The organism is Bradyrhizobium yuanmingense, assembly GCF_025200905.1.
In the GTDB taxonomy this organism is placed as follows: Bacteria; Pseudomonadota; Alphaproteobacteria; order Rhizobiales; family Xanthobacteraceae; genus Bradyrhizobium; species Bradyrhizobium yuanmingense.
Genome location: NZ_CP104173.1, coordinates 4816922 through 5047607, shown reverse-complemented (window position 1 = coordinate 5047607; position 230686 = coordinate 4816922). Strand labels below are relative to the sequence as shown.

203 protein-coding genes and 2 pseudogenes (2 of these 205 cut by a window edge) are annotated in these 230686 nt (G+C 64.7%); 114 read left to right on the top strand and 91 right to left on the bottom strand.

Translation table 11 applies throughout. The annotated features are described in order from the left end of the window. Both N2605_RS23860 and N2605_RS23855 read right to left on the bottom strand, forming a co-directional pair. Positions 1-1215, bottom strand: the 5' portion of a protein-coding gene (locus N2605_RS23860; protein ID WP_225152413.1) for an acyl-CoA dehydrogenase family protein. The gene continues 75 nt to the left of window position 1, outside the view; the window shows 1215 of its 1290 coding nt (coding positions 1-1215); it begins with the start codon at positions 1213-1215; its stop codon lies off the left edge, out of view. A 12-nt stretch (positions 1216-1227) separates the two neighbouring features. Next, the gene (locus N2605_RS23855) at positions 1228-2043 is read right to left on the bottom strand and encodes an alpha/beta fold hydrolase (protein ID WP_260347476.1); all 816 of its coding nucleotides are present in this window, start codon (positions 2041-2043) and stop codon (positions 1228-1230) included. A 192-nt stretch (positions 2044-2235) separates the two neighbouring features. Between N2605_RS23855 and N2605_RS23850 the strand changes: the two genes are divergently transcribed. From N2605_RS23850 to N2605_RS23840, 3 genes are all read left to right on the top strand, one after another. Beyond that, on the top strand, positions 2236-2997 hold the full coding sequence (locus N2605_RS23850; protein ID WP_036028951.1) for an SDR family NAD(P)-dependent oxidoreductase: 762 nt from the start codon (positions 2236-2238) through the stop codon (positions 2995-2997). Positions 2998-3038: 41 nt separating this feature from the next. Further along, on the top strand, positions 3039-3875 hold the full coding sequence (locus N2605_RS23845; protein ID WP_036028952.1) for an enoyl-CoA hydratase family protein: 837 nt from the start codon (positions 3039-3041) through the stop codon (positions 3873-3875). A gap of 306 nt (positions 3876-4181) precedes the next feature. Continuing rightward, entirely contained in the window at positions 4182-5432 is a 1251-nt protein-coding gene (locus N2605_RS23840) for a flavin-dependent oxidoreductase (protein WP_036007562.1), read from the top strand. Between the two features lie 109 nt (positions 5433-5541). On the opposite strand, the gene N2605_RS23835 is transcribed toward N2605_RS23840, so the two are convergent. Further along, positions 5542-5997: a cupin domain-containing protein gene (locus N2605_RS23835; RefSeq protein WP_036007559.1), complete on the bottom strand. Its 456-nt coding sequence runs from the start codon at positions 5995-5997 to the stop codon at positions 5542-5544. Between the two features lie 30 nt (positions 5998-6027). Further along, entirely contained in the window at positions 6028-7203 is a 1176-nt protein-coding gene (locus tag N2605_RS23830; protein WP_260343336.1) for an ABC transporter substrate-binding protein, read from the bottom strand. 278 nt (positions 7204-7481) lie between these two features. Between N2605_RS23830 and N2605_RS23825 the strand changes: the two genes are divergently transcribed. The 3 genes from N2605_RS23825 (at position 7482) to N2605_RS23815 (ending at position 10289) form a co-directional block, all read left to right on the top strand. Beyond that, positions 7482-7973: a MarR family winged helix-turn-helix transcriptional regulator gene (locus N2605_RS23825; protein WP_036007554.1), complete on the top strand. Its 492-nt coding sequence runs from the start codon at positions 7482-7484 to the stop codon at positions 7971-7973. A 144-nt stretch (positions 7974-8117) separates the two neighbouring features. Then, entirely contained in the window at positions 8118-9809 is a 1692-nt protein-coding gene (locus N2605_RS23820) for a benzoate-CoA ligase family protein (protein ID WP_260343335.1), read from the top strand. Positions 9810-9830: 21 nt separating this feature from the next. Then, entirely contained in the window at positions 9831-10289 is a 459-nt protein-coding gene (locus N2605_RS23815) for a RidA family protein (RefSeq protein ID WP_425248861.1), read from the top strand. A 12-nt stretch (positions 10290-10301) separates the two neighbouring features. On the opposite strand, the gene N2605_RS23810 is transcribed toward N2605_RS23815, so the two are convergent. Further along, the gene (locus N2605_RS23810; protein WP_260343333.1) at positions 10302-11030 is read right to left on the bottom strand and encodes a CBS domain-containing protein; all 729 of its coding nucleotides are present in this window, start codon (positions 11028-11030) and stop codon (positions 10302-10304) included. Between N2605_RS23810 and N2605_RS23805 the strand changes: the two genes are divergently transcribed. Both N2605_RS23805 and N2605_RS23800 read left to right on the top strand, forming a co-directional pair. Beyond that, a complete protein-coding gene (locus tag N2605_RS23805) occupies positions 11029-11208 on the top strand; it encodes a hypothetical protein (RefSeq protein ID WP_260343332.1) in 180 nt (59 codons plus the stop codon). The genes N2605_RS23810 and N2605_RS23805 overlap by 2 nt on opposite strands. Before the next feature lie 27 nt (positions 11209-11235). After that, positions 11236-13062 (top strand): PHA/PHB synthase family protein, encoded by a 1827-nt coding sequence (locus tag N2605_RS23800; RefSeq protein ID WP_260343331.1) that lies wholly within the window; start codon positions 11236-11238, stop codon positions 13060-13062. Here the strand turns inward: N2605_RS23800 and N2605_RS23795 are convergent. From N2605_RS23795 to N2605_RS23785, 3 genes are read right to left on the bottom strand one after another with little or no spacing between them, the layout of a single operon-like run. Further along, positions 13059-14045 carry a CHAD domain-containing protein gene (locus N2605_RS23795; protein ID WP_260343330.1) on the bottom strand — a complete coding sequence of 329 codons (987 nt, stop codon included), beginning with the start codon at positions 14043-14045 and terminating at the stop codon, positions 13059-13061. The genes N2605_RS23800 and N2605_RS23795 overlap by 4 nt on opposite strands. Beyond that, positions 14045-15595, bottom strand: a complete 1551-nt coding sequence (locus N2605_RS23790) for a bifunctional aminoglycoside phosphotransferase/ATP-binding protein (RefSeq protein WP_260347475.1) — start codon at positions 15593-15595, stop codon at positions 14045-14047. The genes N2605_RS23795 and N2605_RS23790 overlap by 1 nt, the downstream gene beginning before the upstream one ends. 23 nt (positions 15596-15618) lie before the next feature. Then, positions 15619-16602, bottom strand: a complete 984-nt coding sequence (locus N2605_RS23785) for a zinc-dependent alcohol dehydrogenase family protein (protein WP_225130390.1) — start codon at positions 16600-16602, stop codon at positions 15619-15621. Positions 16603-16780: 178 nt separating this feature from the next. On the opposite strand from N2605_RS23785, the gene N2605_RS23780 reads away from it, so the two are divergent. Then, positions 16781-17614: a universal stress protein gene (locus tag N2605_RS23780; RefSeq protein WP_260343329.1), complete on the top strand. Its 834-nt coding sequence runs from the start codon at positions 16781-16783 to the stop codon at positions 17612-17614. A gap of 65 nt (positions 17615-17679) precedes the next feature. After that, positions 17680-20373, top strand: coding sequence for a bifunctional acetate--CoA ligase family protein/GNAT family N-acetyltransferase (locus tag N2605_RS23775; protein WP_260343328.1), 2694 nt, complete (start codon positions 17680-17682; stop codon positions 20371-20373). A gap of 110 nt (positions 20374-20483) precedes the next feature. Here N2605_RS23775 and N2605_RS23770 read toward each other — a convergent pair whose 3' ends face one another. Both N2605_RS23770 and N2605_RS23765 read right to left on the bottom strand, forming a co-directional pair. Further along, the gene (locus N2605_RS23770) at positions 20484-20972 is read right to left on the bottom strand and encodes a phage holin family protein (RefSeq protein ID WP_260343327.1); all 489 of its coding nucleotides are present in this window, start codon (positions 20970-20972) and stop codon (positions 20484-20486) included. Beyond that, positions 20973-21248: a hypothetical protein gene (locus tag N2605_RS23765; protein ID WP_225142918.1), complete on the bottom strand. Its 276-nt coding sequence runs from the start codon at positions 21246-21248 to the stop codon at positions 20973-20975. A 177-nt stretch (positions 21249-21425) separates the two neighbouring features. On the opposite strand from N2605_RS23765, the gene N2605_RS23760 reads away from it, so the two are divergent. From N2605_RS23760 to N2605_RS23750, 3 genes are read left to right on the top strand one after another with little or no spacing between them, the layout of a single operon-like run. Then, positions 21426-22562: an ABC transporter permease gene (locus tag N2605_RS23760; protein WP_260343326.1), complete on the top strand. Its 1137-nt coding sequence runs from the start codon at positions 21426-21428 to the stop codon at positions 22560-22562. A gap of 2 nt (positions 22563-22564) precedes the next feature. Continuing rightward, complete coding sequence (locus tag N2605_RS23755; protein ID WP_036007500.1) at positions 22565-23332, top strand: ABC transporter ATP-binding protein; 768 nt, start codon at positions 22565-22567, stop codon at positions 23330-23332. A 3-nt stretch (positions 23333-23335) separates the two neighbouring features. Next, complete coding sequence (locus N2605_RS23750; protein ID WP_109143025.1) at positions 23336-24439, top strand: ABC-type transport auxiliary lipoprotein family protein; 1104 nt, start codon at positions 23336-23338, stop codon at positions 24437-24439. 7 nt (positions 24440-24446) lie between these two features. Here the strand turns inward: N2605_RS23750 and N2605_RS23745 are convergent, their stop codons facing one another. Continuing rightward, positions 24447-24764, bottom strand: coding sequence for a c-type cytochrome (locus tag N2605_RS23745; RefSeq protein WP_225145364.1), 318 nt, complete (start codon positions 24762-24764; stop codon positions 24447-24449). Positions 24765-24915: 151 nt separating this feature from the next. On the opposite strand from N2605_RS23745, the gene N2605_RS23740 reads away from it, so the two are divergent. From N2605_RS23740 to N2605_RS23710, 7 genes are all read left to right on the top strand, one after another. After that, positions 24916-25629 carry a helix-turn-helix domain-containing protein gene (locus N2605_RS23740; RefSeq protein ID WP_260343325.1) on the top strand — a complete coding sequence of 238 codons (714 nt, stop codon included), beginning with the start codon at positions 24916-24918 and terminating at the stop codon, positions 25627-25629. A gap of 548 nt (positions 25630-26177) precedes the next feature. Beyond that, positions 26178-26906, top strand: coding sequence for a Crp/Fnr family transcriptional regulator (locus N2605_RS23735; protein ID WP_036007486.1), 729 nt, complete (start codon positions 26178-26180; stop codon positions 26904-26906). 299 nt (positions 26907-27205) lie between these two features. Beyond that, a complete protein-coding gene (locus tag N2605_RS23730) occupies positions 27206-28177 on the top strand; it encodes a TRAP transporter substrate-binding protein (RefSeq protein ID WP_036043896.1) in 972 nt (323 codons plus the stop codon). A 65-nt stretch (positions 28178-28242) separates the two neighbouring features. Further along, positions 28243-28794: a TRAP transporter small permease gene (locus N2605_RS23725; protein ID WP_036029012.1), complete on the top strand. Its 552-nt coding sequence runs from the start codon at positions 28243-28245 to the stop codon at positions 28792-28794. After that, positions 28785-30077 (top strand): TRAP transporter large permease, encoded by a 1293-nt coding sequence (locus N2605_RS23720; RefSeq protein WP_036029014.1) that lies wholly within the window; start codon positions 28785-28787, stop codon positions 30075-30077. The genes N2605_RS23725 and N2605_RS23720 overlap by 10 nt, the downstream gene beginning before the upstream one ends. A 22-nt stretch (positions 30078-30099) precedes the next feature. After that, positions 30100-30906 carry an SDR family NAD(P)-dependent oxidoreductase gene (locus N2605_RS23715; protein ID WP_260343324.1) on the top strand — a complete coding sequence of 269 codons (807 nt, stop codon included), beginning with the start codon at positions 30100-30102 and terminating at the stop codon, positions 30904-30906. Positions 30907-31071: 165 nt separating this feature from the next. Next, positions 31072-33198: a molybdopterin oxidoreductase family protein gene (locus tag N2605_RS23710; RefSeq protein ID WP_260343323.1), complete on the top strand. Its 2127-nt coding sequence runs from the start codon at positions 31072-31074 to the stop codon at positions 33196-33198. Here N2605_RS23710 and N2605_RS23705 read toward each other — a convergent pair. Further along, positions 33171-34550: a caspase family protein gene (locus N2605_RS23705; protein WP_260343322.1), complete on the bottom strand. Its 1380-nt coding sequence runs from the start codon at positions 34548-34550 to the stop codon at positions 33171-33173. The genes N2605_RS23710 and N2605_RS23705 overlap by 28 nt on opposite strands. A 167-nt stretch (positions 34551-34717) precedes the next feature. Between N2605_RS23705 and N2605_RS23700 the strand changes: the two genes are divergently transcribed. The 6 genes from N2605_RS23700 to N2605_RS23675 all read left to right on the top strand — a co-directional run bounded on the left by N2605_RS23700 (position 34718) and on the right by N2605_RS23675 (position 39496). Beyond that, the gene (locus tag N2605_RS23700; RefSeq protein WP_057028799.1) at positions 34718-35500 is read left to right on the top strand and encodes an enoyl-CoA hydratase/isomerase family protein; all 783 of its coding nucleotides are present in this window, start codon (positions 34718-34720) and stop codon (positions 35498-35500) included. A gap of 154 nt (positions 35501-35654) precedes the next feature. Then, the gene (locus N2605_RS23695; protein WP_260343321.1) at positions 35655-35846 is read left to right on the top strand and encodes a hypothetical protein; all 192 of its coding nucleotides are present in this window, start codon (positions 35655-35657) and stop codon (positions 35844-35846) included. A gap of 195 nt (positions 35847-36041) precedes the next feature. Beyond that, positions 36042-36656, top strand: coding sequence for a hypothetical protein (locus tag N2605_RS23690; protein WP_260343320.1), 615 nt, complete (start codon positions 36042-36044; stop codon positions 36654-36656). Between the two features lie 89 nt (positions 36657-36745). Beyond that, on the top strand, positions 36746-37435 hold the full coding sequence (locus N2605_RS23685; protein ID WP_260343319.1) for a hypothetical protein: 690 nt from the start codon (positions 36746-36748) through the stop codon (positions 37433-37435). Positions 37436-37704: 269 nt separating this feature from the next. Next, entirely contained in the window at positions 37705-38712 is a 1008-nt protein-coding gene (locus tag N2605_RS23680; protein ID WP_260343318.1) for a tetratricopeptide repeat protein, read from the top strand. Between the two features lie 130 nt (positions 38713-38842). Beyond that, positions 38843-39496 (top strand): hypothetical protein, encoded by a 654-nt coding sequence (locus tag N2605_RS23675; RefSeq protein WP_260343317.1) that lies wholly within the window; start codon positions 38843-38845, stop codon positions 39494-39496. A 117-nt stretch (positions 39497-39613) separates the two neighbouring features. Here N2605_RS23675 and N2605_RS23670 read toward each other — a convergent pair whose 3' ends face one another. From N2605_RS23670 to N2605_RS23660, 3 genes are all read right to left on the bottom strand, one after another. Further along, positions 39614-40042 carry a GlcG/HbpS family heme-binding protein gene (locus tag N2605_RS23670; RefSeq protein ID WP_260343316.1) on the bottom strand — a complete coding sequence of 143 codons (429 nt, stop codon included), beginning with the start codon at positions 40040-40042 and terminating at the stop codon, positions 39614-39616. Then, on the bottom strand, positions 40035-43010 hold the full coding sequence (locus N2605_RS23665; RefSeq protein ID WP_260343315.1) for an FAD-binding and (Fe-S)-binding domain-containing protein: 2976 nt from the start codon (positions 43008-43010) through the stop codon (positions 40035-40037). The genes N2605_RS23670 and N2605_RS23665 overlap by 8 nt, the downstream gene beginning before the upstream one ends. Before the next feature lie 103 nt (positions 43011-43113). Then, positions 43114-43860 carry a GntR family transcriptional regulator gene (locus N2605_RS23660; RefSeq protein WP_260343314.1) on the bottom strand — a complete coding sequence of 249 codons (747 nt, stop codon included), beginning with the start codon at positions 43858-43860 and terminating at the stop codon, positions 43114-43116. Between the two features lie 133 nt (positions 43861-43993). On the opposite strand from N2605_RS23660, the gene N2605_RS23655 reads away from it, so the two are divergent. From N2605_RS23655 to N2605_RS23625, 7 genes are all read left to right on the top strand, one after another. After that, positions 43994-45196 (top strand): pyridoxal-phosphate-dependent aminotransferase family protein, encoded by a 1203-nt coding sequence (locus N2605_RS23655; RefSeq protein ID WP_260343313.1) that lies wholly within the window; start codon positions 43994-43996, stop codon positions 45194-45196. A gap of 147 nt (positions 45197-45343) precedes the next feature. Beyond that, the gene (locus N2605_RS23650) at positions 45344-46543 is read left to right on the top strand and encodes a pyridoxal-phosphate-dependent aminotransferase family protein (protein WP_225130428.1); all 1200 of its coding nucleotides are present in this window, start codon (positions 45344-45346) and stop codon (positions 46541-46543) included. Positions 46544-46598: 55 nt separating this feature from the next. Further along, positions 46599-47396, top strand: a complete 798-nt coding sequence (locus tag N2605_RS23645) for an enoyl-CoA hydratase/isomerase family protein (protein WP_225152437.1) — start codon at positions 46599-46601, stop codon at positions 47394-47396. A 155-nt stretch (positions 47397-47551) separates the two neighbouring features. Next, the gene (locus N2605_RS23640) at positions 47552-48526 is read left to right on the top strand and encodes a Bug family tripartite tricarboxylate transporter substrate binding protein (RefSeq protein ID WP_225152439.1); all 975 of its coding nucleotides are present in this window, start codon (positions 47552-47554) and stop codon (positions 48524-48526) included. A 167-nt stretch (positions 48527-48693) separates the two neighbouring features. Next, entirely contained in the window at positions 48694-49236 is a 543-nt protein-coding gene (locus N2605_RS23635) for a tripartite tricarboxylate transporter TctB family protein (RefSeq protein ID WP_225152441.1), read from the top strand. 15 nt (positions 49237-49251) lie between these two features. Beyond that, the gene (locus N2605_RS23630) at positions 49252-50769 is read left to right on the top strand and encodes a tripartite tricarboxylate transporter permease (RefSeq protein WP_260343312.1); all 1518 of its coding nucleotides are present in this window, start codon (positions 49252-49254) and stop codon (positions 50767-50769) included. Between the two features lie 169 nt (positions 50770-50938). Then, entirely contained in the window at positions 50939-51805 is an 867-nt protein-coding gene (locus tag N2605_RS23625) for an outer membrane protein (RefSeq protein WP_036007452.1), read from the top strand. An 87-nt stretch (positions 51806-51892) separates the two neighbouring features. Here the strand turns inward: N2605_RS23625 and N2605_RS23620 are convergent, their stop codons facing one another. Both N2605_RS23620 and N2605_RS23615 read right to left on the bottom strand, forming a co-directional pair. After that, positions 51893-53086 carry a CaiB/BaiF CoA transferase family protein gene (locus N2605_RS23620; protein WP_260343311.1) on the bottom strand — a complete coding sequence of 398 codons (1194 nt, stop codon included), beginning with the start codon at positions 53084-53086 and terminating at the stop codon, positions 51893-51895. 118 nt (positions 53087-53204) lie between these two features. After that, on the bottom strand, positions 53205-53417 hold the full coding sequence (locus tag N2605_RS23615; RefSeq protein ID WP_311735315.1) for a hypothetical protein: 213 nt from the start codon (positions 53415-53417) through the stop codon (positions 53205-53207). 286 nt (positions 53418-53703) lie between these two features. Between N2605_RS23615 and N2605_RS23610 the strand changes: the two genes are divergently transcribed. Next, positions 53704-56649 (top strand): M10 family metallopeptidase C-terminal domain-containing protein, encoded by a 2946-nt coding sequence (locus N2605_RS23610; RefSeq protein WP_260343310.1) that lies wholly within the window; start codon positions 53704-53706, stop codon positions 56647-56649. A gap of 119 nt (positions 56650-56768) precedes the next feature. Here the strand turns inward: N2605_RS23610 and N2605_RS23605 are convergent, their stop codons facing one another. The 11 genes from N2605_RS23605 to N2605_RS23555 all read right to left on the bottom strand — a co-directional run bounded on the left by N2605_RS23605 (position 56769) and on the right by N2605_RS23555 (position 68312). Then, positions 56769-57731 (bottom strand): UDP-glucuronic acid decarboxylase family protein, encoded by a 963-nt coding sequence (locus N2605_RS23605; protein ID WP_036007439.1) that lies wholly within the window; start codon positions 57729-57731, stop codon positions 56769-56771. Positions 57732-57887: 156 nt separating this feature from the next. Further along, entirely contained in the window at positions 57888-58637 is a 750-nt protein-coding gene (locus tag N2605_RS23600) for a glycosyltransferase family 2 protein (protein ID WP_036007432.1), read from the bottom strand. 11 nt (positions 58638-58648) lie between these two features. Continuing rightward, positions 58649-60052, bottom strand: coding sequence for a capsular polysaccharide export protein, LipB/KpsS family (locus tag N2605_RS23595; protein ID WP_260343309.1), 1404 nt, complete (start codon positions 60050-60052; stop codon positions 58649-58651). 4 nt (positions 60053-60056) lie between these two features. After that, the gene (locus N2605_RS23590; RefSeq protein WP_260343308.1) at positions 60057-61445 is read right to left on the bottom strand and encodes a surface carbohydrate biosynthesis protein; all 1389 of its coding nucleotides are present in this window, start codon (positions 61443-61445) and stop codon (positions 60057-60059) included. 25 nt (positions 61446-61470) lie between these two features. Beyond that, positions 61471-62403: a hypothetical protein gene (locus tag N2605_RS23585; RefSeq protein WP_260343307.1), complete on the bottom strand. Its 933-nt coding sequence runs from the start codon at positions 62401-62403 to the stop codon at positions 61471-61473. Then, the gene (locus tag N2605_RS23580) at positions 62400-63290 is read right to left on the bottom strand and encodes a class I SAM-dependent methyltransferase (RefSeq protein ID WP_057028697.1); all 891 of its coding nucleotides are present in this window, start codon (positions 63288-63290) and stop codon (positions 62400-62402) included. The genes N2605_RS23585 and N2605_RS23580 overlap by 4 nt, the downstream gene beginning before the upstream one ends. Beyond that, positions 63291-64814 (bottom strand): MATE family efflux transporter, encoded by a 1524-nt coding sequence (locus N2605_RS23575; RefSeq protein WP_225185444.1) that lies wholly within the window; start codon positions 64812-64814, stop codon positions 63291-63293. Between the two features lie 10 nt (positions 64815-64824). Next, positions 64825-65646, bottom strand: a complete 822-nt coding sequence (locus N2605_RS23570; protein WP_225148253.1) for an SDR family oxidoreductase — start codon at positions 65644-65646, stop codon at positions 64825-64827. 13 nt (positions 65647-65659) lie between these two features. Next, positions 65660-66361, bottom strand: coding sequence for an acylneuraminate cytidylyltransferase family protein (locus N2605_RS23565; RefSeq protein WP_260343306.1), 702 nt, complete (start codon positions 66359-66361; stop codon positions 65660-65662). Continuing rightward, a complete protein-coding gene (locus N2605_RS23560) occupies positions 66358-67266 on the bottom strand; it encodes a Gfo/Idh/MocA family protein (protein ID WP_225152453.1) in 909 nt (302 codons plus the stop codon). Before N2605_RS23560 ends, N2605_RS23565 begins: the two co-directional genes overlap by 4 nt. Further along, positions 67263-68312 (bottom strand): nucleotidyltransferase family protein, encoded by a 1050-nt coding sequence (locus tag N2605_RS23555; RefSeq protein WP_036007417.1) that lies wholly within the window; start codon positions 68310-68312, stop codon positions 67263-67265. The genes N2605_RS23560 and N2605_RS23555 overlap by 4 nt, the downstream gene beginning before the upstream one ends. A gap of 198 nt (positions 68313-68510) precedes the next feature. Between N2605_RS23555 and N2605_RS23550 the strand changes: the two genes are divergently transcribed. Next, positions 68511-69122, top strand: a complete 612-nt coding sequence (locus N2605_RS23550; protein WP_036029839.1) for an acetyltransferase — start codon at positions 68511-68513, stop codon at positions 69120-69122. On the opposite strand, the gene neuB is transcribed toward N2605_RS23550, so the two are convergent. The 6 genes from neuB to N2605_RS23520 form a co-directional block, all read right to left on the bottom strand. Then, positions 69119-70189, bottom strand: coding sequence for an N-acetylneuraminate synthase (neuB, locus tag N2605_RS23545; RefSeq protein ID WP_260343305.1), 1071 nt, complete (start codon positions 70187-70189; stop codon positions 69119-69121). The genes N2605_RS23550 and neuB overlap by 4 nt on opposite strands. Beyond that, complete coding sequence (neuC, locus tag N2605_RS23540) at positions 70186-71364, bottom strand: UDP-N-acetylglucosamine 2-epimerase (protein ID WP_225148256.1); 1179 nt, start codon at positions 71362-71364, stop codon at positions 70186-70188. Before neuC ends, neuB begins: the two co-directional genes overlap by 4 nt. Next, positions 71357-72583: a LegC family aminotransferase gene (locus N2605_RS23535; RefSeq protein WP_260343304.1), complete on the bottom strand. Its 1227-nt coding sequence runs from the start codon at positions 72581-72583 to the stop codon at positions 71357-71359. The genes neuC and N2605_RS23535 overlap by 8 nt, the downstream gene beginning before the upstream one ends. Continuing rightward, entirely contained in the window at positions 72576-73595 is a 1020-nt protein-coding gene (locus N2605_RS23530) for an NAD-dependent 4,6-dehydratase LegB (RefSeq protein WP_260343303.1), read from the bottom strand. Before N2605_RS23530 ends, N2605_RS23535 begins: the two co-directional genes overlap by 8 nt. A gap of 134 nt (positions 73596-73729) precedes the next feature. Continuing rightward, on the bottom strand, positions 73730-74932 hold the full coding sequence (locus N2605_RS23525) for an HAD-IIIA family hydrolase (protein WP_260343302.1): 1203 nt from the start codon (positions 74930-74932) through the stop codon (positions 73730-73732). A 372-nt stretch (positions 74933-75304) separates the two neighbouring features. Beyond that, positions 75305-76189 carry a class I SAM-dependent methyltransferase gene (locus tag N2605_RS23520; RefSeq protein ID WP_193760748.1) on the bottom strand — a complete coding sequence of 295 codons (885 nt, stop codon included), beginning with the start codon at positions 76187-76189 and terminating at the stop codon, positions 75305-75307. A gap of 444 nt (positions 76190-76633) precedes the next feature. On the opposite strand from N2605_RS23520, the gene N2605_RS23515 reads away from it, so the two are divergent. Next, on the top strand, positions 76634-77491 hold the full coding sequence (locus N2605_RS23515; RefSeq protein ID WP_157784013.1) for a hypothetical protein: 858 nt from the start codon (positions 76634-76636) through the stop codon (positions 77489-77491). Between the two features lie 8 nt (positions 77492-77499). Further along, positions 77500-78915 carry a DUF6418 domain-containing protein gene (locus N2605_RS23510; RefSeq protein WP_225150602.1) on the top strand — a complete coding sequence of 472 codons (1416 nt, stop codon included), beginning with the start codon at positions 77500-77502 and terminating at the stop codon, positions 78913-78915. Positions 78916-78976: 61 nt separating this feature from the next. On the opposite strand, the gene N2605_RS23505 is transcribed toward N2605_RS23510, so the two are convergent. The 8 genes from N2605_RS23505 to N2605_RS23470 form a co-directional block, all read right to left on the bottom strand. Beyond that, the gene (locus tag N2605_RS23505) at positions 78977-79816 is read right to left on the bottom strand and encodes an SDR family oxidoreductase (protein ID WP_225150603.1); all 840 of its coding nucleotides are present in this window, start codon (positions 79814-79816) and stop codon (positions 78977-78979) included. Between the two features lie 13 nt (positions 79817-79829). Next, positions 79830-80591 (bottom strand): SDR family NAD(P)-dependent oxidoreductase, encoded by a 762-nt coding sequence (locus tag N2605_RS23500; protein WP_036029860.1) that lies wholly within the window; start codon positions 80589-80591, stop codon positions 79830-79832. Beyond that, the gene (locus N2605_RS23495; RefSeq protein WP_225150604.1) at positions 80588-81436 is read right to left on the bottom strand and encodes a sugar phosphate isomerase/epimerase family protein; all 849 of its coding nucleotides are present in this window, start codon (positions 81434-81436) and stop codon (positions 80588-80590) included. Before N2605_RS23495 ends, N2605_RS23500 begins: the two co-directional genes overlap by 4 nt. Continuing rightward, the gene (locus N2605_RS23490; protein ID WP_225150605.1) at positions 81433-82197 is read right to left on the bottom strand and encodes an SDR family oxidoreductase; all 765 of its coding nucleotides are present in this window, start codon (positions 82195-82197) and stop codon (positions 81433-81435) included. The genes N2605_RS23495 and N2605_RS23490 overlap by 4 nt, the downstream gene beginning before the upstream one ends. Continuing rightward, the gene (locus N2605_RS23485; protein WP_036007390.1) at positions 82190-82879 is read right to left on the bottom strand and encodes an acylneuraminate cytidylyltransferase family protein; all 690 of its coding nucleotides are present in this window, start codon (positions 82877-82879) and stop codon (positions 82190-82192) included. The genes N2605_RS23490 and N2605_RS23485 overlap by 8 nt, the downstream gene beginning before the upstream one ends. Further along, a complete protein-coding gene (locus N2605_RS23480) occupies positions 82879-84798 on the bottom strand; it encodes an N-acetylneuraminate synthase family protein (protein WP_225111908.1) in 1920 nt (639 codons plus the stop codon). Before N2605_RS23480 ends, N2605_RS23485 begins: the two co-directional genes overlap by 1 nt. 22 nt (positions 84799-84820) lie before the next feature. Next, positions 84821-86197, bottom strand: a complete 1377-nt coding sequence (locus N2605_RS23475; protein ID WP_225148264.1) for a GHMP family kinase ATP-binding protein — start codon at positions 86195-86197, stop codon at positions 84821-84823. Positions 86198-86428: 231 nt separating this feature from the next. Beyond that, on the bottom strand, positions 86429-87652 hold the full coding sequence (locus tag N2605_RS23470) for a phenylacetate--CoA ligase family protein (RefSeq protein WP_225148265.1): 1224 nt from the start codon (positions 87650-87652) through the stop codon (positions 86429-86431). A gap of 86 nt (positions 87653-87738) precedes the next feature. Here N2605_RS23470 and N2605_RS23465 point away from each other — a divergent pair, with 86 nt between their 5' ends. Then, on the top strand, positions 87739-88890 hold the full coding sequence (locus tag N2605_RS23465; RefSeq protein ID WP_225148266.1) for an AGE family epimerase/isomerase: 1152 nt from the start codon (positions 87739-87741) through the stop codon (positions 88888-88890). Between the two features lie 12 nt (positions 88891-88902). On the opposite strand, the gene N2605_RS23460 is transcribed toward N2605_RS23465, so the two are convergent. The 6 genes from N2605_RS23460 to N2605_RS23435 form a co-directional block, all read right to left on the bottom strand. Beyond that, positions 88903-89742 (bottom strand): ABC transporter ATP-binding protein, encoded by an 840-nt coding sequence (locus tag N2605_RS23460; RefSeq protein ID WP_225111905.1) that lies wholly within the window; start codon positions 89740-89742, stop codon positions 88903-88905. Positions 89743-89903: 161 nt separating this feature from the next. Beyond that, complete coding sequence (locus N2605_RS23455; RefSeq protein ID WP_225148267.1) at positions 89904-91187, bottom strand: ABC transporter substrate-binding protein; 1284 nt, start codon at positions 91185-91187, stop codon at positions 89904-89906. Between the two features lie 42 nt (positions 91188-91229). Continuing rightward, the gene (locus tag N2605_RS23450) at positions 91230-92303 is read right to left on the bottom strand and encodes a branched-chain amino acid ABC transporter permease (RefSeq protein WP_036015700.1); all 1074 of its coding nucleotides are present in this window, start codon (positions 92301-92303) and stop codon (positions 91230-91232) included. A gap of 3 nt (positions 92304-92306) precedes the next feature. Beyond that, positions 92307-93200 (bottom strand): branched-chain amino acid ABC transporter permease, encoded by an 894-nt coding sequence (locus tag N2605_RS23445; protein WP_036029874.1) that lies wholly within the window; start codon positions 93198-93200, stop codon positions 92307-92309. Between the two features lie 118 nt (positions 93201-93318). Beyond that, complete coding sequence (locus N2605_RS23440; RefSeq protein ID WP_225148268.1) at positions 93319-95250, bottom strand: long-chain fatty acid--CoA ligase; 1932 nt, start codon at positions 95248-95250, stop codon at positions 93319-93321. Continuing rightward, a complete protein-coding gene (locus tag N2605_RS23435; protein ID WP_225148269.1) occupies positions 95247-96068 on the bottom strand; it encodes an ABC transporter ATP-binding protein in 822 nt (273 codons plus the stop codon). The genes N2605_RS23440 and N2605_RS23435 overlap by 4 nt, the downstream gene beginning before the upstream one ends. Positions 96069-96401: 333 nt before the next feature. Here N2605_RS23435 and N2605_RS23430 point away from each other — a divergent pair, with 333 nt between their 5' ends. The 4 genes from N2605_RS23430 (at position 96402) to N2605_RS23415 (ending at position 98503) form a co-directional block, all read left to right on the top strand. After that, complete coding sequence (locus N2605_RS23430) at positions 96402-97082, top strand: Crp/Fnr family transcriptional regulator (RefSeq protein WP_036015705.1); 681 nt, start codon at positions 96402-96404, stop codon at positions 97080-97082. A 22-nt stretch (positions 97083-97104) separates the two neighbouring features. Then, positions 97105-97812 carry a helix-turn-helix domain-containing protein gene (locus N2605_RS23425; RefSeq protein WP_225148270.1) on the top strand — a complete coding sequence of 236 codons (708 nt, stop codon included), beginning with the start codon at positions 97105-97107 and terminating at the stop codon, positions 97810-97812. A gap of 61 nt (positions 97813-97873) precedes the next feature. Then, positions 97874-98092 (top strand): DUF4287 domain-containing protein, encoded by a 219-nt coding sequence (locus tag N2605_RS23420; RefSeq protein ID WP_036015710.1) that lies wholly within the window; start codon positions 97874-97876, stop codon positions 98090-98092. A 9-nt stretch (positions 98093-98101) separates the two neighbouring features. Next, positions 98102-98503, top strand: a complete 402-nt coding sequence (locus N2605_RS23415) for a DoxX family protein (protein ID WP_370058344.1) — start codon at positions 98102-98104, stop codon at positions 98501-98503. 19 nt (positions 98504-98522) lie between these two features. On the opposite strand, the gene N2605_RS23410 is transcribed toward N2605_RS23415, so the two are convergent. Further along, complete coding sequence (locus N2605_RS23410) at positions 98523-99785, bottom strand: MFS transporter (RefSeq protein WP_109143118.1); 1263 nt, start codon at positions 99783-99785, stop codon at positions 98523-98525. 124 nt (positions 99786-99909) lie between these two features. Beyond that, positions 99910-100752 (bottom strand): uroporphyrinogen-III synthase, encoded by an 843-nt coding sequence (locus N2605_RS23405; protein ID WP_260343301.1) that lies wholly within the window; start codon positions 100750-100752, stop codon positions 99910-99912. Positions 100753-100893: 141 nt separating this feature from the next. On the opposite strand from N2605_RS23405, the gene purU reads away from it, so the two are divergent. Beyond that, the gene (gene purU, locus N2605_RS23400) at positions 100894-101757 is read left to right on the top strand and encodes a formyltetrahydrofolate deformylase (RefSeq protein WP_036015720.1); all 864 of its coding nucleotides are present in this window, start codon (positions 100894-100896) and stop codon (positions 101755-101757) included. Between the two features lie 72 nt (positions 101758-101829). Here the strand turns inward: purU and N2605_RS23395 are convergent, their stop codons facing one another. Beyond that, positions 101830-102111 carry a hypothetical protein gene (locus tag N2605_RS23395; RefSeq protein WP_036015722.1) on the bottom strand — a complete coding sequence of 94 codons (282 nt, stop codon included), beginning with the start codon at positions 102109-102111 and terminating at the stop codon, positions 101830-101832. 575 nt (positions 102112-102686) lie between these two features. Between N2605_RS23395 and N2605_RS23390 the strand changes: the two genes are divergently transcribed. The 6 genes from N2605_RS23390 to N2605_RS23365 all read left to right on the top strand — a co-directional run bounded on the left by N2605_RS23390 (position 102687) and on the right by N2605_RS23365 (position 108573). Continuing rightward, the gene (locus N2605_RS23390) at positions 102687-103865 is read left to right on the top strand and encodes an ABC transporter substrate-binding protein (RefSeq protein WP_036015725.1); all 1179 of its coding nucleotides are present in this window, start codon (positions 102687-102689) and stop codon (positions 103863-103865) included. Positions 103866-104067: 202 nt separating this feature from the next. Next, positions 104068-104937 (top strand): branched-chain amino acid ABC transporter permease, encoded by an 870-nt coding sequence (locus N2605_RS23385; protein WP_036015727.1) that lies wholly within the window; start codon positions 104068-104070, stop codon positions 104935-104937. An 8-nt stretch (positions 104938-104945) separates the two neighbouring features. Continuing rightward, positions 104946-105974, top strand: a complete 1029-nt coding sequence (locus N2605_RS23380) for a branched-chain amino acid ABC transporter permease (RefSeq protein WP_225158238.1) — start codon at positions 104946-104948, stop codon at positions 105972-105974. Continuing rightward, the gene (locus N2605_RS23375; RefSeq protein WP_036043305.1) at positions 105971-106726 is read left to right on the top strand and encodes an ABC transporter ATP-binding protein; all 756 of its coding nucleotides are present in this window, start codon (positions 105971-105973) and stop codon (positions 106724-106726) included. The genes N2605_RS23380 and N2605_RS23375 overlap by 4 nt, the downstream gene beginning before the upstream one ends. Further along, complete coding sequence (locus N2605_RS23370) at positions 106719-107435, top strand: ABC transporter ATP-binding protein (RefSeq protein ID WP_036029900.1); 717 nt, start codon at positions 106719-106721, stop codon at positions 107433-107435. The genes N2605_RS23375 and N2605_RS23370 overlap by 8 nt, the downstream gene beginning before the upstream one ends. A gap of 19 nt (positions 107436-107454) precedes the next feature. After that, a complete protein-coding gene (locus N2605_RS23365) occupies positions 107455-108573 on the top strand; it encodes a cobalamin-independent methionine synthase II family protein (protein ID WP_036015736.1) in 1119 nt (372 codons plus the stop codon). Positions 108574-108731: 158 nt separating this feature from the next. Here the strand turns inward: N2605_RS23365 and N2605_RS23360 are convergent, their stop codons facing one another. Continuing rightward, positions 108732-108878 carry a hypothetical protein gene (locus tag N2605_RS23360; RefSeq protein WP_157784118.1) on the bottom strand — a complete coding sequence of 49 codons (147 nt, stop codon included), beginning with the start codon at positions 108876-108878 and terminating at the stop codon, positions 108732-108734. Positions 108879-109194: 316 nt separating this feature from the next. Here N2605_RS23360 and N2605_RS23355 point away from each other — a divergent pair, with 316 nt between their 5' ends. From N2605_RS23355 to N2605_RS23335, 5 genes and pseudogenes are all read left to right on the top strand, one after another. Next, positions 109195-110550, top strand: coding sequence for a hypothetical protein (locus N2605_RS23355; protein WP_225112032.1), 1356 nt, complete (start codon positions 109195-109197; stop codon positions 110548-110550). 60 nt (positions 110551-110610) lie between these two features. Continuing rightward, positions 110611-111807, top strand: a complete 1197-nt coding sequence (metK, locus tag N2605_RS23350; RefSeq protein ID WP_036015759.1) for a methionine adenosyltransferase — start codon at positions 110611-110613, stop codon at positions 111805-111807. 120 nt (positions 111808-111927) lie between these two features. Then, positions 111928-113349, top strand: a complete 1422-nt coding sequence (gene ahcY, locus N2605_RS23345) for an adenosylhomocysteinase (RefSeq protein WP_036015760.1) — start codon at positions 111928-111930, stop codon at positions 113347-113349. Positions 113350-113508: 159 nt separating this feature from the next. Continuing rightward, a complete protein-coding gene (locus N2605_RS23340) occupies positions 113509-114969 on the top strand; it encodes a flavin-containing monooxygenase (protein ID WP_260343300.1) in 1461 nt (486 codons plus the stop codon). Positions 114970-115111: 142 nt separating this feature from the next. Next, positions 115112-115537 (top strand): annotated as a pseudogene (locus N2605_RS23335) (ParA family protein); the annotation flags it as partial. Here N2605_RS23335 and N2605_RS23330 read toward each other — a convergent pair. After that, positions 115538-116248 carry an SDR family NAD(P)-dependent oxidoreductase gene (locus N2605_RS23330; protein ID WP_036015767.1) on the bottom strand — a complete coding sequence of 237 codons (711 nt, stop codon included), beginning with the start codon at positions 116246-116248 and terminating at the stop codon, positions 115538-115540. 212 nt (positions 116249-116460) lie between these two features. On the opposite strand from N2605_RS23330, the gene N2605_RS23325 reads away from it, so the two are divergent. From N2605_RS23325 to N2605_RS23315, 3 genes are all read left to right on the top strand, one after another. Continuing rightward, the gene (locus N2605_RS23325; protein WP_036029935.1) at positions 116461-117384 is read left to right on the top strand and encodes a LysR family transcriptional regulator; all 924 of its coding nucleotides are present in this window, start codon (positions 116461-116463) and stop codon (positions 117382-117384) included. 146 nt (positions 117385-117530) lie between these two features. Continuing rightward, entirely contained in the window at positions 117531-117686 is a 156-nt protein-coding gene (locus tag N2605_RS23320; RefSeq protein WP_007612486.1) for a hypothetical protein, read from the top strand. 143 nt (positions 117687-117829) lie between these two features. Then, positions 117830-118759 carry an aspartyl/asparaginyl beta-hydroxylase domain-containing protein gene (locus tag N2605_RS23315; protein ID WP_036029938.1) on the top strand — a complete coding sequence of 310 codons (930 nt, stop codon included), beginning with the start codon at positions 117830-117832 and terminating at the stop codon, positions 118757-118759. Between the two features lie 93 nt (positions 118760-118852). Here the strand turns inward: N2605_RS23315 and N2605_RS23310 are convergent, their stop codons facing one another. Further along, the gene (locus N2605_RS23310; RefSeq protein WP_036015773.1) at positions 118853-119401 is read right to left on the bottom strand and encodes a Spy/CpxP family protein refolding chaperone; all 549 of its coding nucleotides are present in this window, start codon (positions 119399-119401) and stop codon (positions 118853-118855) included. 166 nt (positions 119402-119567) lie between these two features. On the opposite strand from N2605_RS23310, the gene N2605_RS23305 reads away from it, so the two are divergent. Beyond that, the gene (locus N2605_RS23305; RefSeq protein WP_036015790.1) at positions 119568-120026 is read left to right on the top strand and encodes a YybH family protein; all 459 of its coding nucleotides are present in this window, start codon (positions 119568-119570) and stop codon (positions 120024-120026) included. Between the two features lie 72 nt (positions 120027-120098). Here N2605_RS23305 and N2605_RS23300 read toward each other — a convergent pair whose 3' ends face one another. The 3 genes from N2605_RS23300 to galE form a co-directional block, all read right to left on the bottom strand. Next, positions 120099-120800, bottom strand: a complete 702-nt coding sequence (locus tag N2605_RS23300) for a fumarylacetoacetate hydrolase family protein (RefSeq protein ID WP_036029941.1) — start codon at positions 120798-120800, stop codon at positions 120099-120101. A 33-nt stretch (positions 120801-120833) separates the two neighbouring features. Then, on the bottom strand, positions 120834-122636 hold the full coding sequence (locus N2605_RS23295) for an ABC transporter ATP-binding protein (RefSeq protein ID WP_036015777.1): 1803 nt from the start codon (positions 122634-122636) through the stop codon (positions 120834-120836). A gap of 119 nt (positions 122637-122755) precedes the next feature. Continuing rightward, positions 122756-123769, bottom strand: coding sequence for a UDP-glucose 4-epimerase GalE (gene galE, locus N2605_RS23290; RefSeq protein WP_036015779.1), 1014 nt, complete (start codon positions 123767-123769; stop codon positions 122756-122758). A 126-nt stretch (positions 123770-123895) separates the two neighbouring features. Between galE and N2605_RS23285 the strand changes: the two genes are divergently transcribed. Next, positions 123896-124933: a glycosyltransferase family 4 protein gene (locus N2605_RS23285; protein WP_260343299.1), complete on the top strand. Its 1038-nt coding sequence runs from the start codon at positions 123896-123898 to the stop codon at positions 124931-124933. A gap of 185 nt (positions 124934-125118) precedes the next feature. On the opposite strand, the gene waaF is transcribed toward N2605_RS23285, so the two are convergent. Continuing rightward, the gene (waaF, locus tag N2605_RS23280; protein WP_036029947.1) at positions 125119-126180 is read right to left on the bottom strand and encodes a lipopolysaccharide heptosyltransferase II; all 1062 of its coding nucleotides are present in this window, start codon (positions 126178-126180) and stop codon (positions 125119-125121) included. Between the two features lie 158 nt (positions 126181-126338). On the opposite strand from waaF, the gene rfaD reads away from it, so the two are divergent. The 5 genes from rfaD to N2605_RS23255 all read left to right on the top strand — a co-directional run bounded on the left by rfaD (position 126339) and on the right by N2605_RS23255 (position 133081). Beyond that, complete coding sequence (rfaD, locus tag N2605_RS23275) at positions 126339-127319, top strand: ADP-glyceromanno-heptose 6-epimerase (protein WP_109143132.1); 981 nt, start codon at positions 126339-126341, stop codon at positions 127317-127319. Positions 127320-127332: 13 nt separating this feature from the next. Continuing rightward, on the top strand, positions 127333-128817 hold the full coding sequence (gene rfaE1, locus N2605_RS23270; RefSeq protein WP_260343298.1) for a D-glycero-beta-D-manno-heptose-7-phosphate kinase: 1485 nt from the start codon (positions 127333-127335) through the stop codon (positions 128815-128817). After that, positions 128814-130100: an O-antigen ligase family protein gene (locus N2605_RS23265; RefSeq protein ID WP_036015786.1), complete on the top strand. Its 1287-nt coding sequence runs from the start codon at positions 128814-128816 to the stop codon at positions 130098-130100. Before rfaE1 ends, N2605_RS23265 begins: the two co-directional genes overlap by 4 nt. 84 nt (positions 130101-130184) lie before the next feature. Then, positions 130185-132098 carry an SDR family NAD(P)-dependent oxidoreductase gene (locus N2605_RS23260; RefSeq protein WP_225152465.1) on the top strand — a complete coding sequence of 638 codons (1914 nt, stop codon included), beginning with the start codon at positions 130185-130187 and terminating at the stop codon, positions 132096-132098. Between the two features lie 35 nt (positions 132099-132133). After that, positions 132134-133081 carry an NAD-dependent epimerase/dehydratase family protein gene (locus N2605_RS23255; RefSeq protein WP_036015795.1) on the top strand — a complete coding sequence of 316 codons (948 nt, stop codon included), beginning with the start codon at positions 132134-132136 and terminating at the stop codon, positions 133079-133081. Here the strand turns inward: N2605_RS23255 and N2605_RS23250 are convergent. Continuing rightward, the gene (locus N2605_RS23250) at positions 133069-134088 is read right to left on the bottom strand and encodes an MraY family glycosyltransferase (RefSeq protein WP_036015796.1); all 1020 of its coding nucleotides are present in this window, start codon (positions 134086-134088) and stop codon (positions 133069-133071) included. The genes N2605_RS23255 and N2605_RS23250 overlap by 13 nt on opposite strands. Then, positions 134085-135044 (bottom strand): lysylphosphatidylglycerol synthase transmembrane domain-containing protein, encoded by a 960-nt coding sequence (locus N2605_RS23245; protein ID WP_036015797.1) that lies wholly within the window; start codon positions 135042-135044, stop codon positions 134085-134087. The genes N2605_RS23250 and N2605_RS23245 overlap by 4 nt, the downstream gene beginning before the upstream one ends. Before the next feature lie 240 nt (positions 135045-135284). Between N2605_RS23245 and N2605_RS23240 the strand changes: the two genes are divergently transcribed. The 6 genes from N2605_RS23240 (at position 135285) to N2605_RS23215 (ending at position 142464) form a co-directional block, all read left to right on the top strand. Next, the gene (locus N2605_RS23240; protein WP_036015799.1) at positions 135285-136274 is read left to right on the top strand and encodes an SDR family NAD(P)-dependent oxidoreductase; all 990 of its coding nucleotides are present in this window, start codon (positions 135285-135287) and stop codon (positions 136272-136274) included. Between the two features lie 7 nt (positions 136275-136281). Then, positions 136282-137694, top strand: a complete 1413-nt coding sequence (locus tag N2605_RS23235; protein WP_057028743.1) for a mannose-1-phosphate guanylyltransferase/mannose-6-phosphate isomerase — start codon at positions 136282-136284, stop codon at positions 137692-137694. 182 nt (positions 137695-137876) lie between these two features. Next, entirely contained in the window at positions 137877-138881 is a 1005-nt protein-coding gene (locus tag N2605_RS23230; protein ID WP_036032059.1) for a Gfo/Idh/MocA family protein, read from the top strand. Positions 138882-138919: 38 nt separating this feature from the next. Further along, the gene (locus N2605_RS23225; protein ID WP_260347473.1) at positions 138920-140071 is read left to right on the top strand and encodes a DegT/DnrJ/EryC1/StrS family aminotransferase; all 1152 of its coding nucleotides are present in this window, start codon (positions 138920-138922) and stop codon (positions 140069-140071) included. A 214-nt stretch (positions 140072-140285) separates the two neighbouring features. Next, on the top strand, positions 140286-141812 hold the full coding sequence (gene murJ, locus N2605_RS23220) for a murein biosynthesis integral membrane protein MurJ (RefSeq protein ID WP_260343297.1): 1527 nt from the start codon (positions 140286-140288) through the stop codon (positions 141810-141812). Between the two features lie 256 nt (positions 141813-142068). Beyond that, on the top strand, positions 142069-142464 hold the full coding sequence (locus N2605_RS23215; protein WP_036032065.1) for a YjiS-like domain-containing protein: 396 nt from the start codon (positions 142069-142071) through the stop codon (positions 142462-142464). A gap of 14 nt (positions 142465-142478) precedes the next feature. On the opposite strand, the gene N2605_RS23210 is transcribed toward N2605_RS23215, so the two are convergent. Continuing rightward, complete coding sequence (locus N2605_RS23210) at positions 142479-142943, bottom strand: hypothetical protein (protein WP_260343296.1); 465 nt, start codon at positions 142941-142943, stop codon at positions 142479-142481. Between the two features lie 267 nt (positions 142944-143210). Here N2605_RS23210 and N2605_RS23205 point away from each other — a divergent pair, with 267 nt between their 5' ends. The 4 genes from N2605_RS23205 (at position 143211) to N2605_RS23190 (ending at position 148077) form a co-directional block, all read left to right on the top strand. After that, on the top strand, positions 143211-143492 hold the full coding sequence (locus tag N2605_RS23205) for a hypothetical protein (protein WP_036015526.1): 282 nt from the start codon (positions 143211-143213) through the stop codon (positions 143490-143492). Positions 143493-143675: 183 nt separating this feature from the next. Continuing rightward, positions 143676-145985, top strand: a complete 2310-nt coding sequence (locus tag N2605_RS23200; RefSeq protein WP_225148288.1) for a xanthine dehydrogenase family protein molybdopterin-binding subunit — start codon at positions 143676-143678, stop codon at positions 145983-145985. 129 nt (positions 145986-146114) lie between these two features. Further along, a complete protein-coding gene (locus tag N2605_RS23195) occupies positions 146115-146564 on the top strand; it encodes a cytochrome c (protein ID WP_057028751.1) in 450 nt (149 codons plus the stop codon). Between the two features lie 229 nt (positions 146565-146793). Continuing rightward, positions 146794-148077: a cystathionine gamma-synthase family protein gene (locus N2605_RS23190; protein ID WP_036015534.1), complete on the top strand. Its 1284-nt coding sequence runs from the start codon at positions 146794-146796 to the stop codon at positions 148075-148077. 212 nt (positions 148078-148289) lie between these two features. On the opposite strand, the gene N2605_RS23185 is transcribed toward N2605_RS23190, so the two are convergent. Next, positions 148290-148709, bottom strand: a complete 420-nt coding sequence (locus N2605_RS23185) for a CHRD domain-containing protein (RefSeq protein ID WP_109143143.1) — start codon at positions 148707-148709, stop codon at positions 148290-148292. A 147-nt stretch (positions 148710-148856) separates the two neighbouring features. On the opposite strand from N2605_RS23185, the gene N2605_RS23180 reads away from it, so the two are divergent. After that, positions 148857-149780 carry a c-type cytochrome gene (locus N2605_RS23180; protein ID WP_225142557.1) on the top strand — a complete coding sequence of 308 codons (924 nt, stop codon included), beginning with the start codon at positions 148857-148859 and terminating at the stop codon, positions 149778-149780. A gap of 137 nt (positions 149781-149917) precedes the next feature. On the opposite strand, the gene N2605_RS23175 is transcribed toward N2605_RS23180, so the two are convergent. Together N2605_RS23175 and N2605_RS23170 are read right to left on the bottom strand one after the other, a co-directional pair. Beyond that, a complete protein-coding gene (locus N2605_RS23175) occupies positions 149918-150163 on the bottom strand; it encodes an Lrp/AsnC ligand binding domain-containing protein (protein WP_018642903.1) in 246 nt (81 codons plus the stop codon). Between the two features lie 102 nt (positions 150164-150265). Beyond that, positions 150266-152245, bottom strand: coding sequence for a hybrid sensor histidine kinase/response regulator (locus N2605_RS23170; RefSeq protein WP_260343295.1), 1980 nt, complete (start codon positions 152243-152245; stop codon positions 150266-150268). A gap of 320 nt (positions 152246-152565) precedes the next feature. On the opposite strand from N2605_RS23170, the gene thiD reads away from it, so the two are divergent. The 4 genes from thiD (at position 152566) to N2605_RS23150 (ending at position 156620) form a co-directional block, all read left to right on the top strand. Beyond that, the gene (thiD, locus tag N2605_RS23165) at positions 152566-153366 is read left to right on the top strand and encodes a bifunctional hydroxymethylpyrimidine kinase/phosphomethylpyrimidine kinase (RefSeq protein ID WP_260343294.1); all 801 of its coding nucleotides are present in this window, start codon (positions 152566-152568) and stop codon (positions 153364-153366) included. Between the two features lie 337 nt (positions 153367-153703). Then, positions 153704-154516: a UDP-2,3-diacylglucosamine diphosphatase gene (locus N2605_RS23160; RefSeq protein WP_109143147.1), complete on the top strand. Its 813-nt coding sequence runs from the start codon at positions 153704-153706 to the stop codon at positions 154514-154516. A gap of 13 nt (positions 154517-154529) precedes the next feature. Then, on the top strand, positions 154530-155573 hold the full coding sequence (locus N2605_RS23155) for a glycosyltransferase family 4 protein (protein ID WP_260343293.1): 1044 nt from the start codon (positions 154530-154532) through the stop codon (positions 155571-155573). Positions 155574-155636: 63 nt separating this feature from the next. Continuing rightward, positions 155637-156620 carry a threonine/serine dehydratase family protein gene (locus tag N2605_RS23150; protein ID WP_260343292.1) on the top strand — a complete coding sequence of 328 codons (984 nt, stop codon included), beginning with the start codon at positions 155637-155639 and terminating at the stop codon, positions 156618-156620. A 187-nt stretch (positions 156621-156807) separates the two neighbouring features. Here the strand turns inward: N2605_RS23150 and N2605_RS23145 are convergent, their stop codons facing one another. Then, entirely contained in the window at positions 156808-158619 is a 1812-nt protein-coding gene (locus N2605_RS23145; protein ID WP_260343291.1) for a caspase family protein, read from the bottom strand. Between the two features lie 164 nt (positions 158620-158783). On the opposite strand from N2605_RS23145, the gene N2605_RS23140 reads away from it, so the two are divergent. The 3 genes from N2605_RS23140 to N2605_RS23130 all read left to right on the top strand — a co-directional run bounded on the left by N2605_RS23140 (position 158784) and on the right by N2605_RS23130 (position 160195). Continuing rightward, complete coding sequence (locus N2605_RS23140) at positions 158784-159227, top strand: RbsD/FucU family protein (RefSeq protein WP_260347472.1); 444 nt, start codon at positions 158784-158786, stop codon at positions 159225-159227. Between the two features lie 7 nt (positions 159228-159234). Further along, positions 159235-159750 carry a P-loop nucleotide/nucleoside kinase family protein gene (locus N2605_RS23135; protein WP_260343290.1) on the top strand — a complete coding sequence of 172 codons (516 nt, stop codon included), beginning with the start codon at positions 159235-159237 and terminating at the stop codon, positions 159748-159750. Between the two features lie 85 nt (positions 159751-159835). Next, on the top strand, positions 159836-160195 hold the full coding sequence (locus N2605_RS23130) for a hypothetical protein (protein ID WP_036044570.1): 360 nt from the start codon (positions 159836-159838) through the stop codon (positions 160193-160195). Positions 160196-160206: 11 nt separating this feature from the next. Here the strand turns inward: N2605_RS23130 and N2605_RS23125 are convergent, their stop codons facing one another. Both N2605_RS23125 and N2605_RS23120 read right to left on the bottom strand, forming a co-directional pair. Then, the gene (locus N2605_RS23125) at positions 160207-160500 is read right to left on the bottom strand and encodes a hypothetical protein (protein ID WP_260343289.1); all 294 of its coding nucleotides are present in this window, start codon (positions 160498-160500) and stop codon (positions 160207-160209) included. Between the two features lie 184 nt (positions 160501-160684). Further along, a complete protein-coding gene (locus N2605_RS23120; RefSeq protein WP_260343288.1) occupies positions 160685-162109 on the bottom strand; it encodes a hypothetical protein in 1425 nt (474 codons plus the stop codon). A 75-nt stretch (positions 162110-162184) separates the two neighbouring features. On the opposite strand from N2605_RS23120, the gene N2605_RS23115 reads away from it, so the two are divergent. Beyond that, the gene (locus N2605_RS23115) at positions 162185-163381 is read left to right on the top strand and encodes an MFS transporter (RefSeq protein ID WP_260343287.1); all 1197 of its coding nucleotides are present in this window, start codon (positions 162185-162187) and stop codon (positions 163379-163381) included. Here the strand turns inward: N2605_RS23115 and dgcA are convergent. After that, positions 163351-164346: an N-acetyl-D-Glu racemase DgcA gene (gene dgcA / locus N2605_RS23110; RefSeq protein WP_260343286.1), complete on the bottom strand. Its 996-nt coding sequence runs from the start codon at positions 164344-164346 to the stop codon at positions 163351-163353. The two genes, N2605_RS23115 and dgcA, sit on opposite strands and share 31 nt — an antisense overlap. A gap of 130 nt (positions 164347-164476) precedes the next feature. Here dgcA and N2605_RS23105 point away from each other — a divergent pair, with 130 nt between their 5' ends. From N2605_RS23105 to N2605_RS23095, 3 genes are read left to right on the top strand one after another with little or no spacing between them, the layout of a single operon-like run. Further along, a complete protein-coding gene (locus N2605_RS23105; protein WP_036015553.1) occupies positions 164477-165610 on the top strand; it encodes an MlaE family ABC transporter permease in 1134 nt (377 codons plus the stop codon). A 2-nt stretch (positions 165611-165612) separates the two neighbouring features. Continuing rightward, entirely contained in the window at positions 165613-166395 is a 783-nt protein-coding gene (locus tag N2605_RS23100; RefSeq protein WP_036030235.1) for an ABC transporter ATP-binding protein, read from the top strand. 28 nt (positions 166396-166423) lie between these two features. Then, complete coding sequence (locus N2605_RS23095) at positions 166424-167290, top strand: MlaD family protein (protein WP_036015558.1); 867 nt, start codon at positions 166424-166426, stop codon at positions 167288-167290. 142 nt (positions 167291-167432) lie between these two features. On the opposite strand, the gene N2605_RS23090 is transcribed toward N2605_RS23095, so the two are convergent. Continuing rightward, positions 167433-173201 carry an apolipoprotein A1/A4/E family protein gene (locus N2605_RS23090; RefSeq protein WP_225148300.1) on the bottom strand — a complete coding sequence of 1923 codons (5769 nt, stop codon included), beginning with the start codon at positions 173199-173201 and terminating at the stop codon, positions 167433-167435. A 396-nt stretch (positions 173202-173597) separates the two neighbouring features. On the opposite strand from N2605_RS23090, the gene N2605_RS23085 reads away from it, so the two are divergent. Next, the gene (locus N2605_RS23085) at positions 173598-173972 is read left to right on the top strand and encodes an Hpt domain-containing protein (protein ID WP_109143156.1); all 375 of its coding nucleotides are present in this window, start codon (positions 173598-173600) and stop codon (positions 173970-173972) included. Between the two features lie 165 nt (positions 173973-174137). Further along, complete coding sequence (locus N2605_RS23080) at positions 174138-174458, top strand: 2Fe-2S iron-sulfur cluster-binding protein (protein ID WP_008143731.1); 321 nt, start codon at positions 174138-174140, stop codon at positions 174456-174458. Between the two features lie 29 nt (positions 174459-174487). Here the strand turns inward: N2605_RS23080 and N2605_RS23075 are convergent, their stop codons facing one another. Continuing rightward, on the bottom strand, positions 174488-174955 hold the full coding sequence (locus N2605_RS23075) for an acyl-CoA thioesterase (protein WP_225114188.1): 468 nt from the start codon (positions 174953-174955) through the stop codon (positions 174488-174490). A gap of 182 nt (positions 174956-175137) precedes the next feature. On the opposite strand from N2605_RS23075, the gene N2605_RS23070 reads away from it, so the two are divergent. From N2605_RS23070 to N2605_RS23060, 3 genes are all read left to right on the top strand, one after another. After that, entirely contained in the window at positions 175138-176166 is a 1029-nt protein-coding gene (locus N2605_RS23070) for an NAD(P)/FAD-dependent oxidoreductase (RefSeq protein ID WP_036015581.1), read from the top strand. A 173-nt stretch (positions 176167-176339) separates the two neighbouring features. Next, complete coding sequence (locus tag N2605_RS23065; protein ID WP_225148301.1) at positions 176340-176933, top strand: DUF2147 domain-containing protein; 594 nt, start codon at positions 176340-176342, stop codon at positions 176931-176933. Positions 176934-177182: 249 nt separating this feature from the next. Beyond that, the gene (locus N2605_RS23060; RefSeq protein WP_036015590.1) at positions 177183-177536 is read left to right on the top strand and encodes a hypothetical protein; all 354 of its coding nucleotides are present in this window, start codon (positions 177183-177185) and stop codon (positions 177534-177536) included. Between the two features lie 57 nt (positions 177537-177593). Here N2605_RS23060 and N2605_RS23055 read toward each other — a convergent pair whose 3' ends face one another. The 3 genes from N2605_RS23055 to N2605_RS23045 all read right to left on the bottom strand — a co-directional run bounded on the left by N2605_RS23055 (position 177594) and on the right by N2605_RS23045 (position 180097). Further along, positions 177594-177863, bottom strand: coding sequence for a hypothetical protein (locus N2605_RS23055; protein WP_036030219.1), 270 nt, complete (start codon positions 177861-177863; stop codon positions 177594-177596). Between the two features lie 192 nt (positions 177864-178055). Continuing rightward, a complete protein-coding gene (locus N2605_RS23050; RefSeq protein ID WP_036030218.1) occupies positions 178056-179420 on the bottom strand; it encodes a sensor histidine kinase in 1365 nt (454 codons plus the stop codon). After that, complete coding sequence (locus N2605_RS23045) at positions 179417-180097, bottom strand: response regulator transcription factor (RefSeq protein WP_036015597.1); 681 nt, start codon at positions 180095-180097, stop codon at positions 179417-179419. Before N2605_RS23045 ends, N2605_RS23050 begins: the two co-directional genes overlap by 4 nt. Positions 180098-180453: 356 nt before the next feature. On the opposite strand from N2605_RS23045, the gene N2605_RS23040 reads away from it, so the two are divergent. Beyond that, entirely contained in the window at positions 180454-181341 is an 888-nt protein-coding gene (locus tag N2605_RS23040) for a MipA/OmpV family protein (protein ID WP_225114190.1), read from the top strand. Positions 181342-181344: 3 nt separating this feature from the next. Further along, positions 181345-182085 (top strand): hypothetical protein, encoded by a 741-nt coding sequence (locus tag N2605_RS23035; RefSeq protein ID WP_225114191.1) that lies wholly within the window; start codon positions 181345-181347, stop codon positions 182083-182085. Positions 182086-182145: 60 nt separating this feature from the next. On the opposite strand, the gene garD is transcribed toward N2605_RS23035, so the two are convergent. From garD to N2605_RS23000, 7 genes are all read right to left on the bottom strand, one after another. Further along, positions 182146-183687, bottom strand: a complete 1542-nt coding sequence (gene garD / locus N2605_RS23030) for a galactarate dehydratase (RefSeq protein WP_260343285.1) — start codon at positions 183685-183687, stop codon at positions 182146-182148. Between the two features lie 114 nt (positions 183688-183801). Next, positions 183802-185250, bottom strand: a complete 1449-nt coding sequence (locus N2605_RS23025; RefSeq protein ID WP_260343284.1) for an aldehyde dehydrogenase family protein — start codon at positions 185248-185250, stop codon at positions 183802-183804. 23 nt (positions 185251-185273) lie between these two features. Beyond that, positions 185274-186617: a glucarate dehydratase gene (gudD, locus tag N2605_RS23020; protein WP_260343283.1), complete on the bottom strand. Its 1344-nt coding sequence runs from the start codon at positions 186615-186617 to the stop codon at positions 185274-185276. A gap of 24 nt (positions 186618-186641) precedes the next feature. Next, positions 186642-187586: a 5-dehydro-4-deoxyglucarate dehydratase gene (gene kdgD / locus N2605_RS23015; protein ID WP_260343282.1), complete on the bottom strand. Its 945-nt coding sequence runs from the start codon at positions 187584-187586 to the stop codon at positions 186642-186644. A gap of 123 nt (positions 187587-187709) precedes the next feature. Further along, positions 187710-188615 carry a LysR family transcriptional regulator gene (locus N2605_RS23010; protein WP_109143167.1) on the bottom strand — a complete coding sequence of 302 codons (906 nt, stop codon included), beginning with the start codon at positions 188613-188615 and terminating at the stop codon, positions 187710-187712. Positions 188616-189088: 473 nt separating this feature from the next. Beyond that, entirely contained in the window at positions 189089-191035 is a 1947-nt protein-coding gene (locus N2605_RS23005; protein WP_225144341.1) for an SGNH/GDSL hydrolase family protein, read from the bottom strand. Positions 191036-191169: 134 nt separating this feature from the next. After that, a complete protein-coding gene (locus tag N2605_RS23000) occupies positions 191170-192252 on the bottom strand; it encodes a lysylphosphatidylglycerol synthase transmembrane domain-containing protein (protein WP_057028777.1) in 1083 nt (360 codons plus the stop codon). A gap of 429 nt (positions 192253-192681) precedes the next feature. Here N2605_RS23000 and N2605_RS22995 point away from each other — a divergent pair, with 429 nt between their 5' ends. Together N2605_RS22995 and N2605_RS22990 are read left to right on the top strand one after the other, a co-directional pair. Next, positions 192682-193188 (top strand): YciE/YciF ferroxidase family protein, encoded by a 507-nt coding sequence (locus N2605_RS22995; protein WP_036015620.1) that lies wholly within the window; start codon positions 192682-192684, stop codon positions 193186-193188. Between the two features lie 213 nt (positions 193189-193401). Next, positions 193402-195801: a bifunctional diguanylate cyclase/phosphodiesterase gene (locus tag N2605_RS22990; protein ID WP_260343281.1), complete on the top strand. Its 2400-nt coding sequence runs from the start codon at positions 193402-193404 to the stop codon at positions 195799-195801. A gap of 4 nt (positions 195802-195805) precedes the next feature. On the opposite strand, the gene N2605_RS22985 is transcribed toward N2605_RS22990, so the two are convergent. Next, positions 195806-196240, bottom strand: coding sequence for a hypothetical protein (locus N2605_RS22985; protein WP_036015623.1), 435 nt, complete (start codon positions 196238-196240; stop codon positions 195806-195808). 77 nt (positions 196241-196317) lie between these two features. On the opposite strand from N2605_RS22985, the gene N2605_RS22980 reads away from it, so the two are divergent. Then, on the top strand, positions 196318-196899 hold the full coding sequence (locus N2605_RS22980; RefSeq protein WP_260343280.1) for a hypothetical protein: 582 nt from the start codon (positions 196318-196320) through the stop codon (positions 196897-196899). Positions 196900-196958: 59 nt separating this feature from the next. On the opposite strand, the gene N2605_RS22975 is transcribed toward N2605_RS22980, so the two are convergent. Beyond that, on the bottom strand, positions 196959-198302 hold the full coding sequence (locus N2605_RS22975) for an aminotransferase-like domain-containing protein (RefSeq protein ID WP_260343279.1): 1344 nt from the start codon (positions 198300-198302) through the stop codon (positions 196959-196961). A 186-nt stretch (positions 198303-198488) separates the two neighbouring features. On the opposite strand from N2605_RS22975, the gene N2605_RS22970 reads away from it, so the two are divergent. Continuing rightward, on the top strand, positions 198489-198725 hold the full coding sequence (locus N2605_RS22970; protein WP_036015631.1) for a DUF1127 domain-containing protein: 237 nt from the start codon (positions 198489-198491) through the stop codon (positions 198723-198725). Positions 198726-198984: 259 nt separating this feature from the next. On the opposite strand, the gene N2605_RS22965 is transcribed toward N2605_RS22970, so the two are convergent. Together N2605_RS22965 and N2605_RS22960 are read right to left on the bottom strand one after the other, a co-directional pair. After that, on the bottom strand, positions 198985-199410 hold the full coding sequence (locus N2605_RS22965) for a universal stress protein (RefSeq protein ID WP_036030185.1): 426 nt from the start codon (positions 199408-199410) through the stop codon (positions 198985-198987). Between the two features lie 55 nt (positions 199411-199465). Beyond that, the gene (locus tag N2605_RS22960) at positions 199466-200002 is read right to left on the bottom strand and encodes a SixA phosphatase family protein (protein WP_036015636.1); all 537 of its coding nucleotides are present in this window, start codon (positions 200000-200002) and stop codon (positions 199466-199468) included. A 93-nt stretch (positions 200003-200095) separates the two neighbouring features. Here N2605_RS22960 and N2605_RS22955 point away from each other — a divergent pair, with 93 nt between their 5' ends. The 9 genes from N2605_RS22955 to N2605_RS22915 all read left to right on the top strand — a co-directional run bounded on the left by N2605_RS22955 (position 200096) and on the right by N2605_RS22915 (position 213692). Next, positions 200096-201553, top strand: coding sequence for an NAD(P)/FAD-dependent oxidoreductase (locus N2605_RS22955; RefSeq protein ID WP_036015639.1), 1458 nt, complete (start codon positions 200096-200098; stop codon positions 201551-201553). Between the two features lie 87 nt (positions 201554-201640). Then, the gene (gene msrB / locus N2605_RS22950) at positions 201641-202153 is read left to right on the top strand and encodes a peptide-methionine (R)-S-oxide reductase MsrB (protein WP_036015643.1); all 513 of its coding nucleotides are present in this window, start codon (positions 201641-201643) and stop codon (positions 202151-202153) included. Between the two features lie 223 nt (positions 202154-202376). Continuing rightward, positions 202377-204629 (top strand): flagellar hook-basal body complex protein, encoded by a 2253-nt coding sequence (locus N2605_RS22945; protein WP_036015646.1) that lies wholly within the window; start codon positions 202377-202379, stop codon positions 204627-204629. A gap of 34 nt (positions 204630-204663) precedes the next feature. Then, complete coding sequence (flgK, locus tag N2605_RS22940; protein WP_036015649.1) at positions 204664-206547, top strand: flagellar hook-associated protein FlgK; 1884 nt, start codon at positions 204664-204666, stop codon at positions 206545-206547. 21 nt (positions 206548-206568) lie between these two features. Beyond that, entirely contained in the window at positions 206569-208452 is a 1884-nt protein-coding gene (locus N2605_RS22935; RefSeq protein ID WP_225152505.1) for a flagellar protein, read from the top strand. Positions 208453-208525: 73 nt separating this feature from the next. Further along, entirely contained in the window at positions 208526-209308 is a 783-nt protein-coding gene (locus N2605_RS22930) for a hypothetical protein (RefSeq protein ID WP_057028786.1), read from the top strand. Between the two features lie 10 nt (positions 209309-209318). Next, positions 209319-210944 carry a hypothetical protein gene (locus tag N2605_RS22925; protein WP_260343278.1) on the top strand — a complete coding sequence of 542 codons (1626 nt, stop codon included), beginning with the start codon at positions 209319-209321 and terminating at the stop codon, positions 210942-210944. Between the two features lies 1 nt (position 210945). After that, positions 210946-212199 carry an ATP-grasp domain-containing protein gene (locus N2605_RS22920; RefSeq protein ID WP_036046264.1) on the top strand — a complete coding sequence of 418 codons (1254 nt, stop codon included), beginning with the start codon at positions 210946-210948 and terminating at the stop codon, positions 212197-212199. Then, positions 212196-213692, top strand: coding sequence for a pyridoxal phosphate-dependent decarboxylase family protein (locus tag N2605_RS22915; protein WP_260343277.1), 1497 nt, complete (start codon positions 212196-212198; stop codon positions 213690-213692). The genes N2605_RS22920 and N2605_RS22915 overlap by 4 nt, the downstream gene beginning before the upstream one ends. 73 nt (positions 213693-213765) lie before the next feature. Here N2605_RS22915 and flbT read toward each other — a convergent pair whose 3' ends face one another. Further along, positions 213766-214206 (bottom strand): flagellar biosynthesis repressor FlbT, encoded by a 441-nt coding sequence (flbT, locus tag N2605_RS22910; protein ID WP_036015664.1) that lies wholly within the window; start codon positions 214204-214206, stop codon positions 213766-213768. A 320-nt stretch (positions 214207-214526) separates the two neighbouring features. Here flbT and N2605_RS22905 point away from each other — a divergent pair, with 320 nt between their 5' ends. The 5 genes from N2605_RS22905 to flaF all read left to right on the top strand — a co-directional run bounded on the left by N2605_RS22905 (position 214527) and on the right by flaF (position 225228). Beyond that, on the top strand, positions 214527-216806 hold the full coding sequence (locus tag N2605_RS22905) for a DUF1522 domain-containing protein (protein ID WP_128264464.1): 2280 nt from the start codon (positions 214527-214529) through the stop codon (positions 216804-216806). A gap of 359 nt (positions 216807-217165) precedes the next feature. Then, positions 217166-219445: a DUF1522 domain-containing protein gene (locus N2605_RS22900; protein WP_225185480.1), complete on the top strand. Its 2280-nt coding sequence runs from the start codon at positions 217166-217168 to the stop codon at positions 219443-219445. A gap of 328 nt (positions 219446-219773) precedes the next feature. After that, a complete protein-coding gene (locus N2605_RS22895; RefSeq protein WP_260343276.1) occupies positions 219774-222053 on the top strand; it encodes a DUF1522 domain-containing protein in 2280 nt (759 codons plus the stop codon). Positions 222054-222273: 220 nt separating this feature from the next. Next, positions 222274-224565: a DUF1522 domain-containing protein gene (locus tag N2605_RS22890; protein ID WP_036013121.1), complete on the top strand. Its 2292-nt coding sequence runs from the start codon at positions 222274-222276 to the stop codon at positions 224563-224565. 294 nt (positions 224566-224859) lie between these two features. After that, complete coding sequence (gene flaF / locus N2605_RS22885; protein WP_018642830.1) at positions 224860-225228, top strand: flagellar biosynthesis regulator FlaF; 369 nt, start codon at positions 224860-224862, stop codon at positions 225226-225228. A gap of 157 nt (positions 225229-225385) precedes the next feature. Here flaF and N2605_RS22880 read toward each other — a convergent pair whose 3' ends face one another. The 4 genes from N2605_RS22880 to N2605_RS22865 form a co-directional block, all read right to left on the bottom strand. Next, a complete protein-coding gene (locus N2605_RS22880) occupies positions 225386-225745 on the bottom strand; it encodes a hypothetical protein (RefSeq protein WP_036013119.1) in 360 nt (119 codons plus the stop codon). 158 nt (positions 225746-225903) lie between these two features. Next, positions 225904-226401 (bottom strand): hypothetical protein, encoded by a 498-nt coding sequence (locus N2605_RS22875; RefSeq protein ID WP_036013118.1) that lies wholly within the window; start codon positions 226399-226401, stop codon positions 225904-225906. Positions 226402-226412: 11 nt separating this feature from the next. Next, entirely contained in the window at positions 226413-226781 is a 369-nt protein-coding gene (gene flgJ / locus N2605_RS22870) for a flagellar assembly peptidoglycan hydrolase FlgJ (protein WP_225114645.1), read from the bottom strand. After that, positions 226781-227905: a flagellar basal body P-ring protein FlgI gene (locus tag N2605_RS22865; RefSeq protein ID WP_036027924.1), complete on the bottom strand. Its 1125-nt coding sequence runs from the start codon at positions 227903-227905 to the stop codon at positions 226781-226783. Before N2605_RS22865 ends, flgJ begins: the two co-directional genes overlap by 1 nt. 283 nt (positions 227906-228188) lie before the next feature. On the opposite strand from N2605_RS22865, the gene N2605_RS22860 reads away from it, so the two are divergent. Next, on the top strand, positions 228189-228602 hold the full coding sequence (locus tag N2605_RS22860; RefSeq protein ID WP_036027923.1) for a flagellar assembly protein FliX: 414 nt from the start codon (positions 228189-228191) through the stop codon (positions 228600-228602). A gap of 12 nt (positions 228603-228614) precedes the next feature. On the opposite strand, the gene N2605_RS22855 is transcribed toward N2605_RS22860, so the two are convergent. Continuing rightward, a complete protein-coding gene (locus N2605_RS22855; protein ID WP_260343275.1) occupies positions 228615-228986 on the bottom strand; it encodes a winged helix-turn-helix transcriptional regulator in 372 nt (123 codons plus the stop codon). 163 nt (positions 228987-229149) lie between these two features. Between N2605_RS22855 and N2605_RS22850 the strand changes: the two genes are divergently transcribed. Beyond that, positions 229150-229761: an NAD(P)-dependent oxidoreductase gene (locus N2605_RS22850; RefSeq protein ID WP_036013109.1), complete on the top strand. Its 612-nt coding sequence runs from the start codon at positions 229150-229152 to the stop codon at positions 229759-229761. Positions 229762-229978: 217 nt separating this feature from the next. Next, positions 229979-230344 carry an RNA polymerase-binding protein DksA gene (gene dksA, locus N2605_RS22845; RefSeq protein ID WP_085966600.1) on the top strand — a complete coding sequence of 122 codons (366 nt, stop codon included), beginning with the start codon at positions 229979-229981 and terminating at the stop codon, positions 230342-230344. 330 nt (positions 230345-230674) lie between these two features. On the opposite strand, the pseudogene N2605_RS36375 reads toward dksA, so the two are convergent. Continuing rightward, a pseudogene (locus N2605_RS36375) lies at positions 230675-230686 on the bottom strand (winged helix-turn-helix transcriptional regulator); it runs 272 nt beyond the window's last position.

The following is a 230686-nucleotide window of genomic DNA, read 5'->3' as shown; positions in this document are numbered from 1 at the left end:
CAGCATCAGCGAGCCGCAGCGGCTGTCCCGATAGATCCGCTCCAGCGGCAGCGAGCGAAGCATGGCCTGACCGCCGCAGGTGCGGATCGCGAGCGCGGCGAGCTCATTGGCGCCCTCCATCACCGAATATTGCGCGGCGTAGGCGCGCAGCACCTGCTCCTTGCTCGGATTGGCGCGCGCCTCGGTCACGGCCTGGAACCAGATTGCCTTGATCTGCTCCAGCTTGATCTGCATCTGCGCCACCGCGATCTGCTTGGTCGGGTACATCCGCCGCTTGACCGACGGCATGCCCGGGACCTCGCCGCGCAAGTAACGCAAGGTGAAGTCGTAGGCGGCTTGCGCCAGGCCCATATAGGTCGGCGACAGCGTCAGGAACATGTGCGGCCAGCGCTGAGCTGCCTGGAAATACACGCCGCGCGGCATCAGCGCCGAATCTTCCGGAACGAACACGTCCTTGAACAGCAGCGTCCGCGAGACCGTGCCGCGCATGCCCAGCGGATCCCATTCACCGACGACCGAGACGCCTTCTGATTTGGCTGATATCGCCAGGTAAAGCGTGTTGCGGCGCGACGCCTTCTCGCCTTGCTCGATCTCGGTGCAAAGCACGCCGTAATAGTCGGCGTGGCCCGAGAGCGATGCAAAGATCTTCTTGCCGTTGACGATCCAGCCACCCGCGACCGGCCTTGCTTCGGTGCCAAAAGCAACGCCGCCGGCAGCGGCAGCTCCACCTTCGGAGAAGGGTTGCGAATAGATCGCCCCGTCCTCGACGATCCGCTTGTAGTGCACCGCGCGCCGCCGCTCGTGCTCGGCACGGGTGTCCGCGTCCATGTCCAGATCGTCGGCGAGCGGACCCGACCACAGGGTCGAGCAGACATGCATGTTCCAGGTCAGCGCGGTGGCGCCGCAATAGCGGCCGATCTCGGCCGCCGCCAAGGCATAGGTCTGGTAATTGGCACCCAGGCCGCCGTGCCTCTTGGGCACGGCGATGCCGAGCAGGCCGACGCGATGCAAATCGCGGTAATTTTCAGTCGGGAAAGTCGCCTCACGATCGTAAGTGGCGGCGCGACCGGCGAACACGGTCTGGCCGATCTCTCTCGCGCGGCTGATGATGCCGGCCTGCTCGTCGTTCAAGCGGAATGCAGTGGGATCGAAGATCGGCGCATCCAGCGCGACCTTGTCGGTCGCGCCAATCGTCTTGCTGACTTGCATGGTCATCGCGCAGTTACCTTAGGCTTTGGTCGCGAGCGAGTTCAGGAACCGGCCGAGAGCATCGTCGAAGGCCTCGGGGCGTTCGAGATTGGCGAGATGGCCGACGCCAGGCAGCTCGACATATTCGGCCCCCGGGATATAGGTCGCCGTCTTTGCCATCATCGGCGCGGGCGCGTTGTTGTCCTTTGAGCCGGACAGCAACAGCGTGGGAACGGAGATATTTCCGAGCGTGCTGCGTTGATCGAAGCCGATGAGAGCCAGCATCATGGCGCGATAGCTCGCTTCGGGCACGCTCCCCATGCATTCGCGGGCAACCTCCATCCCGTTCGGATCGGGATCGTCGCCGACGAGCTCCTTCACCAGGGAGGGGGCCAGCGACTTCATCGTCTCCCCGCGATCAAGCGGTCCCAGTCGCGCTGCGATGAATGATTTCTGCCAGTCGCCGTCCGCCTTTCCGAACGCAGGGCTGGTCTGCGCCAGCACGACTGCGCGTGCCAGCTTGGGGGATTGAACCAGCCACTTCTGAACGATCATGCCGCCGATGGAATGGCCGACCAGAACAGGTCTGCTGACGCCAAGTTGCGCGATGAACTGCTGGAGCGCCTCCGCCAGGGCAGCGATACTGACGCTCGCAAGCGGCGCCGATCCTCCATAACCGGGCATGTCCCATGCGATCGCGCGGAAGCGGTCGCCAAATGTCGTAAGCTGCCGCCGCCAGGCCCGCGCCGCGCCGCCGATGCCGTGCAGGAAGATCAGCGGTATCGCGTCCGGATCGCCCGCGGCTTCGTAGGCGAAGCGTCCGTCCTTTGTTATCATTGGCACAGGCTGCGACACGCGACATCCTTCTGCTGGCCCCTCGATGCTAACAGGCCTTTCGAGGATGGAAAGCGATAATTTTATACTTAAAGCAATTTTCGGGCCGTCGCTCATGCCGCATCATTTGCCGACCAAGCGCCGCTTTCGTTGCAAAAACTTGAAGGTTAAAATATATCGAACACTGGTCACGATATCCGAGGGAGCCAGCGCATGTCCGGATTGCCGCATTCCCCGCACGCGCTGGTCACCGGTGGCGGGCGCGGCATCGGCCGCGCGATCGCGTCCGCTCTCGTCGGCGCCGGTGCGACCGTGACCGTGCTTGGCCGGAACGCGGCGGTTCTCGACGAGGCGGTCAATGCAGGCGCCGCGCACTTTACGGCTGTCGCTGATGTCTCGGACGAAGCGTCTCTGAAAGCCGCGATCGCCGGGGCAAGTGCGCGCAAGCCGATCGACATCCTGATTGCCAATGCGGGCAGCGCTGAATCGGCGCCGTTCGCGAAATCGGACAGTGCGCTCTTCAGCCGGATGATGGATGTCAATTTCATGGGCGTCGTGCATGCCGTCCAGGCCGTGCTGCCGGGCATGAAGGATCGTCCCTACGGGCGCATCGTCGCGGTAGCGTCCACCGCAGGCCTCAAGGGCTACGCCTATGTCAGCGCGTATGCAGCGGCCAAACACGCCGTGATCGGCCTCGTGCGTTCCCTTGCCCTCGAGATGGCTGGAAGCAACGTCACCGTGAATGCGGTGTGTCCCGGCTTCACCGACACCGATCTCGTTGCCGGCAGCATCGACAACATCATGAAGAAGACCGGCCGAACGCGGGAGCAGGCGATCGCCGAGCTTGCGAAGCACAATCCGCAAGGGCGCCTGGTCACGCCCCAGGAGGTCGCAGACGCGGTTCTCTGGCTGTGCGGCGAGGGCGCGAGCGCGATCACCGGACAGGCGATCGCAGTGGCCGGTGGCGAAGTCTAGCCTGCCTGGCAGGCGCGGAAAAAGAAAGCCAAGGAGATCCCATGAGCAGACCAGCCAATCCCGTTACCGTGCCGCTTGCGGATTACTCACCGCAGCATTTCCTGCTCGCCGCGGTCGACGGCGTTGCGACGGTCACGCTCAACCGTCCCGAACGAAAGAATCCGCTGACGTTCGAGAGCTATCGGGAACTGACCGACTTCTTCCGCGCCTGCGCCTTCGACGACGCGGTCAAGTCCATCGTCGTGACGGGTGCCGGCGGCAATTTCTCGTCCGGCGGCGACGTGTTCGAGATCATCGGCCCGCTGGTGAAGATGGACACCAAGGGTCTGACCGCCTTCACGCGCATGACCGGCGACCTCGTCAAGGCGATGCGGGCCTGTCCGCAGCCGATCGTAGCCGCGGTCGAAGGTATCTGTGCCGGGGCCGGAGCGATCATCGCGATGGCGTCTGATATGCGCCTTGCGGCGAGCGGGGCCAAGGTGGCGTTCCTGTTCAACAAGGTGGGGCTGGCTGGTTGCGACATGGGTGCTTGCGCCATCCTGCCGCGGATCATCGGGCAGTCCCGCGCCTCCGAGCTGCTCTACACCGGCCGGTTCATGACGGCGGAAGAGGGCGAGCGCTGGGGCTTCTTCAGCCGTATCGTCACCCCGGAGCAGGTGCTGCCCCAGGCGCAGGTTCTGGCCAAGCAGGTCGCGGAAGGCCCGACCTTCGCCAACACCATGACCAAGCGGATGCTGGCTATGGAATGGGCGATGTCCGTCGAGGAGGCGATCGAGGCAGAGGCCGTGGCTCAAGCCCTGTGCATGACAACGGCGGATTTCGAGCGCGCCTTCGAGGCTTTCGCCAGCAAGGTCAAACCGGTCTTCAGGGGCGACTGAGCCGGTCGTAATTATCTGCAGCCAATCCAGCGAGGGGGACTTGCGGGGGATTATTTTAGGTTTAAAATAATTTCATTGCCGCCTGCGTGAGATGAAGCTCGCCAATCGCGCGATGATGTCGCCGATGCGCATGTATTCGGGTTCCGCGACAGCGTGCGCGACCGGCAGGATCTCCAGGAGCTGAGAATTAAGGCTAAGCCCAAGACCCGAGCCGAGCTCAAGACGGAGGCGACAAAGCCGCTTGCGGCGGAGTGACCGCCCGTGCGACGTTAACCCATTGCCTGCGGTTCGAGTGGAGTTAGGGCGATGAAGGCGATTATCGTCGGTGGCGGTATCGGTGGTCTCACGACGGCTTTGATGTTCCGCTCGCGCGGCCTGGATTGCGAGATCTTCGAGCAGGCCGACACCATTCGCGAGCTCGGCGTCGGCATCAACACGCTGCCGCACGCGATGCGGGAGTTGGCCGGCCTCGGCCTGCTGCAGAAGCTCGACGAGGTCGCCATCCGCACCGATCAGCTCTATTATCTCAACCGCCATGGCCAGGAGGTCTGGCGCGAAGCTCGCGGCATCGACGCCGGCCACGACGTGCCGCAATTCTCGATCCATCGCGGCCGCCTTCAGGGCGTTATCCATCGCGCCGTTGAGGAGCGGTTGGGCCGCGAGGCGATCCACACCGGCTGCCGGCTCGGCGCCTTCACGCAGGACGAGGGCGGCGTCACTGCTTACTTCTTCGATCGCGCCGGCACCCATGTCCACACCGCGCGCGGCGATATCCTGATCGGCGCCGACGGCATTCACTCTCGCGTCCGCGAGACGCTGTTTCCGAACGAAGGGCCGCCGTGCTGGAACGGCCTCATGCTGTGGCGCGGTGCGCGCGACTGGCCGCTGTTTCTCACCGGAAAATCGATGATCGTGGCCGGCGGTCTCAATGCCAAGGTGGTGATCTATCCGATCGCGGAAGGATCGAGCCCGGCGAGCCGCCTGACCAATTGGGCGGTGCTGGTGAAGGTGGGCGAGGGCAACGCGCCGCCGCCGCGGAAGGAAGACTGGTCGCGGCCGGGCCGCCGCGAGGAGCTGATGCCGCACGTGGCACGCTTCTCGGTGCCCTATATCGACGTGAAGAGCCTGATCTCGGCAACGCCCGAATTCTACGAATATCCGACCTGCGACCGCGATCCCTTGCCCTATTGGTCATCGGGTCGGGTCACGCTGCTCGGCGACGCTGCGCATCCCATGTATCCGGTGGGGTCGAACGGCGCCTCGCAGGCCATTCTCGACGCGCGCTGTCTTGCGGATGTGCTGGTGCGCGCCGAACACCCGCGTCAGGCCTTGCTCGAATACGAGAAGAAGCGTCTGCCGATGACGGCCGAGATCGTCCGCTCCAACCGGCGCGGCGGGCCGGAGGGCGTCATCGACGCCGTCGAGCAGCTCGCGCCCGACGGTTTCGACAATGTCGACAACGTTCTGAGCTATTCCCAGCGCGAGGCCATCGTGCGCGGCTATGCCACCAAGGCAGGTTTCGCCGCGGTGCCCGGACTCGCGGCGGTGCGCGCCTGAAGCGCGCCTAAAGCGTGATGCGATTGGGACGAATCGTCATCGCGCTTTAGGGTTCTTGTTTGAGCATGATCTTTTCGGAAAACCGCTACGCACTTTTCCGGATCATGCTCTAGCCGCCGGGCGGCGGCGGCAGGAAGTGGATGTTGAACTCGGCAGCCATCGCCACGACGTCCTCCGGCTTCTGCTCCTTCATGTTGTGAAGGCCCCAGAACAGGTCGAACAGCTTGCGGCTCGGCGAGACCCAGAACAGCACCTTGGCGGTCTGCTCCGACTTGTTGAAGATGCCGTGCGGCACGCCCATGCCGAGGCGGATCAGGTCGCCTGCACTTGCCTGCGCCTCCGAATTGCCCAGCATGAAATCGAGCTTGCCCTCCAGCATGTAGAGATACTCATCCTGGTCGGGGTGAATGTGCGGCGGCACGAAGGTGCCCGGCGGCAGCGTCGCGTGCCAGGAGAAGCTGTTCTCGGCGTAGCTCTTCGGCACGTAGGTCTGGCCAAGGATGTTCCAGGAAATACCCTGAATTCCCTCATTGGCCCGCGTGATGCCGGTGATTTCGCTCTTCATTGCAGTCCTCCCGTAACGCAATACACGGCCTTAGTTCGCCGCCTTGCAGTCCTTGGCATAGCGGTCGCCATAATTCTCGAACACCTTCTGCACGATCTCAGTCTGGAACTTGCCGTCCGGACGCTTGGAGACCTTGGTCAGGTAGAAATCCTGGATCGGATAATTGTTGTTGTTGAACTTGAAGGCCCCGCGCAGCGAGGTGAAGTCGGCCTTCTTCAACGCGGCGCCAACGGCCTCCTTGTTGGAGAGATTGCCCTTCACGGCCTTCACTGCGCTGTCGATCAGCATCGCGGCATCATAGGCCTGGAAGGCGTAGGTGCCGGGAACGCTGTTGTAGGCGGCCTCATAGGCGGCAACGAACTTCTTGTTCTGGGGATTGTCGAGATTGGGCGCCCAGTTCGCGCCACCGAACATGCCCACCGCCGCATCCTGCTGTGCCGGCAGGGTCGATTCATCGACCGTGAAGGCCGAGAGCACCGGAATAGTATCGGCGAGCCCGGCCTGCCGGTACTGCTTGACGAGATTGACGCCGAGGCCGCCCGGCATGAATGTGAACAGTGCATCGGGCTTCTGCGAGGAAATCTTGGAGAGCTCCGGCTGGAAATCCAACGTGTTCAGCGGCATGTAGGACTCTTCGACGATCTCGCCCTTGTAGTCCAGCTTGAAGCCCGCCACCGAATCCTTGCCAGCCTGATAGTTCGGCACCATCAGGTACATCCGCTTGTAGCCGCGGTCCTGCGCGACCTTGCCGAGGATCTCGTGCACCTGATCGTTCTGATACGAGGTCACATAGAAGAACGGGTTGCAATCCTTGCCGGCGAAGGTCGACGGACCGGCATTGGGGCTGATCAGGAAGGTTTTCGACTCCGTGATGGGCCGGTGGATGGCCTGCAGGATGTTAGAGAAGATCGGCCCGACCACGAAGTCGACCTTCTCACGTTCCAGAAGGCCCTTCACCTTGGTCACCGCAGCATCCGGCTTCAGCTCATCGTCGACGACGACGACCTCGACATCGCGGCCACCCATCTTGCTGCCGAGATCCTTCACGGCGAGCGCGAAGCCGTCGCGAACCTGCTGGCCCAGCGCTGCGGCGGGCCCCGATAGGGTCACGATCACACCCAGCTTGATTTTTTCCTGGGCGAGGGCAGGGGTCACCACGGTGCCGAGTAGCATCGCAGCTGCGGCCAAGGTTATTTTCGTCTTCATGATCTGTCCCTCGTGACGATTGGCTTGCGCTGCAAGCCACGTACTCCAATCCAAAGCTTATGCCGATGACGGCGGTCCCGGCAAGCCGAGCGCGGGGCGTCGCATCCTGCGAGCAGCGATGCATGCAAGCTGCGCGCCAATTATTTGAAGCCTAAAGAAACTGGCGTGCGGTCGATTGTTGCAGCTTTGGACTTGCGGCCGACGCGGATTTATTTGAAGCTCAAAACGTTGGGGATTCCGTGCCCGCGCCATGGCCGGCCGTGAGTGACTGCATCGACATGCTCGATTCCGAGACCAAGGTTGTCGAAACACCGGAGGACCACGCCGAAGAGCTTCGGCTGTGGCTGCGGCTCTTGACGTGCACGACGCTGATCGAGGGCGAGGTGCGCGGCCGGCTGCGGCAGCGGTTCGACGTCACGTTGCCGCGTTTCGACCTGATGGCACAGCTCGACAAGGCGCCTGACGGCATGACCCTGTCAGATGTCTCCAAGCGCATGATGGTCTCGAACGGCAATGTGACCGGGCTCGTGGAGCGCCTGGTGGAATCAGGCCATCTCGACCGGCGGACCTCAGACACCGATCGCCGCGTCCAGGTGATCCGGCTGACCAAGCTCGGGCGTGCCGAGTTCCGCAGGATGGCCGCCGAGCACGAGACCTGGATCGCCGATCTGTTCGCCGATCTCTCCCCGAAGGATGTGCGCGAATTGATGCGCCTCCTCGCCAAGACCAAGGCGTCCGCGCAGAAATCGGCCGCCCGCCGCCGGCCGTAGCCTGCGGGCGCGACAGCCCGACACCCTTTGCCGCATGAAAAAGCACGGGATGCCCAAAATCCCCTATTGCGCCGAATTGTTTTAAGCCTAAAATGTTTTCCAGATCGTGCTGCCGGGTGCAATCCATGCTGAAAGGAGCGTGCGATGGCCAACGCCGCCAAGATTCAAGGGACGGGCTCGTCTGACGGCAGCGCCGCGACGGCCCATGTCGATACGTTCGCGCGGCAACATCTGCCGCCGCGCGAGCTCTGGCCCGAATTCATCTTCACGCGGCCGGAGCTGAACTATCCGCCGCGACTGAACTGCGTCAGCTATTTCCTCGATCGCTGGGTCGAGCAGGGCCATGGCGATGCCCCTTGCGTCATCAGCCCGGCCGTCAGCTACACCTATCGCGAGCTGCAGGCGCTGGTGAACCGCATCGCCAATGTGCTGGTTGGCAAGCTCGGTCTCGTCAGCGGCGGGCGTGTGCTGCTGCGCTCGGCCAACAATCCGATGATGGTTGCGACCTATCTCGCGGTGATCAAGGCCGGTGGAATCTGCGTGGCGACGATGCCGCTGCTGCGCGCCAAGGAGCTGTCCTATCCGATCCAGAAGGCGGAGATCACGCTGGCGCTGTGCGACGGAAAGCTCGCCGAGGAGATGGAGAAGGCGAAAGCTGCTGCGCCCGGTCTCGAGCGGGTCGTCTATTGGGGCAATGGCGCGGCGGATTCGCTGGAAGCGTTGATCGCCGATGTCAGCCCGGAGTTCGAGGCGCTCGATACCGCCGCCGACGACATCTGCCTGATCGCCTTCACCTCGGGCACGACCGGCGATCCCAAGGGCACCATGCATTTCCATCGCGACATGCTCGCGGTCTGTGACGGCTATGCGCGCAACATTCTGCGCGCCGAGCAAAACGATCGCTTTATCGGCTCGGCGCCGCTCGCCTTCACCTTCGGCTTCGGCGGCGTGCTGTTTCCGATGCATATCGGCGCCTCCTTCGTTGTGCTGGAGAAGACGACGCCGGACGACATTCTGAATGCGATCGAGCAGTACAAGACCACGGTCTGCTTCACGGCGCCGACCGCATACCGCGCCATGCTTGGCAAGCTCGCAGGCCGCGACATTTCTTCGCTCCGCAAATGCGTCTCCGCGGGCGAGACCCTTCCCAAGCCAACATTCGATGCCTGGCTCAAGGCGACCGGGATCAAGCTGATGGACGGCATCGGCTCGACCGAGATGCTGCACATCTTCATCAGCGCGACCGAGGACGAGATCCGCCCCGGCGCCACCGGCAAGCCCGTGCCGGGCTATGAAGCCAAGATCGTCGATGACGAGGGCCGCGACGTGCCGCCCGGAACGATGGGCTTTCTCGCCGTGCGCGGGCCGACCGGCTGCCGCTATCTGGCCGACGAGCGGCAGCGGAAATACGTCCAGAACGGCTGGAACATCACCGGCGACACCTATTTGATGGATAGCGACGGCTATTTCTGGTACCAGTCGCGCTCCGACGACATGATCGTGTCGGCTGGCTACAACATCGCAGGAACTGACGTCGAAGCGGCACTGCTCACGCATCCGGCGGTCGCCGAGTGCGGTGTGGTCGGTGCGCCCGACGAGGCGCGGGGCATGATCGTCAAAGCCTATGTCGTTGCCGCGCCCGCCGTGACCCCTGACGCTCAGCTGGTGGCCGAGTTGCAAGAGCACGTCAAACGCGAGATCGCGCCGTATAAATATCCGCGCGCCATCGAGTTCGTCGCGCAATTGCCGAAGACCGAGACCGGCAAGCTGAAGCGCTTTGCCCTGCGGCAGCTGGCGCAGGCTGCAGTGACGTCCTCAGGCGTCGCCGCGGAATGAGAGAAGGATAGAGAATTGTCTGTGACGACGCCGAAAAGCCCGCAACTCGCGGTCCTGCCGACCGCAGCCGAGGATGGAACGCGCACCAAGGCGCAGATCCTGCAGCCGTCAGGCTGGCCGCTGCCGAGGGGCTATGCCAACGGCATGGCTGCCGAAGGACGCATCGTCGTCACCGGCGGGGTGATCGGCTGGGACGCCGAGGAGCGTCTCGCCGATGGCTTCGTCGCGCAGGTGCGCCAGACCCTGGACAACATCGCAGCGATCCTGGCCGAGGCCGGTGCCCGGCCCGAGCACCTCGTGCGCCTGACCTGGTACGTCGTCGACATGGACGAGTATCTGGCCAATCTGAAGGAGCTCGGCAGGATCTACCGCGGCGTCTTCGGAACGCACTATCCAGCGATGGCCCTGGTACAGGTCGTCCGCCTCGTCGAGAAGGCGGCGCGCGTCGAGATCGAAGCCACCGCCGTCATTCCGAGCTGAACTCCGCGGCGATCAGCTCGCTTTGGCGAGCTCGTCGTCTTCGGGCGAGTTGAGGTAGACGCCGGATATGGTGTCGACCCAGCAGAGATGATCGTGCACCTTCTTTACGCCCTCGACGTTCTCCGCGGCGACGATCGCGGCTTGTCGAGCGCGCTCTTCGGTGATGACGCCGCTGAGATGAACGATACCGTCGCGCACGATGACGTTCAGCCCGAACGGGCACCAGTCGTTCTTCTCCATGGTGTCGATGACGCGGCTGCGAATGTGGTCGTCGTCCGCGGTCGGATCCGGCACTTCGCGGGCGAGCCCGGCCACGGCCTGTAACAGGTTGGCGCGGGACACGATTCCGACGACCTTGTCGCCGCGCACCACCGGCAGCCGCTTCACGTTGTTCCGCTCCATGAGATCGACGATCTCCGCAAGCGCCATATCCTCGGTGATGGTCACGGGCAGGTCGGTCATCACTTCCGAGACCTTGCGGCCGTGCTCATGGACGAAGTCGCTGGCGGATTTGCCCGGACCGAGGATGAACCGCAGCCAGCGCCCGCGCTTGCGCCCGGTGCCGATCTCGCTGCGGCGGATGAAATCTCCCTCCGACACCACGCCGACCAGCTTGCCGGTAGCGTCGACCACCGTGAGGCCGCTCACATGTCGCTTCAGCATGATATTGGCCGCCTCGACGATGCTGGTGTCGGGGGTGACCGAGATGACCGACCGGGTCATGATCTGGTGGGCGCGCATGGACAAACTCCGCTGGCATGTCAATTTCAATGGACAAAGCCTAGTGAATCCATCGGGGTGCGGTTTGACTCAGGTCAAGCGGAGAAAGCTTGCCTTGATCACCGATTTTGATCCGTGTCGCGATTTGATGCAGCTCAACGCGCACCGGAAGCGTCGCCATATCCTGCCGCAGGCGTAGAACAGAAGTCCGCAGGAACAATGAGCCATGAGCGTCGTGAAGATCTTCCCGCGGGCCGAAGCGCCGCTGCAAGCTCCCGCTATCAGGCCGGCTGCCGGGATTTCCGAAAGGGTCGCAGGCACGCCGGCTGACTGCACTTGCCCGCAAACAACGGATTCGTATCCACTCGATCGCGCGTTTCATGCCATGCTGGCGCGGTTCACGGGCGGAATCTCGCCTGTTGCCTTGTCGCTCGCCTGGCTCGATTGGGGCGCGCATCTTGCGGCGGCGCCTCAGCACCAGATGGAGCTCTTCCGCAATATCTTCCGCGACTCAGGCCGCTTCCTGGAAGCTGCCGCTCACGCGACATCCAAAGAACCATGGTCCGTCATTCGGCCGCAGGCGCGGGATCGCCGCTTCAAGGACCGGCAATGGGAAGCCGCGCCGTTCAATCTGCTTGCGCAGGCGTTTCTGCTCACCGAGCGCTGGTGGCACGATGCCACGACCGGCATACGCGGCGTGTCGCACGCAAATGAGGCCATCGTCGAGTTCTCGATGCGCCAGATGCTCGACATGCTGGCGCCTTCGAATTTCGCCGCCACCAATCCGCAGGTGCTGGAAAAAGCGTTCCAAAGCGGCGGGGAGAACTTCGTGTTCGGCTGGCAGAACTGGTGCAGCGACCTGATGCGCCTGCTCTCCGGCTCGAAGCTGGCCGGCGAGGATCAGTTCGTCGTTGGCAAGACGGTGGCGGCTTCGCCCGGCAAGGTCGTCTACCGCAACAGCCTGATCGAGCTGATCCAGTACCATCCGACGACTGCGCAGGTGCGGCCGGAGCCGATTCTGATCGTGCCGGCCTGGATCATGAAGTACTACATCCTCGATCTGTCGCCGCAGAATTCCCTGGTCAAATACCTGACCGCTCAGGGCTTCACCGTCTTCGCGATCTCCTGGCGCAATCCGGATGCGAACGATCGGGATGTTGCCTTCGACGACTACCGCAAGCTGGGCGTGATGGCCGCGCTGGACATGATCGGGCAGATCGTGCCGGGCCGGAAGATCCATGCGCTCGGCTATTGCCTTGGCGGGACGTTGCTGTCGATAGCCGCGGCGGCCATGGCGCGGGACGGCGATAGCCGTCTCGGCACCGTCACGCTTCTCGCGGCGCAAACCGATTTCACCGAGGCCGGCGAATTAACGCTGTTCATCAACGAGAGCCAGGTTGCCTTTCTCGAAGACATGATGTGGCAGCGCGGCTATCTCGACACGACACAGATGGCGGGCGCGTTCCAGCTCCTGCGCTCCAACGAGCTGATCTGGTCGCGGCTCTCGCGTGATTATCTGATGGGCGACGGCTCGCCACCGAGCGACCTGATGGCCTGGAATGCCGACGCCACGCGGCTACCCTATCGCATGCACTCGGAGTATCTGCGCAAGCTGTTCCTGAACGACGATCTGGCGGAAGGTCGCTATCGGGTCGAATGCCGGAGCGTCTCGCTGTCCGACATTCATACCCCGATGTTCGTGGTCGGCACGCTCGCCGATCACGTGGCGCCCTGGCGATCCGTCTACAAGATCCATTATCAGGTCGATGCCGACGTGACGTTCCTGTTGACCAGCGGCGGTCACAATGCCGGTGTCGTGGCGCCTCCGCAGGAGGAGGGCCACTTCTATCAGGTGCTGACCAAGGCTGCCGATGCGCCTTATGTCGGTGCCGACGAATGGCTGAAGCTGGCGCCGCGCGTCGAGGGCTCATGGTGGCCGGAATGGACCAATTGGCTGGCGGCACGTTCCGGCGCCCCCTGCGATCCGCCGCAGATCGGACTTGGCGACGCCCTCGGCCTGCCGGATGCGCCGGGGGACTACGTCCACACCTAGGCCTCTGGCTCCGATCTCGGCGCGAGATCCGAAGAGCGGAACGGTTTGGCCTTGTCCAATTTGCGATAGGCCGTTGACGCCTTCCGCAACAGCTTCTTCTCGCGTTTGCGGTTGAGGAAGCGACGGCTGGCCTCGATGCCGGCGCCATTCAACGACGCCGCTAGTGCTTGTCCGCGCGCATCGTCGTTCAATTGACCGAGCGACCGTTGTGCCTTGCGCAATTGCTTGAGGATGGACTTTTGCTTCGTCGCCACCCCATCGGCGAACAGATCCGCAAGCGACTCGACCGAGTAGGTCATCCGCTTGTTGAGGAGCCGCAGCTTGTGACGTTTCTCGACATCGAGCTTCTTCAGCTTACGGGCCTTCTTGAGCAGCGTCGTCTCCCACTCGGTCAGCCGCTCCGTCGCATGGTCGGCGAGGGTGCAGCGGCGCAACCGCATCGCTTCCTTGCTGCGGCGGGTCGACCAGGGGCCGCTTTCGATCCACGTCGAGGTTTGCTCGACCAGGCGGCGATACCGCGCCGATTGCAGCGCACGCGCCAGCAGCCGATGGCTCTCCGCGCGTTTTTCGTCCCAGCGCTGAAGCTCGGCGACCACCGCGAGCTCGTCGCTACTCTCTGCGACGATCCGCTCGATGGCCACGTCGAGGTCCCGCACCATGCCGAGCTGACTGTTCAGCCATTTCAGTTCGGCCCAGACTTCCGGTCGCACGTTATCGTCGACCATCGGCGAGAAGAAGCGGATGGCAGTCCGCAGATGCGTCAGTGCGATCCGGATCTGGTGCAGCGCATCCGGATCGCCGCGGCAGGTGCCGTCGTGCTGAGCAATCACCGCGCCGAGGTGTCGGCGGGCGATGATGCGGAAGGCCGTGTCGCAGGCCATGCCGGGGCTGAGGCGGGCGGGCAGGACATTGCGCCGCGTTGCCGGCTTGGCATGCGCATTTGCCGTCGAGCGCGTGGTGGATCGCGACTTCCTTGCCTGCATTAGTCTGATTGCCTTGTTTGCCCCTCAGCGATGACGTTCCGGCAGTTCTGAAGCGTCTGCTCCTGTGTCCCGGATGCATCGATGGTCGCCCAGCCGACATGGCCGATATTATAGTGCTCTTGCAGCGCGGCAACCTCCGGCGTGGCGTCCGATGCGTCTCCCCGGCGGTCGCCGATGCGCGCTTGCCGGGTTGCAAGGTCTGCGACCAGGAACAGCCCGTTCAACGTCACGTTGCACTTGCGCGCCAGCGCCGCGATCGCATCGCGTTCGTCCTCGCGCGCGAATACGCCGTCAACGATCGCCGAATGGCCCTGCGCCAGCACCCGCCGGGCCTGCTGCACCAGCGTGTCATAGACGCGGGCCGTGACCTCCGGCGTATAGGCTGAAGGCGGCAAGCGGTGGGTGTCTTCGACCCCGAACATCTGCTTGCGGACGAGATCGCTGCGCAGCACGACCGCGCCCGGCTCCGGTGCCACGACCGGCGCGAGCGCGTGCGCCAGGGCGGTCTTTCCGGTGCCGGACAGTCCGCCGACCGCAATCAGACGCGGAGCAGGAGGACGGATCAGCGTCCCGGCGAGGTCGAAATAACGCCGTGCCTGGTCGACGATGCCGGGATCGTCGGAGTGCGGCGGTTTCAGTCGCGCCAGCGCCACCTGGGCGCGGATCGCCGCCCGGATGGACATGAACAGCGGCAGGGTCGAGAGCGCATCGAGATTGTCGGCCGGCGTCGCGGCGAGATAGCGGTTCAGCACTATGTTTGCCGCGCTCGGCTGGTGGTGCTGCAACAGGTCCATCAGCGTGAATGCGAGATCGTAGAGCACGTCGACCGTCGCCATCTGCGCGTCAAACTCGATCGCGTCGAACAGCACGGGTCGATCATCGATCATAACGATGTTTGCCAGATGCAGATCGCCATGGCAGCGGCGCACGAAGCCCCGGCGGCTGCGCTCTGCGAGCAGGGGACGAATACGCAGACAGGCCGCATGCGAAGCGTTGGCGAGTTGCTCGATCTCGTCTGCGCTGAAATGGCCGCCGGCCCGCAGACCATTGGTGTTGCCGTCGATCAGGGCCGGGATGGAGGAGACCCATGCTTTTCCGTCGGCGCGTGTCGCCGCCGCGTGCGCCGCCGCGTGCGACGCCGCGATGGCGTCGGCGGCGGCGGAGGCAAGCTTCGCGTCCAGCGGGCCGGCCTCGGCCAGATGATCCAACGTCCTGCTTTCGTCGAAGCGCGACATGTCGACCGCATACTCGATCGGCCGGCCGGCGCCCTCGACCTTCACCGATCCATCCGCCTCTTCCGTGATCGCCACGACACCACGATAGATCTGCGGCGCCAGGGGCCGGTTGATCCGGATCTCCTCCTCGCAGGCCGCCTTGCGCTTCTCGAGCGTCGAATAGTCGAGGAAGGGAAACCGGACGGCGCGCTTGATCTTCAGCGCACGCTTTGCGTCCAGGAACACCGAGGCGGCATGCGTGTCGATGCGCATCACGCCGGGATGGTCGGTCAGCATCCGAAAGATGCGCTCCTGAGCCGCCGTGTCATCCTTCATCGAAGCGGACATGGCAAGCACCATCAGGGCGTCAGCACGGCCGCGCCGAGGATCTGGCCATTCCGCAGCATGGTCAGGACCTCATTGGCGTGATCGAGCGGAAACGCCGTCGTCTCGGTCCGCACGCCGGCTTGCGGCGCGACCTTGAGAAAATCGAGGCCATCCTGCCGGGTCAGGTTGGCGACCGAGACCAGCTGCCGTTCCTGCCACAGCAGATCATACGGAAAGCTTGGAATGTCGCTCATGTGGATGCCGGCGCAGACGACGCGACCACCTTTGCGCACGGCGCGCAACGCCGCCGGGACCAGCTCGCCGGTTGGCGCGTAGATGATCGCGGCGTCGAGCGGCTCGTCGGGCACCTGGTCCGATGACCCCGCCCAGACAGCGCCGAGACGGCGGGCAAGATCTTGTGCAGCGGCATCGCCGGCCCGCGTGAATGCATGGACGGAGCGTCCCTGCCAAGCCGCGACTTGCGCAATGATGTGGCCGGCCGCGCCGAAGCCATAGAGACCGAGCCTCTCGGCGGGGCCGGCCAGGACCAGCGAGCGCCAGCCGATCAACCCCGCGCACAGCAGGGGCGCAATCTCCACGTCGCTGCCGGACTCGCCGAGCGGAAAAGCGTAACGTGCGTCGGCGATGGTGTGGGTCGCGTAGCCGCCGTCGCGCGTGTAGCCGGTGAACAGCGGTGCATCACAGAGGTTTTCCATACCCTCGCGGCAGAAGCGGCATTTTCCGCAGGTGAAGCCGAGCCAGGGAATGCCGACCCGGTCACCAGGCGCATGTGTCGTCACATTCGCGCCGATGAGGTCGACCCGGCCGACGATCTCGTGGCCAGGCACGATCGGATAGCGGATGCCGGGCAGCTCGGCATCGACGAGATGAAGATCGGTCCGGCATACACCGCAGGCGCTGATCTTCACCCGGATCTGACCCTCGCCCGGCATCGGGTCGGGCCGCTCCTCCATCCGGAGCCGCGCTCGTGGGGTCGGCAACACCATCGCACGCATGTCTGTCTCCGGGGCGAACCGCTCCGACTGAAGTATCCATAGAACGGCCGAGTGGCCAGTCCTTGACGTCAGTCAACGCCTGTTTCCCGGGCTGATCGGACGGAGTTTCCCCCGGTCTTGACGCGGATCAAGGGTCTCGACGACAGCCCGCCTATCATGGTGGCTCAGGAGAATTCCGATGCCCATCAAGGATGTGTTTCTGCCCCTTGTCGGCCAGCCGCACGGGCCAGCCCTGGTTGCGATCGAGAAATGCGTTTCTGTCGCCGCCGATCTCGGCGCCAGGATCACCGCGCTCGCGCTCGAGGAAGATGTTTTCGAGCGACCGAAGGTGATGCTGCCTGACGATCGCGAATTCGCGCAGGCCAGCCTCGAGGCGAGCGACATGCAGCAGCTGCTGAATGCATTCACCGATGCGGCTTGCTGCGCCAACGTCCGCGCCCAGGGCCGGTCGGGCAAGGTGCCTGCGGATCAGATCGGAGCGATCCTGGCCGAGCACGCCCGCTTCAGCGACCTCGCGCTGGTTCCCGTGACCCCGCATGACAGTCGAACGGAGACCATCGTGGAGGCGTTGTTGTTCGAATCCGGCCGGCCGCTTCTGCTCTGTCCCGAACATCGCGCCGACGAGCTCAGGCCCGAGTTCGAGAACGTCGTGATTGCCTGGGATCATTCTGCACGGGCCGCGCGTGCGGTCGGCGATGCGTTGCCTGTTCTTCAGGCTGCCAGTTCGGTTCGTGTGCTGACCGTGGCGGAGGACGAGACGGACGCGGTCGTCCGATCCGGAACGGCACTCGTCGACCATTTGCGGGAACACGGCGTCTTTGCCTCGTTCGAAACCACGAAGGGGGGCGGCCGCTCGACCGGCAAAGTATTGGGAAGCTGGGCGAATTCCCATGGCATCGATGCCATCGTGATGGGCGCCTATCATCATTCGCGCCTGAACGAGATCGTGTGGGGCGGTGTGACAAAGACCGTCATTGGCCAGCCACCATGCTGGGTTATGATCTCGCACTAGGCGTCTTCTTCCCAGCCGGATCGTTCAATCATCGGAACCGCCGCGGGCGCGGTGCATTTGTTTTCATGTCGACTTATCGTCTGAACAACCTGCTATCGCCGCGCTCGGTTGCGCTCGTCGGCGCGAGCGCGCGTCCGGCGTCCGTTGGACGCGCGGTCCTGGAAAACATTCGGAAAGCGGGATTCAAGGGGCGGTTTGGCCTTGTCAATCCGCGCCACGCCGAGATCGGCGGCCTCGCCGCGGTGAAGAGCCTGGACAGGCTGGACTTCGTGCCCGAGCTTGTCGTCGTCACCGCGCCCGCGGGCGAGATTCCAGGCATCGTCGAGCAGGCCGGCCGTCGCGGATCTGCGGGTGCGCTGATCGTCTCATCCGGGCTCGGCCAGGGACCGGGATCGCTGCACGAGGCGACCAGCGCTGCCGCACGCAAACACGGCATGCGGCTGATCGGGCCGAACTGCCTCGGCATCATGATGCCCGGCGTCAGCCTGAATGCCAGTTTCGCCGCGCACATGCCGGGGGCCGGCAACCTCGCGCTGATCTCGCAATCGGGAGCCATTGCCGCCGGCATGGTGGATTGGGCCGCGCAGCGCGGCGTCGGCTTCTCCGGCATCGTCTCGATCGGCGATCAGATCGACGTCGACATTGCCGATTTGCTCGACCATTTCGCGATGGATCACAAGACCCGCGCGATCCTGCTCTACATCGAGGCGATCAAGGACGCGCGCAAGTTCATGTCGGCGGCGCGCGCCGCCGCGCGGGTGAAGCCCGTCGTCGTGGTGAAGTCCGGCCGCATGGCGCAGGGTGCGAAGGCCGCTGCCACGCATACCGGGGCGCTCGCCGGTGCCGACGCCGTCTATGACGCGGCGTTCCGCCGCGCGGGCGTGCTGCGGGTGTCCGACCTGCGCGAGCTGTTCGACTGTGCCGAGACACTCGGCCGCGTCGAATCGCCGACCGGAAAGCGTCTCGCCATCCTGACCAACGGTGGTGGCATCGGCGTCCTCGCCGTCGATCGATTGGTCGAGCTCGGCGGTATTCCGGCAACCATCTCGACTGACGCGCGCAGGAAGCTTGATGCGGCGCTGCCGCCGACCTGGTCCGGTGCAAACCCCGTCGACATCGTGGGCGACGCCGACGCTGCGCGTTACGCAGCGGCGCTGGAGGAACTGTTGGCCGATCGCGACAACGACGCAGTCCTCGTCCTCAACGTGCAGACCGCGATCGCATCGGCCGCCGAGATCGCCAAGACCGTGACGGAGCTCGTGGCCAAGTATCGCGAGCAGCACCGGCGATGGGCAAAGCCCGTGCTGGCGGCCTGGGTCGGCGCCGATCAGCACATCATCCAGGCACTCTCCAGCGCCGGCGTGCCGAACTATCCGACCGAGGACGACGCCGTGCGCGGCTTCATGCATCTGGTCCGACACCGCGAAGTGGTGGAGGAGCTGACCCAGGTGCCTCCCGCGATGCCCGATACGTTCGTTCCGGATGCCAGCGGGGCGAGAGAGATCGTCACAGCCGCGATCGCGGATGGCCGCCAGTGGCTCGAACCCGTCGAGATCAAGCACCTGCTCGAAGCCTACGATATCGCGATGGTGCCGACCTATGCGGCAGCAGATGTCGAGCAGGCGGTGACCTATGCAAAGGACATCTTCGCCCAAGGCGGCACCGTCGTGCTGAAGATCATGTCGCGCGACATCACCCACAAATCCGACGTCGGCGGCGTCGTGCTCAATCTGACGTCGCCGGAGGCCGTGCGTGCGGCGGCGACGGACATTCTTGCGCGAGCGCGAAAGCTGCGGCCCGAGGCGCGCATCGGCGGCGTCATCGTCCAGGCCATGGTCGTCAAGGCAAAGGCGCGCGAGCTGATCCTCGGCCTTGCCGACGATCCGACCTTCGGCACGGTGGTGGTTTTCGGCCGCGGCGGCACGGCGGTGGAGATCATCAACGACAAGGCGCTGGCGCTGCCGCCGCTCGACCTGCAACTGGCCCGCGATCTGATCGACCGCACGCGCGTGTCGCGGCTGCTGAAGGCCTATCGGGACGTGCCGGCGGTGAAGCACGACGCCGTCGCCATGGTGCTGGTCAAGCTGGCGCAGATGGCGGCCGACATTCCCGAGATCCGCGAATTCGACATCAACCCGCTCCTGGCCGACGAAACCGGCGTGACCGCGGTGGACGCCCGCGTCGCGGTCGGACCGCCACAGCGGAAGTTCGCCGGCTCCGGCCCGGCCAATTTCGCCGTTCGCGCTTATCCGTCGCAATGGGAGCGACGCCTCAAGCTCAAGGAGGACTGGCGCATCTTCGTGCGGCCCATGCGCCCCGAGGACGAGCCGACCATCCACGAATTCCTGCGTCACGTCACGGCGCACGACCTTCGTCTGCGCTTCTTCGCCCCGATGAAGGAGTTCACCCACGAGTTCATCGCACGCCTGACCCAGCTCGACTATGCGCGCGCGATGGCCTTCATCGCATTTGAGGAGGCCAGCGGCGAAATGGTCGGCGTGGTCCGGCTCCATTCCGACTCGATCTACGAGACCGGCGAATACGCGATCCTGCTGCGGTCCGACCTCAAGGGCAGGGGACTCGGCTGGGCCCTCATGCAGCTGATCATCGACTACGCGCGGTCGGAAGGATTGAAGACCATATCGGGCGACGTGCTGCAGGAGAATACCGTGATGCTCGACATGTGCCGGCAGCTCGGCTTCGAGGTCAAGCCGGACCCGGCCGAGCCTGAAATCTGCGACGTCAGGCTGAAGCTCTGATCGCGTCAGCTAGAGCATGATCCGGAAAAGTGTGTAGCGGTTTTCCGAAAAGATCATGCTCAAACAAACAACCTAAAGCGCGATGACGATTCATCCTAATCGCATCGCGCTTAGGAGCGCGCCTCGGCCGAATTTGCATCATCTGACGTCCTGGCCGTCGCCCGCAGATTTTTGATGATGACCGCGATCAGCGGCAGCAGCACCGGCACGATCGTGCTGAGCGGATGATGTACCGCGCCCGACACCTGGGCCTGGAGCGCACGGGCCTCGAGCTGGAGGGCTTCGATGGAGGTGTCGTGAATTTCGTTGGCGAGTTCGATGTCACGCCCCGACGGAGCGCGGCCGGCGATCATGAAGAGAGCGGCCGCGATGACGAAATTGACGGCGCCGAGGATGGCAGCCGCGGTAATCGCGCTCCAGATCTGCACCAGTGCGAAATAGGCCGACAGCTCCAGCATCAGCAGCCCGAACGCGGCGATCAGCGCCGCGAAGGCACGCAGGCCGAGGCCGATCAGCAAATGGCGCAGCCTGATGTCGGCGATGATCCTGTCGGTGCGCCACAGCACGCGCAGATGTTTGACGACATTCTCGGTATTCACCTAGTGTCTCCTCAGCATGAAGCCGACAACCACGCCCAGCGCGAAGGCAGAGGCGAGCGATGTGATCGGACGCTCCGCAACGAGGCCCTGGAGCGTCTCCCCCTCCTGTTCGACGGTCTCGCCGAGCTCGGCGAGTGCGGCCCTGATCTGATCGGCGAGCGCATCAGTGCGAGCTTTCGAGCTCTCGAACATCTCCTCGCCGGCGGTGCTCAACAGGTGCGTGACGTCGACCTTCAGCGTGCGCAATTCCTCGCTCATCCTGTCACTGTCGAACATGGATTTGGTGTCCTCATTAAATTCAAACGAGCCTAAGACCAGCCCGTGCGATCGCGCTTGATTTGCGTCAAGAGGCGGAGCCCGTTCGGGGTCTTGAGACAGGTCAATCCGGCCGCCACATGCTGGCCTAGAAATGCCTGCTGAATGGGGACCGATTGTCCCGATGAGGTGGAAAGCGTGAACCACGAACCGCTGCTGCACGCGACGCCGTCCGGCGACGTGCTGAAATTGCGCCCCGAGGGGCCCTGGACCGCCGCGAACGTGGTGACGCTCGAGACCTTGTCCCGCTCGGTCGGGGCCGACGTCGATCGTTCGCGCGCCGTATCCTTGGACATGTCGGGGATCAGCGCGCTCGATACGCTCGGCGCCTGGGTCCTGGAGAAGCTGTCGCGCAGGGCCGCCTCGTCAGGCAGGCCAGCCGAATTCGTCGGCGTCGCCGATCATTTCAGCGGGCTGATGGACGAGGTGCGCCAGGTCAACCGCCGCACGCCGGCTCCGGCGGCCGCGCCCAATTCGGTTCTGGCGCGGCTGGGTGATCTCGGCAAGTCCACGGTCGGGGCGCGGGAGGACATCACGATCTTCCTCCAGATGCTCGGCGCCTTGTTCATGGCCGTCATCGGCGTGCTGCGCCGGCCGCGTTCGCTGCGGCTGACCTCTCTGGTGTATCAGCTCTACCGCATCGGGTGGCAGGCGATCCCCATCGTCACGCTGATCACCTTCCTGATTGGCGCCATCATCGCGCAGCAGGGCTTCTTCCACTTCCGTAGATTCGGCGCGGAATCATACACGGTCGACATGGTCGGCATCCTGGTGCTGCGCGAGCTCGGCGTGCTGATCGTCGCCATCATGGTCGCGGGACGGTCGGGGAGCGCCTACACGGCCGAGCTCGGCTCGATGAAGATGCGCGAGGAGATCGACGCGCTCTCGACCATGGGGCTCGATCCGGTCGACGTCCTGATCCTGCCGCGCGTCGCGGCCCTGGTCATCGCGCTGCCCATCCTCACCTTCATCGGATCGATCGCCGCGCTCTATGGCGGCGGGCTGGTCGCGCAGTTCTATGGCGACATGGGGCCGGCGATCTACATCGCGCGCCTGCACGAGGCCATTTCCGTCGCGCATTTCGAAGTCGGCATCCTGAAGGCGCCGTTCATGGCGCTGGTGATCGGGATCGTGGCCTGCAGCGAGGGATTGCGCGTCAAGGGCAGCGCGGAGTCGCTGGGGCGGCAGACCACGACGTCGGTGGTGAAATCGATCTTCCTGGTGATCGTGCTCGACGGCCTGTTCGCCGTGTTCTTTGCCTCGATCGGAATGTGACGATGGACGGACCACAAGACGAGTTCGCCATCCGCGTCCGTGACCTCGTGGTCGGCTTCGGCCGCCAGACCGTGCTCGACCATCTGTCGCTCGACGTCCGCCGCGGCGAGATCCTCGGGCTGGTGGGTGCCTCCGGCGGCGGCAAATCGGTCTTGATGCGGACCATCATCGGCCTCATCCCGCGCCGGAGCGGGACCATCGAGGTCATGGGACAACCCGCCGGCGGCCACGGCCGCGGCGCAGCGATGGCCTGGGGCATCCTGTTCCAGCAGGGCGCGCTGTTCTCCTCGCTGACGGTGCGCCAGAACGTCCAGTTTCCCTTGCGCGAAAATCTGGTCCTGTCGCAGGAGCTGATGGACGAGATCGCGATCGCCAAGCTCGAGATGGTCGGCCTGCGCGCCGAGGACGCCGACAAATATCCGGCGGAGCTGTCCGGCGGCATGACCAAGCGCGTGGCGCTGGCGCGCGCGCTCGCGCTCGATCCGCCGATCCTGTTCCTGGACGAGCCGACCTCGGGCCTCGACCCCATCGCCGCCGGCGAGTTCGACGCGCTGATCAAGACGCTGCAAAAGACCCTGGAGCTCACCGTGTTCATGGTGACCCATGACCTTGCGAGCCTGACCACGGTCTGCGACCGCGTCGCCGCGCTCGCCGACGGCAAGATCGTGGCGATCGGCCCGATGCGCGAATTGCTGCAATCCGAGCATCCCTGGGTGCGCGCTTACTTCCACGGCAAGCGCTCGCAGATGCTGCAACACGAGATGAGATGAGAGATGGAAACCCGCGCTCCCTATGTGCTGATCGGCAGTTTCGTGCTGGCCGCGATCGTCGCAGTGTTCGGCTTCGTCTATTGGCTGAACAACACCGGCGGCATCGGGCCGCGCACCAGCTACCACGTGCAATTCCAGGGGCCGGTGCCTGGCCTGCTGGTCGGCGCCGGCGTGCTGTTCAACGGCATTCGGGTCGGAGAGGTCACCCAGCTCGGGCTCGCGCCTGATAACCCGCGCTTCGTCAATGCCACGATCTCGGTTGCCACCGCGACGCCGGTGCGTGCCGACACTAAGGTCGGCCTCGAATTCCAGGGCCTGACCGGCGTTCCCGTGGTGACATTGGAGGGGGGCGTGATCGTCGCCAAGTCCGGCGAGCTGCCGACCTTGATCGCGGAGGCCGGCGCAGGCCAGAGCATGACGCAGGCGGCGCGCGATGCGCTGCGGCGGGTCGACACGGTGCTTCAGGACAATTCCGGCCCGCTGAAGGACACCATTGCCAATTTCAAGACCTTCTCCGACGGGCTCGCGCGCAACACCGGCAAGATCGACGGCATCCTGGCAGGCCTCGACAAGATGACCGGCGGTGGTACGCCCGCGCAGAAGGTCACCTACGACCTGCGCACGCCGCAGAATCTCGGGCCGGCCGGCAAGACGCTATCGGCCTCACTGGCCATTCCCGAGCCGACGGCGGTGGCGATGCTGCAGACCCAGCGCATGCTGTTCGCGCCTAGCGGCGACAGGCCGGGCTTTGCGGACTTCCTCTGGGCTGACAGCATTCCGAAACTGGTGCAGGCGCGCCTGATCGACAGTTTCGAGAACTACGACATCGCCCACGCCCCGCTGCGCACGACGGATCTCGGGCCGGCGGACTACCAGCTCCTGCTCGACATCCGGCGCTTTCGGATCGCGACGGATGGGGAGGCTCGGGCCGAGATCGGACTGTCGGCTCGGATCGTCGATAAGAATGGCAAGGTGATCGCATCGCGGCTCATCGAGGCCAGCGAAAAGCTCGACAAGGTCGAACCGGCCGCTTCAGTCGCCGCCTTCGATGCCGCCTTCGCGCGCATCGCCAAGGAGCTGATCGGATGGACCGTGCAGGCGGTGTGAGGGGTGACTATTCCAGCGTCTTCAGGTAGGACAGCAGGTCGTGGATCTGGTCCGGGCTGAGTTCGAAGGCCGGCATGTCGGCATGTCCGGTGGAGATCCCCTCGGCCAGCGCCTCACCAAGGCTGTTGATCGGATAGCGCCGATGCAGGTTGCGTAGCGGAGGCGCGATCTCCAACGGGCTCTTGGAGGCGCGGTCGATCGCGTGACAGCGTGCGCAATTGGCTCGGGCGAAAGCCTTACCGCGTTGTTCGGCGGCCGGGGCCGCGAGCGCAGGCGTGATCAGAAGCAGCCCAATCAGGCCGTGACGCAGTGCGCTTTGCAGCATGGAATCATCCCGTCGAACCGTGGACGCAGAATAAGAGCGGGATGCCAGCCAAATTTGATCTGGGTCAATCGGCTGCGGCACGGTGCAGTAAAATGCAGCCGCGCGGTGGACTCGGCCTGACGTCGGGAGCGGCCGGCGTGGGGAGCGATGGATGAAGCCTTCCGTGGTCACGAGTGAGCCGAACGGACATCATTGCGACGATTGTGCCGTGCGTGGAGCGGCGGTCTGCTCGTCGCTCGATGCAGCCGAACTCCGGGAGTTCGAGCATCTCGGCCGCCGCGTCCATTTCGTTTCGGGCGAGACCGTGTTTTCCGAGGAGGACATCACGACCTCGTTCTACAACGTTCTCGAAGGCGTCATGCGGCTGTACAAGCTGCTGCCTGACGGCCGGCGGCAGATCGTCGGCTTTGCCTTGCCCGGTGACTTCCTCGGGATGAATCTGTCCGGCCGGCACAATTTTTCGGCCGATGCGATCGGCGTGGTGAAAGTGTGCCAATTCCCAAAAGGGCCTTTCGGCCGTTTCATCGAAGACCGGCCGCAATTGCTCAGGCGCATCAACGAGCTGGCCATTCGCGAGTTGAGCCAGGCGCGCGACCATATGGTCCTGCTCGGACGCCGCTCGGCCGACGAGAAGGTCGCGACCTTTCTGCTCGGCTGGCGTGAGCGGCTGGTCGCGCTCAACGGTCCGTCCGACATGGTCGCGCTTCCGATGAGCCGTCAGGACATCGCCGATTATCTCGGCCTGACCATCGAAACCGTCAGCCGCACCTTTACCAAGCTTGAGCGTCTCGGCGTGATCGAGATCATTCACGGCGGCATCAGCCTGCTCGATCCGGCCCGTGTCGAGGCCATGGCCGCAGCCTGACCTCATCTCCGGGACTCTCTCGGCAATTTGATCCCGATCAATGACGGCGGCCATGCCCCGCAAAATAATGCCGGAGACAAATCCGGGAGGGGATGATGCCTGCTGACGCGTTGCTGGTGACCGTTGTCGTCGTCGCGATCTTTGTCGTGTTCGCCGCAGTTCTGGCCTGGGCTGACCGGCAAACCAGGGCGGGTCGGCTTGATCCGGATTCCAGGCACTGAAGCCTTCTGCAGGTCCAGGTCCAGGTCCAGGTCCAAGTCCAAATCCAAGTCCAAGTCCAGGTTTAGGTCCGAGTCCGGCGCGCCAGGGCCGATGCTCGCCTGGGCGGGCGCTGGCCCTCGGCAGCGTCTCGACGCAATCGCGGTTTGCGTAATCCGCAACTCTGCGTCGAAGAGGACGCATCGCCGCAGCTTTTGGCTGCCGACTTCCTCGTTACAGGCCTTTTCGTGGCATTTGCCTCAAATCGCGCGCGTGCTTTCCGGTTGAAATGCCTGGTAACGTTGACTACGCAGGAACTCAGTGCCTCGTAGTCTTAGGAGCCCCGCGGCGTGCCTCAGGACAAGACCGGCGATCCCCGACAACCGGCGGGCAACAAACTATCGGTCCTGCGCAAGCACCCGATCTTCGCGGATCTGGAGCCGGAAGCGCTCGATCAACTCTGCCGCTACGCCAAGCACACCACCGTCAAGCGTGGCGCGACGATCGCCGCCAAGGGCGATCCCGGCAACAGCCTGTTCGCGGTGATCGCGGGGACAGTCAAGATTTCCTCCTCATCGCCTGATGGGCGGAACGCTATTCTCAATCTGATCGGCCCCGGAGAAATCTTCGGCGAGATCGCCGTGCTCGACGGCGCGCCCAGGTCGGCGGATGCGACCGCAAATACCAATTGCGAGCTCTATGTCATCGATCGCCGGGACTTCCTGCCGTTCGTGAAGAGCCAGCCGGCGCTGGCGATGAAGTTCATCGAGCTGCTGTGCGCGCGTCTGCGCTGGACCAGTCAGCAGGTCGAGCAGGTGATCCTGCAGAATCTGCCGGGCCGGCTTGCCAGTGCACTGCTCGGTCTCACCGAAGAGCGCAAGCTGGATTCCGGCAGCGGCACGCTCGCCATCACGCAACAGGAGATCAGCGAGATGGTCGGGATGACGCGCGAGAGCATCAACAAGCAATTGCGCGCCTGGGCCGGCCGCAATTGGGTCCGCCTCGAGCACGGCGCCATCGTCGTGCTCGATACGGACGCGCTGCGCGAGCTCGCCGAGAGCGGCCTCGGCGGCGAGTGACGCCGTCGACCTAACGGTCGATGCTGGCGACCGCGCGGGGCTCGATTGGAGGCGTCAAGTCACGGGCTAGCGACGTCGAGCCAGCCCGCCATACCCACCATAGTGCGAATTGCGCCAGGAATCGATTGATGCAAGTCTTGCATCGATCGATGCCGGATTTGGCTTGGACAGAGAATGCCGCCCGCCCTAGGGACGACATTGGCGCTTGACTTCACACCTGAAGCGGAGCGACCCAAGGCGGCCTGCAGCCGGGCCGACAACGATATAATCGATCTCAATCAACCCAGGAGGAAGCCCACATGAAGACGCTCACCGGTATCATCACAGCCGTTGCACTGGCGGTCTCAGCACCCCTGGCCACTGCACGCGATTTCCGCTCGGCTGACGTTCACCCCGCCGATTATCCGACCGTCGAGGCGGTCAAGTTCATGGGCCAGCAACTCGCGGCGGCGAGCGGCGGCAAGCTTGGCGTGAAGGTGTTTCCGAACGGCGCCCTAGGCTCGGAGAAGGACACGATCGAGCAACTCAAGATCGGCGCGCTCGACATGATGCGGATTAATGCATCGCCGCTGAACAATTTCGTGCCCGAGACTATCGCGTTGTGTCTGCCCTTCGTCTTCAGGGACACGCAGCACATGCGCACCGTCCTCGATGGTCCGATCGGCGATGAGATCCTGGCAGCCATGGAGCCCGCGGGCCTGGTCGGCCTTGCCTATTACGACAGCGGCGCGCGCTCGGTCTATACCGTCAAGGGACCGGTCAAATCGCTGGCCGATCTGAAGGGCCTGAAGATCCGCGTCCAGCAATCAGACCTGTGGGTCGGCATGATCCAGAGCTTGGGGGCCAACCCGACGCCGATGCCCTATGGCGAGGTCTACACCGCGCTCAAGACCGGCCTCGTCGACGCTGCCGAGAACAACTGGCCGTCCTACGAATCCTCCCGGCACTTCGAAGCCGCCAAGTTCTACAACATCACCGAGCACTCCCTCGCGCCCGAAGTTCTCGTGATCTCGAAAAAGGTCTGGGACGCGCTGAGCAAGGAGGACCAGGCGATGGTTCGCAAGGCCGCCAAGGAATCGGTGCCCGTCATGCGCAAGCTCTGGGACGCGCGCGAGCAGGCCGCCCGCAAGACCGTCGAGGCAGCCGGCGTTCAGGTGGTCACGATTGGCAACAAGGCGGAGTTCGTCGATGCGATGAAGCCGGTTTACCAGAAGTTCGCCGGGAACGAGAAGCTGCAGAGCCTCGTCAAGCGCATCCAGGACACGAAGTAAGACAATTCGGGAACCGGGTCCGGCGTCGCCGCGAGGCGGCACCGGATCCCGTAAGGAGGCGCGGGATGACAGACCCACACGTCGCAAGTCACGAGCAGGGGGCCGTAGCAACACGCCCGTCCACCGGCTTGCTGTCGCGGGTCAATGCCCCCATCGCGCGCCTTGGCATGTACCTGTCGGTGACAGGCCTGCTCGTCATCGTCGCCATCGTCTTCTACCAGGTGTTCGGACGTTACGTGCTCAACTCCAGCCCGACCTGGACGGAGAACCTGGCGCTGGTCCTGATCCTCTACGTCACGCTGATCGGCGCCGCCGTCGGCGTACGCGATGCCGGGCATATCGGCATGGACAGCCTGCTGGTCATGCTCCCCGATCACGCGCGGGAGAAGATCGAGATCGTGATCCACGTTCTGGTCGCCGGGTTCGGCCTCGCAATGGCCTATAACGGCTGGATCCTCGGCGCGTCGGTCGGCACCGTGAAGATCCCCAATCTCGGTCTGCCCGAGGTGATCCGCTACGTGCCGCTGTTCGCCTCCGGCGTCCTGATCGTTTCGTTTTCCATCGAGCACATCATTGCTCTCCTGCGCGGCGAAGAGGTCGTCCCCTCATGGAACTGATCATCCTCGGCGCCACCTTCTTCGGCTTTCTGATCCTCGGCGTACCGGTCGCCTTCGCGATCGGCCTGTCGGCCATCTGCACCATTCTCTACGAAGGCCTGCCGGTCGCCGTCATCTTCCAGCAGATGATGTCGGGGATGAACATCTTCTCCTTCCTCGCCATTCCGTTCTTCGTCTTCAGCGGTGAGCTGATGCTGCATGGCGGCGTGGCCGACAAGATCGTGCAACTCGCCAAGAATCTCGTCGGGCACATCCGCGGCGGGCTCGGCATGTCGAACGTGGTCGCGTGCACGCTGTTCGGCGGCGTCTCCGGCTCACCCGTGGCCGACGTGTCGGCGATGGGCGCGGTGATGATCCCGATGATGAAGAAGGAGGGATACGACACCGATTACGCCGTCAACGTCACCACCCACGCCTCGCTCGTGGGCGCCTTGATGCCAACCAGCCACAATATGATCATCTATGCACTCGCGGCCGGCGGCAAGGTCTCGATCGGCGCGCTGATTGCGGCCGGCCTGCTGCCGGCGCTGGTGCTGATGGTCTGCATGTTGGTTGCCGCCTACGCGGTCGCGGTGAAGCGCGGTTATCCCGCCGGCAAATTCCCGGGCTGGGCCGAGGTGGTCCGCTCGCTGGCGGCCGCGGTGCCTGGGCTTCTGATCGTCGGCATCATCCTGGCCGGCATCCTGTCCGGCGTCTTCACGGCAACCGAATCGGCGGCCATCGCCGTCACCTACTCGATCCTGCTGACGTTCTTCATCTATCGCACCATGACTTGGGGCAACTTCCTGCGCGCCGCCGCCAAGGCGGTGAAGACGACCGGCGTGGTGCTGCTGCTGATCGGCGTCTCCACCATGTTCCAGTACCTGATGGGACTTTACGAGGTGGCGGATCTCGCCGGCGCGATGATGAACAAGTTGTCGACGCAGCCCTGGGTGATCTTCCTGCTCATCAATATCATCCTGTTCGTGCTCGGCACGTTCATGGACATGGCGGCAACGATCCTGATCTGCACCCCGATCTTCCTGCCGATCGCGATGAAGGCGGGCATGGACCCGGTGCAGTTCGGCATGCTGATGCTGATCAATTGCGCCCTCGGGCTGAACACGCCGCCGGTCGGAACGACGCAATTCGTCGGCTGCGCCATCGGCGGCATCTCGGTCGGCGCGGTGATGCGCACCATCCTGCCGTTCTATGCTGCGCTCATCGCAGCACTGATGTTCGTGACCTACGTCCCTGCATTCTCGCTGTGGCTGCCGCGCCTCCTGATGGGCTACAAGGGCTAGCAGCACCAGGGAGACATTGTCAGTGACGGACTATCGCAAGCTCTTCGATCTCACCGGCAAGACCGCGCTCGTGCTCGGCGCCGCGTCCGGCATCGGCAAGTCGTCGGCCGAAGCGCTTGCGGATCTCGGCGCCCGTGTCGTCTGCGCCGATCGCGCGCTCGACGCAGCGGAGGCGACCGCCGCCGGCATTCGCGACAAGGGCGACTGGGCGGAAGCAGCTGGCTGCGACGCCGCAAGCGCCGCGGATGTCAATGCACTCGCGAAAACCGTGATGCAGAAGTTTCCGCGGCTCGACATCGCCGTGACGACGCCCGGCCTCAACATCCGCAAGACCATCCTCGACTACACCGAGGAGGATCTCGACCGCGTCCTCAACCTCAACGTCAAGGGCACGGTCTGGTTCTTCCAGGCCTTCGGCCGCATCATGGTCGCGCAGAAGGGCGGCAGCATCATCGCCTGCTCCTCGATCCGCGCGGTGACCATCGAACCCGGTCTCGGCGTCTACGGTTCGACCAAAGCGGCGATCGGTCTCCTGGTGAAGGGCTTTGCCTCCGAAGTCGGACACGCCGGCGTGCGCGTCAATGCGATCGCCCCGAGCATCGCCGAGACCGCGCTGACCGGCCCATTCAAGCAGCGCCCCGACATCTACAATCTCTACGCCGGCCACACCGTGTTCAACCGCTGGAGCAGCGCCGACGAGGTCGCGACCGCCGTCGCCTATCTCGCCTCGGATGCCGCAAGCTATGTCAGCGGCAGCACGCTGTTCGTCGACGGCGGCTGGACCGCCGTCGACGGCCCGCCGACCGGTCTCACCCAGTTGCACAAATAGCAAAGGATCTAGCTCGGGTTGCGCTTGCACGTCGCGCGGCTCACTGGCAGGCCTCCTTCGCAACCGCAGCAGGAAGCTCCGGCGCGCGCGGCTTGAGCAAATCGCATGGGGCTTGCCGGATAAATGCGCTCGGCTGGCCGGTATTTTGGTGTTACGAACTGGGACATGAACCAGCACGCCAAGATCAACGCGAAGATCGAGATCCGCCATTCGACCTGTCCGCATGATTGCCCCTCGGCCTGCGCCCTCGATGTCGAGGTGGTCGAAGGCCGCAGCATCGGCCGCGTCCGCGGTTCGAAGAAGCAGACCTACACCGCCGGCGTCGTCTGCGCCAAGGTCGCCCGCTATGCCGAGCGCATCCATCATCCCGAGCGGCTGATCTATCCGCTGCGCCGCACCGGCCCCAAGGGTTCAGGTCAGTTCGCGCGGATCTCCTGGGACGAGGCGCTGGACGAGATCGGGCACCGATTCAATGCGGCCGAGCGCGAGTTCGGTGCGGAATCGATCTGGCCCTATTACTACGCGGGGACAATGGGGCTCGTGATGCGCGACGGGCTCAACCGTCTCACGCATGTGAAGAAATATTCGCGCTTCTATCAGACCATCTGTGCCAACGTCGCGCGCATCGGCTTTGCGATCGGCACCGGCAAGATCGCCGGCGTCGACCCGCGCGAGATGGCGCTGTCCGATCTCGTCGTGATCTGGGGCACCAATCCCGTCAATACCCAAGTCAACGTGATGACGCACGCTTCGCGCGCGCGCAAGGAGCGCGGCGCGAAAATCGCGGCGGTCGACATCTACGACAACGAGACCATGAAGCAGGCCGACATCAGGATCATCCTGCGGCCCGGCACCGACGGCGCCTTCGCCTGCGGCGTCATGCATGTCCTGTTCCGCGATGGCTATGCCGACCGCGCCTACATGGACAAGTACACCGATTGCCCGGACGAGCTCGAGACACATCTGAAATCACGCACGCCCGAATGGGCCTCGGCGATTTGCGGCGTCCCGGTGTCGGAGATCGAGGCCTTCGCCAAGGCGGTCGGCGAGACCAAGCGGACCTTCTTCCGTCTTGGCTATGGTTTCACCCGCTCGCGCAATGGCGCGACGCAGATGCATGCGGCGCTGTGCATTCCCGCAGTGACCGGCGCTTGGCAGTATGAAGGCGGCGGCGCCTTCTTCAACAACTACGCGCTGTGGCACTTCAACGAATCCATCATCGAAGGCCACGACGCGATCGACAAGTCGACGCGCGCGCTCGACCAGTCGCAGATCGGACGCATCCTCACCGGCGATGCCGGAGCTCTGCAGGGCAAGGGTCCGGTCAAGGCGATGCTGATCCAGAACACGAACCCGATGACGGTGGCGCCGGAGCAGGCCCTGGTCCGGCAGGGCTTTGCGCGGGAGGATCTGTTCGTGGTGGTGCACGAGCAGTTCATGACCGAGACGGCGCAGATGGCTGACATCGTGCTGCCGGCGACGATGTTCATGGAGCATGACGACCTCTATTACGGCGGCGGCCATCAGCACATCTCGGTCGGTCCGAAGCTGATCGACCCGCCGGGCGAATGCCGCTCCAATCACGAGGTATTGCAGGCGCTGGCGCCGCGGCTGGGCGCCAGGCATCCGGGCTTCGAGATGAGCCCGCGCGAATTGATCGACGCGACCTTGAGGCTGAGCAATCACGGCGACATCGCCGGCCTTGAAGCCGACATCTGGCGCGACCTGCAGCCGGATTTCCGCACCTCGCATTATCTCGACGGCTTCGCCCACGCCGACGGCAAGTTCCATTTCAAAGCCGACTGGGCGCATCCGCCGTTCGGCGTCACCATGGGCGACTACGACAAGATGCCTGGTCTGCCGGATCATTGGGCAGTGATCGAGCACGCCGACCGGGCCCATCCGTTCCGGCTTGCGACCAGCCCCTCGCGCAGCTTCCTCAACACCACTTTCAACGAGACGCCGTCCTCGCAGGCGCGTGAGGGCCGGGCCAGCGTGATGATCCACCCGCTCGACGCCGCCGCGCTCGGCATCGCCGATGGCGATGCGGTGACGCTCGGCAACGGCCGCGGCGAGACCACGCTGATCGCGACGCTGTTCGAGGGCGTGCGGCGCGGTGTCCTGATCGCCGAATCCGTTCATCCCAACAGCAACCATATCGGCGGCCGCGGCATCAACACGTTGACGGGCGCAGATACGATCGCGCCGATCGGCGGCGCGGCGTTCCACGATAATAAAGTCTGGATCAGGAAGGCGGCCTCAGCTCAAGGCGTGCACTCCGTAACGCCGTAGCCCGCGAATTCCTTTGCAATGTTCGGGTTCATCGACTTCGCCTGCGCGATGTCGGTGGCGCCGTCGCCGCCGCTTCTGCGCGCAGCGATGCCGCGGCCGAACAGCGAGGACGAGGAGCGCGGGTTGCGCTGGATCGCGTCGGTATAATCCTTGATCGCCTCGGCATTGCGCCCGAGCTTGAGGTTGACGAGCCCGCGGCTGTCGAGTGCATCGCTCAAGCCCGGGTTGATCTGGAGCGCCAGATTGCAGTCGGCGAGCGCGCCTTGCGGGTCGCCCGTCGCAGCCCGGCTCCAGCAGCGGTTGTTTAGGGCTTCCGCGTCCTTGGGCGCGCGGCGGAGCACCGCGTCGAAATCCTGTATCGCGAGCGCATAGGCGCGCTTGATCGCGTAGACTTGGCCGCGTTTGTAGCGCGAGGTGACATCGTTGGCGTTGGCGGTGATCTTGCGGCTGAGATCGGCGAGGACGGGATCTCGTGCCAACTCGTCCGCATTCGGGGCGGGCTCCGCCTGCGGTACCTCGCAGACCGGCTTTTGCGGCTCGGGTGTCTGCACCTGTGGCTTGGCCGCGTCATCCCGCGGCCGCGTCGCCGGGCCTGCGAACGAGAACTCCGTCGTCAGCGAGGAGGACAGCCAGGGCACCTGTTCGCGGTTGGTGGCGGCAACCACGCCGTTCTTGGTGTTGGTCAGGGCCTGCTCGGCGCTGATGTTCGGCGCGCGCATTTCGCGCAGCAGCTCGGCGACAAAGAGGCTGCGATCGGTCTTGCCGGTCGCCGTGACCGCGCCGAGCGCGGCGGAGTAGAGCACCAGCGTATTGCTCGGTGCGATCGCCGGCGCCAGACCGGCCGAATGGCGGCGGAAGCGCCGCTCGAACGGATTGCGGCGGGAGGCGTCGATCAGCGCGATCTTGATGGCGGCACCGCGCGTGTTCATCTCGGCGAGGATGGTGTCGAGGCTGAAGCCGTCGCGCGAGACGTCCGGCTCGGTCCAGATCTGGGCGTCGACCGGCAGCAGATAGGTCTGACGGTTGGACTGGATGGCAAAGCCGTCGAAGAAGATCAGCGCCACCGCGCCGCGCTCGATGCGGTCGTAGAAGCGGCCCAGCACCTGCCGCATGGCATCCCCGGTGAGATTGCTCTGCCTGTCGACGACGAAGCCGCCGCGCTTCAATTCCTCAGCGACGTCCTGGGCATCGTTGGCGACCTCGCTCAGGACGAACTCATTGTCGGGATATTTCGCGTTGCCGATCACCAGCGCGATCTTCGCGGCGTCGGCCGCATGGCATGCGGCGCCGCCGCTCAGCACGACCAATCCTGCCAGCAACAACATCAATGCGGCGCGCATGAAATGGCTCATCGGTGATCAAATCTCCGGTCAGGATAGCGCGCGCAAGCCCCAGTTCAATCGCGAAGCGGAAGTTGCGCCCACACGCTATGGTGAGGCGACCCTGCAGATTGCCCTTGCGCGCGCCGCCGGTCCTGCCGCAAATGGCTGCAAAACGGGACCAAGCGAGCGAGCATGTCATGACCGACACCACAGCCGTCATCACCGAGAAGCGCGGGCAGGCGTTCTGGATCACCATCAACCGGCCGGAGAAACGCAACGCGCTGAACGGCGAGGTCATCGCCGGGATCACAAGAGCCTATCGCGACGCGCATGAGGACAAGGACGTCCGCGTCATCGTGCTGACGGGCGCGGGCGACAAGGCGTTCTGCGCGGGCGCCGACTTGCAGAATTCCGGCGCGGCTTTCGCGATGGATCATTCCAAACCAAATGTCGACTATGCTGATCTGTTACGTTTGTCACAGAACGCCACCAAGCCCGCGATTGCGCGCCTCAGTGGTGTCTGCATGGCCGGCGGCATGGGCCTTCTGTGCATGACCGACATGGCGGTTGCGGCCGATCACGTCGTCTTCGGCCTGCCGGAGGTGAAGGTCGGCGTGTTCCCGATGCAGGTGCTGAGCCTGCTCCAACGCATCGCTCCGCCCCGTCTCGTCAATGAATGGGCGCTCACGGGCGAGCCGTTCGACGCCAGGGCCGCGCAGGCCGCGGGGCTGCTCAACTATGTCGTGCCCGCTGCCGAGTTAGATGCAAAGGTCGACTGGCTGATCGGCCGCATCGTCGACAAATCCCCAACCGCGATCCGCCGCGGCAAATACGCCATGCGCGCCATCGCCTCGATGTCATTCGACGAGAGCATCGCCTACACCGAAAGCCAGATCGCACTGCTCGCGATGACCGAGGACGCCAAGGAAGGGTTGAAAGCGTTCAGCGAGAAGCGGAAGCCGGTCTGGACGGGGAGGTGAGGGGGAGGTCGGGAAGGAATTGCGCACGCGCACCCGATGACTGTCATGCGCGAAGCCGGGGCATCCAGTACGCCGCGGCCGATCCGTATTCTTGCACTCTCTCGGAGTACTGGATCGCCCGATCAAGGCGTGTGCCAATGAGCAACGCCCCAACGTGCAGAAGCATCTGACCCATACCTTCCGCTGCTATGGCCTGCCGGACGCCTTTTACATCGACAATGGCTCCCCATGGGGCGATACGTCACGTGCTCGCCGGACTGCGCTGAAGGTCTGGCTGCTCAAGCTCGGCATCCACGTGGTGCACGCCAGGCCCTGCAGCGCCGCACCCCGGTTGCATCAGATTTGACCCCCGCAGCTAGCCAGAAAATGGGGCAAAATTCACCTGTTTTGCTTCGCGCCTGTGAAGGACCCGCTGCGGGGAGAGCGCCGCCTTCTGGTGAACAGAACATCTGTGATCAACGGGGACAACTCTCCTCCCGCTTTGCGCGAATCGAGCACTCGTGTGCAATCCACAATCCTCTGCGCATTCTAGGAGCATGCAGTGTCAGGCTTGGACGCCATTCCCGAACTGATCGAGCAGGCTGATAAGTTCACGTATGCTAACTTTTCCTCAAAAAGTGGCTACGGCTTTCCCAACGCCTTTTCCGAAGATTGGATAGTATGGACGCACCATGTGCGCAAAGTTGTCGAGCAGATCGGCCCGGCATCTGCAGCCGGTGCCGCGATCGACCGAGGACTGAACTTTGAGCTTTTGGGAAACGGGCAAGAGGAGTTCAACAGCGCACTAAACTCGATAAGGAGCGGCCTTAAGGCCGCTTCGAGGATCTACAGCGAACAAATTCCAGCGTCCGACCGACTTGTTTCGATCGGGCATAATTCTCCCGAACGACAAGAGGCGTTGGATAAGATTGACGAAGTGATTGCAGCCGTACGCGAGGCCAATGATCTTCCGGGAGACGAGCAGGTCAAGGACCAGCTGATTGCTGAACTATCTGCTGCGAGGCGGCTATTGGAAGCCGCCAAAGTTCGTCTTCTCGCGCTAAAGTCGACATTGGCGCCGCCCTTGAAGTGGCTCCTGGAGAAGGCCGCCGGTTCATTCGTCGGGAAAGCCGCTTCGTCCGCCTGGGACTTTTTCGCGGGTTTCCACATTTTCTAGAAGTTAGCCTCAGAATCCTGGAGTCCGATAAGAACCTTAACGGGCTCCAGTGCCTTGTTTCTTTGCCGTAGAGCAATAGTGAGAATAGGATGTCATTTGACGCAAGGGTTATCCGCGTGCTGGTCGCATCGCCGTCTGCCCTGCCAGACGAACGAAAGACCGTAATAGACACGGTCTACGAGTGGAACGTGCAGCACGCGGAAGCTGAAGCTACCGTACTATTGCCGGTAGCATGGGAAACCCACGCGACTCCCCGCGCGAATGTACGACCTCAACAGGCGATCAACGAGCAATTGGTAGACTGCTCCGACATCCTAATCGGCATGTTTTGGATCAAGCTGGGCACGTCTACCGGTGCCGCAGACTCTGGCACGGTCGAGGAGATCGAGCGATTTGTAGCAGAAGGAAAACCAGCTCAGCTCTACTTTTCAAATCGTCCGATCGACCCCAACACAATCGACGCTAGGCAAAACCGGAAGCTCAAAAAATTCAGAGATTCGATACGCAAGACCGCTCTCACCGGCTCTTTTAACTCCCTGGACAGCCTCCGAGAAACAGTTTCACGCAACCTTTTGTCTGAAGTGCGTTCTCTGCGCATAAAGAAGTCGCGTGACGCAGCTGATCTCGCTAGCGCCGCGAATCCCCCGCGCCGGTTGATCCCTCGACAACTGCATACGATTCGGACGATGCACCAAACCCAAACTGGGAGCGAGCAGATTTTGAACGCGCCGCGTTTTCCGCGATCAGGAAACATGACGAGAGTAGAATCAAGACGATAGGCGAAGCCTATCAAAAAACAGATCACCACTCAGAGGATGACAATAGCATCACCTGGCTAGGGTATATTGAATGGACCCGTTTACATTTCGGACAAGGCGGCCAACTGGGACGATTGCAAAAACTAGCCGATGGACACCCTCAAAGCGCCAAGACTCGTTCCTATTTAGCGAGCGCACAAGCTAGGTACGGCCAGCATGACCTTGCGGCCGCAAACTACCTGTTGGCTATGGCTGCATCGAAGTCAGAGCGAGCAGCAGAATTCGCTGCCATGGCAATCGAACAATTCAAGAAGATCAACGATCAGGCGGGGATCGACGCTACGCTTGCTTCGCTTCGCAAGCTTGTAGCTGCCGATCGCTCGCTAGAGCACGTTCTAACGGATGCAGTCCGGAAGTTAGCCCAAGCCGACAAGCTTCCTCAGTTTGAGATAGCATTGATGGAGCGCTACGTTGAGCTGGCACCGGACGACCACGAGACGCGCTTCAATCTCGCATATAAGCAAAGCGAAGTTGGCGCCGAAGCCATTGCTCTTCATCACTACCAGAGAATCCCTCTTGGCGATCGACATGCGGCAACCTGGAACAATATCGGATACGCTCGAGATCAACTGGGACTGCCGGTCACGTCGGTGAGCGCATATCGGCAATCGGCGAATATGGGCAACACCTTGGCGATGTCCAATTTAGCTAACAAGCTAATAAAGGCCGGCTTCCTAGACCTCGCCCGCGAACAATGCAACGAGGCACTAAAAATTCCCAATCCGCATCAAAACGTCGGGCACCTCGTTGCCACGTTGGCTTCGGTAGAAGAAGCAGAGCGGACGCGTAAAGACGAAATTCTCAAGGATGCTTCAGATCGAATAGCTCACCTTCGGAAACTTGGACGGGCTGCCACCGCAGCTACTCCTCAGACGTTCCCCGAAGGATGGAAAGGACCGCAGTGTGTATTCACGCTAAGCAGGTGCGGAGACCGTATTACGCTCAAGGGAACCTATGAAACCGAAGCCGGAGGTCTACTGGCCGCCTTAATGTCACCCAATGCTCCGAGCGGAGCACTGTCGCTGCCAACGAGCAAACATACCGTAACGTTTACAGGTCAGATCAGGGGCTTGGCAGTTGTCGGTTCAGTAAAGCGGGAAAGAGAAGGAGCCTCGCTTCTTGACTCGGCAGGTGAGAACGTCGTCGCAATGATTTTCAGTGACGCGTGTGATGAGATAACGATTATTGAGGACTTAACGTCCGACCAACAGACGATCCAAGTGTTGACCCGAATATGATCTCAGCTTTCGTGCAGAGTCCAATAACCGTCCTTAACGGACTCCACTGAACTGGCGCCACAATCGATCAACCAGCTTGATTGGTGCATTCTACCGCTGGTAGTGTGCCGGCTTTTGACGGGGGATTTCCATGCCGATGACTGAGGCGCAGGCTGAAAGGGCGTTCCACGAGATCTATAAAGGGCAGCCACTCGAAGAAATGTGCGGTCCTCATATCCTTTTGGGTAAGCGGATCTGGGAGGTGTGGTGCAAAAAAGGGAACCGTCTGGCTACCAGATTTCTCGAAGAGGACAATGCTGCGATAAGTCACTCATTCGATAAGCTCGAAGAACTGGTGCCAGTTTTGCAGGCCAAGCACGACGAACTTCAAGCTACATTGAAAGCTAGGCACGAAGAATTTCAAGCAGCCTCGACCGCGGCGCACGCCGCCGAGATTGCTGCACTCAACGCAACCATCCAATCACTGAACCGCGTCATTGCTGAGAGAGAAGAACAGCTCCGGATTGCGGTCTCCACCAACGAAAAGGAAGCTCGTGAATTCGAGCTACAAAAGCAGAAAGCCGGGTGGGAGCAGTCAAACCAGCGCATCATTCTGATTGCAGGTATAGTTGGGTTTTTTGGCGGAGTTTTCTCGTCGTTTTTTTTGATTTCCCGAGGCGACAATGTTTCGATCGGCGTCGGCTGCGCCATGCTCGTCAGCACCTTGATTGGCTGCGGCGTCGCAGTTTTTGGAAAGCACTTCAAGCTGATCGATATTTCATCAATGTTGGGGCTTAAATCGTAAGCTAAGCGCCCGCTCCGGGGCGCGCCACATGGCGCGAGCCCGGAAGCCATTTGTCGATGTCGCTTGTTGCACGATGTTTTCCGGGCTCGCGCCAAGTGGGCGCCCCGGAATGACAAGCTACCCCGGGTTCGCCTTCAGCCCCGCCGCCTGGATGCCCGCCACCGCGCAGGCCTCGTCATTGTCGGAGGTGTCACCGGAGACTCCGACCGCGCCGAGCAGCGTCGCGCCGTCCATGATCAGCACGCCGCCGGGGACCGGCACCAGCGCGCCCTTGGCAATCGTGTTCACCGCATCGATGAAATAGGCCTGCTCCTGCGCGCGCTGGAACAGGGCACGCGAGCCCATGCCCATGGCGAGCGCGCCATAGGCCTTGCCATGCGCGATCTCGGCGCGCATCAGGCTGGTTCCGTCCTGCGCCGCCGCGAGCTTGAGCACGCCGCGCGCGTCCAGGATGGTGACGACCAGCGGCTTCAGCTTGAGCTCGCCGGCTTTCGCGAAGGCGGCTTCGAGGATTTTTCGGGCGGTGTCGAGGGTGAGATCAGCCATGGCTGGTTTCCTTTGCAGCTGGAGAGGTGGCGTTGGATTTGGCGCGATCGAGGCTCATGGCCAGCACGCGGGCGACGTGAAGTGCCTCGCGCTGGGCGCCGTCGTGGATCTGGTGCCGGCATGAGGTGCCGTCGGCGACGACGAGCGTATTCCGGTCAGCCTTCCGCACGGCCGGCAGCAGTGACAGCTCGGCCATCTCGATCGAGGCATCATAGGTGTCCGCGCCATAGCCGAAGGCGCCGGCCATGCCGCAGCAGCTCGACTCGATGGTCTTAACCTCAAGGCCTGGGATGAGGCGCAGCACCTGCTCGACAGGCTTGAAGGCGCCGAAGGATTTTTGATGGCAATGGCCGTGCACCACGGCCTTGTCCGCGACGATGCCGAGCGGCAGTTGCAGCCTTCCGGCCTCTGCCTCGCGCGCCAGAAACTCCTCGAAGGTCAGCGCGTGGGCGCCCACCGCCTTGGCTTCGTCGTCCTTGCGCAGTGAAGCGAGCTCGTCGCGCAGCGTCAGGAGGCAGCTCGGCTCGAGGCCGACGATCGGCACGCCGCGCGCCGCGTATGGCGCGAAGGCCGAGACCAGCCGGTCGAGCTCGACCTTGGCTTCGTCGACGAGGCCAGCTGACAGGAATGTGCGGCCGCAGCACAGCGGACGGCACCCGCTCACCGGCTTCGGCAGATGCACGCGATAGCCGCCGGCCGTGAGCACGCGCAGCGCGGCGTCGAGATTCTCGCGCTCATAGATGCGGTTGAAGGTATCAGTGAACAGCACGACCTCGCGACCGTCCGTAGGCCCGACGCTTTCGGACGGCGGCACGAACACATCGCGGCGAAAGGCGGGGAGGGCCCGGCGCGCGCTGATGCCGGCGAAGCGCTCGAACAGCTTTCGCAGCAGCGGGCTGCCGTTGCGCAAATTAGCCAGCGGTGCCAAGCGCGAAGCAAGGCCGGCATAGCGCGGCAGATATGCAACCAGCAGGTCGCGCAGCGTCAGGCCGCGGCTGGCGGCGCGCGCCGCGAGCACCTCGATCTTCATCTTGGCCATGTCGACGCCGGTCGGGCATTCATGGCGGCAGGCCTTGCAGGAGACGCAGAGTTTGAGCGTCTCCATCATCTCGTCGGAAGAGAGCGCATCCGGGCCGAGCTGGCCGGAGATCGCAAGCCGCAGCGTATTGGCGCGGCCGCGGGTAACGTCCTTCTCGTCGCGCGTGGCGCGATAGGACGGGCACATCACACCGCCCTCGAGCTTGCGACAGGCGCCGTTGTTGTTGCACATCTCGACCGCGCCCTGGAAACCGCCGCCGGCGCCGGGATAAGCCGACCAGTCGAGCTTCGTCTTCAGCTCGCCGACCCGATAGTCGGGCTTGAAGCGGAACAGCGAGCGGTCGTCCATCCTGTGCGCATCGACGATCTTGCCGGGATTGAGCAGGCCGGCAGGATCGAAGCGCTGCTTCACCTCCCTGAAGTCGGCGACGAGGCGCTCGCCGAACATGGCCTCGTGGAATTCGGAGCGCACCAGCCCGTCGCCGTGCTCGCCGGAATGCGAGCCCTTGTACTCGCGCACCAGGGCGAAGGCCTCTTCGGCGATGGCGCGCATCGCCTTGACGTCCTTCTCCAGCTTCAGGTTCAGAACGGGGCGCACATGCAGGCAGCCTTCGGAGGCGTGCGCGTACATCGTGCCGCTGGTGCCGTGCTTGGCGAACACTTCGTTCAGCCGCGCGGTGTAGTCGGCGAGGTGCGGCAGCGGCACCGCGCAGTCCTCGACGAAGGAAACCGGCTTGCCCTCCTGCTTCATCGACATCATGACGTTGAGGCCGGCGGCGCGGAAATCGGCGATGCCGCTCTGCAGCGCGGGTTCGGTGATCTCGACCACGCCACCCCATTTGCGCGTGTCGTTGTTCCAGCCGAAGCCGAGATCCGCCATCAGCTCGCTGAGCTGCTTGAGGCGCACCAGATTGTCCGACTGGTCTTCTTCAGCGAATTCGACCACCAGCACGGCATCCGGATCGCCCTTGATCGCCGCGGAGATGACGGGTGCGAACATCGCAATGTCGCGGCCGAGCGCGATCATGGTGCGGTCGACCAGCTCGACCGCAATCGGCTTGAGCTTGACCAGATGCTGGGCCGCATCCATGGCCTCGTAGAAGCTGCCGAAATGGCAGACGCCGAGCGCCTTGTTGCGGATCACGGGCCACAGCTTCAGCTCGACCTTGGTGGTGAAGGCGAGGGTGCCTTCGGAGCCGACCAACAGATGCGCCATGTTGTTCGGCGCGTTGCGCGGCACCAGCGCATCCAGATTGTAGCCGCCGACGCGGCGCTGCACCTTTGGGAAGCGCGCGGCGATCTCGTCGGCCTCGCGGGTGCCGAGGTCGAGCATGTCGCGGAACAGGGCGCGGGTGCTGTCGCCGGCCTCGAGGTCGGAGAGATCGCGCGCGACCTCGCCGAAACGGCTCAGCGTGCCGTCGGCGAGCGATGCCTCCATCGACAGCGTGTTGTCCCGCATGGTGCCGTAGCGCAGCGAGCGGCCGCCACAGGAATTGTTGCCGGCCATGCCGCCGATGGTGGCGCGGGAGGCCGTGGAGACGTCGACTGGAAACCACAGGCCGTGCTTTTTGAGCTGGCGGTTGAGGTCGTCCAGCACGATGCCGGGCTCCACCACGCAGGTGCGGCCTTCGACATCAAGCGACAGGATCCGGTTGAGGTGCTTGGAGAGATCGACCACGAGACCGTCATTGACGGTCTGGCCGCATTGCGAGGTGCCGCCGCCGCGCGGGGTGACCTTCAGCCCCTCGTCGCGCGCAATCGCCAGCGCCCGCAAGGCCTCGTCCATGGTCTTGGGGACCACCACGCCAGCCGGCATGATCTGGTAGAACGAGGCGTCGGTGGCGTAGCGGCCGCGGCTGAAGCCGTCGAACAGCACGTCGCCGGTCAATTCCGACCGCAGGCGCCGTTCGAGCGAGGAGGCGTTCGTCATCCCTGATCCCGGACTGACCCGGCGAGGCTCAGCCTTGCTGGGATATTCATTGTGGTTCCTGACCGACTATATTGTGAATGCAAAATGAGCAAGCTTGGCGCCTTTAAGGCGATGCCGGCGCGCCCTCTTGGGGCTCGGTCAGGTGCTCGATCGCTGCCGTCCGTTTGTTGCGCAGATGCTGGAACAGGACGTCGCTGAGCTCGCTCCCGGCGCGGCGGCGCAGCGCATCGAGGATGGCCTCGTGCTCGCGCATGGCTTCCGCCCAGCGCTGCCGCTTGCGGGCGAAATTGGCGGAGTAGCGGACGCGTCGGATCCGGCCGGCGAAATTGGCGTAGGCAATCTTCAGCGTATCGTTGCGCGCGGCATCGACGATGCTCTCGTGGATGCGCTGGTTGGCCTGGAAATAGCCGTGCATGTCGCGATGCAGGTAATGGCCGTACATCTCGTAGTGCAGCTGCTCGATCGCCGTGATTTCCGCATCCGTTATGGCTTCGCAGGCGAGGCGCCCCGCCAGGCTTTCCAGGCCCGCCATGACGTCGAACAGTTCTTCGAGGTCGCGCTGGCTGAGCTGGCGCACGCGCGCGCCGCGGTTGGGCAGTAGCTCGATCAGGCCCTCGGCGGCGAGCACCTTGAGCGCCTCGCGCAACGGCGTGCGGGAGATGCCGAGCATCTCGCAGAGTTGCCGCTCGGGAACGCGCGCGCCCTCAGGAATGTTGCCTTCGACCACGTAATCGCGCAGCCGCAGCAGGATCTCGCCATGCAGCGAGGCCTCGTGACGGTTTTCCTGGCGATCGCCATTGCCGGGGGACGGGGTGATCGGAACCCCGGTGTCGGGAATCGTGGATTTCATTTGCAGCACAGTAGTTTGCCCGGTTGATCGCGTCGACGCTCGCAATCGAATACCAGATTTCGATTGAAGGGACAAAAAATGAATGCAAAATAGCTGGCAGAGCCGGCCATAACCCGCCGAAAGGGAGCTTTGCATGCCTCAGGGACGCCATTTCCTGCAGATTCCGGGCCCGAGCCCGGTCCCCGAGCGCGTCCTGCGCGCGATGGACATGCCTGTCATCGACCACCGCAGCGCCGAATTCGGCGAGCTCGGCCGCACCGTGCTCGAAGGCAGCCAGCAGATCTTCCAGACCAGGGGGCCGGTCGTGATCTTCCCCTCGTCGGGGACCGGCGCCTGGGAAGCCGCGATCGTCAACACGCTGTCGCCGGGCGACAAGGTGCTGATGGTCGAGACCGGCCACTTCGCCACGATGTGGCGGCAGATGGCCGCCCGCTTCGGCATCGAGGTCGATTTCGTCCCGGGCGACTGGCGCCGCGGCGCCGATCCCACGGTGATCGAGGCCAAGCTCTCCGAAGACGCCGCGCGCACCATCAAGGCGGTGATGGTCGTGCACAACGAGACCTCGACCGGCGCGACCAGCCGCATCGCCGAGATCCGCGCCGCGATCGACCGCGCCTCGCATCCGGCACTCTTGATGGTCGACACCATCTCCTCGCTCGGCTCGGTCGACTATCGTCACGACGCGTGGAAGGTCGATGTCAGCGTCAGCTGCTCGCAGAAGGGTTTCATGCTGCCGCCCGGTCTCGGCTTCAACGCGATTTCGGACAAGGCCTTGGCTGCGTCCAGAACCAACAAGATGCCGCGCTCCTATTTCGACTGGGAGGAGATGCTCAAGCCCAACGCCAAGGGTTTCTTCCCCTATACGCCCGCGACCAATCTGCTCTACGGCTTGCGCGAGGCGATCGCGATGCTGCTCGAGGAGGGGCTCGACAATGTTTTTGCGCGGCATCAGTGCTTGGCGGCCGCGACGCGGGCCGCGGTCAACCATTGGGGTCTCGAAGTGCTGTGCCAGGAGCCTTCGGAGTTCTCGCCGGTGCTCACTGCTGTGCTGATGCCTCCGGGCCATGATGCCGATCAGTTCCGGAAAGTCGTGCTCGACAATTACAACATGTCGCTCGGCTCGGGCCTGTCGAAGGTCGCCGGCAAGGTCTTCCGCATCGGCCATCTCGGCGAATGCAACGCGCTGACGCTGCTCGGCGCGCTCACCGGCATCGAGATGGGTCTGTCGGTGGCCGGCGTGCCGCACCGCGCCGGCGGCGTGGACGTCGCGATGAAGCTGCTGGAGCAGCGCCCTCAGGGCAATGCCGCGCCGCATCTGAAGATCGTCGGCACGTAAAGGTCGGCCCGCGAAGATGGTCGCGACGGAGCGGCCGAGGGCAGGCCGGCCCGCTATGCGCGAGGGGCCCTTTGGAGGAGAGGACAAGCCGGTCAAATGGTGCTATTCGGCGCCCACCAATCCAAGGCAAGACCGGGAAGGACGCCGATGACCGTGCATACTGGAAGGCATTTCCTACAGATTCCAGGACCGACCAACGTGCCCGATCGGGTGCTGCGGGCGATGGATATGCCGACTTTGGACCATCGCGGTCCGGAGTTCGCCGAGCTCGGTTTTGCCGTGCTTGCCGCAATGCAGCGCGTATTCCGCACCAAGCAGCCCGTGATCATCTTCCCCTCGTCCGGTACCGGCGCCTGGGAAGCGGCGATGGTCAACGTGTTCGCGCCCGGCGACAAGGTCTTGATGTGCGAGACCGGCCAGTTCGCCGTGCTGTGGCGCGGCATCGCCGACAAGTTCAAGCTCGATGTCGACTTCATCCCGAGCGACTGGCGCCATGGCGCCGATCTTGCCGAGATCGAGAAGCGTCTTGCCGCCGACAAGCAGCACGCCATCAAGGCGGTCTGCGTCGTGCACAACGAGACCTCGACCGGCTGCGTGACGCCGCCGCTGGAGGTGCGCAAGATCCTCGACCGCACCAAACATCCGGCGCTGCTGATGGTCGACACCATCTCCGGCCTCGGCTCGATGGAATATGAGCACGACGCCTGGGGCATCGACGTTTCGGTCGCCGGCTCGCAGAAGGGTCTGATGCTGCCGCCGGGCCTCGGCTTCAACGCGGTCTCGGAGAAAGCGCTCGCGGCCGCCAAGGCCAACCCCGGCATGCGCTCATACTGGGACTGGCAGGAGGTCATCAGCTTCAACAAGCTCGGCACCTTCCCCTACACGCCCGCAACGAACCTGCTCTACGGCCTGCGCGAAGCGGTGAAGATGCTGGAGGAGGAGGGGCTGGAGAACGTCTGGACCCGCCACAAGCGCCACAGCGCCGCGACGCGGGCTGCGGTCAAGGTCTGGGGCCTGGAGACGCAATGTGCCGACCCGGCCGCGCATTCGCCGGCGCTGACCGGCGTTCGCGTGCCCGAGGGCTTTGATGCCGACGCCTTCCGCAAGGTCGTGCTGGAAAACTTCGACATGTCGCTCGGCACCGGCCTGAACAAGGTCAAGGGCAAGGTGTTCCGCATCGGTCATATCGGCCACTTCAACGATCTGATGCTGATGGGCACGCTTGCAGGCGTCGAGATGGGCCTCGACCTCGCAAAGATCCCGCACCGGAGCGGCGGCGTGCTCGCGGCGATGGATGTGCTGAAGGGACGCGACGTGGTGCCGATGACCAAGGCTCAAGTCGCCTAAGGCTCAGGTTGCCGGGGCGGCCTGACTGAACTGTAGTGAAGAAAGTGAGCGCGCGATGAACGCACCGACGACTGCCAACGAAGACCTGCTCTACTCCGTCACGGACGGCATCGCGCGGATCACCTTCAACCGCCCGCAGGCGCGCAACGCCATGACCTTCGCCATGTATGACCGCATGGCGGAGATATGCCAGGAGATCAACGTCGACCGTTCGATCAAGGCGCTGATCCTGACCGGCGCGGGCGACAAGGCGTTCGCCTCCGGCACGGACATCTCGCAATTCCGTGCCTTCAAGACCGCGCAGGATGCGCTCGACTACGAGGCGCGCATCGATCGCGTGCTCGGCACGCTCGAGCAGTGCCGCGTGCCGGTGATCGCGGCGATCGCCGGCGCCTGCACCGGCGGCGGCGCGGGGATCGCGGCCTGCTGCGATCTTCGCATCGGCACCGAGACGACGCGGATGGGCTTTCCGATTGCGCGCACGCTCGGCAACTGCCTGTCGATGTCGAACATCAGCCGCGTCGTCGCGCTGGTCGGTCCCGCCCGCACCAAGGACATGATCTTCAAGGCGCGCCTGGTCGACGCGCCGGAGGCGCTGGCGCTCGGCCTGCTCAACGAGGTCGTGCCTGACGTCGAGACGCTGCAGCGCCGTGCCGACGAGACTGCAAAGCTCGTCGCCAGCCACGCGCCGCTGACGCTGGAAGCGACCAAGGAAGCGGTGCGCCGCATCCGCCGCACGCTCTCGCGCGAGGAAGGCGAGGACCTGATCCTGAAAGCCTATATGAGCGAGGATTTCCGCGAGGGCATGGACGCCTTCCTCAACAAGCGGGCGCCGGTCTGGAAGGGCAAATAAGTCTCACGGGCTTTCGGCTCCGTCAGTCGAAAGTCATATGCGCGCAATTGCCCGTCTGCTTGAACTCTACAGGATTAATCCGCACTATGCAGGGATAGAATTTTCCGCAACTACAACTCAAAAAACATCAGGGGACGAAACTCGTGCGAATTCCAGTGAAAGCCCTCGGCGCTGCGACAGCGCTGTTGTTGAGCACGCCGGCCGTTGCGGCCTGGGAGCCGACGAAACCGGTGGAGATCGTGGTGGCGGCGGGCGCGGGTGGTGCCTCCGACCAGATGGCCCGGATGATGCAGGCCGCGATCCAGAAGAACAATCTGATGAAGCAGCCGATGGTGGTCTCGCTCAAGGGCGGCGCCTCCGGCGCGGAAGCGCTGATGTACATGAAGTCCAGCGAGGGCGACCCCAACAAGGTGCTGATCGCCTATTCGCTGATCTACATGCTGCCGCTGTCGGCGAAGATCCCGTTCAACTGGCGCGAGCTGACGCCGGTCTCCGTGGTGGCGCTCGACCAGTTCGTGCTGTGGGACAACAGCGCGGGCCCCAAGACGTTGAAGGACTTCGTCGCGGCCGCCAAGGCTGCGAGCGCGCCGTTCAAGATGGGCGGCACCGGCTCCAAGCGCGAGGACCACGTGCTCACCGTGTTCCTGGAGCAGAAGACCGGCGCGAAATTCTCCTATCTGCCCTACAAATCCGGCGGCGAGGCCGCGACCCAGCTGGTCGGCAACCACACCGAAGCCAACGTCAACAACCCATCCGAAAATCTCGAGGTCTGGCGCGCCGGCCAGGTGCGTCCGCTCTGCGTGTTCGACAGGGAGCGCATTGCCTATACGACCAAGGTGACCGACACCCAGTCCTGGGCCGACATCCCGACCTGCAAGGAGGAGGGCGTCGACGTGCAATATCTGATGCTGCGCGCGATGTTCCTGCCCGGCAAGGTCACGCCGGAGCAGCAGGCGTTCTACGTCGATCTGTTCCACAAGGTGACGCAGACCGCGGAGTACAAGGACTACATGGAGAAGCAGGCCTTGAAGCCGATCTTCCTCTCCGGCAAGGACATGGTGCAGTTCCTCGAGGAGGACGATGCGCTGAACAAGTCGCTGATGACGGAAGCCGGCTTCGTCGCGAAGTAGCTCTCTCTTCTTCTCCCTCGCCCCGTTCTTACGGGGAGAGGGTTGGGGTGAGGGGCTCTCTCCGCGAGTTCGACTCTCACCGTCCCTGCGGAGACTCCCCCTCACCCCGACCCTCTCCCCGCAAGCGGGGAGAGGGGGAATTGAACGCACTCCGTCCCTAACAGAGCATGTCCCAAACCGATATCGAAATCGTCGTCGAGGATCCCACCGCGCCCGAAGACGATTCCCCTTCCGTCGTCTCTTCCGGCACGATCGAGATCGTCGTCTGCCTGCTGCTGCTCGCGCTCGCGGTCACGCTCGGCTACGACAATTGGCGCACCGGCGCGTCCTGGGATGCGACCGGGCCGGAGCCCGGCTATTTCCCATTCTATCTGTCCGTCATTCTCGCCGGCGGCAGCCTCTACGGTCTGATCGCCGCGCTGCTGGCGCGGCGCGTCTCGCCCGGAACCTTCGTCACGCGTGCGCAAGGCCGGCGCGTGCTGGCGGTGTTCGTGCCGACGTCGCTGTTCTGTCTGGCGACGCAGTTCCTCGGCCTGTATGTCGCGAGCTTTCTCCTGATCGCGGGCTTCATGCGGCTGGTCGGCCGGATCGCGCTGTGGAAGTCGCTGCTCACTGCGTTTGCGTTCACGGCCATCATGTTCATTACCTTCGATGTCGCGTTCGACGTCATCATGCCGAAGGGGCCGCTCGAAGCGGCCCTCGGCCGCTAGGCGGAGCCGCGCGCGATGGAAGCTCTCGGTCTCCTGCTCCACGGCTTTGCCGTCCTGCTGACGTGGAAGACGCTCGTGCTGATGATGGTCGGGCTGGTGCTCGGCATCTTCGTCGGCGTGCTGCCCGGGCTCGGCGGCCCCAACGGCGTTGCGATCCTGTTGCCGCTGACCTTCACGATGGACCCGACCTCGGCCATCGTGATGCTGTCCTGCATCTATTGGGGCGCCTTGTTCGGCGGTGCCATCACCTCGATCCTGTTCAACATCCCGGGCGAAGCCTGGTCGGTCGCGACCACGTTCGACGGCTATCCGATGGCGCAGCAGGGCAGGGCGGCGGAGGCGCTGACTGCGGCGTTCACCTCCTCCTTCGTCGGCTCGCTGGTCGCGGTGCTCCTGATCACCTTCCTCGCGCCGATGATCTCGTCCTTTGCGCTGAAATTCGGCCCGCCCGAGTTCTTCGCGGTGTATCTCCTCACCTTCTGCTCCTTCGTCGGCCTCGGGCGCGAAGCCAAGCACAAGACCGTCATCTCGATGTCGCTGGGCCTGCTGCTGGCCGGCATCGGCATGGATACGGTGTCCGGCAGTCTGCGCATGACCTTCGGCTCGCCGGAGCTCTTGCGCGGCATCAACTTCCTGGTCGCCGTCATCGGCCTGTTCGGCATCAGCGAGATCCTGCTGACGATGGAGGAGCGCCTTGCGCTGCGCGGGCATGCGGCTAGCATCTCGCTGCGCGTCGTGCTCGGCGTCTGGAAGGATCTGCCGAAATACTGGGTGACGCTGCTGCGTTCCTCTTTCATCGGTTGCTGGCTCGGCATCACCCCTGGCGGTGCGATCGCGGCCTCCTTCATGGGCTACAATCTGGCAAAGCGCTTCGCCAAGGAGCCCGAGGGCTTCGGCAAGGGCCGCATCGAAGGCGTGTTCGCGCCGGAGACGGCGGCGCATGCCTCCGGCACCTCGGCGCTGCTGCCGATGCTGGCGCTCGGCATTCCCGGCTCGGGCACGGCCGCGATTCTGCTCGGCGGGCTGATGGTGTGGGGTCTCAATCCGGGGCCGATGCTGTTCGTCGAGCACAAGGATTTCGTCTGGGGCCTGATCGCCTCGATGTATCTCGGCAACGTCGTCGGCCTCGTGCTGGTGCTGACGACGGTGCCGATCTTCGCCTCGATCCTGCGCGTGCCGTTCGCGGCGGTGGCGCCGATGATCGTGGTGTCCTGCGCGATCGGCGCCTATGCCATCCAGAACGCGATGTTCGACATCTGGCTGATGCTGGGCTTCGGCGTGGTCGGTTACGTCTTCAAGAAGATCGGCATTCCGCTGGCGCCGTTCACCCTGGCGCTCGTGCTCGGCAACCGTGCCGAGGATGCCTTCCGCCTGTCGATGATCGGCTCCGGCGGCACCCTGAAGGTGTTCTGGTCGAACGGCCTGGTCGGCTCGATCACGACCCTGGCGATTCTGCTGCTGTTCTGGCCGGTGATCGACAATCTCCTCGCCCGTGTCGGGTTGACGCATGGGACCAGGGCGACATCGCCTTAGGATGGTGGAGAAATATTATATGAAATCAATAGCTTATGTCGAAGGTAGCTTTCTAGTCGGGATGCCAGCGCGACCTCCGATTGTTTCCGAATGTTGCCGCGGCGGCACAGCTCTTGGGTGAGGATGCGCGTATATTTCGATCACAAGATCGTGCAAGGGGGAATTCTCCATGAAGCGGATAGTGATTGGAATGGCGGCTGCGATGTCGCTGTTTGCCACGGGCGCGCTGGCCGCCGATCTCGCGGCAAAGCCGTATGTCAAGGCGCCTATGGTCGATCCGGTCTGGAGCTGGACGGGCTTCTATGTCGGCGCCAACGGCGGCTACAGCTGGGGCCGTTCGCGCACCGACGTCACCTACACCAACACGGCGACCGGTGCGGTGATCGTGCCGCCGGCCGGATCCGTCACCAGCGCCTCGTTCGACATGAACGGTGCCGTCGCCGGTGGCCAGGCCGGCTACAACTGGCAGAGCACGAATTGGGTGTTCGGCATCGAGGGCGACCTGAATTGGTCGGACGAGAAGGGCCGCGCCGGCTTCAACTGCGCCCCCACCAGCATTGCAGGCGGCGCCTGTCTTCCGGGCCTGACCTTTCTGCCCCCCGGCGCTGCTGTCGGCACCACTCTGACGCTCGACCAGCATCTGCAATGGTTCGGCACGGTGCGCGGCCGCGTCGGCTTTCTGGCGACACCGAAAGTGCTGTTCTATGGCACCGGCGGCGTGGCCTTCGGCGAGATCAAGACCACGGGCACCATCTCCGGCTTCACGCCGGCTGGTGTCGCGGTCGCCTCGACCAGCTCTTCGTCGGATACCCGCGTCGGCTGGACCGTGGGTGCGGGTGTGGAAGGCAAGATCACTCAGAACTGGAGCGCCAAGCTCGAATATCTCTATGTGGATCTCGGCCGGTTCTCGTCAGGTCCGTTCTCGCTGGCGCCGTTGCCCACGATTGCGGCCAGTGCTTCCTCCCGCTTCACCGACCACATCCTGCGCGCCGGCATCAACTATCAATTTGGTGGCCCGGTCGTCGCGAAGTACTGAGCGAGCTGGATTACAAAAGAGGCGTCTAACAATAAACAAAGCCCGGCTCGCGCCGGGCTTTGTCGTTGCAGACGGGGCGCGCGAGATTCACACCACCTTCGCGTCTCTGAGCCCTGCGATCTCGTCCGCGCCGAAGCCGAACTCCTTCAGCACTTCGTCGGTCTGCTCGCCGACTTCCGGCGGCCGCGCCACCATCCTGCTCGGCGTGCGCGACAGCGTCACGGGCTGGCCGACCAGGCGGATATCCCGGCCTTCATCGTTCGGCACGTCCTGCGCAATGCCGAGATGCCTGACCTGCGCGTCCTCGAACATCTGGTCGATGGCGTAGATCGGCCCGCAGGGCACGCCGGCCTCGTTGAGCTCGCGGACCCAGGTCTCGGTCGACTTCGTCACGGTGCGCTTCTCGATCTCGGCGTTGAGCGCATCGCGATTCTTCGAGCGGGCGGGAGCCGTCGCATAGTCGGGATGAGTGTAGAGCTCCGGCGCGCCGATCGCCTGCGCACAGCGCTCCCAGATCCGCCCGCCCGTGGTGGCGATGTTGATGTAGCCGTCGGAGGTCTTGAACACGCCGGTAGGAATGCTGGTCGGATGGTTGTTGCCGGCCTGCTTGGCGACCTCCTTCTCCATCAGCCAGCGCGCGGCCTGGAAGTCGAGCATGAAGATCTGGGCCTGCAGCAGCGAGGTCTGCACCCACTGGCCCTTGCCCGAGACCTCGCGCTCGAGCAGGGCGGTGAGGATGCCCATCGCGCAAAACAGACCGGCACTGAGGTCGGCGACGGGGATGCCGACCCGCATCGGGCCTTCGCCCGGCGCGCCGGTGATCGACATCAGCCCGCCCATGCCTTGCGCGATCTGATCGAAGCCCGGCCGCTTGTGGTAGGGGCCGTCCTGGCCGAAGCCGGAGATGCTGCCATAGACGATGCGCGGGTTGATCGCGGCGAGGCTGTCGTAGTCGATGCCGAGCTTCTTCTTCACGTCGGGCCGGAAATTCTCGACCACGACGTCGGCCTTGACGGCGAGGCGCTTGAACACCGCGAGCCCGCGCTCGTCCTTCAGGTTCAGCGTCATTGCCCGCTTGTTGCGGTGCAAATTCTGAAAGTCGGAACCGCGCCGCGGCCCGCCCGGCTGCTCGCCGCCGGCATCCTCGGTCAGCGCGTCGATCTTGACGACGTTGGCGCCCCAGTCGGCGAGCTGCCGCACGCAGGTCGGCCCGGAGCGGACACGGGTCAGATCGAGCACGGTGAAGCGCGACAGGGCTTCCGAGGCATGCGGGAAGGGCATCGTGAAAGGCTCCGGGACAGATTGGGCGCCTACCATAGTGCCCAGAGATCACGCGACAAGCCGGGCCGGCGCCGATGCCGCCTGCTGAAATGCCTTGCCTGAGGCGCTGCCTGCGAGATCAGCGCGACAGGCGCTTCAATTCGGCCCGCGCCTGCGCGGCAAGGGGATCATCGCCATGGCGCGCAATGAAGAGTTCAAGGGCCTCCCGCGTTCCCTTCCGGCGGGCAGCTTCATATTCCTCTGCCACCGCAGCGGCAGGATCTCGCGCCATCGGCATGGAGGGCGCGCGCCCTCGCTTGCTGCTGTCGTTTGCCTTGGCCTTCTCCACCATCACGGGCAGTCCTCCGAGAGGTTGATGGGACAGTCCAGCAAGCGCAATCAAGGCGCCAAACAGGCTGGCCGGGAGTGTGCGTCGTTTCATGAAACCCTGCAAATCACGGTGTTCCGGGAACGAAACTCTATGCTGCCGTTCCGTATGACTACGGGATTTAATGGCTAACACGGCCTTATGGGAGCAGCGCAAACGCCGCTGCCCCATTTAAACCAAACGTTTAACTCTCTAGCTAGAATCATGTGCCCCCGCGGCGAATCACACGACGCGTTGTTTGGAGAGTCCATTGGCCACCGCCGTTTATGTCAGTGCCACCAACAATGCCGAGATTGACGGCCTGCTGTCCGGCGTCAAATGGTCGGGCACGATCACCTACAGCTTTCCTGACGCGCCGAGCGACTATTCGAATCCTTATTCCGGCGGCAGCGGCGAGCCAACCACCTCGGGCTTTGCCTCGGTGCCCACGCAGATCCAGGCGGCGATCAACTACGCCGTCGGATTGATCCTGAGCTACACCAACGCCAACATCCAATATGCGGGCACGAACGGCGCCGACCTCATGATTGCGCAGTCGCCGGCCGCCAATCCGACTGCCTACGCCTACTATCCCGGCAATTATGCGCCCGGCGGCGACATCTGGTTCGGGACTCAATACAATTTCTCGCTGGCCAAGCTCGGCAATTACTACTTCACCACTGCGCTGCACGAGCTCGGACACGCGATCGGCCTCAAGCACAGCCAGGAGGCCGGCGGCCCCGGCAACGTTGCGGTGCCGAGCGCGCATGACAGCAGCGAATACACCGTCATGAGCTATCGCAGCTATGTCGGCGCTTCGACCACGGGCGGCTACACCAACGAAGCCTACGGATATTCGCAGACCTACATGGCGAACGATATCCTCGCGCTCCAGACGATGTACGGCGCCGATTACACGACGCAGAGCAGCAACACCGTCTACACCTGGAATCCGACCACGGGGCAGCAGTTCATCAATGGCGTCGGGCAGCTCGCGCCGGGCGGCGGCGTCGGCGGCTCGGCCAATCGCATCTACGAGACCGTCTGGGACGGCGGCGGCGTCGATACCTACGACCTGTCCAACTACACGACCAACCTGAGCATCAACCTCAATCCCGGCGCCTCGTCGGTGTTCTCCTCCGTGCAGCTGGCCTATCTCGGCAATGGCCATTATGCATCGGGCAACGTCTACAACGCCTATCTCTACAACGGCGACGCGCGCTCCTACATCGACAACTCCATCGGCGGGTCCGGCAACGACGCGATCATCGGCAACGTCGTCGCCAACACGCTGAACGGCGCCGGCGGCAACGACACCATCACGGGCGGTGCGGGCAACGATAGTATCAATGGCGGCACCGGCACGGACACGGCGGTATATTCGGGCAGCCGGGCCAACTACCTGATTTCGTACGACGTGGCGACGCAGACATTCACGATCGTCGATCAACGTTCCGGCTTGCCCGACGGCACCGACACTGCCGTGGGTGTGGAGTACTTCCAATTCACCGATGGTACCTTCGCAAGTTCCGGCTTGGTGACAACCACGATCGAGGCGCTTGGATCGACGCGTCTCGTTCTCTCCGGCGGCAACTATCATCTCGAGAGCATCGCGACGGGTACCGGACCGACCTTGAAATATGCGGGCTCTGCGGTGATCGCAGCGAATTGGGGTACCTGGTCCGTGATCGGCGCCGAGAAGGTGTCAGGCGGCGGCTATGACGTGGTCTGGAAGGAAGGGGCCACCGGGCAATACTCCGTGTGGAGCACGGACAGCAACGGCAACTTCGTGACCACGCTGGGTTCGGCCTCCCAAATGCTGGGTACCGATCCATCCCTGAAGGCGCTCGAGCCGACGCTGCAGCAAGATCTGAACGGTGACGGTCTGATCGGCTTCCCTGTTGCCGTCACGATCGAGGCGCTTGGATCGACGCGCCTCGTTTCATCCGGCGGCAACTACCATCTCGAGAGCATCGCGACGGGTACGGGGCCGACCTTGAAATATGCGGGCGCTGCGGTGATCGCAGCGAACTGGGGCACCTGGTCGGTGATCGGCGCCGAGCAGGTGTCGGGCGGCGGCTATGACGTGGTCTGGAAGGATTCAGCGAGCGGGCAATATTCCGTGTGGAGCACGGACAGCAACGGCAACTTCCTGACCACGCTGGGTTCGGCCCCCCAAATGTCGGGAACCGATCCGTCCCTGAAGACACTTGAGCCGTCGCTGCAGCAAGATCTGAACGGTGACGGTCTGATCGGCGTCCCTGCTGCCGTCACCGCCACAATCGAGGCGCTTGGATCGACGCGTCTGGTTTCATCCGGCGGCAACTACCATCTCGAGAGCATCGCCACGGGTACGGGGCCGACCTTGAAATATGCCGGCTCTGCGGTAATCGCAGCGAACTGGGGCACCTGGTCGGTGATCGGCGCCGAGCAGGTGTCGGGCGGCAGCTATGACGTGGTCTGGAAGGATTCGGCAGGCGGGCAATATTCCGTCTGGAGCACGGACAGCAACGGCAACTTCCTGACCACGCTGGGTTCGGCCCCCCAAATGCTGGGAACCGATCCATCGCTGATGACGCTGGAGCCGACGCTGCAGCAAGATCTGAACGGTGACGGGACGATCGGCGTCGCTGCTGCCGTCAGCACCACGATCGAGGCGCTTGGATCGACCCGCGTTGTTTCATCCACCGGCAACTACCATCTCGAGAGCATCGCGACGGGTACCGGGCCGACCTTGAAGTATGCAGGCTCTGCGGTGATCACAGCGAACTGGGGCACCTGGTCGGTGATCGGCGCCGAGAAGGTGTCGGGCGGTGGCTACGACGTGGTCTGGAAGAATTCGGCGAACGCCCATTATTCCGTCTGGAGCACGGACGCGAACGGCAACTTCCTGACCACCCTTGCCGCGGCTCCGGAAGTGCTCGGGTCCGATCCGTCTCTGAAAGCGTTGGAGCCGACGCTCCAGCAGGACCTCAACGGCGACGGCACGGTGGGCGCTGCGCCGACATCCGGCGATGGTTTCGCGTTCGATTTCACCCAAAGCGGGGCGTCGCTGACTGCTCCATCCGAGCCGCCGGACTTTATCCCGGCACCAGCCGATCCGTGGACCGCGTCGGATCAGTGGACTCCACCGGCGGACAGTCACGGCACGGCTGCAATCGACATTCTGGCCGACTTTCTCCAGGCCCGTCACGATTTCGATTTCCAGCTGACCTGAAGGCGATGTCGTTTCCGCGAGGCTTCTCCGGCAAACATCTCTGTCTTGGTTCGCCGATGTCCCATCCTGGCGACTAAATTGCAGCTATCCGCAGTGACGGGAATGGCCCGCGAGCGGGATCAGGCGATTTCGAGCGAGTGCTTGAAGTAAGCGATCGTCTCCTTCAGCCCGTCTTCGAGCGCAACCTTCGGCTCCCAGTTCAGCACGGCCTTCGCCTTGGCGAGGTCGGGCTGGCGCTGACGCGGGTCGTCCTGCGGCAGCGGCTTGAACTCGAGCTTGGAGCGCGAGCCGGTGAGCTCGATGACCTTTTCGGCGAGCTCGCGAATCGTGAACTCGGAATTGTTGCCGAGATTGATCGGGCCGGTGACGTCTTCCCCAGTCACCATCAACCGCATGATGGCCTCGACGAGATCGTCGACATAGCAGAACGAGCGGGTCTGGCCGCCGTCGCCGAACACGCTGATCGGCTCGCCCTTCAGCGCCTGGACGATGAAGGACGAGACCACGCGACCGTCATTTGGCTGCATGCGCGGGCCGTAGGTGTTGAAGATGCGCGCGACCTTGATCGGCAGGCTGTGCTGGCGCCAGTAGTCGAAGAACAGCGTTTCGGCGCAGCGCTTGCCCTCGTCGTAGCAGGAACGGATGCCGATCGGGTTGACGTTGCCCCAGTAATCCTCGGTCTGCGGGTGGATCAGCGGATCGCCATAGACCTCGCTGGTCGAAGCCTGGAAGATGCGCGCCTTGAGGCGCTTGGCGAGTCCCAGCATGTTGATGGCGCCGTGCACCGAGGTCTTGGTGGTCTGCACGGGATCGCGCTGGTAGTGGATCGGTGAGGCCGGACAGGCCAGGTTGAAGATCGCATCGACCTCGATGTAGAGCGGGAAGGTGACGTCGTGCCGAACCGCCTCGAACAGCGGATTTGCGATCAGATGGGCGATGTTGCGTCGGCTGCCGGTGAAATAATTGTCCGCGGACACCACCTCGGCGCCGGCATCCAGCAGCCTCTCGCAGAGGTGCGAACCGATGAACCCGGCGCCCCCGGTCACGAGGATGCGGCTGTTCCTGTAGTTTTCAAACGGCATGATCGGTTCCAGATTGTCGGCGGGGAGCAGGCTGAGTGGTATCGGCAACGGCCGGACTCGCCAATAGCCAAATGGGTTTGGATGGAGGTGTTATAGTACCCCTACTGTGCATGGGGTTGTTTTGGCATTTCTTTCCAGCCGGGTCCCGCCATACCTCTAGAATTCCCGCCGTTTCAGCCAGGCCCGCGCCCCCCAATGGGCAAAGCACCAGGCGGACCGGGGCAAGGAGAGCTGCTCGACGTTGCGATAGATCTGCCAGACCCATTTGGCCGAGCGCAGCGGACGACTGGAGACCGAGGAGCCTCTGACCCGGTAACGGGCCAGATCCTCGTTGAGGCCGTGTGCGGTATGGCCGCGCTTGAGGATCGAGAGCCACAGGCAGAAATCGTCGTAGCCCTCGTTCTTCATCGCGACGGGACCTGCGATCTCGCGGTCGACCATCGCGGTCAGCGTCGCGATCGCAGTGTTCTTCAGGAGCTGCCCATAGGCGAGCGAGGCCGGCACCTCGATCAGCCGGCCAGTCACCGTGTTGGTGTCGTTGATGCGGCGAAAGGCGGTGTAGCTGAGTGCGGCCTGCTTTGCCTTTGCGAAGGCGAGCTGCCGCTCGAGCTTCTCGGGCAGCCACAGATCGTCGCTGTCGAGGAAGGCGAGATAGCGGCCCTTCGCCTGGTCGATCGCGGCCTGTCGCGCCAGCGCCGGGCCGCCATTCTTCGCCTGCCGGATCAGCTTGACGCGCGGATCGCGCTCGCCGATGCCGGCGATGATTTGCGGGGTCTTGTCCGTCGAGCAGTCGTCGGCGATCAAGAGCTCCCAATCTGTGAATGTCTGGCTCTGCACCGAGCGGATCGTCTCCTCGATCAGGCCTTCGACGTTCCAGGATGGAGTGATGATCGAAACGAGCGGCATGACGGGTCCGTTCAGTTCGCGCGGTCAGGCGCGGCGATTGCGGCACGCAAGGAGGCCGCAAAGGTGTCGAGCAGCTTGGTGTCGCTGACATAGAGCTCGCCCGGATAAGACCGTCGCCAGGCCGACTCGAAATAGGGCGCGCCCTTGGCGGGATCGAACGGCCCGGCGGCGAGCGCCGCGCGCAACCGTGCGGGTACGTCGGCCAGACGATCGACCGCATAGACCAGCGGACAGGAGCGGTAGAATGCGTCGCCCATCACCACCACCGGCTTGCCGAGCAGCAGCGCTTCGGCGCCCGACTTGCTGTTGACGGAGACGACGGCAGCGGCGCGATCGAGCACCGTGTAATTGTTGGTCTGCGGCGGCAACAGCACGAAATTGTCGAACCGGTGCGCGAGCTCGAACAGGCGGGCGGCCGAGATTGCCCCGATCTGGGCAGGATGCTCCTTCACCACCAGCACATGCGAATCCGGGATCGTGCGCAGCAGGAAGTCGACGGTCGCGACCTGGTCGAGATAGTCCGGCGAGCGAAGCGTCAGCGCCATATCTGCCGGAACGTGGAACGGATAGTAGACGAAGGGCGTTTGGGGAAGCGGCTGGTAGAGCTTGCGCAACCGTGTCGCGTTAAGCGCCATCGCGGCATGCACCTGAGCGTGACGCAGATTGTGCCCGAATTCCTGGTGCTTGCCGAGCGCGAACTGGTCCCAGAGCTTTTCGACGAGACGATTGGCGTTGCGCAAATTGACGATCTTCTTGAAGGCCGCCGAATAATGATGCTGGTCCTTCTTGGGAATGACGATCGCGCGCTGCGTCAGCGTGTCGTCGAGATAGGCGCGGACCTCTGATGAAACCGTGTCCGCCGGCGTCGGCATCACGTCGGGCGCGCCGAGCGTGTCGGGCGTGAAATACATGCGGCCGCGAAAGAACGACGGCTCGATGAACCAGTTGCGGATGTTGCGGCGCCTTGCGGCGTAGAAGCTCGCGATCACCGAGAGAAAGCCGCCGAGCTCCTGCACCAGCTCCGCGTGCTTGCCTTGCCGCTCCAGCCGGTCGAGCACCGTCTCCATCGCGTTGGCGTAGATCATGAAGCGGCGGCGCAAGGCGGCGCTATCGCGGATCCCGAAGGTGAAGCGCTCATGGCTGAACAGGAAGTTCGTTCCGTCCAACCCGTAAGATGCGACGCGCGTATCGAAGGCGCCGCGATCGTCGGGCGAGGAGCCGGCCTTGAGGCCTTCGCGATACATGTTTGTGACCGGCACGCCCTCGGCTACCGACATCTCGGCACTGCGATCGTCGAAGGCAAGCAGCTCGACGTCGTGGCCTGCCGAGCGCAACCGCTGCGCGACCGGAATCCAGAACCGGGTCTGGTATTCGGCAAGCGTGGTGATGAGGATGGTCTTTGCAGCTGTTGTCATGGCTCTATTGGGCGTGTTCGATCGCAATGCTCGCGAGCGGCAAGCCCGTCATCGCGCAATGTGCGCGCCTTGCCGTATATTGCGACGGGCTCGCCTGATCGTGCGCGGCGATGCGCTGAAGCAGAGGCTGGACGATGGACGGTGCGATCCGCTTGTCGCGACGGGCCGGATTGAACTGGCTGCGCAGCCGCTCGGTGACGGCCGAGCCGAGCGCCGCGCTGGCGGCGCCCTTGATGATCTGGCCGATGCTCGGCTTGTCGCGCGTGCCCTTCATGGTGGCAAGCAGCGATACGTAGGGCCGGCGTGCGTTCAGCGCGCGCGTCAGGACGTCGGCGACGCGTTCGGCGGCTTGCCCGTCGTTCAGGTGAAAGAATGCCTCGATATCGGCGGCGTGAACGCGGGCGAAATCGAAGGCCTCGGTCTCGCGCTCGACATGGTCGATGGCGCTAAGCAGCTCGTCGAACGAGGCGACCGGCCGGCTCACGCGTGCGGGCAGCGCGGCATGGCCGGCGGTCGTTGGCGTGTTCAGGTATTCGAGCTGGAGCGGGAGCTTGCCGAGCAGGACCGATTCCACGGCCGTTCCACAATTGAGATGAATGACGGCGGCCGCATTGCGGATGCGGTCGAGCACGCTGCCGGTGCCGTCGATCAGGACGTTGGCGTGGCGCGAGAGCGCGCTGCGGTAGACGTCTTCGCTCTCGAAGGGGTGCGGTCGCACGAGAATGTTGCGGTCGGGGCGCGCTGCGGCAAGCCGGTCGATCTCGCCGAGATAGCTCGCGAAGACCTGCTTCAGGTCCGCGATGAAGCGATCGACATAGGTGCCGTCCCAGCCGGCCCGCACCATCGCTTCGCGCTCGCCGCCCGGCCTGCCGGTGAAGCGTGAATTGACCAGCGGAAAGTTGGCGTTGACGAGCAGGTAGCCGCGCGGCTCGCCGTCGAGCAGCGTGCGCCAGCGTGGGGCTGCAAAGTCGAAGCGCGGGCATCCGGTGAGGTGAAGCTGCTCCGGCTTCATCGTTTCGGCGGCGAGAAAGGCGTCGTGCAGCCGGCTGCCCCAGAAGAAATAGCCCGTCAGGATGTCCGCGTAGCCGCTGCCCTTGATGTGGGTCGCCATCGCCGGTGGCGAATTGCCGCCTTTCTCGGCGAGCACGCCGCCCTCGGTATCGAGCACGTAAAGCGCGAGGCCCGCCTTGGCGAAGCTGCGCATCAGGTCGAGATTGACGGCACGTGCGTAGTTGACGACCAGTGCGTCCAGCCCGAGCCGCGGAACGTCGACGGCCTGCTCGTACATCGGCACCAGCATGACGGAGACGCCGCGCCGTGCGAGTTGATAAGCGAGCATGACTGCCCCAGGCAGGTCACGCTTGGGGTGATCGACCACCAGGCCTATGCGCAAGATGTGAGCTCCCGGCAGATCCGCGTCAGAGCCGCATTACTGCGCGCTCGAGCTCCGTCAGCGCGCCGGCCGCTCGGAAGCGCGGCGGCGGCTCGGGGAAGATGCGCGGCTGTTGGATGTAGGTTGCCGTGTAGAGGAGGCGGTTGTGATCCGACTGAATTCGGCTTCCCATGTGCAGGCAGCGGGCCGTGTTCACAATGAAGGAAGACAGGCGCGGCGCGATCATTTCCTTGACCGCGTCAGGACCGGTCTTGGCGAACACCTGTGCGTCGCTCATGTGGCTCTTCAGCGTGTTGCGGAAAGGCCTCGACGGGCCGGCCGGGATGAACGTGAACGGACCGTCGGCCGTGTCCCTTACATCGGTGAGATAGATGAAGAGCTTGCACACGCGCTTGTCGTCGTGATCCAGATGCCACAGCTGAGAGTAACTCAGTGCTTGGTTCGGAGTGGGTTGCGACAGCGTCAGCAATACGTCCGACAATTGTGGCAGATCGTGCATGAAGTCGCCGATGATGCGCAGTGCAGCCGGTTGTAGGGCGTAGCGCACGAAAGGATGGTCGGTCGCGAATGCGCCGTTGACGAGGTCTTCGTCCAGCAGACTGACCCAGAAGGACTTATGCCCGAGCTGCTGCTTGTCGGTAAGTTCGTTCAGCCGGCTCACCTTGGCCTCGCCCACCGCAGCGACCGCTTCAGCGAGGCTGCGGTCCACGAGCTCGGACACGTCGACATACCCGTCCGCCGCCAGCTTGCGGCTCGCCTCGGACCATTCGGGCTTCGAGGGAAGCCGATTGAGGAGCTCGATGCGTTTGGCGCGCGCTGGCAACTGCAAGGTGGTCAGAGCTGCCTTTATCGCCCATCCAAGATCAGTGCGATTGACATGCCACAGGAGGCGACGGAATTGGCTGACCTTTGGCTTGCTCGGGGCGGGCCGATCAGTCGTCGTGTCGATGGCTGTCATGTGGGCTCCCAGCAATACAAAAAACCATCATTGTGGATCGTCGGCGCGAACGGCATTCGTTCGCGCGCCAGGACGCGGAGGCGGCCCTGCCGCTCGTAATCGTCGAGCGTCGAGAACAGCTGCGTCTGGTAGTCGACCGAACGGATGTAGAGGAAGCTGACGATATCTCGGGGGCTCGAGAGATTCAGTAGCTCCGTCGTCGGCTCGATGTTGATGACGCGCTTTGGCCTCGCAGCAATGATGTTGTCCACCACCTTGCGCACGTCATAAGGGATCTGCTCGATGCAGAAGTACGTGAAGACGACCTGATCCTTGATGGCGGGATAGTTCGGGTCGTTGCTGTCGGTCAGGTCGATTTTGTCGAGCGATATCCGGTCCGAAAGGCCAAAATGTGCTGCGATCTCCCGGCCCGCAGCAATGCCGTTCGGCGCGATGTCGAACCCGCGGAGCCTCCAGTCGGGATGACTGAGGTGAAGCGACAGCAGATTGATGCCGCAGCCCGCGCCGAGTTCGATGACCTCCGTGGCGCCACCAGTATGCCGTGCCAGCAGGTCGGCGAGGGCTCTGGCGCGATAGCGATAGTAGTCGTCAGCCGCGGTCCTGCAAATCTGATTGTCCACCTTGCGAAGACCCAGCGCGGGGTTCTTCTGTATCAGGAACTCGTCGACGTTGGCAGCCTTGGTCCATTTCTTTTCTGACAGCATCCGCTGCCAATGCGTCAGATTATACTCGGAATCGACGATGTCGGCCGTGCGCTTCACGCGGCGCAAGGCAAGACGGCCAATGCTCCTTGCTGCGTCGATAGCATAGCTCATGGCCTTGTCCGACAAAGACGCCGGAGCGAACCCTGGAGTGACCGCTTTCGTATCTGTCGCGTGGATGTTCATTCAACTGCTTTTGGATGTCAGTCCCATCAATTGCCCGACGGCGGGAAATACACTCCGGTGCCGCTTCTCCAGCACCAGGAAGTATTGGAGCACCCAGGTCACCAGACAGAAAACCATGGAACCGAGCGCGAGCTTTAGCACGCTGTCGAACCGAATGTAACCTGCAATTGTTGCTAGAAAAACGCTTGCCAGGAGGAGGATTGCGAACTGGGTTCCGATGATCTTCGCGAACTGATTGCGATCGAGCTCGAGTGCACTGCGCAACTCTCTCAACTGCAAGGGAAGCACGGCGATACTGCCGATGACCTGGCCAAGTATCAGGGCGCGTTCCGCGAACAAATGCAGTGTCGCGGCGGAGATCGCCGCCCAGATCAGAAGCTGAACGGCCACCAGCCGGTTGAGCTTGGCCTGCACCTCGGGCCGCGTCAGGAAGATCAGGCTGCCGGTTGCCACATATTGCGCGCAGATCGGAACCAGGAAGCTGAGGCCCATCCAGAACGCGTAGGGCGCAAGAAGCGGGCCGATCCAGACCTCCATGATTTGAGGCGAAAGGATAGCGGTGCTGGCGAGCGGCGGTACGACGAACATCGGCATCATGACGACGCCGAGGTCGCCGAGGCGCTGGAACGACGCGGCGCTGCCGCGCTCGTCGAGCCGACTGGCAACCGGAAGCAGAGCGGAAGTCAGGAGACTGACCACAACCTTGGAGAGCCGCGACAATCGTACCAGCGCGTCGTAGGTGCCGACGGCCCTGGGGCCGAACAGCAATCCGATCAGGAACGGTTGAAACGGTCCGGAAATGCCGCCCATCAGCTTGCCTTGCAGCAGCAGCAGGCAACGATGCAGAATGTCCTTTCGGATGTCCCGGGTCCAGGGCAGCAATCGCACGTGCTTGTGCCGCAGGGCGACGAAGGCGGCAATACCGATGACGACGGCGCGGGCCACCAGGGTGGCGAGATAGATGTAGGCGACCACCTCGAAGCCTGCCGCCGCCCACGATGCTGCGAATGTCAGGCCGACATAGGCCGCCGTCGACGTGACCTCGGCGGCGCGGAGCAGGTTGTAGCGCTCGAAGCCTTTGACAATGCCTTCCCACACCAGCGCCGGAACGAAGATCAGATTCGCGAGGGCCGTGTAATGCATGATGCGGGCGAACGTATCGAGGTGTGCGGCGTCAACTTTCATCGCGATGACGAACAGCGGCGTCGCGAGCCAGATCGCGGCGCTGAGGATCAAGGCAAGAGCGATGGAGGCCGCGCCCAGGAAGGCGATCTGGCGGCTGGCCTGGGTCCAGTTACGGTGCTCGCGCGCGCGCGCGACGACCTGGGTGGCGACTTCGGACAGGCCGAGGTCCAGCACCGCCATCATGCCGCTGGGAAGCAGAAGCCGCGAAATGACGATGAGACCGAACTCTGTCACGCCCCAGGTTCCGATGATCAGCGGAATGACTGCGAGGCCCAGCAAGGCGGCCACGCCGAAGGCAAACGCCGAAATCACCGTGTTCTGGATCAGGCGCTTGATCATTGGTGTTTCGTTACCAGGCGCTCAATCCGCCATCGACGGCGATGTTCTGCCCCGTCACGTAGGAGGCCGCGTCGGACACCAGGAACAGCATGGTCCCCACCATCTCATCCGCCCGCGCCATGCGGCCAAGCGGGACGCGAGCACCGTAGCGCGCCTTGAAGGTCTCGTTCTGGCCGCTCTCCACCCCGCCCGGGGTCAGCGTGTTGACCCGAACACCCTTCGCCGCCCAATAAGTCGCAAGGTGCTTGGTCAGGCCGATGACCCCGGCTTTGGACGCCGTATAGACGGCCGGCGTGTTGATGGCGCGGCCGAGATATTCGGAGCCCTCGTAGATGCGCTGGTCGGGCGCCATCAGGCCGTAGATCGAGGCGGTCTGCACGATGGCGCCGTAGCCGCGCTCCGCCATCCGGCCGCCGAACACTTGCGCGACGGTGAACATGCCGTCGAGATTGACCGACATGATCTCGCGCCAGGTATCCTGCGAGAACGCCTCGACCGGAGCGAAGAAGGCGTCCACATCGCGGGTCTTGCTGGCGGCGTTGTTGAGCAGGATCGAGACCGCGCCAAGGTCGGATTCGATCGCATCGGCCGTCTTGCGCACCGCATCGGGATTGGTGATGTCGCAACCGTAGCCCCTGGCCCGGACGGCATGGCGTGAGGCGACCTCGGCCGCCGCGGCGTCGGTCGCGGCCTGATCGAGATCCACGATCGCGACATTGGCGCCGAACTCGGCAAGCCCCTCGGCAAATCGACGTCCGAGAATGCCGCAGCCGCCGGTGACGACGGCCGTACGCCCGGTCAGATCGAACAGAGCCTTGAAGCTCGTGGTCATCGCTTGCGCCTCCTCAGGCCGGCACTCGTTGGCGGAGCAACAGTTCCACCAGCGCAAAATCGAGATCCGAATCGATGTCGATCGAACGCTCTTCCGGCATCTCGAACAGGCGCGTATCCGGATAGAACACCGCGGGGTGCTCCAGGAACGGTGCGACGCGCCAGACATAGATCGACGCGTTCATGTCGAAGCAGCGCGGGGCATCCTGCCGTCGGGTGATCGGCGGATTGGCGGATTTCGAGAGGCCGACGCTGCCGTCGGTGCGCTGCTCGACGAGGTTGAAATACGGCGAGCGCCGCGCCGGCGCACCGGTGATGACATTGCGCGCGCCGCTCTCGCGCAGCAACGCCACTGCACCGGTGATGTCCGAGGCCAGCCTGAGCGGGGAAGTGACGTCGAGATCGACGAAAATTTCCGGCGTCCGACCCATTTGCGCTATGGCCTGCTCGAGGCAGTGCCGGATCGCCGGCAGCTTCGGCGCGGTGTCGGTCGCCATCTCGTCGGGGCGTTTGACCGCGATATCGGCGCCGACCTTCACCGCCGCATCGAGCAAGGCGTCCGAATCGCTGCTGAAGGCGATCGCGTCGAACAGGCCGGTCTCGCGCGCCTGCTCGATGCTCCACGCGAGCACGGGCCTACCCAGGAGATCGCGCGCGTTCTTGCCGACGACACCTTTCGAGCCGCCTCGCGCGCAGATGGTACAGACAAGGCTCATGGCGACACCCAGGTCTTGCTGCGCAACGCGCGCTCGCTGGCGTCGATCAGATGCATGACGCCGAGGGCCTCCGGCAGGGAGCAGGCCGGACTGGCGCCTTGCATCGCGGCGACATGCATGTCGCGGTAGGTCTGGTCGCGCTCGCTGGGAATCTCCCTTGCCTTGCCGTTGACGGCGAGGCGGCCGCCGACGAGATCGGCCTCGATGGTGTCGTCCTCGACATTGACGCGAATGCGGCGGACGCCCTGACGGTCGAGATAGTCCATGTGGACGTGGACGGACGGCGCCCGCTGCATATCGAGCAGCAGGTCAAGGTGGTCGTCGACGTCGATGTCGCGCGCACCGGAGGCGCCGCCAAGCGCAGCGACGCGATGCCATGGCCCGAACAGCCAGAGCAGATAGTCCAGCTCGTGGCTGAGATCCCGCAGCACGCCGCCCCCGGCATCAGCCGTGGCGGAGGCGGTTGTGCGGTGATCGCGGTCCGGTCGCCAGTCCCTGATGTCCTGGCCGACATAGGCGCCGACCGTGATCACGTCGCGTCCGCGCAGCATGTCCGCCAGCGCCGTCATCACTGGGTGAAAGCGCAGATTGTATCCGACGCTGACATGGGCAAACGGATATTTCGGGGCCGGTGCCGGCGTTGCGAAAAGCGGCTTTTCGACGAGGACATTGCCACGGAAGCCGGTTTGCGCCAGCTCTTGCAGATTGTCCGCATGGCGCGCCGTCTCGGTGGCAATCACCACGTAGTCCGGATGCGCCGCCGCAACGGCCTGCGCGATCGAACCGTAGTCGCCACCTTCGCGCCGGCTGACCGTTGCGACCCGAAGGCCGAGCTCGCGCAGGACGCGCGCATGCCTTGTGCCGATCGAGCCGAGGCCAACCACGACGGCTGTTGTCGAGATCACGGGAAGACCTCGTGAAACTCCGCATGCGCCTGCTCGAAATCCTCCAGCCGGCCGATGTCGAGCCAGTACTCGCGAATTGGATAGACCGCGACGCGTCCCTTGTCGGCGATCACGCGCTCGAGCACGGTCGGCATATCGATGCTGACGCCCCGCGTGACGTGGCGGAAGACCGACCTGCCGATCACATAGATGCCCGCACTGACGAACCAGCTCTCGGTCGGCTTCTCGCGAATGGTCTGGAGAAATCCGTCCGTGGTGGACACCACCCCATAGGGGACGTGCACCTTGTGCTCGCGGACAGCCATCGTCGCTTCTGCCGGCGCTCCGTTGTGGAAGTCGAGAAGCGCTCCGTAGTTGATCGTGGTGAGGATGTCGCCGTTGGTGACGATCATAGGCAGATCCGGCGGTGTTGCAAACAGCCCGAGCGCACCGGCAGTGCCGAGGCGCTCGGTCTCGTGCACGTACTGGATGTTGGCGCCAAAGGCGACGCCATCGGCAAAGTAATCCTTGATCGTCTGGGCCTTGTAGTTCACCGAAATGAAGATGTTGCCGAAGCCTTGCTGGACGACGTTGCGGACGATCGTCTCGAGCAGCGGGCGGCCGCCGACATTGAGCATCGGCTTCGGAACGTCGCGCGTCAGCGCACCCAGGCGCTCGCCGAGGCCGCCGGCCATGATCAGCACCGGATTCTGATACTGGCGCGGCTCGAGCAGCTCATCGAGCGTCTCGACCACGACGAGATGGCCGCCCTCGTCGACGAGCGGGAGCTGCTTGATCGACCTCTGCCGCATCAAATGCAGGCGATCCTCACGGGGCAAGGTCGCAGGGGCCGACACCGGCGTCCGGTTCATGATGTCGGTCGCAAGCCCGGTGAGGGCGATGCCGCGCAGCAGTCCGCGTCTGACGTCGCCGTCGGTGACCACGCCGAGCAGCCGGTTCTGGTCGTCGAGCACCAGCGCAATCTGGATGCTTCCGCTCTCGATCGCGGCAATGGCCTCGCCCACACTGGCCTGGGTACCGACGATGGCCTTGCGCCAGGATTTCATGGCAATTCTGCCTCGTACACGCCGGATTTGTGGGCAGCCCACGGCTGAGCCTGCTATATCGCGGCTGCGAGAGGCGGCGTCAACCCCGTCAGGGGACCCGGGCTTGTCCTTGTTAATTCAAGCGTTTTCAGGCGCAATCGGTCGGTTTGAAGCGCCCGGGCCCGGCCGCTAAGATCGGTGCAGCTCAGGGGAATCGCGATGGACGATCTGATCATCATCGGCGGCGGCGAACATGCCTTCATGGTCTACGAGGCAGCGCTTCTGTCGGGCCAGTTCAACGTCATCGGTTTCCTCGATCGCCAGCCGGGAACGTTGGGCGATGCGCGCTATCTCGGAACCGATGATGTTGCGCCGAACTATCCCGATGCCGCCTTCGTGGTCGGGGTCGGAACGATGCAGGCGGGGCCCGCGCGCCGGCAGATGATCGGCCGGCTGCAGCTGACGCGCTGGGCGTCGGTGATCCATCCGCGCGCGTTCGTCTCGCCGTCGGCAACGATCGGTCTGGGCTGCGTCATCATGCCGGGCGCGATCGTCAATGCGCGAAGCATGATCGGCCATCACTGCATCATCAATTCGGGCGCGGTCGTCGAGCACGACGTGCGCATTGGACACTACACCCATCTCTCGCCGGGAACGGTGGTCGGCGGTGGCGCCGAGATCGGCGACAATTGCTTCGTCGGGCTCGGCAGCCGTGTCCGCGATCACATTTCCATCGGCAACGATACGCTGGTCGCGATGGGCTCTGTCGTCACCGGCTCATGGCCGTCCGGCTCGGTGCTGCGCGGGGTTCCTGCCAAGCCTCGCCGCTAGACCGGATCATCCGGCTCGAGCGCCCGCGGTGCCGCGGTCCCGATCAGGGACCAGTACTCGATCGGCGACCGCCCCGTGCCCGGCCGCTTGGCGGTGATGTCGGCCGGGCCGATGATCTCGCCGGCCTTCAGTGCGCGTGCCGCCACGATGCTCTTGCGCGCGACCGGCACATTGCCGACCTCGGACTCCCTCGGTGCCTTAACGCCGTCGCCGAGCGCGGCCTCAACATTGCGGATGGCGCCGACCATCCGCTTGAAATCATCAGGTTCGAGCGAGGCCGCGTGGTCGGGACCGGGCGCGCTGCGATCCAGCGTCAGGTGCTTCTCGATGACCTCCGCGCCGAGCGCGACCGCGGCGACCGAAACCTCGAAACCGTCAGTGTGATCGGAATAGCCGACCGGAAGCTGGAACGCCGACCGCATCGTCGCCATCGCAGCGAGGTTCACATCGGCGATGGGGCAGGGATATTCGGTCGTGCAATGGAGCAGGCTGACGTGCCGCGCCAGCGCGGCGCGCGCTGCCGGATCGCGCCACGCCGCGCGGAAAGATGCGAGGCCCGCAGCATCGTTGCGCTGCGCGTAGCCGTGCGCCAATACGCCGAGGGCTTCCTCGATCTCGCTGAGCGTCGCCATGCCGGTCGAGAGGATCAGCGTCGCACCGGCCCTCGCTGCAGCGTGCAGCAGCGGGGCATTGGTGAGATCGCCCGATCCGATCTTGATGCGCGGCAGTTCGAGCGACAGCAGAAAGGCGAGTGAAGCGTCGTCGAAGGGTGTCGACAGGAACTCGATACCGCGCTCCTCGGCGCGCGCGATCAGTGTGTGATGTGCAGCCTGCGGCAGCTCGAGACGTTCCAGCATGGCGAGCTGGCTCTCGGCGGCGTCCGTCGTGCGCTGCTGGTAGCCGGCCTTCTTCGCCGCTCCGCCCGCCAGCGCCTTTGCATTGAAGGTCTGGAACTTGACGATGTCGGCACCGGCATCGGCCGCAGCATCGACGAGGGCCAGTGCCTTGTCCAGGCTGCCGTCGTGATTGACGCCGGCCTCCGCGATGATCAGCGTGTGTCTCGTCATGGCCGCGCTCCGTTTGCGGGAGCTTCGTAGAAGCCCTTCTTCAGGAGCTGGCCGAAATCCGGGATGGCCGCGATGATGTCGGCAAAGCGCCGGCTGGAATCGCCGTCGCCATAGGGATTGACGGTGTCCTTGCGGCCCCGCTCAAGCGCTTGCGAGATCGCCGCGGCGATCGCGCCGCGCTCGGGCGTGGCGTGAAATACCGAGTCGGCGCGCTCGCGCCCCTTCTGACGGTCGCCGATATCCACCGTCGGAACACCGAATGACGGCGCTTCGAGGATGCCGCTCGACGAATTGCCGATCACGACGTCCACCTGGCTCATCAGGCTGAGATAGCGGAGCTGCCCGAGCGACGCGACCGCGATCGTGTTCGGCCGGCCGGCCGCGAAGGCCTTGGTCCGGTCGTTCAGCGCGCGCCCTTCGGCATCGGCATTGGCGAGCGTGAAGATGAGGCGAAAGCCGGGATCGAGCCTCGACAGCGCCGCGAACAGCTCATCCAGCTCGGCCGCCGAGCGTCCGGCCTCGACCGTCACCGGATGGAACGTCACGAGCGCATTGCGCTCGCCGAGCGGCATCCCGATCGCGTTGCCGATGTCGTCGCGGTTCATCAGATCGAGATGCTTGATGGCGTCGATGCCGACCGAGCCGATGGTGTGGACACGGGTTGGGTGCTCGCCAAGCTGCATCAAGCGCCGCGTCGAGTCCTGATTGCTGGTGAAATGCAGATGCGACATCTTGCTGATGGCGTGGCGGACGGATTCGTCGACCGCGCCTTCGGTGACGTCGCCGCCGAACAGATGCGCCATCGGCAGCCGCATGAACATCGCGGCCTGGGCGGCCGCGAACATCTCGAAGCGGTCGCCGAGCACGACGACGAGATCCGGTTGCAGCCGCGTGAACGCGTCGGCAAAGCCGATCACGCCGAGCCCGACCGATTTTGCAACGCCCGCGCCGGTGTCGCTGGCAAGCAGCGTCTCGACGCGCTCGTCGACCTCGAAGCCCTCGTCGCGGATGGCGTTGAAGGTGTAGCCGAACTCGGGCGCGAGATGCATACCGGTGGCGATGAGCTGGAGCCTCAAGCCTGACGTCTCGCGGATCGCGCGCATCGGCCAGACCAGCAGCCCGAAATCGGCCCGGCTGCCGGTGACGAAGCAGATCTTTCGCGTTCCGCTATTCATCGCAGGCTCTGATGCTGGCGCTGCTCGGCAGGTTGATCAGGCGGCGCTCGATCGACTCGGCGGTGGCGAGATCGCCGCGCGGGCTGTCCGAGAACATCGGCAGGCGGTGCATCAGGGTCCAGGCCGGCCGCGCGCCGAAGCCGGCTTCGTTCAGCGCCGTCAGCAGGTCGTCCCGCCGTCCGGCATGGGCCTCGTCGAGCAGGATCGCGTTCAGCCAGTAATTGCTCGTGGTGCCCTCGGGCTCGCGCGAGAAGCTCACGCCAGGAACGTCCGCAAAGACGCGCTCATAGGCTGCCGCCAGCCGGCGCTTGCTTGCCAGGAAACCGTCGAGCTGCTCGAGCTGGGCGCAGCCGAGCGCGGCGTTCAGGTTGGGCAGGCGGTAGTTGAAGCCGATCTCGTCATGCACGAAGGCCCATTTGTGCGGCAGCTTCGCGGTGGTGGTGAGATGCTTGGCGCGGCGTCCGAGCTCCTCGTCGTTGGTGAGGATGGCGCCGCCGCCGCCTGTGGTGACGATCTTGTTGCCGTTGAAACTCAGCGCCGCGAGCCGCGCCTGCGATCCGACGGCGTGACCCTTGTAGGTCGAGCCCAAGGATTCCGCGGCGTCCTCCACCAGTGCGATGCCCCAGTCGCGGGCGATCGCGGCGATCTCGTCGAGCTCGACGGGATGCCCGAACGTGTGCATCGGCGAGATCGCAGCTATGCGGTGTCCGGTCTCGCGATTGACCGCGCCCTTTGGCGTTCGCTCGGCAATCCTCTCGAGCCGCGCGGCGAGGGCGCGCGGGTCCATGCCGAGCGTGGCGAAGGAGCTGTCGACGAAATGCGGCACCGCCCCGCAATAGGCGATCGCGTTCGTGGTCGCGATGAAGGTCAGCGCCGGCGAGATGACCTCGTCGCCAGGCTCGACGCCGGCGAGGCGGAAGCAGGCGTGCAATGCCGCCGTGCCGTTGACGACGGCGACCGCGCGTTTGGCGCCCGTCACCTCCTCCAGCATCCGCTCGAAGCGGTCGACGAACGGGCCGACCGAGGAGACGAAAGTGCTCTTGATGCATTCTTCGAGATAGGCGACCTCGTTGCCGGCAAACACCGGCTCGTGCAGGCCGAGGATGCCGTTGGGCGTGCCTGCGGCGCGCCGGACGGCATCGACCACGGCCTTCGGATCGAAGGTGCGCGTAGAGAGGTCGGATCTGGTCGCGGCCGTTCCCACAATTGCCTCAGACATTGTAGACGTCCGCCTTGTAGCGGCCGAGATTTACGGGATTGGTGAACCAGTTCACCGTCTTCACGATGCCCTGGCGCATGCCTTCGATCCCACCGAATTCCGGGGCCCAGCCGAGCTGCTGGCGCGCCTTGGAATTGTCGGCCCAGAGGCGCTCGACTTCGCTATTGGCGGGACGCAGCCGCGCCTCGTCGGTTTCGATCTCGATCGTGGTCCCCATGACGTCGGCGATCATCTGCGCGGTGGCGCCGACCGAGATCTCGAAGCCGCTGCCGAGATTGATGGTCTGGCCGACGGTCTGCTCGGCCGGAGCGGTGAGTCCTGCGATCAGGCCGCGCGCGGTGTCGGTGACGAAGGAGAAGTCACGGGTCGGGCTGACGGCGCCGAGACGAATCCTGCGCTTGCCGGTCGCGATCTGGCTGATGATCGTGGGGATCACCGCACGTGCCGATTGCCGCGGTCCATAGGTGTTGAACGGCCTGATCACGACGACCGGCAGGTCGAACGAGGCGTGGAACGATAGCGCCATCTGATCGGAGGCGATTTTCGAGGCCGAGTAGGGCGACTGGCCGACCAGCGGATGGCTCTCCTTGATCGGAACGGTCTGCGCCGTGCCATAGACCTCGCTGGTCGAGGTCTGCACGAAGCGCCGCACGCCGGCCATGCGCGCGGCCTGGAGCACGTTCACGGTGCCGCGCACATTGGTCTCGACATAGGAATCGGGCGCGACATAGGAGAAGGGAATCGCGATCAGCGCCGCCAGGTGCAGCACGTCGGTGCAGCCGCTGGCGGCTGCGATCATGAAATGCGGATCACGGATGTCGCCGGCGACCACCTCTACGGATTTCATGATGTCGGCGGGAACGGTGTCGAGCCAGCCCCACGAGTTGAAGGAGTTGTAGTAGACGATCGCCTTGACGCGGGCCCCGGCTTTCACCAGCTCCTCGACGACATGCGACCCGATGAAGCCGTCGCTGCCGGTAACGAGGACGCGGGCGTCCCTCAGATCTGCCATGCCGGACCCCAAAAGGCGATTAAGCCAGTCTTCGCAACAAGATGGCGCTATAGCATACTCGCGGTCGCGCGCAACAGAGCCGCCGTGCGAAAGCTGCCAAATGCCCGAGGATGCAGCAGTTTTTGACGGGCCATCTAAGTGTCGCCGGCCGCGTTCAGACGCGCTCTTACGAACGCCTGGAGATTGCCGCCCTGGAACAAATGGCCGGGAAGGCCGGCCGCCTGCGCGGCCTCGAGGTCGCTCGGCTTGTCGCCGATCACCATGCTGTGCGCCATGTCGATGGGAAAACGCTGCGCCAGGTCGGTGATCATGCCCGCGCCCGGCTTGCGGCGGTCGCTGACACGGCAATAGCGGGCCACGGTTCCCTCGGGATGGTCGGGGCAATATTCGAAGGCGTCGATATGCGCGCCGACGAGTGCCATCTGGTCCGCCATCCAGCGGTGCAGGGTGTCGACGTGATGCTCCTCGTAATAGCCGCGCGCGACGCCGGATTGATTGGTGATGACGAAAGCGAAATAGCCGGCGTCGTTGACGGCCTTCACGGCCTCGCGTGCCCCGTCGATCCATTCGAGCTTGTGCGTCTCGAATGTGTAGCCGGAATCATGGTTAAGCACGCCGTCGCGGTCGAAGAACACGGCGGGACGCTGCAGCTTCTCGCGCAGCTCGCGGTCGGCGCGCGCGAAATCGTCAGGGATGCCGATGTCGATGAAATAGCCGCGATAGGCGGTGCCGCGCAGCTCGCCGCGCGGGGCAAGACCGGGGAACACGTCCTGTTCGAGAGAGGCGGGAAGCTTCGCGATATCGGCGAGAACGGACTTGTCGACGACGTAGATCCCGGCATTGACCGGCCCGGTGGCGCCCGCACCCGGGGCGATGAAATCGCGCACCACGTCGCCATCGAGCGCGACGCGCCCGTAGCGGTCCCCGACGACGCCGTCGCGCAATGCTATGTGAATCCGACCGTCCCGCGCACGCGCGATCAGATCAAGCAGGTTGAAGTCGAACAGCGAGTCGCCATTGAGCAGCAGGAAGCGGTCGTGCAGCAGATCGCGCGCGTTCACGAGCGCGCCGCCGGTGCCGAGCGGCTCGGTTTCGCGAGACACCAGGATCTTTGCCCGGCCGCGCGCCGCGCCGGCGTAGTGGCTCTCGACGATGTCGGCCTTGTGGCCGGCTAGCAGGAGGATTTCATCGAAGACGTGATAGCGGACGAGTTCATCGATGAGGGTGTCGAGAAACGGCCTGCCTCCGATGTCGAGCATTGGCTTCGGCACGGATTTGGTGCGTTCGCCAAGGCGGGTGCCGAGCCCACCGACGAGGATGACGGCTTGTCTCAGCATGATTTGTCCCTCCGACGGCATGAGTGATGCAACACGACGCGCACCAGAGGGGCGATCAGCCTGCAAGTATTTGCAAGCCGCTGATCTCCTTCAGCCGGCTTCAGAATCGTGCGTACGACCGGTTTTGCACCTGTTGCGATCATTTCGTTCACGGTGTCCAGATCGGAGAACAGATAGGCGGCCGGCGCGCCGTTGGTCGCCCGGACGATGCCGATCGTATACGGGTCCGAGAGGATGATTCCTTTTCGTAGGTTCTGGCGGAGCCAACTGTGCCGAGCTGGATCAGGAAGAACAGCAAGGTCAGGACAAATGTGATCGTGCACATCGCGAGATCTCTAGGATGGGGCCCGTCGCAGCAGCCGAGAATTATCTTCAATTTCCTTTCGGCAGGTCAGTCGGGCGGCCAACGATCAGGGAGCCTAGCGTGAACAGATCCTCCGGAGAGAAATTTCGAAAGCGCGGTGCCAACCGTTCCAGGATCTGCTGCTCAGGTGGCCGGCGGTCTGGTTGGTCGCTGAGAAGTTCAAACCCGGCCTCTCTGAACAGCTGCAGATATTCGCTATGGCGCAAACGATTGACGTATTGGAAGCGAGACTGGAAGGGCGCCCAATCCTCGTCGGAATAGGTCAGGAAATTGAATGAGCTGATGGACGGATCGAAGCCTTTGAAGTGGTCGCCGTAGTCGATTTGCATGAGGATAAGCCCGTCAGGGCGCATGATGCGTCGCAACTCCTTCAGGATCGCCGCGATGTCGCTCTTGGGAATGTGCTCGAGCGTTTCGACCGAGACCGCGCAGTCGATCGAACCGGCTGGCAGGCCTGTCGTTCGGGCATCGGCCGGTGCGCGGTAGTCGATGTGCCAGTAACGCTCGAGGTCCTCTACGGAGTTCAAGTCGGGGTGGTCGGTCCCGCTCAGTCGAGAAATCACGGCTGCGTTGGCGCGGATCAGTTCCAGCTTGGCCAAGCGCTCGATGTCGACGGTGATGAAACGTCGCGCCCCATGTGCACTGAAGGCGAGAGGAATGATCAGATCCCGCCCGGCGCCGAACTCGTAAAAAGTCGAATCCCGTAACGGTCGGATGCTGTACCTGTCGTGGACGCCCAGCAGCCGCTGCGCAAGCGTATAGATGGACCTGACCTGTCGTTCGGGGCGCGGCAGCCGTCGTGTGACGTAGCGCTGCAGGGCGTAATGCAGGTCTTCGCCCCAGGGAATGTTCGACAATACGGAGAACGCCCGCGCCTTTGTTTGCCAGCGCACGTCAGCATTTCCTCGCCGGAATGGCCACGATCGGAGTGATGCTGACGAGCGGTGGTTGAAGCACGGTGTAGGTCCAAGAAAGGCCGATGTTCTGCCTGTTTGAGGCAGATACCAACTCACATAGCTAGTTTCGGTCATACGGGAGCCGCAGCCCCAATGCAAGGACTGGAGCACAGAGATGGCGGCACTCGTTCCGGTAGCAAGAGCGCCCTCATGTCCAGCGGCCGCTTGGGCGACCAAGGCTTGAGCCTGACGAAAGTCGCGGGTCACCTTTGGTGGATCAGACGGCAGGACGGACCGAGGGCGGCCAGGGCCACAATGGTTCCTCGAGAATTTGGCACAGGAGCCGATTAATCAACCATAGATTGCTTAGTATGATGTCGACCGGGCGCCCCATTCACGGTATGGAGCTTTCCGTTCATATTGTGTCCGGGACAAGAGTACATGCCCATGATCGAGCGTGCGCCCCAAGCTTCAGTCCGTCCGCAGCTTGCGAGGTGGTCCGATGTCGCTATCCGAACAGTACGGAAGCATTGGGTTCTTTCGCTCGCCATCGGAGCCATGTTGTTGGCTGCTCTAGGTTCCCTGGACGTCGGCCGAAAGGTGGAATCCTGGACCGCAAGCGCGACGATTGCACTTGGTACAATGCCCAGCCTTGACGGCCTTCTCGGCCGGTCTGCGATGACCGTCGAACGCGTAGAGAGTGCCCGTGAGCTGGTGACACGGATCGGAGGGATTCAGTTCCAAGACAGTGTACTTGCCGATGCTCGCAAGGCACTTCACGACCGCCGGGGGGCGTTCGCCGGAGCTTCGTTGCGCGGGATCGTCATAGACGATTCCATCATCCGTCTGGAGGCAAGTTCCGCCTCGAAGGAGGAGGCGCTGATCCTGCTTCAACAGGCCGTTGCCGCAATCCAAGCCGTTCATCAGAAATTGCTTGAACCCAGAATGGAATTGTTGCGTTCCGTGCGCGACAGCCTTCAAGATGCAAAGGTGCGCCTGAGCGATTCGCTCAAGAAGGGCGACATATACGTTACTCCGGCTCGGCCGGATGGCACGGCCTTGATGTCGAGCCCCGGGGGCTCAGTTGATGGAATTCTCAACGTCGAAACGCGCATTGCGTTACTGACCTATAGCGAGCGCACTGTGAGGATGACAGGCCTGCAGGATGGATCATCTCCTGTGATGGAAGGCCCCAGGGAGGTCAATCTCGTGCAAAGAGCCATTCTGGCGGGCTTGGGCATCGTCCTTTTCATTGGCCTTTTGACTTTCCTTCTGAAGCGATCGGTCCGCGTAGGGTAGAGCTGGCCATGACCCTTTTGGCTGGTGTCTCGATACTGCTCTTCATCGTTTGGTTGTTGCGCTTCAGATCGACAATTTTCCTGTGCCTCGCCTTTCTTTTGTTTACCTTCGTGTGGCGGACGATCTCCTCGTTCTACATCGATCTCTCGGGGCCAATCCTTTCGTCCCAGCTTCAGCTGTTCATTGGTCCCGGCGTCATGACTGTGTTCCAGTCGATCGCCTATTTTCTGACGCTTCTTCCATTCCTCTGGGTTTTCAATGCGCAGGCGCTGGATGATTGGGCTCGGTCGGCTCCAGTTCCCGAGCCGCATCCGAGCCAATCTCAACTGACTCTGTCGGACGTCACATTCTACGTGTCGGTCCTTTTCTTGATCCTGCTTTTCGGCGCTCTGATCCAGGGGGGCGTCATTCCACTGTTCGCCAAGATCGAGCGTTGGACCTTCAACGAGCAGGCCAATTTTCTTCATCGCTTTGTGATCGAGCGAGGCGACATGGTCTGCTTCTGGTGGGGGACCATGTTCGTCGCTGAGTGGTTGCGACGGCGGCGATACGATTATCGCTTTCTGGTTTTGCTGGCTGCAATGATCTTCTACATGTTTCTCGTAGGCGGGCGCTTCTCGCCCTTCTACCGATATTGTGGATTCTTTATCATACCGTTCTCGGCGGCTTTGCTCGTTCAGGCGCGAGGCTTTGCAGGCGGACGTTCGTTAAGCTTGCTGCCTCGGATCGCCGATCGCCGCATCGTGCTGGCGGGCACCGGCATCATAGCGGCGACGGTCGCGATGATTGCATTCGCGCTCTACTGGAATCTGACCAGGGTCAGAGGATACGAAGGAGAGGCCGCGCGGGGCGCTTTCGTGGAGCGCGCTCTCGTGCAGCCGTCAGAGATAGGATGGGCGTCCTATCAGCGTGTTCTGGTCAACGGAGATTGGGATGCACGCCGTGCCTTCGATGCCCTGTTCGGGCGTCCCATCGTTGCGGGACGAAACACGACACCGCAGTTCCTGATGTCCGAAACGATCGGTGAGCCACGGACGACGGAGCACATCACGGGCGGGTTTCAATTCGCAGGTGGATTTCCTGAAATCTTTTTCGAGCTGTTTGGTCCCTATTTGAGCTGGTTCTTTCTGCTGGGAGCCGGCTGGCTCACGGCGCTCATTTCCGCGATCATGATCCGCTCAATCGTTGCCGGGCGATATCTGACGGCAATGCTGTCGTTCTATGTGCTGTATGGCTTCTACGTCATGTACATCGGGGGCATGCTGAACTTTGCGGCGACGCCGACATATTGGATTAAAATTGCCGCGCTGTTCGCCGCGATCATTCTGGAGGAGCGTTGGCAGATGTTGGGCCGTCCCGTTCTCCCGTGGGTGCTCGCCGACAAAACTCGCTTGTTTCGCCGCTCTGCGGTTTCCAAAGTTTAGGAGCTACGTCCGGCGAGCAGCGCAGAGCGGTGTCGCTCTCGTCGTGAGCGGCGCGCCGCGGCTACCACACGCTTCGACCGCCATCCATCACCAGGTTCTGCCCGGTCATGTAGCTCGAGGCATCCGAGCACAGGAACTGCACCGCGGCGCGGTACTCGTCGACCTCGGCCATGCGGCCCATCGGGATCAGGCGCGTCAGTCGCTCGACGAAGGCCGGATCCTGGTTGTTGAAGACCCCGCCCGGCGAGATCGCGTTGACGCGGACGCCGTGATCGGCCCAGTACGTCGCCAGATACTTCGTCAGCCCGATCAAGCCGTGCTTGATCACGGAGTAGGTCACCGGCTTCACCGGCTGCTCCTCCTCGCGCGTCACCTGCGGTTGGCGATAGAGCCGCTGGTCCGGCGCGATCACGCCGAGATCGGAGGCGATGTTGAGGATCACACCGCGGCCCCGCGATGCCATCGCGCCGCCGAACACCTGCGCGCACAGCATCGCGCCGGTGAGGCCCACGGCGATCTCGGTCTGCCATTGCGGTACCGGAAACGCCTCGAAGCGGGAGGAATGCATCACGCCCGGTGCGGAGGTCACCTTGGGATCGATGGCCGCGTTGTTGACGAGGATGTCGACGGAGACGCCGCGGCCGGAAAGCTGCTCGTGCGCAGCGCGCACCGAATCGAGTGTGGTGACGTCGATCGCAAGCGCGATCAGGTCGGCGGACGGCGCATTCTGCTTGAGCGTGGCAACGGCGGCTTCGGCCTGCGCAAGCCCGACGTCGGTCACGACGACGCGCGCCCCCGCCTCGGAGAGCGCGGCGACATGCTGCCGGCCGAGCAGGCCGCCTGCACCGGTCACGAGAGCGGTACGGCCGGTCAGGTCATAGCGTGAGGACGGGCTTGCCATCGGGAGCTCCTGTTCAGCCGCGCAATTGGCCGCCGTCGGCGACCATGACGCTGCCGGTAATGAACGCCGCGCGCGGCGAGGCGAGGAATGCGACGAGGTCGGCGACCTCTTCCGGCTTGCCGAGCCGGCGCAGCGCCACCTCGCGAACAAGCATGTCCTCGACCGCGGCCCTGTTCTCGGCGAGCTTGCGCGCCCAGGTGCCGTCGGCGGCGAGGATGTTGCCGGGCGCGACCGCATTGATGCGGATGCCTTCGAGCGCCAGCGGGCGTGCCAGCCCGCGCACGGTGGCGTTCAGCGCCGCCTTCGCGGCATAGTAGGTGACGGGTGCGCCCAGCGCCGCCATGCCGGCGATCGAGGAGATACAGACGATCGACCGGTCGCCGCTGCCGCGCGCCATCAGCGGCCGTGCGGCCTCGATCATGTTGGTCGTGGCGAAGAAATTGAGATCCATCACCCGCGACCATTCCGCTGCATTCTCCTGCCCGGGCGGCACGGAAGCGCCGCTGCCGACGTTGCAAACGAGAATGTCGAGGCGTCCCCACTGCCGTTCGACCTCGTTCAGCAGCCCCGCTGCGGCAGCCGGATCGGTGACATCGGCCACGTGAACCGACGTGCTGCCGCCGACCGTAGCCCGCGCGGCATCGAGCGCATCTGCGCCGCGCGCCGCAAGCGCGACCCTGGCGCCTTCTGCGGCGAGCGTCGTCGCGATCGCGAGCCCGATGCCGCGGCTGGCGCCGGTGACGAGCGCGACGCGATCATCCAGCTCGAGCCTCATCGCGCGGCATCCTCGATCCAGCGAACCGTCATGTCGCGATATGTCGCCAGCGCGCCGGCGTGATCGCCGTCGCCGGCCCGCGCAGTTTGCAGGATGTACTGTCCCTTGTAGCCTGAGTGTTCGATCAGCCGGATCGTCTTGGCGAGATCAGCGTTGCCGGTGCCGAGCGGCACGGTGGTGCCGCCGCGCACGCGGTCCTTGACATGGACGTTGAGAATGCGGGGCGCGTAGGCCTCGATCTCCTCGGCGCTGTCGTAGCCCAGCGAGGCGCTGTTGCCGCTGTCGTAGTTGATGCCGAAGACCTCCGCCGGAAACGCCTCCATGAAGCGGGCGAGGTCGCGCGGCGGCAGATCGGACTCGAAGACGATCTTGACGTTCTGTCTCACGAGCTGCTCGCGGCGGGCGATCAGCACCCGCTTGAGCGTGTCGCTCTCGCTCTCGCGCTCGATCTTGCCGTTGTCGACCAGCGGGACCACGATGAACGCGATGCCGATGCGGCTGCAGGCGGCAATCAGGAGATCGAGATCGTTGACGAGGGCATCGCGCACGACCGCATCGACCTTCCAGAACGGCGCTTGCATGAAGCAATCGCCGGTCAGGCTCGGGATGCGCACGCCATTTTCGCGTGCCAGCGTCAGAATCTCCTGTTGTCCCGGCTCGGTCATCAGCGGGTTCTCGCGCAGCCGCTCCTGGTCGATGGTCCATTCCATCCGCGTCAGGCCGAGCGCCTTGGCGCGGGGAAATTCCTCGCGCCATTCGTTCCACGGGAACGCCTGGATCTTGCCGTCGACCAGGGCCGACAGGCGTCCCTGCATGAAGCCGATGCGTTCGAGCGTTGCGGTCACGATGTGCTATCCGAACTGATGGCGAGGCCCTTGGCGATCCAGCCGCCGTCGACAAAGATCTCCTGGCCGGTCACATAGGCGGAGGCTTCCGACGCGAGAAAGACGGCGGCACCCACCATGTCGGCGGGTTGCCCCCAGCGGCCGAGCATGGTGTGGCGGCGCCGATCCTCGTGCATGACGGGGTCGGCATAGCTCTTCGCGGTCATCTCGGTCGCGACGTAGCCCGGCGCAAGTGCGTTGACGCGGATGCCGTCCGGTGCGTAGTCGGCGGCGAGTGCGCGGGTCAAGCCGGCAAGCCCCGCCTTTGCCGCGACGTAACCGGGATTGCCGGGAAAGCCACGCACCGAATTGATGCTGGTGACGTTGACGATCGCCGCCGAGCCCGCGTTCTTCAGGAGCGGATAGGCGGCGAGGATGGTGGCGTAGACGCCGGTGAGATCGGTTGCGACCGTGGCACGGAAGCGTGCGAGCTCGCTTTCGCCGCCTTGGGCCGGAAGACTGATGCCGGCGGCGTTCACGAGTGCGTCGATCCGATTGCCTTTTGCCGCAATGGCGCGGAATGCGCCTTCGATCGCGCTGTCGTCGGAGAGGTCGCAGGCCATGGCGGTGACGCCCTGCGGCGCGGTTCCGGACCGGCTGAGGCCGAACACGGTGGCTCCGGCATCCTTGAGGCCGCTCGCGATCGCCGCGCCAATGCCGCGCGAGGCGCCGGTGACCACCGCGATCTTGCCTGCGAGCGAGAAGGCGCTGAGATCAGGCATAGCCGTAACTGCGCATGATGGCGGCGCAAAGCTTGACGTCCTCGGGCCGGTCGATCTGGAACATCTTGTGACGATCCATGACGTGGAAGCCGATCTTGCCGCCGAGACGATTGTTCTGCTCGCGCAGGAGGGATGGGATCAGGACGTAGAACGAGCCGTTCTCGAGGTAGCGCTTCTCGATCTGCTGGCGCATGCGGCGGTTGCGATAGTCGTAATTGATCGGCTCCGGGCCGTTCGCGCCGATCCGCCAGTTGAAGTAGTCCTCGACCTCGCAAACCGACAGCAGGCTGTCGAGATGGTCGCGATCGAAGGTCTCAAGTGCGTTCTCGATGTCGCCGGGCTCGCGGATCGGCGATGTGGCCTGAAGCGCGACCACGCGCTCGAACCGGCCCAGTCGCGCCTCGGTCGCATCGAGGGCATGCAGCCAGGCGGATTCGGAGGAGGCGAGGTCGCCCGAAATGTCGTCCGGACGCCGCACGCCGACGGCGCCGGCGGCCTCGGCCGCGGCGAGGATCGCCTCGCTGTCCGACGAGACCGCCACGACGTCGACGCCGCGCGCCGCGCGGGCCTGTTCGACCGTCCAGGCGATCAGGGGCTTGCCGCAGAGATCGAGCAGGTTCTTGTGCGGGATGCCCTTGGAGCCGCCGCGCGCGGCGATCACGGCCAGCGTCTTGCGCGCCATCAGATGTGTCCCTCCAGACGCTCGAGCGCGGTCCAGAAGCCTTCGCCCATGTTCTTGTGACCCTGCCATATTTCGGGAATGAACGATGCCGTCGGTGCATGCTTGCGCAACACCTGTCCGATCTCGTCGAAATCGATCTCGCCTTCGCCGATCTGAAGACCTTCGCCGTCGAGGCCCTTGGCGTCGCCGAAATGCAGATGCGCGGTGTGCGGCCCGAGCTGGGCGAGGCCCTGCGCGAAGTCGAAGCCGAAATGATTGGCGGCGAGCTTGGTGTGGGAGATATCGACGCACATGCGCAAATCATGCTTGGCGCAGAACGCGGCCGATTCCTCCGGGAAGATGAAGATGTTCTGGTGGCGCTGGCCGCCGAAATGCCAGGGAAACGGCGCCATGGTCTGCGGCGTCAGCTCGACACCCTCCATGTCGAGCTCGGTCAAGCTCTGCGCAAAGATGCGGTAGCGCTCGGCTTTCTCCTCCGGCGGCAGCGGCTCGTCCATGGTGAAGCCGCCGATATTGGCGACGATGGGCGGACGCTTGGTCTTGGGGAAGAATTTCTTCAGGCCGCGGGTGATGTCGATCACCGCCTGAGTCTGCTCCAGCGAGTAGCGCCGCAGCGCCTCGTCGGGCGTTGCGAGGTCCATCAGCTTGGAGCCGGCAAACAGCTCCGGCGCATGCACCACGAAACCGAGATCATAGGTGCCCGACAGATAGGCCGCCGGATCGCGCTCCATGTCGCTGTAGCTGAGATGGAATTCGATGATGTCGGGCTCGCAGATTTCCAAGAAGCGTTCGGTATCGTGATAGCGTACCGGCACGCCCCAGGGGCGGTCGAAGCGGTAGCGCCGCGCCTTCGCGGCGCCTTCATTGAGGTCGCTCTGGAAGAAATAGTCGTCGGCCGCCATCGTTCGCGTCAGCTTGCGGCCGAGCAGCGCCGGCATCTTCAGCGGCGACAGGCCCTGTCCCGGGCTCTTCACGGCGATGTCGCTTTCGGAGATCACGGTGCCGGCCGACAGGTCGCGCGCGGCCACCAGGCTCTTGGCGAGGTTTTCGCGGTTGATCAGCTCACCCTGGCTCAGCGCGCGCTCGGCGAGCTTCTCGCCGCGGGCCGCTTCCACCTCGCGAATGCCGGAGACGAGTGCCTTGAATTCCTCCGGCTCGAGACTTGCGGCATGGTCGGGACCTTCCATCTCGCGATCGAGCGTGATGTGGCGTTCGATGACGACGGCGCCGAGCGCGACGGCGGCCGTCGAAACGGCAATGCCGCGCTCGTGGCCGGAATAGCCGACGACCGGATGGATCTCGCGCAGCGTTTCCATGAAACGCAAATGAATGTTGTGGAGCGCGGCCGGGTAGGTGCTCTGGCAATGCAGCAGCACGTAGCTGGCATTCCGGTCGTCGAGGAACTTCGCCGCGGCCTTGATCTCGTCCGTCGTGCTCATGCCGGTCGAGACGATCAACGTCTTGCCGGTGGCGGTGAGGCGGGCGAGCAGCGGCAGATTGGTGAGGTCGGCGGACGCGACCTTGTAGGCCTCCACGCCGAAGCCTTCGAGCACGGCGACGCTCTTGGCGTCCCAGGGCGTGCAGAGGTACTCGATGCCCTTGGCTGCGCAATATTCGGCGATCTTCTTCTGCTGTGCGGTCGGCAGCTCGAAGCGGCGCAGAAGATCGAGCGTATATTCGACGGCGAGGTCGTCGTCTTTCCCGGACAGGCTCGAGGCGCGATAGACCTCGTCGAGCTTGCGCATCTGGAATTTGGCGCAATCAGCTCCGGCGGCGACCGCGGCATCGACCAGCGCAATGGCGCGGTCGAAGTCGCCATTATGGTTGTTGCCGATCTCGGCGATGACGTAGCAGGGTTCGCCATCGCCCAGAAGACGGTTGCCGATGCGGACCGGAGCAGGCTGTTTGGGCGATGTCATCAACATTCTCGTCTCATATGCGTCATGCTAGCTGGGCGGGAACACGGGACTTCCACGTCCGCAGCCCGTTCTCCTCGAACATGATGCGCGAACAGCTGTGCCCCTGCTGTTCCAGCGCCGCGATCAGCTGATAGCGCTCGAACGGGCGGACGAAGAACATGAAGTAACCGCCGCCGCCCGCGCCAAGCAACTTGCCGCCGACCGCGCCATGCTGCTTGGCAAAATCATAGATCGCGTCGATCGCGTCCGACGAGATCTTGGAGCTCAGCTTCCGCTTGGCGTGCCAGGCCTCGTCGATCAGCCGGCCGCATTCCAGCAGTTGACCGCGCAGCAGATGCCGCCTGATGTCGCGCGTCACTTCCTTCTGCTTGGCAGCTGCGGCCACCGCGTCGCTGGTCTCGTGCTGAGCCTTCTGGTCGCGATGAATGGCGCCGGAATCGCGCCCCGAGCCGACGTAGCAGAGCACCAGGCTCTCCTCGAGCTCGGCGATGATGTTGGGATCGAGGCGAAGCGGCACGATGGTGTTCTGGTCGGAGAAGAATTCCATGTGATTGAATCCGCCGAACACGGTGGCGTACTGATCCTGCCAGCCGCCGGGGATGTTGAGCATCAGCCGCTCGGCCTGGAAGGCCATCTCCGCGATCTCGTGGCGGTCCCACTGGTCGCTGCGAAATTCGTTGAAGCAGCCGATGATCGCCGACGAAACCACCGCGGAGCCGCCGAGGCCGGAACCGACCGGGAAGTCGGCGGACACTTCGAGCTCGAAGCCGTAAGTCGGCTTGATCAGGCGCACGACCGACTTGATCAGTGCGAGATCTCCGCCCGTTCCGAGCTCGGTGAGATTGTCGGCCGCGACCGTGCGGCGGAAGTCGTGCGAGTAGATACGGATGCTGGGATCGCTCCGGCGCCGCAACGTCGCGTGAGCGTACATCTTGATCGTGGCGCTGATGACCGCGCCGCCGTCATTCGCCACGAAGTAGTGCGTCAGGTCGGTGCCGCCGCCGGAGAAGCTGATCCGCACCGGCGAGCGGGCGCGCGCGAACACCTCGCTCTCTTCCGACAGGTTGAACAGTTCGCGGCTGAACACGTCGACCAGCCGTCCCTCGCCATCGAGGATCGGCACGACGTGGACGCGCTGGTCGAGCAGCTTGAGGATCTGCTCGCGTGGCCCGCCGGTCGGTGCCCAGACGAATTTGCGGTTGATGCAGGACACAACCCGGTCTTGGATCGTGATACCGGTGAGCATGCGCCTGCGGATGTCGCCGTCCGTTACGGCGCCGACGATTCGCCCACTCGCGTCTTGCGCGAACAGGATGCCGAGCATGTTCGCGTTCAGGCGCCGGAAGGCTTCCTCAATGGTCTCCGTCTCGGCGATCGTGACGAGGGTTCGGTCAAGCACGTTTGGGGTCCAGAAAGGGCCGATTCCGGCCATATCGCAGCGTGGTCTGGTAATACGGGAGCAGCCCGGACGATGCAAGGTTCCTGCGCCCGGCGGCATCGCAGCCATGGCCCGAAGGTCGGGCTCTACGCTCGTCATCTTCGTCGTGCCGCGAGTTCGTTCCGCGCTCCCGCATTCGCGGAGGGATGTGCTCAGCCCCGGCAATGACCTGCTGTCGAAATCGAGCTGAGGTTAGCGCTCGTCCACGATGATCTTGCCGTCATTCGGCAGCGTGCCGGGACCGACCAGCTCGACGGCTCCTCCGAGCTTCGTTATCGCGCGCAAGCTGGCCGCGATGTCGTCGCGTAGCGAGTCGCTAGGGGGCGCAGCTTCCGCTCTCAACGTCATGGCGTCGGTCTCGCCTTGGCGCGTGACGATGAGGCGAAGTCTTCCGAGCCCCGCGTGGCGCTTGCCGATCTCGGCGATCTGCTCGGGACGGACGAACATGCCCTTGATCTTGGTGGTCTGGTCGGCGCGGCCCATCCAGCCCTTGATGCGCATGTTGGTGCGCCCGCACGGGCTCGTGCCGGGCAGGGCCGCGGTGAGGTCGCCGAGCGCGAGCCGGATCCAGGGATGGTGCGGGTCGAGCGAAGTCACGACAATCTCGCCGACGTCACCTGGTGCGACCGGATCGCCAGTGCCGGGCTTGACGATCTCCAGGATCAGGTCCTCGTTCACGACCATGCCTTCGCGGGCCTCGGTCTCGAAGGCGATGAGGCCGAGATCGGCGGTGCCGAAGGCCTGGTAGGCATCGATGCCGCGCCCCTTGATCTCGGCCTGGAGCGAGGGCGGAAACGCTGCGCCCGAGACCAGCGCGCGCTTGATCGAGGAAACGTCACGCCCCGAGCTTGCGGCGGCATCGAGCAGGATCTTCAAGAAGTCCGGCGTGCCGCTGTAGCCGACCGGCCGGTAGGCCTCGATCAGCTCGAACTGCTGCTCTGTGTTGCCGGGGCCGGCGGGGATCACCGCGCACCCTAGCGCCCGCGCCGACGCATCGAAGATGAATCCCCCGGGGGTGAGATGGTAGCTGAAGGTATTGAGGACGATGTCGTCGGGGCGGAACCCGGCTGCGAACAGCGCCCTTGCGCCGCGCCAGGGATCGGCTTGTCGCCCTTCCGGCTCGAAGATCGGACCGGGGGAGGTGAACAGGCGGGCGAACGAGCCAGGCGCCGCCGCCACGAAGCCTCCGAAGGGCGCGGAGGCCTTGTGCAGGGCGGGCAGTTCCGACTTGCGCAACACCGGCAAATCCGCCAGAGCCGCCCTGGAGGTCACGGCGGCGGGATCGAAGCCTTTCAGCCGCTCGGCATAGGCCGGGGCGGCCATCGCGGCTCGCAGCACCTCCGGCAGGCGGGCGAACAGGTCGGCCTCGCGCGCGGCTTGCTCACGCGTCTCGCGGGCGTCGTAATGGGCGGTCATGGCTGTTCTTTCCGTGTTGGCATCCGTTGCGCGCCGCCACCGGCATGGCTATCAGACCGCCAGTGGCGAGGCTTGAAAGGGACCCGATGGCGGACGAAGGAATCATTGCGGCGGACGAGGCGTCGAACGTCGTCGCACGCCTGAAGCGCCGTATGATCGACGAGGCGCTGCCGCTGTGGTCGACGGTCGGCTGGGATCACGCTGCGGGCGGCTTCATCGACCGGCTGCACCGCGACGGTGCGGCGGATGCCGCCGCGCCCCGGCGCGTGTTCGTGCAGGCCCGCCAGATCTGGTGCTACGCCAAGGCGGCACAGATGGGCTGGTATCCCGAGGGGCGCGCGATTGCGCTGAAGGGGCTGGAGCACCTGCTGGCCAAAGCGAAGGCGCCCGATGGCCGGCCCGGCTATGTGCACCGGCTGACGCCGGACGGTTCGGTGCTGGATGCCCGGCGTGATGCCTATGACCACGCCTTCATCCTGTTTGCGCTCGCCAGCGTCTATGCGCTCGACCAGGATGCGCAGGTCCGCGCCGAGATCGATGCGCTGCTTGCCTTCCTCGACGGCCACCTGCGCTCGCCGCATGGCGGCGTTCACGAAGGCCTTCCGGTCTCGCTGCCGCGCCGGCAGAACCCGCATATGCATCTGTTCGAGGCGATGATCGCGTGCTTCGAGGCGACCCACGATCTGTCGTTCCAGAACCGTGCCGGAGAATTCTTCGCATTGTTCCTCGCCAACCTCTACGACAAGCAGAGGCACGTATTGTCGGAATATTTCGAGGAGGACTGGTCGAAGATCGAGCCGGTCAGCGTCGAGCCGGGTCACCAGGCGGAATGGGTCTGGCTGCTGAAGAGTTTTGAACGCATCACGGGATGCCCGACCAGCCAGCGGCGTGCGGAATTGCTGGAGACCTCGCTGCGCTATCGTGACGAGGCGACGGGCTGCCTCGTCGACGAGGGCGATGCAAGCGGCAGCATCCGCCGCAGCACGCGCCGGCTGTGGCCGCAAACCGAGATCGCGAAGGCGTGGATCGCGCAGGCCGAATCCGGCGAGGCGGGTGCGGCGGACGAGGCGCGCGCGGCGCTGGTGCGGCTCGAACGGCATTATCTCAGCCATCCCGTCAAGGGCGGCTGGTACGACCAGTTCGATCGCGACGGCAAATCGCTGATCGACACCATTCCTGCGTCGTCGTTCTATCATGTTCTCTGCGCGGTCACGGAAGCCGAGCAGGTGCTCGGCTAGGCTCCTTGTGGATCACAGCCAGCGCTTGCGCCGCTTGAAGCTCTTGAGGTTCTTGAAGCTCTTGCGCTGGTCGCCGGCGCCGCCGAGGTAGAATTCCTTGACGTCCTCATTGTCACGCAATGCGTCGGCGCTGCCGTCGAGCACGACCTTGCCCTGCTCCATGATGTAGCCGTGGCTCGCCACGGAGAGCGCAGCGCGTGCATTCTGCTCGACCAGCAGGATGGTGACGCCGAGATCGCGGTTGATCTTCTGGATGATCGAGAACACCTCTTTCACCAGCAGCGGCGAGAGGCCCATCGAAGGCTCGTCCATCAGGATCATCTTCGGGCGCGCCATCAGCGCGCGGCCGATTGCGAGCATCTGCTGCTCTCCGCCGGAGAGATAACCGGCAAGGCCGGTGCGCTCCTTCAAGCGCGGGAAATAGCTGAAGACCATGTCGAGGTCGGCGTCGACCTCGCGGTCCCGGCGCGTGAAGGCGCCGAGCTTGAGATTCTCGAGCGAGGTCATGTCGGCGACGATGCGCCGGCCCTCCATCACCTGGAAGATGCCGCGGCGGACGATCTTGTCGGGATCGATGCCGTTGATCCGCTCGCCCTCGAACAGGATCTCGCCGCGCGTCACCTCGCCGTCCTCGGTCTTGAGCAGCCCCGAGATTGCCTTGAGCGTCGTCGACTTGCCGGCGCCGTTGGCCCCGAGCAGCGCTACGATCGCGCCCTTGGGCACGTCGAGGCTGAGGCCGCGCAGCACCAGGATCACATCGTCATAGACGACCTCGATGTTGCGCACGGCGAGGAGGGGAGCGGACTCCACGGCGGTTGGCTTGGCGCGGGATGCTTCGAGGGTGTCGGTCATGCTTCAAAACTCCGCTGTCATCGCCCGGCTTGACCGGGCGACCCAGTATTCCAGAGGCGCCTGAGATTCATCGAGAAGCCGCAGCGTACTGGATCCCCCGCCCGGGTGCGCAATTGCGCACAACGCGAGGGATGACAGTGTTCGCGTGGTGAAAGCCGGGCTCACCACCCCAGCCATTCCGGCTTGCGCGGCAGCTCGACGGTCTTGACCTTCTCGAGCTTGATCGTGCCGTTGGCCATCAGGTCGTTCAGGTCGGCATTGGTCGAACCGGAGACCTTGGTGCGATAGAGATCGACCTTGAGGGTGCCGCGATGGTCCTTGTTGGTCCAGGTCGAGGGATTGCAGACGCCGTCCATGCCGGCCGGCACCCAGTCCTTCTTCTGGTAGAAGCCCTTGGCGACGTTCTCACCGGTGGCACCTCCGTTCTTGGCGGCCCAGTCGAGCGCTTCCCTGGCGTAGAGAGCGCTACAGACGCCTGCGATATAGTGCACCGGTCGATAGGCCTTGCCGCTTGCATCCGATATTTTCGAGATTTCCATCACCGTCTTCATGCCTGGCGCGTTGCCGCCCCAGGTTACGGCCGTGCGTAGCGGGAAGACGACGCCGTCGGCGGCGTCAGCCGCGGTCTTGGCGGCGTTCTCGTCCATGCCCCAGACATTGCCGAGGAACTGCACGTCCACGCCGGCGGTCTTGCAGGCCTTGAGCACGGAGATGTTCGAGGCTGCGGTGTTGCCGAGATAGGCGTAGTTGGCGCCGGAGCTCTTCAGGCTGAGGCATTGCGCGGAGTAATCGCCGGGCGTCAGCGCGAACACGATCGGCGGCAGCACTTCGAAGCCGAGCTCATTGGCGATCGCCTCGCCGGCGGCCTTCGGCGCGTTCGGGTACGGATGATTGCCGCCCATATGGACGAATTTCGGCTTACCGCTCTTGCCCTTGGCCTTCCAGTCTTCCGCCGCCCAGGTCACCAATGCCCGCATCGCGTCCGAATAGCTCGGGCCGTAGAAGAAGTTGTAGGGCGCGGGTTTGGCCTTGCCGCTCACGCCTTCCGGATCGGTCAGCGCCGCCGCGTAGGAGGCGGAGATATAGGGAATCTTGTCCTGCGCAACAAAGCCGGTCAGCGCTTCGGTATCTGCGGTACCCCAGCCCATGATCGTTGCAACCTTGCCATCCGGCGCCGACCACTTCTTGTAGAGCGCGATCGCGCGCGGCACCTGATAGCCGTAGTCGTTGGTATCGAGGTTGACCTGCTTGCCGCTGATACCGCCGTTCTTGTTGATCCAGGCAAAGGTGTCGGCGACGGCCTGGCCGTAGGGCGTGCCAACGTCCGACGTCGCACCGGAGTAGTCGGCGAGATGGCCGACGGCGATCTGGGCCTGCGCACTGGCCGCAAAACCAGCGATCGCAAACGCGAGCGACGCGGTGCTTAAAAGCGATTTGGTCTTCATGGGTTGGTTCCTCCTGTTATCGTTTAAGTGAAGTAGCCGTGCTCAATGCGAGAACGGGTAGAGTTTCCAATACGCCTTGATCTGTCGCCAGCGATGCGCGAGCCCATCGGGCTCGAACATCAGGAATGCGATGATGATCACCCCGATCGCGATCTCGCGCAGAAAGGTGATGTTGGTGTTGAGCGAGAGCGCCTTGTCGATCGCGCCGCCCTTCAAATGATGGCTGATGAACTCCATCGCCTCGGGCAGCAGCACCACGAAGGCGGTGCCCATCAGCGTGCCCATGATCGAGCCGGTGCCGCCGATGATGATCATGGCCAGGAACAGTATTGAGCGCTCGATGCCGAAGCCTTCCTGGGAGACCACGAGCTGATAGTGCGCGTAGAGCGCGCCCGCGATGCCGGCGAAGAAGGCGGCGAGACCGAACGACAGCGTGCGGTACCTGGTGAGGTTGATGCCCATGATCTCGGCGGAGAGATAATGGTCGCGGATCGCCACCAGCGCGCGGCCATCGCGCGTGCGCATCAGGTTGGTGACGAGGATGTAGCTCAAGAGCACATAGGCCAGCACGACGTAGAAATATTGCCGGTCGCCCCGCAGCGTGTAGCCGAAGATCGAGAACGGCTCGGCGCTCGCCGGCACCGAGCCGCCGGAGAACCACTCGGCGCGCGAGAAGAAGTCGAGCAGGATGTATTGCGCGGCCAGCGTTGCAATGACGAGGTAGAGTCCCTTCAGCCGCGCCGCGGGGATGCCGAAGATCAACCCAACCAGCGCCGTCACGAGTCCCGCGAGCGGGATCGCGAAGAACACCGGGATCGGCGCATTATTGGAGATGTAGGCCGAGGTGAAGGCGCCGAGCAGGAAGAAGGCCGCGTGTCCGATCGAGATCTGGCCGGTGAAGCCGACCAGGATATTGAGGCCGAGCGCCGCGATCGAGAAGATGCCGATCTGGATCAAAATGCTGAGCCAGTAGCCGCTGAAGAGTTGCGGCGCGAGGCAGAGCAGCGCGACGCCCAGAATCGCGAAGTTGCGGCTGGTGGTGGTCGGGAAGATCGTGGTGTCCGCGGCGTAAGTGGTGCGGAAATCACCAGCGGGAATGAGGGCAGGGCCGGCCATGGATCAGATCCGCTCGATGTCGTGGGTGCCGAACAGGCCGTAGGGCTTGATCATCAGCACGATGATGAGAACGTAGAACGGCGCGATCTCGTAGAGATTGCCCCAGTGCAGATACTCGCTGTCGACATATTGGGCGACGTTCTCCAAAAGCCCGATGATGATGCCGCCGAGCACCGCGCCGCCGACGGAATCGAGCCCGCCGAGGATCGCCGCCGGAAACACCTTGATGCCGTAGGCAGCAAGGCCCGAGGACACGCCATTGACGACGGCGACGACGACGCCGGCGACCGCCGAGACGGTCGCCGAGATCGCCCAGGCCATCGCGAACACGCTCTTGACGGAAATGCCGAGCGACTGCGCCACCTGCTGGTTGAACGCGGTGGCGCGCATCGCAAGGCCGTACTTCGACGCGCGGAAGAACCAGGCCATGCCGATCATCATCGCGACCGACACCACGAGGCTCATGACGTAGACGGTCTGGATCTGCAGTCCGAACAGGTCGACCGACTGGCTCTCGAACACGCGCGGGAACGGCTGCGGATTGACGCCGAACATCCATTTCAGCGTCGCCTGCAGCACGGTGGAGAGGCCGATCGTCACCATGATCACCGAGATGATGGGCTCGCCGATCATCGGCCGCAGGATCAGCACCTGCACCGCGATGCCGAACACGAACATGAACACCAGCGTGATCGGCATGCCGATCCAGAACGGCACCTGGTATTTCGCCAGCAAGGCCCAGCACACCCAGGCGCCGACCAGCAGCAATTCACCTTGCGCGAAGTTGACGACCTGCGTCGCCTTGTAGATCAGCACGAACGACATCGCGACTACGCCATAGAGCGTGCCGACCACGAGGCCGTTGACCAGGAGCTGGATGAGGAAGGCGGTGTTCATGTTGGGTGACTCAGCCCGTCATTGCCGGGCTTGACCCGGCAATCCATCGATGAGGAAGGAAGACTGTTCGGAAGAGGATGGATGTGCGGGTCAAGCCCGCGCATGACGAGGATCTGTATCACTCCGCAGCCTCCGCCATGTGCCCGTGCCCGCCGAGGTCCACCACGCGCAGCGTCGTTCGCACCCGCTGCGTGGTGCCGTCCTGGAAGCGGATCACGGTGTCGACGGGGATGTCGGAATCGCCGCGGTAGATGGCATCGATGATGCCGGCGTATTTCTCGTTGATGACGCCGCGGCGCACCTTTCGCGTCCGGGTGAGCTCGCCGTCGTCGGCGTCGAGCTCCTTGTAGAGCAGCAGGAAGCGCGAGATGCGCTGGGCCGGCGGCAGCGTGGCGTTGACGGTCTCGACCTCCTTCTGCAGCAGCGCGTAGACCTCCGGCCGTGAGGCGAGGTCGCTGTAGGTCGTGAAGGAGAGGCGGTTCTTTTCCGCCCATTTCGAGATGATGGAGTAGCGGATGCAGATCATTGCCGCGAGCGCGTCGCGGCCGGCCCCAAGCACCACGGCTTCGGCGATATAGGGCGAGAATTTCAGCTTGTTCTCGATGAATTGCGGCGAGAAGCGCTCGCCGCGGGAGGTCTCGGCGAGATCCTTGATGCGGTCGATCACGACGAGCTGGTGGTTGGCGTTGAAATAGCCGGCGTCGCCCGAGCACATCCAGCCGTCCTTGATGTCGGCGACGCTGGCCTCGGGGTTCTTGTAGTAGCCGAGGAACATGTTGGGGTGCCGCACGACGATCTCGCCGACGCCGTGGACGTCGGCATTGTCGATACGGATCTCGACATTGTCGGCCATCGGTACGCCGGTGGTATCAGGATCGACCTTGCCCTCGGGATGCAGCGTGTAGGCCCCGAGCAGCTCGGTCTGACCGTAGAGCGTGCGCAGCGGCACGCCCATGGCCTGGAAGAACTTGAAGGTGTCAGGCCCGAGCGCCGCGCCGCCGGTCGCGGCCGAGCGCAACCGGGTGAAGCCGAGGCGATCGCGCAGCGCGCGAAACAGGATCGCATCGGCAAAGCCGGAGCGTTTGCCCTGTTCCAGCGCGGCGAGTCCCGACTTCATGCCGATGTCGAACAGGCGCTGCTTGAAGGGCGTTGCGTCCATCACCCTGGCACGGACGTCCGCGGCAATGGATTCCCAGACCCGAGGGGCGAACAGTACGAAGGTCGGTGCGATCTCGCGCAGATCATTCATCATCGTGTCGGGCTCTTCGACGAAATTGATCTTCATCCGGCAGAGCAGACCTTTGCCGAGCACGTAGACCTGTTCCATGATCCAGGGCAGCGGCAGCACCGAGACATATTCGTCGTCGGGACCCTTGGGGTCGAAGGCGAGATAGGTCGCGCAATGGCCGAGCACGCGGCCGGCGGCGAGCATCGCGAGTTTCGGATGCGAGGTGGTGCCGGACGTGGTGCAGAGGATCGCGACGTCCTCGCCCTGGGTGGCATCGACCAGCTTGTCGTAGAGCTCCGGCTCGCGCGCGGCGCGGGCACGGCCAAGCGCGGCAAACTTCTCCGCCGACATCAGACGCGGGTCGTCGTATTTTCGCATCCCGCGCGGATCGGAATAGATGATGTGCTTCAGCTTCGGCACGCGCTCGGCGAGGATGAGCAGCTTGTCGACTTGCTCCTCGTCCTCGGCGAAGACTAGCTGCGCCTCGCCATAGTTGAGGAGATAGGAGGCTTCCTCGTCCAGCACGTCGCGATAGAGCCCGAGGCTGAGGCCGCCAATGGCGTGTGTCGCCACTTCCGCCGCGATCCAGTCTGGCCGATTGTCGCCGATAATGCCGATGACATCGCCGCGGCCGAGCCCGAGTTCGACGAGCCCGAGCGCGAAATCGCGCACGCGGGCCTGATAGTCGTTCCAGGTGAAGATGCGCCAGAGCCCGAGATCCTTCTCGCGCATTGCGATCTCGTTGCCGTGCTCCCTGGCATTGAGCCGGAGCATCTTCGGATAGGTGTCGGCCTGCGCGACGCGGCCCGCATAATCCATCATGCCGCGCTCTCCTGCGCCGGAGAGGCATCATCGGGATCGACAAGCACCTCGTCCTCTTCGCCGAGATAGGCACGCCTGACGTGCGGATCGGCGAGCACTTTCGCCGGATCGCCCTCGGCGATCTTCTTGCCGAAATCCAGCACCATGACGCGATGCGAGATATCCATCACCACGCCCATGTCGTGCTCGATCATCACCACCGTCATCCCGAACTCCTCGTTGAGATCGACGATGTAGCGGGCCATGTCTTCCTTCTCCTCGAAATTCATGCCGGCCATCGGTTCGTCGAGGAGGATCAGGCGCGGCTCCAGCGCCATAGCGCGGGCGAGCTCCACGCGCTTGCGCAGGCCGTAGGGGAGGGTGCCGGCGGTGGCCTTGCGCACCGGCTGCAGATCGAGGAAGTCGATGATCTCTTCCACCTTGCGACGGTGCTCGAGCTCCTCCTTGCGCGCGCCGGTGAGCCAGTACAGCGAGCCCGTGAGGAAATTGTTCTTCAAGAGGTGATGGCGGCCGACCATGATGTTGTCGAGCACGCTCATGTGGTGGAATAGCGCGAGATTCTGGAAGGTGCGGCCGACGCCGAGTGAGGCGCGGGCATTCGGCGTCAAGCCGGTGATGTCGCGGTCCTGATAGAACAGCTGGCCTTCGGTCGGCTTATAGCGACCGGAAATACAGTTCACGATCGAGGTCTTGCCGGCGCCGTTGGGGCCGATGATCGAGAACAGCTCGCCTTCCCTGATGGCGAAGCTGACGTCGGTCAGCGCGCGGACGCCGCCGAATCGTAAGGACACGCCGCGCACTTCGAGACTGGTAGCCACCAAACGAATCCCTCCCGGTGATGGCGCTTGATTGGCGCTCTTCCGTTCCTGTCAGGCGATCCTAGTACGGTCGTGCCGGCCAGACCATGCAGCTATTGGTCTCGACCGCACCAGCGCCACCTTCGTTCCCGTGAGGGATCAAAAGCCGCATCGCCCGAGGTGGTCCTCAATAGGGGAAAGCGCTATTTTGAAATGTCTCCGGCCTGACAATTCTGCGACAAAGTTGTCGGGCCGAGCGGGTCTTCATCTTTCGTCGGATGGATGGCCGAAGCGATTCTGTTGCAGTGCAACAGGAGCATGGGGTGACTGAACGGTGCGGCTGGCTTCGAGATCATGATTTCAGAGGATCATCTGAAGCGCATTGCCGCCTGGTCGCGTGAGCTCACACCAGCCGAGATCGAGGTCGCGCGCGCCGGAATTACGGAACGGTCCTACGGCACCGGCGAGAGCGTGTTCATGCGCGGTGATATTTTTGCCTATTGGGCCGGCATGGTGGGCGGCCTTGCCCGTATGGGCGGGGTCTCGCGCGACGGCAAGGAGACCAGCCTTGCCGGGCTGACGGCAGGGGCCTGGTTCGGCGAGGGCAGCGTGCTCAAGAACGAGCCGCGCCGCTACGACGTGGTCGCGCTGCGCGACAGCCGCATCGCGCTGATGGAACGCAGCGCCTTCATGTGGCTGTTCGAGAACAGCGTCGGCTTCAACCGCTTCCTGGTGCGCCAGCTCAACGAGCGGCTGGGCCAGTTCATCGGCATGCTCGAGGTCAACCGCACGCTCGATGCCACCGCGCGCCTCGCCCGCAGCATCGCCTCGCTGTTCAACCCGATCCTCTATCCGGAATCGACCGCGCATCTGGAGATCACCCAGGAGGAGATCGGCGCGCTCTCCGGCATGTCCCGCCAGAACGCCAACCGCGCGCTGAACCGGCTGGAGAAGGAGGGGCTGCTGCGGCTGGAATATGGCGGGGTCACGATCCTCGATATCGCGCGGCTCGGGAGCTACGGGGAGGAGCGATGATCTGCGCATTCCCGGTGCTTCCGTGCTCATAGAGTTCGACCATCGCGCGTCGGACTCGCCTTACGTCGAGCGGGTATGGCGCAGCCGGAGCCGGCGTGGCGGCTCGTTCCTGTCGATGGCCGAGGGAAATATCGAGCTTGTGGTCACCAGGCTCCCGGAGCTTCTGGCGGTGACGCTCCGAGGGCCGGTCACCCGCGGGACACTCGTCGAATGTCCCGCGAGCGGCGAATGGCTCGCGATCCGGTTTCGGCTGGGAACCTACCTGCCGGAGATACCGACGAGCGCACTGATCGACCATCAAAACATGCAGTTGCCGGTGCTGCCCAACGGCCGTTTTCTGTTTTCGGGTCTGAGCTGGGACATTCCAGGCTATGACGATGCGGAAAGTCTCGTCGCTCGCATGGCGCGCGCGGGTGTCATCGCACGCAGCCACGCGACCGATGCTGCGATCGACGGCGACGTCGACTGGATGAGCCGGCGTTCGGTTCAGCGCCACTTTCGCCGCGTTACGGGCATGACGTTCAGCAGCCATCAGCAGATCGAGCGGGCGCGTCGCGCCGCGGTCTTGCTGGTGAGCGGCAGCTCCGTTCTCGACGCGACATCGGGCGCCGGCTATTTCGATCAGGCCCATCTTACCCGCTCGGTCAGGCAACTGATCGGCATGACGCCTGCGCGCCTCTCGCGCGAGCGGCCGCAATTGTCGTTTTCATACAAGACGACTACGTCCTGATCGCAATATGCCTGGATCGCTCCGGCCGCGCTGGTGGAGCAAACATCGGAGGAGCGCTGCGGTGAGTTTTAAGGCCTATCTCGACAATATCCAGGCCAAGACCGGCAAGAGCCCGGACCAGTTTCGCAAATGGGGCAAGGACCGGGGTTTTTCGACCGGGGCGGGATTGGCCGCCGGCGTGAAAGCGGGTGCCATCGTGGCCGCGCTCAAGGACGAGTTCGGCCTTGGCCATGGCCATGCGATGGCCATCGTCGCGCTTCTCAAGGGGAAGGCGTCGTAGGTGATGACGATGTCCAAGTCGAGACATGTGGCCGGCTCCGTCATGAGCGGGCTCGTGATTGCCTTCATGCTGTTTGATGCCGGGATGAAGCTCGTCCCGCTGGACGTCGTGATCAACGCGACCGCCGAGCTCGGCTATCCCCCGTCGGCCGATCTGGCCCGCGCGCTGGGCGTGGTGGCGCTGGCCTGCACCGCGCTCTACGGCCTCCCGCGAACGGCCGTGCTCGGTGCGATCCTGCTGACCGCCTATATGGGCGGCACGGTGGCTGTTCACTTGCGGGTCGGCAACCCGCTCTTCAGCCATATGCTGTTCGGCGTCTATCTTGCTGGTCTTGCCTGGGGCGGTCTCTATTTGCGCGATTCGCGGGTGGCGGCGTTGCTTCCTCTGAGATCGCCGCCGGTGGAGGTCTGACGTCGTTACGGGGACGCCGTCATCGCGCATTGGCCGGCGCGTGCGCCGGCCACAGATCGGCGCGCCAGCGGATCGCGATTGCCACCATCGCGACGAATCCTGCGCCGGCATAAAGCGAGCCCGTCGCGGAATAGCCGATGACGTCGATCAGGCTGCCGGCCGCGAGCAGTCCGATCGGCAAGCCATAGATCACCATCATGCGCACGCCCATGACACGGCCGCGCAGGTGTGCGCTCGCGGTGCGCATCAGGATGACGGCAGCCGAGATCATCGACATGCTCTGGGCGATACCGGCGAGGACGAGGCAGGCCATCGCCACCGGCATCGTCCTGACCTCGACGAAGACCAGCAGCATTGCGTACCAGGCCAGCGTTGCGCCGATCAGGAGCCGGGCAATGCGTACGCCACTGACCAGGCTGAGCGTGATGGAGCCGATTAGCGAGCCGACGGCGAAGCTCGCCGAGAGATATCCGAGGCCGGTCTGATCAGTGTGAAAGATCTCCCGCGCGATGTAGGGCAACAATCCGCCCGTGAAAGGAAATGCGGTGAGATTCGCCAGAAAAGCGACGCACAGCGCCGCGCGCATTGCCGGCCCGTTCCAGGCATAGACGATCCCCTCTTTGAGGTCGCCAAGCAGCCGCGAAACGGTGTGGCTGCTTGCGGGAAGATCGCTCGTGGTGACGGTCCTTTTCGGCTGGGTCAGGCAGAGCATGAGAAGCGCTGCCGTGAAGTAAAGGCAGGCGATCGCCACATAAACGAGGCCGATACCGAGCACGGCGAACAGCCCGGCCCCCGTCAACGCTCCGGCAATGCGCGCGCTGTCCTGGGTCGTGCGCGCAACACTGATGGCGCCCACCAGCTGCTCGGCCGGCATGATATCGGCGAGCAGCGCGCCGCGAACGCCGAGATCGGAGGGGCGGATCAAGCCCATGATCGTGACGATGATCATGACGCTCAGCGGCGACAGATGACCGCTCAGCGCGAGGACCATGATGGTCGACGACAGCGCCGCATAGGCAAGGCGCATGACAACCAGGAGATCGCGATGGCCGATCCGGTCGCCGATCATGCCGAACACGGGCGCGACCAATGTTCCGACGAACTGGAGTGAAGCCAGCAGCGTGAGCAGCAGCACCGAGCCGGTCTCGACGATGACGTACCAGCCGAGCACCAGCGTCTCGACCTCGAAGGCCCAGGAGGTGAGCAGATCGGACGGCCACTGGAAGCGGTAGTTGCGGATGCGGAATGGCGCGAGCGCCGAAGGTCGTGCAGTGGCGCTCACGACGCGATGACGCGTGTCACGGCGATTTCCTTAACCTTGTTGTTTCTTCTTGCTGTGGCGCAACCTAACGCTGGCGATGCCGGTGTCAATCGCAGTCGCCGCAGGCCGCCCCCGCGCTCGGCTCTTACCTCGCCGCGCTGGCCGCTTTCCTGTCGGCCAACGCACTTGCCATGGCCGAGATCAGAGGACGCATGAAATAGGCTTCGTCGGCGGGCGAGACGTCCGCGCGCAAGCCATGCGCTGCTAGCTCGCCGGAAACGGCCGGGCCGACCGATGCGATCAGCGTGCGTTCGAGACCTGCGCGCAGCTTCGTCTCGCTGCCGCGCGCCTTGGCAACCTCGATCAGCCGGCGGACCTGGCCGAGATTGGTCAGGGCGATCGAGTCGATGCGTCCCTCTGCCATGTCGTCAATGGCGGCGACGATGTTGGCATCGGCAGCCTTGGAATCGTAGACGTAGGGCAGCACCGTATCGACGTCGGCGCCTTGCGCGGCCAGCGCGCCGGTCAGCGCGCTATGATCCTTGTCGGGATAGAGCTGCAGACCGAGGCGCCGCCCCTTCAGGTCGAGTCTGGCCAGCATCTCGATCACGCCTTCGGTGGTCGGCTTCTCCGTGGTCTGCTGCGTCTCGAGGCCGATCTCGCGCAGCGCCTTGCCCGGCTTCGGGCCTCGGGTGAACTTGCGCGCCTGGGCGAGCGCCGCGACAAGGGCAGCGTCGAGCCCGCGGGCGCGGGCGAGCTTCATGATGCGGCGCATGCCTTCGCCGGTCATCAGCACGAGATCGTCAAAGGGCTTGTCGATGGCACGGCGAATCCAGGCCTCGACTGGAGCCGGGTCCGGCGCATCATGGATGGTGAACATCGGGCATTGCACGACCTCGGCGCCTTGCTCGGCCAGAAGCTTGGAAAACTGCGCCTCCTCGCGCGTTTCCAGGATCAGGATGCGGTAGCCGTTCAAGCGGTCGGCCATGGGTATGCTCCGTTGAGAATTCGCAATTGTCCGTTCATCCTGACTCCGCGGTTGGGATTGGCGCAAGGGCGGGTCGGTGCTAGAGCAGGGCGCAATCCGCTGGATCGTTCCGCTGCACAAACCTTCATCAAGAGCCGAGCCTTGCCCGACCATCAATACGTCCTGACCCTGTCCTGTCCGGATCGCCCAGGCATCGTCTCGGCGGTCTCGACGTTTCTCGCTCATAACGGACAGAACATCCTCGACGCCCAGCAGTTCGACGACGTCGAGACCAAGAAGTTCTTCATGCGGGTGGTGTTCACAGCGGCCGATCTTGCCGTGGAACTCGCGGCACTGCAGACCGGCTTCGCCGCGATCGCCGAGCGTTTCGGCATGGAATGGCAGATGCGCGACCGCGCTGCGCATCGCAAGGTGATGCTGCTGGTGTCGAAGTCCGATCACTGCCTGGTCGACATCCTCTATCGCTGGCGAACCGGCGAATTGCCGATGATTCCGACCGCGATCGTCTCCAATCACCCGCGCGAGGTCTATGCCGGGCTCGATTTCGGCGGCATCCCCTTCCACCATTTGCCCGTCACCAAGGAGACCAAGCGCGAGCAGGAGACACAGATCATGGACCTCGTCGGCAAGACGAAGACCGATCTGGTGGTGCTCGCCCGTTACATGCAGATCCTGTCCGACGATCTCTCGGCAAAGCTGTCGGGGCGCTGCATCAACATCCACCACTCATTCCTGCCGGGCTTCAAGGGTGCCAAGCCCTATCACCAGGCCCATGAGCGCGGCGTCAAGCTGATCGGCGCCACCGCGCATTACGTCACGCGCGACCTCGACGAGGGCCCGATCATCGACCAGGACGTCGAGCGCATCAGCCATCGCGACACGCCGGAAGATCTGGTCCGCAAAGGCCGTGACATCGAGCGCCGCGTGTTGGCCCGGGCCATCCGCTACCATCTCGACGACCGCGTCATCCTCAACGGCCGCAAGACCGTGGTGTTCGTGGATTAGCGAATGGGGGACGAATGGTGAGTGGAGGGGGAGCGCGTCCTATTCGCTACTCCCTGTTCGCCATTCGCTTCCTCAGCGCCCCGCGCCAGCCGACGTCGTCCCCGTCGCGCCCTTCTGGGCCTGTTCTTCCTTCTCGCGATCGGTCGCCGGCATCAGCCGCTTGCGCTCGCGCTCCTTCATGTAGGCATCGTATTGCGGCGTGCCGGGCCGCGGCGGCGCATCAGCGGGCAGGCCGCCGGCCCATTGCGGGACGTAGTCGCCCATCCCGGCGGAGAGCTTCTCGTTGACCGTCCCGCAGCCTGCGAGATTGAGCAGGGCGAGTGCGGCGGCGATCGAAAGCGAGCGAGAACGCATGAATATCTCTGGTCGTGCCCCCGACGGGGCGCGGATGGTGGAGCGCCATAGGCGTTAGCGGCAACCATATCTCTCAATAGGTAAAATTGGCCTATTCGAGGGAGGGCAAAGCTGTATACAGAGAAGGTATTATAATAGGCATATTTTGGACTTGATGAGGTCGCCGCTGTTGGTACGGTATACACCGGGTATTTGTCATTGGACGGATCGTAGGACGGGCATGCCACGGACGCACTTAAGGTGTCCGGATTCTGCAAATGAGAGACTGAATCCTCCATCCCCGGTGTGGTGCGGCCCTCGTAGGGTGGCAAAGCCATCGCCCTCCGGCCCAGTGTCACAGGGCTTTTTCGTTGACAGGACCATTTCATTTGTACAATCGTACAAATAGCTCTCCGCCGTTGTTGAGGCAGATTGCGCGGCTTGCGCCGAATGGTCGCCCAACGTTCGATTGACAACGGGGTTACAGAGGACGCCATGTGGCCGCACGGCATGGCTTGTCCGTGAGTGAAGCGCGGCAAGGACCGGGTACTCGGTCCGCCGCACAAGAGGTGAGGAATGAAGGGGAGGGACATCTGATGTTCGAACGCAGGATTTTTTTACGCACCGCAGCGGTCGTTGCGATCGCGGGCCTCGCGGCCGTCGCGCCTGCCAAGGCGCAAGACACGGTCAAGATCGGGCTGATCCTGCCGATGACCGGCGGCCAGGCCTCGACCGGCAAGCAGATCGAGAACGCGATCAAGCTCTACATGCAGCAGAAGGGCGACACCGTCGCCGGCAAGAAGATCGAAATCATCGTCAAGGACGACGCGGCGATCCCGGATAAGACCAAGACTGCCGCGCAGGAGCTGATCGTCAACGACAAGGTCAACTTCATCGCCGGCTTCGGCGTGACGCCGGCCGCGCTCGCCGCCGCGCCGCTGGCTACCCAGGCCAAGATTCCTGAAGTCGTGATGGCGGCCGGCACCTCCATTATCACCGAACGTTCGCCCTATATCGTGCGCACCAGCTTCACGCTGGCGCAGTCCTCGACCATCATCGGCGATTGGGCGGTGAAGAACGGCATCAAGAAGGTCGCGACGCTGACCTCGGACTACGCGCCGGGCAATGACGCCCTCAACTTCTTCAAGCAACATTTTACGGCCGGCGGCGGTGAGGTGGTCGAAGAAGTCAAGGTGCCGCTGCAGAACCCCGACTTCGCTCCGTTCCTGCAGCGCATGAAGGACGCAAAGCCGGACGCGATCTTCGTGTTCGTGCCGGCGGGCCAGGGCGGCAACTTCATGAAGCAATATGCCGAGCGTGGCCTCGACAAGGCCGGCATCAAGGTGATCGGGCCGGGCGACGTCACCGACGACGATCTGCTCAACAACATGGGCGACGCCGTGCTCGGCACGGTCACCGCGCATCTCTATTCCGCGGCGCACCCCTCGCAGATGAACAAGGATTTCGTCGCGGCCTACAAGAAGGCCTTCGGCAACCGTCCGGGCTTCATGGCCGTGGGCGGCTATGACGGCATCCACCTGATCTACGAGGCGCTGAAGAAGACAGGTGGCGACACCAACGGCGACAAGCTGATCGAGGCCATGAAGGGCCAGAAGTGGGAGAGCCCGCGCGGTCCGATCTCGATCGACCCCGAGACCCGCGACATCGTGCAGAACATCTACATCCGCAAGGTCGAGAAAGTGGATGGCGAACTCTACAATGTCGAGTTCGCGACCTTCGAGGCTGTCAAAGATCTCGGCAAGACCAAGAAGTGACGCGCGAAAGCGCGTCATCCCGGGCTCTCCTCACCTCTCCCGCCTGCCCTGCGGGAGAGGTCGACGCGGAGCGCCGGGTGAGGGTTCTCTCGTCGTCGGGAATCCTCCAAGTGGAAAGACCCTCTCCCCAACCCTCTCCCGCAAGCGGGAGAGGGAGTGCAGCACGGCCCTTGGCCACACTTGAGATGACCCTCGACTGCTGATGACCGCAATCCTCACCAACCTGTTCGATGGCGTCGCTTACGGCATGCTGCTGTTCGTGCTCGCCTGCGGGCTCGCGGTCACGCTGGGCCTGATGAACTTCGTCAATCTCGCCCACGGCGCCTTCGCGATGGCGGGGGGCTATATCTGCATGGTGCTGGTCAACCGGATGGGTTGGCCGTTCTTCGCCGCTTTGCCGCTCGCTTTCGTCTCCTCGGCTGCGATCGGCATCGCGCTCGAACGGACGCTGTACCGTCATCTCTACGCCCGCAGCCACCTCGACCAGGTGCTGTTCACGATCGGCCTGACCTTCATGTCGGTGGCAGCCGTCGATTACATCCAGGGATCCTCGCGCGTCTTCATCAATTTGCCCGCCGCGCTCCAAGGCCAGTTCGATCTGTTCGGCGTCGGCATCGGCCGCTACCGGCTGATGATCATCGTGATCTGCGGCCTGCTGACCATCGCGCTTCAAATGGTGCTGGCGAAGACGCGTTTCGGCAGCCGCCTGCGGGCGGCGGTCGATGACCCCCGCGCCGCGAGCGGTCTCGGCATCAACGTGCCGCAGGTATTCGCCTTCACATTTGCCTTCGGTTGCGGGCTCGCCGGCCTCGGCGGCGCGCTCAGCGCCGAGATCCTCGGCCTCGATCCGTATTTCCCGCTGAAGTTCATGATCTACTTCCTGATCGTGGTCACCGTCGGCGGCTCCTCCTCGATAACGGGCCCGTTCCTCGCCTCGCTGCTGCTCGGCATCGGCGACGTCGCCGGCAAATATTACGTGCCGAAGATGGGCCCCTTCGTGATCTACACCATCATGATCGTGATCCTGATCTGGCGCCCGAACGGCCTGTTCGGCCGCACGGCCGCGCGTTGAGTTCACCGATGAGCGCTGCTTCCGACGTCGGCTACCATGCCCAGCGCCAGGCGCGCTGGCACTACGGCGAAATCGCCTTCTGGCTGATCGTGCTGGCCTGCGGCTTCGCATTTCCGTCGCGCTATCTGATCATGACCGACATCCTGCGCCTCGCGCTGTTCGCGATGTCGCTCGATCTCATCCTCGGCTATGCCGGCATCGTTTCGCTGGGCCATGCCGCCTTCTTCGGCGTCGGCGCCTATGCCGCGGGGCTGCTGGCGCTGCACGGCATCGTCAAGGAGCCCGTGCTGGCGCTGATCGTCGCCGGCCTTGCCGCCATGGTGCTCGGCTTTGCCACCAGCTTTCTGGTGATCCGCGGCGTCGACCTGACGCGCCTGATGGTGACGCTCGGCATTGCGTTGCTGCTGGAAGCGCTCGCCGAGCGCTTCTCCAATATCACCGGTGGGACCGACGGCCTGCAGGGCATCGAGATGCAGCCGATCTTCGGCGAGATCCCGTTCGACATGTTCGGCAAGGCCGGCTTCTTCTATTCGCTGGCCGTGTTGTTCCTGCTGTTCCTGTTCGCCCGCCGCGTCGTGCATTCCCCGTTCGGCCTGTCGCTGCGCGCCATCAAGAACAATCCCCTCCGCGCCGCCGCCATTGGCATTCCGGTCAACCGCCGCCTGATCGCGATCTATACGCTGGCTGCGTTCTATTCCGGGATTGCGGGCGCGCTGTTCACCCAGACGACCGCGATCGCCTCGCTCGACGTGTTCGCCTTCGAGCGCTCCGCGGACCTGATGCTGGTGCTGGTGATCGGCGGTACCGGCTATCTCTACGGCGGGCTGGTCGGCGCGGTGATCTTCCGCCTGCTCCAGGAATTGTTCTCGACCATCACGCCGCAATACTGGCAGTTCTGGATCGGCCTCGTGCTGGTCGTGATCGTGCTGGTCGGCCGCCAGCGCCTGCATCGCTGGGTGCTGTATGTGCCGAACCTGATCATCAGGCAGATTGCGGGCCGCAAGGCGGTCGTCGCCGTGCCGGAGAGCGATTCATGACCATCGCGCTCGAAACCCAAAATCTCGAAAAGCAGTTCGGCGGCCTGCGCGTCACCCGCGATCTGTCCCTGAAGGTCGAGCAGGGCGCCCGCCACGCGCTGATCGGTCCGAACGGTGCCGGCAAGACCACGGTCATCAACCAGCTCACCGGCGTGCTGAAGCCGAACGCAGGCCGCATCCTGCTCGAAGGTCAGGACATCACCGATCTGCCGGTGCACAAGCGCGTGCTGCGCGGGTTGTCGCGCACGTTCCAGATCAACCAGCTCTACCCGGACCTGACTCCCCTGGAGACCATCGGGCTCGCGGTCTCCGAGCGCCTCGGCCATGGCGGCGACTGGTGGCGACGGATGGGCACGCGCAGTGACGTCAATGGCGAGACCGCCGATCTGCTCTCCCGCTTCCATCTGCTCGACGTCATGAACGAAGAGACCGTGACGCTGCCCTACGGTAAGCAGCGCCTGCTCGAGATCGCGGTGGCCATTGCGGCCAAGCCGCGCGTGCTGCTGCTCGACGAGCCCGCCGCCGGCGTGCCCGAGAGCGAGCGCCACGACATTCTCGCCGTCGTGGGCAGCCTGCCGCGGGACGTCACCGTGCTCCTGATCGAGCACGACATGGACCTCGTGTTCTCCTTTGCTGATCGCATCTCGGTGCTGGTCTCGGGCGCGCTGCTGACCGAAGGCCCGCCCGAAGAGGTCGCGCGCGATCCGCAGGTGAAGGCGGTCTATCTCGGCGAGGAGGCGGTCGATGTCTGACCTGCTCGCGATCGATTCGCTTCGCGCCGGCTACGGCGAGGCGGTGGTGCTGCCGAAGATGACGCTCCGCCTCGCCGAAGGACAGGTGCTGGCGCTGCTCGGGCGCAACGGCACCGGCAAGACCACGCTGATCAACTCCATCGTCGGCGTCACGCGCCGCTTCGCAGGCTCCATTGCGCTGGCCGGCACCGATGTGACGGCGATGCGGCCCGACCAGCGGGCGCGCGCCGGCATCGGCTGGGTGCCGCAGGAGCGCAACATCTTCCGCTCGCTGACGGTGGAAGAGAACATGACCGCCGTAGCGCAGCCCGGTCCCTGGACGGTCGAGAAGGTGTACGAGATGTTCCCGCGGCTGAAGGAGCGGCGGAGCAATTTCGGCAACCAGCTCTCCGGCGGCGAGCAGCAGATGCTGGCGATCGGTCGCGCACTTACCCTCAATCCGAAAGTCCTGCTGCTGGACGAGCCGATGGAGGGCCTTGCGCCCATCATCGTCGAGGAACTCTTGAAGGCGATCGGGACCATCACCCGGTCCGGAGGTATCTGTTCGATCATCGTAGAGCAGAATGCCCAAAAGATTCTGGGGCTCGCCGATCGCGTTGTGATATTGGAGCGCGGAACGATCGTCCACGACGCTCCGAGCGCCGCGCTGAAGACCGACCCCTCTGTCCTGGAGCGCCATCTCGGCGTCGCCGGGGCGGCGGCCCACTAAGATGTCCAGGGAGTAACACATGCAGCGAACCACAGCCCCCTTCCGCGCCGACGAGGTCGGCAGCCTCCTGCGTCCGCTCAAGATCAAGGAAGCCCGTAGCCGGCTGGAGAAGGGCGAGATCTCGGCCGACGATCTGCGCAAGATCGAGGACATGGAGATCGAGAAGGTCGTGCACAAGCAGGCCTCGATCGGGCTGAAGCTCGCGACCGACGGCGAATTCCGCCGCTCCTGGTGGCATTTCGACTTCCTGGCCAAGCTCACCGGCTGCGAGCTGTTTCACCCCGACACCGGCATCCAGTTCACGGGCGTGCAGACCCGTCACGATGCGGTCCGCGTCATCGGCAAGCTCGACTTTCCAGACAGCCACCCGATGCTGGATCACTTCCGCTTCCTGAAGAAGGTCGCCGACCAGGCTCACGTCACCGCCAAGATGACGATCCCTTCGCCGGCAGTGCTCCACTTCCGCGGCGGACGCAAGTCGATCTCCAAGGACGTCTATCCCGATCTCGACGCCTTCTACGAAGATCTCGGCAAGACCTACCGCAAGGCCGTGAAGGCGTTCTACGACGCCGGCTGCCGCTATCTCCAGTTCGACGACACCGTCTGGGCCTATCTCTGCTCGCAGGACGAATTGCAGAAGGCACGCGAGCGCGGCGATAATCCGGATGGGCTGCAACAGATCTATGCGCGCATCATCAACTACGCGCTGGCGGAGAAGCCGGCCGACATGGTGGTGACGACCCACGTCTGCCGCGGTAATTTCCGCTCGACCTGGATTTCCTCGGGTGGCTACGAGCCGGTGGCCGAGACCATGCTCGCCGGCACCAATTACGACGGCTACTTCCTGGAGTACGACAGCGACCGCGCCGGCGGCTTCGAGCCGCTGCGGTTCCTGCCCAAGGGCAACAAGGTCGTCGTGGTCGGCGTCATCACCTCGAAGTTCGGCGAGCTCGAGAAGAAGGACGATATCAAGCGACGCCTGGAAGAAGCCGCCAAGTTCGCGCCCTTGGAGCAGCTCGCGCTGTCGCCGCAATGTGGCTTTGCCTCGACGGAAGAGGGCAACATCCTCTCCGAGGAGGAGCAGTGGGCCAAGCTCAGCCTCGCGGTCGAGATCGCGAAGGAAGTGTGGGGGCAGTAAGGCTCCGCCGTTAAGGCTCACCCGTGTCCCGGACGCGCAGCAACGCTCCAGCGTTGCTGCGCGTCCGGGACCCATGCTGCTCGACTTGCTGCGCGGAGCTATAGGCCTCAGCTCTGCAGAGCACCGCTGAGAAGCGCTGCGCTGCGTCCGGGCACGAGTCACTTCTCCGCCAGATAGACCCCCACAGAGAGGAGTTCGACCATGGGCACATGCTTGTTCTTCGGGGTCGAGATCACCTTGCCGCGCCTGGCCTTGCCGCGATTGAGCTCGTGCCGCTCGGCGGGCCGTGCCCCTGCACCTCCCACGCTAATTCCTTCGCAGGCATTGATCATCTTGTCTGCGGCGTCGTGTCCGCCGTGCAGCTCGGCTCGAGCTGATTGCGCGTGCCTACGCGACCGCGGGCGGACCACAGGAGCGCGGCGAGCAGGGCGACCGGGCAGGCGCGCACGGTAAGGAGGCGATCAGAGGAGAAGCGCCAGTTGTTGCTCGGCGGGGCCAGAGTGGGGCGCGGCTCGCGGCCGGAGCAAACTGTGAAGGAGGCGCTTGGATCCGCTATTCCCTCAGTGGGCAGATTTTGCTAGGAGATTGGTCCCAATCCGTCTGCCCACCGATTTCCCACTCATGAAGAACGACGAAATCCTGAGCCAGATCACCGACTTCTGCCGCAAGGCGGACATGGCGGAATCGACGTTCGGCCGGCGCGCGGTGAACGATGGGAAGCTGGTGCACCGCCTGCGCGAGGGAAAGCGCATCACCATCGACACGCTGGAGCGGATCCAGGCCTATATGGCGGCGTCGATGGCCGGCGGCGTGCCGCCGCCGCGGGGACTTCAGGTACCGCCCGAGAAGCGCGATCCACGAGGCAATTTCCGCTTCTTCGAGAACCGCCAGAAATATCTGCTGTTCGTCCACACCTGCAGCGAAAAGCGGGTGATCGCAGACAGGGTTGCCTTGGAGCTGAGCTCCATCCATCCGCGCCCGCCGGCGCTGCGTCTGTTCGACGCCGGCGTCGGCGACGGAACGGTGCTGGCGCGGGTGCTGCGCGCCACGCACCAGCGCTTTCCGCACATGCCGTTCTACGTCGCGGGCAAGGAGCTCAGCCTGGAGGATTTGCGCCTGACGCTGGAGAAGGTGCCGGACCGCATTTTCGAGCACCCGGCATCGGTGTTTGTGTTCACCAACATGTTCTACGCGGAGGCGCCCTGGCTGACGCCAGCGTCGCCCGCCGCGGCGGCCGCCACCGTCTGGCACGAGGTGCCGCTCCGCGGCGCTTCGTCGGGCGAGTTCGAGCAGCAGATCGCGGAGCTGAGGCCCTTTCTGGAGCAGAACTGGCGCGCTGCGATCAGCCCACGCACGGCCATGCCGCTCTACGAGCGGCCGGTCGTCCTCGTGCTCTATCGCGAGGACCACAGGTTCCTGCTGGATTCGACCATTCCGCGGCCAGGCCAGACTGAGGCCAATTTCGACCTCGTCATCGCATCCCAGCCGTACCGGGCCCTGTCATCGGTCAATTTCCGGGCCAAGCGGATCATTGCACCTCTGGCGCGGGCGCTGCGGCCGGGCGGCAGGCTGATCGGTATCCACTCCCATGGGCAGGATCCGGGCATGGAAATGATCCAGGCGATCTGGCCGGGAGAAAATCCTTTCTCAGTCAGCCGTCATGAGCTACTGCGTGCCGTTAAGTATGAACTTGGATCGGTGGGCCGCGACTTAAATTTTAATGCATACGCGGACAATCGTTCGATCTTCAGGTATGATATGGAAGCTCTGCCCAACGAGGTCACCGGCACCATTGGAACCTCGACGGCCTTTGCAGCGTGGAATGCGGCGGTGTATGTGGCTCAGATTGAGGACGACCGATTGACAGAAATGACTCAAAACGGCCGCACTCTGGATGCCGCCAGGGATGTGCTGCGGAAGTACAACGGGCTCTGGTTTCTCGACGAATCCTACGTCATCTCGCGCCGGCGTGATTGACATCATCAAAAGTAAACATCGCAAACGCCCGCCAGCTAGCGGCGGAACAAGGGGTTACTGATGCGCGCGTCCTATCTCTTCACCAGCGAGTCCGTGTCCGAGGGCCATCCGGACAAGGTCTGTGACCGGATCTCCGATGAGATCGTCGACCTGTTCTACCGTGAAGGGCCTAAGGCGGGCATCGACCCCTGGCAGATCCGCGCCGCCTGCGAAACGCTCGCGACCACCAACAAGGTGGTGATCGCCGGCGAGACCCGCGGCCCGAAGTCGGTGACCAACGAGCAGATCGAGGGCGTCGTCCGCGGCGCGATCAAGGACATCGGCTACGAGCAGGAAGGCTTCCACTGGAAGACCTGCGACATCGAGATCCTCCTGCATCCGCAATCGGCCGACATCGCCCAGGGCGTCGATGCGCTGCAGCCGGGCGAGGTCAAGGAAGAAGGCGCGGGCGACCAGGGCATCATGTTCGGCTACGCCACCAACGAGACGCCCGATCTGATGCCGGCGCCGATCTTCTACGCCCACAAGATCCTGCGCCTGATCTCGGAAGCCCGGCACTCCGGCAAGGAGAAGGTGCTGGGTCCGGACTCCAAGAGCCAGGTCACCGTGCAGTACGAGAACGGCAAGCCGGTCGGCGTGCGCGAGATCGTCGTGTCGCACCAGCATCTGGTTCCCGACCTCAGCTCGAACCAGGTTCGCGAGATCGTCGAACCCTATGTGCGCGAGGCGCTGCCGAAGGACTGGATCACCGCGAAGACAATCTGGCACATCAACCCCACCGGCAAGTTCTACATCGGCGGTCCCGACGGCGATTCCGGCCTGACCGGCCGCAAGATCATCGTCGACACCTATGGCGGCGCGGCCCCGCATGGCGGCGGCGCGTTCTCCGGCAAGGATCCGACCAAGGTCGACCGCTCCGCGGCCTATGCCGCACGCTACGTCGCGAAGAACATCGTCGCCGCCGGCCTTGCCGACCGCTGCACGCTGCAGCTGGCCTATGCCATCGGCGTGGCACGTCCGCTGTCGATCTACATCGACACCCACGGCACCGGTAAGGTTTCGGAAGATCAGCTCGAGAAGGCCGCCGCCAAGGCGATGGACCTCACCCCGCGCGGCATCCGCACTCATCTCGATCTCAACCGGCCGATCTACGCGCGCACCTCGGCCTACGGCCATTTCGGCCGCACGCCCGACAACGAGGGCGGCTTCTCCTGGGAGAAGACCGACCTCGTCGAGCAGCTCAAGCGCGCGCTCTAGTTCTCTTGCATTCCGGGGCGCCGCGACGGCGGCGAATCCGGAATCTCGAACCTCCGAATTCCGGGTTCGCTCGTGTCACGAGCGCCCCGGAATGACGGGCCAAACAAACAGGAACCTCTCATGAACGCGAAGCCCGGCTTCACCGATTACATCGTCAAGGACATTTCGCTCGCCGATTTCGGCCGCAAGGAGCTCTCGCTGGCCGAGACCGAGATGCCTGGCCTGATGGCCACCCGCGAGGAGTACGGCCCGAAGCAGCCGCTGAAGGGCGCGCGCATCGCTGGCTCGCTGCACATGACGATCCAGACCGGCGTGTTGATCGAGACGCTCGCCGCGCTCGGCGCCGACATCCGCTGGGTCTCCTGCAACATCTATTCGACGCAGGATCACGCTGCCGCTGCGATCGCCGCCGCCGGCATTCCCGTCTTCGCCGTCAAAGGCGAGACGCTGACCGAGTACTGGGACTACACCGCCAAGCTGTTCGACTGGCACGGCGGCGGTCACCCGAACATGATCCTCGATGACGGCGGTGACGCCACCATGTATGTCCATCTCGGTCTGCGCGCCGAGAACGGCGACACCGCTTTCCTCGACAAGCCCGGCTCCGAGGAAGAGGAAGTGTTCTTCGCGCTTCTGAAGAAGCAGCTCAAGGAAAAGCCGAAGGGCTACTTCGCCGGGATCGCCAACAGCATCAAGGGCGTTTCCGAGGAGACCACGACGGGCGTGCATCGTCTCTATGACATGCAGAAGGCAGGCACGCTGCTGTGGCCGGCCATCAACGTCAACGACAGCGTCACCAAGTCGAAGTTCGACAACCTCTATGGCTGCCGTGAATCGCTGGTCGACGGCATCCGCCGCGGCACCGACGTGATGCTGTCGGGCAAGGTCGCGATGGTCGCCGGCTTCGGCGACGTCGGCAAGGGCTCGGCCGCCTCGCTGCGCCAGGCCGGCTGCCGCGTCATGGTCTCCGAGGTTGATCCGATCTGCGCGCTGCAGGCGGCAATGGAAGGCTACGAGGTCGTGACCATGGAAGACGCCGCGCCGCGGGCCGACATCTTCGTCACCGCCACCGGCAACAAGGACATCATCACCATCGAGCACATGCGCGCGATGAAGGATCGCGCCATCGTCTGCAACATCGGCCACTTTGACAACGAGATCCAGATCGCGTCTCTGCGCAATCTGAAGTGGACCAACATCAAGCCGCAGGTCGACGAGATCGAGTTCCCCGACAAGCACCGCATCATCCTGCTGTCGGAGGGCCGCCTCGTGAACCTCGGCAACGCGATGGGCCATCCGTCCTTCGTGATGTCGGCGTCCTTCACCAACCAGACGCTGGCGCAGATCGAGCTGTTCGCCAACAACAAGGACGGCAAGTACGAGAAGAAGGTCTACGTGCTGCCCAAGACGCTCGACGAGAAGGTCGCCCGCCTGCACCTCTCCAAGATCGGCGTCAAGCTCACCGAGCTCCGCAAGGACCAGGCCGACTATATCGGCGTGAAGCAGGAAGGCCCATACAAATCGGACCACTACCGCTACTGAGCCACCGGTTCGACCAACCATCGACGCAAAGCCCCGGAGCGATCCGGGGCTTTGTTGTTTCGGGGCATGGAATTCAATTCGCTTTGCAGTTGCGGCACGTTGATTGCCGATTGACGGCCTGCAGCGGCAGGCGGACAATCCGCCCCGGCGGAGGAAACCATGCAACAAGAACATTTCGACGTGCTGATCGTCGGCGCCGGGCTATCAGGCATCGGCGCCGGCTATCATCTGCAGACCAAGTGTCCGGCCAAGAGCTACGTCATCCTCGAGGGACGCGATTGCATCGGCGGCACCTGGGACCTCTTCCGCTATCCCGGCATCCGCTCTGACAGCGACATGTTCACCCTCGGCTATTCGTTCAAGCCGTGGACCGATCCGAAGGCGATCGCCGACGGGCCGCAGATCCTGAACTACGTGCGCGAGACTGCTAGCGAGAACGGCATCGACAAGCACATCCGCTTCCACCACCGCGTCAAGCGCGCGGCGTGGTCGACGCCGGATGCGCGCTGGACCGTCGAGGCCGAGCGCATCACGGGCGAGGGCGCGACCGAGCTGGTGCGCTTCACCTGCAACTTTCTATTCATGTGCTCAGGCTATTACAAATACGAAGCGGGCTATACGCCGGAGTTCAAGGGCGTCGCTGATTTCGCCGGCCGCATCGTGCATCCGCAGAAATGGACCGAGGACGTCGACTACGCGGGCAAGCGTGTCGTCGTGATCGGCTCGGGCGCGACAGCGGTAACGCTGGTGCCGGAGCTCGCCAAGCAGGCGGAGCAGGTCACCATGCTGCAGCGCTCGCCGACCTATGTGGTGTCGCGGCCGGCGCAGGATATCCTCGCCAACAAGCTGCGCCGCAACCTGCCGGCGAAGTTCGCCTATCACCTGATCCGCTGGCGCAACGTGATGTGGGGGATGTTCTTCTTCCAGCTCAGCCGGCGCAGGCCGGCGAAGGTGAAGGATCTGATCCTCAAGGGCGTGCAGATGGCGCTCGGCCCGGACTACGACGTCGCGACCCACTTCACGCCGCGCTACAATCCCTGGGACCAGCGGCTGTGCCTCGTGCCCGATGGCGACCTCTTCAAGGCGATCCGCGAGCAGCGCGCCAGCGTCGTCACCAGCGAGATCGAGACCTTCACGCATGATGGCATCCGTCTGAAGGACGGCCGCGAGCTGGCGGCCGACATCATCGTGACGGCGACCGGGCTGGTGCTCCAGGTCGCCGGTGGCCTCGAGGTCAGCGTCGACGGCCGCTCCGTCGATTTCGCCAACACGCTGACCTACAAGGGCATGATGTATGCCGACGTGCCGAACATGGCCTCGGCCTTCGGCTACACCAACGCGTCCTGGACGCTGAAATGCGACCTCACCTGCGAATATGTCTGTCGCCTCATCAATTACATGGACCGGCACAATTTCCGCCAGTGCATGCCGCACAACGATGATCCCACTATCACCGCGCAGCCTTCGCTCGATTTCACCTCGGGCTACGTGCAGCGCTCGATCGCCAAGATGCCGAAGCAGGGCTCGAAGCGGCCCTGGCGGCTCCACCAGAACTACGCGCTCGACATCGTCTCGTTGCGCTTCGGTCGGATCGACGATGGCGTGATGCAGTATTCCTGATCTTGCTACGTAGGATACCGGGATAGCCCCGCGTTCGCTTGAGACGAATCGCGACTTGCGGTAGTATTTTTGCGCTGCAAGAAGTTTAGTTCCGACAACGTCTGAGTTTCGCGTAGTCGCCGTCTTAAGGGGAGCGCAGGACATGCACGTCCTTGCCCTGGTCACGCAAAAAGGCGGAAGCGGCAAGAGTACGCTGTCCGTTGGACTGGCGGTGGCAGCAATGGAGCGCGCTGAGCGTGTCGTTCTCATTGAGGCGGACGCGCAAGGTACGATCTCGAAATGGAAAGAGCGCCGCGATCTTCCCTATCCCCGCGTCGAGCGCGTTGCCGTGGCGCGGCGGCGGCGGAATTCCTGCACGGGCACGCCGCCCCAGCCCCAATTGTCGGTGTCGACTTCCTCGATCACGACGAAGGTGGACTCGAGCGGCTTGCCGAGCACGTCGCGCAGCAGCTCGCTCGACCCCTTGATCAGTGCGGCCTTCTCCTCCGCCGTGAGCGACGCCGCACCCGGCGCCGTTCCCTCGCGGGTCACTTTAATGGTGACGATGGGCATCGTGGTTCTCCTCCTCTCAGTGGCCGGCGCTCTGGCCGCCGTCGACATGCAGAATTTCGCCGGTGACAAAGGAGGCGCCCTCGAGATAGAGCACGGCATCGACGATGTCAGACATCTCCCCCATATGGCCGACCGGGTGCAGTGCGTCGAGCTGGGCATGCGTCGCGACCGGGTGCATCGGCGACTTGATGATGCCGGGCGACACCGCATTCACGCGGATGCCGCGCCTGGCGTATTCGATCGCGAGCGACTTGGTCGCGGCGTTCAGCCCGCCCTTGCTCAGCGAGGCCAGCACCGAGGGCACATTCGAATTGGCCTGATCGACCAGCGTCGTCGTGATTTGGACGACGTGGCCAGACCCCTGCTTCTCCATTTCGGCGATGGCAAGCTGCGTGATGTTGAAGAAGCCCGCGACATTGGTGCCCATAACTGCGGCATAGTCCTCGGCCGTGTACTGGGTGAACGGTTTTGCGACGAAGATGCCCGCGTTGTTGACCAGCGTGTCGACTCGGCCGAAGCGGGCGATCGCTTGCGACACCACGCGCTCTGCGGTGGACCGCTCGGCGATGTCGCCTGCAACGGCGAGGACGTCGTCGTCACCCGACGGCTTGATGGAGCGCGCCGTTGCGACGACGCGATAGTTGCGATCGCGAAAACCCTGGACCAGGGCGGCGCCGATACCCTGCGATGCACCGGTGATGATGGCGACCTTCTGCTCGATACCCATGACGGGCTCCTGTTGTTGGCTTGAAAACCTGCGCCAGCGGCGGCTGGCTTGGGCGTTGAGGTACGCTGCGGCGGCTTGCTTGCGAATATCCGCTGCCCGGCAGACACTCTTTCGCGACGCGAACGAATGCCGGATCGATCCTTGCGGAGGTTGTCGCAGCCGGCGCAAACGCCTAGCTTTCAGCCGAAATCTCAGGGGGCTGCGGCGAGCGCATGGATCGTCTGGACGCGATGAAGGTGTTTGTCCTTGCGGTGGACGAGGGCAGCTTGGCTGCCGCAGGACGCAAGCTCGGCCGATCGCCGGCTGCGGTGAGCCGCGCCATCGCCTTTCTGGAGCAGCGGGTCGGCGCCGAGCTGCTGCACCGGACGACACGCTCGATCAAGCTGAGCGAGGAAGGCGAGCGTTATGTCGCGATCTGCCGCCGCGTGCTCACCGATCTGGAGGAGGCCGAGGACATCGCGGCCGGACCGCGCACGGCTCCGCGTGGTCTGCTCACGATCACCGCTCCGGTGGTCTCCGGCGAGATGGTACTGCGGCCGATCCTCGACGCGTTTCTCGACGCCTATCCGACCGTATCGGCAAAACTCCTGCTGTTCGACCGTGCGGTCAATCTGATCGAGGAAGGCGTCGATATCGCGCTTCGCATCGGTCCGCTGGCGGATTCGGCGATGTTGGCGATGCGGGTCGGCGGGATCAGCCGCGTCGTGGTGGCAGCTCCCCGCTACCTGAAACAACATCCGCGCATCACCGAGCCGGGCGATCTCGCCAAACACCAGATCGTCGCGATGGCGCATCTGCCCAATTCCTGGACCTTTGCGCCGCAGCCGGGCTCATCGGCGCCGCGCACCGTGCAGTTCACCCCGCGGCTCGTCGTCAACAGCACCTATGCGGCAGTGGCCTCCACTGTGGCCGGGCGCGGCGTGGCGCGGATGTATTCGTACCAAGTGGCCGAGCAGGTCTCGCGCCGCGAGCTCGAGATCGTGCTGGCGGACGACGAGGATCCGGAGATGCCAGCGCATCTGATCTGCCCGCAGGGCCGGCTTTCGGTGCCCAAGGTGCGCGCCTTCACCGACTTCGCCGTGCCCCGGCTGAAGAAGCAGTTTGCGCTGCTGAAGCAGAGCACCAAGGCGCGTTGAGCCGCTTCATGCCCGCGCAATGCGCGTTTTCGCGTATACGGCGGGGCGGCTGAATCGGCGATGGTTCCTGAACGGTTAACGCCGATTTAACGGATGAGTCCTAGCCTGTCTCGGCCGGGGTTACGCGCAAGGCCGAGGTGAACCCAATGGAAGCCCAGAGAATAGCGGTCGACGCCGTCGTCGCGCTGACCGATTGCGACCGCGATGCCGTCATCGCCTTCATCCGCCGCCTCTACCTCGCCGGCGTCACCGACCCCAAACGCCTGACCTTCAAGGGCCTGCAGGCGCTGTCGCGGGCCTGATTCGGCTCGTTTCGGCCGGTTTTGACCCCAGTTTCAACCCTTGCTCTCCCCGGCGTGATTGCAACCCACCGGCGAATATCTTGCCGCTCCGGCCGGGTCGAGCTACACGACACCCCGGCTGGGTCACTTGGGGGGTTGGGGAAATGTTGAAACAGCTTTTTGCGCCGCAGCTCGTCATTTTGTACGTGCTTGCGGCTTCGACGATTTACGTCCACTTCCGCGGCAAGCAGCGGCTGCGCTTCGCGCGCCAGCTCGGCGATCACTCGACCTATCTCGCACCTTACAATGTGCTGATGTATGCGGGCTCGGCGGTGCCGAACAAGCCGGTGATCTCGGTCGATCAGTTTCCGGAGCTGAAGCCCCTCCGCGAGAACTGGGAGACCATCCGCGACGAAGCCGTGCGCCTGTTCGATGAAGGTTTTATCCGCGCGGCGGCGAAGAACAACGATTGGGGCTTCTACTCGTTCTTCAAGAGCGGCTGGAAGCGGTTCTACCTGAAATGGTACGACGACTTCCTGCCGTCGGCGAACACGCTGTGCCCGACGACGGTGGAGCTACTCAAATCGATACCGAGCGTGCATGGCGCGATGTTCGCGATGCTGCCGCCCGGCGGCAAGCTCGGCGCTCACCGTGATCCCTTCGCCGGCTCTCTGCGCTATCACCTCGGCCTGGTCACGCCGAACTCGAACAAGTGCCGGATCCTCGTCGATGGCGTCGAATGCGTCTGGCGTGATGGCGAGGCCTTCATGTTCGACGAGACCTTCATCCACAGCGCCGAGAATGCGACCGACGTCAACCGCATCATCCTGTTCTGCGATGTCGAGCGCCCGATGAAGTACGGCTTCATGACCGCGATCAACCGCTGGGTCAGCCATCACATCGTCAAGGCGTCGGCGACCCAGAATGTCGACGGTGAGCACGTCGGCGTGCTCAACAAGGTGTTCGGCAAGCTCTACGAGATCCACCTCGCCAGCCGCAAGGTGAAGGAGTGGAACCGCAACGTCTACTACACGCTGAAATACGCGCTGGCGGCGCTGATCCTCGGCCTCATCGTGTATTCGGCACTGAACTGAGGCAAATGCGCGGGGCGGATCAGCGAAGCTTGGTCGGCCGTTGCCTCATCTCGATCCGCCCTAGCGCGATCGTCTGATCTCGGTCGGCATTGTCTAGTGATGGTGCTTGTGCTTGTGCCCTGCGGAGCCGTCGGGACGCTGATAGCCCCGTAACTCTGCATATCGCTGCATCTGGCTCTGATCGAGCACGGCAGCGGTTGAGAGGTGGTATTTGAGGTGGCTCTCGCGGAGCTGCCCCTGAGTTTCGGCAATGGCGCCAATGCTGGTCTTGAGCGCTTCCGATGTGACCCTGCGGGAAGAGAAGAGGTCTTCCAGCGCTCTCTCTTGCTCGACGAGCTTGTTACCCAGCGGAACGGCTTCCTGTTTCATGGCATCGAACAGCCGTTGAACCTCGGCGCGCTGATCGGCGGTCAGGCCGAGACGATCACTGAGCTCGAGGACGTGGCTGGGACCGGGATATCCATTGAGCTCCGCAGCGAGAGCCAGGCCCATACCGCGTCCGGCGCGGAGATCGTCGATCTGTTGCTGTGACAGCGCCTTGATGGGGCGCTTCTCAAGGCCGGCATAGGGTTGACTGGACTGCGCGCCGGCTGTGCTGCCCGTGAGGAGGAGGGAGGCTGCAAGCAGAAGGACGCGGTTCATGAATCTGGCTCCCACAAAATGGAGCCGGCCGATGTCGAAGCATCGAACCCGGCTGTGACGTGACACCTGTCGCGATCGAGTGATCCCGGAGCACAAATCTTGCTGGATCGTCCGGCCCATGGCAACAAAGATCGCCGTGATTGAGTTGCCGAATGTGGAGCAGGTGATGGCCTCTTTGCCGACCGCGAATACTGAGATCACGCAGTTCTTCCGCCGATGGCTGGACACCTTCGCGGGTTATGTCCGAGAGGTCGATTACGCCTCGGCGCGGCCGCTCTTCGATCCGGACGTGCTCGCCTTCGGCACCCATAGCGACGTCATCCCCGGCCTCGATCAATGGGTCAAAACCCAATGGGACAATGTCTGGCCGAAGACGACCGACTTCCGTTTCGTCCTCGATCAGACCTCCGTTCTGGCATCACCGGACGGTATGATGGCAACCGTCGTCGCGCCGTGGACGAGCACGGGCTATCATCCCGATGGCAGCACGTTCGCGCGCCCAGGCCGCGCGACGATGGTGTTTTCGAGGAACGGCGATGGCTGGCTGTGCGTGCATTCGCACATGTCGCTCAATCGCGGTGTGCCGCAGGCGAGCCACGCCAATCGGCCGGTAAAGGCCTGGTAGCTCGACCGCGTGCACGATCGACATGCAAAAGGCCCCATTCCGGGGCCTTTTGAGTTCGAGCTGCAGCGAGCCTTATTCCGGCTGGCCGATGCTGACCTTCAGCGTGCCGATGCCGTCGACGCCGCATTCGAGCTTGTCGCCAGGCTGGAGCTGCGACACGCCGGCGGGCGTGCCGGTCATGATGATGTCGCCGGCGGCGAGCTTCACCTGCTGGGAGAGCTGCCAGATGATCTCGGGCACGTTCCAAATCAACTCGGTGAGGTCGCCCTTCTGCGCTTCCTTGCCGTTGACCGTCAGCCAGATCTTGCCCTTGGAGGGATGGCCGATCTTCGAGGCCGGCTGCAGCGCGGAGCAGGGCGCCGAATAGTCGAACGACTTGCCGATCTCCCACGGGCGCTCCTTCTTGCGCGATGCGATCTGGAGATCGCGCCGGGTGAGGTCGATGCCGACAGCGTAGCCGTAGACGTGGTCCAGAGCCTTGTCGGCGGGAATGTTCAGTCCACCGCTCTTCATCGCGACGACCAGCTCGACCTCGTGATGCAGATCCTTGGTCAGAGGCGGATAGGGAATGGTGGCGCCGTCGGGCACCAGCATGTCGGCATGCTTGGCGAAGAAGAACGGCGGTGCGCGCTCGTCATTGCCCATCTCGCGGATGTGCTCGAGATAGTTGCGGCCGACGCACCAGATGCGGCGTACCGGATAACGGCCGCTCTCGCCGACGACGGGAAGCGAAGCCTGGGGCGGAAGCGGGATGACGTAGGAGGCGGCGTTCATGCGGGTCTCGCTGCTCTTGAGGTGGAACGAACTCTATGCGGTTGCGCTGATCGGCGCCAGAGCGCCGGCGTCGTGATGCTGCAGGCGGAAGAACGAGGCATAGCGGCCGCCGCGACGGAGCAGCTCGTCATGGCGGCCCTGCTCGACGATCTCGCCGCCTTCGACAACCAGGATGCTGTCTGCGTGCATGATGGTGTGCAGGCGGTGCGCGATCACGATGGTGGTGCGGTTCTGGCAGAGATGCTCGATCGCCTCCTGCACCTGCCGCTCGGATTCGGAATCGAGCGCGGCAGTGGCTTCGTCCAGGAGGATGATCGGCGCGTTCTTGAGCAGCGCGCGCGCGACCGCAATGCGCTGGCGCTGTCCGCCCGAGAGCTGGGTGCCGTGCTCGCCGACGGGCGTGTCGTAGCCGAGCGGAAAGCCCGTGATGAAGTCGTGCGCGCAGGCCGCCTTCGCCGCCTCGACGATCTCGTCCTCGCTGGCGTCCGGCTTGCCGAAGGCGATGTTGTTGCGAATGGTGTCGCGGAACAGATAGACGTCCTGGCCGACATAGGCGGTCTGGGCGCGCAGTGATTTGCGCGAGACCGACGAGATCGGCTGGCCGTCGATCACGATGTCGCCCTGCGTCACCTCGTAGAAGCGCAGGAGCAGGCCCAGCACGGTCGACTTGCCGCCGCCGGAGGGGCCGACCAGCGCAGTCACCTTGCCGGGCTCCGCGACGAAGCTCATCCGGTTGAGCACCGTCTCGCCCGAGCGATAGGAGAAACTGACATCGCGCAGCTCGATACGGGCATCTGTCAGCTTCAGCGCCGGCTTGTCATCGTCGGACTGCTCGCTCGCGGGGCTGTCGACGACCTCGAGCAGCATACGGGCGCCGACGAGCTGGCTGTTGAGATCGATGTTGAGCCGGGCCAGCCGCTTGGCCGGCTCGGTCGCCATCAGGAATGCGGTCATGAAGGAGAAGAACGCGCCGGGCGTGGCGTTCAGCGCGACCACGGCATAGCCGCCATACATCAGGCAGCCCGCGACGGCGAAGCCGCCCAGCATCTCCATCAGCGGGTTGGAGCGGTTGGCGACGCGGGCCATCTTGTTGGCGTTGCGTTCGACGACCGCGATGTTCTCGTCGATGCGCCTCTGCATGGTCTCTTCGAGCGTGAACGCCTTGACGGTGCGGATGCCCTGAAGCGATTCCTGCATCGTCTCCATGATGTCGGCGGTGCCGGTGAACTGGTTGAAGGCGAGGCCCTTGATGCGCTTGACCAGCTTGCGCAGCACCAGCATCGCCGGGGGCACTGCGACGAGGCCGATGAACGACATCAGCGGATCCTGCCACACCATCACGCCGATCATGGCGAGCAGCATCAGGAGGTCGCGCCCGACGGCGTTGACCAGCATGTTGAGGACGTCGGTGATCGACTTGGCGCCGGCGGTCAGCCGCGCCAGGAATTCGGAGGAGTGCCGCTCGGAAAAGAAGCCGACGCTCTCGCGCATCAGCTTGGCGAACAGCTGGCGCTGGTTGGTGGCGAGGATGGCGTTGCTGATCTTGGTCAGGATCACCATGTGGCCGTAGGTCGCCACGCCTTTGATGAAGAGCAGAACGACCGTGATCCCCGAAAACATCGCGATGCCCGGGATGTTCTTGTCGACATAGGCCTGGTTGATGACCTGGCCGAGCACGTAGGTCGCGCCTGCGGTCGCACCGGCCGCCAGCGCCATCAGCGCGAAGGCCACGAGGTAGCGCCGCCAGTAGATGATTCCCTGTTCCGTGATCAGGCGGCGAATCAGGACCGCTGCCGCGTAGGGATCGTCGGTGATTTTCTTTGGAAACTGGGCCATCCGGTGTCCATTGACGGCGCAGGACAAAAGCCTGCCCGCGCGTCAGGGATCGATGGGCCTCTGTGCCCGCTCAAGCCGGGTTTTTCAAGCCCAATTAAGGGCTTGCGCTTGGGATGATTCTAGGCGGAGGCGGCGTGGCGGAGCTCGCCGTGGCGCTCGCGGAACAACTTGTCCTCCCAGGCCAGCGCATGGGCTGCGATGGTCTCGAGGTCGTCGTATTGCGGCCGCCAGTCGAGCAGGCTGCGGATGCGGCTGGTGTCGGCGACCATGGTCATGATGTCGCCGGGCCGGCGCGGGGCGTATTGCACGGCGAAGCTGCGGCCCGAAACCCGGCGCACCGCGTCGATGGTCTCCAGCACCGAATAGCCGCGGCCATAGCCGCAATTGAGCGTGGACGAGGCGCCGCCATTGCGCAGATAAGCGAGTGCCGAGCGATGCGCCTGCGACAGGTCGGTGACGTGGATGAAGTCGCGGATGCAGCTGCCGTCCGGGGTCGGATAATCAGTGCCGAACACGTCGATCTTGGCGCGCTGGCCGGTGGCGGCTTCCACCGCGATCTTGAGCAGGTGCGTGGCGCCGACGGTGGCTAGCCCAATGCGCGCCTGCGGATCGGCGCCGGCGACGTTGAAGTAACGCAAGGTCACGTATTGCATGCCGTAGGCGGCAGCGACGTCGTGCAGCATGATCTCGGTCATCAGCTTCGAGGAGCCGTAGGGCGATAGCGGCCGCGTCGGCGCGTGCTCGGGCACCGGCACCTGATCCGGATTGCCGTAGACCGCAGCGGTCGAGGAAAAGATGAAGCGGCCAATGCCGCGCTTGACCGCCACGTTGAGCAGGTTACGCGCAGTGGTGAAGTTGTTGCGGTAATAGCCGAGCGGATCGCGCATCGAATCCGGCACGACGACCGAGCCTGCGAAATGGATGATGCTCTCGATGTCGTGCTGGGCGATCACGCCTTCGAGCAGGTTCTCGTCGCCGGCATCGCCGATGAACAGCGGCACGCCTTCGGGCAGGTAGGCCGAGAAACCGGTGGAGAGATCGTCGATCACGACGACGTCCTCGCCGGCTTCCGCCAGCGCCAGGACCGTATGACTTCCGATATAGCCGGCGCCGCCGGTGACTAGCACAGTCATGATCTCACCCGTCTTCGATCAACGCGCAAGGCTAGCGCTTGCGTGGTGAAGAGGGGGTATCGGCACAGCTGAACTGGTCACTATGCTTAATGTTGCGTATAGGGACTTTGCGAAATGGAGTGTGACGTGGCGGGTTTCCCCGGCGATCTCGAATTGATCGTGCCAAATCTGCACAGGCGCTATTCCGGGGTCACCGCGACCAACCGGATGGTGGCGCCGCGGCTGGCAAAGCTGTACCGCGCCGCCTGGTTCGGCTCGGACGCGCCGGCGGGGATCGCGCGCCTGAGCATTGGAGATCTCCTCAAGCTCTGGCGCCGCAAGCGGCCTGTGATCTGGCATGCGCGCCGCAACAACGAGATGATCGCGGGCGTTGGCTTGCGCGCGCTCGGCTGGCCGCTCAAGCTCGTGTTCACCTCGGCGGCGCAGCGGCACCATAGCTGGATCACGCGCTGGCTGATCCGACAGATGGATGCGATCATCGCGACGAGCGACATCTCGGCCTCGTTCCTGAAGGTGACGGCGACGGTGATCCCGCACGGCGTCGACACCGACGTCTATGCGCCGCCCCAGGACCGCGCTGCGGCCTTTGCCGAAAGCGGCCTGCCGGGCCGCTACGCCATCGGCTGTTTCGGCCGCGTCCGTGCGCAGAAGGGCACCGATCTGTTCGTCGATGCGATGTGCCGTCTGCTGCCGCGCTATCCGGATTTCACCGCTGTCATCGTCGGGCAGGTGACGGCCGAGCAGACGCCCTTTGCCAACGACCTGAAGAAGCGCATCGAGGCAGCAAACCTGCAATCGCGCATCGTCATCACCGGCGAGCTGCCGATCGAAGCAGTGCAGCGCTGGTATCAGCGCCTGACCATCTACGCCTTCACTTCGCGCAACGAAGGCTTTGGTCTGACGCTGATCGAGGCGATGGCGGCCGGCAGCGCGCTCGTGGCCGCGCGCGCCGGCGCGGCGGAGCTCGTCGTCGAGGATGGTGTCACCGGCGTGCTGATCCCGACGGGAGATGCCGACGCGCTCGCTGCGGCGCTCGAGCCGCTGATGCGTGATGTGGCCGTGGCGACCGCGATGGGCGAGCGCGGGCGGGCGCGGGTGCTCGAGAAGTTCAGCCTCGATGCCGAGGCGGCGCGGATCGGCGCGGTCTATCGGCCGCTGCTCTGAGGCCGTTTTCGCCTGTCGCAAACAAAACCGCGAAAACAACCCCATGCACAGTAGCCGGGGTCAGCAAAATCAAGGAGTTGGCGGAGAGTTCGAGAGATTGCGGATTTTTCGAACGAATTTTGACTCGTCGGGCAAAACAGTGGCAGGATGTCATCATCGGCCCGAGCCACGATCGCCTCAGTTCGTCACCCGCTTCCCGCTTCCCCCAGCACCCTCTCCGCAATCCCCACCACCTCGCTTGCCGCAATATTCCGCATGCAGCGGTGGTCGTTCACCTTGCAGACCGTGCTCTGGCAGGGCTGGCAGGACAGCTTTTCCTTGTCCTGCACCAGTGTCGCGGCGAGGCCGTTCAGCGGGGCCCAGAGATAGGGGCTGGTGGGACCGAAGATGCCCATGGTCGGCGTGCCCAGGGCGGCTGCGATGTGCATCAGGCCGGAATCGTTGGAGATGGCAACGCCGGCGGCGGCCATGGCGAGGATGCCGTTGCGCAAGTCCGAGCCGGTGAGATCGCGGACGCCCGGGCCGCCGGCGGCGACGATCTCCTGGGCGAGCTCCTTTTCGGCGGGACCGCCGACCACCCAGACCTCGAGGCCGCGCTCGACCAGCAGGCGGGCGGCTTCGGGATAAGAGGTCCAGCGCTTGGAGACGCCGACCGAGCCCGGGGCGAGTGCCACCGCAGCGCCGGCACCGAGACCATTGGCCTCGCGCCACCGGGCGATCTCCTCGGCCGGGACGCGCAGTTGCGGTACCGGCCATTCCGCGGGCAGGGGCGCGCCGTCGGGCTGGGCGAGGGCGGCGTTCTTGTCGATGAAGCGGGGCAGCTTCTTCTCACCCCAGCGCCAGCGGTTGAGCAGGCCGAACCGGAACTCGCCGACGAAGCCGATCCGTTCAGGAATACCGGCGAGTGCCGGCGCGATGGCCGCTTTCCAGGTCCGGGGCAGCACCAGGGCAGTGCCGTAATTCTGTTTCCGCAGCAGCCCTGCCAAGCCGAACTGGCGTGCGACGGCCAGCCGGCTGCGCGGCATATCCCAGACGATGCCGGCGCGCACCCCGGGCATGTAGTCCACCAGCGGGGCGCACAGGGAGGTGGTGAGGAGATCGACCGGCCGGTTCGGCCAGCGCTCCTTCAGGACCCGCACGACGGTGTGATTCCGCACGAAATCGCCGATCCACATGTAGGGGACGATCAGGATCGGGCGTGTGTCGCTCCGATCTGCATCACTACCAAGTTGCGAATCAATATTCATTCGTTATGAGGGCCGAACACGTGCCGATATGGCGGCTCGGTTAGCCGCTCCGGGCCGGCAGGTAAAGGCGGCAGAAGAGCAATCCCAAAACAGCTTACACTTTGGCGGATCATGCGCTAGGGCAGGATCGGGCACCTAAAATCGGGCAGGTAGGTGGAATGTTGCTGGTGACCGGCGGGGCCGGTTTTATCGGATCGAATGTCGTGGCCGCGCTGAACGAGGCCGGTCGCAGCGACGTCGTGATCTGCGATCTCCTCGGAACCGAAGGCAAATGGCGCAATCTCGCCAAGCGGCAGCTTGTGGATATCGTTCCCCCGACCGAGCTGATGGACTGGCTGAAGGGCCGCAAGCTGGAGGCCATGATCCATCTCGGGGCGATTTCCGCGACCACGGCGACCGACGGTGATCTCGTCGTCGAGACCAATTTCCGCCTGTCGATGCGCCTGCTGGACTGGTGCACGATGAATGCCGTGCCGTTCATCTACGCGTCCTCGGCGGCGACCTATGGCGACGGCACGGAAGGCTTCGACGACGATTCTTCGCTTTCGGCGCTGAAGAAGTTGCGGCCGATGAATCTCTACGGCTGGAGCAAGCACCTGTTCGATCTCGCTGTCGCCGAACGTGTGGCGCGCGGCGATCGGCTCCCGCCGCAATGGGCCGGCCTGAAATTCTTCAACGTGTTCGGGCCGAACGAATATCACAAAGGCTCGATGATGAGCGTGCTGGCGCGGCGCTTCGACGACGTCAGGGCAGGCCGCGTTGTGCAGCTGTTCAAGTCGCATCGCGAGGGCATCGAGGACGGCGATCAGCGTCGCGATTTCATCTATGTCGACGATGTCGTGCGCGTGGTCCTTTGGCTGCTCGCGACGCCGTCGGCGTCCGGCCTGTTCAACGTCGGCACCGGCAAGGCGCGCAGCTTCAAGGACCTCATGCTGGCTGCCTATGCGGCGCTCGGCACCAGGCCCAACATCGAATACATCGACATGCCCGAGCAGATCCGGGACAGCTACCAGTATTTCACCCAGAGCGAGGTCGATCGTCTGCTCCGCGCCGGCTATAACGGCGGCTTCACGACGCTCGAGGACGCGGTGAAGGCCTATGTCGGGGATTATCTCGACCGGCCCGACCGCTTTCGCTGAGGCCCTTTCGACCATGCCGACGCCCATTCTCGATTTCGATGCCCTCGCGCAAGCCATCTCAGGCCGTACGGTGCTGTGCATCGGCGACATCATGCTGGACGAGTTCGTCTACGGCGAGGTGTCGCGGATCTCGCCGGAAGCGCCGGCGCCCGTCATCGCCGCCCAGCGCAGCGAGATCCACGTCGGCGGCGCCGGCAACGTCGCGCGCAACGTCGCTTCGCTCGGCGCGCGCTGCATCTTCGTCGGTCTCATCGGCGAGGACGAGGCCGGCACGCGGCTCGAGGCCGCGCTCAATGATCAAGCCGGCATCGAGAGCGTGCTGGTGCGCGACGCCTCGCGGCCGACCACGCGAAAAGTCCGCTTCGTCTCCGAACATTTTTCCACGCACATGCTGCGCGCGGATTGGGAGCAGGCGCTGGCTGCGTCCGACGAGATCGAAACGAAGTTGATCGACGCGATCCTGCCGCAGATCGCGCGCGCCGACATCGTGCTGCTGTCCGACTATGCCAAGGGCGTGCTGACGGCTCGCGTGATCCGCCACACCATCGATGCCGCGCGCAAGCTAGGCAAGCCCGTCATCGTCGATCCCAAGAGCCTGAACTGGGCGATCTATCGCGGCGCCACGCTGCTCACGCCCAACCGCAAGGAATTTTCGGAAGCGACCCGCAGCCGCGCCGACACGGTGCAGAGCATCGTCGAGGCCAGCGAGGACGTGATGCGGCTCGCCGACTGCGAGGCGATCCTGGTCACCCAGGGCGAGCACGGCATGACCATGGTGCCGCGGAATGGCGGGGCCGTCCACGTGCCGGCCGTCCCGGTGAAGGTGCGCGACGTCTCGGGCGCCGGTGACACCGTCGCCGCTGCGGTTGCGGTGTCGCTCGCGGCCGGCGCGGACTGGGACACGGCACTGCGCATGGCCAACGCCGCCGCCGCCGTCGCGGTCGGCAAGCAGGGCACCGCCAGCGTCAGCGCGGCCGAGCTGCGACGCAAGATCCTGCCGCATGCCACGCTCGCGGCCGAAGAGAAGATCGTGCTCGACCCGGCAGCACTCGACGCGCAGCTCGCCGAATGGAAAAGGCAGGGCCTGCGCGTCGGCTTCACCAACGGCTGTTTCGACATCCTTCATCCCGGCCACGTCAAGGTGCTGACCGCGGCGCGCGCCGCCTGCGACCGCCTGATCGTGGGGCTCAACAGCGACGCCTCGGTGCGGCGGCTGAAAGGTGCCGATCGTCCGGTCCAGGACGAGCGCGCGCGTGCCGAGGTGCTCGCCGCACTGGAGGCCGTCGATCTCGTCGTCATCTTCACTGAGGACACGCCGATCGACCTGATCACCAGGATCAAGCCCGGCGTGCTGGTGAAGGGCGGCGATTACACACGCGAACAGGTCGTCGGCCATGAGGTGGTCGAGGCCGCGGGCGGGGCGGTCGTGCTGGTCGACATTCTCCAGGGCTTCAGCACGACGGCGCTGGTGCATCGCGCCAGGGGAGGGAGCAAGTGACGGCGCTCGCCCGCGAAACGACCAGCGAGATGTTGCATCGCCGTCTGCGCAGCCCCGCTGCCTGGCGCGAGACCGTCGATCTGTTTGCGATCCTGACCGCGGCCTCGCTGCCCTGGTCGACATCGCTTGCGGGGATATTCAACGCGCTGATGCTGATCTGCATGGTGCCGTTCCTCGATCTACGCGATTTCCTGCAGTCCTTGAAGCGTCCGATCTGCATTGCGCCGATCGCGCTGGTCGTTCTCGCGCTGCTGGGGACGCTGTGGTCGGATGCCCCGTGGGGCGCGCGCTTCTATGCGGTTAATCCGACCGTCAAGCTGCTCGTGCTGCCGGTCCTGCTCTATCATTTCGAGCGCTCGCCGCGTGGCCACTGGATATTCATCGCCTTCCTGGTGTCCTGCGCCTTGCTGTCGGTGATGTCCTGGCTGGTCGCCTTCTACCCGAACCTCGCGCTCAAGACCGATCCGCCCGAGCGCGGCATCTTCGTCAAGAACTACATTGACCAGAGCCAGGAATTCGCGCTTTGCGCGGTGGCGCTCGCCTATCCGATCGTGATGCTGTTGCGCGAGAAGCGATACTGGTTCGCCGCGTTGCTGACGGCGCTGGCGCTTAGCTTCTTCATCAATATGACCTTCGTGGTGGTGTCGCGCACCGCGCTCGTCACCATTCCGATCATGTTCGGCGTGTTTGCACTGCTTCACCTCAAATGGCGCAGCATCGCGATCATCTCCGGCGCGCTGCTCGTCGGCGCCGTTCTCGCCTGGCAGGCCTCGCCGCAATTGCGCCACACCGCCGAGAGGTTTACCACCGATTACACCGGCTATGTGGAACGGGGCGAGGCAACCTCCATGGGCATGCGGCTCGAGTTCTGGCGGAAGTCGCTCGGCTTCTTCGCGGAGGCGCCGATCCTGGGGCACGGCACCGGTTCGACCCGCGGGTTGTTCGAACGCGTCGCGACGCCCGCCGGTCAGGGGCGGGCGTCAGCCGAGGTGATCGGCAACCCGCACAACCAGACGCTGAACGTTGCGGTGCAATGGGGCGCGATCGGCGTCGCCATTCTCTACGCGATTTGGATATTGCATCTGCGGTTGTTTCGCGGCGACGGGCTTGCCAATTGGATCGGACTCCTAGTCGTGGTGCAGAACGTCTTCACCTCGCTGTTCAACTCGCATTTGTTCGACTTCCACGAGGGCTGGATGTACGTCATTGGCGTCGGCGTCGCCGGCGGAATGGTGATCCGGGAACAACAGCTCGGGGCGAAGATGAGGGAAGCCGGTTCCTGAGGGGCCACGCGGCTGGCAAGTCTTGTCGAGATGGGCTATCAGCGCGGTCAAGTTGCATTTAACTGGGTTTTCATCGGTCGGCGGATGACGCGACTTTCGCATCTCACCTCGCGCAATTTCCTGATCGCGCTCCACGACCTGCTGGCAACCACGGCGGCGCTTTTTGCCGCCTTCTATCTGCGATTCGAGGGTGGCGACGATTTCTACGCTCGATTGCCGCTGCTGTTCCAGATCCTGCCCTACTTCCTCGCCTTCAGCGTGGTCGTGTTCTTCCTCTGCAATCTGACCACGACGAAATGGCGTTTCATCTCGCTGCCTGACGCGCTGAACATCATTCGCGCGGCGACCGTGCTCACGGTTGCGCTGCTCGTGCTCGACTACATCCTCGTTGCCCCCAACGTTCGCGGCGCCTTCTTTCTCGGCAAGGTGACGATCGTCCTCTACTGGTTTCTCGAGATCTTCTTCCTCAGCGCGCTGCGCATGGCGTACCGCTACTTCCGCTATACGCGGGTGCGGCGTCACGCGAGGGGCGGGGAGGCCGCGCCGACGCTGCTGATCGGCCGCGCCGCGGATGCCGAAGTGCTGCTGCGCGGCATTGAGAGCGGAGCGATCAAGCGCATCTGGCCGATCGGCGTCTTGTCACCATCGCCTGCCGATCGGGGCCAGCTCATTCGCAACGTGCCGGTGCTGGGCGGCATCGACGACGTCGAGGATGTGATCTCGGATTTCGCCAAGCGCGACAAGCCCATCGCGCGCCTCATCATGACACCATCGGCTTTCGAGCCGGAGTCGCATCCGGAATCGATCCTGATGCGGGCGCGCAAACTGGGTGTGATCGTGAGCCGGATGCCCTCGCTGGAGAGCGGCGATACGCCAAGGCTCACGGCGGTTGCGGTCGAGGACCTCCTGCTGCGTCCGAGCGAGAAGATCGACTATGCGCGCCTGGAGGCCTTGATCAGGAGCAAGGCCGTGATCATCACCGGCGGCGGCGGCTCGATCGGATCCGAGATCTGCGAGCGTGTCGTCGCCTTCGGCGCGGCACGTCTCTTGATCGTGGAAAATTCCGAGCCGGCTCTCTACGCGGTCACCGAGGCGCTGGCCGCGCGTGGTGCCACCGCACAGATCGAAGGCCGGATTGCCGACATTCGCGACCGCGAGCGCGTCATGCGCCTGATGGCCGAGTTCAAGCCCGACATCGTCTTCCATGCCGCGGCGCTCAAGCACGTGCCGATCCTCGAGCGCGATTGGAGTGAGGGCGTCAAAACCAACATCTTCGGTTCCATCAACGTCGCGGACGCCGCCGTTGCCGCCGGCGCCGAGGCGATGGTGATGATCTCTACCGACAAGGCAATCGAGCCGGTGTCGATGCTCGGCCTCACCAAGCGCTTTGCCGAAATGTACTGCCAGGCGCTCGATCGCGACCTCGCAGCCGGAGCGAGCGGCAGCAAGCCGCCGATGCGGCTGATCTCGGTCCGGTTTGGCAACGTGCTGGCCTCGAACGGGTCGGTGGTGCCGAAGTTCAAGGCCCAGATCGAGGCCGGCGGGCCGGTGACGGTAACTCATCCCGACATGGTCCGTTACTTCATGACCATCCGCGAGGCCTGCGATCTCGTCATCACCGCGGCGACGCATGCGCTTGGGACGCAGCGTCCCGACGTCTCGGTCTACGTGCTCAACATGGGCCAGCCGGTGAAGATCGTCGATCTCGCCGAGCGCATGATCCGCCTGTCCGGGCTGCAGCCGGGCTACGACATCGAAATCGTGTTCACCGGCATGCGGCCGGGCGAGCGCCTGCACGAGATCCTGTTTGCCTCGGAGGAGCCGACCCGCGAGATCGGCGTGCCCGGCATCATGGCCGCGCAGCCGAACGAGCCTCCGATGCAGACGCTGCGCAAATGGAATGCGGCGCTTGAGCAGGCGATCGCGCGCGACGATCGCGCCACCATCAGGACCATCCTGAAGGATGCCGTGCCGGAATTTGGATCCACGGCGGCCTGACCATTGTTGCGCAATCCAGCGCTCGGGGAGCGACGATGAGCGAACGCAAACCGGTCGTGCTGGTGACGGGAGCGAGCGGCTTCATCGGCCGTCACCTCGGGCAGGCGCTGGTGCGCAAGGGATGGTCGGTCCGCCCCGTCGTCCGCAAGCGGCAGGGCATCGACGGCGAGGTCGTGGTCGAATCGATCGGCCCCGACACCGACTGGCGGGCCGCGCTCGAGGGGGTGGAGGCGGTCGTCCACCTTGCCGCGCGCGTGCATCACAGGCGCGAGGAGCATGCAGCCCAGCTCTACCAGGACGTCAACACCGCCGGCACGGTGCACCTGGCGCGCGCTGCGGCGAAGGCGGGCGTGCGCCATTTCATCTTCATCAGCACCGTGCTGGTGCATGGCCGCAGCAACGAGGGCAGGGCCCCGTTCAACGAGAACGACGTCCCGACGCCGCGCGGCCTCTACGGGACGTCCAAGGCGGCGGCCGAGGCAGGCCTGAGGACGCTCGCGGGCGAGAGCGACATGAAGATCTCCGTGATCAGGCCGCCCATGGTCTATGGCGCGAGCGCCAAGGGAAGTTTCGCTCTGTTGACGCGCGCGATGAACCTTGGGGTGCCGTTGCCGTTCGCCGCGATCCGCAATCGCCGCGCCTTCCTTGCCGTGCAGAACCTGTCGTCCTTCATCCTGCACCGGCTCGCTCATCCAGATGCGGCCGGCCATTTCGAGATATTCCTGCTCGCCGACAGCGAGCAGTTCTCGACGCCCGAATTCATCGCGCGTCTGGCGAAGGCGTCCGGCAAGAGCCCACGACTATTCGGCTTGCCGCCGGGCTTGCTCAGCGCGCTTTTCCGAATGATCGGCCGGCAGGACATGCATGACAGCCTGATCGGCTCGCTCGAGCTCGACGTCTCCAAGGCGCTCGCGACCGGCTGGCGGCCGGAGGTTTCGCTCGACGAGGGGCTGCGGCTCGCCGTGTCGGCTCAGGACGCCTGAGGCCGGGAGAAGCGGCGCAGCAGGAGGGCGACCGCGATGGCGCCGGCGATCAGCGCGGGCAGCGTGACGGCCACCGTCGCGGCGCGAACGGCGAGGATCGCCAGCCCTGCGAGCACGAGGTTAAGCAGGAAGACTTCGCCGCTCACCCGGGACACCGAGAAACCGTTGTCGGTCGCGCGCTGATAGAAATGCGAACGGTGCGCCGACCAGAACGGCTCGCGGCGCGCGATGCGCCGAAACAGCGTGATGGTGGCATCGGCGAGGTAGTAGGCCGGCAGCAGCAGCGCCGCAGCCGCTTGTCCGTGCAAGGCGAGCTCGAGCAGGCACCAGCCGAGCAGGAGGCCGATCGGCAGGCTGCCGACATCGCCCAGGAAGACTTTTGCGACAGGACGGTTGAACGGCGCGAAGCCGAGCATGGCGCCGCACAGCGCGGTGGCGATCAGCACGGCCGGCCATGGGAGATCCCCGAGCATTCCCAGCAGCAGCAGCGCAGCGGTGACCGGAACGACTTCCGCCACCGTCATCAGGTCGAGCCCGTCCATGAAGTTGACGAGGTTCACGAACCAGACGCCGGCAAGGACGATGAGGCCGCGCTCCAGCGCGAGCGGCAGCGCCGGCACGATGCGCGCGGTGTCGGGGGCGGTGAACACCACGGCGCCGACGCAGGCGGCCTGCAGCACCAGGCGCACCAGCACGGGCAGCGATACGATGTCGTCGACGAAGCCGACCAGCGCGATCACGATTGTCGCAGCGACCAGCGCCGGCGGGATCGCGACATTGGCGGAGACCCCCCACAGCGAGGCAACGATCAGCGTCGCGGCGATCACCGCGATGCCGGCGCCCTGCGGGGTCGGCACGCGATGGGAGGACCGCGCATTCGGCCGCGCCAGCGCGTAGCGCTGCAGCAGGGGGCGGCTGGTCCAGGTCACGAGCGCCGAGATCAGCACGGCCGCCGCAACGGCAAGCAGCAGGGCCGCGCCGGCGAGCGCATCGGCAGCCGAATTCACTCCGGCACTCCGATCGCGGCCGACCCTTGCGCGGCTTTCTCGGCGCTGAGGATCCAGACCAGGCCGCCGACTGCCCCGACCAGGAAGAACACGGCGCCGAACAGCAGCGAGACGTTGACGCCCTCGTTGGCGGAAAGTCCCGCGAAGCCGAACGCAAGGCTCATCGTGGCCTCACGCACGCCCCAGCCGGCGATCGAGATCGGCATCATCGTGATCAGCATCACCGGCGGCACGAGCAGAAAGACGTCGCTGAAGCGAACCGGGGCCCCAATCGACTGCACGACGCACCAGGCGATGACGACGGCGAGCACGTGAACGAGGACCGACAGGATCGCGACGACGGGGCCGCGGGTGCCGCTGAAGATCACGCGATTGGCGATGACGGCGCAGGCGTGGATGTGATGCGTTGCCCACCAGGTCTTCAGCCAGCGCCATTTCAGCGCGCCGAAGATCAGGAAGCCGAGGCCGCCGGCGAGCGCCAGGAGGTCGATGAGCAGCAGCGCCGAGCGACCGTGCGGATCGGTGATGAGGGTGTAGCTCCAGGGCAGGCTGGCGACGATCAAGATCGCGAGCGCGACCAGGCCAATGGCGCGGTCGACAAAGATCGAGTAGGTCGCCGTGCGCCAGCCGGCGCCGGCGCGGGCGACGAGCCACAGGCGCACCGCATCGCCGCCGATCGCCGACGGCAGCGTCTGGTTGAAGAACGAGCCGATCACGTTGTATCGCATGGCGCGGCCGAGCTCGAGCGGCGCGCCGCAGGCGGCGCTGATCTCGCGCCAGCGCAGCACGCCGACGAAGATCTGCAGGAACGTGACCGCGATCGCGACACCGAGCCAGAACAGGCTGGTCAGGGTGAATCGGGAAAACAGCTCGGATAGGTCGACCTTGCGCAGCGCCAGATAGAGCAGCGCCGCGGAAATCAGGATCTTGGCCGTCGACAACAGGATTCGGCGCATCTCGTCCGCATGAACAGGGTTTGCTAAGATTTGGAGGCAACCCGACGCGAGGCGCCGAATTCGGCCGCTTTGGTATGGTTTTGGCGCCGATCTTGCAATAGCCGTCGTTAAGGAGGCGTCGTTAAGGAGGCGTCGTTAAGGACGCCATGAGGAGATCGCGTGAAGGAGCGGGGAGCCTATTGCGACCCCGTCGAGGTGGCGGCTAGACAGGATCGGGCGAGGGATCACCCAGGGAACAGGATGACGGATCGGGCGATTTTGGTCACGGGTGCGGCCGGCTTCATCGGCTTCCACGTCGCCCGGCAGCTCCTGGGCGAAGGTCGCGCCGTCGTCGGGCTCGACAATCTCAACAGCTATTACGATCCGGCGCTGAAGAAAGCGCGCCTTGCTCTGCTCCGGGACCAGCCGCGCTTCTCGTTCATCGAGGCCGATCTCGCCGACCGCGAGACCATGGCGACGCTGTTCGCGCAACATCGTTTTGCCAAAGTCGTGCATCTGGCCGCGCAGGCCGGCGTGCGCTACTCGATCGAGCAGCCGCAGACCTACGCCGATTCCAATCTCGTCGGCTTTCTCAACGTGCTGGAGGGCTGCCGCAACAATGGCTGCGGTCATCTGGTCTACGCCTCGTCATCCTCCGTTTACGGCGCCAACACAAAACTGCCATTTGCGGTTGCGGACCGCACCGACCATCCGGTCAGCTTCTACGCCGCGACCAAGAAGGCGAACGAGGTGATGGCGCAGTCCTACAGCCATCTTTATCGCCTGCCGGTCACGGGGCTGCGGTTCTTCACCATCTACGGGCCATGGGGCCGCCCCGACATGGCCATGTTTCTGTTCGCGAGCGCCATCATGGCCGGCAAGCCGATCCGGCTCTTCAACCATGGCAAAATGCGCCGCGATTTCACCTATATCGACGATGTGACGCGCGTCGTGTCCAAGCTAATCGATCTCGTGCCTGCGGACGATCCGGCTGCCGCAAATGCGCCGTCAAAGCTCTACAATGTCGGCAATCATCATCCGGAGGAACTGATGCACGTCGTCGGTCTTCTGGAGCGGGAGCTGGGCCGGACGGCGATCAAAGAATTGCTGCCGATGCAGCCGGGAGATGTGCTGGAAACGTTCGCGGATGTCGAGGATCTCTCGCGCGACACCGGCTTTGCACCGTCAACGCCGATCGAGCATGGGGTTCATAACTTCGTCACCTGGTATCGGGACCATTTCAAGGTTTGAGATCACGATGGACAAACGCATAATCCCCCTGATCATGTGCGGCGGTGCCGGCACGCGGCTGTGGCCCGCTTCGCGCGAGGTTCGGCCCAAGCAGTTCCTGCCGCTGTTCGGCACGCGCTCGACGTTCCAGGACACGCTGCTGCGCGTGTCCGATCCCTCTTTGTTCGACCGGCCGATCGTCATCACCAACGCCTCCTACCGCTTCATGGTGCTGGAGCAGCTCGCCGAGATCGGCATTGAGGCCGACGTGATCCTCGAGCCGATGCGGCGCGATTCCGGCCCTGCCATCGCAGCCGGCGCGGTGTTTGCGCAGAACCGCGCCAGCGAGGCGATCGTGCTCGCGCTCGCCGCCGATCACGTCGTGCAGAATAATGCCGCCTTCGTCGCCGCCTGTCGCGAGGGCCTCACCGCCGCGAATGCCGGGCGCATCGTCACCTTCGGCGTCAAGCCGGAGCGGCCGGCAACGGAATATGGCTACATCAATCCGGGCGACGTGATCGCGGGCGAGGTGCAGGCGGTTGCGCGCTTCGTCGAGAAGCCGGACGCGGTGAAGGCCTCCGACTACGTCAATTCGGGCTATCTCTGGAACAGCGGCAACTTCATGTTCCCGGCGAGCGTGCTGCTCGACGAATATCGCAGGGTCGATGCGGCAAGCGTCGAGGCCGTCACCAATGCCGTCAACAATGCCGGCCGCGATCTCGGCTTCGTCACGCTGGAGCCCGAGGCGTTCGGCGCGGCCAAGGCGATCTCGATCGACTATGCAGTGATGGAGAAGACCTCGCGCGCCGCCGTGGTGCCGGTGTCGTGCGGCTGGTCCGACGTCGGCTCCTGGCATGCGGTATGGGAGCTGTCGGAGAAGGACGCGCAGGGCAATGCCGCGCACGGCACCGCCGTGTTCGAGGATTCCCGCAATTGCAACGTCACCACGGATTCCGCGCTGGTCGCGCTCGAAGGCGTCGACGATCTCGTCGTGGTCGCGACCGCGGACGCGGTGCTGGTCTCGCGGCAGAAGGATGCCAACGGGCTGAAGCGCCTCGTGACGAAATTGAAGTCGGTCGCGCCGAAAGTCACCGAAGAGCATCTCAAGGTGCACCGGCCCTGGGGCAGCTATCAATCCGTCGACAATGGCGAGCGCCACCAAGTCAAGCGCATCGTGGTGAAGCCGGGCGGGCGGCTGTCGCTGCAGAAGCACCATCATCGTGCCGAGCACTGGATCGTGGTCCGCGGCACGGCGCAGGTGACCGTCAACGAGACGGTGAAGACGGTGCACGAGAATGAGTCGATCTACATCCCGATGGGCGCCGTCCACCGGATGGAGAATCCCGGCAAGATCCAGCTGGAGCTGATCGAGGTCCAGACTGGAAGCTATCTGGGGGAAGACGACATCATCCGGATTGAAGACGACTATCAAAGGTCGTAACCAGCAAACTCCGAATCACGCGACCCGGGCCGAGAAGCGGTATCTCTTTCGGCCTAAGGCCCGGGGAACGTGTAACTTTTTGAATCAAATCGTGTCCGGCCCGCCAGGGCGGCATTCGCCACAAATGTGGCGTCCGTGCTAGAAGCGGCCCGGGGATTTGCGTTGAATCGGGGTTTGCTCAGATGACTTCCAGGGGATCTGCACCGGCAAAGGCCGGCTTGCGCGTCGGTGTCATTGGCGCCGGCGTGATGGGCAGCAACCATGCGCGCGTGCTCAGCGGCCTGCCCGGCGTCAGCCTCGTCGGCGTCGTCGATCCCTCGCCGGCACATCGTGCGCGGGCCACGGAGCTCGCCAATTGCGAAAGCTTCGAGACGCTCGACCAGCTGTTCGCCGAAGGCGTCGATGCCGTCACCATCGCGGCACCGACCCATCTGCATCACGAGGTCGCGCTCGCATGCATCGCCAAGAACATCCATGTGCTGGTCGAAAAGCCGATCGCATCCACGGTGGAAGAGGGCCGCGAGATCGTCGCCGCCGCGCACAAGGCGGGCGTCACGCTGATGATCGGCCATGTCGAGCGCTTCAATCCGGCGGTCGCCGCGGTCAAGCAGGCGATCGCGGGCGAGGACATTCTCTCCATCGCGATCACCCGCGTCGGCCCGTTCCCGCCGCGCATGTCCAATGTCGGCGTCGTCATCGACCTTGCCGTGCACGACATCGATTTGATCCGCTGGTTCACCGAATCCGACATCGTCGAGGTGCAGCCGCAATTGTCGAGCGCGGTCGCCGAGCGCGAGGACATCGCGCTCTTGCAGTTCCGCACCGAGAGCGGCGTGCTCGCCCACATCAACACCAACTGGCTGACGCCGTTCAAGGCGCGCAGCGTCACGGTCGCGACGCGCGGCAAATACGTGATGGGCGATCTCTTGACGCGCCAGGTCACCGAATGCTTCGGCTTCAAGCCGGACGGCAGCTACTCGATGCGGCATCTGCCGGTCGGCCATGACGAGCCGCTTCGCGCCGAGCTGATCGCGTTCTTGAAGGCAGTGCGCAACGGCGAGACGCCGGCGGTGACGGGCGACGAGGGCGTCGCCAGCCTCGAGATCGCCACGCAATGCCTGGAGAGGCCCTCGCGTCCTGCGGCGACGTCACCCGCGCGCAAGGGGCCGCGCCGCGTCGCCGGCTGATCCCTTCCATGTCGACCGCTCAAACGTCACAAGGCGTCATGAACCAGCACTTACGTTCCGAACCCATTCCCTTCATCGACGTCGCCTCGCAGCGCCGCCGGCTCGGCGCCTCGCTCGATGCCGCCGTGAAGCGCGTGATGGACCATTGCCAGTTCGTCAACGGGCCGGAGGTCTTCGAGCTCGAGAAGCAGCTTGCGGCCTACTCAGGCGCCAAGCACGTGATCGGCTGCGCCAGCGGCACCGACGCCATCCTGATGGTGATGATGGCCAGGAATGTCGGGCCCGGCGATGCCGTGCTGTGTCCGTCCTTCACCTTCATCGCGACCGCTTCGCCGGTGGCGCGGACCGGCGCGACGCCGGTCTATGTCGACGTCGACGAGACCACCTTCAACATGAGCCCGGAATCGCTCAAGCGCGGCATCGCCACCGCCCGCAAGGCCGGTCTCAAGCCCGTCGCGGTGATTCCGGTCGATTTGTTCGGCCAGCCCGCCGATCACGACGCCATCGCCGAGATCGCCAGGGCCGAAGGCCTGTTCGTGCTCGACGACGCCGCGCAAGCCTTTGGCGCGAGCTACAAGGGCCGCAAGCTCGGCACCCTTGGCCACGCCACTGCGACCAGCTTCTTCCCGGCAAAGCCGCTCGGCTGCTTCGGCGACGGCGGCGCCATCTTCACCGATGACGACGAGCTCGCCGCCACCTTGCGCAGCATCCGCGTGCACGGGCAGGGCGTCGACAAGTACGACAATGTCCGCCTCGGCCTGACCGGCCGGCTCGACACCATGCAGGCCGCGGTCCTGATCGAGAAGCTGAAGATCTTCGACGACGAGATCGCCGCCCGCAACAAGGTCGCCGAGCGCTATGCGCGCGGCCTGTCCAATGTCGTCACCGTGCCGCGCCTCGCGCCCGGCAACACCTCGGTCTGGGCGCAGTACACCATTCGTCTTCCCAAGGGCATCGACCGCGACGGCTTCGCTGCCGCGCTAAAAGCCCAGGGCGTGCCGACCGCGATCTATTACGGCAAGTCGATGCACCAGCAGACCGCCTACAAGCAGTATCCCGTTGCCGAGGGCGGATTGCCGGGTTGCGAGAGCCTGTCGCAGGACGTCATCAGCCTGCCGATGCATGCCTATTTGACCGAGGCCGACCAGGAGCGAATCATCGCCGCTGTCCGCGGCGTACTGGCGGGCTGAGTTCCACCCTCTCCCCTTGCGGGAGAGGGTGGCTTCGCGAAGCGAAGCCGGGTGAGGGGTCTCTCTCCGCACGGCATGCGCTGAGAGATACCCCTCACCCGATTGAGTCTGTATCTGCCTGCGGTGCTGCCCTCTCCCGCAAGGGGAGAGGGCGCAGTAATGCGCATCGCAAGATGCATCGACCTCCGTCCGATAAGTCTCTACAACAATCCGCATGCTCGGACGCATCTTCACGGTCGGTGGTTACACGCTGCTGTCGCGGCTGACGGGGTTTGCCCGCGACATCATGCTCGCGGCAATCCTCGGCGCCGGTCCGGTGGCGGATGCCTTTTTCGTGGCGCTGCGGCTGCCCAACCATTTCCGCGCGATCTTCGCCGAGGGCGCCTTCAATGCCGCCTGGGTGCCGGCCTATGCGCATGTCCATGGCGAGAAGGGGGAGGCGGCGGCAAAGCTATTCGCCGACCGCATCTTCACGCTGCTCCTGGCCTCGCAGGTGATGCTGCTGATCGCCGCCTGGCTGTTCATGCCGCAGGCCATGAGCATCCTGGCGCCGGGCTTTTCCGAGGATGCCGAGCAGCGCAAGCTCGCGATCGAGCTGACCCGGATCACCTTTCCCTATCTGCTCTTGATCACGCTGGTGACGCTCTATGGCGGCATGCTCAACGTGATGCAGCGCTTTGCCAGCGCCGCGGCCGCTTCGATCTTCCTCAACGTCGCCATGATGATGACGCTGGCGGTTGCCGTCTGGTTTCCGACGGCGGGCCATGCCGCGGCCTGGGGCGTGCTGATCTCCGGCTTCCTGCAATATTTCCTGCTCGCCGGCGATCTCGCCCGCCATGGCGGCCTGCCGCGCTTTGCGCCCTTGAAGCTTGATGAGGACGTTCGCGGCTTCTTCAAAGCGCTGGGACCTGCGACGCTGGGCTCGATGGGCACGCAGGTGGCGATGTTTGCGGATACCATCATTGCGACTTTCCTCCCCGCAGGAGCCCTGTCGGCGCTCTATTATGCCGACCGGCTGTATCAATTGCCGATAGGGGTGATCGGCATTGCCATCGGCACGGTGCTGCTGCCGGAGATGTCGCGACGAATCACGGCCAGCGACAATGATGGTGCGATGAAGTCGCAGCGTCGGGCCTTCGACTTCACGCTCCTGTTCTCCGTACCGTTCGTCGCGGCCTTCCTTACTGTGCCTCAAGAGATCATGCGCGCGTTGTTTGCTCACGGCGCTTTCTCCAGGGCGGACGCGGCCGCCGCCGGTGCGACGCTCGCGGCCTATGCGGTTGCCTTGATCCCTGCTGTGTTGATCCGCAGCGCGGTTGCGACGTTCTATGCGCGCAAGGATACGGCAACGCCGGTCCGCGCGTCGTTGACGGGCATCGCCGTTAATGTCGCGCTGAAATTCGCGCTGATGGGCACGCTCGCCCAGATCGGCCTTGCGCTCGCGACTGCGGTCGGAATCTGGACCAATCTGCTGCTGGTGCTGTTCTTCGCCATGCGGCGCGGCTTTCTCGTGCTCGACCGCGCCTGGCTGCTGTCGCTCGCGAAGTTCTTGCTAAGCGGCCTCATCCTCGCCGCCGCGTTCTGGCTGATCGCGCGCTTCAGCGGCCCTTGGCTTGGCGCGATGCACTTCCACGACGAGTTGACACTTGTCCTGCTCGCCGTCGGAGGCACGATCGTCTACGCGCTCGCGATCCTCGTGCTGTTCGGCCGCAAGTGGCTGGTCTCGCTGGTGCGCGGCTAGTAAGCACGGCGTTCGCCTCCAGGCTGCAACCGGTATTCCTACATCTCTTGATTTTGCGCGGTTGCCGTGATATCAGCGCGTCATGATCAAATCGTCGCGCAAAGTCTCCCGCAACCACATCACCCGCTTCGGCTGGGCGGTGGGAGGAGTCGTGCGCTAGGATTTCGACGACATCTTTTCCACCAGGCCCCGCCGGCATCGGACGGGGCCTTTTGTTTGGCCACGCTCCCTGCCGGCTCAACAGCAGGAGCGTCCGATGCCACCACAACTGACCAGCATTTCATCCGAGGCCGAGCACGATGCGGCGGTGCTTCGCCTCGACCAATCCATTGCGCTCGCGAAGCAGGCCATGGACGAGGTCCTGGCGGCAGCGGCTCGTCTCAACGTGTCCGTTGCAACGCCGGGCCAAGCCTTGTCGGGGAGAGAAGCTGCCGCAGCCGCGCCGGCGCAAAGTCTCCTGGGCCTGCTCAAGCGATATTGGTCTGCTTTTGGGACGTGGCGCCTGCACCCGCGGGTCAGTTTGATGGATCTGAGCGACAGGGAGCTGACCGACATCGGCCTGACGCGCGCCGAGATCAACTATCTCGCACCTGGGCGGGCGATCGATGCGCTCAGAGATAGTACGAGGTATCTGTTGAGCCGCGGGATGTGAGTAATCGACGATCCTCACGCTGGCATATGACCTGACGCGCGCGGCTTGAACTCGGCAAGGTCTGGCTCAATCCAGCCGTGCCGGGCCTCCCGCGAGAACAGCGCTTCGCGGCTCCAGAAACGTAAGAGTACATCCTTTTCGGTTGCCGGGGACGCCAGCACCGCGTTGCAGGCGGCGACAATGTCGCGGCGGCCGACCTCCGCAAGAATTCCTTCGATGATCATCAAGAAAGCCATCGTAATCGTGTGGTGATAGCCACGCACATCGTCGTTCACGCCGCCAGCGGCAACATTGTAGGCGCGGATCATCTCGGGGAGTTCGACCCGCCAGTCCCGAGCCGGATCAGTGGCGAGCAAGTAGCTCGTCACGATCAGATGTTCACGATGGCTGAAACGTGCCCCCGGAAGTGTACGCGCGAGGAAGCCCTCGCTCAGTTCGGCGACCTCTGCAGCATCCGTGCAGCAAATTCTGTTGCTCATGGCGGCGTCCTATGTTACCTTGGTACCAAGGTAACATTCTGGAACGGGAAAGGCAAATTGGGATCGGTCAACTCGGCCGCCCAGGCTCTGCCTGTGTGACAACAATCGTTCCGCGATCAGACCGTCGACCCCGCAGGCGTCCGAACGAATCCAAGATTCACCTGGTCTCTGAGGACGTGAGTTGCAGGGCTGGAGACCGATGCCCGAGCAAGTCCGGCAATGGCATGATGCGACTAAACCCCCGTCTTCCGATCGAGGTCACACATTATGAACTCAGAAGCTCACAAACATTCAGTCCAACGCGTACAGACGGGAGTTCGGATCGAGAAGCGCATTCTCAAGGTCGCGAAGGGCCTCGCCGAATACCTGGATATGAGCCTCGGTGATTTGCTGGAGGGCGTTCTCCTGCATTCGTTCGAAGGCAAGACTCCGTTCGAGCCTGCGACGCTGCAACGCATTTCGACGCTGAAAGATTTGTACGGGCTGACGCTCACGGCCTCCGATGCTCATCAGCTATTTGAAGCTCGGGGTGAGCACGAGAACAGCTAAGTGGGAGCGCTTGGCTCTCGCCGTCAACGTCACACGATCACGCTGGGACCTTGCCGAGCATTCCCGTGAGGCACGCGTGGCGCGATTGAACCTGCGACCCCTGCGCCCGCCTAAACCCGTTTGCCTTGCCAGTTTTTCCACGGCAATATGCCCACAAAACAACCATGAGAACGGGAAGATAAAATGGCGGCTCCCATCAAGTTCGGCGTTGGCCAAAGCGTGCTGCGCAAGGAGGATGACGCGCTCATCCGCGGCAAGGGCCGCTATACCGACGATTACGCGCCGCAGGCCGCGCTCCGCTGCCTGGTGCTGCGCTCGCCGCATGCGCATGCCAAATACAGCATCGATGCGAGCCGCGCGCTCGGCCTGCCGGGCGTTGCGCTGATCCTGACGGCCGACGACGTCGGGGATCTCGGCAATCTGCCCTGCCTGTTCAACCTCGAGACCGATCCGTTCACCGGCCCGCCTTACCCGATCCTGGCCAAGGACGAGGTGCGCCATGTCGGCGACGCCATCGCCTTCGTGGTCGCCGAGACCATCGACCAGGCTCGCGACGCGATCGAGGCGATCGAGGTCAAATGGTCGCCGCTGCCCGCGGTGACCGGCGTCGTCAACGCCGTGAAGAAAGGCGCAGCCTTGGTCTGGCCGGACAAGCCGGGCAACGTGCTGTTCGACGTCTCGATCGGCGACAAAGCGGCGACGGAAGCTGCCTTCGCGAAAGCGCATGCGGTCGCCGAGATCTCCATCGTCAATCCGCGCGTGGTTGCAAGCTTCTTGGAGACCCGCGCTGCCGTCTGCGAATACGATTCCAAGCGCGACCATCTGACGCTAACGGTCGGCAGCCAGGGCAGCCACCGCCTGCGCGACATCCTCTGCCAGAACGTGCTCAACATCCCCACCGACAAGATGCGGGTGATCTGCCCCGACGTCGGCGGCGGGTTCGGCACAAAGCTGTTTCCGTATCGGGAATATGCCCTGATGGCGGTCGCCGCACGAAAGCTGAAGAAGGCGGTGAAGTGGGCGGCCGATCGCTCCGAGCATTTCATGGGCGATGCGCAGGGCCGCGACAACGTCACCACCGCCAAGATGGCTCTGGCCGAGGACGGCAAGTTCCTCGCGATGGATTGCGACCTCATGGGCGACATGGGCGCGTATCTGTCAACCTTCGGGCCCTACATCCCGCATGGCGGCGCCGGCATGCTGCCGGGCCTCTACGACATCCAGGCCTTCCATTGCCGGGTCCGCACGATCTTCACCCACAGCGTGCCGGTCGACGCCTATCGCGGCGCGGGCCGGCCCGAAGCTGCCTATGTCATCGAGCGCCTCGTCGATGCCTGCGCGCGGAAGCTCGACATGACGCCGGATGCGATCCGCCGCAAGAATTTCATCCCGCCGAAAGCGCTGCCCTACAAGACCGCGACCGGCAAGGTCTACGATTCCGGCGACTTCGCCGCGCACCTGAAGCGCGCGATGGAGATAGCGGAATGGAAGGAATTCCCCAAGCGCGCCAAGGCGGCCAAGAAGGGCGGCCTGATCCGCGGCATCGGGCTTGCGAGCTATGTCGAGATTTGCGGCGTGATGGGTGAAGAGACGGCCAACGTCCGCCTCGATGCCAATGGCGACGTCACCGTGCTGATCGGCACGCAATCGAGCGGGCAGGGCCATCAGACCGCCTATGCGCAGATCGTCGCCGAACAGTTCGGCGTGGCGCCCGAGCGCGTGCATGTCCGGCAGGGCGACACCGACGAGATCGCAACCGGCCTCGGCACCGGCGGCTCGGCCTCGATCCCCTCCGGCGGCGTCAGTGTCGAACGTGCCACGCGCGAGCTCGGTTCGAGGCTGAAGGAGATCGCGGCGCAGGCGCTGGAAGCCAGCGCGGGCGACCTCGAAATCTCCGAAGGCGTGGTGCGGATCGCCGGCACCGACCGCTCGATCTCGTTTGCCGATCTCGCCAAGCGGCCCGGGGCCGATCCGTCGAAGCTGAACGGCAGCGCGACCTTTGCCAGCGCCGACGGCACTTATCCCAACGGCACCCATGTTGCCGAGGTCGAGATCGATCCGGCGACCGGCATCATCAAAATCGTCAACTACGTGATCGTCGACGATTTCGGCAAGACGCTCAATCCGCTGCTCTTGGCCGGCCAGGTGCATGGCGGCGCCATGCAGGGCATCGGCCAGGCCTTGATGGAGCAGGTGGTGTATGGACCGACCGACGGGCAGCTCATCACCGCGACCTTCATGGACTATGCGCTGCCGCGCGCGGCGGACGGGCCGGCCTTCGTGTTCGAGACCCACAACGTGCCCTGCAAGACCAATCCGATGGGCGTGAAGGGGGCCGGCGAGGCCGGCGCGATCGGCTCCTGTCCGGCCGTGGTCAACGCCATCGTCGATGCGCTCTGGCGCGAGTACAAGATCGACCACATCGACATGCCGGCAACGCCCGAGCGGGTGTGGGTTGCGATCAGCGAGCATCACCGCCGTCACAGCTTGTGAAGCCGCGCTTCCCGCGCGCACGGGAATAAACCCGCCGCGCGGGGTTCTACCCATGATGGGTCCCGGCTTCGCGCGAAGCCGGTGACAGTCTCATTCCCCGAACGTCTCGAGAGCCGGAGAAACGAACCAATGAAACGGACGATGATTGTCGCGGGCGCCCTCGTGCTGGGCGCGGGCGCCGTCATGGCGCAACAGGAGATTGCCGTCCAGCAGGACAATCTGATGCGGGCAATCGCCAAGAATCAGTATGGCGTGCTTCAGAAGATGAGCAAGGGCGATATTCCCTTCGACAAGAAGGCTGCCGATGAGGCCATCGCCAGCATCGAGGCCGATGTTGCCAAGATCGCCAAGACCTTCGAGATCAATCCCAAGCAGGATGTCGTCAACGCGACCTATGGTTCCTCGCCGAAGGTCTGGCAGAACAAGGCCGATTTCGATGCCAAGATCCCGCCGGTGCAGAAGGCGATCGCCGACGCCAAAGGCAAGATCACCAATGTCGCGGGCCTGAAGGCGGCCTACACGGCGATCAACGACCGCTGCAATGATTGTCACGAAACCTATCGCGTGAAATTGAAATAGCGGGCGCAGTTAACGGGCTACCAAGGACTTCAGAAGGGCGGTTGCGAAAGCAACCGCCTTTTTCTTGACCGCGGCCCGCAGGAACTTCCGTCCGCAAGGCCTGACGGATTGCCGCGAGAGCGGCTATCCTTGCGCCAACGGCCGTGCGCTCACACGAGTCTCCTCCCGGCATCCTCACGTCGGGATTCCCAGCGCGCGGCGAGCACCTCGATCAACAGCGAGACAGGCCATGGCAAAACCGTTCCCCTCCAAGACCCATATCGGCAATCATATGCTGCATCCGGAAACCCTGATGCTGACCTATGGCTATGATCCGCAATTGTCCGAGGGCGCCATCAAGCCGCCGGTGTTCCTGACCTCCACCTTCGTGTTCAAGACCGCCGAGGATGGCCAGGACTTCTTCGACTACGTCGCCGGACGGCGCGAGCCGCCGGAAGGCATGGGCGCCGGCCTGGTCTATTCGCGCTTCAATCATCCCAATAGCGAGATCGTCGAGGACAGGCTCGCGATCTACGAGCGCACGGAGAGTTGCGCGCTGTTCTCGTCCGGCATGGCGGCCATCGCAACCACGATTCTGGCCTTTGTTCGCCCGGGCGATGTCATCCTGCACTCGCAGCCGCTCTATGGCGGGACGGAGACGCTGCTGACGAACACGCTTGCGCGCCTGTCGATCGGCGCCGTCGGCTTTGCCGACGGCATCGACGAGACGGCGGTCAAGCAGGCCTCGGAGGAGGCCATGGGCAAGGGGCGGGTTTCGATGATCCTGATCGAGACGCCGGCCAATCCGACCAACGGCCTCGTCGACATCGCAATGATCCGCCGCATCGCCGATTCCATCGGCAAGGCCCAGGGACATACGCCGGTCATCGCCTGCGACAACACGCTGCTCGGGCCGGTGTTTCAGCGGCCGATCGAGCACGGCGCGGATCTGTCGCTGTATTCGCTGACAAAGTATGTCGGCGGTCATTCCGACCTGATCGCGGGCGCCGCGCTCGGATCGAAGGCGATCATGAAAGGCATCAAGGCGCTGCGCGGCGCCATCGGCACCCAGCTCGATCCGCATTCGTGCTGGATGATCAACCGCTCGCTCGAGACGCTCAGCCTGCGGATGGAGAAGGCCGATGCGAATGCGCGGCTCGTGGCGGACTTCCTGCGCGACCATCCGAAGGTCGCCAGGGTGCACTATCTCGGTCACCACGAGCAGGGCTCGCTGTCCGGCCGTGTGTTCGCGCGGCAATGCCTGGGCGCGGGCTCGACGTTCTCGTTCGACATCGTCGGCGGCAAGGAGGCGGCGGTGAAATTCCTCAACGCGCTGCAGATCCTCAAGCTGGCGGTGAGCCTTGGCGGCACGGAATCGCTCGCAAGCCTGCCGGCGACGATGACCCATTCCGGCGTTCCCGCCGACATCCGCCGAAAGATCGGCGTGCTCGATTCCACGATCCGGCTGTCGATCGGCATCGAGAACCCGTCGGACCTGATCGCCGACCTCGCGCAGGCGCTGAACGCGGCTTGAGCACGGTTAGAGTCGTAGCGTCGTAGCCCGGATGGGGCGCAGCGAAATCCGGGGACCTGTCCGCAACGCGCAGGGCTCCCGGATTGCACCAACGGGCGGCGCTTCGCGCCGACCGTTGGCTCCATCCGGGCTACGAAGTTGCTTGGAATCGAAAAGGCCGGACGCTCCCTCCTTGCGTCCGGCCTTTCCGCGACGAAGCCCGCGTTTTCGCTTTACTTCGTCACCTGACCGCGGATCTCGCCGGCCGGGTTCGCCGCGGTATGGATGTTGATGTAGTACTTGCCGCCGAGCAGATCGGCGGCCTGCGCGTCGGTGAGCGTGGCTTCGCCCTTGACCGGGCTCGAGGCCGCATTCGGGATCGGGACCGCGACGCCGGCGTTCTTGCCGGCTTCGGCAGGCCCGTGGAAATGCGCGGCGGTGGCGGGGCCCGAGAGGCCGGAATAGGTGACGGTCCAGGACAGCTTCTTGCTGGCAGCGTCGTAGTCCAGATCGGCCGTTCCGGTCGCGCTGCTGGTGTTGGCGGGGACCTCGGATTTGCCGTCCAGCGTCGCCTTCAGTTTCTCCGCGCTGGCCGGGGCGGCGAACGCAACGGCGGCTCCGAATACCAGTGTGGCAAAAACGGCTTTGGTCATGGCTTTCTCCTGTTGACGCCTGATTGCTTTTCAAACAGTGCGTCATGCGGTTTATTCCGGCATTACATCCGGGCCGTCTAAAATATTCGTGGTTGGATCGAGCGCGGCATGACCCTTAAGTTCGCGCGTTCACGATGGAATGATCGAATGTTGCGACGAACGCTCCTTGCCGCCCTGATCGCCGCCGCCGCGGCGTTCGCACTCTATTGGTGGTTGACCGCCCCGGCCGTGCTGGCCTTGCCGGCGCCGACACGCAACGCCGATCTCGCCAACGGGCAGGAGCTGTTCAACGCCGGCGGCTGCTCGTCCTGTCATGCCACCCCCAATCAGCCCGATCGCCTGCGGCTCGGCGGCGGGCTGGCGCTGGGCTCGCCGTTCGGGACGTTCTACGTCCCCAATATTTCCCCCGATCCCGCCTACGGGATCGGCCGCTGGAGCGAGGCCGATTTCGTCAACGCCGTGATGCGCGGCATCTCGCCCACGGGCACGCACTATTTCCCCGCCTTTCCCTACACGTCCTATCATCTGGCCAGTGTTGACGACGTCCGCGATCTCTTTGCCTATCTGAAGACGCTTCCGTCGGTGTCCGGCACAGTGGGTGACCACGCGCTGCCGTTTCCGTTCAACATCCGCCGCAATGTCGGCATCTGGAAGCTGCTGTTCATGGACACCGCGCCGTTCGTCGCGGACGCCGCGCGCTCGCCGCAATGGAATCGCGGAGCCTATCTCGTGAACGCTTTCGGCCATTGCGCCGAATGCCACAGCCCGCGCAATGCGCTCGGCGGCATCATCGCCAGCCAGCGCTTTGCCGGTGGGCCCAATCCCGAAGGGGAGGGCTGGGTGCCCAACATCACGCAGCAGGGCATCGGCAACTGGAGCGAGAAGGATATCGCGGATTTTCTCGAGACCGGCGACCTGCCCGAGGGCGACAGCGCTTCGGGCGCGATGCGGGCGGTGATCAAGAATCTGGCGCAACTTACCGCGGAAGACCGCGCCGCGATGGCCGCCTATCTGAAGTCGCTGCCGCCGGTGCAGGGACCGACACCGCCCAAGCGCAAGGAGGGCGGCTAGCGCTGCCGGCGCTTCGGCCGTTGTTTTGCGCGTGATCTAAAGCGCGATGAGATTGGGATGAATCATCATCGCGCTTTAGGTTGTTGTTTACGCATGATCTTTCCGGAAAACCGCTTCGCACTTTTCCGGATCATGCTTTAGCCGGTGCCGAACGCCTTGAAGGTGATGATGGTGAGAGTGTCCTGGATGCCCGGCAGCACCTGCACCTTCTCATTCACGAAGTGGCCGATGTCGGTATCCTTGTCGACGTAGAACTTCACCAGGAGGTCGTATTGGCCGGCCGTGGAGTAGATCTCGGAGGCGATCTCGGCTTCGGCAAGCGCATTGGCCACCGTATAGGACTGGCCGAGCTTGCACTTGATCTGAACGAAAAAAGGAACCATCGCGGGCACTCCGAAAGCGTATTCTTCCGGCTAATAGGCCAAAACCGGCTGGATTTAGCAAGCGAACTTGCTGGATCATCCGAGGTGCATTCGGGCGCGATGCTAGGATGGGACCGCTGCGGCGGCCAATGCATCCCTCAGCCGCTGGGCGAGCTCGACCTTGCGGTAGGGCTTGGTCAGCACGACCGCTCGCGCCTGCGCGCGGCCCTGCTCGACCAGGGTCTCCAGCGCGTAGCCCGAGGTGAACAGGACCGGCAGGCCGGGACGCACCCGCCGCGCCTGATCGGCGAGCTCCCAGCCGCTCATGCCGCCGGGCATCACGATATCGGTGAACAGCAAGTCGATGCCGGGATCGCTCTGCAGCTGCTGCAAGGCATCCTTGCCGTTGACCGCGGCGACGACACGATATCCGAGCGCTTCCACCCTGCGAATGACGGAGGAGCGGACGAACGGATCGTCCTCGACGATCAGGACCGTCTCGTAGCCTCGCGGCGCCGTGTCCTCGCCGTCGGGAAGATCGGCTTGCGACCTACCGGTGCTCGCGCGCGGCAGGTAGATCCTGGCCGTGGTCCCAAGGCCAGCCTCGCTGTAGATCGAGACATGGCCGCCTGATTGCTTGGCAAAGCCATAGACCATGCTGAGGCCGAGGCCCGAGCCCTTGCCGACCTCCTTGGTGGTGAAGAACGGCTCGAACGCGCGAGCGGCGACCTCGGGCGTCATGCCTTCGCCGTCATCGGTAACCGCGATCAGGACGTAGCTGCCGGGTGCGACCTCCCGGTGAACGGCACCGTCATCATCCTCGATCGTGATCAGCTCCGTGGCCAGCGTGAGGTGGCCTCCCGATGGCATGGCATCCTGCGCGTTGAGCGCGAGATTGAGCACGGCGGATTCGAGCTGGGCGCGGTCGGCAAAGGCCAGGATCGTGCCGGGCCCGGAGGTCGTCCTGATCTCGATGTCTTCGCGCAAGGTGCGCTTGAGCAGCTTGAACATGGAATCGAGCAGGCTCCGGCAATCGATCGTCTGAGGCCGCAGCAATTGGCGGCGGCTGAAGGCGAGCAGGCGCTGCGTCAGCTCGGCACCCCGTTCGCCCGATTGGCAGATGTCGTCGGCAAAGCGCCCGAGGTCGGGCCTCGCCTTTAGCTGCTCGCTCAGGTGCTCGGCATTGCCGATGATGACGGTCAGCAGATTGTTGAAGTCGTGCGCGATGCCGCCGGAGAGCTGACCGACCGTCTCCATCTTCTGCGCCTGCTGAAGCTGCTGCTCGGTCAGCTTGCGCGCGGTGAGGTCGTGGACGATGCCGACGAAGATCAATTCGCCGTCCTGCCGCGCCTGGCCGACCGACAGCTCCATCGGAAACGTCGTGCCGTCCTTGCGCAGGCCGACGGCCTCGCCGCCGGTCGCGAAATGCCGCGCCTGGCGCTCGGATGCTGCATCCGCCTCGGGCATCAGCATGCCGACGTTGCGGTTCATCACCTCGTCGGCACGGTAGCCGAACAAGCGCTCGCAGGCCGGATTGAACAGCAGGATGCGGTCCTGCGCATCGAGCAGGATGACGCCGTCGACCGCGGTCTCGACGATCGCGGTGAGGCGCGCCACGCTCTCGCGCATCGCGCGCTGGGCGTCGCGGACCTGCTGCAGCAGCAGCGTGGCGTCGCGGCTCTTGATTTCCTCCTCCTCGAGCGCGGCCTGGACCTGTCGCAGCTCGAACGGCGAGGGGATCGTGAGGATCTTCGGCAGCAGCGGCCAGAGCGCGGCGGCGGTGAAGACCGACGCGACCGCCGTGGCGGCCTTGAGCATGCCCTCGATGCCGTAGATCGGAACCCAGAGCGTATAGATCGACAGCACGTGGGTCAGGCCGCACGCCATGATGAAGATCGCGAACGCCCAGTAGACCCAGCCGAATTTGAGGTCGCGCCGCTTGGTGACGAGGATGGCGAGGGCGAACGGGATCGAGAAATAGGCAGCGGCAATGCTGGCGTCGGAAACGACGTGAAGCCAGATCAGCTGAGGCTCCCACAACAGGCAGATGCCGTGCGGCGACAGCATGGACGAGTCGAGGAGACGTTCGAAGAAGGCCCACATCGTTCCACCCCAAGGAGTCTTGTTCAGGTGGCTTGCGGGGCCGGCGGCCCGCAACATGGGGGCGCTGGACGGTTCCACCACCTGACGTCTCGCGTAACCGGCGAAGCACGCTAAGGTACGCGACTATAGCAAGGGTCCGGCGCCGTTGCATTTTCAAGCCCGCATCATTGCGGGCCTTGGTCCGCGCGGTGTCCGACTGATTCGCAAGGCGCGCAATCGGTTCGCGAATCACGCCTGGCGGCGGCCCGGCGCGCTTGCTGACGTTCCACGGTCGCGCTACGAGAGGCCATGGCGGCCTCCTCAAGCACATGTCTCCCGCGATGACGACCCCGGTCGCACTCACCATCGCCGGTTCCGATTCGAGCGGCGGCGCCGGCATCCAGGCGGACCTGAAGACCTTTGCCGCGCTCGGCGTCTATGGCGCCTCCGTGATCACGGCGCTGACGGCGCAGAACACGCGCGGCGTGACCGGCATTCACGCGGTGCCGGCCGGGTTCGTCACCGAGCAGATCGACGCGGTGTTCTCCGACCTCGACATCGGTGCGGTGAAGATCGGCATGGTGGCCCAGGCCGCCAGCATCGATGCCATCGCGGCCGCGCTTTCGCGCTGGGCGCCGCGGCATGTCGTGCTCGATCCCGTCATGGTGGCGACCTCCGGCGACCGCCTGCTCGCCACTGAAGCCGTCGACGCCCTGCGCGCCAGGCTGATGCCGCTGGCTGCCGTGATCACGCCGAACCTGCCGGAGGCTGCGGCCCTGCTCGATGCGCCGGTGGCGGCGAGCGAGGCCGAGATCGAAAGCCAAGGACGCCGCCTGCTGGCGCTGGGCTGCCGCGCCGTCCTGATCAAGGGCGGGCACGGCGAGGGCGCCGAGAGCATCGACTATCTCGTCACTGCCGAGACCGCGATCGCGCTCGCCGCGCCGCGTGTGGCCACCCGCAACACCCATGGCACCGGCTGCTCGCTGTCCTCCGCCATCGCGGCAGGGCTGGCCAGGGGCGAGGACCTCGAGGCCGCCGTGCGCAACGCCAAGGCCTGGATCAGCGCCGCGATCGCCGCCGCCGACCGCTTCAGCGTCGGCCACGGCCATGGGCCGATCCATCATTTCCATAAGTTCTACTGAGGCGGGCACCTGAACGCGCCCCATCCTTCGAGACGACCGCTTCCAGCGGTCTCCTCAGGATGAGGCTAAGCAGCACTGTACCCGTTGAAGCTAGGGCCGCACACTCGGTCCTCATCCTGAGGGCCCGCCAAGGGCGGGCGTCTCGAAGGATGTGCCGCGGGGAGGTTTGCCTCAGAGAAGAGCGGGGGCTTGCGCCCCTGCGGCGCCATGTCGCCTGATTGTCGCATGCGACTGATATTCGCGGGGAGGGCGAGGCAAGGCGTGATTCGTATTTGAAGGTGCCTCAAGGGTTCAATCGGTCATCCCCCTGTCACGGGACATTGTTACAGGCTGGCGCATGGGAAGTTACGATGTGAGTGACGAGAGCCCGGAGCGGCGCTTTCGCACGTTGTTCATCTCCGACGTCCATCTCGGGGCCCGCGGTTCACAAGCCGATCTTCTGCTCGACTTCCTGCGCTACCATGATGCCGATACGATCTATCTCGTCGGCGACATCGTCGACGGCTGGGCGCTGAAATCGAGCTGGCACTGGCCGCAATCGCATAACGACCTCGTCCAGAAGCTTTTGCGCAAGGCGCGCAAGGGCGCCAAGGTCATCTACATTCCCGGCAATCACGACGAGTTCCTGCGCAACTATTACGGTACGCATTTCGGCGGCATCGACGTGGTCGAGAACACGGTTCACACCGGCGCCGACGGCAAGCGCTATCTCGTCATTCACGGCGACATCTTCGATCTCGTGGTGCAGAACGCGCGCTGGCTCGCCCATCTCGGAGACAAGGCCTACGACTTCGCGATCCAGATGAACCGCCTGGTCAACTTCTTCCGCCGCCTGTTCGGCGTGCCCTATTGGTCGCTGTCGCAATGGGCCAAGCAGAAGGTCAAGAACGCCGTCAACTATATCGGCGCCTTCGAGCAGGCGCTCGCCGCCGAGGCGCGGCGTCACCAGGCCGACGGCGTGATCTGCGGCCACATCCACTACGCCGTGATCCGCGACGAGGCCGGCATCCGCTACATGAATTGCGGCGACTGGGTGGAGAGCTGCACCGCCCTGGTCGAGCATGACGACGGCCATTTCGAGATCATCACCTGGGCGGATCAGTTGCGGAAGCCGGAGCAGGTGCCACAGGTCGCAGCCAGAGCTGCATAACAAGGACCACTTGATGCGCATCCTGGTCGCGACCGACGCCTGGCACCCGCAAGTCAACGGTGTGGTTCGGACGCTGACCAAGCTCTCTGACGCTGCAAAAGCGCTCGGCGTCGAGTTCACGTTCCTGACGCCGCAATCGTTCCGCACCTTCGCGATGCCGAGCTATCGCGACGTGCGCCTCGCCATGCCGCGCCCGGCCCGGATCGCAAGGCTGATCGAGGAGGCACGTCCCGACAGCATCCACATCGCGACCGAAGGGCCGATCGGCCTGATGGTCCGCCGCTATTGCCGCCAGCGCAAGCTGCCGTTCACGACCAGCTTCCATACCCGCTTTCCCGAATATGTCCGCGCCCGCGTGCCAGTGCCGGGCTCGCTGATCTGGCGGGCGCTGCGGCGCTTCCACAGCGCCAGTCGCGCCGTGATGGCGGCGACGCCGGCGCTCGCGCGCGAACTGACCGAGCGCGGCTTCGACAATGTCGTGCTGTGGCCGCGCGGCGTGGACACCACGTTGTTCCACCCGCGCGTCATCGATCTCTGCCTGCCGGCACCCGTGTTCCTGTCGGTCGGCCGCGTCGCAGTCGAGAAGAATCTCGAGGCGTTCCTCGACCTCGACCTACCCGGCACCAAGGTGGTCGTCGGCGACGGCCCGGCGCGCGCCTCGCTGGAAGAGGTCTACCCCGATGCGATCTTCCTCGGCGAGAAGCACGGCGAGGAACTGGCGGATATCTACGCGGCCGCCGACGTGTTCGTGTTCCCGAGCAAGACCGACACTTTCGGCCTGGTCCTGCTGGAGGCGCTCGCGATCGGCCTGCCGGTCGCGGCCTTCCCCGTGAAGGGTCCCCGCGACGTGATTGGCGATGCGCCGGTCGGCGCGCTCGATCACGATCTGCGCAATGCCTGCTTCGCGGCGCTCGATATCTCCCGGCAGGACTGCGTCGCGTTCGCCGCCAACTACACCTGGGAGGCCTCGGCAACGGTCTTTATCGACAGCATTTTGGCGGTCGGGGCGGTGCTGCCCGGCCGGACCGGCGCGGAACAGCCGCGTTTCGTGGCTTGAGGCAAGAAATCCTCTCGCGGAGGTGTCTTGCCCGGGCCTGATCGGCCGCGATAGCATTCCGCCATGACCGAACAGGCCCTTCCGGTCGGCCCTGCCGACATCGATGCCGCAGCGCGCGTGATCGCGCCTTACGCCATCCGCACCCCGCTGTTGTCCTTCCCCGTGCTCAACGAGCGCGTCGGTGCGAAAGTGTTCCTGAAGCCGGAGATGCTTCAGCGCACCGGCTCGTTCAAGTTCCGCGGTGCGTTCAACAAGGTGTTCTCGATCCCGCAGGACAAGCGCGCCGGCGGCGTCGTCGCGTTCTCCTCCGGCAACCACGCCCAAGGCGTGGCGGCGGCGGCAAAGATCCTCGACATGCAGGCCACCATCGTGATGCCAGCGGACGCCCCGCTGTCGAAGCGCGAGCGCACCAAATCCTACGGCGCCGAGGTCGTGCTGTACGACCGCGACAAGGACGACCGCGAGGCGATCTCGCGCGGCATTGCCGAGAAGCGCGGCGCGACGCTGGTCAAACCCTACGACGATCCGTTCGTGATCGCAGGGCAGGGCACCGCCGGCCGCGAGATCGCCGAGGACATGGCAACGCTCGGCCTCGGCCCCGACATCGTGGTGGCGCCGGCCTCCGGCGGCGGCTTGATCGCGGGTGTCGCGACCGCCGTGAAGGCGCGCTATCCGCAAGCCGAGATCGTGGTCGCCGAGCCCGAGGCCTTCGACGATCACGGGATTTCACTCAGCGCAGGCCATCGCGAGCCGCATCCGCCGGCCGGCCGCACCATCTGCGATGCGCTGATGGCCCTGATGCCGGGCGAGATGACGTTTGCGATCAACAGCAAGCTCTTGGCGCGCAGCGTCACGGCGTCGGACAAGGAAGTCGGCGCGGCGGTCGCCTTTGCCTATCGCGAGCTGAAGCTGGTGGTGGAGCCCGGCGGCGCGGTGGGGCTTGCTGCGCTACTCGCGGGCCGCCTTGATGTGGCCGGCAAGAACGTCGTCATCGTGCTGTCAGGCGGCAATGTCGATGCGGAACTGTTCGCGGAGCTGGTGGCCTGATCGTCATTCCGGGGCTCGCGCAGCGAGAGCTATGATGCGCAATTGCGCATCTGAGAATCCATAACCACGATCGGGAGTATGGATTCCGGGCCTGCGCCTTACGGCGCATCCCGGAATGACCAAGAACAGACATGAAGAAGGGGCAGAGCGTTTCCGCTCTGCCCCTTTGTCGTCTCGCTCGCCGCAATCAGTGCGTGAAGCCGCCGCGACGGTTGCCGCCATTGTTCATGCTCGGCGCTTGGTTCATCGACTGCCGGAAGTTGTTGTTGCTGCTGACCATGCGGCTCGGCATCGTGTTGATCTGCGGGCGGGTGTTCTGCACGTTGTTCTGCACCTGCCCCTTATTCAACGGGTTATTGTTGAGCTTGACGATGCCGGTGTTGCCGTTGTTGAGCCGGATCGGGCGGTTCGGAGTCTGCACGTTGACCGGCTTCGACTCGATGTTCGGGCCACCCTTGCCGACATTCACCGGCATGGTCACGATCTTGCCCGGCTTGACGGTGCCGCCATTCGGCATGGTGCTGGTCGCAGGCAGGGTCACGATCTTGCCGATGCCGACCTTGCCGTTGATCGTGTTGGTCGGCGCAGGCAGCGTGACGATCTTGCTCGGGGTCTGCGGCGGCGTGCCGTTCTGCGGGTTCGGCTGGTTGTTGCCGGCAGGCAGGGTGACGATCTGGCCGCCATTGCCGAGCTTGCCGAGGACGTTGCCGTCGAGCGGCTTCTGCACGACAGGCAGATTGCCGTTCACCTGCGCGCCATCGCCCTGCTGCATCAGCGGCATGTATTTGGGCTGGCCGAGATTGCCGATCTTGATCGTCGGAGCAATGGTCTGCGGCGCCAGGAACTTGGTCGCCTGCATCAGGGGGATCTGCTTCGGCTGCGTCTGCAGCTTCAGCGCGACCTGCGCATAGGGGCTGTTGCCGTAGCTGTCATAGAAGCTCTTGTAGGCGAGCGGCGAGTTGGCGAGCACCGCCTTGTGCCAGGCCTGCGAGATCAGGATGTTGTTGAGCAGCCAGCGGATGTGGTCGCACAGCGGGTCGTGCGGATACATCCGGATGAACTCCTGATAGTACTCCGGCCGGCCCTCGGACACGACGTAGTCATAGGCCTGGCGGGTGGAGCGGCTCGGCAAATTGGAGGCCATCTGCACGACCGGCGCCTTCACCGGCGCGCGGTTGGCAGCAACGGCGGTGTCACCGAAGAAGGTGAAGTCGCTCGTCAATGACGAGCTCTCCCACGGAATCTGCGCGCCGCTGGTGGTCTGGTTGACCTGCAGGCGCACGCGCTTGAACAGCTGCTCGATCGGCACGTTGGGCTCGCGCGCGACGTTCAGGAACGCCTGTGTGTACGGGCTGTGGCCATTGGTGCCGTCGAGCGCCTCGGCGCCCGGCGCGGTCGAGTAGCCGACGATCGAGCCGTTCGGCGCATCGACGATGGCAAGGCCGCGGCCGGCGTCGTTGACTTCAGGGAACGGGTTGTTGCGGCAGGCATCGAGGATGACGATGCGCATGCGGCTCGGGATCGTCTCCAGCGTCGACATCACGTCGACGAGACGCAGCGAATTGTTGACCAGCTCGGTCGGGCTGGAGACCTTGGCGTCGACCGGAACGAGATAGTTCTCGCCGGCGAGCTGCACGCCGTGACCGGCGTAATAGACCATCGCCACCGTGTTCGGACCGCGCGAGGCGACCTTGGCGGAGAAGTCCTGGACGACGCGGAGCATGTCGTTCTGGGTCAAGTCGGTCGCGGCGACCACTTCGAACCCGGCGGAGTTCAGGAACTGCGCCATCGACTGGGCGTCATCGTCGGGGTTCGCAAGCTGCGGAGCGTTCTGGTAGTTGGCATTGCCGATCACCAGCGCCACCCGCTGCTCCGGGCCTTGCAGCGCGGTGGGGGCAGGCTGCACCGGGGCGACTTGCGCGGAAACGGGCCCGCAGGCGAAGCCGAACAGGCTTCCCAGCAGGCTCGCCGTCATGAAAAAGGGCTTTAGGCGGAACATGGCGTGCTCCTTTGGCACTCATCTCGATGCGAGATTGGTTGCGCGCAAGCTTGGCCGCGTTCGAGCCTTGCGGTCCGTGATCCCCGTCACCATGGTCGCCTCCGTGATCTGAATCACGCTCGGAACCTGCTATGGTCAGCGTCGATTGGGAGGACGTCCGCCACATGCTGAAATCGATCGATCCGATCCTCACCCCCGATTTGCTCTGGCTGCTCGCCGCGATGGGCCATGGCGACGACCTCGTGTTCGTCGACGCCAATCACCCCGCCACCCGGATCGCGCAGAGCACCTCGTCGCAGCGCCTGATCCAATTGCCGGGCATGACGATGGAAACTGCCATCCGGGCCATCATGTCGGTCTATCCGCTCGACGAATTCGATCCCGATCCCGTGCGTGTGATGATGCCGGTCGACGATCCCGATCGCGTGCCCGAGGTGCAGCGCGCGGTGCTCGCGGAGATCGCACATGCCGCTGGCCGGCCGGTCACGCCCGGCAAGCTCGCGCGTCCCGATTTCTATCGCGCGGCAGCGGCAGGCTTTGGCGTCGTGCAGGTCGGTGACAGCAGGGGCTATGGCTGCTTCCTGATCCGCAAGGGCGTGATCGGTTAGGAATATCATGAAGCATCCATCCTCACTGATCGTGTTCGGCGGCCTTCCAGGTACCGGTAAGACGACGATCGCTCGCGAACTCACCGCCAGGCTGGCGGCGATCTATCTTCGTCTCGATGCGATCGAGCAGCCGTTGCGGGACGCTGGTCTCATCGTCGGCGCAGCCGGCTATGCCGTTGCCAACACGCTCGCCGCCGAAAACCTCAAGCTCGGGCGCATCGTCATCGCGGACTGCGTCAATCCCGTGCTGGCAAGCCGCGCCGGATGGCGGCAGACTGCCTTGCGAACCGGCGCAGGCATCGTCGAGATTGAAGTGATTTGCAGCGAACCGGCGTTACACCGGCAGCGCGTGGAAAACCGGCTGCCTGACATTGACGGTCACAAGGTTCCAACCTGGGATGACGTCGTGAGCCTGACTTACGAGCCGTGGGATCGGGAGCACTTGGTGCTCGATACGGCCGAGAGTTCGCTCGATCATGTCCTGGACCGCGTTGAAGCGCATGTGCGCGACAAGATCGGCTAGTCGTCTTATTGGCCTTTGGTGGGACGAAACGCCTCGCACTCGAATTTGAGTGGCCTTCTCGCATCCGCCTGTCTATCGTCGATTCATGTCTCGCCTTCTGTGTCTCTTCGTTGCTGTCGTCCTGTCGCTGCTGCCCGCCGTCGCACCCGCCGAGCCCGTGCAAAAGCGCCCCAAGCCGGTCTGGAAGGGCTACGGCTTCCTGCCGGGCTATCGGCAGCCGCTCAGCAACAGCATCCCGCTCTACAAGCAGAAAGACGCGATGCGCCGCCTGTCGCGCGCCGACCGGCGCCATTGGTACATCGACCCGGTTCCGCAATATTACCGCTGGGACGGCGAGTGGCACTATTTCGGCCGTCCCGGATTCAACGGCGGCCGCTACAACGGCGGTAGCTTCGGCCCGTGCTGGACGCGCACGCCGATCGGTCCGATCTGGAATTGCGGGTGATCGCGCGGCGGTCAGGGAAAGCTGCGGACGACCTCGATCAGGCCGACGATTGCGGCATTGAACGCGTCGAGGTCCTCGGCCGGAATCCAGTACTCCAGATGTGAGCGTCCGCCCGCTTCCTGCACATCGTATTTTTCGATGAAGCTGCGCTTGACCGCAAAACGGGTCACGAAGCCCGTTCCGCTCGCCGGGACATTCCAGTCCCGCGCGATCTTGAAGGCGTAGTCTTCGGTCAGCACCGGATAGAAGATCGGCTGGTCGGGCAGGCGCGGCGGAAACGCGCGCATGCCGGATTGCTGGATCAACTCCAGCTCCTTTGGACCGACGGGCACCAGAGGGTGAGGTGTCTTCGGTGGGGGACATGTTCGTGAGGTCCAAGATCGAACGTCGTCATTGCGAGCGCAGCGAAGCAATCCAGAATCCTTTCGCGGAGACGGCCTGGATGGCTTCGCTCCGCTCGCAATGACGATGGGGGCGGAGCGCGCGTCCTTACGAAAAGAACGCGATCTTCTCGGCCTGGGTCATGCGGCGGATCGGGGCGAGCGGGTCGTTGGCCGGTGCGCGGGGTTTTTGCAGGATGCCGCTGGCGAGGATGGTGGCGCCGAGCGAGGCGTCGGACATGGACGCGGGCAGGGGCGAGGGCATCGGCAGCGTCGCGGTCGGGGCTGCCGCGGATGATGCTGCTGCCGCCATGGCCGGCGCCTGCTGCTCCATCACTTCGGCGGCGGCTTCCGCGATGGCGTCGGTGAGGCGCGCGAGCGAGTCCAGCGCGATCGGCGCGTCCCCGGCGGGCTCTTCGGCGATGGCCGCGAGGACAGGCTCAGCTGCGACCGGCTCCGGCTGTTCCGTGGCAATGGGCGCCACGACATCCGAGAGCGCCGGCTCCGGCGTCGCGGCTGCCGTCTCCACCGGCTCAATGATGTCGTCGAAGTCGGGATCGGGCGCGGCCATCTCCATCGCGATGGCCTCGAGGATGGCTTCGTCCTCGGCCTCGGCTGCGGCGTCGAGGGAGAAATCCTCGCGTGCTTCCGTCAAGGCCTCCGGCTGAGCGGCCGGCTCTTCAAACGCGACGGCTTCGAGCTCGGCATCATCAGGCGCGAGGTTTTCGAGCGCCGCGCTTTCGGCAGGGATTTGGCTTTCGGCCGCGATCCCCTGTGCGGCAGCCGCGTCCATGGCCTGCTCGGCGATGGCGGAGGTTTCAGCGACGGCCGCTGCTTCGACGGCCGCATCGAGTTCCGGAGCTGCCGCGATCTCTTCGCGCGTCTCCGTAAAAGCCACGGATGCATCGCCCGCCATCGCCGCCATCTCGACGGGCGAGGCTGCTGCGACTGATGACGGCGCCTCCTGCGTCGGAGCCGGAGCGGCCTGTGGCGTTGCGTCGCCGTCGAGCTGCTCGACGCGGTCCTTCAGCAGATCGAACGCGGCCTTGAGCTCGATCCGGGGATCGAGGGTCGAGATCTGCCCGCAGGCGGCCTCGATCGAGGCGAGCTGCGAATCAATGAGGTCGCAGATTCGCCCGTCGGCGCCGATCTCGCGCCAGCGCCAGGAGATCTCCTTGATGATGCGTACCCCGCGCGGGATCGGCGCGAGACTCGCCTCGATCGCGCCGGGATCGAACGCGGCGAGCGCGATCGTCTCGACCTCGCGGATGGCGCGGCGGATCTCGACCAGCGCCTCGGGCAGGCGGTCTTCGACGACTGGTTGCCGCTGTGCCGCAAGGGTTTCCTCGATTTTGGCAACCGCATCCAGCACCATGCGCGTGTCGGCATTGCGGTTGCGCTTGGCATATTCGCCGAGGAACCAGCGGCCGCGCGCGGTCTCCATGAAGGCTTCGCGGATCGCGTCGTAATCCTGCTCGTTCGGCGCGGCCGCGCGGGCAGACATGGGCGAGAGGGCGAATGCTTCGTTGGCCATGACAATCTCGTCGCGCAAATCAGTGCGCGTTACTGTAACGATCACCACGATATCGACCGAATCGCAATTGGTTTGATGCAGTCCGAATCACAAATCCCCATCGCGGCAGCGACGAAGCGGCGATTCGCCGTGGGCCTCGCCGTGTTCTATTCGGCCTTCTTTGCGGTCCTGGGCACGCATGTGCCGTTCTTCCCGGTCTGGCTGAAGGCGATCGGCATTGACGCTGTCTGGATCGGCATCATCGCCGCGCTGCCGGCGATCACGCGCTTCACCACGCTGCCGCAAGTGACCGCTTTTGCCGAAAAGCGGCAGGCCATTCGCGCCGCCATCATGGTGTCGGCGCTGGCCACCGCGATCGGATTTACGATGGTCGGCCTGCAGCAGCAGCCGCTGGCGCTGTTCCTGGTCTACGCGCTGACCTGCATGGTGTGGACGCCGACGATGCCGCTGACCGATGCCTATGCGTTGCGCGGTGTCGCCCGCTACGGGCTCGATTACGGACCCCTGCGGCTGTGGGGGTCGGCGGCGTTTGCCGCCGGCTCGCTCGCCTGCGGCTATCTCGTCGACGTCGTCGCTCCGCGCGACCTGATCTGGGTCATCGTCGCCTGGGCCGTCGTCGCGGTTCTCGCCAGCCTGCTGCTGCAGCCGCTCGACGATCTCAGGCGGAGGACGCCGGAGCGGCATGCCGGCAAGCCGCTGCTGCGCGATGCAGCCTTCTGGGCCGTGATCGCATCGGCGGCGCTGATCCAGAGCAGTCACATCGCCTTCTACACCTTCTCGGCCATCAACTGGCAGCTGCAAGGCATCAGCGGGCTGACCATCGCGGTGCTGTGGACGCTGGGCATCATGGCAGAGATCGTCGTGTTCGCGCTGTCGCCGCGCTTCTCGCTGCAGCCGTCCACGCTGATGGCGATCGGCGGCGTGGTCGCCGTGCTGCGCTGGATCGTCACCGCGAGCGAGCCGCCGCTCGTGCTGCTCGCGATCGCCCAGCTCGGCCACGGCTTCAGCTTCGGCCTGACCATCGTCGGCACCATGAACCTTTTGGCGCAGCGCGTGTCTTCGCATCAGATCGCGCGCGGGCAGGGCTATTACGCCGCCTGCAACGGGCTCCTGGGGGCGGCGACGTCGATCGCATCAGGCGCGATCTACGCCCGCATCGGCGACAATGTCTATTACGTCATGGCGGCGATGGCCGCTGCCGGTGCCATTCTGATCTGGTCGGCGCGGCATCGCCTCACGGCTCAGCCCCAGAGCGAAGCGTCCGGCGGGTAGACCAGGCTGCCGTCATAACGCAGGCCGTGGTCGCGGTCGCGCGCCAGCAGCAAGGGGCCGTCGAGATCGACGAAGCGCGCCTGCGGCGTCACCAGCATTGCAGGCGCCATCGACAGCGAGGTCGCAACCATGCAGCCGATCATGATCTCGAAGCCGAGCGCCCGGGCAGCATCGGCCATGGCCAGCGCCTCGGTGAGGCCGCCGGTCTTGTCGAGCTTGATGTTTACGGCGTCGTAGCGTTCGCGCAAGGGCGCAAGCGACTTGCGGTCATGCACGCTCTCGTCGGCGCAGACGGCGAGCGGGCGCTTGATGCGCGCCAGCGCTTCGTCGCGGCCTGCCGGCAGCGGCTGCTCCACCAGGGTGACGCCCGAAGCGGCGCAGGCGGCGAGATTGGCCTCCAGATCGGCCTCGGTCCATGCCTCGTTGGCATCGACGATCAGCTCGGCCTCAGGGGCGGCCTTGCGCACGGCCGCGATGCGCTCCGGATCGCCGTCGCCGCCGAGCTTGATCTTGAGCAGCGGACGGTGCGCCGCTTTGGCGGTCGCGGCGGCCATGGCCTCGGGGGTCGCTAACGAGATCGTGTAAGCCGTGGTGCGCTCTTCCGGGGCCGGGCGGCCCAGCAGGTTCCAGGCGCGCAAGCCCGCCGCCTTGGCCTCGAGGTCGATCAGGGCGCAATCCAAGGCGTTGCGGGCCGCACCTGATGGCATTGCGGCCTGGAGGGTCTCTCGCGTCAGCCCGCCCGCGACGGCCTCCTGCATGGCCTGGATCGCGGCCAGCGTCGCCTCCGGCGTCTCGCCGTAACGGGGATAGGGCACGCATTCGCCGCGGCCGGTCAGGCCGCCCCGGCTGACCTCCGCCACGACCGTGACGGCCTCGGTTTTGGCGCCCCGACTGATGGTAAAACTGCCGGCGATCGGGAAGCGCTCGATTCGCGCCGCCAAAGCTGCAAATTTCATGGAAGTCATTTTGAACTCTGGCGAAATCTGAACCTGCTAGTTACCTCTAGCAACTAACATTAACCCTTGGGGATACCTTCTCTGGGTAAGGGCGCGTGCGCAACCATCTGATTTTCTCCGCCCCGGCACGGGAGCGGACATGAGTGGCGATCCGAAGCTGGAACGGATTGCCAAGGGCAACGCCCTGGCACTGTGCGCCACCGGCACCTGGACCGCGAGCTTTGCGCCGGTCCTGGAGCGGATGGTCGCCGACGCCGAGAAGCTTGCAGACACCCCGCAAAGCATCTTCATCGACGTCTCCGAGGTCGCCAAGCTCGACACGTTCGGCGCCTGGCTGATCGAGCGGCTGCGCCGCAGCCTGACCAAGGGACCCGTCGAGGCCCAGATCGCGGGCCTCTCCGCCAATTATTCCAGCCTCGTGGACGAGGTGCGGCGGGTCAGGGCGACGGCCATGGTCGACAGCGACCCGATCACCATCTCCGGCATGCTGGAGCAGATCGGACGGGCCGTGGCCGGCGTCGCCGGCACGGTGGCGGGCCTCGTCGACATGCTGGGCGCCGTGCTCGCGGCGTGGTTTCGCGTCCTGATCCATCCGCGCTCGTTCCGCCTGACCTCGACCGTGCATCACATGGAGCAGGTCTGCTGGCGCGCGGTGCCGATCATCGTGCTGATCACCTTCCTGATCGGCTGCATCATCGCGCAGCAGGGCATTTTCCATTTCCGCCGCTTCGGCGCCGACATCTTCGTCGTCGACATGCTCGGCGTGCTGGTGCTGCGCGAGATCGGCGTGCTGCTGGTCGCGATCATGGTCGCGGGCCGTTCGGGCAGCGCCTACACCGCAGAACTCGGCTCGATGAAGATGCGCGAGGAGATCGACGCGTTGCGCACCATGGGGTTCGATCCGATCGAGGTCCTGGTGCTGCCGCGCATGATGGCGCTGGTGCTGGCGCTGCCGATCCTCGCATTCCTCGGCGCCATGGCCGCGCTCTATGGCGGCGGTCTGGTAGCCTGGCTCTATGGCGGCGTTCAGCCGGAGGCCTTCCTGCTGCGCCTGCGCGACGCCATCTCGATCGACCATTTCATCGTCGGCATCGTCAAGGCGCCGGTGATGGCCGCCGTGATCGGCATCGTCGCCTGCGTCGAAGGGCTCGCCGTGCAGGGCAGCGCGGAATCGCTGGGTCAGCACACCACCGCGTCGGTGGTGAAGGGCATCTTCTTCGTCATCGTCATGGACGGCATCTTCGCCATCTTCTTCGCCTCGATCGGGATGTGACGATGGCAAGAGAAACTCAAAGCGAGATACAGGACCCGATCATCCGCGTCCGCGACATCACCGTGCAGTTTGGCTCAACGCGCGTGCTGGACGGGCTCAACCTCGACGTCAAGCGCGGCGAGATCCTGGGCTTCGTCGGTCCCTCCGGCGCGGGCAAGTCGGTGCTGACGCGCACCATCATCGGCCTGGTGCCGAAGGTCGCGGGCTCCATCGAAGTGTTCGGCGTTGACCTCGATTCATCGAGCGCGTCGCAACGGCGCAATGTCGAGCGGCGCTGGGGCGTCCTGTTCCAGCAGGGCGCGCTGTTCTCCTCGCTGACCGTGCGGCAGAACATCCAGTTTCCGATGCGCGAATATCTGCGCGTCTCGCAGCGGCTGATGGACGAGATCACCATGGCCAAGCTCACCATGGTCGGCCTCAAGCCCGAGGTCGCCGAGCGTTTCCCGTCCGAACTCTCCGGCGGCATGATCAAGCGCGTGGCGCTGGCGCGTGCGCTGTCGCTCGATCCCGACCTCGTCTTCCTGGACGAGCCGACCTCCGGCCTCGATCCGATCGGCGCGGGCGACTTCGACGAGCTGGTTCGGACCCTGCAGCGCACTTTGGGGCTGACGGTTTTCATGGTAACCCACGACCTCGACAGCCTATACACAGCATGTGACCGCATCGCCGTTTTAGGGAACGGTAAGATCATTGCGGCAGGGTCGATCGCCGACATGCAGGCCTCGCAGCATCCCTGGCTGAGGCAGTATTTTCATGGCAAGCGCGCCCGCGCGGTCATGGGTTGAGAGCTGGGTTGAGTAGCCGGAGCACCTGATGGAAACGCGGGCGAACTACATTTTGATCGGCTCGTTCACGCTGGCGGTGATCGCCGCCGCGATCGGCTTCGTGCTTTGGTTTCAGTCGCTGCACACCACCAAGCAGCGCAGCCCCCTGCGCGTCGTGTTCGAGGGCCCGGCGGCGGGCCTGCGCAACGGCGGCAGCGTCAATTTCAACGGTATCAGGGTGGGCGAGGTGGTCTCGGTGAAGCTGGACAACCCGCGGCGGGTTGTCGCACTCGCCATGATCGAGAACAACGCCCCGATCCGCAAGGACACCCTGGTCGGCCTCGAATTCCAGGGTCTCACCGGCGTTGCGGCGATCTCGCTGAAGGGCGGCGAGGAGGCCGCGCCAGCTCCGCCGCTCGACCAGGACGGCATCCCGACGCTCACGGCCGACCCCAACAAGCTCCAGGATGTCACCGAGGCGATCCGCGCCACGCTGCAGAACGTCAACAAGATCGTCGCCGACAATCAGGAATCGGTGAAGAACTCGCTGAAGAACCTCGAGACCTTTACCAACTCGCTGGCGCGCAATTCCGAAAAGATCGACGCCGTGATGGCCAAGGTCGATGGCGTCATGCTCAAGGCCGACAATCTCATGCTCGGCCTCAACACGCTGGCCGGCGGCAAGGACGGCGGCGAGCTGTTCCAGGCGGTGAAGTCGATCCGCGAGCTAGCCGAAGATTTCGACAAGCGCTCGGGCGCTCTGATGGCCGACGGCCGCCGCACCCTCGGCGACATTAGCCGCGCCGTGAACAATTTCGACCGCAACCCGACCCGCGTCCTGTTCGGCGCCAGCAACTCGTCGCAGCCCGCCCCGCCGCCCGAGCCGCCGAAGCCTGCGGCAGCGCCGAGGCGGTAGGCGGTAGGAAAGCGCGAATGGGGAGTGGCGAATAGCGAGTAGCGTATACAGCCTTCCTCACGGATCGATCCCAAACAAAACGGAGCCCGCGAGGGCTCCGTTTTCATTCGCTATTCGCAATTCGCCATTGGCGAGCTTCCGCTCACCCCAGCCGGCCCGCCGCGTGCGCGAGCAGGGTGTAGACCAGGCCCGTTTCCGAGATCAGGTGGCTGCGCAGCTCCTGCGGGCCGCGGCCGTCGCGGGCGACTTCGTCGAGCAGGCGCTCGAACTCGGCGACGTAGCGGTCGACCGTGCCCTTGAAGTTGCGGTCGGCGCGGTACTTGCGGGCGACCTCGTCGAAGGCCTTCTGGCCGGCGGGCGTGTACAGGCGCTTGGTGAAGGCCTTGTTCTCGCCGCGCTGGTAGCGGTCCCACATCTCGGCGGCGAGGTTGCGGTCCATCAGCCGGCCGATGTCGAGCGACAACGATTCCAGCGGATTGCTGCTTGCCTGCGGCGCCTGCGGCTGCGGCGCGGGTGCCGCGCGGCCACGCGGGGCCTGGCCGGCCGGTGCGCCCTGATTGGCGTCGGTGCGGTTGAGCAGGTCCGACAGCCAGCCGTCACGGCCCTGGTCGTTGCCACCGGGCGCGACCGGCGGCGCTTCGGTGCGGCGCCCGGCCGGCATGCCGAGGTCCGGCGGCGGCAGCGTCGAGGCGCTGCCGATGTCGCGCATGCGGGTCTCGGGAGCCCGGCCGCCGACGGCGGCCAGCACCGGCTCTTCCTGGCGTTGCACGCTGGCGCGGCCCGCCGTGGTGACGTCGAGCCCGCGGCCGTGCTGGGCCACGATGCGGTTGAGCTCGGCGAGCGCCTCGATCTGGTCGACGATCACCTTGCGCATCTGCGCCGTGCTCTCGGCGGCCTCCTGCGGCATCTCGAGTACGCCGCGGCGCAGCTCGTTGCGGGTGGCTTCGAGCTCGTTGTGCATCTCCAAAGCCATCTGCTTCATGCTGGCGACGAGGTTGGTGAACTTCTCGGTCGACTGCTTGAACATCGTATCCGCCTCGTCCGTGGTCTGGCGGTAGATGTCGTGCATGGCCTCGATGGTCTGCCGGTGCTCCTCTTCGGACGCCGCGCGCACCGCCTCGAACTGGCGGGTGATCGCGGCCGAGCCGGCGCCGGCGGTCTCGGCGACGACGCGGGCGATGTCGCGGGCGCGCTCTTCGGCCGCGGCAAGCGATTCATCGAGCAGGCCGGTGAAGCGCGACAGCCGCTGGTCGAGATCGGCCGTGCGCAGGTCGATCGTGGTGACGAGCGATTCCAGTGCCTGCTTGCGTTCGGCGAGCGAGGCAGTGGTGTTCTTGTTGCTCTGCTCGACGACCTGCGCGGCCTCGACCAGCGCCTGGCCATGCTTGTCGAACTGGGTCGACAGCTCGCCGAGATCCTGCAGCGCCTTCGTGGTCTTGCTGTTGAAGACGTTGAGCTGCTCTTCCAGGTTCTGCGTCGCCGCGCCGTTGCGCGAGGTGACGTCGTTCATCGCCGAGACGAAGTCGGCGACGCGGGTCACCAGCGCCCGCTCGAGCGAGTTGAGGTTGTCGTGCGCACCGGTCAGCACCTCCTGGAGCAGGATGTTGCCTTCGCGCAGGCGCTCGAACAGGGCGACCGTGTCGGTGCGCAGGATCTTGCTGGTCTCCTGCATCTCCGTGACGGCCGCGATCGAGACCTGGCGCGACTGGTCGATCGCGGAACGCGAGGCCTGCTCGAGGTCCTTGAGCGACTTGCCGACGGCGCTGGTGGCGACCTCGCTCGCCGCGTTGATGGTGCGGGCGACTTCCGAGCCGTTGCCCATCATGGTCTGCGAGAAGGCCTGGCCGCGCGTCTCGATCGACTTCAGCGCGTCGGAGGTGACGCGGTCGATGTCGAGCGTGAGCTGGCTGGTCTTCGAGCCGATCGCGTCGACCAGTGCGCCGCGCTTGGCGTCGATCATGTTCGACAGGCGGTCGGCCTGCTGCTGCACGTAGGTGACGATCTCGTCGGTCTTGCCGGTCATGGCCTGACCGAAGCTGGAGCTGGCGGCGAGCACCGAGCGCTCGACGTCGGCCGAGCTCGACTTGACGCGCGAGCTCGCCTCGTTGGAGGCGGAGATCAGCGCGTTCTGGGCGTTGAGCGCGCTGGTCTGGATATCGTTGGTCGCGTTGGCGGCGGCCGCGCTCAGCGTACGCTCGATCTCGGTCGAGATCGTGCGGATCTGGCTCGCGGCGTCGGCCGAGGTAGAGGTCAGCGAGATCTGGGCTTCACGCGCGCTGTTGAGGATGGTCGAGGCGGTGTCGGCGCCGACCGCGGTCAGCGTGCGCTCGATGTCCGTCGTCAGCGACTTGATCTGGCCCGCCGCATCGGTCGAGGCGGAGATCAGCGTGCCCTGGGCCTCGCGCACGCCGCTGGTGAGCGCCTCGATGGTGGCGCCGCCGGCTGTCGCCAGCGCGCGCTGCATCTCGGCCGCGAGCGAACGGACCTGGCTGGTTTGTTCTGCGGAGACAGCAAGAAGGGTGCTCTGGGCGTCTCGGGCGCTGGTGGTGATCGTCTCGGCGGTGGTCTGGCCGACCTGAGAGAGCGAGCGATGCACTTCGGCCGCGAGCGACTTGACCTGGCTCGCCGCGTCCGAGGACGCCGTCACCAGCGTGCTCTGGGCCTCGCGGGCGCCGCTCATGATGGTCTCGGCCGTCGAGGTGCCCGCCATCGTCAGCGAGCGCTGCACGTCCGAGGACAGCGCCTTGATCTGGTTTGCGGTCTCGGTCGAGGCCGCGATCAGCGTGCTCTGCGCATCGCGGGCGCCGGCGGTGATCGACTCCGCCGTGGCGGTGCCGGCCATCGACAGCGAGCGCTGCACGTCGGCGGTGAGGGTCTTGACCTGGCTCGCCGCATCCGAGGACGCGGTGACGAGGGTGGTCTGCACCTCGCGGGCGCCGGCCAGGATCGAGGCTGCGGTGGCGGAGCCCGCCGCCGACAGCGTGCGCTCGACGTCGGCCGCGAGCCCCTTGATCTGGGTGGAGGCTTCGCCCGAGGCCGCGACCAGCGTCGACTGCGCTTCGCGCGCGCTGGTCAGGATCGAGTTCGCCGCACCGGTGCCGACTGCGGTCAGCGCCTGCTCGACCTCGGCGGAGGTCATCTTGAGCTGGGCGTTGACATCGGAGGAGACCGTCAGCAGCGACTGCTGGGCGGTGCGCGCGCCGGTCTGGATGGTCTCGCTGGTGTTGACGACGAGGTTGGTGAGCGAGCGCTCGGCGTCCTCGACATGCGAGCGGATTGCGGTCGAGATCATCTCGGCGCGGGACATCATGTCCTCGCTGGCCTGACGTCCGCTGCTTTCGATGCGGCCGGCGACGGCCTCGACGCGGGAGCCGAGCAGGTCCTCGAACTGAGCCACGCGCACGTCGATGTCGCTGGCGACCGAGCCGACCTTGGTCTCGATGGCCTGCTGGATCTCCTGGAAGCGTGCCGTGACCGTGTCGGTCAGATGCGTGCTGCGGCCGTCGATGATCTCGGTGACGCCGGTGATGCGGCGGTCGACCGCCTCGATCGCCTGCGCGGTGCCGTCGGTGAGCGTCGAGGTCAGCAGCGTCAGGCGCGTGTCGATCGACTGCACGGCCTGCGATGCGCCGTTGGTCACGGCGGTGGTCAGGTAGGTGAGGCGGGAGTCGATGGATTCGAGCGCCTGCGTCGCGCCACCCGTGAGCGTGGTCGTGAGGTGGGTCAGGCGGGTGTCGATCGACTGGATGGTCTGCGATGCGCCGTCGGTCAGCGAGCTCGTGAGGTGGTTGAGGCGCGCATCGATGGTTTCAATGGCCTGCGAGGCACCGTCGGTAAGCGAGCTCGTGAGGTGATTGAGCCGTGCATCGATTGTTTCGATGGCCTGCGACGCCCCGCCGGTCAGCGACGTCGTGAGGTAGGTGAGGCGGGAGTCGATAGACTGGATCGCCTGCGCGGCACCGTCGCTCAGCGACGTCGCCAGCGTGTTGATGCGTCCGTCGATGGTCTCGGTCATCGACTTCGCGCGGCTGTCGAACGACAGCTCGAGCGCGGCGACGCGGCCGACGAGCTGCTCGTCGAAGGTCCTGATGTGGCCTTGGATGGTGCCGTCGAGGCTGGCGATCTTGCCGTTCAGCGAGGCGTCGATATTGCCGACGCGTTCGCCGATCGTGGTCTCGAACTGCACGAGGCGCTGGTCGAGCACCGCCGTGATCTGGCCGCCGTTCGACGTGAAGCGGGTGTCGAAATCGTCGACATAGGTCTTCAGCGTCTCGGCGATGTCCTGCGTGCGCTGGCCCATGCGCTCGACGATCTCGCCGCCGAAGGTCTTCACGGTGCGGTCGAACTCGGAGATGTGGCGGGTGATCAGCGCGCCCAGCGTGCCGGAATCGCGGGCGAACTTCTCGACCAGCTCGGTGCCCTGGTTCCTCACCAGCTCGTCGAACGCGCTCATCTGCAGCGACAGCGAATCGTGCGCGGTCTCGGTCTGGCTGACGACCTTGGCGACCAGGGCGTTGACGGTGGCGTCGAGCGCCTCGCTGGCCTTGTCACCGCTCGTCATGATCTGGCCGGCGAGGCGATTGCCGGCGTCGTCGATCTTGGCGGAGATGTCGTTGGACCGCAGCTCGAGCTCGAGCAGCAGCGAGTCCGACGAGTTCTTCAAGGAATCGTGCACCTGCTCGGTACGCTCGGAGATGCCGTCGACGATCGCGGCGGAACGCTGCTCGAACTCGCCGGTGATGCGGTCGATGCGCTCGTTCAGCATCTCGTGGACGCGGTCGGCGAGGTCGACGAACTCGTCGTGGACGTGGCCGGTCTTGAAGTTGAGGCTCGTGGTCAGCCGCTCGCTGGCGTCGAGCACGGCGCGCGTGGTCTCGTTGCTGGCCTCCTCGAGACGGTCGAGCAGGTCGCCGCCGCGCTCACCGAGCGCCAGGATCATGTTGTCGCCGGCATTGCTCAGCGCCTGGGTGATGTGGGCGCCGCGCTCTTCCAGAGCGCCGGTGATCGACTTGGCCACCTCGTCGACGCGGGAGGCGATCGCGTCCGAGATCAGCGCGATGTCGTGGCGCAGGTCGATCTGCACGCCGGAAATGGCGCTGCGAACCTGCTCGGCCTGGCCGACCAGGTTGTCGCGCTGATGCGCGATGTCCTGGAGCAAAGCGCGGATGCGCACCTCGTTGTCGGAATAGGCGCGTTCGAGCGCGGCGACCTCATTGGCGACCAGCGTCTCGAGCTCACCGGCGCGCGCGATCGCACGCTCGATGCCGTCGCCCATCGCCGCGACCTCGCGGCGGATGGCCTGGCCCACGGTGACCATGGAATCGGAGGCCGAGCCTTCCGGCTCGGAGAAGCGGATCGCGACCTGCGCCATCGCCTGCGCGATCATGCGCATTTCCTGGCCGCGCCAGACGAGGCTCGCGAGGAAGTAGAACAGCATGACCGGCGCGAAGAACATCGCGACGAGGCCAGCGATCACGAGCACGCCGCCGCTCTGGCCCATGGCGGCCTGGATCGAGGGCAGGAAGCCGACGGTCAGCGCGGCGCAGGCGGCGAGCCAGATGCCGGCGAAGATGGTGGCGAAGGTGTAGACGCTGCGGGCAGGGCGGCCCTTCTGCAGCGCCTGGAGCAGCTGGCCGATGGTCTCGCGATCGTCGTTGGCGGCGCGGCGCGCGGTGCGCGGCTCCTCGACCGGGTCGAACACGGTCGAGCGCTCGTTGGCGGCGGGGCGCGGCTCGAAGCTCGGCTCGTCGAAGACCGGAGGCGCGGCCGGCGGCACCGGGGGCGCCGTTTCGTTGCGCATTGCGGCGTTGCGGCTGGTATCGGCCGCGGTGTCGCTGATGTTCAGAGCTTCCTGGATTGCAGAAAGCGCAACTTCTGTAGGGTCTTTGACCTTTTTCGGAGTGTTCGCCATGTTCAGTCCGAGCCCTCGTTACTTGTACGCGTCCCCCCGCGAGCCCTGCGCGCGACGCAAGCCCACAGACCGGATCATGCCGCTTGCGCGGATCTCCGAGCCGTCCCCACCCGGACGGCTTGTCCGCCAATTTCTGCAACATCCTATTGGCAGAGCGTCGCGAATGAAATGCCCGCAATTAAGACATTCTTAATCATCGTTAACAGGATCGCGCCGTAACGCCTTAGCAATCAACGCAATTCTCAACCAGACTCGGCCAATTGCGGCAACTTTTCGTCAATAAACCGGCGGATCTGCGTCAAATCCCCCAAACATTTCGTTAACCATTTCCATGCTTGGGTGAGGGGAATCTGACCGCCGGACCGGCGGCCGTCGCGCGAAGCCGGGGCCTGCGCCATGACGCCTGAACTGCAAGGGATGGACTGGATGCCTTCGCCCCCGCTTGCGCCCATCGACAGCCCGCTCGACCTCGATCACCTCTCTCGAATGACGCTCGGCGACGCTGAGCTGGAGCAGGAAGTGCTGGCCATGTTCGCGGAGCAGGCGGCCCGTCTGCTCGCGGCGATGACCGCATTGCCGGCCGAGACCGGCGCTCTCGCGCACAAGCTCAAGGGCTCGGCGCGCGGGATCGGCGCCTTCGCGGTGGCCGATGCCGCTGCCAGCCTGGAGACTGCGATCCGGACCGGCCATGGCCGGCCCCACGCCTTCGCCGCGCTGAAAGAGGCGGTGGCCGAGGCCCGCGCTGCCATCGCGGCGATGCTGAAGCGTTGAGCCGATGCGGCCGGAGCTGGGTTCTAGTCGCTTGTTTTGACGCGTTTTCTTCCCGCAAAGCGGGAATCATTTGGCTTCAAAACGCTATGGCGCCGGGCTGACCGACCCGTTATAGGACAGCCGGGACCCTCCTTCATTCAAAGCACCGCGGCAGCACGAGCACACATGGCCAAGATTCACTTTGTCGACCACAAGGGCGAAACCCGCACGGTGGAAATCGAGAACGGCGCAACCGTGATGGAAGCTGCGATCCGCAATAGCATTCCCGGCATCGAGGCCGAATGCGGCGGCGCCTGCGCCTGCGCAACCTGCCATGTCTATGTCGACGAAGCCTGGCGCGAGAAGGTCGGCAGCCCGACGCCGATGGAAGAGGACATGCTCGACTTCGGCTTCGACGTGCGCCCGAATTCGCGCCTGTCTTGCCAGATCAAGGTCTCCGACGAGCTCGACGGCCTCGTCGTGGCGACGCCCGAGCGCCAGGCCTGATCCGTCTCCAAGCAGACTGTCCAAGTCGACTAGGTGCTCGGCGGCGCGACCTCGATGCCGCGCTTGTGCCAGGGTCTGAGCTTCTCGATCACCTCTGCGGTCAGCGGCGCCGGTCGCCGCGTCGCCTCGTCGAGCAGGACGCCGACCGACGTCGCCGACGCAATGCACGTGCCGTTCGAGAACACGACCTGCTCGAATGTCACCGACGTTCGCCCGAGCTTGACCACGCCGAGGCCGAGCTCGATCGAGCCGGGCCAGTGCAGCTCGGCGCGAAAATGCATGTCGAGCCGCACCATGATCCAGGCGAGCCCCGGCGGGGTCAGCCCGTATTCGGGAAGCTTCATCAGCGTGACACGGCCGGTCTCGAAATATGTGGCATAGACCGCGTTGTTGACGTGCTGGTTCGGGTCTAGGTCGCCGAACCGGACGTTGTCGCTGAGGCGAAACGGAAAGTCCTCAAGGCGCGGGGTCGTGTCGAGGCGGGCTGGTGCGTTCACCGATTGATCTCCGTCATATCCATCCTCGTTACAGCCCAGTTATTTTGGCCCGGCAAGTGGGCGCGGCTGCGGGGCGATCCCGCTTTTATGCCTTTCCTGTTCCATCCCCGTTGGCTAGACAGGCAGGGTCACCTCTGCCCAACGGGCGCCGTCCAACCGATAACGATCGATAAAGAGACGACATGAGCGACGTGATCAAAACCGATGTGCTGATTATTGGGGCCGGGCCGTGTGGTCTGTTCGCCGCCTTCGAGCTCGGCCTTCTCGACATGAAGGCGCATTTCGTCGACATCCTCGACAAGGTCGGCGGCCAGTGTGCCGAGCTCTATCCGGAAAAGCCGATTTACGACATTCCCGGCATTCCCCAGGTTTCGGGGCAGGGGCTGACCGACGCGCTGATGGAGCAGATCAAGCCATTTCATCCGACCTTCCATCTCGGCGAGATGGTCGAGACCGTGGAGAAGATCGGCGATCCCTTGTTTCGCTGCACCACGGATGCCGGCAAGGTGTTCGAATGCAAGGTGGTGGTGATCGCGGCCGGCGGCGGCTCGTTCCAGCCCAAGCGCCCGCCTGTGCCCGGTATCGAGGCCTATGAAGGCACCTCGGTGCATTACGCCGTGCGCAAGATGGAGACGTTCCGCGACAAGAGCGTGCTGATCGTCGGCGGCGGCGATTCCGCGCTCGACTGGACGCTCAATCTGCATCCGATTGCGAAGCGCATCACGCTGCTGCATCGGCGCGACGAGTTTCGCGCCGCGCCCCATAGTGTCGAGCAGATGCGCGCGCTGGTTGCCGGCGGCAAGATGGATCTGCGGCTCGGCCAGGTCACCGCGCTCTCCGGCGCTGACGGAAAGCTCACCGGCGCCACCGTCAAGGGCAACGACAACAGCGTCACCGAAATCGCTTGCGACACCATGCTGCCGTTCTTCGGGCTGACCATGAAGCTCGGCCCGGTCGCGAATTGGGGCATCGCGCTGGAGAACAATCTGGTGCCTGTCGAGACGTCGGCGTTCGAGACCAATGTGCCGGGCATCTTCGCGATCGGCGACATCAACACCTATCCCGGCAAGATCAAGTTGATCCTGTGCGGCTTCCACGAGGGCGCGCTGATGTCGCAAAAAGCCCATCGCTATGTCTATCCGGAGAAGCGGCTCGTGTTCCAGTACACGACCTCGTCCTCCAGCCTGCAAAAGAAGCTCGGTGTCAACTGACGGAAGCGTTCGGGGCGGCGATGCCCCATGTTTCTGGTGCTGGAACCGTTCGTGAAATCGCCGTAGTCTGCGGCCATTCCGGTCATAGGCTTGGCCAGGTTTTTGGCTTAGCACAGTTTGGCTCTGCGAAGTCTTGGCTCAGCAAAGGTGATTGGCTCAGCAAGGTGATCATAATGCGGACTCTCATTTCCAGCTTTCGGCTGCCCTCCTTCCTGGCGCTCGCATTGTCGCTCGCGATCGTGACGCCGTGCGCGGCGCAGACCGCCGAGCCCACTGCGGCGGGCCTTTGGCAGAAGGTCGAAGACGGCAGGACGGTCGGATGGTTCCTCTTCGTAGATCGCAACGGCGTCTTCGAAGGTGTGATCGCCAAGACCTTCCCGCGGCCAACCGACGACCCGAATGAGGTCTGCTCCAAGTGCACCGACGATCGCAAGAACGCTCGGGTGCTCGGCATCTCCTTCGTCCGCGACATGAAGCGCGAAGGATTGAAGTACGAGGGCGGCAACGTGCTCAATCCGCGCGACGGCCAGATCTGGAAGGCCAACATGCGGGTCAGCCCCGACGGTCAGACCCTGACGTTGCGCGGCTATCTCGGCATCGCGCTGCTCGGCAAGGACGAGACCTGGACGCGCCTGCCCGATGCCAACATCGCGCAGGTCGATCCGGCCATCGTCGCAAAATACTTGCCCGCGCAGGCTGCAGCCGCCAAGCAACCGGCGCCCGCGGCGAAGAAGGGCGGCGCGATGATGGCGCCGGCAAAGCAGTAAGGGCGCAAGCCGCGCGCTGCGCGGTCTCAATGGCCCGGTCTCCAGCCTGTGCGGCCACCTTCGCCGAAGGGCGAACGTGCCTCGGGCGCCCTCCAGTAGTTCCCCGGAATGCGCGCTGGCGCTGGATTTGCATAGCTGTCGGCAAAGCTGCTGGGGGAGCGAGTCGCCGTCTCCACGCCTGCCGCGCACCATGCGGAAGGCGGACGGCAGCGTTTGCCCCGCGGTGATCACTTCGACCGCGGAGACCACATGAAACGTGCAAGACAGTGTGCCGCCGTGCTGCTGGGGCTGGCGGTTCTGACGCATGCGGCGCTGGCGCGCGACGACGGCCGCTTCGCCAACTCGCCCCTGAAACCCTGGTTCGAGAGTCTGCGTAGCGAGTTCGGGCTATGCTGCTCGGATGCCGACGGCTACGTCATCGCCGACGTCGATTGGGAGTCCGATCGCGGTCGCTACCGCGTGCGCATCGACGACGAGTGGGTCGTGGTGCCTGACGGCGCCGTGATCACCGTCCCGAACAAGATCGGCCGCACCATGGTGTGGAAGCACTATATCGACGGCCATCCGCGCGTGCGCTGCTTCATGCCGGGCAGCATGACGTAGAGGCGCGTGGCCATTCCGGCCGGCGCGGAGCGCCGAGCCGGAACGACAACGCCAAGCTTAGCGCGCCTGGTTGTTCGAACCCGCGCTCGCGAGCTGCTTGATCCGCGGCGACAGCACGGCGACCTGCACGGGCGAGGCCGGCATGCCGGCGACGATCATCGCGGGGCTCGCAGACTGCTCCTGGACGCCGGCGCCGCCGAGCACCTGCACTTGCGTTGTCGTGATCGGAAACGACGTCACTTCGTAGGAGGGAAGCTCGCTGGCGAACGCGGCGGCTGAGCTCGCAATCATGGCGCCGGCAACGGCAATCATCGAGAGAACACGCATTGGAAAATCTCCGTGGAAGATGTCAATCGGAGGTTTGGTCGCCGCGATGGCAGAACAGGTTCGCCCGCGCGCGAACATTCCCGTTGTCTTCGGCGCAGATATTGATTGCGTGATGCGAAGGGACGAAACGCGGAAGACGTTTTCCGCGCCAATGTTTCCGGACGGTTTCGCGAAAAGCGCCGATGCGCCCGCTCAATGCTCTTGCAGATCGAACTGCGCAGATCTCGCCGGCGCGGCGGCCGCGGCAAAGCGCAGGCGCATCGTCGTGCCGTAGCCGGGCGCGGAAGCGACGACCAGCTCCCCGCCATGCGCCGCCATGATCTCGCGGACGATCGACAGGCCGAGACCGGCGCCTGCACCTGCGGCGTTGCCGGTCTGAAACGGCTCGGTCAGCCTGTGTTCGGCGCCGTCGGGCAGGCCCGCGCCATCATCGTGAATAGCCACGCCATCGCAGCCGATCGTGGCGACGATGCGCCGCGCGCCATGGGCGTGGATGAGCGCGTTGCCGACGAGATTGGCAAGTGCACTTCGGATCGCAGCGTCTACGCCCTGCACCACGAAGGGACCTCTTCCCTCGTGCTCGAGCGCAAGCTCGATGCCGGCGTCCAGCGCCGACGGGCTGAAATCGGCCAGCACGTCCAGCGTGATCTGGGCAAGATCGATCGGCCGCTTCTCGATCGCATGATTTTGCAATCGCGCCAGGTCCAGCATCGCGGAGACCAGCGAGGTCAGCCGGCGGACGTCGCGCACCAGCTCGGCCTTCAGGGCCGGCTCGGGCACGTCCTCGATCTTGGCGCGCAGCAGCGTCAGCGGCGTGCGAAGCTGATGGGCGGCATTGCCGAGGAAGCGGCGCTGCATCCTGATATAGGCGTCGATCTCGCCGAAAGCGCGGTTCAGCGCCTCGACCAGCGGCTTCAACTCGCGAGGGACCTCGGACAGCGATATCAAACCTTGCGGCGCCGAGGGGTCGATCGCGAGCGCGCGACGCGCCACCCGCTCGATGCTACGAGAGACGAAACGTGCGGCAAGCGCTGAACCGATGGCGACGGTCGCGGCAAAGGCCAGCGCCACCAAGGCGATCGAAAAGACCCTGCGGAGGAGAAAAGTCCTTGCAATCCGGCCAAAGCGAACCTGAGGCTCGCCGACCATCATCGCGAGCCGCAACGGGCCCCGTTGTACGGCGGAAAGACAGAAGGTGCTCTTCTGGTCGAGCGTGCTGAAAACGGACGAGCCGATGGGCCCGTGGTAGGGCAGCACGAAGGGAAGGGGAGGCCGGTGTTCGCTGCCGTACTCGCTGAGCAGGTCGCCCGCGGACACCACGTACCAGAGGTTTGGGCTGTCCAGCTTCAATTCCTCGAGCGCAGGAGTCGAGCGTATTATCAGTCTTTGCCCTTCGATCACCGTCGCGCGATCGAGAACGGCCGCTACGACCTGGCACGCCCTGAACTCGCGCTCCTCCGTCGGGTAACGCCATATGAAGAGGCCAAGCATGATCAGGAAGATCGTGGTGGCGGCGATACCGAGCGAGAACGCAAAGGTTCGGGCGATTGACTTCATCGCGGCGTTGCCAGCCGCAGGATGTAGCCGATGCCCCGCATGCTGCGGATCTCGACGTCGCCGCCGAGTTCGGCCAGTTTCTTGCGCAAGCGCGAGACCTGCGCCTCGAGCGTGTTGGACTCGATCTCGTCGTCGAAGCCGTAGATCTCCTCGATCAGGGCGGCGCGGGTGATGACGCGGTCGCGCCGCATCAGCAGCGCCCCCAGGATCAGCGCCTCGCGCCGGCGCAGCAGGATCCTGGTGTCGGCGACTACCGCCTCGTTGCTGCCGAGGTGCAACTCGACGTTGCCGAGCGACAGCACCGATGGGGCCAGCAGCCGAGGCCGGCGCAGCACCGCGCGCACGCGCGCAAGCAGCTCCTGCGGCTCGAACGGCTTGCCGAGATAATCGTCGGCCCCGCCGTTGAGCCCTTCGACGACATCCTCCTTGGCGTCCTTGGACGTCAGCATGATAATTGCGGGCCGCTCCGCCGATTGGCTCAGCGCCGTGACCACCTGGAGCGCATCTCCGTCGGGTAGCATCCGGTCGACGATCGCCAGATCATACTTGAAATTGTTCAGTGCCTGGCGGGCATCGGCGATCGAGCCGACGAGGTCGACGATGCCGTGCAATTGCCCGAGCAGCCGGCTCACATAGGCGCCGATCTGTGGTTCGTCTTCGATCACGAGGGAGCGCACGCGGGTCGTCCTTGACTCTGCTGGGGCAACAACACCCTGACCGTGACGCTCCCTGGCCGAATTCTGGCGTTTCGGCTCGTGCGCGAGGGTTCCCTTAAAGGCAGCGAGCTTGGCGAATAAAAGGCAGGACCGGGTGAGCGCGCGGGCACGGCCCGTCACGTTTTTGAGGGCGTGATCGCGGTGGTGCAATGTTGGGGCAATGTTGATCCGGCGGGCGTGCCTGCCAGCGGCGGACATGGCCCTGGGGAGCATCCGATCGCACCTTGCAATCTTGGGGCAATTTTGCCGGACCAGATGCTGTGGCTCCTAACCACAACAGTCGACTCGGCCTGCAAAGGCCGGTCCGGGGCCCCGCAATGAATGATTTCGAAGAAGCCGCTCTCCGCCTCACGGCGATTGTGCGGCGGACGACCGCCTGTCTCGCCGCACTCGGTGCGATCATGGCGACTGCGCCATCAGTCTCGGCGCAGACCGCCTTCACGCTGCCAGCGCCGCCATTGGAGCTGCCGATGCTGCCCTCGCCGTCGGGCAACTGGACCGTCATGGTCGGCATCGGCGGCGAATACAAGCCCGAGTTCGTCGGATCGAACAACGGAAGGTTTGCTCCGGTCCCGATCTTCTCCATCCGCCGCGCCGGATCAGTCGACCAGTTTCGCGGACCGCGCGACAGCACCAGCATCGCGCTGCTCGACATCGGCCATTTTCGCGCCGGCCCCGCGTTCAAATACGTCGCCTCAAGGAAGGCCGACAAATATGCCGAGCTGACCGGCCTTGGCAATGTCGACGCCGCCTATGAGCTCGGCGGCTTCGTGGAGTATTATCCGGTCGACTGGCTGCGCCTGCGCAGCGAGTTGCGCCAGGGCATGGGCGGCCATACCGGCACCGTCGCGGATGTATCTGCCGACGTCATCGTGCCGCTGATTCAAAGGCTGACGATCTCGGCCGGCCCGCGCTTCACCTGGAAGAGCACCAATGCCACTGCGCCGTATTTCGGCGTCGATGCCGTGCAGGCGCTGGCATCGGGGCTTCCAAGATACGATGCCAGAGGCGGTGCGCACTCGGTCGGTTTCGGCAGCCAGATCTCCTACCGCATCAACCCGCAGTGGGAGGTCCACGCCTATGTCGAGTACCAGAAGCTGCTCGGCGATGTCGCGGACAGCCCGCTGGTGAAGCTGCGGGGATCCTCGAACCAGACCACCGTCGGTCTCGGTGCGTCCTATTCATTCGATTTCAGGATCCGATAGACCATGCGCGGTAAGATCATCCTAACTCTCGCTTGCGCGATCGCTAGCGTCGCGCTCGGCGCTGCCGCGGCGTTCGAGACGCGTGCCAGCCGGCTCCAGGCGATCAAGACCGTCGGCATCATCTCGGCGATCGGCGAGGAGATCAGCCTGACGCGAGCCGGCCTGACCGGGCTCGACAACGCCGCGCAGACCGCCTCGATCGGCGCATGGGGGCTGGACGAGCTGATCGTCCAGCAGGCGACGAAGCTGCTGAGCGGACGGTTTCATGTGCAGCCGGTGAGCTACCGGCGCGCGGCCTTCGCCGCAATCAGGGATTCGGCGGTCGCGCCGGTCAATCTGCTGCGGAGCGACCCGTTCAAGGAGCTGGTTCGCAGCGATGTCACGCCGCAGGGACTGGACGCATATATCGTCATCACCCGGGCGAGATCGAAGCTTGGAAACGGCCGCAACGTCGAGGGCGTCGGGTTCGCCGAATATCGGACGCTGCTTGCGGATTACGGACTGATCCACGCCTTGTACGAGGTTCGCATCATCGAGGGCAAGTCGTTCGACGTGATCGAGAAGAGGGCGGCCGCGCCGCTCGACAACACTGGAACGGTACGGATCGCCGGCCCGAGCGGACCGATCGAAGCGACGTTCGAGGACGCGGGTTCGAGCGAACGGCTGCGTGCGGCGATCGCGAACCTCATCGTCCGAAGCCTGCCGCTCACGCTGGGCGACATGCACTTGATCGAGGGACAGTGACGGTTCTGTTTTGACGCGTTTTCTTGACGCGAACCGGGACCCACTTCGCTCGGAAACGCTTTAGGTCACCGGCGCGGGATTGAACAGCGTGAGGTCGTTGTGGATGCCCCAGCGGTCCGACCAGGGTTTGGTTCGGCCGCTGGCGACGTCGAGGATCAGGCGGAACAGGTCCCAGCCGGTCTCCTCGATGGTCTTCTCGCCGGTTGCGATCTTGCCGGCGTCGAAGTCGATCAGGTCTTTCCAGCGCCGCGCGAGCTCGCTGCGCGTCGCGACCTTGATCACCGGTGCTGCCGCAAGGCCATAGGGCGTGCCACGGCCGGTGGTGAAAACTTGCAACGTCATGCCCGAGGCGAGCTGCAGCGTGCCGCAGATGAAGTCGGAGGCCGGCGTCGCGGCGAACAGCATGCCCTTCTGCGTCGCCTTCTCGCCGGGCGAGAGCACGCCGGTGATCGCGCTCGAGCCGGACTTGACGATCGAGCCGAGCGATTTCTCCACGATGTTGGCAAGGCCGCCCTTCTTGTTGCCGGGCGTGGTGTTGGCGCTGCGGTCGGCGCCGCCGCGGGCGAGATAGGAATCGTACCAGGCCATCTCGCGCACCAGCGCGCGGCCGACGTCCTCGTTGATGGCGCGGCGGGTGAGCAGCTGGATCGCGTCGCGCACTTCAGTCACTTCCGAGAACATCACGGTCGCGCCGGCGCGCACCAGGAGGTCCGCGGCGAAGCCGACGGCGGGATTGGCAGTGACGCCAGAGAAGGCATCGCTGCCGCCGCATTGCAGCCCGATGACAAGATCAGATGCCGGGCAGGTCTCGCGCTTGCGCGTGTTGAGCACCTTCAGCCGCGCCTCGGCCTGGATCATGATCGCCTCAACGATGGCGCCGAAGCCGTCGAAAGCCTCGTCCTGCATTCGCACGATGGCGTCACCGACGCCTTCCGGCACCAGGCGTTCGGGCGCGAGCTTCTCGCAGCCGAGGCCGACAACGAGGATCTCGCCGCCGAAATTCGGGTTGAGCGCGAGGTTCTGCAGGGTGCGGATCGGCACCACCGCGTCGGGCGCGGTGATGGCGACGCCGCAGCCATAGGCGTGCGTCAGCGGCACGACGTCATCCACGTTCGGATATTTCGGCAGCAGCTCGGCGCGGATGCGCTTCACCGCATATTCCATCGTGCCCTTGACGCATTGCACGGAGGAGGAGATGCCGAGGATGTTCTTGGTGCCGACCGAACCATCCGGATTGCGGTAGCCCTCGAAGGTGAAGCCTTCGAGCGGCGGCAGCGGTGCGGGGACGGCGGTCGAGATTTCGAGCTTGTCGAGGGCAGGGGCCTCCGGCATGCGGATGCGCGCCTCGTCCACCCATTCGCCGGCCAGGATCGGCGACAGCGCGTAGCCGATGATCTCGCCATAGCGGACGATCGGTTCGCCTTCCGCGATGTCGACCAGCGCGGTCTTGTGTCCCTGCGGCACGAAGGCGCGCAACGTCAGGCCGCTGGCAAGGCGCGCGCCGGCGGGGAGCCCGAAATCATTGACCACGATCGCGACATTGTCGCGCTCGTTGAGCTTGATGTAGCGGGGCTGCTCTTTCGCTGCGACGTCCTGGTCCATCTGCGCTTGCCTCAGAAGTCGTAGGGTGGGCAAAGGCGCAACGCGCCGTGCCCACCGTCCTCACACCGAGCGTAAGCGGTGGGCACGCTTCGCTTTGCCCACCCTTACGATATCTCAGCCCGGATTGGTGTAAGCCGTCTTCACCGTGGTGTAGAACTCGCGCGCGTAGGAGCCCTGCTCACGGGCGCCGTAGCTCGAGCCCTTCCGGCCGCCGAACGGCACGTGATAGTCGACGCCGGCAGTCGGCAGATTGACCATAACCATGCCGGACTCGCTGTTGCGCTTATAGTGCGAGGCGTATTTCAGGCTGGTGGTGCAGATGCCGGAGGCGAGGCCGAACTCGGTATCGTTGGAGATGGCGAGCGCCTCTTCGTAATTCTTCGCACGAATGACGGCGGCGACCGGGCCAAAAATCTCCTCACGCGCGATGCGCATGTTGTTGTTGGCTTCGGTGAACAGCGCCGGCTGGAGATAGTGGCCGGGATTCTCGCGCTTTAGCAGCTCGCCGCCGAAGGCGAGCTTGGCGCCTTCGTCCTGGCCGATCTTGATGTAGCGGAGGTCCTGGTCGAGCTGGTTCTGGTCCACCACGGGGCCGATATGCACGCCGGCCTTGAGCGCATCGTCGACCGACAGGCTGTTCAGGCGCTCGGCCATGGCGGCGACGAAGCGGTCGTGGATGCCCTCGGTGACGATCAGGCGGGACGAGGCGGTGCAGCGCTGGCCGGTCGAGAAATAAGCGCCGTTGACGGCGACCTCGACGGCAGTCTTGAGGTCGGCGTCGTCGAGCACGACCAGTGGATTCTTGCCGCCCATCTCGAGCTGGAACTTCTTCATGGGGTTCGAGAGCACGCAGGCCTGCGCGATCTTGCGTCCCGTCTGCACCGAGCCGGTGAAGGAGATCGCGGCGACGTCCGGATGCTCGAGCAGGGTCTGGCCGACGACCGAGCCGGAGCCGACGACGAGGTTGAACACGCCGGCGGGAATCCCGGATCGGGTGATGATCTCGGCGAGCGCATGTCCAGACCCAGGCACCAGCTCGGCCGGCTTGAACACCACGGTGTTGCCGTAGCAGAGCGCCGGCGCGATCTTCCAGGCGGGGATTGCGATCGGGAAATTCCAGGGCGTGATCATGCCGACGACGCCGACCGGCTCACGGGTGAGCTCGACGTCGAGGCCGGGACGCACCGAGGCGCCCTTCTCGCCGATCAGGCGCAGCGCTTCGCCGGCGAAAAACGCGAAGATCTGGCCGGCGCGGGCGACCTCGCCGATGCCTTCGGGGAGGGTCTTGCCTTCCTCGCGCGCGAGTAGGCGGCCGAGCTCTTCCTTACGGGCGAGGATTTCAGTCGAGATCTTGTTGAGCGCGTCGTGGCGCGCCTGCGGGGTCGACTGCGCCCAGGCGGGGAAGGCGGCCTTCGCGGCGGCGATCGCCTTCTCGGTCTGCGCCTTGTCGGCCTTGGCGTATTCGCCGACGAGATCATTGGTGTTGGAGGGATTGATGTTCCTGGTGACGCCGGAGCCGTCGACCCATTCGCCGCCGATGAAGTTCTTCAGGATCGCTGTCATCTTTTTCCTCCAGGGGAACGTTTCTAACGCACGAGGCAGGGACGCTTGTCGTCAAACGTCCAGCCGGGGATCAAGTCCTGCATGGCCATAGCGTCATCCCGCCCCCCAAGTCCATGCTTCTTGTAGAGCTCGTGCGCGGCCTCGATGGCGGGGCGGTCGATCTCGATGCCGAGGCCCGGGCTATCAGGGACGGCGATCTTGCCACCCTTGATCTGGAGCGGCTCCTTCGTCAGCGCTTGACCGTCCTGCCAGATCCAGTGGGTGTCGATCGCGGTGACCTTGCCGGGGGCGGCGGCGCCGACATGGGTGAACAAGGCAAGCGAAATGTCGAAATGGTTGTTGGAGTGCGAGCCCCAGGTCAGGCCGTTGTCACGGCAGGTCTGGGCCACGCGCACCGAGCCTTGCATGGTCCAGAAATGGGGATCGGCCAAAGGGATGTCCACGGCCCCGAGCCGCAGCGCATGGGAGAGCTGCCGCCAGTCCGTGGCGATCATGTTGGTGGCGGTCGGCAGGCCGGTGGCGCGGCGGAACTCGGCCATGATCTCGCGGCCGGAGAAGCCGGCCTCGGCGCCGCAGGGGTCCTCGGCATAAGCGAGGATGCCATGCATGCCCTTGCAGAGGCTGATCGCCTCATCGAGCGACCAGGCGCCGTTGGGGTCCAGCGTGACGCGAGCGCTGGGGAAGCGTTTTGCGATTGCGGTAACCGCCTCGATCTCCTGCTCGCCGCGGAGCACGCCGCCCTTGAGCTTGAAGTCGGCGAAGCCGTAATGGTCGTGGGTCGCCTCCGCAAGCCGCACCACGGCCTCTGGCGTCATCGCCTCCTGGTGGCGGAGGTTGAACCAGTCGGGCTTGGCGGTCTCGCCAGTGACGTAGTCGAGCTTCGACTTACGGCGGTCGCCAACGAAGAAGAGATAGCCGAGCGTCTCGACGCTGGTGCGCTGCTGGCCTTCGCCAAGCAGTGCTGCGACGGGCAGTCCGAGATGCTGGCCGAGCAGGTCGAGCAGCGCGGATTCGATCGCGGTGACCGCATGGATCATTACGCGAAGATCAAAGGTCTGCTTGCCGCGTCCGCCGACGTCGCGGTCGACGAAGGCGGTACGGATATCGGCGAGGATGTTGTTCATCGCGCCGACCGTCTTTCCGATCACGAGGTCGCGCGCGTCCTGGAGCGTCTGCCAGATCTTCTGCCCGCCCGGCACCTCGCCGACGCCGGTGTGGCCGGCATTGTCGGTGAGGATGACGATGTTGCGGGTGAAGAACGGCGCATGCGCGCCGCTGAGGTTGAGGAGCATGCTGTCGCGGCCCGCGACCGGGATCACCTGCATCGCCGTGATAACAGGTGCGCCGGAAATCTCAGTCTGGGCCATCGCAGGCTCCTCCGTGTCGTCTTACTATTCTGCAGCCTGTTGTGACGATCGTGCGGCGGGCAGCTTCTGCACCAGTGCGGTCAGCTCCGCCATCTCCTGCTCGGTGAGATCAGTCAGCGGCGGACGGACCGGGCCGGAATCGCGGCCGATCACCTTCATGCCGGCCTTGATGATCGAGACCGCGTAACCCTTCTTGCGGTTGCGGATCGCGATCAGCGGCAGGATGAAATCCTTCAGGCCGGCCTGGATCGTGGCGTGGTCGCGCTTGCGCACCGCGGCGTAGAAGTTGGTGGCGAATTCCGGCACGAAGTTGAACACGGCCGAGGAATAGGTCGTCACGCCCATGTCGAGATAGGGCAGCGCGAAGGTCTCGGCGGTCGGCAGGCCGCCGACATAGGTGAGGCGGTCGCCGAGCTTGGTGTAGACGCGGGTCATCAGCTCGATGTCGCCGATGCCGTCCTTGTAGCCGACGAGGTTCGGGCAGCGCTCGGCAAGGCGCGCGAGCGTGTCGGGCTGCAGGATGGCGTTGTCACGGTTGTAGACGATGATGCCGATCTTCACGGCGGCGCAGACCGCCTCGACATGGGCGGCAAGGCCTTCCTGCTCGGAATGGGTGAGATAGGGCGGCAGCAGCAGGAGGCCGTCGGCGCCGGCCTTTTCCGCACCGATCGCGATCTCGCGGGCGATCGCGGTGCCGTAGCCGGTGCCGGCGAGCACGGGCACGCGGCCCTTGGTCTCGTCGACGGCGACCTTCACGACCTGCGGAACCTCTGATGGCGTCAGCGAGAAGAACTCGCCGGTGCCGCCGGCGGCAAACAGACCTGCGACGTCATAACCGCACAGCCAGTCCATGTTGGCGCGATAGGTCGCCTCGTCGAAGGAGTAGTCCGCCCTGAACGGCGTGACGGGGAAGGACAGGAGGCCCGATCCGATCTTCTGGGCCATTTCCTGCGGGGTCATCTTGCTCATGGGCGCTCCCTTCTCGTGTTGCGGAGGACGCAAGCAGAGGCCGCACGTCCATGCGCCGTGGTTTAGGAGACCGTTCGATGCGCGTCCAAGCCAAAGCCTATATCGACCGATGCGGATTGAGCATCAATCCTCCGCCAGCTCCGCGGAGGATAATTCGCCGGCGATCTTGACCAGCGCCGACAGCAGCGGGTTCTCGTCCTCGCGCCGCCACACCATGAACAGCTCGACCGGAACGCGCGTGCGCAGCTTCAGCGGACGCAGGCGGACGTCGGAGATCTTCAGGCTCGCCGCTGCCGCCGGTACGATGGCGAGGCCGAGTCCGGCGCGCACCATCGCGAGGATCGAGTGGATCTGGCTGAGATGCTGGACGTAGCGCGGCAGCACGTCGGCACGGGTGAACAGCGCCACCAGGAGGTCGTGGAAGTAGCGGCTCTCATAGGGCGAATACATCACGAACGGCTGGTCGTCGAAATCCTTGATGGTGATGCCGTCGGCATTCGCCAGCGGATGCTTCTTCGGGATCGCCGCGAGCAGCGGCTCGGCGACGACGCGGCGGCTTGCAAGCTCGGGCCGCGCGATCGGCGGCCGCAGCAGGCCGGCATCGATCTGGCCCGAGGTCAGCGCCTCGAACTGGTCGCCCGACACCATCTCCTTCAGCGAGAAGTCAACCTCCGGCAGCTTGGCGCGACAGGCGGCGATGAGTTCGGGCAGGAAGCCATAGGCCGCGGCCGCGGTGAAGCCGACCTTCAGCGAGCCGGTCTTGCCGAGCGCGATGCGGCGGGCCACCTGCGAAGCGCTTTCGGCAAGCTTGAGGATGCGCCGCGCCTCCGGCAGGAAGCTGCGCCCGGCCGGGGTGAGGCGCACCGAGCGGCTGGTGCGCTCCAAGAGCGGCGCGTCGATGATGTGCTCGAGCACCTGGATCTGCCGGGACAGCGGCGGCTGCGTCATGTTGAGCCGCACGGCGGCGCGGCCGAAGTGCAATTCCTCCGCCACCGTGACGAAACAGCGGAGCTGGTTGAGGTCGAACATCGATACATGCCTTAGATGAATAAGGCGTTTCCCCGGCACTTCTAGCATCGATCACCCCCAAAACAAAGACGGCGGCCTTGTGGGCCGCCGTTGAGTTGCCTGGTCAAGCTCCCATGGGAGCCCTCAGGAGGAACAGGCTGACGCGAGACAGCCTCACGTCCGCTGCGGACGCCACTGCGCTCATCACGCGCCACTCTTAGGCCTCGGCCGTTTGCCCGACACGAGTCCTAGAGGTGCGCGCGGCGAAGTGTCCAAGTTCAAGGCAGTATCGATCGATGCTGTTTTTGGATCGATGGAACGGCGAAGTGGGGGATGATCGGTGTTGGGAAACCCTATCAAACCACCGCTGTCATTCCCGCGAAGGCGGGGAATCCAGTACGCAGCGGCGTCTCGATTCAATCACTGCTGTCACGGAGTACTGGATCGCCCGGTCAAGCCTGGCGATGACGGTGAGTGTGTGGAGACAGCGCGCGCTATTGCTGCGCGCTGGGTAGCAACTGCGGCAGCAGTCCGCGCGTCACGTTCGGCGGCACGGCGTCGAGGCCGAGCACGGCGCTCGCCGCCGGCAGCGCCGCATCGGCCATCGCGGCATGGCCCTCGGCGCTCGGATGCACCGCGCCGCCATAGACGGCGGAGAGCACGCCCCAGGCCGCATCGTGGATGTCGGTCGGCTGGCTCGCCGCCGGCAGGCCTTGCGGATAGGTCATCGCGGCGAAATAGCTGTCATTGGCGTCGCGGATCCAGCGCGCGCGGGGCAGGTAGGCGCGGTACTCCGAGGCGCCGCGGCCGCACAGCATCGGCTGGCTCGCCGCGCTGACGATGTCGGGATCGAAGCTCTGGCCGTTCGCGGCAAAGCAGCTGCGGTCGAATTCGGGATCGTTGCCGGAACGGGCGCAGAAGCCGTGCTCGGCGAACGCGGCCTGGTGCGCATCGACGAAGGTCATGCGGTCGGCTTCGGGATCGCGGCACAGCGCACCGCGGGTGCAGGTGGCGAGCCCCTTCAGCTGCGGCAGGAATTCGCTGTCGACGAAGGCGGAGACGCGGGAAAGGCGCTGCGGATCGGCATTGAAGGATGGGTGGATGTCAAAGCCGGCCCGGCCGCCGCGGCAGGGCGCGCCGCCGTCGGCGAGCGCAGGATTGGCATAGGAGACATAGACCACGTGCGAGAGGTCGCCGCCGACCAGCGGCTTCAGCGCCTCGCGCAGCTTGACGAAATTCTGCGGCAGCTCGCGCTGGAGCGCATCGCGGGAATCGTCGACGCTCGCCAACACGCCGGAGCGGCGGAACAGCGCGCGCTCGGTCGCGGTTTCGACGATGACGTCGGCGACGAGACCGGAGAAATAGACGTCGTTGGCACCGACCGAGAGCAGCACGAGATCGAGCGTGCGATCGGGCTGGCGCTTCTTCGCCGCGGTGACGGCTTCCCGCAGCTCGGCGACCTGCGCGTTCACGCTGGTGTTGCAGACGCCGGTCTTGCCGGGCGGGCATTCGCGGGCGCGCTGCGAGCCGAGCAGCCCGTCGCCGATGCTCGCGCCGGTGCAGGCGAGCGGCAGGAAGGTCACGGCGATGTGGGTGTAGCGCACCGCGAGCGCCAGCGCGGTGCGCGCCTGATAGCTGTAGAGCGATCGATGGCACGGCGCATTGAACCAGAGCGCGCTGTAGCGCTGCCAGTTGGCGAGCGTATCCGGCGCCTCGCAGGCGCGGCCGCCCTTGAAGCCGTGGCGGCTCGGCCGGTAGTACTGCGCGCCGGCGGTGCCGAGATAGGAGCGGAAGCAGAATCCTTCGTCCGACAGCGCCAGCGGCCGGTCCGGATTGCCTTCGCCGGAGGCGATGCTGTCGCCGAGACCTGCGATGAAGATGTCGCGGACCTGAATCTCGGTCTGGACCCGCTGGGTCGGATCGGAGCCGGCCGAGACATCGACGGTCGCAACCGTCGGCTTGCCGTAGCGGACACGCAAATTGATCGGCTCGGCGCAGTCGAAGGTCGAGCTCTGCGGGCCATCGCCGTCATCGAACGACCAGGCGCAGGTGGCGCCGACCGGCACCGCGCCGGTCAGGCGCACCGTCACGGGATGGTCGATCGGCGTGATGTAGTTCTCTTTGACGTTGTCGCGGGTGCAGGGCTGGTTGACCCGGCCCTGCAGGTCGATGCAGAGCCGGTTGACCATGTTGCGGGCCCAGCCGCGGCCCTCGCTCTGGAGCTCGAGGGACTGTTCGGCGGCTAGAATGCTGCGGTTACGCGCGTTCTCGACATGGAGCAGGAAGTCGCGCTCCTCGCGGAAGAGCCGGAAGCGGTTACGCACCTCCCAGCTGATCTGCATGGTGCCGGCGTCCTGCGCGGCGGCGCGCTCGGGCAAAGCAAGGATGCCGGCAAGCAGCACGGCGCCGGCCGAGAGGGTGCGAAGGAATACGGAAATCATGGCCCGCGTCTTCAACGGCAAAGTTGAGGCGGAAATAAGAGAGGATTGCGCGCCTGCCCGCAACCTTTGCCTGATGATTCCGAGGGGCCTTGATTGCCGGCGGCGGCTTGATTGCCGGCGGCGCCTTGGGCGGCTCAGCGCTTGCCGGCCTGCCGCAGCAGCCGTTCGCGCTCCATCGGCGTCACCTCCCTGGGCAGGTTGGCCTGCGCGCAGGCTTCCGCCAGCCGCCGCCGCTCCTGCCACGGCGCGACCACATTCATCCAGAGCTCGCGCGTGCCCATGATGGAAATGGCAAGGCCGAACGGGATCACGAAATAGAGAATGCGGAACACCAGCAGCGTGGCCAGAAGCTCCTCGCGGCCGAACTGGGGCAGCGCCACCAGCATGGCGGCATCGAACACGCCGATCGAGCCCGGCGCGTGGCTGGCAAAGCCGATCAGGGTCGCCAGGATGAACACGACCGCGAGCGACATGAAGTCGATCGGCGGGTTGGCCGGCATCAAGAGGTACATTGCCGTGGCGCAGAAGCCGAGATCGACGACGCCAATCAGGATCTGCACCAAGGTCAGCGGCGCCGAGGGCAGCACCACCTTCCAGCCCTTCTGGCCGAGCTCGCGGCGCTTCTCGCCCATGCAGAGCCAGACCAGATACGCGCCGATCGATGCGAGGCCGCCGAGGGCGATCAACCGGTTGAGCGAGGAGGGCAGCTGATCCATCGAGGAGGCCGCATCCGGATGGATGGCCATGCCGATCGAGAGCACGAAGATGTTACCGAGCCAGAAGGTCAGGCCCGACAGGAAGCAGATCTTCGCGACGTCGATCGCGTTCAGTCCGTAGTCCGAATAGATCCGGAAACGGATCGCGCCGCCGGTGAAGACCGTGGCGCCGATGTTGTGCCCGATCGAATAGGACGTGAAGCTGGACAGCGCCGCGATGCGATAGGGCACGTGCTTCTTGCCGATCGTTCGCAGCGCAAAATAGTCGTAGAAGGTCAGCGTACAGAACGCGAAGAAGACGCAGATCGCCGCCAGCCCGATGTTGCCGCGGGGAATCTCCGTCAACGCGGTCAGGATGACCCCGGTATCGATGCCCTTGAGCGTCCGCACCAGCGTGGTGATCGCAAACGCGATGATGAAGATGCTCGCGGCGACGCCGAGCCGTCGCCAGCCGATCCATCTATTGAAGCCGCGTTTCAACGCGGGCAGCAGTCCGTGCATTCATCCTCCCGGCGGGGGGCAAGACCGACCGGGCCAGACATTGGCCGGTCGGGTGCGATCACGGCCAAAAGGCAGGCATCGATCGCTAGCATGATCCAGCTCATTTAAGGCAAAATCAGCGGCTTGTGCAGCCCTTGACAACAATAGGTTCTGCGTTCGGCGGGCAACTTTGTCATACGCGGTTCATATCGGCGGCGCGTTAAGCATATGAGTCGCGAAACCCGGCTCATCCCGCGCGCTCACCGTGCCGATACGATCTCAAATCCCGGCGCCGTCCGCATTGTTCCAGCGCAGAGGCGTATCGGCGTTTTTGGAACGTCGATGCCGCGTGGTCGTTAGGCTCCATCAGCAATCGAACATGGCGGAATACGCGGCTTTTTCGTGCAAGCCGGCGCCTCCGTGTTCCCAAGACCCGAGAGGATTAGAACGATGGGACTGTTCACAAAAGACATCAAGACCATGAACGACCTGTTCGTCCATCAGCTCCAGGACATCTATTACGCCGAGCAGCAGCTCACCAAGGCGCTGCCGAAGATGGCGACCAAGGCCACTGATCCGCAGCTGAAACAGGGCTTTTTGACGCACCTCGAGGAAACCAAGCAGCACGTTGCGCGGCTCGAGGAGGTCTTCAAGATGCACGGCGTCCCCGTGAAGGCGGTCGACTGCCCGGCCATCGACGGCATCATCGAGGAAGCCGACGAGACCGCCGGCGAAGTCGCCGACAAGGCGGTGCTCGACGCGGCCCTGATCAATGCGGCGCAGGCCGCGGAGCATTACGAGATCGTCCGCTACGGCAGCCTGATCGCCTGGGCCAAGCAGCTCGGCCGCAACGATTGTGCGGCGGTGCTCGCCAAGACGCTCGAGGAGGAGAAGGCGACCGACCAGAAGCTGACGACACTCGCCGAGAGCAAGGTGAATCTGCGCGCGGCGAGCTGAGTAGAGGAAACTACAAGCGCCGCGCGACGGTCCGCGCGGCGCTTTTGCTTGTTCGCTTCCCGCTGCCGTGGTGCTGCTTCGGTGCGCCGTCGCGAGGATCAGCAATGTGAGCGAACTCGCTCATCTTCCATTCACCACTTCCGGAGCAGGTTTGTAGCTGGTTACCGATCGTCCACCACTGTCGGCTCAAGTGCGGGTCGATAGGGGCCGGCAATGTATCAAGTTCTCTACTGTCTCACCGACGAGCATGACTGGCGACTGGTGGCCCTTGGGGGCGCGGTGTGCCTGCTCGCCAGCGCCGCGGCGATCAGCCTGTTTCAGCGCGCACGCGCGACGCACGGAGCCGGGCGTCTGGCCTGGATCGCCCTGGATGCGGCCGTGAGCGGATGCGGCATCTGGGCGACGCATTTCATCGCGATGCTCGCCTATGGCCCCGGGAGCGCCGGCGCCTACAACATCCCGGTGACAATTCTGTCGCTGATGCTTGCGATCTCCTTGACCTTCGTGGGCCTGAGCATCGCCGTGGCGTCCTCGCGCCCGGTGTGGATCGTCGTCGGCGGCGCCATCGTCGGCCTGGGTGTCGCGGCGATGCATTACACCGGCATGGCGGCGCTGGAGATGCCGGCACGGCTGGATTGGATCGGGAGCACGGTTGCCGCCTCGGTGCTGTTCGGCGTCGTCTTCGCAGCGCTCGCGCTGTTCGTGGCCGCGCGAGGTGACGGCATTCGGCATGCGCTGAGCGCGACTGCTCTGTTGACGCTCGCGATCGTTGCCCATCATTTCACCGCGATGGGCGCGGTGCTGCTGACGCCGGACCCGACGATCGCGATCAGCGGGCTCTCGGTCCCGCCGGCCTCGCTGTCGTTCCTGACTGCCGGCGCCGCCGTCGCGATCATCGCGATTGCGCTCGTGGCCGCGCTGCTCGACCGCCGCGCCAAGGGCGAACTGGGCCGCCAGCAGATCGTGCTCGACAGCGCGCTGGAGAACATGTCGCAGGGGCTGTGCATGTTCGACGCGGAAGGCAAGATCATCCTGTTCAACGAGCGCTATGCCGCGATGCTCCGTCGAACCGACGTGCCGCTCGCCGGCCGCTTGCTGGTCGACGTGCTCAGGGAAGAGCAGGCGAAGGGCCAATGGCAGGGCGACGCCGATGAATTCTTCGCCCGCCTCGTCGCCGACGCGCGCGAGGGCCGCACCACGACCGACGTCGTCAACCGGTTCGGCCGCTCCATCCGGGTCGTCAACCAGCCGATGCAGGGCGGCGGCTGGGTCGCGACCTTCGAGGACATCACCGAATGGCTGGAGGCGCAGGCCAAGATCTCGCACATGGCGCGACATGACGCGCTGACCAGCCTGCCGAACCGGGTGCTGTTCCACGAACAGCTCGAGCAGGGGCTGCGCCAGACCAAGTCGGGCGACCAGCTCGCGGTGCTTTGCCTCGATCTCGATCACTTCAAGGACATCAACGACTCGCTCGGCCATCCCATCGGCGATGCGCTGCTCAAGGAGGTCGGCCGCAGGCTCGAGGCCACCGTCGGCGAACAGGACACCGTGGCGCGGCTCGGCGGCGACGAGTTCGCGGTGGTCCAGATCGGACGCTCCGAGGAGATCGCCGCGCGATCGCTTGCCGGACGCCTCGTCGAGGTGATCTCGGCGCCTTACCAGATCGACGACCATCAGATCGTGATCGGCGTCTCGATCGGCATCTCGCTGTCGCCGCAGGACGGCAGCAATCCGGACGAGCTGCTCAAGAACGCGGATCTTGCGCTCTATCGCGCCAAGGCGGATGGCCGCGGCACCTACCGCTTCTTCGAGACCGGCATGGATGCGCGTGCGCAGGCGCGGCGCCTCCTGGAAATGGATCTGCGCGCGGCGCTGCAACGCGACGAGTTTGAGGTCTATTACCAGCCGATCCGCGAGGTCGCCAGCGGTCGCGTCGTCGCCTTCGAGGCGCTGCTGCGCTGGAACCATCCGCAACGCGGGCTGATCGCGCCGATCAGCTTCATCCCGCTGGCCGAGGAGACCGGGCTCATCGTTCAGCTCGGCGAGTTCGTGCTGCGCTCCGCCTGTGCCGACGCGGCCACCTGGCCCGACGATGTCGATGTCGCCGTCAATTTGTCGCCTGTGCAGTTCAAGAGCCCGAACCTGATCGCGGGTGTGACCGAGGCGTTGTCCGCCTCGGGACTTGGTGCGCGCCGCCTCGAGCTCGAGATCACCGAATCCGTTCTGCTCCAGAACAGCGAGGCGACGCTGACGACCTTGCACGAGCTGCGCGCCATGGGCGTGCGGATCTCGCTCGATGATTTCGGCACCGGCTATTCGTCGCTGAGCTATCTGCGCAGCTTCCCGTTCGACAAAATCAAGATCGACCGTTCCTTCGTGTCGGAGCTGGCGACGCGCGAGGATTCCATGGCGATCATTCGCGCCGTGACCGGCCTCGGCCGCAGCCTCGGCATCGTCACCACGGCAGAGGGCGTCGAGAACGACGCGCAGCTCGAGCTGCTCCGGCGCGAGGGCTGCACCCAGGCGCAAGGCTATCTGTTCAGCAAGCCGCGGCCCGCCTCGGATGTCGCGATCATGTTGGAACGGCCGCGGCTGCGCGCGTCGGCTTGAGAGGTCAGCTTCGGCGCAGCGCGAAATGCGCGCCGCAGAACGCCATCACGGCGCCGAGACACAGGGCGGCAAGCCCGGCGAGCACGCCCGAGACGGTCGGGATCGGGCTCGGCGCCGACGCCGCCTGGCCCGCTCCCGCAAGCAGCAGCACGCCGACCGCGATCAGGAATTGCCGCATCCGCTGCGGGATCTGTCCGGAGACGGCGCTCTGCATCAGGCTCGCCGTGAAATAGCCGCCGGAGAAGCCGACGGTGGCGATCAGCCACCAGGCGATGGCGGCGCCCGCCGGAATGAACTCATGCGTGTCGGAGCGCCAGAGGCGGCCGAGATCGAGACCGTAGCGCGCGCCCAGCATGTGCACCGCGAGCGCCAGTAACACACCGGAGATCATCGCGGCGCCGAGAATCAGGCGGCGCGGAAAAAAGGTCGTCTCAGCCATGCCTCGCTTGTAGGATGGCCGGGGGCGATCGCGCAAGCCGATCGCCCCAAGCGATCGCCCATGGGTTCGTTGACGACATGCCGGGAGCGGAAGCGGGTTCGACCACGAGCTATGCCTACAAGGCCTCGCTGATCGGCTCGGCGCATCGGTTCGAGCTGACGGAGCAGGGGCTGTCCTGGCACATCGCCGGCCGCTCCGGCCTGTGGCGCTATGACGAGATTTCGGCGATCCGGCTGTCGTTCCGTCCGGTGTCGATGCAGCAGCACCGCTTCCGCGCCGATATCAGCCGCACCGGCGGCGGTCGCATCGCGATCCTGTCGACGAGCTGGCAGACCGCGGCGCTGATGGCGCCGCAGGACAACGGCTTTCGCGATTTCCTGATCGAGCTGCATGCGCGGATGGCCAAAGCCGGCAGCCGCGCCGAATTGACCGCGGGCCTCGGCCGCAAGATCTACGCGGCGGTGCTGGCGTTCCTGGCCGTGCTCGCCGTGGCAATGGCGGGGCTGTTGATCCGCGCGCTTCTGACCGGCGAGCTCGCCGGCGTGCTGTTCATCCTCGGCTTCACCGCGCTGTTCGCCTGGCAGGTCGGCGGCTTCGTGCGGCGCAACCGGCCGCAGAGCTACAGTTTCGATCGCGTGCCGAAGGCCCTGCTGCCCTAAAGCGTTTGCGAGCGAAGTGGGGTCCGGTTCGCGTGAAGAAAACGCGTCAGATGAGAGCCCTACTCCGTCGAATCGAAATCGTCCTCCTTGGTACCGAGCAGCGAGACGATGGTGCGCAGGCCGGAATCGAGCTGCTCGGGCGAGGGCGGGGCGAGCGCGAGCCGCACCGCGTTCGGCGCATGACCGTGCGCGATCGCGAAGGTCGAGGACGGCGTCAGCGCGAGGCCGCGCCTTGCTGCTGCGGCGACGAAGGTCTGCGAGCGCCAGTGCGGCGGCAGCGTCAGCCAGAGATGATAGGAGCGCGGATCGGCGGCGAGCTGGTAGCCGGAGAGCAGCCGTGCGGCGGTCTGCTGTCGGCGCGCGGCATCGATGCGTTTCAGCCGGGTCAACTCGGCGACGGTGCCGTCGGCCATCAGCCGCTGCCCGGCCGCGAGCGCATGGCCGGAGGCGATCCAGCCGCCGGTGCGCACCGCGCTCATCACATTCTCGCGCAGATGCGGCGGCGCGACGAGGATGCCGAGCGCGAGCCCCGGTGCGACCTTCTTTGACAGGCTGTCGAGCACGATGCAGCGGTCGGGCCCGAGCGCCGCCAGTGGCGTGTCGTCGGCGAGGAAGCCGTAGACGGCGTCCTCGATGATGGTGAGATCGAGCTTCTCGGCGACGCGCATGATGTCGGCGCGCCGCGTCGCATTCATGGTGACGCCGAGCGGGTTCTGGATGATGGGCTGCAGATACAGCGCCGACAGATGCGCCTCGCGATGGGCCTTCTGGATGGCGTCGGGCCGCGCGCCGAACTCGTCCATGGGGATCGGGACCAGCGTCACACCGAGCCGCGCGGCGATGCTCTTGACGTAAGGGTAGGTCAGCGCCTCGACGCCGCAGCGGCCGCCGGTGGGCACCAGCGCGGCAAGCGCGGCCGCGAGCGATTGCTTGCCGTTGGCGGTGAAGAAGATCTGCTCGGGCTGCGGCGAAAAATCCTTGCGTGCGAGATAGGCAGCGGCGGCAACGCGGGCGCTCTTGGTGCCGGTGCTGGTCGAAACGCGCAGCGCGGATTCCAGCGCGTCGATGCGCTCGAGCCCCGCGAGGCTCTTGGCGATCATCGCCCATTGCTGCGGCAATAGCGGGTAATTGACCTCGAGATTGATGCGCGCGTCGGCCGGCTCGCGCATGGTCTCGACTTCACGCCTGACGTCGCCGGAGATGAACGTGCCGCGCCCGACCTCGCCGACCACGAGGCCGCGGCGGAGCAATTCCGTATAAACCCGGCTCGCGGTCGAGACCGCGATGCCGCGGTCATAGGCAAAATTGCGCTGCGGCGGCAGCCGGTCGCCGGGTCTTAACGTGCCGTTAGTGATATCGGCCGCAATGGCATCGGCGAGCTTCACGTATTCGAACTTGGACATATTGCACCGAGAGCAATGTTTTGCTTGCTCCGAGGAGTGTACTGGAGCATTTAAGTTCCATCAAGTTCCGCGATTGGGCCGAGGAGAGCGAGAGCAATCCGACGGCAAATGAGGTGCAGGCGCCAACAAGCGTCCGCGCCAACGGCACCTGCTTCGCCGCGCGGGACGATAGGCCGGAGAAGAAGAATGACCACGATCTCGCAAACTGCCGGGCGGACTTTACGCCCATCCTCATCGGGCGGATTTTTCAGTGCCCTAGCCCTGCGCCTCACCGCGCTGTTCGACCGCCTGGAGCGCCGCTCCGCCGTCAAGACCCTGAACGAGCTCGACGACCGCGCCCTGCGCGACATCGGCATCACACGCAGCCAGATCGAGGATGCCGTGTACGGGCAGTTCAAGACCGAGCTGTCGCGGTATCTGTGATACTCGCCTGTCCCGGACGCGCTGCAGCGGGAAACGCTGCTGCGCAGAGCCGGGACCCAGCGGATCGCACTCGCTGACGCATGGGCCCCGGCTCTGCAGCGCATCACTTCGTGCTGCGCAGCGTCCGGGGCACGGAAGCGCGAGTGTGGCACGCAGCTGCCTCTACGTCATTGCGAGCGCAGCGAAGCAATCCAGGCTGTTGCCGCGGAAAGACTCTGGATTGCTTCGCTTCGCTCGCAATGACGGAGTCTGCTGCCCTTCAATGCCTCACCACCAGCACCGAGCACTTGGCGTAGCGCACGACGTGGCCGGCGTTGGAGCCGAGGAAATAGGTGCGCATCGCCGGGCGATGCGAGGTCATCACGATCAAGTCGGCCTTTATGTGCGCGGCTTCCTCCAGGATCTCGTGATAGATGCCGCCCTGGCGCACCACGCTGGAGATGCGGGACGGCTCGATGCCGGATTCGCGCGCGACGATGGCAAGCGCCTCTTCCGAGGTCTGGCGCTGCTGCTCGTCGAAATCGGCCGGGACGTACTCGGCCAGCATCACCGGCGTCATCGGCAGCACGTTGAGCAGGCGCACGGTGCCGCTCCAGGTCTGCGACAAAGTCGCCGCGGTCGCGATCGCCGGCTTGGCGAGATCGGTGTCGGCGAGGTCGATGGGCACGAGGATGGACTTGAACATCTGCGCCTCCCTGTGAACCAGGCTGAACCAACCGGTCGAGACGGCGCCCGCGCGTCTAGCCCGATCGAAGCAGCTTGGGGCTGACGAACAGCACCAGCTTGCCGCGGCGGTAGGCCACGTCATCCCAATCCTTGACGTCAAAGTCGAAGATCGCAAGCCCCGCTGTGGGCAGGTTGTCGCCGAGGGTCTTGGCGCCATCGGGATCGCCGCCGCCGATCAGCATGAGCGCGACCTCGTGCATGCCGGGATTGTGGCCGATCAGCAGCAGCCGCTTCGGATCGGCCGGGGCGGTTGCGGTGCGAATGGTGTCCAGGATCTGCGCGGGATCGGCGCCATAGAGTTCCGGCAGGACCTCGACCTGCGGCGCCGGGACGCGGTCCTTCATCGCCTCCCAGGCGATGTCCCAGGTCTGACGGGCCCGCACGGCGTGGGAGACCAATACGGTATCGGGGAAGGGCGGATGGGCCGCGATCCAGTCTCCCATCCGCGCGGCATCCTTGTGGCCGCGGTCGTCGAGCCGGCGGTCCTGGTCACGGCCGCTCGGTGCGTCGGTCTCGGTCTTGGCGTGACGCAGCAGCATCAAACGGCGCATGGCATTCTCGAATCGTTCCACGTCCAGGATAATCTACAGGCGCCGGTTGAGGACAAGGTGACAAGGGCCCGCACAGTCCTCTAAGAAAACTGCATGAGCGAGACTTTCACAAGCGTGTCCCAGGAAGAAGCCGGCTTTCGCGACCGCGTGCGGCTGTCGTTCGATCTCGATGCCGACATTTGTGTGATCGGGGCGGGCCTGGCCGGGCTTACCGTGGCGCTGGAGGCGGCCCGGCTCGGGGCCAGCGTCGCGGTGCTCGAGGGCCGGCATATCGGCTGGAACGCCTCCGGCAACCAGCTCGGCACCGTGATGCCGGGCTTTGCGCTGCCGCTCACGGACCTGATCGAGCGCATCGGCTTGGAGGACGCCCGCGAATTGTGGACCCTGTCGAAGCAGGGCGCCGAGTTCGTCCGGGCCAACGCCAGCGAAGAGAGCATGCCGGGGATCGGCGTCAGCGACGGCGTGCTGGAGGTCTCCAACGTCGATGCCGGCGACCGGCTGATCAGCCGGCTGCAGATGCTGAACGAGGATTTCGATACCGAGGTCGAAGGCTGGCAGGTCGACCGCGTGCGCGAGGCGCTCAAGTCCGATCATTACTTCCACGGCGTGTATTATCCGAAAGCGTTCCAGGTCGACGGCCGGAAATACGTGCACGGCCTTGCGGCGCTGGCACGGCGGGCAGGCGCCCGCATCTTCGAGGACACGCCGGTCGTCAGCATCGATCATTCCGGCATCCGCAAGCGCATCGTCACGCCCTCGGCGCGGCTGCGGGCGAGCCACATCGTGCTCGCCGGCAACATTCATCTCGGCGCCCCCTCCAAGCGCCTGTCGGAGACGTTGCTGCCGGTCTGGCGCTATGCCGGCGTGACCGCGCCGCTCGGCGAGCGCCTGCACGAGATCATCGCCTTCAAGGGATCGGTGATGGATTCCGACGGTGTCGATCATTTCCGGCTTGTCGACGGCGACCGGCTGATGTGGGAGAGCCCGGAGACCACCTGGGCCGCGCGTCCGCAGCGCTTCGCCGGCGCCATCAAGCGGCGGATCCGAACGATCTTTCCCGAGCTCGGCAATGTCGAGATCACCGACATCTTCGGCGGCGCCACCGGCCAGACCGTGCACGGCATGCCGCAGATCGGCCAGCTGCGCAAAGGCTTGTGGGTGGCGAGCGGGTTCGGCCGCCAGGGCATGAACACCTCCGCCATGGCCGGACAGATGATCGCGCGCAGCATTTTGCGGGGCGATGAGCGCTGGAAGCTGTTCTCGCCGTTCGAACTGGTCTGGGCGGGCGGCGCCACGGGGCGCGTCGCCGGCCAGCTGGTCGGGATCTGGGGCAGGGCGAGCTCCGCCGCCGCAGGTGCGCTCGCCCGCTATCGCGAGCGCGCGAGGGTCAAGGACAGGCAACGCGAGGCCCGCCTCGCCGAAGCCAACCGCGCCGCCGGCACCGGTCCGCGCCGAGCGCCGCCCGGCGTGCGACCCCGACCGGCGCCACCGCCGAAAGCCGCGGTCGGCGCTGCGGAACCGGTCGTGCACGAGGATCGCGTCTCGCAATAAGTTGAGCGAAATTCCGCTCCGACGTGTAACTTCGGCCGGCAGAAGCCCGTATCTCAGGGCGTGGACTTCCCGCGCACGGAGAATGACATGCTTGACCGCCGCATCCTGCTCACGACTGTCGCCGGCCTGTTCGGCCTTTCGGCCTTGCGCTGGCTGAGAGGAACACCTGCCGAGGCCGGCGAGAAGGCCGCGCAAAAGTTCGAGATCACGAAGACGGAAGCCGAATGGCGCGCCCAGCTCACGCCGCAGCAATATGAGATCCTGCGCAATCACGGCACCGAGCGGCCCGGCTCCAGCCCGCTGCTGAAGGAGAAGCGCAAGGGCATCTTCGCCTGCGCCGGCTGCGACCTGCCGCTGTTTACGTCGGAGACCAAGTTCGAGAGCGGCACGGGCTGGCCGAGCTTCTATGCGCCGATCGAAGGCAATGTCGGCAAGACCGAGGACCGCAGCTACGGCATGGTCCGCACCGAGGTGCATTGCCGGCGCTGCGGCGGCCATCTCGGCCATGTCTTCGACGACGGCCCGAAGCCAACCGGATTGCGCTATTGCATCGACGGTTTCGGCTTGGTCTTCCACCCCGCGGCGGCGTCGGCGACGTAGGTTTCGCGGGAGTCATTCCGGTCCTGCGGACGGCTCCGGAACGACAGGATGCCCCGGCAATTGTTGCCGGTCCCGGCAAATGTGCCCCGGTCGTCAGACCGGGGCTTTTTCATTAAGTCATTGATTTCCTGAAGATACTCGCATTGGCATAGGCCTTGCGACGTCTCTTTCCGATTGCGGCCATGGTCGACCGGCCGCCGAGATCGGATTTGGAGACAAAGTTATGGGTATCTTCGATGCAATGAACACCTCGGTGGGTGGCCTGCAGGCGCAGTCCTTCGCGCTGCAGAACATTTCCGGCAACATCGCGAACTCATCCACCACCGGTTACAAGGGCATCGGCACCAGCTTCGTCGACCTCATTCCGGACTCCTCGGTCCCGAGCAAGCAGGTGGCAGGCGGCGTGCAGGCCAACGCCAAGGCCACCATCACGACGCAGGGCACGATCTCGTCCTCCAGCGTCGCCACCAACATGGCGATCACCGGCGACGGCTTCTTCTCGATCCAGAAGGCGAGCGGCGTCGTCGACAACGTGCCTGTCTTCACCGGGGTGACCTACTACACGCGGCGCGGCGACTTCCAGCTCAATGCCAACGGCAACCTGGTCAACGGCGCCGGCTATTACCTGATGGGCGTCACCGTCGACCCGAAGACCGGCAACCCGACCGGCAGCGTGGCGAACGTGCTGCAATTCCAGAACAACTTCATTCCGGCGCAGGCGACGACCTCAATCCAGTACGCGGCGAACCTGCCGACCCAGCCGAACACAGTGGCGAAAACCACGGCCTCGACCGGCACATTGCTCGCGGCCGGCGGTCTCAACCCGTCCGATTTCGCCGCCAACCCGCTGCCGGTCGGCACCCCGCCGGCACCCTATGCCAATGCGACCGTGTCAGGCGCGGCCGCAACCGGCAACATCCGCTCGGCCTATTCGTCAACGACGGCCACCGGCACGGTTGCGCTTCAGAACAATTCCTCGGCGGTGGTTTCGACGACCACGTCGCTCGACAATACCGCCGGCACGCATCTCGCCTCCAGCATTCTGACCGCGCTAAGCGGCCAGACGCTCACAATCAACGGCAACACCATCACCTTCAACGGCGGCACCACGGTCTCGACCGTCGGCAACAACACCACGATCGGTCTCGGTGCGGGTACGACGGCGACTGTGGCCGACATCCTGAACGCGATCCAGACGGCCGGCGGCGCCGGCGTCACCGCTTCGCTCTCGGTCAGCGGCAATATCCAGATCGCGACCGGCACCGGCACCGACGTCGCGATCGGCAGCGGCACGGCCGCCACCGCGCTCGGCATCAGCAGTGTGACGCGCGGCGGCAACGTGCTGTCCTCGCCTGCAATCTCCGGCGCGACGGTGCTGAGCGGCTCGGCCACCGCCGGCGGTGCCCAGGTGCTCACGTCGGGCTTTTCCCCCGGCGACACCATCACCGTCAACGGCCAGACGCTGACCTTCATGGCCTCGGGCGCCTCGGGTGCGAACCAGATCAACGTCACCGACAACATCACGACCCTGCTCGGCAAGATCGACGCGCTCTCCGGCGCCTCGGGATCGTCGGTCAGCAGCGGCGGCGTGATCACGCTGAACACCGGCACCGTCTCCAACCTGACGGTCTCGAGCTCAAACAGCGCGGCCTTCTCCGCGCTCGGCTTCACCTCGACCATCACTAGGAATCGCGAGGGTGGCGGCACGGCCGGCACCGGCGGCGTGATCGGCAACGACATCGCCACCTTCACCAAGGAATCGATCAGCGGCGGCGCGGTGACCGCCTACAACGCCGCCGGTACGCCGGTGAACCTGCAACTGCGTTGGGCCAAGACCGACAGCGCCTCGCTGGGCGCGGGTCATTCCGACAGCTGGAACCTGTTCTACCAGACCGACCCGAACGCGACCGGCACGACGGTCGGCTGGGTCAACACCGGCCAGACCTTCACCTTTGCCGCCGACGGCTCGCTGACCTCGCCGAGCGGCTCGGGCATCACCATCAACAATGTCACCGTCAGCGGCCAGTCGCTCGGCTCCGTCGCCTTCAACATCTCCTCCGGAGGGCTGACGCAATATGCCAGCACCAGCGGCGCGGTGACGATCAACACCATCACCCAGAACGGCTACGCCGCCGGTCAGCTCCGATCGGTCGCCGTCAACAACAACGGCGTGGTGGTCGGCACCTTCTCCAACGGCCAGAACCTCAACCTCGCGCAGGTGCAGCTGTCGCATTTCAACGGCACCAATTATCTGAAGGCGATGGACGGCGGCGCCTATGCCGCGACCGAACAATCGGGTGACGCCATCGACGGCGCTTCGGGCACCATCAGCGGCTCGTCGCTGGAGGGATCCAACACCGACATCGCCGACGAATTCACCAAGCTGATCGTGACCCAGCAGGCCTATTCGGCCAACACCAAGGTGATCACGACGGCAAACTCGATGGTGCAGGATCTCCTCAACGTGTTGCGCTGATCGGCGCGTGACGTAACAAAGGCGGGCCAGTGATATGGGTTTGAGTTCAGCCCTCGCCAGCGCGATGAGCGGTCTGCGTGCCAACCAGGCCGCGCTCTCGATCGTCTCCTCGAACGTCGCCAATGCGCAGACGCCGGGTTACGTCGTCCAGACGCCGAACCAGATCGAGGTCACCACCGGCGAGTTCGGCGCGACGGCGATGACGACCGGCGTCAGCCGCCTGCTCGACACCTATGTGCAGAACCAGCTACGGACCGAGACCGGCGGCGGCGGCTACGCCGACCAGATGGCCAACATCCTGAAGCAGCTTCAGAATGTCTACGGCACGCCCGGCAATTCCGGCACGCTCGAAAGCGCGCTGAACAAGTTCACGACGGCGCTGCAGGCGCTGTCGACCAGCTCGGGTGCGTCGTCGGCGCAGACCGTCGCGCTCGGGGCGGCCCAGGCGCTCGCGACGCAGCTCAACGTCACCACCAAGGGCATCCAGTCGCTGCGCTCCAACGTCGAGCAGGATCTCAGCAATTCGGCGCAGGCCGCCAATGCGGCCATGAAGCAGATCGCCGACATCAACACCAGGCTCCAGGGCCTATCGGCCAACGATCCCTCGGCCGCAACGCTGATGGACCAGCGCGACCAAGCCATCAACACGCTGTCGAAATATGTCGACGTCCGCGTCACCACCGACAATTCGAACCAGGCCAACATCTACACCACGACCGGCATCCAGCTGGTCGGCGCCGGGCTCGCCTCGGAATTCTCCTTTGCCTCCGCCGGCGCGCTGTCGGCAACGTCGCTCTACAACATCGACCCTGCCAAGTCCGGCGTCGGCGCGTTCAACATCAAGCTCCCGAACGGCTCGCAAGTCGACGTCGTCGCCAACAACGTGGTGTCGTCCGGCCAGATCGCGGCCGACCTGAAGCTGCGCGACGACATTTTGGTGCAAGCGCAGAACCAGATCGACCAGCTCGCCGCCACGATGGCGAGCGCGCTGTCCGATAAGACCACGACGGGCAGCACGGTCACCGGCCCGCCGGCCGGCTTCGATCTCGAGCTCGCCGGTGCGCTGCCGGGCAACACGGTCAACATCACCTATACGGACACGGCGACCAACACGCAGCGCCAGATCACGCTCGTCAACGTGACCGACCCCGCTGCGCTGCCGCTCCAGAACGCGACCAACGCCAACCCGATGCGGATCGGCGTCGACTTCGCCGGCGGCATGGGCGCGATCGCCTCTGCGCTGAACACCGCGCTGTCGGGCACGCATCTGTCGTTCTCCGCCGCCCCGTCGCCGGCGACCGCCACGACGCTGCGGGTGACCGACGACAACACCGGGCTTGCCAAGGTCGGTTCGGCCTCGACCACCAAGACGATCTCGTCGCTGACCTCGGGCAATCCGCAGCTGCCGCTGTTCACCGACGGCGGGCAGGCGCTCTACACCGGCGCAATCACGGCGTCGGGCTCGCAGATGACCGGTCTTGCCGGGCGCATCGCCGTGAACACGCAGCTCGTGACCGATCCGACCCGGATGTCGGTCTACAATACCTCGCCGGTGACGCCCGCAGGCGACACCACGCGTTCGGACTATCTCTACTCGCAGCTCACCAGTGCAGTGTTTTCCTATTCGCCGCAGAGCGGCCTCGGCTCGGCGAGCCAGCCTTTCACCGGCAGCGTCTCGAACTTCCTCCAGCAGTTCTTGAGCGTGCAGGCCAACGCCGCGACCCAGGCGACCCAGCTCCAGCAAGGCCAGAGCGTCGTGGTCTCGACGCTCCAGGCCAAGTTCGACTCGACCTCCAAGGTCAACCTGGACTCGGAGATGTCGAACCTGATCCAGCTTCAGAATGCCTATGCCGCCAACGCCCATGTCATGTCGGTGGTGCAGACCATGATGAACACGTTGATCCAGGCTCAATTGTAAACAGTAACAGGGCTCCGAAAGATGGCGATCAGCAGCATCAACTATTCTTCGTCGATCCTCGGCGCGCAGATCCGCAACATCAATCAGCAGCTCACCGACCTCTCGACGCAGCTCTCGACCGGCAAGCTGTCGCAGAACTATGCCGGCATGGGGACGAACGAGGGCTTTGCGATCGCCGGGCGCGCGCAGCTCTCCAACATCGCCGGCTATACCGACACGATCACCAACGTCAACGTCAGCATCAACCTCGCCAACACCGCGCTGCAATCGCTGACCAAGATCCGCAGCACGGTGCAGACCGGCTCGGCCTCTACCGCGCAGGACCTCAACGTCAACGGCCAGACGATTGCCCAGAACACCGCCGCCGCCCAGTTCGGCTCGATGGTCGGTGTCCTCAACACGCAGACCGGCAGCCGCTATCTGTTCTCCGGAACGGCAGTCAATACCCAGTCGGTCGCCGATGCCGGCGACATCATTAACGGCACCACGACACAGGCCGGCTTCAAGACCGTCATGGCCGAGCGCCAGGCCGCGGACCTAGGGACCAGCGGCATGGGCCGCCTGGTGCAGACGCAGCCGACGGCAAGCTCCGTGCAGGTGTCGGAGGACGTCGCCGGATCGCCGTTCGGCCTCAAGATCAAGGCGGTGTCCTCGACGCTGACAGGCGCGACCGTCACCGGCCCGAGCGGCTCGCCGGTGTCGTTCTCGGTCGATCTCAACGGCGTCAATCCGAACAACGGCGACAAGCTCAGCATTCAGTTCACCCTGCCGGACGGCACGACCGAGCAGATCGACCTGACGGCGTCCTCGGCAACGCCGACGCCGCTCGGCAGCTTCGCGATCGATGCGAGCACGCCCGTCAACCCGAACAATACTGCTGCGAATCTCAACACGGCGCTGAACACCGCGATTCAGAAGCTCGCCAACACCTCGCTGGTGGCGGCATCGGCGATCGTTGCGGGCGACAACTTCTTCAACACCGCGAGCTCTGCGATCGGCACCCCCGTCAACAACCAGGCGGCGCCGACGGCCCCAGTCACCGGCGCGACGGCGCTGTCGGGCGCGAGCCCCTCGGACTCGATCTCGCCGGGCTTCGTCGCAGGCGATACCATCACCGTCAACGGGACTACGCTGACCTTCGTGGCCTCGGGCGCGACCGGCAACCAGCTCAATGTCACCGACAGCATCCAGACCCTGCTGAGCAAGGTCGACGCGATCACCGGGACCTCGAAGCCTTCGACGGTCCATGGCGGCTCGATCACGATCAACACCGACGATGCGGCGAGCCTCAACATCACGACGTCGAACACCGGCGCGCTGAGCGCGCTCGGGTTCAGCTCGACGCCGGTGACCGCCACGCAGCCGCCGCTGCGCGTCGGCTCCTCGCCTGCGAGCTCGGCGACCACGCTGGTGAACGGCTCGGCCAATACGGTGAAATGGTATTTGGGCAATGACGGGCCCGGCTCGGCGCGCTCGACCGCGATGGCGCGGGTCGACGATGCCGTGACGGTGCAGTACGGCGCCCAGGCGAATGAGGATGCGATCCGCCGGCAATTGCAGGCGATCGCGGTGTTCGGCACCTTCTCGACCTCGCCGACCGGGCAATATTCGGGCGGGCAGGTCTCGGCGCTCAGCCTGCGGGTGACCCAGGCGCTGACCCAGCAGCCCGGACAGCAGCGCATCGAGGACATCCAGACCGACATCGCGATGGCCCAGAACACGATGAAGGACGCGAGCACGCGCCAGACCCAGGCCAAGGCGCAGCTCCAGACCATCATTGACCAGGCGGAATCGGCTTCGCCCGACCAGGTCGCGAGCGAGATCCTGGCGTTGCAGAACGCCCTGCAGGCGTCCTACCAGGTGACCTCGAACCTGGCGCAGCTCTCGCTCGTCAAGTTCCTGTAAGGAGGCGTTAACACGCCGTTAACCATGCCTGTTTACCTCTTGGTGAGGATTGCAAGCGGGGGCGGAGCGGTCGATGTCGGACAAGTTGCAGCTGGTGGTGGCGACGCCTTGCTTCGGCGGGCAGGTGTCGAGCATCTATGCGAGCTCGATCTTCGCGCTGCAGCGGGCCGTGCACGGCATGTCCAATCTCGAGCTCAAGGTGCTCTTGCGCGACGGCGACGCGCTGATCACCCGTGCGCGGGCCAACCTGGCCGCGATGTTCCTGGACGATCCGAAGGCGACGCATTTCCTGTTCATCGATGCCGATATCGGCTTCAAGCCGGAGCAGGTGTTCCGCCTGATCGAATGCGGCGCGGACGTCGTCGCCGGCTGCTATCCGATCAAGCGGGTCAACTGGGACAAGGCCGCGCGGGCGATCCAGTCGGGTCGGGCCGACGTGCCGGCCGCCTCGCTCGACTACGTGCTCGAGATCGAGGATCCCGACCGCATCGTGGTGGTCAACGGATTCACCCGCGTGCGCTATGCCGGCACCGGCTTCCTGATGATCCGGCGTCACGTGCTGGAGGCGATGTGCCGCCACCCCGACTACGCGAACCTCCAGTTCTTCCGCGAGCATTCCCATGATGCGCTGGCGGCGAGCCGGAACCGGTTCGCGCTGTTCGAATGCATGATCGATCCGGCGACCGGCACCTATCTGTCCGAGGACTTCGCCTTCTGCAAGCGCTGGACCGATATCGGCGGCGAGATCTGGGCCGACATCCAGAGCCCGCTCGACCACGTCGGGCCGTCGGTGTTCCATGGCGACATCGCCTCGCAATTCGCAGCTGCGCCTGCGGCGGCCGATGCCGCGGCGTGAGCCTTTCGGGATGAGCGGCGGCCCATCCCCTCGGCCCGAGATGCAACGCGCCGCCGACGGCGGCTCGCGTTATCGCCTGCGCGACCTCTTCACGCCGCTCGACACGCTGCTCGTTTCCGGCGGAGATCCGCGCCTGGCGCTCGATCCCACCGGCCGCGCCAACGCCTATGGCTGCCCGGCTTCGCCGGAGCCGGAGGTGTGGAATTTCGCCTCCTCGACCGCGTCGACGATCTCGCAGGCGGCCTATGACCGCGCCGCGCTGGCGCGTGAAGAGCTGATGCACAAATGCCTGCTCGACGAGGTCGAGCTCGCTTTCGATGCACGCTGCGAGGACATGCGCCACGAGCTGCGCGGTCATCTCCAGCTCTCGCCGCGCGTCGAAGTGGTGTTCTCGCCGTCCGGCACGGACTCCCAGCTCCACGCTCTGTTCCTGGCGCGCACGATGCTCGGCGCGCGGCCGGTGACAATCGTGGTCGGCGCCGACCAGACCGGCAGCGGCACGGCCCATACTGCGCGTGGACATCATTTCAGCACCCTGACGGCGAGCGGCTTTGCGGTTCGCAAGGACGGCGAGGTCGCGGGGCTGGCCGGCGCCAGCATCTCGCTGCCGTTGCGCGCGCCGGGGGCCGGGATCGCGATGCGCACGGATGCCGATGAAGCGGTGCTGCATGCGGTCGAGGCCACGATCGCGCAAGGCGCGCCCGTGCTGCTCCAGATCATGGATTCCTCGAAGCTCGGATGGCGTGCACCGAGCGCGGCCTGCCTCGACGAGATCGCGCGGCGCTGGCCGCGCAAAGTCCAGATCGTCGTCGACGCCTGCCAGGCCCGGCTCGGCCGCCGGCGGCTGCGCTCCTATCTCGACCGCGGCTATATGGTGCTGATCACCGGCTCCAAATTCTTCGGCGGACCTGCCTTCAGCGGTGCACTGCTGGTGCCGAAGGGCCTGTCGCGGTCGCTCGATCGCGTCGAGGGGATCGCATCTGGAATCCGTGACTACGCCGGCCGCTGCGATTGGCCGATGACCTGGACGGCGCTGCGTTCGCGCTTCGAGCGCCGTCCGAATTTCGGTCAATGGCTGCGCTGGGAGGCGGCGCTGGCCGAGATCGGCAGCTACTACGGCGTGCCCGGGGCCTTCCGCGCCGGGATGCTCGCGGAGCTCGCTGCCGGCATCGACAGCATGATCGCATTGTCGCCGTCGTTGCACGCTGTTTCGGCCGCGACCCACGTGGCCGGCATCGACGACGAGGAATTCGTGCAACCGACCATCTTGCCGTTCACGCTGCTGCGCGACGGCAAGCCGGTTTGTATTGCCGAGACCGCTTCTGTTCATCGCGCGTTGGCGCGTGATGTCAGCCAAGAGATCAACGGCAGCACGGAGGACCGTCAGGTCGCCGCGCAGCGCTGCCTGATTGGCCAGCCGGTGCGGCTGGAGTGGCAGGACGAGACGCCGCAGGCCGTGCTGCGCCTCTGCGTCGGCGCGCGGCTCGTGACTGAGGCCTGGTCGCCGGACAGGGCGGAGGCGCAGCGCAACGTGCAGCACCTTCTCGACCAGATCGCCCACGTCCTGGTGAAGATCGAGCTGCTGCTCGCCGGTGGCGCAGCGGCCGTGCCGGTAAAGTCCGCGTTCGAGGTGTGAGATGCAGCATCCGGTTTCCCCGCCGATCGGCCTGACCGCGGCGAACTATGCCGACCGCATCGGCTTTGCGCAGCTGACGCGCAGGGCCTTCGAAGGCGTCGATCTGCATCCGTTGCGCGATCAGCTCGTCGCGCGCATCGCGGCGGGGACCGCGCTGGCGGGCGAGGGGCTGGACCTGTCGTTGATCACCCAGCTGCTGGGTGACAAGGATCGGGGGCTTGCGATCCAGTCCGAGGTGCTGGCCTTCCATCAATTGTTCCGAACGCCCAGCGCAGCTCCGAAGTCGGGCCTGCGCCTGCTCGCGCTTGCAGCCGACATCGACATGGGCGGCAACACGCCGATCGATTTCCTGCTCGAGGGCTCCGATGTCGAGCTGTTGACTCTCTATGTGATCAAGGGCGTCGGTTTGCCCGAGACTTTGCCGGAGCACGACGTGGCCATCGTGGTCGCGTCCGATTCCGAGGAATGCCGTGAGGCGCTTGCGCTGATCGAAGGGGCCGCGCCGCACTGGCCGCGGCCGCTGCTCAATCGCCCCGATCGCATCGGCAATCTCGATCGCGACAAGCTGTATCGGCTGCTGATGGACGTGCCCGGCCTCGACATTCCCGCGACCATCCACGCAACGCGCGCGCAATTGTCGGACCTCGCGCAGGCGCGGATCGCATGCGAGGACATCGCAGGCGAATTGCACTTTCCGATGATCGCACGGCCGCGCGGTTCGCATGCCGGCGTCGGGCTCGCGAAGCTCGACGATGCGGCGGCTCTGGCGGCCTATCTCGCCGAACGGAAAGAGCAGGACTTCTTCGTCGCACGCTTCGTCGATTATGTGAGCCCCGATGGGCTCTACCGCAAGTATCGCCTCGCCATGGTCGACGGCAAACCGTACGCGTGCCACATGGCGATCGCCGACCGTTGGGACATCTGGTATCTCAACGCCTACATGGCCTTCAGCGAAGAGAAGCGGGCCGAGGAAGCCGTCTTCATGCGCGACTTCGATCATGCTTTCGGCGAGCGCCACAGAAACGCGATCGAGGAGATGAGCCGGCGCGTCGGCCTCGATTATTTCATCGTCGATTGCGCCGAGAACGCGAACGGCGAGCTTCTTGTGTTCGAGGCCGACAACACCGCCGTCGTGCACAACATGGATTCGCCGGTCGTGTTTCCGTACAAGCCGCCGCAGATGCGCAAGATCTTTTCCGCGTTCACGGCGATGCTGTTGCGGCATGCGAAGACGGGCGCGGAGAGCGCAGCATGAACGAGATCATCCGCAATACGCAAAGCTCCGTCGCGAATACCCCGCTAGATCCGCAGGACTGGAGCGAGTTTCGCGCGTTGGCCCACCGCATGCTGGACGAGACGATCGACGGCATTGCCAACGTTCGGGCGCGCCCCGTCTGGCGGCCGATTCCCGATGACGTGCGCGCGGCCTTCAGGGCGGACGTGCCGCGCGAGGCGAGCGACCTCGCGGAGGTCTATCGCGAATTCTCCGAGCATGTTGCGCCCTATGCGACCGGCAACGTCCATCCCGGCTTCATGGGCTGGGTGCATGGCGGCGGCACCGCCGTCGGCATGCTCGCGGAGATGCTCGCGGCCGGCCTCAACGCCAATCTCGGCGGACGCGACCACATGCCGATCGAGGTGGAGCGCCAGATCGTCGACTGGATGCGCCGCCTGTTCCTCTTTCCCGAGAGCGCGAGCGGCATCTTCGTCACCGGCACGTCGATGGCCAATCTGATGGCCGTGCTGGTGGCGCGCACCACCGCGCTCGGCACGCTGGCGCGGCAGCACGGCATCGGCAATGACGGTGCGCTGCTCACGGCCTATACGTCGCAGGCAGCGCATGGCTGCATCTCGAGGGCGATGGACATTGCCGGGCTCGGCACCGATGCACTGCGCAAGATCGCAGTCGATGCCGATCATCGCATCGACGTTGCCGCATTGCGCGCACAGATCGCCGTCGATCGCGAGGTCGGCTTCAAGCCTTTCCTGGTGGTCGCATCCGCCGGTACGGTCGATATCGGGGCGATCGACGACCTCAGGGCGATCGCTGCGTTGTGCCGCGAGGAAGGAATGTGGTTTCACGTCGACGGCGCTTTCGGTGCGCTCGCAATCCTGTCGCCGGAGCTTGCGCCGCTGCTCGGCGGCATCGAGCTTGCGGATTCAATCGCACTCGACTTCCACAAATGGGGGCAGGTGCCGTATGACGCTGGCTTCCTGCTGGTGCGCGACGGCGAGCAGCATCGGCAGGCCTTCGCGCAGCCGGCGGCCTATCTGAGCCGCGAGGCGAGGGGGCTTGCGGCGGGCGCGGTCTGGCCCTGCGATCTCGGCCCTGATCTGTCGCGCGGCTTTCGTGCGCTGAAGACGTGGTTCACGCTGAAGACGTTCGGCACCGACCGGCTGGGCCGGGCAATCGCACGAAGCTGCGCGCTCGCCAAATATCTGGAGGCGCGTGTGCTGGCCGAACCACGGCTGGAATTGCTGGCACCGGTCAATCTCAACATCGTCTGCTTCCGCTATCGCAGCGGCGATGCGGTCAATCGCGAGATCGTCGCCGACGTCCAGGAGTCCGGCATCGCTGCGCCATCGAGCACGACACTGGACGGAAAGTTCGCGATCCGCGCCGCGATCGTCAATCACCGCACCGAGGAGGCGGACATCGATGCGCTGATCGCAGCCGTGCTGCAGTTCGGTGGACAGCGGAGCGGCGGAGTGATCGAGGTCGACGCGCCACCGCTCGTAGCGCAATAACTTGACGAACGTCTGAAACGACAACGGCCCCGGAGGCGATCCGGGGCCGTTGTCGTTGGCGCGAACGCCTGTATCAGGCGGCGGTGCTGACGTCGTCCTTGTCGGCTGCCGCCTTGGGATGAGTGGCCTCGAACTGGTTGCGCAGCTTCTCCTCATAGGCGATCAGCTTGCGGGCTTCCTTCAGCGCTCGGTAGAGGTCGCCGTTCAGGATGTTGTTGTTGATGCCTTCGATGATCGGCCAGGAGCTCGGCACCGCGGTGACGATGTCCCGCACCAGGTTGAAATAGGTGCCGTGCTGGGTCTGCGGATCCGGGGAGATGTACATGAGCTGGACCGCCAGATAGACGAGCTTGGCGGGTGTGTCGGCGGTCTCCGGCGTGAGGATGTCGCGCTCGCGCAGGATCGGCACGTTCTCGCCATCGATCAGGAGGCGGGCCCGCTGGTCCGTGTTGGTGATCACGGAATTGCCGACGATGATACGTTCGTGCGGTTTGAGCTCGACCTTGAGGGCCATTCCTGTTCTCCATCAACGCTTTCGTAACCGAGCGTTCGTTGCGGCCTATCAGGACGTGATTCTCGCTCGCAACTAGTTAACGAGCTGTAAATTTGAGCCATCCCCGCCAAAAAGCTCAATGCTTTCAAGGACAGGATTGGCGCGGTGGTGCTGCTAGGCGCGTCGCTTCCGAGGCCGAATCACGTGTGACCGGGCAAAAGCGCGGGTTTCATTTCATGTTTCGTTAGAGGTCTCGGCGGCACGGTCCGCCGTCGCTGGGTCCATCGCGATCCAAGCAGACGTGTAACAGTAGCGTCGTTTACCAGAAAGGTAACAGAGTCATGTCAGGCATCGTCCTCTCCGCATCGGTTCGTCAGAACCTGCTCTCCCTCCAGTCCACCGCTGATCTTCTCGCCACCACGCAGAACCGTCTGTCGACCGGCAAGAGCGTCAACTCGGCCCTGGACAATCCCACCAACTTCTTCACGGCCCAGTCGCTCGACAACCGCGCCAGCGACATCAACAACCTGCTCGACGGCATCGCCAACGGCGTGCAGGTGCTGCAGGCTGCCAACACCGGCATCACCTCGCTGCAGAAGCTGATCGACTCTGCGAAGTCGATCGCCAACCAGGCGCTGCAGACCACGGTCGGCTATTCCACCAAGTCCAACGTCTCCGCCACCATCTCCGGTGCGACGGCGGCCGACCTGCGTGGCACGACCTCCTACGCCAGCGCGACGGCGAACAGCAACGTCGTGTATAGCGGTGCGGCCGGCGGCACCACCGCGGCGACCGGCACGACCACGCTCGGCGCCACCATCGGCGTCTTCGCCAGCACGGGCGCAACGGCCGGCGACGGCACCACGGCGCTGACCGGCACGATGACCCTGATCGCCACCAACGGCACGACCGCGACCGGCCTCGCCGGCAACGCCCAGCCTGCCGACGGCGACACGCTGACCGTGAACGGCAAGACCATCACCTTCCGCAGCGGCTCGGCTCCGGGTGCGACCGGCGTTCCGACCGGCTCGGGCGTCAGCGGCAATATCGTCACCGACGGCAATGGCAACAGCACCGTCTATCTCGGCACCGCCGGCACGCCGGCAGCGACCGTCAACGACCTGTTGAGCGCGATCGATCTGGCAAGCGGCGTCAAGACGGTCTCGATCACCTCGGGTGCGGCGACGATCGCCACCAGCAACGGCCAGACCGCTTCGACCGTCGCTGCGGGCGCCGTCACGCTGAGGAGCTCGACAGGTGCGGATCTGAGCGTCACCGGCAAGGCCGATCTGCTCAAGGCTCTCGCCCTGACCACGTCGGTGGGCGGCGGCAACGCCACCGTCAACGTCAACCGCACCACCAGCGCGGCTTCGCTGGGTGCGACGATCACCGACGGCTCGACGCTGAACGTCAACGGTAAAGTCATCACCTTCAAGAATGCGCCGATCCCGGGCTCGACCGGTGCGCCGAGCATTCCGACCGGTTATGGTGCGAGCGGTAACGTCCTCACCGACGGCGCCGGCAACTCGACGGTCTATCTGCAGGGCGGTACCCTCAACGACGTCTTGAAGGCGATCGACCTCGCCACCGGCGTGCAGACCGCGACGATCGGCGCCAACGGCACCGCGACGCTCGCGACGGCCTCCGGCCAGACCAACTCGTCGATCAACGCCTCGGGCCAGCTGAAGCTGTCCACTGGCGTCAATGCCGACCTGTCGATCACCGGCACGGGCAATGCGCTGAACGCGCTCGGCCTTGCCGGCAACACCGGAACGGCGACCGCCTTCACCGCGGCGCGCACCTCCGGCATCGGCGGCATCAGCGGCAAGACCTTGACCTTCACCTCCTTCAACGGCGGCACGGCGGTCAACGTCACCTTCGGCGACGGCACCAACGGCACGGTCAAGACGCTCGATCAGCTCAACACCAAGCTGCAGGCCAACAACCTGTCGGCGACGATCGACGCCAACGGCCTGCTGACGATCTCGACCACCAACGACTACGCGTCCTCGACCATCGGTTCGAGCGCCGCGGGTGGTGCGATCGGCGGCACGCTGACCTCGTCGCTGACGTTCTCGACGGCTTCCAGCCCCGTCCAGGACGTCGTCGCGCAGACCTCGCGTGCCAACCTGGTGTCTCAGTTCAACAACATCCTGAACCAGATCGACACGACCGCGCAGGACTCCTCGTTCAACGGCGTCAACCTCTTGAACGGCGACCAGCTCAAGCTGGTGTTCGACGAGACCGGCAAGTCGAACCTCAGCATCACCGGCGTGACCTACAACTCCAAGGGTCTGGGCCTCGCCTCGCTGACCAGCGGTGTCGACTTCATCGACAACGCTGCCACCAACAAGGTGCTGACCAACCTCAACGCCGCCTCGAGCACGCTGCGCTCGCAGGCCTCGAGCCTCGGCTCGAACCTCTCGGTGGTGCAGGTCCGTCAGGACTTCAACAAGAGCCTGATCAACGTGCTGCAGACCGGCTCGTCCAACCTGACCCTGGCCGACACCAATGTTGAGGCGGCCAACAGCCAGGCGCTGTCGACCCGCCAGTCGATCGCGGTCTCCGCGCTGTCGCTGGCCAACCAGTCGCAGCAGAGCGTGCTGCAGCTGCTCCGCTAAGTCGCGGACGATATCGCAAGCAAGATCCGGCGGCGGGGCTTCGGCCCCGCCGCTTTCTTTTTGGGCCGGCGTGCGAGTGCTGCCCGGCAAGGTCGCAGCGGTGCATTCGATGCAGCCAATTGCTCACTCTCAGTTATGGTTGACAAGTCGCAAATGCCTCATCGGTGCACGGAAAAGCACCGTCCTATCATGACGATATGGGTGAGAACGCTGAGGCTCCGGATGCGCACATGGTGAATCGGTGGAGGGCCTGGCGCGACTCGCTTCATGCTTTGTTAGCCCACAACGTTCACCGTCCCGGCCATCGATTAATCCTAATCGAAGTTTTGTTGCGTTGCGTACCAGAAGGGTAACACTCAATGTCCGGTATCGTTCTCTCCGCGTCGGTTCGTCAGAACCTGCTCTCCCTCCAGTCCACCGCCGATCTTCTCGCCACCACCCAGAGCCGTCTGTCGACCGGCAAGAGCGTCAACTCGGCCCTGGACAATCCCACCAACTTCTTCACGGCCCAGTCGCTCGACAACCGCGCCAGCGACATCAACAACCTGCTCGACGGCATCGCCAACGGCGTGCAGGTGCTGCAGGCTGCCAACACCGGCATCACCTCGCTGCAGAAGCTGATCGACTCTGCGAAGTCGATCGCCAACCAGGCGCTGCAGACCACCGTCGGTTACTCCACCAAGTCCAACGTCTCGACCACGATCTCCGGTGCGACGGCGGCCGACCTGCGTGGCACGACCTCCTACGCCAGCGCGACGGCGAACAGCAACGTCGTGTATAGCGGCGCGGCCGGCGGCACCACCGCGGCGACCGGCACCACGACGCTCGGCGCCACCATCGGCGTCTTCGCCAGCACGGGCGCAACGGCCGGTGACGGCACCACGGCGCTGACCGGCACCATGACCCTGATCGCCACCAACGGCACGACCGCGACCGGCCTCGCCGGCAACGCCCAGCCTGCCGACGGCGACACGCTGACCGTGAACGGCAAGACCATCACCTTCCGCAGCGGCTCGGCTCCGGGCGCGACCGGCGTTCCGACCGGCTCGGGCGTCAGCGGCAACATCGTCACCGACGGCAACGGCAACAGCACCGTTTATCTCGGCACCGCCGGCACGCCGGCAGCGAACGTCAACGACCTGTTGAGCGCGATCGATCTGGCAAGCGGCGTCAAGACGGTCTCGATCAGCTCGGGTGCGGCGACGATCGCCACGAGCAACGGCCAGACCGCTTCGACCGTCGCTGCGGGCGCTGTCACGCTGAGGAGCTCGACAGGTGCGGATCTGAGCGTCACCGGCAAGGCCGACCTGCTCAAGGCTCTCGCCCTGACCACGTCGGTGGGCGGCGGCAACGCCACCGTCAACGTCAACCGGACCACCAGCGCGGCCTCGCTGGGTGCGACGATCACCGACGGGTCGACGTTGAACGTCAACGGTAAAGTCATCACCTTCAAGAATGCGCCGATCCCGGGCTCGACCGGTGCGCCGAGCATTCCGACCGGCTATGGTGCGAACGGTAACGTCCTCACCGACGGCGCCGGCAACTCGACCGTCTATCTGCAGGGCGGCACGCTCAACGACGTCTTGAAGGCGATCGACCTTGCCACCGGCGTGCAGACCGCGACCATCAGCGCCGCCGGCGCTGCCACGCTTGCGACGGCCTCCGGCCAGACCAACTCGTCGATCAACGCCTCGGGCCAGCTGAAGCTGTCCACTGGCGTCAATGCCGACCTGTCGATCACCGGCACGGGCAATGCGCTGAACGCGCTCGGCCTTGCCGGCAACACCGGAACGGCGACCGCCTTCACCGCGGCGCGCACCTCCGGCATCGGCGGCATCAGCGGCAAGACCTTGACCTTCACCTCCTTCAACAGCGGCACGGCGGTCAACGTCACCTTCGGCGACGGCACCAACGGCACGGTCAAGACGCTCGATCAGCTCAACACCAAGCTGCAGGCCAACAACCTGTCGGCGACGATCGACGCCAACGGCCTGCTGACGATCTCGACCACCAACGACTACGCGTCCTCGACCATCGGTTCGAGCGCCGCGGGTGGTGCGATCGGCGGCACGCTGACCTCGTCGCTGACGTTCTCGACGGCTTCCAGCCCCGTCGCGGATACGGTTGCCCAGACCTCGCGTGCCAATCTGGTGTCTCAGTTCAACAACATCCTGAACCAGATCGACTCGACCGCACAGGACTCCTCGTTCAACGGCGTCAACCTCTTGAACGGCGACCAGCTCAAGCTGGTGTTCGACGAGACTGCAAAGTCGAGCCTCAGCATCACCGGCGTGACCTACAACTCCAAGGGTCTGGGCCTCGCCTCGCTGACCAGCGGTGTCGACTTCATCGATAACGCTGCCACCAACAAGGTGCTGACCAACCTCAACGCCGCCTCGAGCACGCTGCGCTCGCAGGCCTCGAGCCTCGGCTCGAACCTGACGATCGTGCAGGTTCGTCAGGACTTCAACAAGAACCTGATCAACGTGCTGCAGACCGGCTCGTCCAACCTGACGCTGGCCGACACCAACGTCGAGGCGGCCAACAGCCAGGCGCTGTCGACCCGTCAGTCGATCGCGGTCTCCGCGCTGTCGCTGGCCAACCAGTCGCAGCAGAGCGTGCTGCAGCTGCTCCGCTAAGTCGCGGACGACATCGCAAGCAAGATCCGGCGGCGGGGCTTCGGCCCCGCCGCTTTCTTTTTGCGCAGGGCTCGGAGATTTCGAGAGGGCAGCCGGCGCTGGAAAAGTAACCAGCGGTTATGGTTAATGGAGCGTAAGCACCAGGAATTGCCAATGATTTCAGATGGATTGCAGGCCGTGCCCGCACGTTCGCCCCGCTTATGGTGAACCGGCGCTTATGCGGGCTTCGTGCGTTTCACCCTTTGTTAGCCATGTCACGGCACGCTGGCGCCGTCACTCGATCCGGAAGCGATCGAACGAAGACGCGTAAGCCAGAAGGGTAAGAGTCATGTCCGGTATTGTTCTCTCTGCGTCGGTTCGTCAGAACCTCCTGTCTCTCCAGTCCACCGCCGATCTTCTCGCCACCACACAGAACCGTCTGTCGACCGGCAAGAGCGTCAACTCGGCCCTGGACAATCCCACCAACTTCTTCACGGCCCAGTCGCTCGACAACCGCGCCAGCGACATCAACAATCTGCTCGACGGCATCGCCAACGGCGTGCAGGTGCTGCAGGCTGCCAACACCGGCCTGACCTCGCTGCAGAAGCTGATCGACAGCGCCAAGTCGATCGCCAACCAGGCGCTGCAGACCACCGTCGGCTACTCCACCAAGTCGAACGTTTCGACCACGATCGCCGGTGCGACGGCGGCGGACCTGCGCGGCACGACTTCGTTCGCCAGCGCGACGGCGAGCAGCAACGTGCTGTATAACGGCACCGCCGGCGGCACCACGGCGGCGAACGGCACCAGCACGCTCGGCGCCACCATCGGCGTCTTCGCCAGCACGGGCGCAACGGCCGGCGACGGCACCACGGCGCTGACCGGCACCATGACCCTGATCGCCACCAACGGCACGACCGCGACCGGCCTCGCCGGCAACGCCCAGCCTGCCGACGGCGACACGCTGACCGTGAACGGCAAGACCATCACCTTCCGCAGCGGCTCGGCTCCGGGCGCGTCCTCCGTTTCGGCCGGCTCGGGCGTCAGCGGCAACATCGTCACCGACGGCAACGGCAACAGCACCGTCTATCTCGGCACCGCCGGCACTCCGGCCGCGACCGTCAACGACCTGTTGAGCGCGATCGATCTCGCCAGCGGCGTCAAGACGGTCTCGATCACCTCGGGTGCGGCGACGATCGCCACGAGCAACGGCCAGACCGCTTCGACCGTCGCTGCGGGCGCCGTCACGCTGAGGAGCTCGACAGGCGCGGATCTGAGCGTCACCGGCAAGGCCGACCTGCTCAAGGCTCTCGCCCTGACGACGTCGACAGGTGCAGGCAACGCCACTGTCAACGTCAACCGGACCACGAGCGCGGCTTCGCTGGGTGCGACGATCACCGACGGTTCGACGCTGAACGTCAACGGTCACGTCATCACCTTCAAGAACGCGCCGGTTCCGGGCTCGACCGGTGCTCCCAGCGTTCCGAGCGGCTTCGGTGTCAACGGCAACGTCGTCACCGACGGCAACGGCAACTCGACCGTCTATCTGCAGGCCGGTACGGTCAACGACGTGCTGAAGGCGATCGACCTCGCCACCGGCGTGCAGACCGCGACCATCAGCGCCGCCGGCGTTGCCACGCTTGCGACGGCCACCGGCCAGTCCAACTCGACGATCAATACGTCCGGTCAGCTCAAGATCTCGACCGGCGTCAACGCTGATCTGTCGATCACCGGCACCGGCAATGCGCTGAACGTGTTCGGCCTCGCCGGCAACACCGGTAATGCGACCGCGTTCACCGCGGCACGCACCTCCGGTATCGGCGGCATCGCCGGCAAGACCCTGACCTTCACCTCCTTCAACGGCGGCACGGCGGTCAACGTCACCTTCGGCGACGGCACCAACGGCACGATCAAGACGCTCGATCAACTCAACACCAAGCTGCAGGCCAACAACCTGTCCGCAACGATCGACGCCAACGGCCTGCTGACCATCACCGCCTCCAACGACTATGCGTCCTCGACGCTCGGCTCGACGGCTGCCGGCGGTGCGATCGGCGGCACGCTCACCTCGGCCCTGACCTTCTCGACCGCTTCCACGCCTGTCCAGGATGGCGTTGCCCAGACGGCGCGTGCCAATCTGGTGACTCAGTTCAACAATATCCTCAACCAGATCGACACCACCGCGCAGGACTCCTCGTTCAACGGCGTCAACCTCTTGAACGGCGACCAGCTCAAGCTGGTGTTCGACGAGACCGCCAAGTCGAGCCTGAACATCACGGGCGTGACCTACAATTCCAAGGGTCTCGGCCTCGCCTCGCTGACGGTCGGCGTCGACTTCATCGACAACGCCGCCGCCAACCGGGTGCTGACCAACCTCAACGCCGCATCGAGCACGCTGCGCTCGCAGGCCTCGAGCCTCGGCTCGAACCTCTCGGTGGTGCAGATCCGTCAGGACTTCAACAAGAACCTGATCAACGTGCTGCAGACCGGCTCGTCCAACCTCACGCTGGCCGACACCAATGTCGAGGCGGCCAACAGCCAGGCGCTGTCGACCCGCCAGTCGATCGCGGTCTCCGCGCTGTCGCTGGCCAACACGTCGCAGCAGAGCGTGCTGCAGCTGCTCCGCTAACAAGCGGCTGAAATCACTGACTAAAATCGAGCGGCGGGGCCTTGGCCCCGCCGCTTTTTCTTTGCGTCCGGGGGCGGGCAGGGGCGTTCATCGGCGGTTAACCCTATCCCTTAAACCGCCGTTAACCATACTTTAAAGGACACCTCCTAAAACTGGACAAAAGGCCGGCTTTCCAGTCCGCGCGGCCGATTCGTATCCGGTTCAAGAGGAAGACTCGCCAATGTCCAACATCGTTCTCTCGGCGTCAGTTCGCCAGAACCTGTTGTCGCTGCAGTCGACGGCCGACTTGCTGGCCACGACGCAGGAGCGGCTGTCGACCGGCAAGAAGGTCAACACGGCGCTCGACAATCCCACCAACTTCTTCACGGCGCAGGGGCTGGACAACCGGGCGAGCGACATCAGCAACCTGCTCGACGGCATCAATAACGGCGTCCAGGTGTTGCAGGCCGCCAACACAGGCATCACCTCGCTGCAGAAACTGATCGACAGCGCCAAGTCGATCGCCAACCAGGCGCTGCAGACCACGGTCGGCTATTCCACCAAGTCGAACGTCTCCACCACGATTCCCGGCGCGACCCCGGCCGACCTGCGCGGCACGACCTCCTATGCGAGTGCGACCGCGAAGAGCAACGTGCTCTATACCGGCGCGGCCGGCGGCGTGACCCCGGTCACGGGAACTGCCGCACTCGGCGCCTCGCTCGGTTCGAGCGCCGGCACCTTCACAGGTACGGCCGCGCTCGCGGCCGACGGCACCACCGCGCTGTCCGGCACGGCGACGCTGGTCGGCACCACGGCATCGACCACCTTCGGCACGCCGCCCGCGGACGGCGACACCATCACGGTGAACGGCAAGACCATCACCTTCCGCACCGGCGTTGCTCCGAGCGCCCAGCCGACCGGCTGGGGCCTCGACGCCAGCGGGCACATCGCCACCGATGGCAACGGCAATTCGATCATTTATCAGGGAACGGCGGCGGCGCCCCTAGCGACCGTCAACGACGTCCTCACCGCCATCGACCTCGCCAGCGGCGTCAAGACCGCAACCATCAGCGCAGGCGCGGCGACCGTCGCCGTCAGCGGTGCGGCGGGTCCCGTCGGCACGCTTCAGGTCGCATCCTCCATCACGGCAGGCGCGGTTACGTTGAAGAGCTCGACCGGCGCCGATCTGAGCGTGACGGGCAAGGCCGACTTCCTCAAAGCACTCGGCCTGACGTCCGCGACCGGCGCGGGCAACGCGAACGTGACCGCGAACCGCTCGACGACCGCGGGTTCGCTCGGCACCCTGGTCCAGGACGGCTCGACGCTGAACATCGGCGGCAAGACCATCACCTTCAAGAACGCGCAGACGCCGCAATCGACAGCGAGCGTGGCCACCGGCTATGGCGTCAGCGGCAACGTCGTCACAGACGGCAACGGTAACTCGACGGTCTACATCCAGAGCGCGACGCTGACCGATCTGCTTAACGCGGTCGACCTCGCCACCGGCGTCAAGACCGCCAGCATCTTCAACGGCGCGGCAACCATCTCGACCACCGCGGGCCAGATCCCGTCGTCGGTCAACAGCAGCGGTCAGCTTGCGCTCTCGACCGGCATCAATGCCGACCTGTCGATCACCGGCACCGGCAATGCGCTCAGCGCCTTCGGCCTCAGCGGCAACACGGGAACGGCGACGGCCTTCACCGCGGCGCGCACTTCGGGCGTCGGCGGCATCAGCGGCAAGACCCTGACCTTCACCTCCTTCAACGGCGGCACGCCTGTCAACGTCACCTTCGGCGACGGCACCAACGGCACCGTCAAGACGCTTGACCAACTCAACGCGCAGCTTCAGGCCAATCACCTGACGGCCACGATCGATGCCAACGGCGTGCTCACGGTGACCACCGTCAATGAATACGCCTCTTCGACGCTCGGCTCGACGATCGCGGGCGGCGCGGTCGGCGGCACGATCACCGGCGTTCTCGCCTTCACCACCGCGCAGCCGCCGGTCCAGGATCCCGTGGCGCAGACCGCGCGCTCCAACCTGGTCAACCAGTTCAACAACATTCTGGCCCAGATCGACACGACCTCGCAGGACTCCTCCTTCAACGGCGTCAACCTGCTCAATGGCGACACGCTGAAGCTGGTCTTCAACGAGACCGGCAGCTCCACGCTGAGCATCAACGGCGTGGTGTTCAATGCGGCGGGCCTCGGTCTCAGCAATCTCGTCAACGGCGTCGATTTCATCGACAACGGTGCCACCAACAGGGTGCTGGCCAGCCTGAACGCGGCCTCGAGCACGTTGCGTTCGCAAGGCTCCACGCTCGGTTCGAACCTGTCGATCGTGCAGGTGCGTCAGGACTTCTCCAAGAACCTGATCAACGTGCTGCAGACCGGCTCAGCCAACCTGACGCTTGCCGACACCAATGAGGAAGCGGCGAACAGCCAGGCGCTGTCGACGCGCCAGTCGATCGCGGTCTCCGCGCTGTCGCTGGCCAACCAGTCGCAACAGAGCGTGCTGCAACTGCTCCGCTAATTCCGCAGCGCAACTTCGCTATTCGAGATTACGCGGCGGAGCTGATGCTCCGCCGTTCTTTTGAGGAAGATCGCTAAGTCGAGATTAGCCGAGATCGACGCGGATCACGCCAGGCGAGTTTACATCGTGCGTGCGTAGATCTAGCGTTGCGCTGACGAAGGACTCCGTGCCCCGTAATTCTGCGGAGTACTTCCAAGCACGATACGTAAGCAAATCTTAAGCGGTGCTGCCTAGGGTTGGGAAAGAAATCCTTAAGCGCGTACAACGCGCTAGGTAACCTCCAGGGTGTGATTGATGTCGAATTCCGCTGCCTCGGCTTATGCGCGTGTTGCAACCACCACCGCATCTCCTCGCGACATCGAGGCGCAGACTCTGCTCAAGGCCGCCAACAAGCTCCAGGACGCGGTGAACAACGCCGATCCGCTCAGCGAGCAGACCATGCAGGCCCTGATGTTCAACCGCAAGCTCTGGACCATCTTCCTGAGCGAGGCGATGCGCGACAGCAATCCGCAGCCGATCGACGTCCGGCAGAAGATCGCCAACATCAGCGTGTTCGTGTTGAGCCAGACCGCCGCGCTGCAGATGAGCCCGCAGTTCGATCACTTCCGTCCGCTGATCGAGATCAACCGCAATATCGCGGCAGGGCTGTCCGGACGGCCGTGACGGAATTCGTGATGGTCGCATCACGAGCACATCGGCGAAACTCGCAATTTAGGCAGGAGCTGATCGCGGCCAGTGGTCTTGCCTCGGCACGCGAACTCCGCGCTGACCGATGACGGCCAGACGCAGAGCAGAAACATCGGCATCGATCGCGTGATCGTTAGGCGCTGAGATCCGTGCTGAGCGGACGCGAGGGCTCGGACTTCATGTCCAGTGCGTGGAAATAGGCACGCCGGCGGAGCATCGCCTCGTCAGGGAACTGGTTCACCACCGTGTCGGTCTTGTCGTTGACGACCTGAAAGACGAAGGACGCGGCCGCCTGGTCGAACACGACCTGGCGCGAGATGTTCTCGTGGTTCGGCAAATCATTGCGCACCGGCGCGCTCGTATCGCTCGCGGCGACCGTTTGCCTCACCGGAAGATCAGTTTGCACAGCATCGTTCGCCGCCGAATTCGACGTCGGTACGATCTGCACGGGGGCCGGGATCCCCACCGGCCTGATGCTGAAATCTGTACTCATGGCAGCCTCCTGGTTGCCTTACGTGAGTCAAATCCCAACCCCTCTAATCACGCAAGCATGGAACACCAGGACTGAACACCCGGTAAGGAAACGTGCCTAACCGCGCGACGCCATCGCCGCGCGGTTTTTCCTAAAATTGTCGGTTGTTCTCGTGCTGCTCAGAGCGAGCGGCTGACCGCAAGCGGCGTGATATGGCGCGGACCTGGCGCTGCGCTGCGCCCGGCGGCGGTATAGGTGTTCGGCACGTTGCGCTTCTGGATCTCGGCGTTGACGCCGCGCACGACGCTTTCGGAAACCGCGTGCGCGGTCGCGAGCACGGTGAGATTGACCTGGAGCATCGCGCGGAACGCATCGTGGTGGCGATGCAGCGTCGAGAGGAGCTCCGGCGCGGACTTCGCGAGCTGGTCCTGGTTTGCCTTCAGCTGGCCGACTGCGCTGACGTAGCTGCGCGACAATTCCTGCTTCTTGCCCTCGAGCGTCATCGCCTCGCGGACCTTGCCGGCGCGGACGAGCTCTGTCTCGCGCTCGATCAATCCGAGCAGGGCGCTCATCGCGTCCATTAGGCCTTCGGCGAGCTTGCGCGCCTCGCTGCTGACGGGCGCGCTGCCCGGGCGCTGGGCCTGCATCGGCTGACGTGAGGCGTTGAAATGGTTCATCTCGTTTGACCTTATGCCGTGCGGATCGTTTTGGCCTGCTGCAGGATGAGGGTACGGTAGACGTCGCTGGCGATGCCGACGCCGCCGGCCTGGGCGAAGTTCTTGGAATATTGCTCGGTCAGCATCGAGCGCCATACGCCGGTGCCGGGCGTGTCGCCGAACGGGCCTTCGCCTTTCAGGCCCGAGGTCATCTGCGCGAACATGCTGTTGAGGAACATTGCCTCGAAGTCGGTGGCGGTCTTCTGGGCCTTGGCCTGTTGCTGCGGCGAGACCTTTTGCAGCGCCGCGGCGAGCTCGAAGTCCGGCCGGCCGTTGCGGCTCTCGACCGAGAAGGCCGAATTGGTGGCGAGGCGAGGGGGGTTGATCGCGCTGGTCTGCATCACATCACCTCGATGTCGGCTTCGATGGCGCCGGCGGCCTTGATCGCCTGGAGGATGCTGATCATGTCGCGGGGGCCGATGCCGAGGCCGTTGAGGCCGTCGACGAGCTGCTGGAGCGAGACGCCGTCCTTGACGAGCGCCAGCTTCTTGCCGTCCTCGGTGACGGTGACGCTGCTGCGCGGCGCGACCACGGTGCGGCCGCGTGACAGCGGATTGGGCTGGCTCACTTGCGGGCTCTCGGAGATGGTGACCGTGAGGTTGCCCTGCGCCACCGCGACGGTGGCGACGCGGACGTCGCGGCCCATCACGATGATGCCGCTGCGTTCGTCGATGACGATCTTGGCGGCGAGATCAGGGTCGACCTGGAGCTGCTCGATCTCGGTGAGGAAAGCGACGACGTTGCCCTTGAACTCGGGCGGGATCGACAGCTGCACCGTCGAGGGATCGATCGGCTCGGCGGTCTTGACGCCGAGATAGTCGTTGATTGCGGCCGCGATGCGCTTGGCCGTCGTGAAGTCGGGGTTGCGCAGCGCCAGGCGGACGTTCGGCAGCCGGTTGAGCGCGAACTCGATCTCGCGCTCGATGATGGCGCCGTTGGCGATGCGTCCCACCGTTGGCACGCCGCGCACGATCTTGGCCGCCTCGCCCTCGGCCTGGAAGCCGGAGATCGCGAGCGAGCCCTGCGCCACCGCATAGACGTTGCCGTCGGCGCCGAGCAGGGGGGTGACCAGCAGGGTGCCGCCCTGGAGGTTCTTGGCGTCGCCGAGCGCGGACACCGTGACGTCCATGCGCGTGCCCTGAGTGGCGAAGGCCGGCAGGTTGCCCGTGACCATGACGGCGGCGACGTTGCCGGTGCGGATGGTGGCGCCGCGGATATTGACGCCCATGCGCTCGAGCATCGCCTGCAGCGACTGCTTGGTGAAGGGGATGTTGTTGAGCGTGTCGCCGGTGCCGTTGAGGCCGACGACGAGGCCATAACCGATGAGCTGGTTCTGCCGCACGCCCTCGATATTGGCGAGGTCCTTGATGCGCGAGGTCGCCGCCGCCGAGGTGACCGACAGCGCCAGCGCCGACAGCGCGGCGCAGGCCAACCCAACAATCCTCACCCAACGAACGCCTGGCATCTCTGCTCCCCAAGGCCCCTAGAAAAGGCCCCTCAAATCGGACAGGACTTGCACGACACTCCCATGACGAGCTGGTCCGGCGCTTTCCTTGCGAGCGCTGTGCCAACGCCTGGTGGCGAGCTAGGTGGCTGAATAGCTTGAATAAATCTGTTGCGTCCGCTGTCAGCACTCGTTCGCCCTGGGGAGCGAAACTGCCGCCTGTCGGCAGATTTTGCCGGGCCGTTTACGCACCGTTAACCATAAGACAGCGAAGGTGAGGCATCGATCACCCGGATTCTTTCCGATGCGCATCTACGGACCGAACGGTACGACGCTTGGCACGCCGGCCAGCCAGGCCAAGCGGACGGGCTCCGGCAGTTTCGTGCTGCCCGACACCTCATCGGCGCAGGAGACGCGGAGCGCTGCCGCACCGAAGGCGGCCGCCAACATCGATGCGCTGCTAGCGTTGCAGGGTGTCGAGGAGGATCCGGTCGAGCGCCGCAAGCGCTCGGTCGCCCGCGGCAGGACTGCGCTCGACGTGCTCGACGATCTCAAGATGGGCCTGTTGTCCGGCAATCTCGACGCCTCGACCGTGATGCGGCTGCGTGATGCGGCGGCCCACCTGAAATCGTCCTCAGGCGATGCCGGTCTCGATGCGGTGCTCTCCGAGATCGAGCTGCGGGTCGAGGTCGAACTGGCGAAGGCCGGGCAGGCGTAGTCACGGAGGCTCTTACGCCGCTTCCTCCTTCAACTGCGCATCATAGCGGCGCTGGGCGGCAAGCACGTCTTTCAGGTTTTGCTCGGCCCAATCGCGTAAGGGATCCACAGCCGCCGCCAGTGTCAGGCCGAGCTGGGTGATCGAATATTCCACCGTCACTGGCACGGTCGCGATGGCGCGGCGCATGATCAGGCCGTCGCGTTCGAGCGACTTGAGCACCTGGCTCAGCATCTTCTGCGAGATGCCTTCAATCGTGCGGCGCAATTGATTGAAGCGCATCGGCTCCTCGCGCAGGAGCAAGAGGATCAGCACCGCCCATTTGTCGCCGACGCGATCGAGGATTTGGCGGGTGGGGCAGTTCGCTGCGTAGACGTCGGGTTTCATCGTCGGTTCTCGGAAATCCATACCGTTGCGTGGCATCCGCGTGCCGGTTGTACGCGATCAGTTACCTCAGCGTAATCAGGTAAGCACAAAGTGCTCTCTTAACACCAGCATTCTTTGCGATATCTAGTCTCTGTCAGTTACCAGAGACGCAAAGGAGCCTTCCATGAAAATCGCAGTCGCCGGCGCCTCGGGCCGGGCGGGGTCGGAGATCACCAGGGAACTGTCCCGCCGCGGCCACACGGTCACGGCCATCGCCCGGAACCCGGAAAAGATTGCGGCCCTGCCGAACGTCACGCCAACCAAGGGGGATGTGCTCGACCAGGCGGGCCTCGCCAAGCTGTGGGCCGGTCACGACGTCGCCGTGAGTTCCGTGCACTTCCTGGCCAGTGATCCGCTCAAGCTGATCGGTGCGGCGAAGGACTCCAAGGTCGGTCGCTACCTCGTGGTGGGGGGCGCCGGGAGCCTCGAGGTTGCCCCGGGCGTGAAGCTGGTCACGACTCCCAATTTTCCGGCCCAATACAAGGCCGAAGCGGAGGCGGGCTCGGCCTTCCTGGACCTGCTGCGGCAGGAAAAGGACCTGAACTGGACCTTCATCTCGCCCTCGGCGCTGTTCGAGGAGGGGGAGCGCACCGGCAAGTTCCGGCTCGGGACCGACCAGCTTCTCGCAGATGCGAACGGCAAGAGCTGGATCACCTTCGCCGACTACGCCATTGCGCTCGCCGACGAGATCGAAAAGCCGGCCCACCTGAAGCAGCGCTTCACGGTCGGCTATTAAGGGCGGCCAGCTGCCTCCAAGCCCTCAAGGATAAACCTTCCTGTGCAAGGGCTTGGGGGCGCGGATCGGGCGGTGAGGGAAATATTGTCTGTCACGGGAGGCCACTATATAAGGCCCGGCTCAACGGACCCCGGTCCGTCCGCGAGTCGTTGCTTAAGAAGATAGGCCTCCCTTGGAAAAGTTGAAAAACTACCGACCGACCGACAAAGAGCCTTTCATGAACGACCGGCAGAAGGAGTACTTCCGTTTGAAGCTCCTCGCCTGGAAGGATGAGATCCTCAAAGAATCCAAGCTCACCCTGCAGGCTCTGCAGGAGGAGAACGTGAACCACCCCGATCTCGCCGATCGGGCCTCGTCCGAAACCGACCGTGCCATCGAACTCCGCGCCCGCGACCGCCAGCGCAAATTGATCGCCAAGATCGATGCCGCGCTCCAGCGTATCGAGGACAACACCTACGGCTATTGCGAGGAAACCGGCGAGCCGATCTCGTTGAAGCGGCTCGAGGCCCGGCCCATCGCGACGCTCTCGGTGGAAGCGCAGGAGCGCCACGAGAAACGCGAGAAGGTCTATCGCGACGAATAAGGTCCGAGCCGCAGAGATGCGGCTCTTTGTTTTTGGACGCAGGGCGCCATTTCGCGCCATGCTCCGCATATTGCCCATAGCTTGCCGTCGCGCCCACCATGGCGACAGCGCGATCGCGAAAAGTGAATCGCGATCAACGGGCTAGACCGGATTGCTCCGAGCTCACGTGAGTTCGGATGAGAAACAGCCTTCACTTCAGGTGCGGGAGATTTTGCGAGTCGCATCAACGAGATCGACTCTGAAGTTGAGACGCTGATCCAGCTGCATCAAGCATCGCTGCAATCAGGCCTGCTGCGACGTCTCGAGACGGGCATTCCCATAAAGCCTGGATCAGCTCAATAT

Bases quoted from the DNA above. Each gene is read 5' to 3' on its own strand.
- N2605_RS23850 (WP_036028951.1), top strand. From the start codon at position 2,236: ATGTCCGGATTGCCGCATTCCCCGCACGCGCTGGTCACCGGTGGCGGG.
- N2605_RS23845 (WP_036028952.1), top strand. From the start codon at position 3,039: ATGAGCAGACCAGCCAATCCCGTTACCGTGCCGCTTGCGGATTACTCA.
- N2605_RS23840 (WP_036007562.1), top strand. From the start codon at position 4,182: ATGAAGGCGATTATCGTCGGTGGCGGTATCGGTGGTCTCACGACGGCT.
- N2605_RS23835 (WP_036007559.1), bottom strand. From the start codon at position 5,997: ATGAAGAGCGAAATCACCGGCATCACGCGGGCCAATGAGGGAATTCAG.
- N2605_RS23830 (WP_260343336.1), bottom strand. From the start codon at position 7,203: ATGAAGACGAAAATAACCTTGGCCGCAGCTGCGATGCTACTCGGCACC.
- N2605_RS23825 (WP_036007554.1), top strand. From the start codon at position 7,482: ATGCTCGATTCCGAGACCAAGGTTGTCGAAACACCGGAGGACCACGCC.
- N2605_RS23820 (WP_260343335.1), top strand. From the start codon at position 8,118: ATGGCCAACGCCGCCAAGATTCAAGGGACGGGCTCGTCTGACGGCAGC.
- N2605_RS23805 (WP_260343332.1), top strand. From the start codon at position 11,029: ATGGACAAACTCCGCTGGCATGTCAATTTCAATGGACAAAGCCTAGTG.
- N2605_RS23810 (WP_260343333.1), bottom strand. From the start codon at position 11,030: ATGCGCGCCCACCAGATCATGACCCGGTCGGTCATCTCGGTCACCCCC.
- N2605_RS23800 (WP_260343331.1), top strand. From the start codon at position 11,236: ATGAGCGTCGTGAAGATCTTCCCGCGGGCCGAAGCGCCGCTGCAAGCT.
- N2605_RS23795 (WP_260343330.1), bottom strand. From the start codon at position 14,045: ATGCAGGCAAGGAAGTCGCGATCCACCACGCGCTCGACGGCAAATGCG.
- N2605_RS23790 (WP_260347475.1), bottom strand. From the start codon at position 15,595: ATGAAGGATGACACGGCGGCTCAGGAGCGCATCTTTCGGATGCTGACC.
- N2605_RS23785 (WP_225130390.1), bottom strand. From the start codon at position 16,602: ATGCGTGCGATGGTGTTGCCGACCCCACGAGCGCGGCTCCGGATGGAG.
- N2605_RS23780 (WP_260343329.1), top strand. From the start codon at position 16,781: ATGCCCATCAAGGATGTGTTTCTGCCCCTTGTCGGCCAGCCGCACGGG.
- N2605_RS23775 (WP_260343328.1), top strand. From the start codon at position 17,680: ATGTCGACTTATCGTCTGAACAACCTGCTATCGCCGCGCTCGGTTGCG.
- N2605_RS23765 (WP_225142918.1), bottom strand. From the start codon at position 21,248: ATGTTCGACAGTGACAGGATGAGCGAGGAATTGCGCACGCTGAAGGTC.
- N2605_RS23755 (WP_036007500.1), top strand. From the start codon at position 22,565: ATGGACGGACCACAAGACGAGTTCGCCATCCGCGTCCGTGACCTCGTG.
- N2605_RS23750 (WP_109143025.1), top strand. From the start codon at position 23,336: ATGGAAACCCGCGCTCCCTATGTGCTGATCGGCAGTTTCGTGCTGGCC.
- N2605_RS23745 (WP_225145364.1), bottom strand. From the start codon at position 24,764: ATGCTGCAAAGCGCACTGCGTCACGGCCTGATTGGGCTGCTTCTGATC.
- N2605_RS23740 (WP_260343325.1), top strand. From the start codon at position 24,916: ATGAAGCCTTCCGTGGTCACGAGTGAGCCGAACGGACATCATTGCGAC.
- N2605_RS23730 (WP_036043896.1), top strand. From the start codon at position 27,206: ATGAAGACGCTCACCGGTATCATCACAGCCGTTGCACTGGCGGTCTCA.
- N2605_RS23725 (WP_036029012.1), top strand. From the start codon at position 28,243: ATGACAGACCCACACGTCGCAAGTCACGAGCAGGGGGCCGTAGCAACA.
- N2605_RS23720 (WP_036029014.1), top strand. From the start codon at position 28,785: ATGGAACTGATCATCCTCGGCGCCACCTTCTTCGGCTTTCTGATCCTC.
- N2605_RS23710 (WP_260343323.1), top strand. From the start codon at position 31,072: ATGAACCAGCACGCCAAGATCAACGCGAAGATCGAGATCCGCCATTCG.
- N2605_RS23705 (WP_260343322.1), bottom strand. From the start codon at position 34,550: ATGAGCCATTTCATGCGCGCCGCATTGATGTTGTTGCTGGCAGGATTG.
- N2605_RS23700 (WP_057028799.1), top strand. From the start codon at position 34,718: ATGACCGACACCACAGCCGTCATCACCGAGAAGCGCGGGCAGGCGTTC.
- N2605_RS23685 (WP_260343319.1), top strand. From the start codon at position 36,746: ATGTCATTTGACGCAAGGGTTATCCGCGTGCTGGTCGCATCGCCGTCT.
- N2605_RS23680 (WP_260343318.1), top strand. From the start codon at position 37,705: ATGGCAATCGAACAATTCAAGAAGATCAACGATCAGGCGGGGATCGAC.
- N2605_RS23675 (WP_260343317.1), top strand. From the start codon at position 38,843: ATGCCGATGACTGAGGCGCAGGCTGAAAGGGCGTTCCACGAGATCTAT.
- N2605_RS23670 (WP_260343316.1), bottom strand. From the start codon at position 40,042: ATGGCTGATCTCACCCTCGACACCGCCCGAAAAATCCTCGAAGCCGCC.
- N2605_RS23665 (WP_260343315.1), bottom strand. From the start codon at position 43,010: ATGACGAACGCCTCCTCGCTCGAACGGCGCCTGCGGTCGGAATTGACC.
- N2605_RS23660 (WP_260343314.1), bottom strand. From the start codon at position 43,860: ATGAAATCCACGATTCCCGACACCGGGGTTCCGATCACCCCGTCCCCC.
- N2605_RS23655 (WP_260343313.1), top strand. From the start codon at position 43,994: ATGCCTCAGGGACGCCATTTCCTGCAGATTCCGGGCCCGAGCCCGGTC.
- N2605_RS23650 (WP_225130428.1), top strand. From the start codon at position 45,344: ATGACCGTGCATACTGGAAGGCATTTCCTACAGATTCCAGGACCGACC.
- N2605_RS23645 (WP_225152437.1), top strand. From the start codon at position 46,599: ATGAACGCACCGACGACTGCCAACGAAGACCTGCTCTACTCCGTCACG.
- N2605_RS23635 (WP_225152441.1), top strand. From the start codon at position 48,694: ATGTCCCAAACCGATATCGAAATCGTCGTCGAGGATCCCACCGCGCCC.
- N2605_RS23630 (WP_260343312.1), top strand. From the start codon at position 49,252: ATGGAAGCTCTCGGTCTCCTGCTCCACGGCTTTGCCGTCCTGCTGACG.
- N2605_RS23625 (WP_036007452.1), top strand. From the start codon at position 50,939: ATGAAGCGGATAGTGATTGGAATGGCGGCTGCGATGTCGCTGTTTGCC.
- N2605_RS23620 (WP_260343311.1), bottom strand. From the start codon at position 53,086: ATGCCCTTCCCGCATGCCTCGGAAGCCCTGTCGCGCTTCACCGTGCTC.
- N2605_RS23615 (WP_311735315.1), bottom strand. From the start codon at position 53,417: ATGGTGGAGAAGGCCAAGGCAAACGACAGCAGCAAGCGAGGGCGCGCG.
- N2605_RS23605 (WP_036007439.1), bottom strand. From the start codon at position 57,731: ATGCCGTTTGAAAACTACAGGAACAGCCGCATCCTCGTGACCGGGGGC.
- N2605_RS23600 (WP_036007432.1), bottom strand. From the start codon at position 58,637: ATGCCGCTCGTTTCGATCATCACTCCATCCTGGAACGTCGAAGGCCTG.
- N2605_RS23595 (WP_260343309.1), bottom strand. From the start codon at position 60,052: ATGACAACAGCTGCAAAGACCATCCTCATCACCACGCTTGCCGAATAC.
- N2605_RS23585 (WP_260343307.1), bottom strand. From the start codon at position 62,403: ATGACAGCCATCGACACGACGACTGATCGGCCCGCCCCGAGCAAGCCA.
- N2605_RS23580 (WP_057028697.1), bottom strand. From the start codon at position 63,290: ATGAACATCCACGCGACAGATACGAAAGCGGTCACTCCAGGGTTCGCT.
- N2605_RS23575 (WP_225185444.1), bottom strand. From the start codon at position 64,814: ATGATCAAGCGCCTGATCCAGAACACGGTGATTTCGGCGTTTGCCTTC.
- N2605_RS23570 (WP_225148253.1), bottom strand. From the start codon at position 65,646: ATGACCACGAGCTTCAAGGCTCTGTTCGATCTGACCGGGCGTACGGCC.
- N2605_RS23565 (WP_260343306.1), bottom strand. From the start codon at position 66,361: ATGAGCCTTGTCTGTACCATCTGCGCGCGAGGCGGCTCGAAAGGTGTC.
- N2605_RS23555 (WP_036007417.1), bottom strand. From the start codon at position 68,312: ATGAAATCCTGGCGCAAGGCCATCGTCGGTACCCAGGCCAGTGTGGGC.
- N2605_RS23550 (WP_036029839.1), top strand. From the start codon at position 68,511: ATGGACGATCTGATCATCATCGGCGGCGGCGAACATGCCTTCATGGTC.
- neuB (WP_260343305.1), bottom strand. From the start codon at position 70,189: ATGACGAGACACACGCTGATCATCGCGGAGGCCGGCGTCAATCACGAC.
- neuC (WP_225148256.1), bottom strand. From the start codon at position 71,364: ATGAATAGCGGAACGCGAAAGATCTGCTTCGTCACCGGCAGCCGGGCC.
- N2605_RS23535 (WP_260343304.1), bottom strand. From the start codon at position 72,583: ATGTCTGAGGCAATTGTGGGAACGGCCGCGACCAGATCCGACCTCTCT.
- N2605_RS23530 (WP_260343303.1), bottom strand. From the start codon at position 73,595: ATGGCAGATCTGAGGGACGCCCGCGTCCTCGTTACCGGCAGCGACGGC.
- N2605_RS23525 (WP_260343302.1), bottom strand. From the start codon at position 74,932: ATGCTGAGACAAGCCGTCATCCTCGTCGGTGGGCTCGGCACCCGCCTT.
- N2605_RS23515 (WP_157784013.1), top strand. From the start codon at position 76,634: ATGCCCATGATCGAGCGTGCGCCCCAAGCTTCAGTCCGTCCGCAGCTT.
- N2605_RS23510 (WP_225150602.1), top strand. From the start codon at position 77,500: ATGACCCTTTTGGCTGGTGTCTCGATACTGCTCTTCATCGTTTGGTTG.
- N2605_RS23505 (WP_225150603.1), bottom strand. From the start codon at position 79,816: ATGGCAAGCCCGTCCTCACGCTATGACCTGACCGGCCGTACCGCTCTC.
- N2605_RS23500 (WP_036029860.1), bottom strand. From the start codon at position 80,591: ATGAGGCTCGAGCTGGATGATCGCGTCGCGCTCGTCACCGGCGCCAGC.
- N2605_RS23490 (WP_225150605.1), bottom strand. From the start codon at position 82,197: ATGCCTGATCTCAGCGCCTTCTCGCTCGCAGGCAAGATCGCGGTGGTC.
- N2605_RS23485 (WP_036007390.1), bottom strand. From the start codon at position 82,879: ATGGCGCGCAAGACGCTGGCCGTGATCGCCGCGCGCGGCGGCTCCAAG.
- N2605_RS23480 (WP_225111908.1), bottom strand. From the start codon at position 84,798: ATGACATCGCCCAAACAGCCTGCTCCGGTCCGCATCGGCAACCGTCTT.
- N2605_RS23470 (WP_225148265.1), bottom strand. From the start codon at position 87,652: ATGACCGCCCATTACGACGCCCGCGAGACGCGTGAGCAAGCCGCGCGC.
- N2605_RS23465 (WP_225148266.1), top strand. From the start codon at position 87,739: ATGGCGGACGAAGGAATCATTGCGGCGGACGAGGCGTCGAACGTCGTC.
- N2605_RS23460 (WP_225111905.1), bottom strand. From the start codon at position 89,742: ATGACCGACACCCTCGAAGCATCCCGCGCCAAGCCAACCGCCGTGGAG.
- N2605_RS23455 (WP_225148267.1), bottom strand. From the start codon at position 91,187: ATGAAGACCAAATCGCTTTTAAGCACCGCGTCGCTCGCGTTTGCGATC.
- N2605_RS23450 (WP_036015700.1), bottom strand. From the start codon at position 92,303: ATGGCCGGCCCTGCCCTCATTCCCGCTGGTGATTTCCGCACCACTTAC.
- N2605_RS23445 (WP_036029874.1), bottom strand. From the start codon at position 93,200: ATGAACACCGCCTTCCTCATCCAGCTCCTGGTCAACGGCCTCGTGGTC.
- N2605_RS23440 (WP_225148268.1), bottom strand. From the start codon at position 95,250: ATGATGGATTATGCGGGCCGCGTCGCGCAGGCCGACACCTATCCGAAG.
- N2605_RS23430 (WP_036015705.1), top strand. From the start codon at position 96,402: ATGATTTCAGAGGATCATCTGAAGCGCATTGCCGCCTGGTCGCGTGAG.
- N2605_RS23415 (WP_370058344.1), top strand. From the start codon at position 98,102: ATGTCCAAGTCGAGACATGTGGCCGGCTCCGTCATGAGCGGGCTCGTG.
- N2605_RS23405 (WP_260343301.1), bottom strand. From the start codon at position 100,752: ATGGCCGACCGCTTGAACGGCTACCGCATCCTGATCCTGGAAACGCGC.
- N2605_RS23395 (WP_036015722.1), bottom strand. From the start codon at position 102,111: ATGCGTTCTCGCTCGCTTTCGATCGCCGCCGCACTCGCCCTGCTCAAT.
- N2605_RS23390 (WP_036015725.1), top strand. From the start codon at position 102,687: ATGTTCGAACGCAGGATTTTTTTACGCACCGCAGCGGTCGTTGCGATC.
- N2605_RS23385 (WP_036015727.1), top strand. From the start codon at position 104,068: ATGACCGCAATCCTCACCAACCTGTTCGATGGCGTCGCTTACGGCATG.
- N2605_RS23380 (WP_225158238.1), top strand. From the start codon at position 104,946: ATGAGCGCTGCTTCCGACGTCGGCTACCATGCCCAGCGCCAGGCGCGC.
- N2605_RS23375 (WP_036043305.1), top strand. From the start codon at position 105,971: ATGACCATCGCGCTCGAAACCCAAAATCTCGAAAAGCAGTTCGGCGGC.
- N2605_RS23370 (WP_036029900.1), top strand. From the start codon at position 106,719: ATGTCTGACCTGCTCGCGATCGATTCGCTTCGCGCCGGCTACGGCGAG.
- N2605_RS23365 (WP_036015736.1), top strand. From the start codon at position 107,455: ATGCAGCGAACCACAGCCCCCTTCCGCGCCGACGAGGTCGGCAGCCTC.
- N2605_RS23355 (WP_225112032.1), top strand. From the start codon at position 109,195: ATGAAGAACGACGAAATCCTGAGCCAGATCACCGACTTCTGCCGCAAG.
- metK (WP_036015759.1), top strand. From the start codon at position 110,611: ATGCGCGCGTCCTATCTCTTCACCAGCGAGTCCGTGTCCGAGGGCCAT.
- ahcY (WP_036015760.1), top strand. From the start codon at position 111,928: ATGAACGCGAAGCCCGGCTTCACCGATTACATCGTCAAGGACATTTCG.
- N2605_RS23340 (WP_260343300.1), top strand. From the start codon at position 113,509: ATGCAACAAGAACATTTCGACGTGCTGATCGTCGGCGCCGGGCTATCA.
- N2605_RS23330 (WP_036015767.1), bottom strand. From the start codon at position 116,248: ATGGGTATCGAGCAGAAGGTCGCCATCATCACCGGTGCATCGCAGGGT.
- N2605_RS23325 (WP_036029935.1), top strand. From the start codon at position 116,461: ATGGATCGTCTGGACGCGATGAAGGTGTTTGTCCTTGCGGTGGACGAG.
- N2605_RS23320 (WP_007612486.1), top strand. From the start codon at position 117,531: ATGGAAGCCCAGAGAATAGCGGTCGACGCCGTCGTCGCGCTGACCGAT.
- N2605_RS23315 (WP_036029938.1), top strand. From the start codon at position 117,830: ATGTTGAAACAGCTTTTTGCGCCGCAGCTCGTCATTTTGTACGTGCTT.
- N2605_RS23310 (WP_036015773.1), bottom strand. From the start codon at position 119,401: ATGAACCGCGTCCTTCTGCTTGCAGCCTCCCTCCTCCTCACGGGCAGC.
- N2605_RS23305 (WP_036015790.1), top strand. From the start codon at position 119,568: ATGGCCTCTTTGCCGACCGCGAATACTGAGATCACGCAGTTCTTCCGC.
- N2605_RS23300 (WP_036029941.1), bottom strand. From the start codon at position 120,800: ATGAACGCCGCCTCCTACGTCATCCCGCTTCCGCCCCAGGCTTCGCTT.
- N2605_RS23295 (WP_036015777.1), bottom strand. From the start codon at position 122,636: ATGGCCCAGTTTCCAAAGAAAATCACCGACGATCCCTACGCGGCAGCG.
- galE (WP_036015779.1), bottom strand. From the start codon at position 123,769: ATGACTGTGCTAGTCACCGGCGGCGCCGGCTATATCGGAAGTCATACG.
- waaF (WP_036029947.1), bottom strand. From the start codon at position 126,180: ATGAATATTGATTCGCAACTTGGTAGTGATGCAGATCGGAGCGACACA.
- rfaD (WP_109143132.1), top strand. From the start codon at position 126,339: ATGTTGCTGGTGACCGGCGGGGCCGGTTTTATCGGATCGAATGTCGTG.
- rfaE1 (WP_260343298.1), top strand. From the start codon at position 127,333: ATGCCGACGCCCATTCTCGATTTCGATGCCCTCGCGCAAGCCATCTCA.
- N2605_RS23260 (WP_225152465.1), top strand. From the start codon at position 130,185: ATGACGCGACTTTCGCATCTCACCTCGCGCAATTTCCTGATCGCGCTC.
- N2605_RS23255 (WP_036015795.1), top strand. From the start codon at position 132,134: ATGAGCGAACGCAAACCGGTCGTGCTGGTGACGGGAGCGAGCGGCTTC.
- N2605_RS23245 (WP_036015797.1), bottom strand. From the start codon at position 135,044: ATGCGCCGAATCCTGTTGTCGACGGCCAAGATCCTGATTTCCGCGGCG.
- N2605_RS23240 (WP_036015799.1), top strand. From the start codon at position 135,285: ATGACGGATCGGGCGATTTTGGTCACGGGTGCGGCCGGCTTCATCGGC.
- N2605_RS23235 (WP_057028743.1), top strand. From the start codon at position 136,282: ATGGACAAACGCATAATCCCCCTGATCATGTGCGGCGGTGCCGGCACG.
- N2605_RS23230 (WP_036032059.1), top strand. From the start codon at position 137,877: ATGACTTCCAGGGGATCTGCACCGGCAAAGGCCGGCTTGCGCGTCGGT.
- N2605_RS23225 (WP_260347473.1), top strand. From the start codon at position 138,920: ATGAACCAGCACTTACGTTCCGAACCCATTCCCTTCATCGACGTCGCC.
- murJ (WP_260343297.1), top strand. From the start codon at position 140,286: ATGCTCGGACGCATCTTCACGGTCGGTGGTTACACGCTGCTGTCGCGG.
- N2605_RS23215 (WP_036032065.1), top strand. From the start codon at position 142,069: ATGCCACCACAACTGACCAGCATTTCATCCGAGGCCGAGCACGATGCG.
- N2605_RS23210 (WP_260343296.1), bottom strand. From the start codon at position 142,943: ATGAGCAACAGAATTTGCTGCACGGATGCTGCAGAGGTCGCCGAACTG.
- N2605_RS23205 (WP_036015526.1), top strand. From the start codon at position 143,211: ATGAACTCAGAAGCTCACAAACATTCAGTCCAACGCGTACAGACGGGA.
- N2605_RS23200 (WP_225148288.1), top strand. From the start codon at position 143,676: ATGGCGGCTCCCATCAAGTTCGGCGTTGGCCAAAGCGTGCTGCGCAAG.
- N2605_RS23195 (WP_057028751.1), top strand. From the start codon at position 146,115: ATGAAACGGACGATGATTGTCGCGGGCGCCCTCGTGCTGGGCGCGGGC.
- N2605_RS23190 (WP_036015534.1), top strand. From the start codon at position 146,794: ATGGCAAAACCGTTCCCCTCCAAGACCCATATCGGCAATCATATGCTG.
- N2605_RS23185 (WP_109143143.1), bottom strand. From the start codon at position 148,709: ATGACCAAAGCCGTTTTTGCCACACTGGTATTCGGAGCCGCCGTTGCG.
- N2605_RS23180 (WP_225142557.1), top strand. From the start codon at position 148,857: ATGTTGCGACGAACGCTCCTTGCCGCCCTGATCGCCGCCGCCGCGGCG.
- N2605_RS23175 (WP_018642903.1), bottom strand. From the start codon at position 150,163: ATGGTTCCTTTTTTCGTTCAGATCAAGTGCAAGCTCGGCCAGTCCTAT.
- N2605_RS23170 (WP_260343295.1), bottom strand. From the start codon at position 152,245: ATGTGGGCCTTCTTCGAACGTCTCCTCGACTCGTCCATGCTGTCGCCG.
- thiD (WP_260343294.1), top strand. From the start codon at position 152,566: ATGACGACCCCGGTCGCACTCACCATCGCCGGTTCCGATTCGAGCGGC.
- N2605_RS23160 (WP_109143147.1), top strand. From the start codon at position 153,704: ATGGGAAGTTACGATGTGAGTGACGAGAGCCCGGAGCGGCGCTTTCGC.
- N2605_RS23155 (WP_260343293.1), top strand. From the start codon at position 154,530: ATGCGCATCCTGGTCGCGACCGACGCCTGGCACCCGCAAGTCAACGGT.
- N2605_RS23150 (WP_260343292.1), top strand. From the start codon at position 155,637: ATGACCGAACAGGCCCTTCCGGTCGGCCCTGCCGACATCGATGCCGCA.
- N2605_RS23145 (WP_260343291.1), bottom strand. From the start codon at position 158,619: ATGTTCCGCCTAAAGCCCTTTTTCATGACGGCGAGCCTGCTGGGAAGC.
- N2605_RS23140 (WP_260347472.1), top strand. From the start codon at position 158,784: ATGCTGAAATCGATCGATCCGATCCTCACCCCCGATTTGCTCTGGCTG.
- N2605_RS23135 (WP_260343290.1), top strand. From the start codon at position 159,235: ATGAAGCATCCATCCTCACTGATCGTGTTCGGCGGCCTTCCAGGTACC.
- N2605_RS23130 (WP_036044570.1), top strand. From the start codon at position 159,836: ATGTCTCGCCTTCTGTGTCTCTTCGTTGCTGTCGTCCTGTCGCTGCTG.
- N2605_RS23120 (WP_260343288.1), bottom strand. From the start codon at position 162,109: ATGGCCAACGAAGCATTCGCCCTCTCGCCCATGTCTGCCCGCGCGGCC.
- N2605_RS23115 (WP_260343287.1), top strand. From the start codon at position 162,185: ATGCAGTCCGAATCACAAATCCCCATCGCGGCAGCGACGAAGCGGCGA.
- dgcA (WP_260343286.1), bottom strand. From the start codon at position 164,346: ATGACTTCCATGAAATTTGCAGCTTTGGCGGCGCGAATCGAGCGCTTC.
- N2605_RS23105 (WP_036015553.1), top strand. From the start codon at position 164,477: ATGAGTGGCGATCCGAAGCTGGAACGGATTGCCAAGGGCAACGCCCTG.
- N2605_RS23100 (WP_036030235.1), top strand. From the start codon at position 165,613: ATGGCAAGAGAAACTCAAAGCGAGATACAGGACCCGATCATCCGCGTC.
- N2605_RS23095 (WP_036015558.1), top strand. From the start codon at position 166,424: ATGGAAACGCGGGCGAACTACATTTTGATCGGCTCGTTCACGCTGGCG.
- N2605_RS23090 (WP_225148300.1), bottom strand. From the start codon at position 173,201: ATGGCGAACACTCCGAAAAAGGTCAAAGACCCTACAGAAGTTGCGCTT.
- N2605_RS23085 (WP_109143156.1), top strand. From the start codon at position 173,598: ATGACGCCTGAACTGCAAGGGATGGACTGGATGCCTTCGCCCCCGCTT.
- N2605_RS23080 (WP_008143731.1), top strand. From the start codon at position 174,138: ATGGCCAAGATTCACTTTGTCGACCACAAGGGCGAAACCCGCACGGTG.
- N2605_RS23070 (WP_036015581.1), top strand. From the start codon at position 175,138: ATGAGCGACGTGATCAAAACCGATGTGCTGATTATTGGGGCCGGGCCG.
- N2605_RS23065 (WP_225148301.1), top strand. From the start codon at position 176,340: ATGCGGACTCTCATTTCCAGCTTTCGGCTGCCCTCCTTCCTGGCGCTC.
- N2605_RS23060 (WP_036015590.1), top strand. From the start codon at position 177,183: ATGAAACGTGCAAGACAGTGTGCCGCCGTGCTGCTGGGGCTGGCGGTT.
- N2605_RS23055 (WP_036030219.1), bottom strand. From the start codon at position 177,863: ATGCGTGTTCTCTCGATGATTGCCGTTGCCGGCGCCATGATTGCGAGC.
- N2605_RS23050 (WP_036030218.1), bottom strand. From the start codon at position 179,420: ATGAAGTCAATCGCCCGAACCTTTGCGTTCTCGCTCGGTATCGCCGCC.
- N2605_RS23040 (WP_225114190.1), top strand. From the start codon at position 180,454: ATGAATGATTTCGAAGAAGCCGCTCTCCGCCTCACGGCGATTGTGCGG.
- N2605_RS23035 (WP_225114191.1), top strand. From the start codon at position 181,345: ATGCGCGGTAAGATCATCCTAACTCTCGCTTGCGCGATCGCTAGCGTC.
- garD (WP_260343285.1), bottom strand. From the start codon at position 183,687: ATGGACCAGGACGTCGCAGCGAAAGAGCAGCCCCGCTACATCAAGCTC.
- N2605_RS23025 (WP_260343284.1), bottom strand. From the start codon at position 185,250: ATGACAGCGATCCTGAAGAACTTCATCGGCGGCGAATGGGTCGACGGC.
- gudD (WP_260343283.1), bottom strand. From the start codon at position 186,617: ATGGCCCAGACTGAGATTTCCGGCGCACCTGTTATCACGGCGATGCAG.
- kdgD (WP_260343282.1), bottom strand. From the start codon at position 187,586: ATGAGCAAGATGACCCCGCAGGAAATGGCCCAGAAGATCGGATCGGGC.
- N2605_RS23010 (WP_109143167.1), bottom strand. From the start codon at position 188,615: ATGTTCGACCTCAACCAGCTCCGCTGTTTCGTCACGGTGGCGGAGGAA.
- N2605_RS23005 (WP_225144341.1), bottom strand. From the start codon at position 191,035: ATGATTTCCGTATTCCTTCGCACCCTCTCGGCCGGCGCCGTGCTGCTT.
- N2605_RS23000 (WP_057028777.1), bottom strand. From the start codon at position 192,252: ATGCACGGACTGCTGCCCGCGTTGAAACGCGGCTTCAATAGATGGATC.
- N2605_RS22995 (WP_036015620.1), top strand. From the start codon at position 192,682: ATGGGACTGTTCACAAAAGACATCAAGACCATGAACGACCTGTTCGTC.
- N2605_RS22990 (WP_260343281.1), top strand. From the start codon at position 193,402: ATGTATCAAGTTCTCTACTGTCTCACCGACGAGCATGACTGGCGACTG.
- N2605_RS22985 (WP_036015623.1), bottom strand. From the start codon at position 196,240: ATGGCTGAGACGACCTTTTTTCCGCGCCGCCTGATTCTCGGCGCCGCG.
- N2605_RS22980 (WP_260343280.1), top strand. From the start codon at position 196,318: ATGCCGGGAGCGGAAGCGGGTTCGACCACGAGCTATGCCTACAAGGCC.
- N2605_RS22975 (WP_260343279.1), bottom strand. From the start codon at position 198,302: ATGTCCAAGTTCGAATACGTGAAGCTCGCCGATGCCATTGCGGCCGAT.
- N2605_RS22970 (WP_036015631.1), top strand. From the start codon at position 198,489: ATGACCACGATCTCGCAAACTGCCGGGCGGACTTTACGCCCATCCTCA.
- N2605_RS22965 (WP_036030185.1), bottom strand. From the start codon at position 199,410: ATGTTCAAGTCCATCCTCGTGCCCATCGACCTCGCCGACACCGATCTC.
- N2605_RS22960 (WP_036015636.1), bottom strand. From the start codon at position 200,002: ATGCGCCGTTTGATGCTGCTGCGTCACGCCAAGACCGAGACCGACGCA.
- N2605_RS22955 (WP_036015639.1), top strand. From the start codon at position 200,096: ATGAGCGAGACTTTCACAAGCGTGTCCCAGGAAGAAGCCGGCTTTCGC.
- msrB (WP_036015643.1), top strand. From the start codon at position 201,641: ATGCTTGACCGCCGCATCCTGCTCACGACTGTCGCCGGCCTGTTCGGC.
- N2605_RS22945 (WP_036015646.1), top strand. From the start codon at position 202,377: ATGGGTATCTTCGATGCAATGAACACCTCGGTGGGTGGCCTGCAGGCG.
- flgK (WP_036015649.1), top strand. From the start codon at position 204,664: ATGGGTTTGAGTTCAGCCCTCGCCAGCGCGATGAGCGGTCTGCGTGCC.
- N2605_RS22935 (WP_225152505.1), top strand. From the start codon at position 206,569: ATGGCGATCAGCAGCATCAACTATTCTTCGTCGATCCTCGGCGCGCAG.
- N2605_RS22930 (WP_057028786.1), top strand. From the start codon at position 208,526: ATGTCGGACAAGTTGCAGCTGGTGGTGGCGACGCCTTGCTTCGGCGGG.
- N2605_RS22925 (WP_260343278.1), top strand. From the start codon at position 209,319: ATGAGCGGCGGCCCATCCCCTCGGCCCGAGATGCAACGCGCCGCCGAC.
- N2605_RS22920 (WP_036046264.1), top strand. From the start codon at position 210,946: ATGCAGCATCCGGTTTCCCCGCCGATCGGCCTGACCGCGGCGAACTAT.
- N2605_RS22915 (WP_260343277.1), top strand. From the start codon at position 212,196: ATGAACGAGATCATCCGCAATACGCAAAGCTCCGTCGCGAATACCCCG.
- flbT (WP_036015664.1), bottom strand. From the start codon at position 214,206: ATGGCCCTCAAGGTCGAGCTCAAACCGCACGAACGTATCATCGTCGGC.
- N2605_RS22905 (WP_128264464.1), top strand. From the start codon at position 214,527: ATGTCAGGCATCGTCCTCTCCGCATCGGTTCGTCAGAACCTGCTCTCC.
- N2605_RS22900 (WP_225185480.1), top strand. From the start codon at position 217,166: ATGTCCGGTATCGTTCTCTCCGCGTCGGTTCGTCAGAACCTGCTCTCC.
- N2605_RS22895 (WP_260343276.1), top strand. From the start codon at position 219,774: ATGTCCGGTATTGTTCTCTCTGCGTCGGTTCGTCAGAACCTCCTGTCT.
- N2605_RS22890 (WP_036013121.1), top strand. From the start codon at position 222,274: ATGTCCAACATCGTTCTCTCGGCGTCAGTTCGCCAGAACCTGTTGTCG.
- flaF (WP_018642830.1), top strand. From the start codon at position 224,860: ATGTCGAATTCCGCTGCCTCGGCTTATGCGCGTGTTGCAACCACCACC.
- N2605_RS22880 (WP_036013119.1), bottom strand. From the start codon at position 225,745: ATGAGTACAGATTTCAGCATCAGGCCGGTGGGGATCCCGGCCCCCGTG.
- N2605_RS22875 (WP_036013118.1), bottom strand. From the start codon at position 226,401: ATGAACCATTTCAACGCCTCACGTCAGCCGATGCAGGCCCAGCGCCCG.
- flgJ (WP_225114645.1), bottom strand. From the start codon at position 226,781: ATGCAGACCAGCGCGATCAACCCCCCTCGCCTCGCCACCAATTCGGCC.
- N2605_RS22865 (WP_036027924.1), bottom strand. From the start codon at position 227,905: ATGCCAGGCGTTCGTTGGGTGAGGATTGTTGGGTTGGCCTGCGCCGCG.
- N2605_RS22860 (WP_036027923.1), top strand. From the start codon at position 228,189: ATGCGCATCTACGGACCGAACGGTACGACGCTTGGCACGCCGGCCAGC.
- N2605_RS22855 (WP_260343275.1), bottom strand. From the start codon at position 228,986: ATGAAACCCGACGTCTACGCAGCGAACTGCCCCACCCGCCAAATCCTC.
- N2605_RS22850 (WP_036013109.1), top strand. From the start codon at position 229,150: ATGAAAATCGCAGTCGCCGGCGCCTCGGGCCGGGCGGGGTCGGAGATC.
- dksA (WP_085966600.1), top strand. From the start codon at position 229,979: ATGAACGACCGGCAGAAGGAGTACTTCCGTTTGAAGCTCCTCGCCTGG.